General features: G+C 57.0%; 185 protein-coding genes and 3 tRNA genes (1 of these 188 running past the window's edge). 89 read left to right on the top strand and 99 right to left on the bottom strand.

Features of this window, described 5'->3' with window-relative positions; genetic code table 11:
• The first annotated feature begins 1 nt into the window (after nt 1).
• A tRNA-Asn gene (locus AC2FFF_RS04965) sits at nt 2–76 on the top strand.
• 127 nt (nt 77–203) lie between these two features.
• Nucleotides 204–278 (top strand) — tRNA-Asn (locus tag AC2FFF_RS04960).
• A gap of 106 nt (nt 279–384) precedes the next feature.
• On the opposite strand, the gene AC2FFF_RS04955 is transcribed toward AC2FFF_RS04960, so the two are convergent.
• The gene (locus AC2FFF_RS04955) at nt 385–873 is read right to left on the bottom strand and encodes a hypothetical protein (RefSeq protein WP_496882877.1); all 489 of its coding nucleotides are present in this window, start codon (nt 871–873) and stop codon (nt 385–387) included.
• A 300-nt stretch (nt 874–1,173) separates the two neighbouring features.
• On the opposite strand from AC2FFF_RS04955, the gene AC2FFF_RS04950 reads away from it, so the two are divergent.
• On the top strand, nt 1,174–2,559 hold the full coding sequence (locus tag AC2FFF_RS04950; protein ID WP_496882876.1) for a hypothetical protein: 1,386 nt from the start codon (nt 1,174–1,176) through the stop codon (nt 2,557–2,559).
• On the opposite strand, the gene AC2FFF_RS04945 is transcribed toward AC2FFF_RS04950, so the two are convergent.
• The 7 genes from AC2FFF_RS04945 to AC2FFF_RS04915 form a co-directional block, all read right to left on the bottom strand.
• Nucleotides 2,544–3,677, bottom strand: a complete 1,134-nt coding sequence (locus AC2FFF_RS04945; RefSeq protein WP_496882875.1) for a DNA methyltransferase — start codon at nt 3,675–3,677, stop codon at nt 2,544–2,546. The genes AC2FFF_RS04950 and AC2FFF_RS04945 overlap by 16 nt on opposite strands.
• A 1-nt stretch (nt 3,678) precedes the next feature.
• Complete coding sequence (locus tag AC2FFF_RS04940; RefSeq protein ID WP_496882874.1) at nt 3,679–4,947, bottom strand: hypothetical protein; 1,269 nt, start codon at nt 4,945–4,947, stop codon at nt 3,679–3,681.
• Nucleotides 4,948–5,565: 618 nt separating this feature from the next.
• The gene (locus AC2FFF_RS04935; RefSeq protein ID WP_496882873.1) at nt 5,566–6,282 is read right to left on the bottom strand and encodes a hypothetical protein; all 717 of its coding nucleotides are present in this window, start codon (nt 6,280–6,282) and stop codon (nt 5,566–5,568) included.
• Nucleotides 6,267–7,052, bottom strand: a complete 786-nt coding sequence (locus tag AC2FFF_RS04930; RefSeq protein ID WP_496882872.1) for a terminase large subunit domain-containing protein — start codon at nt 7,050–7,052, stop codon at nt 6,267–6,269. The genes AC2FFF_RS04935 and AC2FFF_RS04930 overlap by 16 nt, the downstream gene beginning before the upstream one ends.
• Entirely contained in the window at nt 7,042–7,287 is a 246-nt protein-coding gene (locus AC2FFF_RS04925) for a hypothetical protein (RefSeq protein ID WP_496882871.1), read from the bottom strand. The genes AC2FFF_RS04930 and AC2FFF_RS04925 overlap by 11 nt, the downstream gene beginning before the upstream one ends.
• Nucleotides 7,284–7,856: a hypothetical protein gene (locus AC2FFF_RS04920; RefSeq protein WP_496882870.1), complete on the bottom strand. Its 573-nt coding sequence runs from the start codon at nt 7,854–7,856 to the stop codon at nt 7,284–7,286. Before AC2FFF_RS04920 ends, AC2FFF_RS04925 begins: the two co-directional genes overlap by 4 nt.
• Before the next feature lie 2 nt (nt 7,857–7,858).
• On the bottom strand, nt 7,859–8,500 hold the full coding sequence (locus tag AC2FFF_RS04915; protein WP_496882869.1) for a hypothetical protein: 642 nt from the start codon (nt 8,498–8,500) through the stop codon (nt 7,859–7,861).
• A 161-nt stretch (nt 8,501–8,661) separates the two neighbouring features.
• Here AC2FFF_RS04915 and AC2FFF_RS04910 point away from each other — a divergent pair, with 161 nt between their 5' ends.
• Nucleotides 8,662–9,267 (top strand): hypothetical protein, encoded by a 606-nt coding sequence (locus AC2FFF_RS04910; protein WP_496882868.1) that lies wholly within the window; start codon nt 8,662–8,664, stop codon nt 9,265–9,267.
• Between the two features lie 109 nt (nt 9,268–9,376).
• On the opposite strand, the gene AC2FFF_RS04905 is transcribed toward AC2FFF_RS04910, so the two are convergent.
• From AC2FFF_RS04905 to AC2FFF_RS04890, 4 genes are all read right to left on the bottom strand, one after another.
• Complete coding sequence (locus AC2FFF_RS04905; RefSeq protein WP_496882867.1) at nt 9,377–10,066, bottom strand: hypothetical protein; 690 nt, start codon at nt 10,064–10,066, stop codon at nt 9,377–9,379.
• A 556-nt stretch (nt 10,067–10,622) separates the two neighbouring features.
• Entirely contained in the window at nt 10,623–12,959 is a 2,337-nt protein-coding gene (locus tag AC2FFF_RS04900) for a hypothetical protein (RefSeq protein ID WP_496882866.1), read from the bottom strand.
• A 135-nt stretch (nt 12,960–13,094) separates the two neighbouring features.
• A complete protein-coding gene (locus AC2FFF_RS04895; RefSeq protein ID WP_496882865.1) occupies nt 13,095–13,346 on the bottom strand; it encodes a helix-turn-helix transcriptional regulator in 252 nt (83 codons plus the stop codon).
• A 138-nt stretch (nt 13,347–13,484) separates the two neighbouring features.
• Nucleotides 13,485–14,690, bottom strand: a complete 1,206-nt coding sequence (locus AC2FFF_RS04890) for a tyrosine-type recombinase/integrase (protein ID WP_496882864.1) — start codon at nt 14,688–14,690, stop codon at nt 13,485–13,487.
• 490 nt (nt 14,691–15,180) lie between these two features.
• On the opposite strand from AC2FFF_RS04890, the gene AC2FFF_RS04885 reads away from it, so the two are divergent.
• Complete coding sequence (locus AC2FFF_RS04885; protein ID WP_281994561.1) at nt 15,181–16,644, top strand: flavin-containing monooxygenase; 1,464 nt, start codon at nt 15,181–15,183, stop codon at nt 16,642–16,644.
• Between the two features lie 83 nt (nt 16,645–16,727).
• Here the strand turns inward: AC2FFF_RS04885 and AC2FFF_RS04880 are convergent, their stop codons facing one another.
• From AC2FFF_RS04880 to zwf, 4 genes are all read right to left on the bottom strand, one after another.
• Nucleotides 16,728–18,347 carry a long-chain-fatty-acid--CoA ligase gene (locus AC2FFF_RS04880; protein ID WP_281994560.1) on the bottom strand — a complete coding sequence of 540 codons (1,620 nt, stop codon included), beginning with the start codon at nt 18,345–18,347 and terminating at the stop codon, nt 16,728–16,730.
• 151 nt (nt 18,348–18,498) lie between these two features.
• Nucleotides 18,499–20,112, bottom strand: a complete 1,614-nt coding sequence (pgi, locus tag AC2FFF_RS04875; RefSeq protein WP_281972030.1) for a glucose-6-phosphate isomerase — start codon at nt 20,110–20,112, stop codon at nt 18,499–18,501.
• Nucleotides 20,113–20,116: 4 nt separating this feature from the next.
• Nucleotides 20,117–20,788, bottom strand: coding sequence for a 6-phosphogluconolactonase (gene pgl / locus AC2FFF_RS04870; RefSeq protein WP_281972029.1), 672 nt, complete (start codon nt 20,786–20,788; stop codon nt 20,117–20,119).
• Nucleotides 20,785–22,233, bottom strand: coding sequence for a glucose-6-phosphate dehydrogenase (gene zwf, locus AC2FFF_RS04865; RefSeq protein WP_271947306.1), 1,449 nt, complete (start codon nt 22,231–22,233; stop codon nt 20,785–20,787). Before zwf ends, pgl begins: the two co-directional genes overlap by 4 nt.
• Nucleotides 22,234–22,396: 163 nt before the next feature.
• Here zwf and AC2FFF_RS04860 point away from each other — a divergent pair, with 163 nt between their 5' ends.
• Nucleotides 22,397–23,350, top strand: a complete 954-nt coding sequence (locus tag AC2FFF_RS04860; protein ID WP_271947308.1) for a radical SAM protein — start codon at nt 22,397–22,399, stop codon at nt 23,348–23,350.
• On the opposite strand, the gene AC2FFF_RS04855 is transcribed toward AC2FFF_RS04860, so the two are convergent.
• On the bottom strand, nt 23,351–24,046 hold the full coding sequence (locus AC2FFF_RS04855) for a lipid-binding SYLF domain-containing protein (RefSeq protein WP_281972028.1): 696 nt from the start codon (nt 24,044–24,046) through the stop codon (nt 23,351–23,353).
• Between the two features lie 103 nt (nt 24,047–24,149).
• Entirely contained in the window at nt 24,150–24,419 is a 270-nt protein-coding gene (locus AC2FFF_RS04850) for an usg protein (protein ID WP_142633572.1), read from the bottom strand.
• Between the two features lie 224 nt (nt 24,420–24,643).
• On the opposite strand from AC2FFF_RS04850, the gene gyrA reads away from it, so the two are divergent.
• The gene (gene gyrA, locus AC2FFF_RS04845; protein ID WP_271948064.1) at nt 24,644–27,340 is read left to right on the top strand and encodes a DNA gyrase subunit A; all 2,697 of its coding nucleotides are present in this window, start codon (nt 24,644–24,646) and stop codon (nt 27,338–27,340) included.
• A 140-nt stretch (nt 27,341–27,480) separates the two neighbouring features.
• Here the strand turns inward: gyrA and AC2FFF_RS04840 are convergent, their stop codons facing one another.
• The 4 genes from AC2FFF_RS04840 to AC2FFF_RS04825 form a co-directional block, all read right to left on the bottom strand.
• A complete protein-coding gene (locus AC2FFF_RS04840) occupies nt 27,481–27,975 on the bottom strand; it encodes a hypothetical protein (RefSeq protein WP_271947312.1) in 495 nt (164 codons plus the stop codon).
• 196 nt (nt 27,976–28,171) lie between these two features.
• Nucleotides 28,172–29,641, bottom strand: a complete 1,470-nt coding sequence (locus tag AC2FFF_RS04835; RefSeq protein WP_281972027.1) for a carboxypeptidase M32 — start codon at nt 29,639–29,641, stop codon at nt 28,172–28,174.
• Nucleotides 29,642–29,646: 5 nt separating this feature from the next.
• Entirely contained in the window at nt 29,647–30,792 is a 1,146-nt protein-coding gene (gene ctaA, locus AC2FFF_RS04830; protein WP_281972026.1) for a heme A synthase, read from the bottom strand.
• A gap of 62 nt (nt 30,793–30,854) precedes the next feature.
• Nucleotides 30,855–31,598: an RNA methyltransferase gene (locus AC2FFF_RS04825; protein WP_281972025.1), complete on the bottom strand. Its 744-nt coding sequence runs from the start codon at nt 31,596–31,598 to the stop codon at nt 30,855–30,857.
• 153 nt (nt 31,599–31,751) lie between these two features.
• Between AC2FFF_RS04825 and AC2FFF_RS04820 the strand changes: the two genes are divergently transcribed.
• From AC2FFF_RS04820 to AC2FFF_RS04805, 4 genes are all read left to right on the top strand, one after another.
• A complete protein-coding gene (locus tag AC2FFF_RS04820; RefSeq protein ID WP_281972024.1) occupies nt 31,752–32,372 on the top strand; it encodes a thiamine phosphate synthase in 621 nt (206 codons plus the stop codon).
• Nucleotides 32,373–32,428: 56 nt separating this feature from the next.
• Entirely contained in the window at nt 32,429–33,322 is an 894-nt protein-coding gene (locus tag AC2FFF_RS04815) for a PfkB family carbohydrate kinase (protein WP_281972023.1), read from the top strand.
• A complete protein-coding gene (locus tag AC2FFF_RS04810; protein WP_271947324.1) occupies nt 33,319–34,233 on the top strand; it encodes a pseudouridine-5'-phosphate glycosidase in 915 nt (304 codons plus the stop codon). The genes AC2FFF_RS04815 and AC2FFF_RS04810 overlap by 4 nt, the downstream gene beginning before the upstream one ends.
• Nucleotides 34,234–34,297: 64 nt before the next feature.
• On the top strand, nt 34,298–34,975 hold the full coding sequence (locus AC2FFF_RS04805; protein ID WP_142633557.1) for a DUF502 domain-containing protein: 678 nt from the start codon (nt 34,298–34,300) through the stop codon (nt 34,973–34,975).
• On the opposite strand, the gene AC2FFF_RS04800 is transcribed toward AC2FFF_RS04805, so the two are convergent.
• Together AC2FFF_RS04800 and AC2FFF_RS04795 are read right to left on the bottom strand one after the other, a co-directional pair.
• Nucleotides 34,976–36,001, bottom strand: a complete 1,026-nt coding sequence (locus tag AC2FFF_RS04800; protein ID WP_281972022.1) for a patatin-like phospholipase family protein — start codon at nt 35,999–36,001, stop codon at nt 34,976–34,978.
• Between the two features lie 18 nt (nt 36,002–36,019).
• Nucleotides 36,020–36,793, bottom strand: coding sequence for a 3-hydroxybutyrate dehydrogenase (locus AC2FFF_RS04795; protein WP_142633555.1), 774 nt, complete (start codon nt 36,791–36,793; stop codon nt 36,020–36,022).
• Between the two features lie 291 nt (nt 36,794–37,084).
• Between AC2FFF_RS04795 and AC2FFF_RS04790 the strand changes: the two genes are divergently transcribed.
• Nucleotides 37,085–38,911 (top strand): extracellular solute-binding protein, encoded by a 1,827-nt coding sequence (locus tag AC2FFF_RS04790; RefSeq protein WP_281972021.1) that lies wholly within the window; start codon nt 37,085–37,087, stop codon nt 38,909–38,911.
• A 564-nt stretch (nt 38,912–39,475) separates the two neighbouring features.
• Complete coding sequence (locus tag AC2FFF_RS04785; RefSeq protein WP_142633552.1) at nt 39,476–39,712, top strand: hypothetical protein; 237 nt, start codon at nt 39,476–39,478, stop codon at nt 39,710–39,712.
• On the opposite strand, the gene AC2FFF_RS04780 is transcribed toward AC2FFF_RS04785, so the two are convergent.
• A complete protein-coding gene (locus AC2FFF_RS04780) occupies nt 39,701–40,324 on the bottom strand; it encodes a helix-turn-helix domain-containing protein (RefSeq protein WP_142633550.1) in 624 nt (207 codons plus the stop codon). The two genes, AC2FFF_RS04785 and AC2FFF_RS04780, sit on opposite strands and share 12 nt — an antisense overlap.
• 65 nt (nt 40,325–40,389) lie before the next feature.
• Here AC2FFF_RS04780 and AC2FFF_RS04775 point away from each other — a divergent pair, with 65 nt between their 5' ends.
• The 5 genes from AC2FFF_RS04775 (at nt 40,390) to AC2FFF_RS04755 (ending at nt 46,234) form a co-directional block, all read left to right on the top strand.
• Nucleotides 40,390–41,907, top strand: a complete 1,518-nt coding sequence (locus tag AC2FFF_RS04775) for a class I adenylate-forming enzyme family protein (protein ID WP_496710297.1) — start codon at nt 40,390–40,392, stop codon at nt 41,905–41,907.
• Nucleotides 41,904–42,563 (top strand): DsbA family oxidoreductase, encoded by a 660-nt coding sequence (locus AC2FFF_RS04770; RefSeq protein ID WP_142633547.1) that lies wholly within the window; start codon nt 41,904–41,906, stop codon nt 42,561–42,563. Before AC2FFF_RS04775 ends, AC2FFF_RS04770 begins: the two co-directional genes overlap by 4 nt.
• A 75-nt stretch (nt 42,564–42,638) precedes the next feature.
• Complete coding sequence (locus AC2FFF_RS04765) at nt 42,639–43,847, top strand: MFS transporter (protein ID WP_281972019.1); 1,209 nt, start codon at nt 42,639–42,641, stop codon at nt 43,845–43,847.
• A 57-nt stretch (nt 43,848–43,904) separates the two neighbouring features.
• Nucleotides 43,905–45,569: a hypothetical protein gene (locus AC2FFF_RS04760; protein ID WP_496882863.1), complete on the top strand. Its 1,665-nt coding sequence runs from the start codon at nt 43,905–43,907 to the stop codon at nt 45,567–45,569.
• The gene (locus AC2FFF_RS04755; RefSeq protein ID WP_281972017.1) at nt 45,566–46,234 is read left to right on the top strand and encodes an SH3 domain-containing protein; all 669 of its coding nucleotides are present in this window, start codon (nt 45,566–45,568) and stop codon (nt 46,232–46,234) included. Before AC2FFF_RS04760 ends, AC2FFF_RS04755 begins: the two co-directional genes overlap by 4 nt.
• Here AC2FFF_RS04755 and mfd read toward each other — a convergent pair.
• Together mfd and AC2FFF_RS04745 are read right to left on the bottom strand one after the other, a co-directional pair.
• Nucleotides 46,231–49,686, bottom strand: coding sequence for a transcription-repair coupling factor (gene mfd, locus AC2FFF_RS04750; RefSeq protein WP_281972016.1), 3,456 nt, complete (start codon nt 49,684–49,686; stop codon nt 46,231–46,233). The two genes, AC2FFF_RS04755 and mfd, sit on opposite strands and share 4 nt — an antisense overlap.
• Before the next feature lie 18 nt (nt 49,687–49,704).
• Entirely contained in the window at nt 49,705–50,232 is a 528-nt protein-coding gene (locus AC2FFF_RS04745; protein WP_142633539.1) for a component of SufBCD complex, read from the bottom strand.
• Between the two features lie 119 nt (nt 50,233–50,351).
• Between AC2FFF_RS04745 and hemB the strand changes: the two genes are divergently transcribed.
• From hemB to AC2FFF_RS04725, 4 genes are all read left to right on the top strand, one after another.
• Complete coding sequence (hemB, locus tag AC2FFF_RS04740; RefSeq protein WP_281972015.1) at nt 50,352–51,350, top strand: porphobilinogen synthase; 999 nt, start codon at nt 50,352–50,354, stop codon at nt 51,348–51,350.
• A 141-nt stretch (nt 51,351–51,491) separates the two neighbouring features.
• Nucleotides 51,492–52,067, top strand: a complete 576-nt coding sequence (locus AC2FFF_RS04735; RefSeq protein ID WP_142633534.1) for a lipid-binding SYLF domain-containing protein — start codon at nt 51,492–51,494, stop codon at nt 52,065–52,067.
• 173 nt (nt 52,068–52,240) lie between these two features.
• Nucleotides 52,241–54,703 carry a penicillin acylase family protein gene (locus tag AC2FFF_RS04730; protein ID WP_281972014.1) on the top strand — a complete coding sequence of 821 codons (2,463 nt, stop codon included), beginning with the start codon at nt 52,241–52,243 and terminating at the stop codon, nt 54,701–54,703.
• Between the two features lie 106 nt (nt 54,704–54,809).
• Nucleotides 54,810–55,202, top strand: coding sequence for a nuclear transport factor 2 family protein (locus AC2FFF_RS04725; RefSeq protein ID WP_142633530.1), 393 nt, complete (start codon nt 54,810–54,812; stop codon nt 55,200–55,202).
• A gap of 52 nt (nt 55,203–55,254) precedes the next feature.
• Here the strand turns inward: AC2FFF_RS04725 and hflX are convergent, their stop codons facing one another.
• From hflX to trkA, 4 genes are all read right to left on the bottom strand, one after another.
• Nucleotides 55,255–56,526 carry a GTPase HflX gene (gene hflX / locus AC2FFF_RS04720; protein ID WP_142633528.1) on the bottom strand — a complete coding sequence of 424 codons (1,272 nt, stop codon included), beginning with the start codon at nt 56,524–56,526 and terminating at the stop codon, nt 55,255–55,257.
• The gene (gene hfq, locus AC2FFF_RS04715) at nt 56,526–56,765 is read right to left on the bottom strand and encodes an RNA chaperone Hfq (protein WP_010440340.1); all 240 of its coding nucleotides are present in this window, start codon (nt 56,763–56,765) and stop codon (nt 56,526–56,528) included. Before hfq ends, hflX begins: the two co-directional genes overlap by 1 nt.
• A gap of 126 nt (nt 56,766–56,891) precedes the next feature.
• Complete coding sequence (locus tag AC2FFF_RS04710; RefSeq protein WP_142633526.1) at nt 56,892–58,430, bottom strand: TrkH family potassium uptake protein; 1,539 nt, start codon at nt 58,428–58,430, stop codon at nt 56,892–56,894.
• A complete protein-coding gene (gene trkA, locus AC2FFF_RS04705) occupies nt 58,430–59,806 on the bottom strand; it encodes a Trk system potassium transporter TrkA (protein WP_142633524.1) in 1,377 nt (458 codons plus the stop codon). Before trkA ends, AC2FFF_RS04710 begins: the two co-directional genes overlap by 1 nt.
• 192 nt (nt 59,807–59,998) lie before the next feature.
• On the opposite strand from trkA, the gene AC2FFF_RS04700 reads away from it, so the two are divergent.
• Nucleotides 59,999–60,382: a hypothetical protein gene (locus tag AC2FFF_RS04700; protein WP_496707855.1), complete on the top strand. Its 384-nt coding sequence runs from the start codon at nt 59,999–60,001 to the stop codon at nt 60,380–60,382.
• 11 nt (nt 60,383–60,393) lie between these two features.
• Here the strand turns inward: AC2FFF_RS04700 and ntrX are convergent, their stop codons facing one another.
• The 5 genes from ntrX to dusB form a co-directional block, all read right to left on the bottom strand.
• The gene (ntrX, locus tag AC2FFF_RS04695) at nt 60,394–61,803 is read right to left on the bottom strand and encodes a nitrogen assimilation response regulator NtrX (RefSeq protein WP_142633520.1); all 1,410 of its coding nucleotides are present in this window, start codon (nt 61,801–61,803) and stop codon (nt 60,394–60,396) included.
• A complete protein-coding gene (locus AC2FFF_RS04690) occupies nt 61,800–64,088 on the bottom strand; it encodes a sensor histidine kinase NtrY-like (protein ID WP_281972011.1) in 2,289 nt (762 codons plus the stop codon). Before AC2FFF_RS04690 ends, ntrX begins: the two co-directional genes overlap by 4 nt.
• 99 nt (nt 64,089–64,187) lie before the next feature.
• Nucleotides 64,188–65,555 (bottom strand): response regulator, encoded by a 1,368-nt coding sequence (locus tag AC2FFF_RS04685; protein ID WP_282021919.1) that lies wholly within the window; start codon nt 65,553–65,555, stop codon nt 64,188–64,190.
• Nucleotides 65,556–65,597: 42 nt separating this feature from the next.
• A complete protein-coding gene (locus tag AC2FFF_RS04680) occupies nt 65,598–66,665 on the bottom strand; it encodes a two-component system sensor histidine kinase NtrB (RefSeq protein WP_282021918.1) in 1,068 nt (355 codons plus the stop codon).
• On the bottom strand, nt 66,662–67,645 hold the full coding sequence (dusB, locus tag AC2FFF_RS04675; protein ID WP_496728339.1) for a tRNA dihydrouridine synthase DusB: 984 nt from the start codon (nt 67,643–67,645) through the stop codon (nt 66,662–66,664). Before dusB ends, AC2FFF_RS04680 begins: the two co-directional genes overlap by 4 nt.
• Nucleotides 67,646–67,829: 184 nt before the next feature.
• Between dusB and AC2FFF_RS04670 the strand changes: the two genes are divergently transcribed.
• From AC2FFF_RS04670 to AC2FFF_RS04645, 6 genes are all read left to right on the top strand, one after another.
• The gene (locus AC2FFF_RS04670) at nt 67,830–68,960 is read left to right on the top strand and encodes a bifunctional 2-C-methyl-D-erythritol 4-phosphate cytidylyltransferase/2-C-methyl-D-erythritol 2,4-cyclodiphosphate synthase (RefSeq protein WP_281972007.1); all 1,131 of its coding nucleotides are present in this window, start codon (nt 67,830–67,832) and stop codon (nt 68,958–68,960) included.
• Nucleotides 68,957–69,454 (top strand): phosphatidylglycerophosphatase A family protein, encoded by a 498-nt coding sequence (locus AC2FFF_RS04665; protein ID WP_142633508.1) that lies wholly within the window; start codon nt 68,957–68,959, stop codon nt 69,452–69,454. The genes AC2FFF_RS04670 and AC2FFF_RS04665 overlap by 4 nt, the downstream gene beginning before the upstream one ends.
• Nucleotides 69,451–69,930: a CinA family protein gene (locus AC2FFF_RS04660; protein ID WP_281972006.1), complete on the top strand. Its 480-nt coding sequence runs from the start codon at nt 69,451–69,453 to the stop codon at nt 69,928–69,930. Before AC2FFF_RS04665 ends, AC2FFF_RS04660 begins: the two co-directional genes overlap by 4 nt.
• 148 nt (nt 69,931–70,078) lie before the next feature.
• On the top strand, nt 70,079–71,260 hold the full coding sequence (locus AC2FFF_RS04655) for an ammonium transporter (protein WP_281972005.1): 1,182 nt from the start codon (nt 70,079–70,081) through the stop codon (nt 71,258–71,260).
• Between the two features lie 128 nt (nt 71,261–71,388).
• The gene (locus AC2FFF_RS04650) at nt 71,389–72,069 is read left to right on the top strand and encodes an orotate phosphoribosyltransferase (protein ID WP_142633501.1); all 681 of its coding nucleotides are present in this window, start codon (nt 71,389–71,391) and stop codon (nt 72,067–72,069) included.
• A gap of 225 nt (nt 72,070–72,294) precedes the next feature.
• A complete protein-coding gene (locus AC2FFF_RS04645) occupies nt 72,295–73,785 on the top strand; it encodes a replicative DNA helicase (protein WP_142633499.1) in 1,491 nt (496 codons plus the stop codon).
• A 3-nt stretch (nt 73,786–73,788) separates the two neighbouring features.
• Here the strand turns inward: AC2FFF_RS04645 and AC2FFF_RS04640 are convergent, their stop codons facing one another.
• Nucleotides 73,789–74,331, bottom strand: a complete 543-nt coding sequence (locus AC2FFF_RS04640; protein WP_281972004.1) for a GNAT family N-acetyltransferase — start codon at nt 74,329–74,331, stop codon at nt 73,789–73,791.
• A 232-nt stretch (nt 74,332–74,563) separates the two neighbouring features.
• On the opposite strand from AC2FFF_RS04640, the gene alr reads away from it, so the two are divergent.
• The 11 genes from alr (at nt 74,564) to AC2FFF_RS04585 (ending at nt 84,361) form a co-directional block, all read left to right on the top strand.
• Nucleotides 74,564–75,598 (top strand): alanine racemase, encoded by a 1,035-nt coding sequence (alr, locus tag AC2FFF_RS04635; protein ID WP_281994538.1) that lies wholly within the window; start codon nt 74,564–74,566, stop codon nt 75,596–75,598.
• The gene (locus tag AC2FFF_RS04630; protein WP_142633494.1) at nt 75,595–76,377 is read left to right on the top strand and encodes an MlaE family ABC transporter permease; all 783 of its coding nucleotides are present in this window, start codon (nt 75,595–75,597) and stop codon (nt 76,375–76,377) included. Before alr ends, AC2FFF_RS04630 begins: the two co-directional genes overlap by 4 nt.
• On the top strand, nt 76,374–77,120 hold the full coding sequence (locus tag AC2FFF_RS04625; RefSeq protein ID WP_282021912.1) for an ABC transporter ATP-binding protein: 747 nt from the start codon (nt 76,374–76,376) through the stop codon (nt 77,118–77,120). The genes AC2FFF_RS04630 and AC2FFF_RS04625 overlap by 4 nt, the downstream gene beginning before the upstream one ends.
• Nucleotides 77,120–77,512: a hypothetical protein gene (locus tag AC2FFF_RS04620; RefSeq protein ID WP_496710295.1), complete on the top strand. Its 393-nt coding sequence runs from the start codon at nt 77,120–77,122 to the stop codon at nt 77,510–77,512. The genes AC2FFF_RS04625 and AC2FFF_RS04620 overlap by 1 nt, the downstream gene beginning before the upstream one ends.
• 10 nt (nt 77,513–77,522) lie before the next feature.
• Complete coding sequence (locus tag AC2FFF_RS04615; protein WP_496710294.1) at nt 77,523–77,975, top strand: paraquat-inducible protein A; 453 nt, start codon at nt 77,523–77,525, stop codon at nt 77,973–77,975.
• Nucleotides 77,976–78,123: 148 nt separating this feature from the next.
• Nucleotides 78,124–78,903 (top strand): DNA repair protein, encoded by a 780-nt coding sequence (locus tag AC2FFF_RS04610; protein ID WP_496675888.1) that lies wholly within the window; start codon nt 78,124–78,126, stop codon nt 78,901–78,903.
• A gap of 121 nt (nt 78,904–79,024) precedes the next feature.
• Nucleotides 79,025–80,386, top strand: coding sequence for a DNA repair protein RadA (gene radA / locus AC2FFF_RS04605; protein WP_281994535.1), 1,362 nt, complete (start codon nt 79,025–79,027; stop codon nt 80,384–80,386).
• A 41-nt stretch (nt 80,387–80,427) separates the two neighbouring features.
• On the top strand, nt 80,428–81,033 hold the full coding sequence (locus tag AC2FFF_RS04600; RefSeq protein WP_142633482.1) for a CvpA family protein: 606 nt from the start codon (nt 80,428–80,430) through the stop codon (nt 81,031–81,033).
• A gap of 616 nt (nt 81,034–81,649) precedes the next feature.
• Nucleotides 81,650–83,173 (top strand): amidophosphoribosyltransferase, encoded by a 1,524-nt coding sequence (purF, locus tag AC2FFF_RS04595; RefSeq protein ID WP_142633480.1) that lies wholly within the window; start codon nt 81,650–81,652, stop codon nt 83,171–83,173.
• A gap of 252 nt (nt 83,174–83,425) precedes the next feature.
• The gene (locus AC2FFF_RS04590) at nt 83,426–83,674 is read left to right on the top strand and encodes a hypothetical protein (RefSeq protein WP_142633478.1); all 249 of its coding nucleotides are present in this window, start codon (nt 83,426–83,428) and stop codon (nt 83,672–83,674) included.
• A gap of 42 nt (nt 83,675–83,716) precedes the next feature.
• Nucleotides 83,717–84,361, top strand: a complete 645-nt coding sequence (locus AC2FFF_RS04585; RefSeq protein ID WP_281972001.1) for an SDR family NAD(P)-dependent oxidoreductase — start codon at nt 83,717–83,719, stop codon at nt 84,359–84,361.
• Between the two features lie 60 nt (nt 84,362–84,421).
• On the opposite strand, the gene AC2FFF_RS04580 is transcribed toward AC2FFF_RS04585, so the two are convergent.
• From AC2FFF_RS04580 to AC2FFF_RS04565, 4 genes are all read right to left on the bottom strand, one after another.
• Nucleotides 84,422–85,264, bottom strand: a complete 843-nt coding sequence (locus AC2FFF_RS04580) for an ATP-binding protein (protein ID WP_281972000.1) — start codon at nt 85,262–85,264, stop codon at nt 84,422–84,424.
• A gap of 117 nt (nt 85,265–85,381) precedes the next feature.
• Nucleotides 85,382–86,299: a twin-arginine translocase subunit TatC gene (gene tatC / locus AC2FFF_RS04575; protein WP_281971999.1), complete on the bottom strand. Its 918-nt coding sequence runs from the start codon at nt 86,297–86,299 to the stop codon at nt 85,382–85,384.
• Nucleotides 86,296–86,754 carry a Sec-independent protein translocase protein TatB gene (tatB, locus tag AC2FFF_RS04570; RefSeq protein ID WP_282021910.1) on the bottom strand — a complete coding sequence of 153 codons (459 nt, stop codon included), beginning with the start codon at nt 86,752–86,754 and terminating at the stop codon, nt 86,296–86,298. The genes tatC and tatB overlap by 4 nt, the downstream gene beginning before the upstream one ends.
• Nucleotides 86,755–86,760: 6 nt before the next feature.
• Nucleotides 86,761–86,976 carry a twin-arginine translocase TatA/TatE family subunit gene (locus tag AC2FFF_RS04565; RefSeq protein ID WP_142633467.1) on the bottom strand — a complete coding sequence of 72 codons (216 nt, stop codon included), beginning with the start codon at nt 86,974–86,976 and terminating at the stop codon, nt 86,761–86,763.
• 219 nt (nt 86,977–87,195) lie between these two features.
• Here AC2FFF_RS04565 and AC2FFF_RS04560 point away from each other — a divergent pair, with 219 nt between their 5' ends.
• Both AC2FFF_RS04560 and AC2FFF_RS04555 read left to right on the top strand, forming a co-directional pair.
• A complete protein-coding gene (locus AC2FFF_RS04560; RefSeq protein WP_142633465.1) occupies nt 87,196–87,501 on the top strand; it encodes a hypothetical protein in 306 nt (101 codons plus the stop codon).
• A gap of 21 nt (nt 87,502–87,522) precedes the next feature.
• Nucleotides 87,523–88,194: a helix-turn-helix transcriptional regulator gene (locus AC2FFF_RS04555; protein ID WP_496695652.1), complete on the top strand. Its 672-nt coding sequence runs from the start codon at nt 87,523–87,525 to the stop codon at nt 88,192–88,194.
• Between the two features lie 63 nt (nt 88,195–88,257).
• On the opposite strand, the gene AC2FFF_RS04550 is transcribed toward AC2FFF_RS04555, so the two are convergent.
• The 8 genes from AC2FFF_RS04550 to AC2FFF_RS04515 all read right to left on the bottom strand — a co-directional run bounded on the left by AC2FFF_RS04550 (nt 88,258) and on the right by AC2FFF_RS04515 (nt 95,658).
• Entirely contained in the window at nt 88,258–89,409 is a 1,152-nt protein-coding gene (locus AC2FFF_RS04550; protein ID WP_496882862.1) for a peptidoglycan DD-metalloendopeptidase family protein, read from the bottom strand.
• Nucleotides 89,410–89,472: 63 nt separating this feature from the next.
• Nucleotides 89,473–90,123, bottom strand: coding sequence for a protein-L-isoaspartate(D-aspartate) O-methyltransferase (locus tag AC2FFF_RS04545; RefSeq protein ID WP_496821503.1), 651 nt, complete (start codon nt 90,121–90,123; stop codon nt 89,473–89,475).
• On the bottom strand, nt 90,120–90,902 hold the full coding sequence (gene surE, locus AC2FFF_RS04540) for a 5'/3'-nucleotidase SurE (RefSeq protein ID WP_271947395.1): 783 nt from the start codon (nt 90,900–90,902) through the stop codon (nt 90,120–90,122). Before surE ends, AC2FFF_RS04545 begins: the two co-directional genes overlap by 4 nt.
• A 121-nt stretch (nt 90,903–91,023) precedes the next feature.
• The gene (locus tag AC2FFF_RS04535) at nt 91,024–92,109 is read right to left on the bottom strand and encodes an ABC transporter ATP-binding protein (protein ID WP_281971995.1); all 1,086 of its coding nucleotides are present in this window, start codon (nt 92,107–92,109) and stop codon (nt 91,024–91,026) included.
• Between the two features lie 80 nt (nt 92,110–92,189).
• On the bottom strand, nt 92,190–93,236 hold the full coding sequence (locus AC2FFF_RS04530; RefSeq protein WP_281971994.1) for a methyltransferase domain-containing protein: 1,047 nt from the start codon (nt 93,234–93,236) through the stop codon (nt 92,190–92,192).
• Between the two features lie 90 nt (nt 93,237–93,326).
• A complete protein-coding gene (locus AC2FFF_RS04525; RefSeq protein WP_281972396.1) occupies nt 93,327–94,439 on the bottom strand; it encodes a YhaZ family DNA alkylation repair protein in 1,113 nt (370 codons plus the stop codon).
• Between the two features lie 2 nt (nt 94,440–94,441).
• Nucleotides 94,442–95,221 (bottom strand): SDR family oxidoreductase, encoded by a 780-nt coding sequence (locus AC2FFF_RS04520; RefSeq protein WP_281972395.1) that lies wholly within the window; start codon nt 95,219–95,221, stop codon nt 94,442–94,444.
• A 74-nt stretch (nt 95,222–95,295) separates the two neighbouring features.
• Nucleotides 95,296–95,658 carry a nuclear transport factor 2 family protein gene (locus AC2FFF_RS04515; protein WP_142633450.1) on the bottom strand — a complete coding sequence of 121 codons (363 nt, stop codon included), beginning with the start codon at nt 95,656–95,658 and terminating at the stop codon, nt 95,296–95,298.
• A gap of 109 nt (nt 95,659–95,767) precedes the next feature.
• Between AC2FFF_RS04515 and AC2FFF_RS04510 the strand changes: the two genes are divergently transcribed.
• The 3 genes from AC2FFF_RS04510 (at nt 95,768) to AC2FFF_RS04500 (ending at nt 99,893) form a co-directional block, all read left to right on the top strand.
• Nucleotides 95,768–97,375, top strand: coding sequence for a peptide chain release factor 3 (locus AC2FFF_RS04510; RefSeq protein WP_281971993.1), 1,608 nt, complete (start codon nt 95,768–95,770; stop codon nt 97,373–97,375).
• Nucleotides 97,376–97,393: 18 nt separating this feature from the next.
• Complete coding sequence (locus AC2FFF_RS04505) at nt 97,394–98,335, top strand: glycosyltransferase family 2 protein (RefSeq protein ID WP_281971992.1); 942 nt, start codon at nt 97,394–97,396, stop codon at nt 98,333–98,335.
• Nucleotides 98,336–98,519: 184 nt separating this feature from the next.
• Nucleotides 98,520–99,893, top strand: a complete 1,374-nt coding sequence (locus AC2FFF_RS04500) for a DEAD/DEAH box helicase (protein WP_496691135.1) — start codon at nt 98,520–98,522, stop codon at nt 99,891–99,893.
• Here AC2FFF_RS04500 and AC2FFF_RS04495 read toward each other — a convergent pair.
• The 3 genes from AC2FFF_RS04495 to AC2FFF_RS04485 are packed head-to-tail and all read right to left on the bottom strand — an operon-like array spanning nt 99,890 to nt 101,894.
• A complete protein-coding gene (locus tag AC2FFF_RS04495) occupies nt 99,890–100,792 on the bottom strand; it encodes an EamA family transporter (protein ID WP_496701182.1) in 903 nt (300 codons plus the stop codon). The two genes, AC2FFF_RS04500 and AC2FFF_RS04495, sit on opposite strands and share 4 nt — an antisense overlap.
• 21 nt (nt 100,793–100,813) lie before the next feature.
• Nucleotides 100,814–101,698 carry a fatty acid desaturase gene (locus tag AC2FFF_RS04490; protein ID WP_496882861.1) on the bottom strand — a complete coding sequence of 295 codons (885 nt, stop codon included), beginning with the start codon at nt 101,696–101,698 and terminating at the stop codon, nt 100,814–100,816.
• A complete protein-coding gene (locus AC2FFF_RS04485) occupies nt 101,691–101,894 on the bottom strand; it encodes a DUF2061 domain-containing protein (protein WP_142635106.1) in 204 nt (67 codons plus the stop codon). The genes AC2FFF_RS04490 and AC2FFF_RS04485 overlap by 8 nt, the downstream gene beginning before the upstream one ends.
• A 107-nt stretch (nt 101,895–102,001) precedes the next feature.
• On the opposite strand from AC2FFF_RS04485, the gene AC2FFF_RS04480 reads away from it, so the two are divergent.
• Nucleotides 102,002–102,871 (top strand): helix-turn-helix domain-containing protein, encoded by an 870-nt coding sequence (locus AC2FFF_RS04480; protein ID WP_142633438.1) that lies wholly within the window; start codon nt 102,002–102,004, stop codon nt 102,869–102,871.
• A gap of 79 nt (nt 102,872–102,950) precedes the next feature.
• Nucleotides 102,951–103,133: a hypothetical protein gene (locus AC2FFF_RS04475; RefSeq protein ID WP_142633436.1), complete on the top strand. Its 183-nt coding sequence runs from the start codon at nt 102,951–102,953 to the stop codon at nt 103,131–103,133.
• 1 nt (nt 103,134) lies between these two features.
• Here AC2FFF_RS04475 and AC2FFF_RS04470 read toward each other — a convergent pair whose 3' ends face one another.
• The 4 genes from AC2FFF_RS04470 to bcoG are packed head-to-tail and all read right to left on the bottom strand — an operon-like array spanning nt 103,135 to nt 106,832.
• On the bottom strand, nt 103,135–103,893 hold the full coding sequence (locus AC2FFF_RS04470) for an SDR family oxidoreductase (RefSeq protein WP_142633434.1): 759 nt from the start codon (nt 103,891–103,893) through the stop codon (nt 103,135–103,137).
• Nucleotides 103,890–105,356: a carnitine 3-dehydrogenase gene (locus AC2FFF_RS04465; RefSeq protein WP_281971988.1), complete on the bottom strand. Its 1,467-nt coding sequence runs from the start codon at nt 105,354–105,356 to the stop codon at nt 103,890–103,892. Before AC2FFF_RS04465 ends, AC2FFF_RS04470 begins: the two co-directional genes overlap by 4 nt.
• Nucleotides 105,356–105,910, bottom strand: coding sequence for a lipocalin/fatty acid-binding family protein (locus AC2FFF_RS04460; protein WP_142633430.1), 555 nt, complete (start codon nt 105,908–105,910; stop codon nt 105,356–105,358). The genes AC2FFF_RS04465 and AC2FFF_RS04460 overlap by 1 nt, the downstream gene beginning before the upstream one ends.
• 7 nt (nt 105,911–105,917) lie before the next feature.
• Nucleotides 105,918–106,832 (bottom strand): 3-dehydrocarnitine:acetyl-CoA trimethylamine transferase BcoG, encoded by a 915-nt coding sequence (bcoG, locus tag AC2FFF_RS04455; RefSeq protein ID WP_142633428.1) that lies wholly within the window; start codon nt 106,830–106,832, stop codon nt 105,918–105,920.
• A gap of 131 nt (nt 106,833–106,963) precedes the next feature.
• On the opposite strand from bcoG, the gene AC2FFF_RS04450 reads away from it, so the two are divergent.
• Entirely contained in the window at nt 106,964–107,950 is a 987-nt protein-coding gene (locus tag AC2FFF_RS04450; RefSeq protein ID WP_142633426.1) for a GlxA family transcriptional regulator, read from the top strand.
• 68 nt (nt 107,951–108,018) lie between these two features.
• Here the strand turns inward: AC2FFF_RS04450 and AC2FFF_RS04445 are convergent, their stop codons facing one another.
• From AC2FFF_RS04445 to AC2FFF_RS04435, 3 genes are read right to left on the bottom strand one after another with little or no spacing between them, the layout of a single operon-like run.
• Entirely contained in the window at nt 108,019–109,065 is a 1,047-nt protein-coding gene (locus AC2FFF_RS04445; RefSeq protein ID WP_142633424.1) for an aldo/keto reductase, read from the bottom strand.
• A 29-nt stretch (nt 109,066–109,094) separates the two neighbouring features.
• The gene (locus AC2FFF_RS04440) at nt 109,095–109,553 is read right to left on the bottom strand and encodes a DNA polymerase III subunit chi (RefSeq protein ID WP_271947429.1); all 459 of its coding nucleotides are present in this window, start codon (nt 109,551–109,553) and stop codon (nt 109,095–109,097) included.
• A gap of 4 nt (nt 109,554–109,557) precedes the next feature.
• Nucleotides 109,558–111,024 (bottom strand): leucyl aminopeptidase, encoded by a 1,467-nt coding sequence (locus AC2FFF_RS04435; RefSeq protein WP_281971987.1) that lies wholly within the window; start codon nt 111,022–111,024, stop codon nt 109,558–109,560.
• 246 nt (nt 111,025–111,270) lie between these two features.
• On the opposite strand from AC2FFF_RS04435, the gene lptG reads away from it, so the two are divergent.
• The 5 genes from lptG (at nt 111,271) to rsmA (ending at nt 117,663) form a co-directional block, all read left to right on the top strand.
• Nucleotides 111,271–112,371 carry an LPS export ABC transporter permease LptG gene (gene lptG, locus AC2FFF_RS04430; RefSeq protein ID WP_142633419.1) on the top strand — a complete coding sequence of 367 codons (1,101 nt, stop codon included), beginning with the start codon at nt 111,271–111,273 and terminating at the stop codon, nt 112,369–112,371.
• Complete coding sequence (locus AC2FFF_RS04425; protein WP_281971986.1) at nt 112,371–114,533, top strand: LPS-assembly protein LptD; 2,163 nt, start codon at nt 112,371–112,373, stop codon at nt 114,531–114,533. The genes lptG and AC2FFF_RS04425 overlap by 1 nt, the downstream gene beginning before the upstream one ends.
• Nucleotides 114,524–115,777, top strand: a complete 1,254-nt coding sequence (locus AC2FFF_RS04420; RefSeq protein WP_281971985.1) for a peptidylprolyl isomerase — start codon at nt 114,524–114,526, stop codon at nt 115,775–115,777. The genes AC2FFF_RS04425 and AC2FFF_RS04420 overlap by 10 nt, the downstream gene beginning before the upstream one ends.
• A complete protein-coding gene (pdxA, locus tag AC2FFF_RS04415; RefSeq protein ID WP_281971984.1) occupies nt 115,774–116,736 on the top strand; it encodes a 4-hydroxythreonine-4-phosphate dehydrogenase PdxA in 963 nt (320 codons plus the stop codon). Before AC2FFF_RS04420 ends, pdxA begins: the two co-directional genes overlap by 4 nt.
• Before the next feature lie 84 nt (nt 116,737–116,820).
• Complete coding sequence (rsmA, locus tag AC2FFF_RS04410; protein WP_281971983.1) at nt 116,821–117,663, top strand: 16S rRNA (adenine(1518)-N(6)/adenine(1519)-N(6))-dimethyltransferase RsmA; 843 nt, start codon at nt 116,821–116,823, stop codon at nt 117,661–117,663.
• Between the two features lie 59 nt (nt 117,664–117,722).
• Here the strand turns inward: rsmA and AC2FFF_RS04405 are convergent, their stop codons facing one another.
• From AC2FFF_RS04405 to prfA, 3 genes are all read right to left on the bottom strand, one after another.
• Nucleotides 117,723–118,298: a DUF4167 domain-containing protein gene (locus tag AC2FFF_RS04405; RefSeq protein WP_281971982.1), complete on the bottom strand. Its 576-nt coding sequence runs from the start codon at nt 118,296–118,298 to the stop codon at nt 117,723–117,725.
• A 237-nt stretch (nt 118,299–118,535) separates the two neighbouring features.
• Entirely contained in the window at nt 118,536–119,381 is an 846-nt protein-coding gene (gene prmC, locus AC2FFF_RS04400) for a peptide chain release factor N(5)-glutamine methyltransferase (RefSeq protein WP_281994513.1), read from the bottom strand.
• Nucleotides 119,378–120,433 carry a peptide chain release factor 1 gene (gene prfA / locus AC2FFF_RS04395; RefSeq protein ID WP_281971980.1) on the bottom strand — a complete coding sequence of 352 codons (1,056 nt, stop codon included), beginning with the start codon at nt 120,431–120,433 and terminating at the stop codon, nt 119,378–119,380. The genes prmC and prfA overlap by 4 nt, the downstream gene beginning before the upstream one ends.
• A gap of 63 nt (nt 120,434–120,496) precedes the next feature.
• Here prfA and AC2FFF_RS04390 point away from each other — a divergent pair, with 63 nt between their 5' ends.
• Complete coding sequence (locus AC2FFF_RS04390) at nt 120,497–120,784, top strand: hypothetical protein (protein WP_142633397.1); 288 nt, start codon at nt 120,497–120,499, stop codon at nt 120,782–120,784.
• On the opposite strand, the gene AC2FFF_RS04385 is transcribed toward AC2FFF_RS04390, so the two are convergent.
• The 4 genes from AC2FFF_RS04385 to AC2FFF_RS04370 form a co-directional block, all read right to left on the bottom strand.
• A complete protein-coding gene (locus AC2FFF_RS04385; RefSeq protein ID WP_496712993.1) occupies nt 120,725–121,129 on the bottom strand; it encodes a DUF1499 domain-containing protein in 405 nt (134 codons plus the stop codon). The genes AC2FFF_RS04390 and AC2FFF_RS04385 overlap by 60 nt on opposite strands.
• 69 nt (nt 121,130–121,198) lie before the next feature.
• Entirely contained in the window at nt 121,199–122,146 is a 948-nt protein-coding gene (gene speB, locus AC2FFF_RS04380) for an agmatinase (protein WP_281971979.1), read from the bottom strand.
• 63 nt (nt 122,147–122,209) lie between these two features.
• Nucleotides 122,210–123,175 (bottom strand): agmatinase, encoded by a 966-nt coding sequence (gene speB, locus AC2FFF_RS04375; RefSeq protein WP_271947448.1) that lies wholly within the window; start codon nt 123,173–123,175, stop codon nt 122,210–122,212.
• Between the two features lie 12 nt (nt 123,176–123,187).
• Nucleotides 123,188–124,351, bottom strand: coding sequence for a M20 aminoacylase family protein (locus tag AC2FFF_RS04370; protein WP_281971978.1), 1,164 nt, complete (start codon nt 124,349–124,351; stop codon nt 123,188–123,190).
• A gap of 66 nt (nt 124,352–124,417) precedes the next feature.
• Here AC2FFF_RS04370 and mazG point away from each other — a divergent pair, with 66 nt between their 5' ends.
• From mazG to AC2FFF_RS04355, 3 genes are all read left to right on the top strand, one after another.
• Nucleotides 124,418–125,275, top strand: a complete 858-nt coding sequence (gene mazG, locus AC2FFF_RS04365) for a nucleoside triphosphate pyrophosphohydrolase (protein WP_281972393.1) — start codon at nt 124,418–124,420, stop codon at nt 125,273–125,275.
• A gap of 63 nt (nt 125,276–125,338) precedes the next feature.
• The gene (locus tag AC2FFF_RS04360; RefSeq protein ID WP_281971977.1) at nt 125,339–126,280 is read left to right on the top strand and encodes a nucleoside hydrolase; all 942 of its coding nucleotides are present in this window, start codon (nt 125,339–125,341) and stop codon (nt 126,278–126,280) included.
• On the top strand, nt 126,277–126,726 hold the full coding sequence (locus tag AC2FFF_RS04355) for a GNAT family N-acetyltransferase (RefSeq protein ID WP_142633385.1): 450 nt from the start codon (nt 126,277–126,279) through the stop codon (nt 126,724–126,726). The genes AC2FFF_RS04360 and AC2FFF_RS04355 overlap by 4 nt, the downstream gene beginning before the upstream one ends.
• A 51-nt stretch (nt 126,727–126,777) precedes the next feature.
• Here AC2FFF_RS04355 and AC2FFF_RS04350 read toward each other — a convergent pair whose 3' ends face one another.
• From AC2FFF_RS04350 to AC2FFF_RS04325, 6 genes are all read right to left on the bottom strand, one after another.
• Nucleotides 126,778–126,945, bottom strand: a complete 168-nt coding sequence (locus AC2FFF_RS04350; RefSeq protein WP_185956604.1) for a hypothetical protein — start codon at nt 126,943–126,945, stop codon at nt 126,778–126,780.
• A gap of 273 nt (nt 126,946–127,218) precedes the next feature.
• Nucleotides 127,219–128,496, bottom strand: coding sequence for a phosphopyruvate hydratase (eno, locus tag AC2FFF_RS04345; protein ID WP_142633383.1), 1,278 nt, complete (start codon nt 128,494–128,496; stop codon nt 127,219–127,221).
• A gap of 124 nt (nt 128,497–128,620) precedes the next feature.
• A complete protein-coding gene (locus AC2FFF_RS04340) occupies nt 128,621–129,502 on the bottom strand; it encodes a DMT family transporter (RefSeq protein ID WP_142633381.1) in 882 nt (293 codons plus the stop codon).
• A gap of 136 nt (nt 129,503–129,638) precedes the next feature.
• Complete coding sequence (locus tag AC2FFF_RS04335) at nt 129,639–130,052, bottom strand: Fur family transcriptional regulator (RefSeq protein ID WP_142633379.1); 414 nt, start codon at nt 130,050–130,052, stop codon at nt 129,639–129,641.
• A gap of 73 nt (nt 130,053–130,125) precedes the next feature.
• Nucleotides 130,126–130,830, bottom strand: a complete 705-nt coding sequence (locus AC2FFF_RS04330) for an endonuclease/exonuclease/phosphatase family protein (protein ID WP_281971976.1) — start codon at nt 130,828–130,830, stop codon at nt 130,126–130,128.
• 127 nt (nt 130,831–130,957) lie between these two features.
• The gene (locus tag AC2FFF_RS04325; protein ID WP_281972392.1) at nt 130,958–132,376 is read right to left on the bottom strand and encodes a protein adenylyltransferase SelO; all 1,419 of its coding nucleotides are present in this window, start codon (nt 132,374–132,376) and stop codon (nt 130,958–130,960) included.
• An 85-nt stretch (nt 132,377–132,461) separates the two neighbouring features.
• On the opposite strand from AC2FFF_RS04325, the gene AC2FFF_RS04320 reads away from it, so the two are divergent.
• Nucleotides 132,462–132,881 carry a cupin domain-containing protein gene (locus tag AC2FFF_RS04320; RefSeq protein ID WP_281971975.1) on the top strand — a complete coding sequence of 140 codons (420 nt, stop codon included), beginning with the start codon at nt 132,462–132,464 and terminating at the stop codon, nt 132,879–132,881.
• 3 nt (nt 132,882–132,884) lie between these two features.
• Nucleotides 132,885–133,775, top strand: coding sequence for a fatty acid desaturase (locus AC2FFF_RS04315; protein ID WP_281971974.1), 891 nt, complete (start codon nt 132,885–132,887; stop codon nt 133,773–133,775).
• On the opposite strand, the gene AC2FFF_RS04310 is transcribed toward AC2FFF_RS04315, so the two are convergent.
• Entirely contained in the window at nt 133,741–134,865 is a 1,125-nt protein-coding gene (locus AC2FFF_RS04310) for an anhydro-N-acetylmuramic acid kinase (protein WP_281971973.1), read from the bottom strand. The two genes, AC2FFF_RS04315 and AC2FFF_RS04310, sit on opposite strands and share 35 nt — an antisense overlap.
• A gap of 183 nt (nt 134,866–135,048) precedes the next feature.
• Between AC2FFF_RS04310 and tyrS the strand changes: the two genes are divergently transcribed.
• A complete protein-coding gene (gene tyrS, locus AC2FFF_RS04305; RefSeq protein WP_281971972.1) occupies nt 135,049–136,296 on the top strand; it encodes a tyrosine--tRNA ligase in 1,248 nt (415 codons plus the stop codon).
• 81 nt (nt 136,297–136,377) lie between these two features.
• Here tyrS and AC2FFF_RS04300 read toward each other — a convergent pair whose 3' ends face one another.
• Nucleotides 136,378–137,133: a hypothetical protein gene (locus AC2FFF_RS04300; protein WP_496750435.1), complete on the bottom strand. Its 756-nt coding sequence runs from the start codon at nt 137,131–137,133 to the stop codon at nt 136,378–136,380.
• A 197-nt stretch (nt 137,134–137,330) separates the two neighbouring features.
• On the opposite strand from AC2FFF_RS04300, the gene AC2FFF_RS04295 reads away from it, so the two are divergent.
• Complete coding sequence (locus AC2FFF_RS04295; protein ID WP_271947465.1) at nt 137,331–138,086, top strand: 3-hydroxyacyl-CoA dehydrogenase; 756 nt, start codon at nt 137,331–137,333, stop codon at nt 138,084–138,086.
• A gap of 81 nt (nt 138,087–138,167) precedes the next feature.
• Here AC2FFF_RS04295 and AC2FFF_RS04290 read toward each other — a convergent pair whose 3' ends face one another.
• The 3 genes from AC2FFF_RS04290 to AC2FFF_RS04280 form a co-directional block, all read right to left on the bottom strand.
• On the bottom strand, nt 138,168–139,976 hold the full coding sequence (locus AC2FFF_RS04290) for an ABC-F family ATP-binding cassette domain-containing protein (RefSeq protein WP_496882860.1): 1,809 nt from the start codon (nt 139,974–139,976) through the stop codon (nt 138,168–138,170).
• 41 nt (nt 139,977–140,017) lie between these two features.
• The gene (locus AC2FFF_RS04285) at nt 140,018–140,752 is read right to left on the bottom strand and encodes a GNAT family N-acetyltransferase (protein WP_281971968.1); all 735 of its coding nucleotides are present in this window, start codon (nt 140,750–140,752) and stop codon (nt 140,018–140,020) included.
• Nucleotides 140,753–140,850: 98 nt separating this feature from the next.
• Nucleotides 140,851–141,327, bottom strand: coding sequence for an outer membrane protein assembly factor BamE (locus AC2FFF_RS04280; protein ID WP_271947471.1), 477 nt, complete (start codon nt 141,325–141,327; stop codon nt 140,851–140,853).
• An 85-nt stretch (nt 141,328–141,412) separates the two neighbouring features.
• Here AC2FFF_RS04280 and AC2FFF_RS04275 point away from each other — a divergent pair, with 85 nt between their 5' ends.
• From AC2FFF_RS04275 to AC2FFF_RS04240, 8 genes are all read left to right on the top strand, one after another.
• Nucleotides 141,413–141,949 carry a YceD family protein gene (locus tag AC2FFF_RS04275; RefSeq protein WP_271947473.1) on the top strand — a complete coding sequence of 179 codons (537 nt, stop codon included), beginning with the start codon at nt 141,413–141,415 and terminating at the stop codon, nt 141,947–141,949.
• Nucleotides 141,950–142,155: 206 nt separating this feature from the next.
• The gene (rpmF, locus tag AC2FFF_RS04270) at nt 142,156–142,362 is read left to right on the top strand and encodes a 50S ribosomal protein L32 (RefSeq protein ID WP_037316137.1); all 207 of its coding nucleotides are present in this window, start codon (nt 142,156–142,158) and stop codon (nt 142,360–142,362) included.
• Nucleotides 142,363–142,384: 22 nt separating this feature from the next.
• Entirely contained in the window at nt 142,385–143,473 is a 1,089-nt protein-coding gene (gene plsX / locus AC2FFF_RS04265; RefSeq protein ID WP_142633356.1) for a phosphate acyltransferase PlsX, read from the top strand.
• A gap of 21 nt (nt 143,474–143,494) precedes the next feature.
• A complete protein-coding gene (locus AC2FFF_RS04260; protein WP_496750431.1) occupies nt 143,495–144,466 on the top strand; it encodes a beta-ketoacyl-ACP synthase III in 972 nt (323 codons plus the stop codon).
• 96 nt (nt 144,467–144,562) lie between these two features.
• Entirely contained in the window at nt 144,563–144,865 is a 303-nt protein-coding gene (gene ihfA, locus AC2FFF_RS04255) for an integration host factor subunit alpha (RefSeq protein WP_037316145.1), read from the top strand.
• An 18-nt stretch (nt 144,866–144,883) separates the two neighbouring features.
• Nucleotides 144,884–145,483: a MerR family transcriptional regulator gene (locus tag AC2FFF_RS04250; RefSeq protein WP_496882859.1), complete on the top strand. Its 600-nt coding sequence runs from the start codon at nt 144,884–144,886 to the stop codon at nt 145,481–145,483.
• A gap of 61 nt (nt 145,484–145,544) precedes the next feature.
• Nucleotides 145,545–145,621 (top strand) — tRNA-Pro (locus tag AC2FFF_RS04245).
• Between the two features lie 61 nt (nt 145,622–145,682).
• On the top strand, nt 145,683–146,762 hold the full coding sequence (locus AC2FFF_RS04240; RefSeq protein WP_281971964.1) for a 2'-deoxycytidine 5'-triphosphate deaminase: 1,080 nt from the start codon (nt 145,683–145,685) through the stop codon (nt 146,760–146,762).
• Here the strand turns inward: AC2FFF_RS04240 and AC2FFF_RS04235 are convergent, their stop codons facing one another.
• The 6 genes from AC2FFF_RS04235 to argS form a co-directional block, all read right to left on the bottom strand.
• Complete coding sequence (locus AC2FFF_RS04235) at nt 146,763–147,005, bottom strand: hypothetical protein (RefSeq protein ID WP_281994497.1); 243 nt, start codon at nt 147,003–147,005, stop codon at nt 146,763–146,765.
• Nucleotides 147,006–147,069: 64 nt separating this feature from the next.
• Nucleotides 147,070–147,717: an SMC-Scp complex subunit ScpB gene (gene scpB / locus AC2FFF_RS04230; protein WP_271947486.1), complete on the bottom strand. Its 648-nt coding sequence runs from the start codon at nt 147,715–147,717 to the stop codon at nt 147,070–147,072.
• A complete protein-coding gene (locus AC2FFF_RS04225; protein WP_142633343.1) occupies nt 147,710–148,504 on the bottom strand; it encodes a segregation and condensation protein A in 795 nt (264 codons plus the stop codon). The genes scpB and AC2FFF_RS04225 overlap by 8 nt, the downstream gene beginning before the upstream one ends.
• The gene (gene nagZ / locus AC2FFF_RS04220; RefSeq protein WP_271947488.1) at nt 148,494–149,501 is read right to left on the bottom strand and encodes a beta-N-acetylhexosaminidase; all 1,008 of its coding nucleotides are present in this window, start codon (nt 149,499–149,501) and stop codon (nt 148,494–148,496) included. Before nagZ ends, AC2FFF_RS04225 begins: the two co-directional genes overlap by 11 nt.
• Nucleotides 149,498–150,562: an SPOR domain-containing protein gene (locus AC2FFF_RS04215; protein WP_281971960.1), complete on the bottom strand. Its 1,065-nt coding sequence runs from the start codon at nt 150,560–150,562 to the stop codon at nt 149,498–149,500. The genes nagZ and AC2FFF_RS04215 overlap by 4 nt, the downstream gene beginning before the upstream one ends.
• A gap of 87 nt (nt 150,563–150,649) precedes the next feature.
• Nucleotides 150,650–152,395 carry an arginine--tRNA ligase gene (gene argS / locus AC2FFF_RS04210; protein WP_142633337.1) on the bottom strand — a complete coding sequence of 582 codons (1,746 nt, stop codon included), beginning with the start codon at nt 152,393–152,395 and terminating at the stop codon, nt 150,650–150,652.
• Between the two features lie 131 nt (nt 152,396–152,526).
• On the opposite strand from argS, the gene AC2FFF_RS04205 reads away from it, so the two are divergent.
• Nucleotides 152,527–153,078, top strand: coding sequence for a putative pterin-binding protein (locus AC2FFF_RS04205; protein ID WP_271947491.1), 552 nt, complete (start codon nt 152,527–152,529; stop codon nt 153,076–153,078).
• Here the strand turns inward: AC2FFF_RS04205 and AC2FFF_RS04200 are convergent.
• Complete coding sequence (locus AC2FFF_RS04200) at nt 153,060–154,232, bottom strand: deoxyguanosinetriphosphate triphosphohydrolase (protein WP_496882858.1); 1,173 nt, start codon at nt 154,230–154,232, stop codon at nt 153,060–153,062. The genes AC2FFF_RS04205 and AC2FFF_RS04200 overlap by 19 nt on opposite strands.
• A 75-nt stretch (nt 154,233–154,307) precedes the next feature.
• On the opposite strand from AC2FFF_RS04200, the gene AC2FFF_RS04195 reads away from it, so the two are divergent.
• Together AC2FFF_RS04195 and xth are read left to right on the top strand one after the other, a co-directional pair.
• Nucleotides 154,308–154,631 (top strand): HesB/IscA family protein, encoded by a 324-nt coding sequence (locus AC2FFF_RS04195; RefSeq protein ID WP_142633331.1) that lies wholly within the window; start codon nt 154,308–154,310, stop codon nt 154,629–154,631.
• 282 nt (nt 154,632–154,913) lie between these two features.
• Nucleotides 154,914–155,693 carry an exodeoxyribonuclease III gene (xth, locus tag AC2FFF_RS04190; protein ID WP_271947496.1) on the top strand — a complete coding sequence of 260 codons (780 nt, stop codon included), beginning with the start codon at nt 154,914–154,916 and terminating at the stop codon, nt 155,691–155,693.
• Nucleotides 155,694–155,697: 4 nt separating this feature from the next.
• Here the strand turns inward: xth and AC2FFF_RS04185 are convergent, their stop codons facing one another.
• Both AC2FFF_RS04185 and dksA read right to left on the bottom strand, forming a co-directional pair.
• Nucleotides 155,698–156,849 (bottom strand): FAD-dependent monooxygenase, encoded by a 1,152-nt coding sequence (locus tag AC2FFF_RS04185; RefSeq protein ID WP_496882857.1) that lies wholly within the window; start codon nt 156,847–156,849, stop codon nt 155,698–155,700.
• Between the two features lie 70 nt (nt 156,850–156,919).
• The gene (gene dksA, locus AC2FFF_RS04180) at nt 156,920–157,342 is read right to left on the bottom strand and encodes an RNA polymerase-binding protein DksA (protein ID WP_271947500.1); all 423 of its coding nucleotides are present in this window, start codon (nt 157,340–157,342) and stop codon (nt 156,920–156,922) included.
• 373 nt (nt 157,343–157,715) lie between these two features.
• Here dksA and AC2FFF_RS04175 point away from each other — a divergent pair, with 373 nt between their 5' ends.
• The 5 genes from AC2FFF_RS04175 (at nt 157,716) to AC2FFF_RS04155 (ending at nt 161,850) form a co-directional block, all read left to right on the top strand.
• Entirely contained in the window at nt 157,716–158,561 is an 846-nt protein-coding gene (locus AC2FFF_RS04175; protein WP_271948074.1) for an AAA family ATPase, read from the top strand.
• Between the two features lie 115 nt (nt 158,562–158,676).
• Nucleotides 158,677–159,126 (top strand): GNAT family N-acetyltransferase, encoded by a 450-nt coding sequence (locus AC2FFF_RS04170; RefSeq protein WP_496882856.1) that lies wholly within the window; start codon nt 158,677–158,679, stop codon nt 159,124–159,126.
• A complete protein-coding gene (locus AC2FFF_RS04165; protein WP_281971956.1) occupies nt 159,123–160,475 on the top strand; it encodes a DUF2927 domain-containing protein in 1,353 nt (450 codons plus the stop codon). Before AC2FFF_RS04170 ends, AC2FFF_RS04165 begins: the two co-directional genes overlap by 4 nt.
• Nucleotides 160,476–160,491: 16 nt before the next feature.
• Nucleotides 160,492–160,662 (top strand): hypothetical protein, encoded by a 171-nt coding sequence (locus AC2FFF_RS04160; RefSeq protein ID WP_185956603.1) that lies wholly within the window; start codon nt 160,492–160,494, stop codon nt 160,660–160,662.
• A 3-nt stretch (nt 160,663–160,665) separates the two neighbouring features.
• Nucleotides 160,666–161,850 (top strand): vWA domain-containing protein, encoded by a 1,185-nt coding sequence (locus tag AC2FFF_RS04155; protein ID WP_281971955.1) that lies wholly within the window; start codon nt 160,666–160,668, stop codon nt 161,848–161,850.
• 36 nt (nt 161,851–161,886) lie between these two features.
• Here the strand turns inward: AC2FFF_RS04155 and AC2FFF_RS04150 are convergent, their stop codons facing one another.
• Nucleotides 161,887–163,371, bottom strand: coding sequence for an inorganic phosphate transporter (locus AC2FFF_RS04150; protein ID WP_142633316.1), 1,485 nt, complete (start codon nt 163,369–163,371; stop codon nt 161,887–161,889).
• Nucleotides 163,372–163,542: 171 nt separating this feature from the next.
• Between AC2FFF_RS04150 and AC2FFF_RS04145 the strand changes: the two genes are divergently transcribed.
• Nucleotides 163,543–164,229, top strand: coding sequence for a M48 family metallopeptidase (locus tag AC2FFF_RS04145; RefSeq protein ID WP_142633315.1), 687 nt, complete (start codon nt 163,543–163,545; stop codon nt 164,227–164,229).
• Nucleotides 164,230–164,300: 71 nt separating this feature from the next.
• Here AC2FFF_RS04145 and AC2FFF_RS04140 read toward each other — a convergent pair whose 3' ends face one another.
• Genes AC2FFF_RS04140 through AC2FFF_RS04125 form a run of 4 tightly spaced genes read right to left on the bottom strand, consistent with a single transcriptional unit; the run spans nt 164,301 to nt 169,129 of the window.
• Nucleotides 164,301–164,843 (bottom strand): RSP_2648 family PIN domain-containing protein, encoded by a 543-nt coding sequence (locus AC2FFF_RS04140; protein WP_142633313.1) that lies wholly within the window; start codon nt 164,841–164,843, stop codon nt 164,301–164,303.
• Nucleotides 164,840–166,042, bottom strand: a complete 1,203-nt coding sequence (locus tag AC2FFF_RS04135; protein WP_281994489.1) for an RSP_2647 family RNA methyltransferase — start codon at nt 166,040–166,042, stop codon at nt 164,840–164,842. Before AC2FFF_RS04135 ends, AC2FFF_RS04140 begins: the two co-directional genes overlap by 4 nt.
• Before the next feature lie 38 nt (nt 166,043–166,080).
• Nucleotides 166,081–166,353 carry a hypothetical protein gene (locus tag AC2FFF_RS04130; protein WP_271947514.1) on the bottom strand — a complete coding sequence of 91 codons (273 nt, stop codon included), beginning with the start codon at nt 166,351–166,353 and terminating at the stop codon, nt 166,081–166,083.
• Complete coding sequence (locus AC2FFF_RS04125) at nt 166,340–169,129, bottom strand: [protein-PII] uridylyltransferase family protein (RefSeq protein WP_496882855.1); 2,790 nt, start codon at nt 169,127–169,129, stop codon at nt 166,340–166,342. The genes AC2FFF_RS04130 and AC2FFF_RS04125 overlap by 14 nt, the downstream gene beginning before the upstream one ends.
• A 282-nt stretch (nt 169,130–169,411) precedes the next feature.
• Here AC2FFF_RS04125 and AC2FFF_RS04120 point away from each other — a divergent pair, with 282 nt between their 5' ends.
• From AC2FFF_RS04120 to AC2FFF_RS04105, 4 genes are all read left to right on the top strand, one after another.
• Nucleotides 169,412–169,834, top strand: a complete 423-nt coding sequence (locus AC2FFF_RS04120; RefSeq protein ID WP_142633305.1) for a DUF2852 domain-containing protein — start codon at nt 169,412–169,414, stop codon at nt 169,832–169,834.
• 63 nt (nt 169,835–169,897) lie between these two features.
• On the top strand, nt 169,898–170,329 hold the full coding sequence (locus tag AC2FFF_RS04115) for an RDD family protein (protein ID WP_142635100.1): 432 nt from the start codon (nt 169,898–169,900) through the stop codon (nt 170,327–170,329).
• Between the two features lie 75 nt (nt 170,330–170,404).
• Nucleotides 170,405–171,229, top strand: a complete 825-nt coding sequence (locus AC2FFF_RS04110) for an arginyltransferase (protein WP_281971951.1) — start codon at nt 170,405–170,407, stop codon at nt 171,227–171,229.
• 6 nt (nt 171,230–171,235) lie between these two features.
• The gene (locus tag AC2FFF_RS04105) at nt 171,236–171,625 is read left to right on the top strand and encodes a VOC family protein (protein WP_142633301.1); all 390 of its coding nucleotides are present in this window, start codon (nt 171,236–171,238) and stop codon (nt 171,623–171,625) included.
• 134 nt (nt 171,626–171,759) lie between these two features.
• On the opposite strand, the gene AC2FFF_RS04100 is transcribed toward AC2FFF_RS04105, so the two are convergent.
• From AC2FFF_RS04100 to AC2FFF_RS04090, 3 genes are all read right to left on the bottom strand, one after another.
• Nucleotides 171,760–174,114, bottom strand: coding sequence for a TRAP transporter large permease (locus AC2FFF_RS04100; protein WP_281971950.1), 2,355 nt, complete (start codon nt 174,112–174,114; stop codon nt 171,760–171,762).
• Between the two features lie 17 nt (nt 174,115–174,131).
• The gene (locus AC2FFF_RS04095; protein WP_271947526.1) at nt 174,132–175,058 is read right to left on the bottom strand and encodes a TRAP transporter small permease subunit; all 927 of its coding nucleotides are present in this window, start codon (nt 175,056–175,058) and stop codon (nt 174,132–174,134) included.
• Nucleotides 175,059–175,177: 119 nt separating this feature from the next.
• Nucleotides 175,178–176,260, bottom strand: coding sequence for a TRAP transporter substrate-binding protein (locus tag AC2FFF_RS04090; RefSeq protein WP_142633295.1), 1,083 nt, complete (start codon nt 176,258–176,260; stop codon nt 175,178–175,180).
• 245 nt (nt 176,261–176,505) lie between these two features.
• Here AC2FFF_RS04090 and AC2FFF_RS04085 point away from each other — a divergent pair, with 245 nt between their 5' ends.
• A complete protein-coding gene (locus AC2FFF_RS04085; RefSeq protein WP_142633292.1) occupies nt 176,506–177,939 on the top strand; it encodes a cache domain-containing protein in 1,434 nt (477 codons plus the stop codon).
• Nucleotides 177,936–178,583 (top strand): response regulator transcription factor, encoded by a 648-nt coding sequence (locus tag AC2FFF_RS04080; protein WP_142633290.1) that lies wholly within the window; start codon nt 177,936–177,938, stop codon nt 178,581–178,583. Before AC2FFF_RS04085 ends, AC2FFF_RS04080 begins: the two co-directional genes overlap by 4 nt.
• A gap of 78 nt (nt 178,584–178,661) precedes the next feature.
• Here the strand turns inward: AC2FFF_RS04080 and AC2FFF_RS04075 are convergent, their stop codons facing one another.
• Nucleotides 178,662–179,507, bottom strand: coding sequence for a HalD/BesD family halogenase (locus AC2FFF_RS04075; RefSeq protein ID WP_142633288.1), 846 nt, complete (start codon nt 179,505–179,507; stop codon nt 178,662–178,664).
• A 422-nt stretch (nt 179,508–179,929) separates the two neighbouring features.
• On the opposite strand from AC2FFF_RS04075, the gene AC2FFF_RS04070 reads away from it, so the two are divergent.
• The 4 genes from AC2FFF_RS04070 to AC2FFF_RS04055 all read left to right on the top strand — a co-directional run bounded on the left by AC2FFF_RS04070 (nt 179,930) and on the right by AC2FFF_RS04055 (nt 183,678).
• Nucleotides 179,930–181,681 carry an acetolactate synthase 3 large subunit gene (locus AC2FFF_RS04070; protein ID WP_271947532.1) on the top strand — a complete coding sequence of 584 codons (1,752 nt, stop codon included), beginning with the start codon at nt 179,930–179,932 and terminating at the stop codon, nt 181,679–181,681.
• Between the two features lie 8 nt (nt 181,682–181,689).
• Nucleotides 181,690–182,082, top strand: coding sequence for a hypothetical protein (locus AC2FFF_RS04065; protein ID WP_271947534.1), 393 nt, complete (start codon nt 181,690–181,692; stop codon nt 182,080–182,082).
• Between the two features lie 6 nt (nt 182,083–182,088).
• The gene (ilvN, locus tag AC2FFF_RS04060) at nt 182,089–182,649 is read left to right on the top strand and encodes an acetolactate synthase small subunit (protein WP_142633282.1); all 561 of its coding nucleotides are present in this window, start codon (nt 182,089–182,091) and stop codon (nt 182,647–182,649) included.
• Nucleotides 182,650–182,934: 285 nt separating this feature from the next.
• The gene (locus AC2FFF_RS04055) at nt 182,935–183,678 is read left to right on the top strand and encodes a helix-turn-helix domain-containing protein (protein WP_281971949.1); all 744 of its coding nucleotides are present in this window, start codon (nt 182,935–182,937) and stop codon (nt 183,676–183,678) included.
• A 16-nt stretch (nt 183,679–183,694) separates the two neighbouring features.
• On the opposite strand, the gene AC2FFF_RS04050 is transcribed toward AC2FFF_RS04055, so the two are convergent.
• The 4 genes from AC2FFF_RS04050 to prfB form a co-directional block, all read right to left on the bottom strand.
• A complete protein-coding gene (locus tag AC2FFF_RS04050; RefSeq protein WP_281971948.1) occupies nt 183,695–184,474 on the bottom strand; it encodes a DUF2189 domain-containing protein in 780 nt (259 codons plus the stop codon).
• Between the two features lie 29 nt (nt 184,475–184,503).
• Nucleotides 184,504–185,898: an amidase gene (locus AC2FFF_RS04045; RefSeq protein WP_281971947.1), complete on the bottom strand. Its 1,395-nt coding sequence runs from the start codon at nt 185,896–185,898 to the stop codon at nt 184,504–184,506.
• A 94-nt stretch (nt 185,899–185,992) separates the two neighbouring features.
• Nucleotides 185,993–186,685, bottom strand: a complete 693-nt coding sequence (locus tag AC2FFF_RS04040; protein WP_281971946.1) for a M50 family metallopeptidase — start codon at nt 186,683–186,685, stop codon at nt 185,993–185,995.
• Between the two features lie 14 nt (nt 186,686–186,699).
• A complete protein-coding gene (prfB, locus tag AC2FFF_RS04035; protein WP_142633271.1) occupies nt 186,700–187,827 on the bottom strand; it encodes a peptide chain release factor 2 in 1,128 nt (375 codons plus the stop codon).
• Nucleotides 187,828–187,904: 77 nt separating this feature from the next.
• Between prfB and AC2FFF_RS04030 the strand changes: the two genes are divergently transcribed.
• A protein-coding gene (locus AC2FFF_RS04030; protein WP_281971945.1) for an aminoglycoside phosphotransferase family protein crosses the window boundary here: on the top strand, nt 187,905–187,953 show its start. Its footprint extends 785 nt past the window's final position; only the first 49 of its 834 coding nucleotides appear in the window; its start codon is at nt 187,905–187,907; its stop codon lies beyond the right edge, outside the window.

The raw sequence follows: 187,953 nt of genomic DNA, 5'->3' as shown, positions 1-187,953 counted from the left end.
TTCCGGCGTAGCTCAGCGGTAGAGCAGTTGACTGTTAATCAATTGGTCGTAGGTTCGATCCCTACCGCCGGAGCCAATTTCCCCAAAACACACCGCAAATTATCATGGATGCCCGCCTTCGCTGTGCGCATGTTTTTTCGACGAAAAAACTCACGCCCCCCTCTGGACGCCGAAGAGTCGGGTTGCTATACGGCGCGAACCGTTCCGGCGTAGCTCAGCGGTAGAGCAGTTGACTGTTAATCAATTGGTCGTAGGTTCGATCCCTACCGCCGGAGCCAAAATCTCTCAAAGAGATCAATGGCATAAAGGCCCATCGCAAGATGGGCCTTTGTCGTTTTTGACAGGCTCTGCAACATCTCTGCAACGTTGCGATTTGCTCAGACATCAAAACGGGATGTCGTCGTCGCCATCATCAACCGGCCCACCTTCCGCGATCCACCTATTGCCGCGCAACCTGTTTAGCGACTTGGGAATAGCACGCAGATTGCTCGCAATGTGTGGTCCGGGTGCAAGTGGTCGGCCTGTAAACCAGCACACGGCATTTAGAGGAATGATGTGATCGACCTCATGCTCGATGCCCGTAAATTCAGTCAGATGCTCCGCATGCTCATAGATTGAAAGAATCTGAGTTTTGTCGTCATCCGTAAGCCGTGCAAGTGCTGCGTTGGCTTCAATCGCGCGGCGCATAGCCGTGTCATATTTGCGCTGCGCCTTGTGAGTCCGATAATAGCGAGCATCTTTCGAGAGCATAGCAAGGTCGGCTTTGTGTTCTGCCTTGCGCTTCGCTTCATACTCTGCCGTTTCGCGATCCGCCTCAGCGGCTTCGGCCGCGACCTCCGCGGAGGTCATTCCGCAACTAAGTATATCTGTCATCGTGGATACCTCATGATTTGGAGGAATCGGCACGATGAAAGAAACCGACACCTCACGGTGGATTGGTTTCCTAAAGGCAACCAGCAATGTGCGGATTGGGGCGCGGTCTCGGAACAGGTACCGGGCAACGGGTGAAAGATAAGTACTCAGGGGCACTTGGTCAACCTACTCACTCCCTTTTGGTGGTTTTTCACCTCCGCCAATTTTGATTTTTGCCAGATCTCAGCCTGTTTCAAAATGCACGGATGAACTCGGAATCTGGGCCTTGCTACCAAATTGCGTCGATGGCAGTCTCCCTGCATGGTAGCCAAAAACTTCAAATTGCAGAAACGCGCTGGAAAAGCAGAATACTCTGGCCGACGTAGATCTGCTACTCGCTTGTCCGGCTTCAAGAGTCACGAGGAGGCTACAGGTGGAAAGCTTCAACGTGCGGCCACGACATCATTCCAAGTTTCTCCGGAAGCCCCCCTGGCCCTTACCTTCTCGATGCCAAATATAGAATCAGGAAAATTCTCCGGATTTGGGTTTTACTTTCGATCAGACAAGCAGGTTGCCTTGAGTTGTGATAAGAAGTGGTTTGGATCGCGGCACTATTCCAACTACGGAACCCCTGAGTCATTCGATAAATGCGGTTACATTTGGCAAGTCGATGGGCCTAGTGAATTCACTGTACTTCTAGCTCCGGTCGAGCAGTGCGAGATCGAGATATATGAGCCAAAATGTGGGGAAATCTGGCATCAATTCTTTGCAGATGCGAGAGACAGCGTTTTAAGGAACATTCACCTTTTTGCGCCCGAGGCAAATTTTTATACGTTAGAGGGAACCGTCGGCATTTCAGGCACAGTGTTAGCTGACAGTAAGTCTATAGTAACCAAGGAATGCAACCGTTGTGCAAGGTTCCTTCCAATAAATCTACCGTTCGAACGGAACACACTGTCGTTTTCAAATCACTGTGTGGCCAAGCGACCTTGCCGCCATAAAGGCTTCGGTATTGTTTCGGACTTGGATAACCACAAGGAAGTAGAACTAGAATATGGGTTTCAATTAGAATGCCGGTTCTGCAAAAAATTTGTAGTCAATGCGGCGCTGAATCCTCAACGATCTGCCGATCAAATGAAGGAAGATGCCCAGAGGCGCCGACATTTTGAACTTTTGATATCGGAATTGACGAACAATTCCATACAGATGAGTTTTCGACACGAGACTGGTAAGGAGCTGGCAACGCATATATGGGAAAAATTCGGGAAGAAGTGCTTCAAGTGCAAGGAAGGTCTAAGCACTAGAAATGAAATGCACCTCGATCATACGCGCCCGTTGGCGCTTCTTTGGCCGCTAGATGAAACAGCCACAGCGCTTTGTGGGAGTTGTAACTCAAAAAAGAGAGACCGCCAGCCAAAGGACTTTTACACAGACCCTGAGATTGTAGAACTAAGTGACCTCACCGGAATCCCGTTAGACGAATTGGAAAACCCGATGCCGAATCTTGAGATCCTAAAAAGGCTACTAGATGATCCGAATTGGCTGATTGATGATTTTCTCAACAAAGATTTCCTCTTAGTGGAAAAGGATGGAAAGATTTCTGCTGAACTTATTTGCAAAGCACTAGACCGAGTTCTCTTGATTTCCAAACTTGAAGTTGATGGTTTTAGCTTTGCGAAGCAATGGAACGATCATTTCTTGGAGTAAATTAGATACTGGTGCTCTACCGTACTTCCTTTGTCCTTGATCCCATGTTTTTCAGATGCTTGAACACATTCAGTGAATACGTCACTTTTTTCAAAGTCTTCAAAATTTAGCATTTGCAGCTTTTCAGCCATATTTACGGTTTTGTTTTTTCCAACGTGAAGCACTACTAAACTGCCACTTTTGAGAACTCGGCCAAAGCTTCGGAAGATGTCCTCATAGACAACTAACGACTTATCCCTATCCCCTTCAATAAACTTGGCGCTTGCATTTTCGAAGTCTGCGATGGTCCACCCAGAGAACCAAAAACGCATCCAATTTGTCATGTAAAATCTTGTTGAAGAAGCAAATGGTGGCGACGTTATTATAACGTCGACACTGCTGTCACTCAGTTGGGAAAGGTCACGAACGTCAGACTTGATCGACGTACTTGCCGGGAAGGTTGGCAAGCTTTCTTTACTAGCAAGCGCCGAATGCACCTTTGTCCTCAGGTGTGACACGACATTTTTGTAGATATACTCACCTGTTGGGGCATATGGCGTCAGTGGATGGCTGTTTCGGGAAAGTGCATAGGGGCGATTGCCGTGCAATATGTGAAGCATTGACGAAAAAACTAGGCACCAATTCGCGTCGGAGAGGTCTTTAGTCTCGAGAAAATACTCCCTAGCTTTCAGTACTTCTAGAAAAGTGCCTTCTTCAAAGTACTCAACTATGGTTTTGTTAAAGCGAACTTTCTCAGTATCATCCAATGTCTGTTGGGCAATCGGTTTTGACGAAACCCATTCGGATAATCTGTCTATCACTTGGTCGCAGGCGCGCCTAGTCGTCGGGCCTGTCTTCGCATGAGACAAAGCTACGGCCATCTCACTCAGATCGTTTGAAATTGAGATCCTTCCACCGATGGCTGCTTCCAAAGGTATTGTTCCAGAGCCGGAGAAGGGATCAAAAACTGTTTGACCTTTTGTCGAAAAAACTTGGACCAAGTGGTGCGCCAGTGCAGGTTTTAGTTTTCCTTGGTAAGAACATAGCGAGTGAAGGGGAGTCCCCCAATTTCGTTTTGCGAAGGCTCCCTGCTTGTGAGGTAGGTCAGTTTTAAACGCGTTCCATTGGTCCCAGTTCATACTATTTCCTAAACACGAGCAATCGCTGGCTCAATTCCGCACCTCGATTGGAATGACGCTTCCTGAGAACAATCTCATCTTCAATTTTGAAGCCGGTGCCTTCAAAGACGGCTGCCAACACTGAATGTGTTGGAACGTGGACCCCTCCATAAACGCTGTCACCAATATCAATGCATACAGGTGATCCGTTTCGAATCCTGCACCAAAGACCATTTGCAACTAACTTCATGTGTTCAAAATATCCCGCGACCATTTTGGGGATACGCTTATCATAACAGTTGCTCTCAATGGCTTGTACGACTTCTCGTGCCTCATCAAGCACAACTATCCCTGAAGACTTTGACACATCGTTGATCGCGGAAGTTACGACTGCTTGGCGGAATTTCTGAAGATCAGACCTGTCGTTTAGGTAGTTCAAATACCAAAGTTCCAACTTCATATTGCGGATATAGTTCGTACCATTCAAATAAGGTGGACTCGTGATTACGCCGTCGTATGCAGGCACCGCATCCGAAGATAGATCTTTCGCATTAGGTCCTAGAAATACAATTTCTTGGTTTTTCGGCAGATCATCCGAAATCAAATCAGATTGGAACAAGCTAAGTTTTTTTACCACCAAATCTACTATGTCAGGGATGGGCTTGAGCAGCTCTTTTTCAGTTTTAAAGCGAACATCTCCAGCTCTACGCAAAAGGGATGACTCTAGCAGGCTGGTTGAAACCGCCATTCGAATGAAACGTTTCAACAAAGCGTCTTCCAATTTGTTTTCAATCGTTTTCAGCCGGAGAATTTTTTGAAAATTGTCTTCTCGAAAATATTCAACTTTCCCAAAGACATCCAAATAGCTCTTTTTCAGTTTTGAGTTGACGGTGGCAACACTTGCCGCTTGTCCCAGATTTTCTTTGAATGTTTCTATTTTATCCGTCGCTTCAAGACGATTTGCTTGCCCCATGTCGAGGCAAATTGCCTTTAATGAGACAAGCTCAACAAGGAAGGGGTTAACTTCAGTATAGCCACAAGAAATGCCGAGCTGCGCTAAGGCGATGGGCGTTGTGCCTACGCCACAAAACGGCTCAAGCAGGTTCTTAGGGGCTTCAAATCTTGCGTCGATTATCTGCTTAACAAACTGAGACGAATAACCTTCAAGATAGGGGAACCAATCGTGAAATGGTTCCCCACGCCCGCCGGAATGAGTAACATCTTTCGCCTTCACTTCCTTAAGTTTAAGGCGGTCGCTCAGGTCTAGTTCGCGCTTATATTGAATCGACACAATCTGCTTTCATTTCTTGCAGCCTCAAAGCCAACTTTTTTCTTGTTTGGTGAAGACGACGCTGTCTACCTACCGGTTTGTCGCTTCGCATCACTGGTTGTTGAAGTTCATATGTACAATCTTGAAGCATGTCCATGCAACACAATTGTTCCTTTTTTGTTCCGCCCCTGATCAGATCACATGCGCTCGGTATATAGGCTATTTTTTTATGACTAATACCAACCCCTTATCCTGCCCGCCCAGATGCCCGTGGCCTCAGATGTTGAGACGCAAACCCAGCGACAATTTAGGCCGATACCGAGAAACCCGTGGCTCGAGGCATTGCGCGACTGCATGATGATTTGGCCTTGAGACGAACCTGCTTGCCCGTCCTAGCCCCTAAAGCTGAACCTTCCCCACGCCTTCAGTGTAATGAAACGCCGAGTATAAATGCGGCGGATACATCGTCTCGAATTTTCGCAGTTGATCGTCGGCCGGCTTACTCGACCACTCGACGACCAGTGAAGTTTTCGGCATTCCATCGCCTGTGGTTCTAGACGGATCGTATTCAGGAGCCTCGGTAGATATGATTGCGAAGGATGACATAATTTTCCTTTCGGAATTTCTGTGAGAACGGTCTCAGTAGCAGCCACGTAGATGGCTAACCTTGATGTTTCGGTCGGAAAGGTAGTGAGACGCGAATCCAGCGACGATGAGGCTGATACCAAGATCGCCGTGGCCCGACGCGTTGCGAGATTGGGTGATGATCTGATTGCCCGCTGCTGTCGTCTGCGTCGCGAATGAGGCAAGGTCTTCTTCGATCTCCTTGCGTAACAGCAGATCGTGGGCAAAATTCAGTTCGCCAGCAGCGAACATCACCGCGAGATTTTCGATCATCAGGGTTTTGCTGGCATTCACATATCGGCCCTTGCGAGACCAGTCCTGTCCCCCTGTCATCTGGACCGCATTGTGATCCACGCCTTGCTCCCAGAGCATGTCTGACACGACCCGACCAATAGATGTGCCGTCAATCACGAGTTCTGACTTGCCACAGAATGGCGACGCGTTGCGCACCTTGATCAGGTGGTCGACCACATCCACGTAGGACACGCCTTTGAACTTGTCCGCGTACACAACCGTGCGCTCACGGGTGCCAATGACAATCCCGTTTCCATCTGACACTGGCAGCGCCTGATCCTTGATCACGCAGATTGCAGAATAATCGTTGGCCTGCCCCAAGTCCGCACCGACCCAATACCGCACATATCCGGTCACACGCGGGATCGCCGGGTCTTGGTTGGTCTCATTCACCACGTCGCCATTGGGCATGTAGATCAAGTTCAAATTCGCGGACATATCGCGCCTTCCGTACTGGTGGCATTTTCGATGATTGAAAGGTCAAAGTAGGACTGGCCGTCGGCCAGCATTTCGACTTCAACCTCTTGGCGGAATCGCGTGGCTGACAACTGGGCGCGCAGGCGATCTACGCGGGCAGAGAGCCGGGGTATCGACGTTCCGGGCACAACGATGCGGTGAATGCCTTCGCGCGGCTCTCTGAACAGCTCTGCGAACATGTTGTATTTGCCCGCCGGTGTCGACGCGTAGAAGGTCTGGCCGTTGTCTTTGAGCATCGGCAGCAGCGCAACAACGATGTCCTCGCCACCGTTCTGGCCCGGCAGGTAGGCCATTTCATCGACCATGATCAGATCAGCGGTGTACCCGCGAATGGTTGCACCAGACGCTGGCACGGCGATGAAACGCCCGCCGTTTGATGTCTCGATTTCGGACTGCGTCGCCCGCTCTACCACCAAATCGGTGGCGCGCAGATATAATGCCGCCTTCCGCGTGATCTCGCGCGTCTGTCGTTCTGCGGGTGCAAGACAGATCGTAGTGCCACCGCGCTTTAATTCTCGCACACCACGCGTCGCCAATACGCAAGACTTGCCCGCCTGTCGGCACACACGCATGGCAACCGTTGGCGCAGTTGATGTGATTGCCTCCAATTGCCAAGGATCAACGGCATCGGCGGTTGACACTTCTTGCCGCAGGAAATGCAGCATTTCCGCACCAGCATCGAGATCGCGTTCGACGAGGCCGCACCAGTCATGGAGGGCATCAAACGGCATGATACCTCGCCGTGTAGCAGCCCGCGCACCCCTTGTTGACGCCGCGCGGCGTGACATGCCCATGTTTGCACTCAAGGCCCGTGAAGTACACTTTCTTGCCTTGGTCTTCGGCTTGGCGACGTGTTGAAGGCAATTCGGCCCATTCAGAATGCCCAGCTTTTTCTGCCGCGTCTAGACGTGCGGCGGTCTGCTTTGCATAGTGATCCCAGCCCAGGAATATTGAGTGGCGCGTCATAGGACTGTATCCTCCTTCGTTACAGACAGCACATGGTGGCGCATCCGACGCAGTAGCGGTTCACGGGCGGCGGGAACCTCAGTACATACCTCGGCCAAGATTTGACGCAGCGTGACCCATTCCTTGCTTTCGGCCAGTGAGACATTGACCGTCAGGCTGGTCGCAAGTTTGCCCTGAACTTGGGCAATATCGCGCAAGACACGGCGCAATCCTTCCATCGCCGCCAGCGCAAAAGAGTCGTCCTCGTTTCCCTCCGCCTTGGTGATCAGCCGTTCCACGCGCTTTGCCAAGGACTCATATGTCATGGCGATGTCCAAGCGATCCTGATTGACGATCTCGGTATTGGTCTCGATTTCTTTGATGCGTTCTTGCGCCAGAATTTCCCGGCGCATTTCCTCGGTGATCTTGTCGTCGCGATACCTTTGCACTGTGGAGAAATCGACGCCCAATCGCTTTGCTATCCCGGTCAGACTGCGCCGTTCAAGCACGATGTCCTTGATGATCTCGTTCTTGTCGGGGCGCATGTCGATGATGGCGCGCCGACCAGAGTTTTTGTTCCCACCGCGCATCGTCAGGCCTTGTTCAGGTCTGCATTGGCCGCACGTTCCATCAGTTCGAATTTGGTTCGGGCGTGCTGAGGCAGATCATCAGACGTGCGGAAGGTGCGAATTTTGAGACCTTCACGTTCAGCGTTAAGCTGGCGCTGAACAATACCGCTGCCCGTATGCATGTCTGCTCTGACGTACCGGATGCCGTCGTGGGTATCATCAAAGGTGAACGTCTTTGACTCAATCACGGCGGATTGGCCGGAATTGCGGATAGTCGGATCTCCATCGCTTTCGTCGATGACTGAGAGTGTCGCCCCATTCTTTTCCGCCGCAGCCTTTGCTTCGCGGTATTTGACGGGGTCACGGGCATCGATACGCGAGATGGCATGCTTTGGGCGGTGGCCCTTCAGATACCAGTCGCCGTTTGCATCCTTCTCGAAGTTGGCCGCGCGCATTTTTCGCTCGTGTTCTTGCTCATCCACTACAGCCACGAAGGACTTCTTGGCGGGCGGTTGTGCGCGCTTTTCATCCTTGATCTGATCAAGCAGACGGGAATTGTGTTCGTGGAGACCATCCATCCGCTCTTGCTGATCTGTGACGGTGGTGGTGAGCGTTTCAACCTGCTTGATAAGGGCTTGCAGGGCAGCCGCTGTTTGGTCGGACATCTTCAATCCTTTCTGTCCAAAAACGAACGCGACGCCTTGGGACGCCGCGCTCATCTGGATTGGTCAGATAGGAGCGTTGCGTCGGCGTTGCTCAGATTGAATGTAATGCCCAGCCGGTGGATATCCGACCGGCAGAATAAGGTACTGAGGGACTATTTTAGGTGGAGAAAGAATCTGCCATCCTGATAGTCTCAGTTTTTGGATTTGGTTTTTTCTTGATGCCTGTCCGAGCAACTGGTCAACCCAAAAGGCAGGGCAAATACATGGTAAACGCTGGCAAAGTCTCTGGAATCCTGCCTGACGATCAAATCGAGAAACAGATTGATAGATCGGATCTGCTCGGCAACGGGACATCTCGCAAAGTATATGCATTCCTCGGCGACAACAGCTTGGTCATCAAAGAAATGAAACTCCCGTTTCCTAGTGCCAATATGGTTGAATGGCTGGTATGGAACGCGCTTCTAAAAATGGCTGACGACTATGTGGGCACAATCCCAAATCCAAAACTTCAGGAGCGTTTTGCAGAGTGCTTTTCGATTAGCGAAACGGGAAATCTATTGGTCATGGAACGACTGACACCGCTGGTAAAAAACGAAGGCTACAAACCGTCTGATTTTCCTCCATGGCTAAACGACATAAAGACCCCGGCTTTCGGCAGTGACACCGCCTTCGGAAAGGATCAACAAGGTGTGGTCAAGGTCATGGATTACGCCCAGATCAACTTTTACGAAGTCCTAAACCCTCTTAATTGCGCGCAGCAACTCTAGGGAGTTTCGGGCTCGCACCATTTGACTCAAAAGTTAACAACTGACGACTCGAGACGGTAGAAATGCTTTGTGTTTTAGCACACCTTCACTTTCTGCCTGCTAGCGTCTCTTACACGCCAAAAGAGCTTCTTGCGGCCTTGACCGCAGCCTCCAACTGGGACTCTTCCTGTAGCCAAAACCGAACATAGCCTGGTCTGTCATCGCGAATGTCCAACGTTCCATCGAGCGAATCCAAAACGCTAGTTTTTTTAACGTGAAGGCAGAACTGTTTGTTCCGATTCTGAATGGTTAAGGCCAGAAAGTTCTTAGGATAGGTAACCCACTTCCTGTGTTTTCCTTCCTGAAGCACGTCGTCAGAAAATTCTCGCACACTAGCTAGAAAATTCTTACCCAGTTCGATAATTCGTGGAGGCAGAACTTCGGCTTCACAGGCCTCTATGAATGCTTGATCTCCAGAACGGAACTTTTGCTTTTCAACGACGACAGATTCTGGCGCAACGGTGACCGACAATGGCTCTTTTTCGCCTCTGAATGACTCGTCAGGCGATACTACCTGATTAATGGAAACGGCAATGCAATCTTTGCTATCCCCAAGCAAGAGAACAATTGCTTTATTAACTGGAAACACAAGGTAATTTCTATCCTCAGACAACTCATAGGCTTGCAATCCCACGACTGACCTCCCGCTCACACCCGCAAGTGGTTTGCCCAAAAATTTAAGATCCTTAGAGGTGGCATCAACCTTCCATGCTCCAAATCCTGCATCTTCAAGAATCCGTACGCGTCCGCTGAGTTCCATCTTTCCCTCCAAAAAAATTGCCTTTTCAGATTAATCTAAAATCAATCGAAGTCAAGCTCAGATTTTTCTAAACGCGCACTAAGATTAATCTGGCGTGAACTTACTCGTGTTCTGATAAATGTCGCAGAACAACCCAGATCTGCAACACCATCCCTGATAAATCTCTTTCTAAACAATCCTTTAGACATCGACTACATTTGATTACCGATCAATTGGTCAGGCTTTTTCTGCCCGCTAAACCCGAGCCAATCGCAAGCGGGCGGAGAATTCTGGGAATGATCAGGACAACGAACGCATGAACGGTGGCGTCGTATACGGCCATGGTGGCGATGGTGCATCCATGGTGCACCGGTTTTGCGCAAGTGTTTCAAGCGCCTAACACCATGTGCACCATGTGCACCATCATTTTCATGCAATGGCCCGATTTAATGTGATGATGCAAATCGCAACACAATGGTAAAGTGCTTCAAACTGATGGTGGCGATGGTGCAAACGGTGTCACCGGATTGAAATCCAAGCGAAAACCACCCGCACCATGCCTGCACCGATTGCACCATTACTCGGCAATACTGCGCTCAACGAACCAATACGTCCCACGGCTGTCCGTGCGCATCGTCAGCGTCAGAGCAATGCTCCTGCCCGTCTCTGCCTCGAAGACGAAGACACGCCCACGATACCGCTTCAGGAACGTCGCCATTACCTTCCGCTCATCCTTGAACCCGAAGTCGACATCGATATTCAGAGCATTGACGAGATCAACCACATCGCCCGCCCGTACTGGCTTCGACCAATCCGTGCGACGCGTGGAATTGCCATACCCATCCTGCTCACCTGAGGGGTCGACCGAGCCCCGATGTGCCTTGTCCATGGCGATGAAGACTTCTCGCGCCACTTCTTCCTCAGGGTCTTCAGGCCGACGTTCCACGGGCGTTTCAAGAAACCCTCCCACGCCGATGCTGCCGAACAGCCCTGACATCTTGGCCGCCCATGCTTCGAACGAGGCCTTCGACCCCCTGCCCTCGGGCATGCCTTGATTGACCCAATACTGAATGATCGTCAGCGCCGCGCGAACCTGCTCCGGCTGATGTTCCTGCACCCACGACTTCAAATCTTTGATGCGGAATTTCGCAACATCCCGATCCTCCGGGTTCGCCATCTTTGCGTCCATGCGGATATCCACCGTTCGCCGATATAACTCACCAGACAACTCGGAATTGTTGCCCGAGCCAACCCACTGCACCTGCACTGGAACGCGGAGCATTTTCGACACGCCCAAGATCCGCGCCGCATAGACCTCAGCCGTCAGAACCGAGGCGAATGATGCCGAGTTCAATATGTTGGCGTTGTCGAAGTAAACGCAGCGAATGCCATCAATGAAGCAGGCGGTCAGCGTTTTCTTCATTTCGTCGTCAGAACGCGGCGGCGTTTGTGCATCCGGCCACCTCCCCAGCGTAGGATAAAGCGACGTCTCGATGAACAATGACGCGCCAGTGCCCGCCGCTGGCTTGTTGATGAAGTAAAGCGGCGTTGGTCCGAACATATCCCGCATGTACGGCTCCAACATCATGGCGATGGCGTGCACTTTGTCGGACTTGTCCTCAAACGGAAACTGCGAAATCGGCGTCCACAATTGCCGCAAAGCGGCCCAGACCTCTTGCCTCGTCGGCTCGGAGGGAACGTCGACCGACACTTGGAGATCGAGGAAAATGCCAGAGTCCTCATCGAAGCCGTTTTCATTGAGCAGATGACCATCACGCGTAAATGTCGGAACGATAGACACCTGCTTGAGCGTTGGGACCGTCACATCGCGGCGGCGCGCTGACAGCATGTCCTCCACGACATTCGCTGGCGCTGAAACCAGCTTCCACTTTTCATCATTCCTGGCCAGCCAAGTGGTGCAGCGGTTCAGTTCGTGTTTCAGACCCGAACCATCAAGCAATTGCATTCGCCCATCATCCACGCGAGCCAACGCCTCACCATAGGCGTAAACGCCGGGATCGCCATCAACACGATATTCAGTCAACGCATCCCATGCCTGCTTTGATACCTCGGCAACCTGTGCCGACAAAAACACTGCCGATCCCGTTCCTTTGGGATTACGTTTTTTCCATCCAAGCCAAACGGCTACTTCCTGCACCCACTCAATCGGAATGCCCATGATCTCCGCTGCCTTCGGAATGCCCGCAACCTTGCGGCCAGCCTCAAGCCGCTTGAGTGTGCTTTGCGCCTTCGACGCCCGCATTTGGATCTCGTTGTCGCCCGTCAAACGGCACAAGTAGGTCATGAAATTCGTCACAGCATCTTCCGACCATCCAGCCCGAACCATGCAACCCGTGAGCGCGAGCGCGAATTCGTCCCGCATCCCCTCACCCGGGTAAAAGCGCGATAGAACCGCAACACCGGCATATGTCCCGAAGCACGAAATAATCGTTTCGGCTTCCCATTCCCGAGGCATGTCCTTGTTGATCCATTCAAGCTGATCGCCGTCAGGATGCACGCTATCAGGGATCATCGCCTGATATGCCTCCCCCTGCGCCGACGTCCGGATTTCGCAAACCGTGTATGCATGATCGCCATCAAGTAGCGGCGCGCCCGTCACTTGCGGCAATCGAAACGTTACCTGCGCATCCAATTGCGAGCGATAGACGTAATGCGTTGCTTCGCCTTTCCGGCCCCAAACGAGTGTATCGTATTGTCCGTCTGTGCAAAGGCGGCGCATTTCCGGCCAATCGAGATCAACGTCGACCATGCCGGGTTCGATCACGAGGCCAACTTGCTGCCTGAGATCATCCACGCTGTACGAATTCCGGCCCCAGTTATTGTCCCTCGGACGTTTCTGCTGGTCCAGCAGCGGTATCAACCGATAGCCAGCATTTAATAGTTCATTTTTCATCGTTCTGTCTCCTGACAGAGCGTGCTCAAGACCTTTAACTATGGTGGGCATGTCTATGAAAACCGATTATGAATCAGTTACACCTTCAAATCTTCGACAATGCCAACCGGAGCGCGGTCTCGATCCCCGCTCCGGTTATTTCACTTCGTGAGATTGTGCCCATTCGATCACGGAATCTCTGTCGTAAAGGATCGACCGTGACGACAGGTGAAGGTATGGCGGCCCCTTTCGGTCACGTCGCCACTCGTAAAGAATGTCGGGTGACTTTCCGAGGAACGCCGCACATTGCGCGGTGTTCATCAACCTAGGCGCAGACACGTCTTCAATACGCTCTGATAGCGCCTTAACATCGTCGCGCAGTGCGCGAATTTCATCTGAGAGATTCATAACGATTCCTCCGTCTCTAACTCTCTTCATTCCAAGAGACGGGGTGAATCTTGCTGGCTTATCCCTCACACAGGTTCGCAACCAGCGAGCGGCCCTGTGATATGCTCTGTCTATCCAACAACCCGACAGGTCGTTTCATCAACCAATATAGTCAGGGGACTTAATCTGCTCAAGAAAAGTATAAGGTGTTAAACCACATTCCGCGATGATGCTCATGGCGATCTTGTTTGCGTCTTCATGATTGGCCGAACCTTGGTCGTAGATATCTTGAACGCTTTTGGGAGTATCGCCACGAAGTTCGTCGATTATGTATTCGGGCAGCCGAGCGCGACGGGCGGCAGTTGTGAACAGGCGGCGGCAGTCATGCTGGCGCAACACTTTGATTTCAGCGGTATCTGAGTCTTCGCTAATGGCGACTTTTAACGCCATGAGCTGATGAATGTGCCCGGTGCTGGACTCCGCCGGGAACACATGCCCCTCACGATGTGGAAGGCACATCAGCGCCTCAATCAGCACGTCTGCTATGGGGAATGTACGGGTCAGGCCGTTCTTCATTTCGTTCAGCGTAATGGTCTTGCGGTCCAGATCGACTTGATCCCATGTCAGCGTGCGGGCATTCAAAGACCGAAAGCCAGTGAACAGCATTGTTAGCCATGCAGTGCGATGGATCAGGCTTTGCTTTGCCAAAATCAAATCGAGTGCAGGCCAGGTTTCCTTGGGGTCGAACAGCACATGGCTGGCAGGTTTGTGCCTTTCCATGACCTTGAGATCAGCCGATACATCAAAACAGCGGCGCAAGGTCGATGCCCGCCGAAACGCCATTCGGATGATCTGAGCAAGATGCAACGCGGTTGAGGGGGTTTTACCCTTGATGGCGTCCTCAAGGATCGGGAGCGTGATTTTTTCAATTGGCATGGAAAACAGATCAGACAAATGGTTCTTGATCTGCATTCGATAATTGTCCGTGGTTTCCGTTTTTGCCGATGAACGCAAGACGTGGGACTCGAAGGCGTCCAAGAGGGTGACGACGTTTGTGGTTGCGGCGTCAGTTCCGGCTTCTAGTGCGGCGATTTTATCCCGGGCTAGCTCCATGGCAGCGTCGCCATTAGCAAGTTCCGGCCAGCGCCCCAGTGTTATCGATCGAACCTTCCCATTGATGCGTTTTGACATGATCCATGTCTTCGCCTGCGCGCCGACAGCAAGACGCAAACCTTGTAGCGCGTCGCCATCATGACGATAGAAGATCGTGTCACAAGTAGATGGTTTAATTGACTGAATCTTTGGACGTGAACGTAAATTGGCGTAATTGGGCATATCGGAGCTCTGCAACAGTTTCTGCAACATTCGTTCCATATGTAATACGACCTATCCCCAGAGCGCCCAACCGGAGATGATGGTGGCGACCCCATTTTACCTTATTTAATATGCACTTACCGGATCAAACCCGATCAACTACAGCTCACGGTTGTCCTCTGTTAATCAATTGGTCGTAGGTTCGATCCCTACCGCCGGAGCCAATCTTCCAAAATTTTCACGACTATAGAAACACCCTGCCTCAGGCCGTGCGCCATAACTCAAGGTAGATGATAAACGGTTTCAAAGGTTCATCCTCTAATTTTTTCATTCCCTTCAACTCAAAGTTGAGGGATAAGTTCCCAATTACATTTGCATTGAAGGACTTAGTCTGGGCCCAAGTTATTAGCAGGCTCAGGTGAACTTGAGATAAATTGAAAGAAGATTTTATGCCGGTCACGCTTGTCCCAAAGCCAAACCAGGCAGATCAGAAACGCCACTGGTAAGTCGCGAAACGGACATACGAGCATAAGGAAGTATCATGAAGCAGGTGAACTGTTTGATCATAGGTGCTGGCTTTGGCGGCATTGGTATGGGCTACCAGCTCAGACAAGCGGAAATCGACAGCTTCGCAATACTCGACAAGGCCACTGAATTTGGGGGCACTTGGCAGCATAACACCTATCCCGGTGCGGAATGCGATGTGCCCTCGCATTTGTATTCTTACTCTTTCAGCAAAACGCCGAACTGGAGCCGAAAATGGTCGGGACAGAAAGAGATTCTGGATTACATCCGGGATTGTGCGGAAACATTCGGAGTGATCGCGCATTTACGCCTTGGCTGCGCCGTCACTTCAGCAAGCTTCGATCCGACAAGTGAAATGTGGATTGTAACGACCAAGGGCAATGGAGATGAAACCTATCTCTGCCGCCACGTGGTTTGCTCGGTTGGTCAGTTGCACTTTCCCAACCGTATTGGGATACCGGGGATGAAACTCTTCGGGGGAACCATATTCCATTCTGCCGAATGGCGCCATGATATCGACCTGAAGGACAAATCAGTTGCCGTGATTGGAAATGCAGCCAGCGCGCTGCAGTTCATCCCAGAGATCGCCAAACAGGCACGCAGTCTGACAGTTTATCAACGCACGGCAAATTGGGTCATGCCCAAAGGCAACAAGACCTATGGCGAGAGCTTCAAGTCGCTGATGCGTTCGATGCCTTTCCTTCAAAAACTTTATCGTTTCCGCCTTTGGGCCGAGAATGAATTCAAGATCTTTCCAGTCATGAAAGGATCGAAACTGCACGAGATGCTGATGCAGAACATACTGAACCGGCATCTGGAAAAGACGATATCGGACCAAAAACTTCGCGAGGCGCTTCGGCCCAAATACCCGCCCGGCGCGCGTCGCCTTTTGGTCTCGGACAGCTACTATCAGACCCTGAACCAGGATAAGGTTGATCTGGTAACGGAGGGGATCGACTGTTTCACCAAAGACGGGATCAAGACCACAGACGGCACCGAACGCCCCCATGATGTGGTCATTCTTGGCACTGGGTTCCAATCCAACCCCTTCCTGCAAGCTATTGATATCAAGGGACGTGATGGTATCTTGTTGCGCGATGTTTGGGATGATGGTGGTGCGCGGGCCTATCTTGGCATCTCGGTTCCCAAATTCCCTAATCTGCACATTATTTACGGACCAAACACAAACCTGGGCCACACGACGGTACTGGCCATGATCGAAGCGCAAATCGGTTTTGTCATCCAACTTATCAAGGCTGCCGATCACGGCACGATCGAAGTAAAACCTGAGGCGGCATTGCGTTTCGATGACGAGATGCAACAGCGTCTTGCCAAAAGTCAGTGGGCGCGGATCGAGCGCAGCTATTACAAAGATGGCGAGCGGATAACCACCAACTGGCCCGGCAGTTCATTCGAGTATTTCTGGCGCACGAGGAAACCCAAACTGGCAGAATTCACGCGTGGATCTTCAGAAGGCTGAGGGGCTATAGATCTACGTTCGCCGCGAAGTCAGAAAACCCGGCAAACCATCTCGCTTGTGTCTGCCAGGCCAGTGATCTTGCGCTAGGTACTCAGCACATCTTTGAAGTCTTCCCGCAGGTTGCGTTTCAGGATCTTGCCAGTCGCGTTCAGTGGCAGCGCGTCCACAAAGACTACCCTGTCCGGGATCTGCCACTTGGCGATCTTACCACCAAAAAACGCCAGCAATTCTTCTTCGCTTGGGTTTGCCCCCTCGGCTTTCACCGCCACAAGAACGGGCCGTTCGTCCCATTTCGGATGCGGCACACCCACAACGGCTGCGCCTGCCAGCTTTGGATGTGCCACCGCGATATTTTCGAGCTCGACCGAACTGATCCATTCACCGCCGGATTTGATGATGTCCTTTGAGCGATCTCGGATCGTCATATACCCGTCCGGGTCCAGTGTCGCCACGTCGCCAGTGGCAAACCAACCGTCTTGCAGCAGACCCTGATCCTGCATCATGAAATAGCTGTCCAATACCCAGTATCCGCGCACCATCAGGTCTCCCTGTGTTTCACCGTCGCGCGGAAGCTCATTGCCGAGATCATCAACGATTTTCAATTCGACCCCATAACAAGGACGGCCCTGACTTTCCCGAAGTCCATACTGCTCTTCTTTGGGTAGTTTTCCATGTTTCGCCAAGGGCTGGTTCGCGGTTCCCAGCGGGCTCATCTCGCTCATCCCCCAGGCGTGGACTGTATCGACACCGTAGGTTTCGCGGAACGTCTCGATCATCGACGGCGGACATGCGGCCCCACCAATAACTGTGCGCTCAAGACTGGACAGTTGACTGCCCGACTTCTTTGCAGAGGCCAGCAGACCCTGCCAGATCGTCGGCACGCCCATGGCCAGTGTCACCCCATAGCTGTCAATCAAATTGACCAATGCCTCGCCATGCAAATCTGGTCCCGGTAATACCATCCGAGACCCCGACATCGCGCAAGCGTACGGCGATCCCCAAGCGTTCACATGGAACATCGGCACAACTGGGAGTACCACATCCATCGCCGAAAACCCGATCACGTCACGCGTGTTGGATCCAAAACTGTGCAAAACTGTCGAGCGATGGGAATAGAGCACCCCTTTGGGGTTGCCAGTTGTGCCCGAGGTGTAACAAAGGCTTGAGGCTGTGTTTTCGTCCAGTCTGGGCCATTGAAAGCCGGAATCACCGGTTTCGATCAGCTCATCATAGAACTGCACCCCTGGAACCTGCGCGATTGCGTCATCATTCCGCGGTCCCATTAACACGAAATGCTGCACCTCTGTCAGTTGGTCCCTCAAAGCGGCGACAAGCGGGATGAATGTGGCGTCGAAAAACAGAACCCGGTCCTGCGCATGATTGATGATATAGGTCAGCTGCTCTGGAAACAGCCTGGGGTTTACGGTGTGGCACACGAATCCAGCACCCGAAGTGCCATAGTAAATTTCCAGATGGCGGCGGTTGTTCCATGCCAATGTCGCTATCCGAGCGTGCGGTTCCAGCCCAAGACCTAACAGTGCAGAACCTAATTTTCGTGCGTTCTCGGCGACTTGCGACCAGTTTGTTTCAGTCAAACTGCCGTCAGTTTCGACAGAGTAAATCTCGGTTTGGCCATGATAGCGATCGGCATGCTCGATCAGTGACGAGATCAGCAACGGTTGCGTCATCATTTGTCCCAGCATGGACATCCTCCCTGTGTCGGGGCCGCTTTTTGCAGCACCTTCTTGTTTGCCACGCATCTTTGGCTGTTGGCGCGGTCAAAAGAAATCCTGCCAAGCATTTAATTGTCTGACAATAGAAGAATGCGTCATGCAAGGGCTGCAAAGCTGGCTCTTATTCGGTTTCCCGGTGCAACATGGCATAGGCAACAAGGGCGGCGGTTGACCCGTCTTTGGTCTCGGTACCTTCTGCACCGTCCACGATTGGCCCCAGTGAAGTCGCCAGTTCCTTGCCCAGTTCAACGCCCCACTGGTCAAAAGAGTTGATCCCCAACAGGACCCCTTCGACGAATACGCGATGCTCGTACAGGGCAATGACCTGACCCAGAACAAAAGGCGTTAGCTTGGGGTACATCAGCGTGGTCGAGGGACGATTGCCAGCAAACACCCGATGTCGGGCCTGACGTTCGCATTCTTCACCCGTCAACCCTTTGTCGGCCATGCGCTGCCGCGCCTCGTCCAGCGATCGGCCGCGCATCAGCGCCTCGGACTGGGCCAGACAGTTGGCCAGCAGCAGCCGGTGATGGTGGGTCAGCTCGGGTTCATGTCCCTCGGCAGCGACCATGAATTCGCAAGGGATAACGTCTGTGCCCTGATGGATCAGCTGATAAAACGCATGCTGACCATTGGTACCAGGCTCACCCCAGACCACCGGACCCGAAGGAATGGTCAGCGCACTGCCGTCCATGGCAACGGATTTGCCATTCGACTCCATCTCGAGCTGCTGAAAATATGCGGGCAAGCGCAGGAGACGCTGATCGTATGGCAGCACGGCCCGGCTGGCATATCCCAGAACCTGCCGATGCCAGATACCGGTCAAAGCCAACATCACCGGCATATTCTCGGACCAATCGGCGGCGCGAAAATGCACGTCCATTGCCTGTCCACCACGCAAAAACGCGTCAAAGGCCGTCGAGCCTACGGCAATCATCACCGGCAGGCCCACAGGCCCCCAAACCGAATAACGTCCGCCGACCCAATCGGCGAAACCAAACACGCGCTGTTCGGGAATGCCAAAGGCCTGAGTCTTGTCCAAAGCACTGGAAACCGCAGCAAACTGTCGGGCCGGCTCCCCGCCGCCATCGACCATCCAGGCGCGCGCGGTGCGGGCATTGGTCATGGTTTCAATGGTCGTGAACGTCTTGGACGCGACAATCACAAGTGTCCGCGTCGGATCCAGCTGCCGTAGAACATCGGCAATATGTGCCCCGTCTACATTCGAGACATAGTGCAGCCGCGGCCCGTCGTGATACGGAGCCAGTGCATGCGTGGCCATAACCGGTCCCAGATCAGACCCACCAATTCCGATATTCACCACATCGGTAAAGCTGCCCCCTGCCCCGGCCACCGCGCCACCGCGCACCTCTTCGGCAAAGACACGCATCCGCTGCAGCGTATCCAGAACGCCAGGCATGACATCCAGACCATCCACGTCGACCGGACCGCCATCCAGATTCCGCAATGCCGTATGCAGAACCGAGCGTTCTTCGGTTTCATTGATCTTGGCACCCGCAAACATCGCGTCGCGCCTGTCGGCAAGCCCCGCCTCGTCGCATAGGCGGATCAGGGCCGCGCGAATATCCGTGTCAATCTGCGTCTTTGAATAGTCAAACAGCATATCGCCCGTCGAGGCCGAGAAAACATGTGCCCGATCCACGTCTTGTTCGAACAAGTCCAAAATGGAACGACCGCCATCTGACGCAAATGCCTTGAGAGTATCCAGGTTCATAACTCTACTCCGCCCAATGGACCGTCATGCCGCCCAACACAGCAGCAATCGGTGCCTCTTTGGGATGCAGGGACATGGCTCGGTCCAGCGCCTTGCGTTTGGCTTCCCCGAAAATCACCAGATGCTTAGACAATGCGCCATCCAAGACCGGAGCCGTTAATGTAATCCGCGCCTCGGGCTGAACTTCTGGTCGGGCCACGGCCAAAGGTGGCGCATGTCCGTCCAATGCGGCGGCCAACCCGTCCATCCCCGGAAACAGCGAGGCGGTGTGCATATCTTCGCCCATACCCAGCATGAGAACCGAAAGAGGCAGCACGGGCGCAATCAAGCTCTCAATTTCGGGCAGCACCGATTCCGGATCTTTGCCATCCAGATACAGAGGCACATATTGCGCGACTGAGGCGCGATTGGTCAGCAAACGCTCTTGGATCAGCCGCGCATTTGCGCGATCGCTGTCGCTGGGCACGCACCGTTCATCCGTTGGCAGAATTCGGACCCGGTCCCAATCCAAATCAGCGGCACACAATCCGTCAAAGACCGGCCCGGGTGTGGTACCGCCCGGCACAGCAAAAGAGACCAGATCGTGATGCAGCAGCGCCGCCTCAAGATCTCCGGCGATAGCATTGGCCACGTCGATGGCTAGCATATCCCGGTCGGCGTATTCCTGAACTTTCATGGGTTTATCCCTTGCCAACGGCGACCGTCCCGTTTCATCAGCAGCTCGGCGTCGCCCGGCCCAGTGCTGCCGCTCTCATAAGGTTTCGGCACGTCGCCACGCGCCTGCCATCCTGCGATGATCGGGTCTGTCCAGGCCCAGGCGGCCTCGACCTCATCACCGCGCATGAACAGCGTCTGATTGCCTCGGATCACATCCATCACCAGACGTTCATAGGCGTCTGGCGGGTCCTGATTCTCGGCGCCCAATGCCTCGGCAAAGCTCATATCCAAGGGCACGTCGACCAAACGCATGCCGCCTTGCCCGGGCTCTTTGATCGTCACTTTCAGCGTGATGCCCTCATTTGGCTGCAGGCGGATCGACAGCGCATTCGCATGACGCCCGGCATCCGCTCCAAAGATCGAGTGCGGCGCGTCTTTGAACATCACATTGATCACCGAAGACCGGGCCACAAGGCGCTTGCCCGTGCGCAAGTAGAACGGTGTTCCCGCCCATCGCCAGTTGCTGATATGCGCCCGCAGCGCCACATAGCTTTCCGTGGTCGAGCGCGGATTTCCAACGGCTTTGCGGTAACTTGAACTTTCGCCCTCAAACTGCCCCCGCACGATATGATGCGGCTTTACCGGGTCCAGAGCGCGAATGACCTTGAGCTTTTCATCACGCACCGCATCCGGGTCGAACTTGGCCGGAGGTTCCATGGCGATCAGGCACAAAAGCTGCATCAGGTGGTTCTGCATCATGTCGCGCATTGCGCCTGCGCGCTCGTAATACTCTTCACGGCCGTTAATTCCGACGGATTCGGCTACGGTGATCTGGATATGGTCGACATACTGGCTGTTCCAAAGTGGTTCGAACAACATGTTGCCGAACCGAACAGCCATCAGGTTTTGGACGGTTTCCTTGCCCAGATAGTGGTCGATTCGATAGATTTGACTTTCCCTGAAATGCGCGGCCAGCGTGGCATTCAAAGCCCGCGCACTTTCCAGATCATGGCCAAAGGGTTTTTCAACCACGATCCTCGTCTGCGGCGTTGTCAGATCATACGCCTCGATCCGTTCCGCCAGAGGGCCAAACAACCGCGGCCCCACCGAAAAATAGAACGCCCGAACCCGATTCGGCTGAAGTTTCCGCGCAAGCTCGGCCCAGCCATGATCCGCAACAGCATCCAATGTCACATAATCAACCCGCTGCAAAAACGCGTTCAACGCAGCAGTGTCCAGACTGTGTCGTCCGGCATGTGCCTCAAGCGAGTTGCGGACCAAATTGCGGAACTTGTCACGGTCGTAATCCGTTCTGGCCGCCCCGATTACTTGCGCGCCTTCAGCCCACTGGCCAGCACAAAACCGGCGAAACAGAGCGGGCAGGATTTTACCCTGCGCCAGATCGCCGGTTCCGCCAAAAATGACCAGATCAAAGGGGTCTACAGGTATGACGCGAGAAACCATGTGTTTTCCTTACCTTACCCTATGCTCAATGTCCAATGTTAGCGCAACCATTTTTGCGGATTTCCGCGACATCAATTCTCTGTCAGTTCACCCATGTCTCACTTTGCGAAACGGTCTGAAACCTCTAATTCAAGGTGACAACAGAAAAGAACCGGAAACCGGAATGAAAGACAACGCCCCTCAGATCGTCAATATCGGCAAGTTTCAAAACAAATTGGTGACAGCGGATGGCCAGACTCGTGCCTCGGTGGCGTTGACCAACCCCGAGACGCTCTGGTTCAATACCGGGACTTTGTGCAACATCGAATGTGTGAACTGCTATATCGAAAGCAGCCCGACCAATGATGCGTTGGTCTATATCTCGGCGGATGAAGTGCGCGACTATCTGGACCAGATCGAAGACAGAAACTGGCCCGTGCGTGAGATTGGCTTTACCGGTGGTGAGCCGTTCATGAACCCCGACATGATCGAGATGGCACGCGCGGCGCTGGAACGCGGCTATGAGGTGTTGATCCTGACCAACGCGATGCGGCCAATGATGCGCCAGAAGATGCGCGAGGGATTGACTGAACTTCAGCGCGACTACGCTGGGAAACTGACGCTGCGGGTATCGCTCGACCATTATCGTGCCGACCTGCACGATAAGGAACGTGGCAAAGGCAGTTTTGACAAAACCTTGGAAGGTATGAAGTGGCTACGCGATGGCGGATTCCGGATGGCTGTTGCCGGCAGAACCGTATGGGGCGAGGACGATGAAAAAAGCCGTCAGGGATATGCTACGTTATTCAACCGCCACGGGTTTGGCATCGACGCGCATGACCCTGCGCGAACGGTCCTTTTCCCGGAAATGGACGAGACCGTGGAAGTGCCGGAAATCACCACCGCCTGCTGGGGTATCTTGGACAAATCACCCGCGACTGTGATGTGCGCCAGTGCCCGGATGGTGGTCAAACGCAAGGGCGCTGAAAAACCGGCCGTTCTGGCCTGCACGTTGCTGCCTTATGAGCCGGAGTTCGAGATGGGGCATACGCTGGCCGAAGCGGAAACGGACGTGCACCTTAACCATCCGCATTGTGCCAAATTCTGCGTCCTGGGCGGGGCCAGCTGTTCGGGGTGATCAGTTCAGTTCCGGCGATTTCCAGAACTTTGAGCCCGACGCGCCCGCTGCCACGCGCCACCCTTTCTTGGACAGTTCAAAAAAAGACCGGCCATCGGTGAAGCGCACGGTTTCCGTCGTGTTTTCATCGCCGTACATGGCGCGGGTTTCGGCCGTCGCGTCATAGCCCTGGGTGATGAACTTATCCAGATCAGCAGGGGTTTCGAACATGATCACAAACTTGGATTCAAAGCCGCCGATGCCGATCGCGCCACCCACGCCGCCTGTTCCCATGTTCATATATGTGTGCTGGCCGGTGTCCTTTGACACCGCCACACCCCGCCCATACCCAGCCGAGACTGGAAACACCGTAACCTTGCGCGAGTCGAACACGGCATAGCCGGCACAGACCTCGTACAGCGCATGCGCTTCGGGATTTTCGGCCAGCAACTGATCCAGAATCTGCGTGGCCAATGTGTCCAGCTTGGCGCGCGTCTCTTCCGGAGTGGCCTCATTGCTTAGCAATTCGGTGGTCGAGTCGACCGTACCCTCAACAGCTTTCGCGCCTTTATCGATTGTCTCGCCAACGGTTTCGGCCCCTTGCCCGACAACGTCAGCCGCGTTTGCCGCGCCTTTTTTGATCTTGTCCAAAACTCCCTCAGCGGCGACTGGCTCACCAAGCAAAACGGCGGCGACAAACAGCAACATTCTGGGCATGCGGCATTTCCTTAGCTGATCAATGGTTTGGACACGACCCTAGCCTAAGAAAATCAAATCGAACACGCCCTTTCGTTGCACAGCCAATAATCTGTCAGGGCGGCTAATTCACCCGAAACTCGCCAACTTGATTGCGCCACTCTCCGGGCGCGATCATCTTACGGTGGGTGAATTTTACGGAATGTAAGGGACCTTCGATCTCTCGCTGCCAGAAATCAATGAACTCGAACAGTTTCGGATGATCCGGCGCCAGATCGTATTCCTGCCAGATGAAGGTGTTCAGAACATGGATATAGTCGGGCATGTGGTAGAATAATTCCGCCGTTGTCAGCCCATATCCTTTAAGCATCAATTCCGTTTCGCTGCGCTCCATTTCGACCTCAATATTAATTGCAAGGTCCGCCTATTGTATCACGAAAACACCCTAATCCTTAGTTAACAATATGTTACCGTGATGTTACCGGAGTTTCTCACTTGCAAAATGGTTGCTTGCTTGCACCTTATGTGCCGGGTCTGATAAGGTGTATCCACAAGATATAGAGTCTGCATACAGAACGGGCAGTTTACGTGAGCGATACGCCAGAAGTTCCTGAAAATATGGATGAAAACCCACCAGAACGCCCCGTTTACGGTGGCCCGACGGTCTCCATCGAATCCGAAATGCGCACGTCCTATCTGGACTATGCGATGTCGGTCATTGTTAGCCGTGCGATTCCTGATCTGCGCGATGGGTTGAAACCGGTACATCGGCGCATCCTTTACGCGATGCACGAGACCGGAAACACCCATGACAAATCCTATCGCAAATCGGCCCGTCCGGTCGGCGACGTAATGGGTAAATACCACCCACACGGCGACAGCGCGATCTATGACGCGTTGGTGCGGATGGCTCAGGATTTCTCGATGTCGCTGCCGCTGCTGGATGGTCAGGGCAACTTTGGCTCGATGGACGGCGATAACCCGGCGGCCATGCGCTATACCGAAGTTCGGATGGACAAGCCCGCCGCCTCTCTGCTGGCGGATATCGAGAAAGACACCGTCGATTTTCAGGACAACTATGACGGCAAAGACAGAGAGCCGACAGTCTTGCCCGCACGGTTCCCGAACATGCTGGTCAACGGCGCTGGCGGCATTGCCGTGGGCATGGCGACCAATATCCCGCCGCACAATCTTGGTGAGGTGGTCGACGCCACCCTAGCCCTGATCGACGATCCCGATCTGACGTCCGAGCAGCTGATCGAGTATGTTCCAGGCCCCGACTTCCCGACCGGCGGCGTAATGCTGGGCCGGTCCGGCGCGCGCAAAGCCTATTTGGAAGGGCGCGGCAGCGTCATAATCCGCTCCAAGACCCGCGTCGAGGAAATCCGCAAAGACCGCTATGCCATCGTGGTTGATGAGATTCCATATCAGGTGAACAAGGCTTCGATGATCGAAAAGATCGCCGAGGCCGTGCGTGAGAAGAGGATTGAAGGCGTCAGCCACGTTCAGGACGAATCCGACCGTAACGGCGTACGCGTTGTGGTCGAACTGAAACGTGATGCCACGCCCGAAGTGGTTCTGAACCAACTGTTCCGTTTTTCGCCGATGCAAACCTCGTTTGGCTGCAACATGCTGGCGCTGAATGGTGGCCGGCCCGAGCAGTTGACCCTGCGCCGCTTCCTGACCAGCTTTATCGATTTCCGCGAAGACGTTGTTGCCCGTCGCACTGCGTACGACCTGCGCAAAGCCCGCGAACGCAGTCACATCTTGTGCGGTTTGGCCGTGGCAGTTTCGAATGTGGATGAGGTGGTTGCAACCATCCGGTCATCCGCTGACGCCGCGCAAGCGCGTGAAAAGCTGATGACCCGCCGCTGGCCCGCGGCTGAGATCGAAAGCTATCTGCGCCTGATCGACGACCCTCTGTCGATGATGAACGACGACGGCACCTATAACCTGACCGAAGTTCAGGCCCGCGCCATCCTCGACCTGCGCCTGCAGCGATTGACCCAGATCGGTGTCAAAGAGGTTACGGACGAACTGGAAGAACTGGCGGGTAAGATCCAGGAATACCTGGATATTCTGTCCTCGCGAGAGCGCATCATGTCGATCATCGGGGACGAGCTGCGCAGCGTGCGTGAACAGTTTGCCGTGCCCCGTCGCACCGAGATCGTCGATTGGTCCGGCGACATGGAAGACGAGGACTTGATCGAGCGTGAGGACATGGTCGTGACCGTCACGTCGGGTGGCTACATCAAGCGTACTCCGCTGGCCGATTTCCGGGCGCAAAAACGTGGTGGCAAGGGCCTGTCGGGAATGCAGACCAAGGAAGAGGACGTCGTTACCAACCTCTTCGTGGCGAACACGCATACACAGTTGTTGTTCTTCACCACTGACGGGATGGTCTACAAGCTCAAAACCTGGCGTCTGCCGCAATCCGGGCGCACTGGCAAGGGCAAGGCCATTGTCAACATCCTGCCGATTCCGACCGGGGTTTCCATCGCGGCGATCATGCCCGTGGATGTGCCGGACGAAGAATGGGAAAACCTGCAGATCATCTTTGCCACCAGCGCAGGTGATGTGCGCCGGAACCGACTGTCGGATTTCACCAATGTCCGCCGCAACGGCAAGATTGCGATGAAATTGCCCGAAGGCATCGAACTGGTGAATGCACGCATCTGCTCTGAAGACGAAGATGTGATGCTGGTCACCAATTCGGGCCGCGCAATCCGGTTCCGCACCACTGATGTTCGCGTATTCAACTCACGCGAATCCACCGGTGTTCGGGGCATAAGGCTGAGCAGTGGCGACCGTGTCGTCTCGATGTCGGTGATCCGCCACTTTGAAGCTGATCCGGATGAACGCGCCGCCTATCTCAAGATGCGCCGCGCAGTGGCAGGCATCGCCGATGACGGTGAGACGGATGAGGATGAAGCAACCCCCGGCACCATCACGCAGGAACGCTATGCCGAGATGTCTGCGGCCGAGAACATGATCCTGACGATCACCACGGGCGGTGCGGGCAAGCTGAGCTCCAGCCACGACTACCCCGTTCGCGGGCGCGGTGGCATGGGTGTTGCGGCGATGGATAAGGCGATGCGCGGCGGGGCACTTGTGGCGTCGTTCCCGGTCGATATCGAAGATCAGATCATGCTGGCCACGTCCAAGGGTCAGTCGATCCGGGTCCCGATCGAAGGCATCTCATTCCGCTCGCGGTCAGCAGGTGGCGTGAAGGTGTTCAACACCGGCAAAGGCGAAGAGGTCGTATCCGTTGCCTGGATCGCAGATCAGGGTGATGAGGACGAGACGGAAGAATAAGCAATGAAAGCCGAGGCTCTCTGGCCTCGGCGATGTTTCTGGGTGTCTGGTGTGCGGACAAAACTGCCTATCAATGCATAGACCTAATGCCCGAATTAAGGCTAAGAACCGACCTGCATCGCGTGGTATTTTGATGCTCTTTATTTTACCTGAAGTTGGCGCATAAGGACCTCAACCATCTTTTGTGCCTCAGAAGCATCAAGCCGTCCGTGCTGCAACAAAAACTCTGCGACATCTCTGTCTGTGTACCGGCCCGTAACTATGTCATCGCGCAAGATCAACTTTTGGCGCGCAAATTCGGCGGCGTTGTCGTGGCAAATAATGCATTTTTCTTGGAATAGACGGCCAGATTCTTGGATGAACTCAAACTGTTCTATCAGCACATTGATTTCTTCGTCTGACAACTCGCCGTGTCCTGCCTTCAGATAATCAATGACGGGACGACCAGAAGCTTTTCCGACAATGCCGCTTTCTGACACAATCAATTTTTCGGAGACAAAATCTCCTGCATGCGGCAGGTGACAAGATGCGCAATTCTCTTCGTAGATCAAATGGGGATTCGCCCTCTGGGCAGTTGAGGGAACTGCCCAAACTATAATACTGATTGCTATACCAATTTGGATAAATCCGTTCATGTCGGAAGCGCCTAAGTAGTGGACAATCCATTGTCAGAGTAGGTGAACTAAAAGTCTCGATCCTTGACAAGTGTCAACTTATAAGCAGGTTGGCGCTTTCTCGGCAGGTTTGGGCTCAGAGCAAGCTTTCGTCTCCTATCACGAATTGGGTGTACGATTGAGTGCGTTGTCTGGTCAGGCCCAGTTAGGCCCACTATCACAACCCGTACAACGATCCAAACTTTTGCTCCAGATACTCCAACAGTGGTTCTGGACCCGGTTCCATTCCACTTGCGCGTTGGATGATCTCGCGTGGGGCGAAAAGGCCGCCGTGGCGTTGGAGGTTTTCGCGCAGCCAACCGGTGGCGCCCGACGTGTCACCCTCGGCCAGTTGAGTATCCAGATCGGGCAGCGCGGATCGCAGAGCCTGATTCAGGCATCCGGCATAGACATTGCCCAGCGAGTAGGTCGGGAAATACCCGAACAGACCGACGGACCAATGGACATCCTGCAGACACCCGTTCGAGGGCTTATCAACCGCATAGCCGAAATCGGCCTTGAACCGGTCATTCCATGCACCCTCAAGGTCTCTGACCTGCAGATCGCCGCTCATCAACGCACGCTCAAGATCAAAGCGCAGCATGATGTGCAGGTTGTACTGCACCTCATCCGCCTCGGTGCGGATATAGCCGTTATGGATCCGGTTGACCGTGGCATAGAACGCATCGGCATCGGCGACGCCGAAACTGCCAAAAGCCTCGACCATCTGGCCAAACAGCCAGCCAGTATAGGCGCGTGATCGACCCAGTTGGTTTTCGTAAATCCGGCTCTGGCTTTCGTGCACGCCCATCGACACGCCCTGCCCCAGCGGGGTCAAAAGGTAGGCTGGGTCGATGCCCTGTTCATAGGCGGCGTGGCCGACCTCGTGAATGGTTGAATAGAAACAGTTGAACGGATCGGTCTCGCTGGTGCGCGTGGTGATCCGCACGTCCAATCCGCTGCCCGAGCTGAACGGGTGAACGGCCTTGTCGACCCGGCCAGTGTTCAGGTCGTAACCGAATCCGGTGGCCAGCTTCTGTGACAGGCGCATCTGGGTCGCTGAGTCAAACGTCCCAGTCAGGGCGGCCGGTCCGGGCTGATCCAGTACGGCTGCTCGCAATGCTACCAGACGCGGACGCATCTGGTCAAAGATCGCAGCGATCTGAGTGCCGGTCGTATAGGGCTCGTAATCTTCGACCATGGCGTCATAGACATCACCGCCCTGTGCCAGGGCCTGACCTTCCTGACGTTTGAGCGCCACAACCTCTTCCAACACGGGCAAAAAGGCCGCCACATCCTCATCGGCGCGCGCCTGTGCCCATGTGCCCTGCGCGGCTGAGGTAACGCGTGCGATGGTCTTGGCCAAATCGGCGGGCACTTTCACGGTCCGCTCATAGGACCGGCGGATCTCGCGCAGTTGCGCGCGGGCGACATCGTCCTGCGGGTCGGCCTGCTCCAGCCACTCTGCCACACGCGGATCAGACCGTCGGGCATGCAAAACAGATTCGATCGCGGCCATTTCTTCTGCGCGCTGCGGTGCTGCGCCGCGCGGCATAACTGTTTCCTGATCCCATCCCAGACGCCCGGCAATCTGACCAAGGGCTGAAGTTTCACGTTGGAAGGCCATCAGTTTATCATAGGCAGTCATCTGGGTCAGGCTCCGCGGATCGAAGTTGCGATGGGATAGGCTGTCAGGAAGCGCGCACGCAGGATCAGAGTCCACACGATCACGGCCATGAACTGATGGAAAATGGCGATCTGCCAGGGGGCCGCGTAGATCACGGTCATGATCCCGACAACCACCTGCAGCGACAAGGCAGCGAACATCATGTTGAAGGCAAAGCGCGTTTGCGGATGCGCACTGGAATTGCCACGCCGCCAGACAACGATGGCAAAGATCAACAGCAGATAACCCGCGCAACGATGGATGAACTGCACAAGCCCGGGGCTTTCGAAAAAGTTCCGCCACATCGGTTCCAGTATCGCCGCGTCCGGCGGGAAAATCTGCCCGCCGATCAATGGCCAGTCGGTATAAGACCGCCCAGCGTCGATACCTGCGACAAGTGCGCCGATGAGGATCTGCAGGAATGCGAAATGCATCAGGCCGGTAGACAGGGAAAACAGTTTGGCCTCTTTCGCGCGGCGGGCCTGCATCAGGTCACGCTCTTCCCGGCCAAGTTCGAACATATACCAGGCGAGGAAACCCAAGATCACAAAGGCCAGACCCAGATGGATCGCCAGGCGATAGCTGGCAACGGCGATCATCCCCTCGCCCTGCGTCACGCCGGACGCGACCATCCACCAGCCAACGGCGCCCTGTACCCCACCCAAGGCACCGGGGATCACCAGCTTGCCGGTCCAGCCGGTGGGTATCTTGCGCGCAATAAGGAACCCAAAGAAGCCAAGCGCCCAGACCAGCCCGATCACGCGGCCCAGCTGGCGGTGGCCCCATTCCCACCAATAGATGGATTTGAAATCCGCAAGCTCCATCCACTGGTTCTGGATGCGCCACTGGTCGATTTGCTTGTACTTGTCGAACTCGGCCTGCCAGTCGGTTTCGGTCATCGGCGGGACAGCCCCTGTGAGCGGGCGCCATTCGGTAATCGACAGCCCGCTATCGGTCAGGCGGGTCAGCCCACCCACCGCAATCATCACAACCACAAGCGCAAACAGGATCATCAGCCAGGCCCGGATAGCCTTACGCGCACCACCGCGGCCCCGGTCAATCATACCAGGTTGAACCGCTTGTTGTTTTTCAGAGTCTGAGACCTCTTCGAAGATGCTGCGCTTGCCGCTCATGCGTTCCTCATGTGTCTTGAATTTCGTTGCAAGCTAGGACCACCATGGGACGAGGTCCAGCCTTACCCTTTGTCTTTCCAACGGACCATCTGACGCATGACCCCGTGCAACATCTGCACATCCGCCCGCGTCATTCGCATCCGTGACCACAGATTGCGCAGATTGGTCTTCATGCTTTCGGCCTTTTCGGGGGGGTAAAAGAACCCCGCCTCTTCCAGCCGGTCTTCATAATGTTCGACCAGTTTTTCGACCTCGATGCCTGTGGCCCAGTCGCCTTTGCCCAGATCGGTTGCCTCATGCACGACGTCGCCTGTCTGACGCATCCACTCATAGGCGGTCAGCAACACGCATTGTCCAAGGTTCAATGAGGCATATTCCGGATTCACCGGGACCGAGATGATGGCATTGGCCTTGGCGATATCCTCATTCTCAAGCCCTGCCCGTTCCGGGCCGAACAGCACGGCGACTTTTTCGCCCGCAGCGACCTTTTCGGCCGCGATCTGCATAGCCCGTTCGGGGCTGAAGACCGGCTTGGTCAACCCGCGCTGGCGGGCCGTGGTGGCAAAGACATAGGTGCTGTCGGAGAGTGCGCCAGCCAGATCGTCAAACAGCTGCGCCTCATCCAGCAGACGGCCCGCCCCACTGGACATGGCCACCGCCTTGGGGTTTGGCCAGCCATCACGTGGGGCCACGATCCGCATCCGGTCCAGCCCGAAATTCCACATCGCTCGCGCGGCGGCACCGATGTTTTCACCCATCTGCGGGCGCACGAGTACAAATGAGGGCTGGGATTTGTCGCTGGGCATGGTTGTCTCCGAAAACTGCGCCTGCTGTAATCGTCGCGCCAACGCAGGGCAAGCCATTGGCGGCGCCAATTCTGCCTGAAACAGGCATAAAAGTTTGCTTCCGGCCCGCAATCCGCTAAACCGCGCAAAAGACTTAAAGCTAAGGACGCGCCGATGGACACCCCCGAGCAGCCGCAGATTTACCTGATCACCCCGCCGACCATCACGTTGAGCACGTTCCCCGACCAACTGGCCCGCGTTCTGGACAGCACCGAAATCGCCTGTATCCGACTGGCCCTTGCGGGAAATGACGAGGATACGATTGCCCGTGCCGCTGATGCCTGCCGCGAGGTGGCACATACACGGGACGTGGCGCTGGTGATTTCCAACCACGTCCTGTTGGCGCAGCGTCTGGGTCTGGATGGGGTGCATCTGGATGATGGCGCGCGCTCGGTCCGGTATGTGCGTAAGGAATTGGGTGCCGATGCCATTGTCGGCTGCTTCTGCGGCACCTCCAGCCATGACGGCATGTCGGCTGGTGAGGCCGGGACGGATTATGTGGCCTTTGGCCCGGTTGGTACGTCCTCTTTGGGTGACGGAACCGTGGCCGAGCACGATCTGTTCCAGTGGTGGTCCGAGATGATCGAAGTGCCGGTTGTGGCAGAAGGTGGCCTGACCCCCGAATTGATCCGCGACCTCAGCCCCTTCACCGATTTCTTTGGCATCGGGGATGAGATCTGGTCACAGGATAACCCGGCCGCTGGACTGAACGACCTGATCACCGCCATGGGCTGAGCAGGATGTGAGCGTTAACCCTTGCACCCACGCCGGGGCTGCGGCATGACGTCGACATGACTCAGAACAGCGAAATTCTTTGTATCGGTTCTGTCCTGTGGGACGTGATCGGACGTTCTGCCAGCGCCATGCGGCAGGGGTCGGACGTGCCCGGGCGGATCACCCGCCTGCCCGGTGGCGTGGCGATGAACATTGCCATGACGCTGGTGCGGTTTGGCATGACGCCCACCCTGTTGACCGCCATTGGCCGCGATCCCGAAGGGGATGAGCTGGTCAATGCCTGCGCCCGGCTAGGGATGGTAACGGATCACATCTATCGCTCGCAGGACCTGCCGACCGACCGATATATGGCTGTCGAGGGCGCCAATGGGTTGATTGCCGCGATTGCGGACGCCCATTCACTTGAGGCTGCAGGGGCAAAAATTCTGAAACCCCTGATGCAAGGCCCATTAGGCACAGAGACCATGCCATTCGATGGTCCTGTTGCTTTGGATGGCAACCTGACGCTGTCGCTTTTGGAAGAAATCGCGCAAAGCCCAGCCTTCGCCGGGGCCGACCTGCGCGTGGCACCGGCCTCACCCGGCAAGGCCGATCGCCTGCTGCCTTTCCTCAAACATGCCCGCGCGACGCTTTATGTGAACCTCGAAGAAGCTGGCATCCTGTGCCAGCGCGAATTCGCGGATTCGGCAAGCGCCGCCAAGGGGCTGCTAGATCGCGGCGCGCTGCGCGTGCTGGTGACTGATGGCGGCAGTTCGGCAACCGTTGCCAGCGCTGAGGAAATCTTGACCCAAAAACCCCCATCCGTTCTAGTCACCCGTGTGACCGGCGCGGGTGATACATTCATGGCGGCGCATATCGCATCCGAGGCCACCGGTGCCCCAAGCGATGAGGCCCTGTCACGTGCCCTGCATGCCGCCGCAACTTACGTTTCCGGAGAAACCCCACTGTGATCAACATTCAATATTCTGCCGAGGTCCGCGCCGCCAAAGACGCAGGCCAACCTATCGTTGCGCTGGAAAGCACGATCATCACCCACGGTATGCCCTACCCGCAGAACATCGAGGTTGCGGCACAGGTTGAACAAGACATTCGAGAGGCGGGCGCGGTGCCAGCCACCATGGCGGTGATCAATGGTACGCTTCACGTCGGTCTGGAAACCGAAGAGTTGAAAGCACTGGGCCAAGCGCATGGGGTCGCCAAACTGTCCCGTGCCGATATGGCCGCCTGCATGGCAACCGGTGGGACCGGTGCAACAACGGTCGCCGCAACCATGATCGCCGCCCATCACGCCGGGATCGACGTTTTTGCCACCGGCGGTATTGGAGGCGTCCACCAAGGGGCTGAAACCTCGTTCGATATCTCTGCTGACCTGCACGAATTGGCCCATACCCCGGTCACGGTTGTTGCCGCAGGCGCCAAAGCCATCCTCGATCTGGCCAAGACGCTTGAGGTTCTGGAAACACTGGGCGTTCCGGTCATTGCCTATGGCCAGGACGAATTTCCGGCCTTCTGGTCGGCAAAATCCCCGCTGGCAGCCCCTCTGCGCATGGACAGTGCGGAAGACATCGCGCACGCACATGCGACCAGACGCGCGCTTGGCCTGCCCGGCGGCCAACTTGTCGCCAATCCGATCCCGGAGGCCGATCAGATCCCATCCGAGGAACTGGCCCCGATCATCGCCTCGGCACAGGCGGATGCAGATGTGCATCGGATCAGCGGTAAAGGGGTCACACCCTACCTGTTGCAACGGATTTATGAGCAGACCGAAGGTCGTTCTCTGACCGCCAATATCGCATTGGTCCGCAACAATGCCCGCCTGGCAGCCGGGATCGCCCGCGCCCTGTCCGCCAAGGCGGATTAACATATAGCTATTGTACCAAGGCCAAGGACTGCTTAACTAAATTCGCAAGCCACTCAGGACCGTAATGAACACTCCTTTTGACGAAGAACCCAACCGACAGCCCGGCCTGTTCTCACGGCTGCGCGCGTCCTTTCTGACGGGCATCGTCGTTATTGCGCCGGTGTGGTTGACGATCTGGCTGATCTGGTCTGTTGTCGGCTGGATCGACAGTGCGGTCCTGCCGTTGGTTCCCCACCAATTCCAGCCTGAACAATATGTTGGCATCAACCTGCGCGGTGTAGGTGTCATCTTTTTTCTGGTGTTCACCGTCGTGGTTGGCTGGGTTGCCAAGGGCATCCTGGGCCGGTCCTTTATCTCGTTCACCGAAAGCCTGGTGAACAGGATGCCGGTCATCCGGTCCATCTATTCAGGCATCAAGCAGATTTCCGAGACCGTCTTTGCCCAGACTGAACGGTCATTTGAAAAAGCCTGTCTGGTTCAATATCCGCGCCGTGGCATCTGGGCCATCGGGTTCGTCTCGACCACCGCCAAGGGAGAAGTCAACGAACGCGCAGAAGCGGGTGGCGATCTGTACAGCGTGTTCATTCCGACGACACCCAACCCGACATCGGGGTTCCTGCTGTTCTTTCCGATCGAGGACGTCATCCTATTGGACATGTCGATCGAAGATGCCGCCAAGCTGGTGATTTCGGCCGGTCTTGTTTACCCGAACGACAAAGACCCGACCCAGCCACCAGAGTGACTATCCAAACATTTCCGGCAGATTGACCGTGCTGCGTGCACCCAGATCGGCCTTGTGATCTGTCAAAAACTGATCAGCTGCATTGCGGCCAGCTTCTTTGAGCTTATGCAGGACCACAGGGTTGGGCACTGTCTTGGTCGCGACCGAGAGGTCATTCATCAACGCGTCATCGGCAATCATGTGAACCAGAACACGGCTCATTTCGCCCGCTTTCAGCTTGCCATCTTCCAGCAAGCGCTGAACGAAGCTTATGGCCCTCAGTTCCCGAAACAGCGATGAGTTAAAGCCAATCTCATTGATCCGGTTCTGGATCTGCTGCGGCGTCTTGGGGATTTCTTCCCGTTCCAGAGGGTTGATGTTCACGATCACCACGTCCTCGGGCAGATCGGAATTGAACAAGGGATACAGAGCTGGATTACCGGTATATCCGCCATCCCAGTAAGCCTCGGTCCGGCCCGATTTTGGATCGAATATCTCGACCGCCTGAAACAGGGTTGGCAAACAGGCGGAAGCAAGGATGGCCTCAGTCGACAGCTCATTCCCTGTGAACACCCGTATCTTTCCGCTGCGCACGCATGTCGCGCAGACATACAGACGCGGACCTTCGGCAGCGCATATTTCATCGAAATCAAAGCGCTCAACCACGGGCTGCAAGGGGTTACGGTAGAACGGCCCATAGGCATAAGGCGAAACCAATCGCGACCAGGCGTCGCCTACAGCAAACGGCAGCGAATTTTCGATGGACTGTGCGATATGTGAGGGCTCAAACGCACGCATCCAGTTGGTCAGGTTCGTATCGTCGACGGCCCCCATACGAGCCCAGAGCGCATCAAGATTGGCGCGCGCGCCCTCCCGGCCGCCCCGTACCATGCCAGACTTATAGGCCGCACCGTTCAGTGCACCTGCCGATGTTCCGGTGATCGCCGCGACTTCGATATCATCTTCGTCCAGCAGACGATCCAGCACACCCCAAGTGAACGCGCCGTGCGCGCCGCCGCCCTGCAAAGCCAGATTGATACGTATCACTGCCCTACTCCCCAAGGCTCAGAGCGCGGTCCACCCGCCATCAACTGAAATCGTCGTGCCGGTGATCTGCGCCGCCGCATCCGAGCACAGAAAGATCGTCGTACCGCCCAGTTGTTCGACCGTAGCGAATTCTTTCGAAGGTTGCCGCTTTAGCAGGACATTCTTCACGACATCCTCACGGCTCATATCGTATTCTTTCATCGTATTGGGTATCTGCTCTTCGACCAGCGGCGTCAGCACATATCCCGGGCAAATCGCATTACAGGTAATCGGCTCTTGTGCGGTCTCGAGGGCTACGGTTTTGGTCATCCCGACAACACCGTGCTTGGCCGCGATATAGGCGGCTTTGAAAGGCGATGCCGTCAACCCATGGGCCGATGCAATATTCACCACCCGTCCCCAGCCCGCCTTGCGCATCATCGGCAACGCGGCGGCAGTGGTGTGAAAGGCCGAGTTCATGTTGATCGCAATGATCGCGTCCCATTTGTCGGTTGGAAACTGATCAATCGGCGCCACATGCTGAATGCCGGCATTGTTGACCAGGATATCGCAGGCTCCAGCCTTTTCGATCAGCGCCCTACACTCGTCACCCTTGGACATGTCCGCTTTGATATAGCGCGCGTTGGTTCCGGTTTCCTGCCCGATCTCTGCGGCCAGAGCATGATCTTCGTCGCGGTCAGTAAACGAATTCAGCACCACATCCGCCCCGGCTTTGGCCAACTCGCGGGCGATGCCCAGCCCGATGCCCGAATTCGATCCTGTGATGATTGCTGTTTTGCCCGAAAGACTCATGGGTGCTCTCCGTCAGATTCCGTGTTGACGGCACAGTGCCATGCTGCACCTGCAAAGAAAACGGGGAAAGATTGAGGGCGCTGTATCAGCGAAAATCGCACAAAAAAAACGCCCGCACGAAGCGGGCGTTAAGTTATTGAGGCAGGTTTCATACAGGCAAGAAACCTATCGAGCAGTACGCCCTTTATAAGCAATTCTACGCCTTCGTCCAAGCTAAAAGTTTGATAATATGAAAAATCATGGCTACGGTGAATCCCAACAAAATAAGGCCAGAGCAGGATTGTTTCCAAAATGAGCCCCGATTTCCTTCGCCCCGTTCGCCCTATGATCGCGGGAATCGTTAGTGTTTTTGCCGTTGCAGCAGCCCATGCAGAATCGACCCATGGCATAGCTATGTATGGCGACCCTGCCCTACCACCGGATTTTGTGTCGCTACCCTATGTCAACGCTGATGCACCCAAAGGCGGCAAAGTCGTATTTGGAAATACCGGCGGCTATAACAGCCTTAACCCGTTTGTGCAAAAAGGCACGTCACCCTGGCAGTTGCGATTTTGGACCCATGAAAGCCTGATGGGGCGTTCCTGGGACGAACCTTTCACTCTTTACGGGTTGTTAGCCGAATCAGTTGAGACGGCTCCAGACCGATCCTGGGTCGAATTTACCCTGCGAGAGAATGCCCGATTCTCGGATGGGTCACCAGTCACTGTCGAGGATGTCATATGGTCATATGAGACTTTGGGAACCGAAGGGCATCTGAGATATCGCGGCCTTTGGGGAAAGATCGACAGTATCGAACAAACCGGACCGCGTTCCGTCCGCATCACGTTTAACGACCCCGACCGCGAGCTTGCGTTGATCGCCGGGATGCGCCCGATCCTTCAGAAGGCACAGTGGGAGGGTAAAGACTTTGCCGACGCGCCGCTGCAAGACATCCCCTTGGGGTCTGGACCATATGTCATCGACGGGTACGAAGCCGGACGGTATGTGAACCTGCGTCGCAATCCGGATTACTGGGGCGCTGACATTCCGTTTCGGCGCGGCACCATGAATCTGGATGAGATGCGGATCGAGTTCTACGGGGATGGCACAGTCGCATTCGAGGCCTTCAAAGCAGGCGAGCTCTCAGCCGTGCGCGAGTTTAACGCCGATAAGTGGAACAACCAGTATGACTTCCCCGCGGTACAGCGCGGCGATGTGCTGAAAACCGAAATCCCGCATCGCAAGCCTTCGGGCATGACCGGATTTGTCATGAATACGCGCAAGCCACCCTTCGATGATTGGCGCGTGCGCGAGGCTCTGACTCTGGCTTTCAATTTCGAATTCATCAACGACACCGTCACCGGAAGCGCGCAACCGCGGATAACCTCGTATTTCTCGGGCTCGGATCTGGCGATGCAACCCGGTACTGCCACCGGTCAGGTGGCTGAACTGCTGCAGCCGTACGCCGATACACTGTTGCCCGGTACGCTGGAAGGTTACGAGCTGCCGGTAGGTGACGGTTCGGAACGCAACAGGGCCAATCTGCGCAAGGCAACCAAGCTTCTGCAAGAGGCTGGCTGGACAGTTCAGGATGGCGTGTTGCGAAACGCAGATGGCGAAGCGTTCATCGTTGACATGGTCATCAGCCAGGGCAGCCTCAACGTTGTCCAGAATGTCGGAACGATCGCCGAAATCTATGCGCGTACGCTTGAACGGCTTGGCATCGAGCTTACAGTCGAAAAAATCGACGACGCACAATACACCTCTCGGATGGATGCGCATGATTTTGACATGACCCCATTTCGCCGGGCTCTTTCCCTGTCGCCGGGTAACGAACAACGCCTGTATTGGGGCAGTGAAAATGCTGACACGGCAGGAACACGTAACCTGATGGGGGTTCAGTCGCCAGCAGTGGACGGTTTGATCGATACGATGCTGGCCTCTGAAAGCCACGAAGATTTCGTGTCTGCGACCCGCGCGCTGGATCGCGTTCTAACCGCTGGCCGGTATGTCATCCCGATCTGGAGCTTTGACGTCGGCCGGATTGCACATGCGCGTGAGCTGAAACAGCCGGAAACCCTGCCCATATACGGTGACGGGCCGGAATACATGCCGCAGGTCTGGTGGTACGAGGAATAGCAGCGCCTCAAAAGAGGCGGCCCCGTCCTTTCCTAATTGCTAACTGTCCGTGCCAATCTCGTTCCAGAGGATCGCAACCGCTGCAGATGTGATGCAATAAGACCCGTTCGGCGTTTGCTGTGTGGGTCTCATACCCTTCGGCGGATTCTGGCACAGACCCGCAGTACCACGACATGCAGGTAAAGGCTGTGGGCATTCCGCTATAAATTGATGCGATCCCTAGTTTCAGACAAATTTGAAAAATTTCAACAAGGGGCTTTACGTAACGGGTTCGAAAGATATAGCCTGCGACTAGTACAAATGTATCCAATTTGAATTACGCCAAACATTACCGACACATAGCTGTGTTACAACATCAGGAACAGTATTTTCGGACCAGCCTCCACTCACTCAAAACTATTTGGTCCGTAGGCCCGTCTCAGATTTCCTGTGGCGGGCCTAACTGATTTAAACTTCGCACGCTCAAGGTGCGACATTTTGCCATAGCCCTACCTGCAAACACCATTCGTACCCTGAATTCAGGGCCGAGCAGATCTGTAGCCAGACAAACAGAAAGCCCAATTGATGTTTAAGTGGAACGATCTGACGCAAGATTGGAATGAAATGTACGCCCGTGCAAAACGGCGGTTTCCCAATTTGCGCGACCGAGACATGGATGCGGTCGGGCGCGACCGTGCGCAATTCGAGGCTTATCTGGCCGAACGCCATCATCTGACGGTGAACGAGGCACATGAAGAGCTTGAGGATTTCCTGTTCACCGAAGCGCTAACCCGTGAAGTCACCAAACATCTAGGTAAGTGACGTCACCCACAGGATCATCGCGTCTTCTTCACTGACCGAAACGACATTATGCCCCATGCTGCCGTCGTAATAGGCGCTGTCACCGCGGCGCATTTCGACGGGTTCGTAGAACTCGGTATACAGGCGAACGACACCCGTCAGCACGTACAGGAATTCTTCGCCATCGTGGCGGACCCACCCGTCAAACTCATCCATCGACCGGGCACGTACACGGGCGCGATAGGGCAGCATCTGCTTTTTCGTAAGCGTCTCAGCCAGCAGTTCGTGCTCGTATGTTGTGGTTGCGTGGCTGGTGCCTTGCCCCATCCGGGTCACAGCCATACGCCCGATCACCTGCTCGCGCTGTGGCGGCGTGAACAGCTGCGGAACAGAGATTTCCAGCCCGATCGCCAGTTTCTTCAGCGCATCGTATGTAGGCGACATCTGCCCGTTTTCGATTTTGCTGAGTGTTGAACGCGCCAATCCCGCCTGATTGGCCGCTTGTTCCAAAGTCCAGTTGCGCGCCTTGCGCAATTCACGCACACGGACGCCAAGGTCCAGCGGTTCGACCTCTGTGTGCTCGCCCGAGTTTCGGGCAATTCGGATCAGAGATGTCTGCTCTTTGGTTCTCATGCGCCACTCTATAGGGCCAGCCTGTCCCGCTTGCAACGCAGCAGTTGCCGCGTTAGCCAGACGCCATGCTTTCCCTTTTCGATCAAGGCCCGCCCAAGGCCTGCCCCACCCCTTTCAATCTGGCCGCGCATGTGTTGCGTCAAGCAGATCGCAATGGCGACAAGATTGCCTTGTCGGTACTTGGCGCAACGTCGGCACAGAACTGGAGCTTTTCTGCGTTGAAACGCGCGATCCTTGCAACCGGTACAGGTCTGCTGGGGGCCGGTCTGAAACCGGGCGATCTGGTCTTGATGCGTTTGGGGAACACGGTTGATTTTCCAATAACCTATCTGGGTGCAATCGCGGTCGGCATTGTACCCGTGCCGACATCGTCACAGCTGACACAGCCGGAAACGGCAAAGATCATCCAAGATCTGAAGCCCGCCGCCATATTGCGCGATCCCGATATCGCCAGCGCGGATCACCCGAACCAAATATCTTTGAGCCAACTGCGCGAGATGCGCGATCTACCTCTGGCCGAGTTTCGGATGGGCGACCCCGAAGACATGGCTTATGTGGTCTATACCTCTGGCACCTCGGGCAAGCCACGGGCCGTTGCACATGCCCATCGTGCAATTTGGGCGCGGCAGATGATGGTGGATGGGTGGTACGGCCTGCAGGAAACGGATCGATTGTGCCATGCAGGTGCGTTCAACTGGACCTATACGTTGGGGACAGGACTGATGGATCCCTGGACTATTGGCGCGACAGCGTTGATACCGGAACCCGGCACCGATCTGTCGAACCTACCCGATATGCTGCGCAATCACCGTGCCACGATATTTGCTGCAGCTCCGGGCGTGTTTCGGAAAATTTTGAACGAAGCAAACGATCTGCACCTTCCCGATCTGAGGCACGGTCTTTGCGCTGGCGAAAAACTCTCACGGCATCTGCACCAGAAATGGACACGGATCACCGGGCGCGAGTTGTATGAAGCTTTTGGAATGTCCGAATGCTCGACCTTCATCTCTTCAAGCCCAGCCTATCCGGCACGTGGCGATGCACTGGGGCAACCACAACCCGGGCGACGTGTGGCAATTCTGGGTCCAGACGGGCCGGTTCCACAGGGGAAAGAAGGGACCATCGCCATCCACCGATCAGACCCCGGCCTAATGCTGACCTATCTCAACGCGCCGGACGAAGCGCTGGCCAGGATGCAGGGCGAGTGGTTTCTGACCGGCGATCAGGGTGCAATGGCAGTTGATGGTCAGATCACCTATCTTGGCCGAGACGATGATATGATGAATGCAGGCGGCTACCGGGTCTCACCGATCGAGGTCGAGGCCACATTGTCCCGATATCCCGGCATCTCGCAGGTCGGCGCGGCCACCGTTGAGGTCAAGCAGGACAGTTTTGTCATAGTGGCATTCTATACCGGGCCGGAAAAGCTGGACGAGGACGCCCTGCGCGCCTATGTCGAGACAAATCTGGCGCGCTATAAGCAACCGCGCGCCTTTATCCATCTGCCTCAGCTGCCAACAGGCGGCAATGGCAAACTTTTGCGCCGGGCGCTGCCGGCCTATTTCAAGGCGACCAATACATGACCCAGACCGTCAAGCTCGACATCATGTCTGACCCGATCTGCCCCTGGTGCTATATTGGCAAGACTCATCTGGACAAGGCGTTGGCTGCAACTCCGGATCATCCATTCATCATTGAATGGCACCCCTTTCAGCTGAACCCCGATATGCCGGTCGAAGGCATGGATCGGCGCGAATACTTGGAGCGCAAATTCGGCGGCAAAGACGGTGCCATCCGTGCGTATGCCCCGGTGGTCGAGCATGCCGAAAATGCAGGTTTGGGCATCGACTTTGAGGGGATGAAGCGCACCCCGAACACGCTGGATGCTCATCGGCTGATCCACTGGGCCGGGATCGAAAACAAGCAGAACGCTATAGTTGATGCCCTGTTTCAGGCCTATTTTGTACAGGGTCGCGATATCGGCGACCACGAGGTTCTGGCGGATATTGCCGACAGTCAGGGGATGGACGCCGCCGTCGTCATGAAGCTGCTGAAATCCGACGCCGACCGCACCGACATCAGCAACCGTGACGCGCATTCCCGGCAGATGGGTGTGACGTCGGTACCGACTTTTATCGTTGCCAACCAACATGCTGTCCCCGGCGCGCAACCACCGGAAATGTGGGAACGCGTGATCGGTGAAATCATGTCTCAAATCGAGGCTTCCCCTGCAAAATAGCACAGCCTCCTGTGCATTCTGATCACTGGCCGTGCCCAATCCGCTGTGATAGCGCGAACGGGTCAGGAGAGCCCCATGAGTAATCGCATGCCGCGCGGAGAATTTGTCGCTTTGATCGCAATGATGTTTGCGACAATCGCGTTTTCTATCGACTCGATGCTGCCCGCCCTGCCGCAGATCAGCGCGCAACTCAGCCCAGGTGATGCAAACAAGGCGCAGTTGATCCTGACCTCATTTGTGCTGGGCATGGGGATCGGCACCTTTTTCACCGGCCCTCTGTCGGATGCATTCGGGCGCAAGCCGGTAATTTACGTCGGCTCTGCGCTGTATATCCTGTCTGCCGCAGTTGCCTGGGCCACCTCCTCGCTTGAGATGCTGTTGATTGCGCGCATCTTTCAAGGCATTGGCAGCGCGGCCCCACGCGTGGTGGCCATGGCCATTATCCGTGACCTTTATTCCGGCCGTGAGATGGCCCGCATCGTCTCGATTGCCATGATGATCTTTACGCTGGTTCCCGCCATCGCGCCCATGATGGGTGCCGGGGTGATCGCTCTGGCCGGGTGGCGTGGCATCTTCGCTTCGTTCATGTTGTTCTCTTTGACCACCATCACGTGGATGGGCCTGCGTCTGAGCGAACCTCTGGCACCCGAAAATCGCCGTCCCCTGCGCCTGCCGCTCATGATTGATGCCGCGCGGCAGATGTTTGCACACCCGACTGTGCGGGTTTCGATCATGGTGCAAACGCTTTGCCTTGGGATGCTGTTCACCATGCTGACGATGGTACAACCTGTTTATGACATCATCTACGACAGAGCAGATAGTTTCCCATTCTGGTTTGGTTTCGTTGCTCTGATGGCTGGCTCGGCCAGTTTGTTGAACGCGACTTTGGTCATCCGATTGGGGATGCGCCGGATTGTAACCTGGACTTTGGGCGCACAGATCATCTTTACGTGTTTTGTCATGGTAATGAATGGTCTGGACCTTTCTGATGGCGCCTCATTTGCGCTTTTTGTCAGTTGGCAGACTGCCGTGTTCTTCATGGCCGGTATGACGATGGGCAACCTGAATGCCATAGCGATGGAGCCGATGGGCCATATTGCGGGCATGGCAGCGTCAGTCATAGGCGCGGTATCAACCGTTCTGGCCGCTGCAGTAGCAGCCCCCTTGGGACAGTTGTTTGACGGATCGATCCTGCCCTTGGCAATAGGTGTCCTGACCATGTGCACGATGGGGTTCGGCCTGATGCTGTATATGGGCCGGATAGAAGACAGATTGCCCGCCTGATCTGTGCAGAGCGCGTGAAACACGTTATCCTCCCCTTGTTTCGAGGGGAGATTTTCAATGAGCGACTACTACGATCTGGGCACGCATTCCTGTCCGGTAAGCACCTCTTCGCCCGATGCGCAACTGTGGTTCGACCGGGGGCTGGTCTGGAGCTATGGCTATAACCACGAAGAGGCCGTCGTCTGTTTTCAGCGCGCGCTAGAGCATGACCCGAACTGCGCCATGGCCCATTGGGGCGTCGCCTATGCGGCGGGGCCGAATTACAACATGCCCTGGGACCTGCACGATGACGCAGGCAGGCAAAAGGCGCTGACGCTGGCCTATGATGCGACGCAGCTGGCCATGTCTCTTGTGGGCGAATGTACGCCGGTTGAACGAGCGTTGATCCGCGCGCTTCCCGCCCGCTATCCCCAGCGCGAAGCCATTGACGACATGCACAACTGGGATAACGATTTTGCCGATGCTATGCGCGCAGCGTTTGCATCGCAGCCCGCTCATCTGGACCTGCGCACGATCTATGTCGAAGCGCTTTTGAACCTCACTCCCTGGCAAATGTGGGATTTGACGACCGGCCAGCCCGCCGAAGGGGCCGCCACGGTCGAGGCGCAAAAAGCGCTGGAGGAGGCGATGGCTGATGATCCAGCAGCGATGTCTCATCCCGGGTTACTGCATCTTTATGTCCACCTGATGGAGATGTCTCCGACCCCGGAAAAAGCGCTGAAAGCGGGGGATGTTCTGCGGACGCTGGTTCCCGATGCGGGCCATTTGGTGCATATGCCCACCCATATCGATGTGCTGTGCGGCCATTACCAGAACGTCGTCCACTGGAACCAAAAAGCCGTTGAGGCCGACCTGAAATATTACGAACGCGAAGGCGCGTTCAACATCTACACCGGCTACCGCCAGCACAATTATCATTTTGTCATATATGGCGCCCTATTTCTGGGACAGATGGAACCGGCTCTGCGGGCCAATCAGGGATTGTGGGACACCACACCCGAAGACATGCTGCGCATAGAAAGCCCGCCTATGGCGGATTTCTTCGAAAGTTACATGTCAATGGGCCCGCATATCCTGATCCGGTTTGGCCGTTGGGAAGAGGCAATGGCGCTTGAGCTGCCCTCGGACCCCGAACTGTACTGCACTCTCACGGCAACCACGCATTATGCCCGGGCCATTGCTTTTGCCGCCACTGGGCAGGTCAGCGAAGCCGAAGCCGAAGAGCAGTTGTTCCTCGCTGCCAAGGCCCGCGTGCCAGAAACGCGATTGCTGCACAATAACCGCGTGATCGACCTGCTGGACATTGCCCGCGAAATGCTGCGTGGCGAAATCGAGTATCGCATGGAAAACTACGATGCGGCCTACGCCCATCTGCGCCGCTCGGTCGAACTGGACGACACCTTGCCCTATGACGAGCCATGGGGATGGATGCAGCCCACTCGACACGCGTTGGGTGCATTGCTGTTCGAACAAGGGCATACCGCCGAAGCCGAGACCATATACCGCGAGGATTTGGGGTTGGGCGGTACGCTCAGCCGTGCCTCTGTCCATCCTGACAATGTCTGGAGCCTCAAGGGCCTGCATGACTGCCTGAAGGCGCGCGGTGAGACGGTTGAGATCGTGCAGATCAGGCAACGGCTGGATTTGGCTCTGGCTCGTGCGGACCGGGCTGTTGGCGCGTCCTGTTTCTGTGCTCAAGCCGCCATGAGGGCCGCCGAATGAGATACGCCTTTCTGCTCGCTTTGCTCTGCAACCCGGCGCTGGCGGATCGACAATCCTTTCCGCCGGTCAACGAGGCCGAGCGGGATGTCACCCTCGTCTCGTTCCGGGCAAACCTGCTGAACATGGTAGCCGAGCGCGACATCGAAGGCGTGCTGTCTGTTGCCTGCCCGGATATTTACCTTAGCCACGGCGGCAATGGCGGCCCGGACGAGCTGCGCGAGTATCTTACTCCCGGACCGGCAACGTCAGAGCAAGATGATGATGACAGGGAAAAGGTCGTTGAAACCTTTTGGTCCGATCTGGAAAACACCCTGACACAGCCTGGCTATTTCAACGAAGATGGCGAGTTCTGGATGCCCCACCAATGGCAGCTCACCCTACCCGCTTCGCTGGATCCGGCGTTGGCCTATTTTGTGACCGCTCAGGATGTAACTCTGCGCAACGCACCAAATCGAGGCGCGGCGATACTGGACCTCATCAGCTATGAGGTCGTCATCATCCGCGACTTCTCCCCCATCGCGCAGTACCAGAGGGTTCTGCTGACAGACGGCGGCCAGGGCTATATGCACAGCGATTTCCTGTGGCCTATGACTGGTTACCGGGCAGCATTGGCAAAATCCGAAACTGGCGAATGGCAGTTGTGCACCTTTGTCAGCGGTGACTAGGCTTTGGCTCTTTTCTTTTCGGCCACCAGCTTTTCCGCCAGATCACGGGCGATGGCAAAGGCCCCCTTGATCTTGTCGCTGTCCTTCTTCCAATCGCGGCGCACGACGATCTTGTTATCCTTGACCTTGGCCAACCCGCGCTGGTTCTGGATGAACTCGACCAGCCCCTGAGGCGAGGCAAATTTGTCGTTGTGAAACTGGATCGTCGCGCCTTTGGGCCCGCCATCTAGCTTTGCAATCCCCGCCCGTTTGCACATCGCCTTGATGCGCACGACCAGCATCAGGGTGTTGACCTCTTTCGGCAGCGTGCCAAAGCGGTCGATCAATTCAGCGGCGAAGCCTTCCAATTCCACCTTGGTCGACAGCGACGACAAACGGCGATACAGGCCCAGGCGGACATCCAGATCGGGCACATAATCCTCTGGGATCAGGACAGGGACGCCAAGATTGATCTGCGGCGCCCATTGGTCATCTGCATCCGACAGGCCTTCCATCTCACCGGCTTTGATCTTGGCAATCGCCTCTTCCAGCATCGACTGGTAGAGTTCATAACCCACATCGCGCATTTGGCCCGACTGTTCCTCGCCCAACAGGTTACCCGCCCCTCGAATATCAAGGTCCTGAGACGCCAACGTGAACCCCGCCCCCAGCGTGTCGAGCGAGCCCAGAACGCGCAGGCGTTTTTCGGCCGTGGCAGTCAGACGGGCGCGCGGTTTTGTTGTCAGATAGGCATAGGCGCGGGTTTTCGACCGCCCGACCCTGCCGCGGATCTGATAGAGCTGCGCCAGCCCGAACATATCCGCCCGGTGCACAACCATCGTATTTGCAGTCGGGATATCCAGCCCGCTTTCCACAATCGTGGTGGCCAGCAAGACATCGTATTTCCCGTCGTAGAACGCATTCATCCGATCGTCGAGTTCCCCAGCCGCCATCTGCCCATGCGCCACCATATAAGTCAGCTCGGGCAGTTGCTCTTTCAGGAATTCCTCTATCTCGGGTAGGTCTGAGATGCGCGGGACGACATAGAAACTCTGCCCGCCACGGTAATGTTCACGCAGCAGGGCTTCGCGGATCGTGACCGCGTCGAACTCACTGACATAGGTGCGGATCGCCAGCCGGTCGATGGGAGGTGTGCCGATGATCGACAGGTCACGCACGCCGGTCAGGGACAGTTGCAGCGTTCGTGGAATCGGCGTCGCGGTCAGGGTCAGGACATGGATATCGCTACGCAGCTGTTTCAGACGCTCCTTGTGGCCAACACCGAAATGCTGTTCTTCGTCGATGATCAGCAGACCCAGATTGTTGAACCGTATCGCTTTTGCCAGCAAGGCATGGGTGCCGATTACAATATCCACTGTGCCGCGCGCCAACCCATCACGGGTCTGTTGCGCCTCTTTGGCCGAGATGAAGCGGGACAGCTGCCGCACCTCAAGCGGGAAGCCCCGGAAGCGATCCTTGAAGCTGGCCGCGTGCTGACGCGCCAACAGCGTTGTCGGTGCGATCACCGCCACTTGCACGCCCGACATTGCGGCAACGAAAGCGGCACGCATTGCGACCTCGGTCTTGCCAAAGCCCACGTCGCCACAAATCAGACGATCCATCGGCGCGCCGGAATGCATGTCTTCCATGACCTCACCGATTGCGCGCAGCTGATCGTCAGTTTCCTGATAGGGAAAGCGCGCACTGAACTCCTCCCACGCGTGCGGAGGCGGGTCCATGATCGGGGCCTTGCGCAAGGCCCGTTCGGCAGCGATGCGGATCAGCTTATCCGCCATCTCGCGGATACGTTCTTTCAGCTTGGCCTTCTTGGCCTGCCACGCGCCGCCACCCAATCGGTCCAGCAGACCCTCATCATGACCGTATCGCGACAGCAGTTCGATATTTTCGACTGGCAGGTACAGTTTGGATTGTTCTGCGTATTCCAGCAGCAGACATTCATGGGCGGCACCGGCCGCCGTCACGACTTCCATCCCCAGATAACGCCCGATGCCATGATCCACATGGACAACCAAATCACCCGGGCTAAGGGATTGAGTTTCGGTCAGGAAATTCTCGGCCTTGCGGCGCTTTTTGGGTTGCCGGATCAGCCGATCGCCCAGCACATCCTGTTCGGCGATCACGGTCAGGTCGGGCGTTTCGAACCCGTGCTCCAGCGCCCAGACGGCCAGATGCAGCCCGCGTTTGCCGATGCGCGTACCGTCGGGCACGGGGATCGCCTCGGCAAGGCCTTCATCCTCGATCAGCCCAGTCAGACGTTCGCGGGCCCCTTCAGAATAAGAGGCAATCAGAACCGGCCCCTTGGCCATTTTGTCGGTGATATGGCTGGCCAGTGCTCCGAACAAGCTGATGTTTTCCTGCTGGCGTTCCGGGGCAAAGTTGCGCCCGATCCGACCACCAGCATCGATCACCCCGGGCCCAAGGGCCTGAGGCAATGCATTGAATTGCAGAACGCGCCTATCGCCGACAGCTTGTTCCCAAGCAGTGTCATCCAGATACAGTAGGCCCGGTGGTGTCGGTTTATACACCGTGTCCATGCGCGACCGGTTCTCCAGTGCGAGCCGCCGCGTTTCGTACTGATCCGCAATGGTTTCCCAACGTGCCAAACGCGCAGGCGTGACCTGATCATCCAGCGAGATTGTGGCACCAGGCAGATAATCAAACAGCGTTTCAAGCTTTTCGTGAAAGAACGGCAACCAATGCTCGATGCCTTGATGCTTGCGGCCTGCGCTGACGGCCTCGTACAGGGGATCATCGGTGCCCGCCGCACCAAACTCGATGCGATAATTCTGCCGAAACCGGGTGATGGCGGCGTCATCTAGAATGACCTCGGACACTGGCGCCAGCTCCACAACAGCCAGCTTTTCGGTCGTACGTTGCGACACCGGATCAAACCGACGTGCTCCATCCAGAACATCCCCGAACAGGTCCAGCCGCACCGGCCCGGATTCGCCGGGCGGGAAAATGTCGATGATGCCCCCTCGAACGGCATAGTCGCCGGGCTCCATCACAGTGGGGCTTTGCGTGAAGCCCATGCGCACAAGGAAATTCCGCAACGCGGTTTCATCAATGCGGTGATCGACACGGGCGGTAAACGCCGCCTCTCGCAGCACTGCACGGGCGGGCACGCGTTGGGTTGCGGCGTTCAGAGTTGTCAACAGCACGTATTGCTGCGGCATCTGGTGCACAAGTGCAGCAAGGGTGGCCACACGCGCTGCCGAGATATCCGCATTGGGCGATACCCGATCATATGGCAGACAATCCCAACCTGGGAACACAAATACCGGCATGTCAGGCGCAAAAAAGGCAAGCGCCGCGCGCATCGCCTCTAGCCGTTTGTCATCACGCGCAACATGGCACACCGGCCCGCCCGAGCGCGCCAGCTCATTCAGGACAAGCTGTGCGTCAAACCCTTCGGGGGCGCCGCCAACGATTACTTGGTTCGGACCCGTCATCGCCAAGCCTTTCTGATTTTACCAACCCGGGACGCCGATGGAAAAATTCTGGTACATACCCCAAAGCGAAGTGATCAAGATCGAAATCATACCAACTATCTGGGTATAGATCCGGCAGCGCGTAAGAATCTTGGAAATATACTCCAGACTGGGTGTTTCCCGGCGCAGTTTCCGTGCGGCTGATACATTGATCAGCACGACAAGACAAATCGGAAACAGCAACAAAAACACGGCCTGCGCGAATTCGACACCGTAATAGAACCCCAAAGTGGCGAGACCCGTGAACAGAAAACAACTAAACGCTAATATCGCGAGGCCGGATACATCCAATATATAGAGCAATCGGTTTCCGTTAATGCGGACGATATCCATCAAATCCTGTTCCGATTGCCCGCCTACCCGTCTTGCGCGCACAACAAGGTCATACGGCACGCCCATGGCCCAGTGGCTGGCCGATGACCACAACACCGCAAGCCCGATCCAATACCAGAGATTCGAAAAGCTGCGCATGTCGATGAGTTCAAAAATCGAAGAGTATAAGTCCACGCGTCAGCCCTTAATTTCCGTCTTCAGGGACCTTCTTCGCAAAGACGCGTCCATCGTTACCCTTGAGACTACACGGAATTCATGCCACCCAATGCTGGAATTTACAAGGAGAGCGCGTCATGAAACCGACCATTGCCCCCTATCCTCTGGCCCGTTTTCGTCGAACACGCCAATCACAGGCGGTGCGGGCGCTGGTTCGCGAGAATACACTGACCACCGATGATCTGATCTGGCCGGTTTTCGTCCGAGACGGCGAAGGTATTGAAGAGCCTGTCCCCTCGATGCCTGGCGTCATGCGCCGCTCGGTCGATCTGATCGCACAGGCTGCGGTCGAGGCGCAGGCCCTGGGTATCCCGGCAATCTGCATCTTTCCCTACACCGACGCATCCCTAAAGACCGAAGATTGCGCCGAAGCGTGGAACCCCGATAACCTGTCCAACCGAGCCATTCGCGCCATCAAGAAAGCCGCACCCAATATCGCAGTGATGACGGACGTGGCGCTGGACCCATACAATATCAACGGCCATGACGGTTATGTGGTCGATGGTGAGATCATAAACGATCAAACGATCGAGGCGCTGGTAAAGATGACGCTGGCGCAAGCAGATGCGGGCGCCGACATCATCGGACCGTCAGATATGATGGATGGCCGGATCGGTGAAATGCGGCGCGCCCTGGAGGGCGCAGACCATCACAACGTGATGATCCTCAGCTATGCGGCCAAATATGCGAGTGCGTTCTACGGACCGTTCCGAGATGCAGTGGGCGCCTCGGGCGCGCTGACCGGAGACAAGAAGACCTATCAGATGGACCCCGGAAACTCGGACGAGGCGCTGCGCATGATCGAGCGTGACCTGACCGAAGGCGCGGACATGGTCATGATCAAACCCGGCATGCCCTATTTGGACATCTGCCGCCGGGTCAAGGACACGTTTGGCGCGCCGACCTATGCCTATCAAGTCTCGGGCGAATACGCGATGATACAAGCCGCGGCGCAGAACGGCTGGATCGACGGAGAGAAGGTCATGCTCGAAAGTCTGCTTGCGTTCAAACGCGCGGGCTGCGACGGGATCCTGACCTATTTCGCGCCTCAGGCCGCCCGGATCCTGCAGGGCTAATCCCCCGCGTTTCCGCGATTTTTCGCCGACTATCTTTGGCCACCGGGCAGCTTTCCCGTGACACGAGGCGACAATCGGCGTATTCTTGCGGACAAGATCGGGAGCACCCGACAATCAGGCATTTATACAGAGATAAAAAACATGAGCAGTTCCAAACCTACTCGATTAAGCCGTCGTGGCTTTGCTTTTGGCATGGCCGGTCTGTCAGTGACCGCCGCTTGCGGCAATGGCGTCGGCAGTTCCAACGCAGCGACGATTGACGCCCGTGTGGATGCGACATTGAACCAGATGTACGCCACCTACCCCAACACGCTCGAAATCGCGAACAAGGCCAACGGCATGCTGGTCATGCCGCTGATAACCGATGCCGGACTAATCGTCTTTGGCGGTGCCTACGGCACAGGCGCGCTACGCATTCAGGGCGCGACAGTTGATTATTATTCCGCAATTTCGGGAACCGCCGGCCTGCAAATCGGTGCCCAGCAATATGCGCATGTCCTGTTCTTCATGACACAGGATGCGTTGAACGATTTCCGCCGTTCCAGCGGATGGACCGCCGGGGCCGAAGTCGGCTACGTGGTCGATGCGACGGGCGACTCTCTGTCGACCGACACCACCACCCTGCGTTCGCCGGTTCTGGCGGCGGTCTTCGGACAGGCAGGGCTAAAGTTCGGCGCGACGGTCGAAGGCACGAAATACACCCGCATCATTCCCTGATACCGGACTACCCTCCCCCTTCAAGAAACCCCGCTTTCGGCCTTTGGCCCGAGGCGGGGTTTTTCATTCAAACTGCGGTAAACACGCATGTTCTCATGCGGTTCCTCTTTCGATCCGTCCAGCCATCCTCTAGTGTCTGCGCAATCATAGAGTGAACGGAAATGTGACCGCTGATGGGAATTGTCTTTCGCTGGCTAGTGCGTATCGCCTCGGGTCTTGTTCTGCTGACATTGGCGGCTGTGTTGCTGGTGTATTTTCTGGCCAGCCAGTCCCTGCCGGACTACGATCAGACCGTTAAAGTTGATGGCCTGACTGCGCCAGTTGAAGTTGTCAGGGATACTGCGAATGTTCCCCATATTCTGGGCGCATCAGACCCGGATGTCTTCTTTGGGCTTGGCTATGCCCATGCACAGGATCGCCTCTGGCAGATGACCGTTCTGCGCCGGACAGCGCAGGGACGATTGTCCGAAGTCTTTGGCGCTCGCACTGTTCATATCGACAAGCTGTTGCGGCGGTTTGATCTGTACGGGCTTGCACACCGGTCGGTACAAGCCCAGGACGACTATACCAAAGAGGCCCTGCGCGCTTATGCTGCCGGGGTGAATGCACGACTTGCCGAGATTAACGAAAACGCATTGGGCCGCGGTGCGCCAGAGATGTTTTTGTTCAATGCGCCTGTATCGCCCTGGCAACCGGGCGACAGCCTGGCCGTCATCAAACTCATGAGCCTGCAACTTTCTGGCCATCTTGAGGATGAAGTGCTGCGCGCGCGCACATCGCTTATGCTGGATGACCAGACCCGACTGACGGATATTCTGCCTGATGTTCCCGGGCCGGGAATCGCCGCTCTGCCCGAATACGCCACCTTGTTTCCTAACCTGCCCAGATATGCGGCCGGATCGTCGATGCCGGACACGCCCATCTCGCCCTTTCCAAAGCGCGGATTGGCCGGAGCATCGAACGCATGGTCTGCCGCGCCCACAAGATCTGCCAGCGGAGGGACGCTTCTGGCCAATGACCCGCATTTGGGTTTCACAGCGCCGGGTATCTGGTATCTGGCCCGTCTGGAACTGGCCAAAGGCGGCGTGATCGGTGCCACGATCCCCGGCATCCCGGCGGTGATGACCGGACGCAGTGATCGGCTGGGCTGGGGTTTGACCTCATCCTATCTGGATGATCAGGACATCCATATCGAGCAGTTGAACCCAGAAAACCCCGAGGAATACCTGACCCCCGAAGGATACAAGACCTTTCGCAGCCGCCCTTCGATTATCGAGATCAAAGACGAAGCCCCAATCACTCTGACCCTGCGCTGGACCGAGAACGGACCCGTTCTGCCGGGCACCCATTACGATCTTGGGACGATCACGCCGCCGGGTCATGTCGCCTCGCTGTCCTGGACAGCCCTGAGCGCACAGGACACATCCATGTCAGCCTCGATGGCGCTGATGAATGCGGACACTGTCCGACAAGCCATCACCGCAGCCGAGCTGTTCATGGCGCCATCTCAGAACCTGTCATTGGTCGACAAGGACACCATCGGCATGAAGCTGATCGGTGCAATGCCGCACCGTGCTGCAAAGAACCAAAGCCGGGGGCGTATTCCGACGCCTGGCTGGCTGGCCGAAAACCGGTGGCAAGGCCGCCTGCCCTATGCTGACAACCCCGAATTCGTCGCACCTGCGGGCGGCATTCTGGGCAACACAAACAACAAGATCATCGACCGGCCATTTCCCGAACATGTCTCATATGAATGGGGGGATACGCAGCGCATCCATCGCTGGGAACGGCTGATGCAATCGCGCGAGGTACACACGCGCGACAGCTTTATCGAGGCACAGCTGGACACTGTCAGCTTTACCGCCCGCTCTCTGCTGCCGCTGATCGGGGCTGATCTGTGGTACACCGGCGCCTCTGCCCCCGAAGGCACCCAGGAACGCCAACGCCAGATCGCGCTGAACCTTCTGGCCGAATGGAATGGCGAGATGAATGAACACCTGCCCGAGCCGCTGATCTATGCGGCATGGCTGCGGGCACTGCAAATCCGGCTGATCGCGGATGAGCTTGGCCCCCTGGCGGCTGAATACAAACATGTCGAACCACTGTTCATCGAACGTGTCTATCGCGACATCGACGGAGCTTCGGCCTGGTGTAATGTGCGTCAGAGCGCGCCGATAGAGACCTGCACCGATATGGCACGCATGGCACTGGACGATGCGCTGATCTGGATTTCCGAAAAATACGGAGGATCACTGGAATCTCTACGCTGGGGTGACGCGCATCAGGCGACGCATGACCACCCGGTTCTGGGATCGGTTCCGGTGTTGCGATTCTTTGTGAATATCCGACAGTCCACCAGTGGTGGTGACAATACCCTGCTGCGCGGCAGAACATCGGGTGAAGGCCCTGATCCGTTTCAGAACGTGCACGGTGCAGGCTATCGTGGCGTCTATGATTTTGCCGACCCCGACAGCTCGGTCTTTATCACCGCTACGGGCCAGTCGGGTCACTTCCTGTCACGCTACTATGACGATCAGGCCCAGCTTTGGCGTCGGGGTGAATACATCCCGATGTCCCTGGACCTTGACCTGGCACATGCAGCCGCCGTCGGAGTGACCACCCTTATCCCCCGCTAAGGTCCGTGCTTCGGCAAGACCTCGCCCGTTTATTTTCCATCGCGTGGACGCTGAATGGCGTTTGGCATACGATCCAAAGGCCTAGGATTTGTGTGCGGGGGACCAAATGGCCAGTATCCGGGATAAGCTGAACAATCTCGCGCGGGATTATGCGATCGCCTGGAGCTCGGGCGACCCCGAGGCTGTCGCCGGTTTCTTTGCGCCCGACGGGCAGATCACGATCAACCGTGGAGAACCGATCATAGGCCGCGCTGCGGTGGCGGAAATGGCGCGCGGGTTTTACACTGATTTCCCCGATCTTGAGGTCCGCTGCGACATGTTTCGCTGGGCGGGAAGCCACGCAATATTTGTCTGGACACTTGAAGGGCAGCATTCCAAGACCGGCAACGACGTCGTGACGCGGGGTTGGGAAGAATGGGAAATGACCGACACCAATCAGGTCCAGACCTCTCTGGTTTGGTTCGATGCCGAGGATTTTCAGCGCCAGATTGACGGCTGATCACGGACCACTTTGTTCGATGGGTATAGGGGAATTCGCCCCCAGTCAGAGTTCAAAGCGCGGAGTATTGCGAGGCCTGTTTTTCTGTCCACAGCACGTCGATCACAAAGCCATCTTCGGTCTGCTTTTCGGACTGCACGACCTCCTGGCGGAACAACCACGCGCGCTTGTTGCCTTCGGCAAATCCCAGTTCCAGCGTTGCCTCAGAACGTACGCCCTGCAGCGTGACGGCAATTTCCGCCAAAAGCGGGGCGATCCCTTCGCCGGTGACGGCTGAAATCGCGAAAATCCCCTGATCCCGCTCTGCCCGCGCCATCGCGGCTTCGCGCTCATCCGGGGACAGCAGATCGATCTTGTTCCAGACCTCAATCCTGGGTCGCGTATCGTCAATACCCAGTGAAGTCAGGATAGTTTCGACATCCTTCGCCTGCGCCTCAGATTCATCGTGGCTGATATCGCGCACATGAACCACGATATCCGCACCCAGAACTTCTTCCAGCGTCGCACGGAAGGAGGCGACCAACTCGGTGGGCAAGTTCGAAATGAACCCCACCGTGTCCGACAGGATCACTTCGGGACCATCGGGCAGTTCGACCCGACGCATGGTAGGGTCAAGCGTGGCGAACAACATATCCTTGGCCATGACATCAGCCCCGGTCAGGCGGTTGAACAGGGTTGATTTGCCCGCGTTGGTATAGCCTACCAACGCGACAATCGGATATGGCACCTTGGCCCGCGCCGCGCGATGCAGCGTGCGGGTCTTGACCACCTTCTGCAACTGACGCCGCAGCCGCACCAGTTGTTCATCAATGGCCCGACGGTCAGCTTCGATCTGGGTCTCACCCGGGCCACCCACAAAGCCCAATCCGCCCCGCTGCCGTTCCAGGTGGGTCCAGGCACGCACCAGCCGGGTCCGCTGGTAACTCAGCGCGGCCATTTCCACCTGCAAAACGCCCTCACGGGTGCGCGCACGGTCGCTGAAGATTTCAAGGATCAGCCCGGTCCGGTCGAGGATCTTGACCTTCCACGCCTTTTCAAGATTGCGTTGCTGAACGGGCGTAACCGATCCGTCGATCAAAACCAGCTCGACTTCGTTCTCGTGCAACCGTTCGGCCAGTTCCTCGATCTTGCCGCTACCGAACAGAAAACCGGCCTGCGCTCGAGGTAAGCGCACAACTTCGGATCCGATCACATCAAGGTCGGGCAATGCAGCGGCCAGCGCCACCGCTTCTGCCAGCGCCGGTCCTGGAACGCGGCGCTGTTCATCTGATTTGATTTCCGGATGCAGCACCCACGCTCGGGTGCGCACCCTTTCATGTTCCATCAAGAGGCGTCTTCGCCCTCATACAGGCTGATCGGCTGCGATGGCATGATGGTCGAAATCGCGTGTTTGTAGACCAGCTGCGACTGTCCGTCGCGGCGCAACAATACGCAGAAGTTGTCGAACCAGGTGATCACACCCTGCAATTTCACACCGTTGATCAGGAAAATTGTGACCGGGACTTTTGCTTTCCGTACATTATTCAGGAACGCGTCCTGCAGATTCTGTCTGTCCGAAGCCATATTCTTATAATCTCGCCATTGTTCTTGCTACGCGCTGCGGACCAACGCGCTCCCTCCGGCGGAGTATGGAGTGTCGTTAACCGATATTCCAGATGAAAAATCAGTCACTAGCATGGTTATTGTTTCTTAACCCCTCAATAGAGCGGGTGTGATCAAGGCAATAATCGCCAGCGTTTCCAATCTGCCGATCACCATAGCGGCACACATGGTCAGCTTGGCACCGCCCGAAAGGTCGATCAATCGGATAGGAACATCGGTTGCCAATTCGATCAACGGCCCTGTCGTGCTCAGCGCGGCAACGCTCAGCACCATAGCGTGTTCGAACCCCGTACCCATGGCAGCAAGCAACACATTGAACACAGCGGCTGTCAGGGCAAACATCATGAAAAATATCCAAGCGATAAAGGCCCCATCGCTTTGGATGCGACGGTTTCCGCCACCTACTCCGCTGACTGAAGACGGATAAATCAACCGGTCAATTTCGCGCGCGCCGTTAAGGTACAGAGCGAAAACCCGCAACAGCTTTACCCCGCCCGCCGTTGTTGCAACTCCACCGCCGATCAGCGCAAGCCCCATCAGGATCAATCCCGGGGTGCCCAGACCGGAAATTTGCTGGGCATCATCCCAGTTTGCACTTTCGAACCCCGCGGTTGTCAGAAATGATAAGACCGTAAAAATCATGCCCCAAATTACGCTCAACGCCTGAAGAGGTTCCATCTGGCCGCCAATTTCGCTGACGCCGGCAAGAACCCTGAAGAAAAGCAGCGCCGCTACGCCTGCAACGATCATGAGCCCGATCCGGAACTCGGGGTCCTTATCCAGCCGCGAATATCCTGAGGTAGCTGTGTCCGAGGAAAAGGTAAGCCGCGACAAAGCGAAGAACAGGAACAGAAACAGGATGGCCTCACCGGTTACGCCAGCCTGCGCTCCCTCAAGCCCACCAACCGGTGAGATACCCGATGTGGCCATGGTCGACATCGCATGACAGATGGCGGTCAGGCCCTGCTCTCCTGCGATCACGAGCAACAGCCAAATGACAGCGGTCAGCCCGACATAAACCGGCGTCAAAGTCAGCGTGACGCGGATAAGACGCCCGCGTGGGTCTACCATCTCGCTTTGCGCCACGCCTGAAACCGGGCGACCGGGTTGACCACGGGCTGTCACCTCGAACCCGCCCAGCGACAACGGCGCGAGGATCGCGGCCGCTGAAATCCACATCAAAAGCCCGCCCATCCATCCGACCTGAGCCCGCCAAAGGTGTAACGGCGCCGACAACCGGTCTGGATCAGGAAACAAATCAGCCCCGGTAGTGGTCAATGCGCTGACCATGTCGAAATAGGCGTTCAGAAAGCTCGTATTACCCAACGCATCATGCAGAGGGATCGCAAGAAACAAGGGCAATACGGTGAAACAGCCTAACAAGACCGCCAACTGGCCCAATGTCCCTCGGCGCGGCATTCTGTTGGATGTTGCCAGCGAGATGATCCCGACCACGAACAACCCCAGCAACCCGGAATAGAAGAACGACCGGGACGTTTCGTGATCATCCAGCACCAGCGCAAATATGGCAGGCATCCACATAGCGGCAGCAAAAATACCCCAGAGCAGAAGAAACAGCGGCAATCGCCGAATGAGGCTAACCTGTTTTTTCCGTGCATGCGCCATCAGAAGAAATCGATCGAGACCTGCATCAGCCGTTCCACCTCGGGCACGTCTTTGGCTAAGGCAAAAATCGCCACCACATCCTTTTCTTCAATCCTGAGACTACCGGTGGGGCGCAACATCTCATCGCCCTTACGCACTGCGCCAACCAGCACACCTTCGGGGAAATCAATGTCGCGCAGCCTCTGCCCGGCCATGGGCGAGGTTGAAAGTACTTCGGCCTCGATCACTTCGGCCTCGGCATCGCCGATGGAATAGACCTGCCGCACGCGTCCGTGCCGAATATGGCGCAGAATCGAACTGACGGTGGTGGCGCGGGGGTTGATATAGGCGTCGATACCCAGCGGCCCCATCAGGGCAACCATGCTGGGATCATTGATCAGTGCAATCGCCAGAGCACAACCTTCGGCCTTGGCACGCACGGCAACCAACATATTTACACGGTCATCATCCGTGACGGCCAACATTGCATCTGCGCGTTCGATGCCAGCTTCGCGCAGCAGCGCCGCGTCCAGACCATCACCGTGAAGGACAATCGTTCGCTCAAGCGCTTCGGCTGCCACTTCCGCACAGTGGCGGTCTCGTTCAATTATCTTGGCACGCACGCGGCTTTCACGTTCTTCCAAAGTCCGAGCAACTTCAAGACCGACATTACCGCCGCCGACAATCACCACCCGGTCCTGCCGTTTTTGCGCCTTGCCGAAAACCTCCATCGTCCGGTCCACGTCTTTGACATTGCTAAAGACATAGCATTCGTCACCGACAAACAGCTGGTCCTCGGATTCCGGGGCAAACAGCGTACCCTCGCGCCGGACACCCACCACGATAGAGCTGAGCGTCGAAAACAGATCGGTCAGTTGCCGCAATGGCGTGTTCACGATCGGGCAATCCTCGGCGATGCGTATGCCAAGCAACTGCGCTTTGCCGTCCATGAACATCTCGGTGTCAAATGCGGATGGGGCAGACAACCGGCGCATCGCCGCTGCGGCAACCTCGCGCTCGGGGCTGATCACCACATCAATCGGCAGGTGATCGCGGCGATACAGATCCGAATGAATCGCCTCGAGATAGGATTTCGACCGAAGCCGGGCGATTTTGCGCTGAATGGAGAAAACCGAATGTGCCATCTGACAGGTGACCATGTTCACCTCGTCCGAATGGGTGGCAGCAATAATCATATCCGCATCGCGCGCGCCCGCTCGGTTCAGAACATCCGGATAGCTTGCAAATCCCGCAATCCCCTGAACATCCAAGGTTTCGGTCGCCCGTCGCACCAGATCAGGATTGTTGTCAACCACAGTAACGTCGTTCAACTCGCCCGAAAGATGCCGTGCAATCTGCCAGCCAACCTGACCCGCACCGCAAATGATGACCTTCATGCTATTGGCCCTTCTGCCTGAAATCTTTGAATGACAGATGCCCCCCAGACGGTCAATTAGTTTGTAACACAAGCAAAGCTGAGGCAAGGTAAGCGTATGAAAACAATAGCTCTCACGATTTCTTTGACTCTGTTGCTAACTGCGTGTGGGCCGCTTTCCCTGTATTATCAAGAGGGCGAGACAGTTTCGCAAATGCAGTCTGAAACGACTGGATGTCAGGTTCAGTCCCTCAAAGACGCCCCCGTTGCCAATCAGGTGCGACAAGGGGCACCAACCTATTGGCCAGGTCGCACCTACTGCGATGGTCGGGGAAGGTGTCATCGCACCGGAGGCTGGTGGCAGCCCGGTCAGATCTATACGGTCGATGTGAACAAAGGGCTGCGCAACAAGCTGGAAGCACAATGCATGGCGCAGAAAGGCTATCGCCCGGTCAGCCTTCCGCCTTGCAAGCAGGGCGTAAAGTCGCGTGTTGCTGCGCTCCCAACAACACAGCTGCCACCGCTCAGCACCGATTCATGTTTCGTCAAATTCGACAACGGAACGTTTCAGATCATTACCCCAGGTCAGGCAGGGTAAAGGCCGGCGGATCACTCCGCCGGTTCAGCCTCGTCCAGTTGCGCGACCCGCGCGCCCGATTTGTTCGAGGTCACTACGCCCAGAGATTTCAACTTACGATGAAGCGCGCTGCGTTCCATGCCGACAAAGCTGGCGGTGCGGCTGATATTGCCCCCGAACCGGTTGATCTGGGTCAGCAGATATTCACGCTCGAACGCCTCGCGAGCTTCGCGCAACGGCAAGGTCGCCAATGCCCCGGACAGAACGACGCGACCTGATTCATCGGCTTTTTCTTCTTCGTTTGGCAGCTCACGCGCTTCGATCGGGCCCGTACCGTCACCCAGAATGAGCACCCGTTCGATCAGGTTCTTAAGCTGACGCACATTGCCCGGCCAGGTCATGGTCTGCAGCAACGCGACAGCTTCGTCTGAAATCTCGCGCACCGGCAGGCCCTGGGATTCATTGCACATTTCAATAAAAAACTCGGCAAGAACCGGAATATCCTCGCGCCGATCTTCTAGCGAAGGCACCGAAATAGGCACAACATTCAGACGATGGTAAAGTTCTTCCCGAAAACGATCAGCGGCGATTTCTGCATCGAGGTCACGATTGGTCGAAGAGATCACCCGCAGGTCGACCCGAACCTTGTCGGTACCTCCAACCCGTTGAAACTGTTGATCAACCAGAACCCGCAGGATTTTTGACTGGGTTCCCATGGGCATATCTGCCACTTCATCAAAGTAGACGACGCCACCATGGGCCTCTTCCAACAGGCCTGCCTCAACCCCGCGTTCGGTGGTTTCACGGCCGAACAGTACCTCTTCAACGCGCTCCGGCTCGATCCCGGCGCAGTTCACGGTCACAAAGGGCGCATTTGCCCGATTCGATTCTGCATGGATATAGCGCGCGGCGATTTCCTTGCCTGAACCGGCAGGGCCTGTCAGCATCACACGCCCGTTGGACTTGGTCACCTTGTCCAGTTGGCTCTGCATTGCCCGGAACGAGGCCGATTTGCCGATCATATCCGAGCTTGTGACCTCTTTACGCTTTAGCGAGGCGTTTTCGCGGCGCAGGCGCGAGGTTTCCATCGCGCGGCGGATCACAACCATCAGCTGGTCGATGTTAAAGGGCTTTTCAATAAAGTCATACGCCCCCTGCTTGATCGCAGCGACAGCGATTTCGATATTCCCGTGGCCCGAAATGATCACCACCGGAATGTCTGGGTTGTCGCGCTTTACAGTCTTCAGAATATCAATCCCGTCCATCCGGCTGTCTTTCAGCCAGATATCCAGGATCAAAAGCCCCGGGGGTTCGGAATTGATGGCTGCCATACACTCGTCCGAGTTGCCAGCCAGCCGGGTAGAATAGCCTTCGTCCTCGAGAATATCGGACACAAGCTCGCGAATATCACGCTCGTCATCTACAATCAGAATGTCGCTCATCTTTGGCCTGCTTTCAGTTTGTTTGTATCAATTGCCTGCTTTTTCGGCGCTGAATTTGAGGAAATATTGCTCCCGGGCAAACGGATCACGGCCATTGCGCCAAAATGGTCCTGTCCGTCAAATACGGGGGCGTCCTCAAGTGTCAGCACCCCGCCATGTTCTTCGATAATCTTTTTGACGATCGGCAGCCCCAACCCGGTGCCCTCGTCGCGTGTGGTCACGTAAGGCTCAAACAGCCGCGCACGATCTTCCGGCAAGCCGATACCGTTGTCGGCAATGGTAATTACCGTGCCCGCATCGTCGCCGATCACAGTAACCTTGATCTGAGGCTTGAGGTTCTCGGGTGCCCCTTTTTGTTTCAGCGTTTCAATCGCTTCGCCTGCATTCTTGATCAGGTTGGTCAGCGCCTGATTCAGCATTGTTGCGTCTACATCACCTGAAATCGGCTGATCTGGAAGCATCGCTTCGATTTCGACATCCGGCTGACCGGCTTGCTGCAACAGAACAGCCTCGCGCACCAACCCCACCAGATTTTCTTCGTGCCGATCCGGTTCCGGCATGCGCGCAAACTTTGAGAATTCATCCACGATCCGCCGCAGGTCATTCGTCTGGCGAACGATCACATCAGTCATGGATACAAGGATATCGCAATCATCCTCATCCAGTTTGGACGAAAACTTTCGTTTGATCCGCTCGGCGCTCAGTTGGATCGGGGTCAAGGGGTTCTTGATCTCATGTGCGATGCGGCGCGCCACATCACCCCAGGCTGCCATTCGCTGTGCACTGACCAGATCGGTCACGTCGTCAAAGGCAACCACATATCCTTCAAGCCCGCCATCTTCGCCGCGGCGGATCGCCATGCGGACCAACAGGTTTTCCAAATGGCCTTTTCGCGTGACCTTGATTTCACCCTGCACAGCCTCTTGCCCGCTGTCCTTGAGGCTTTCGAACAAAGGCATGAATTCGGGCACCGCAATGCCAATGGCAAGATGTTCCTCTCCACGGGACCAATCCAACAGGCGTTCGGCGGATCGATTCACAAACGTCACGCAACCATCGGGGTCGACACCAACAACACCGGATGTGACCGAGGTCAGAACCGAGTCGAACAGCCGACGCCGGCGTTCGATCTGCCGTGTGTTCTCCAAAAGAGTATCGCGCTGCCCTTTCAACTGTCGGGTCATCTGATTGAAATAACGGCCCAGCATCGCAATTTCGTCATCGGTGGCTTCTTCGATAACCTGAACGCCCAGATCGCCTGCCCCGACACGCTGCGCAGCGGTGGTCAGGCGTCCAACCGGGCGCGAGAGACGCTCGGCGAACCACATTCCCAGCGACACTGCGGCCAGGATCAGGATCACGGCAAAACCCAGATAAAGCAGGCCGAATTCAAACAATACCCGTCCGCGTTCACTTTCAAGCTGTTGATAGAACTGAACTGTTTCCTTGGTATCGTCCAGCAGCGTCAGCAACTGCCCGTCCACTTCCCGGCTGACATAGAGATACCGATCAAGATAAGCCTTCAAAGGCACAAGCGCCCTGAATTCACTGTTTTGCCAATCGGCAATGATCAGCAATTCATTCTCAGTCGCTTGGGCCATCTGTTCAGAGGTCGGCTTTTCGAAGTTGAACAGATAAGAGCGATCCCCCCGGGATCGGATTTCACCATTTCCATCAATGACATAGGCCTCACGCAGACCGCGCTGGATTTGCGCCTGCCCTTGCGCCAGAACCTCTCGCAGTTCAGCATCGGAAATATAGAAATCACGCGTCCGGGCATTGTCCAGAAAAAGCGCTAATACGACGGCGTCCTGCGTCAGGCCCTCTCGGTGTTCCTGTTCATAAGCTTCCGCAGCAGTAAGCGAGGATCCGACAACCTGCCTTACGCGGTCGGAAAACCAGCCCTCAAGACCAATATTCACCGTCAGACCGGCAAAGATTGCAACCGTGACAGTCGGCACCAGAGCCAACAGTGTGAAGGCTCCGATCAGTCGCAGGTGCAAACGGGACCCCGCGGATTTGGCCCGGCGTGCTGCGATCAGGTTGCCTACCTGACCCAGAACCAGCGCCGCAACCACGAGAACATAGACCAGATCCGCAAGCAGGATCAGGCGCAATGAGGGCGCGGTTGCCCCCAGATCGAATGGACCAATGACCAGATAAGTGGTCAAAGCCAGCACCGGGCCCAGCAAAACCAGACCCAAAGTTCCAAAATTGCGCAGCCTTCGGGATTTTCGCCACCGATTGACTGATAAAATCAGCCCGCTCTGTGCTCGGGTTGCCACCGTCTGCCCTCATCCTGATGTGCCGCTTGCGCGACTTACCGCCATATGTCGTGGTCGTTGCCCGGTCGAAACCCGGATGCCACGCTTTGTGTGGCGATATTACATCAGTTTGCGCCGCCGTGTCACCTGAATATCGAGCTCTGTTATCTTTTTGCGCAGCGTATTCCGGTTAATCCCTAGAAGATCAGCACATTTTGCCTGATTTCCCCCGGTCGCATCCAGGGCCAGTTCAATCAAAGGCGCCTCAACCTCACGCAAAATACGCTGATACAGACCCGGAGGTGGCAACATATTTCCATGTAGATCGAAATAGCGGCGCAGGTGGCGTTCGACCGAAGCCGAGAGCTTTTCGCGTTCTCCATTGCCTAGCACCGGCTCGGCTTCGGGTTGGCTGCCCAGCACCGACTCGACCTCGGTTTTGGAGATTTCATCGGCGCGGCTGGTCAGGCTCAAACGACGGACCGCATTTTCAAGCTGCCGTACATTTCCGGGCCAGGAATAGCGCCGTACCAGCTCGACCGCATCCGGACTGAACCAGCGTTTCGCGCCATGTTCGCGTTCTTCACGCGCCAGAAAATGATCGGCAAGCAAGGTGATATCATCGACCCTTTCGCGAAGGGCCGGAACATGCACTGTCGCACCGCAAAGGCGATAATACAGGTCTTGCCGGACGCGCCCGTTCTCCATGGCTTCGGTCAGGTCCGATTGGCTCGTAGCCATGAACCGAGGAACATGATCGCCTGGAGTGTCCATCATCCGAACGAGACGCGCCTGTAGTTCGTCATCAATATCCGCGATCTCGTCGATAAGCAGCGTACCGCCCCGCACCCGTGCCATGACGCGCGCCGGGCCTTCAAGATCCAGCAGGTCGGCGGCAGTGGCCGTTACAAATGGCAGCGTCCTGCGATCGGAAAAATCATGTATCGCTTTGGCGATCAACGACTTGCCCGTTCCACTCTCGCCCGAAATCATGACCGACAGATCGGTATTCATCACCCGCGCCACCAAGCGATACAGCGCCTGCATCACTGGTGTCCGCCCCACCAGAGGCAGCTCTTCCGGACGCTCTTGGGACGTGTTACCGGCATCTGACGGCGTGCGCTGTTTCTGTTCCAGCGCGCGCGCGGTACGCTTCATCAAATCCGGCAGGTCGAAGGGTTTCGGCAGATAGTCATAAGCTTCCGCCTCGGCTGCCTGGATGGCCGTCATGATCGTGTTTTGCGCCGAAATCACGATGACCGGTAATCCCGGTCGGTCCTGTGCGATTTTTGGCAACATCTCGAGCCCATTGCCATCCGGCATAACTACATCGGATATGACCACGTCGCCTTTGCCCTCGGCCACCCAACGCATCAAAGTGGTCAACGACGAGGTTGCATGCACCTTACACCCAGCGCGTGTCAGGGCCTGTGTCAGAACGGTCCGAATTGTGCGGTCGTCATCTGCAACCAGTACTGTTCCATCCATCAGGTGCTTTCCTTATTCTTGCTCTTTCCGGCGGTTTATTGACTATTTCGCGTCACGCGGCGCGCGTCTCAGAGAGATGCGAAATTCCGTTCGTCCCGGAACCGACTCGGCCGAAATCCAGCCGTCGTGGTCCGAAATGATCTTGCTGACCAGCGCCAGCCCCAGGCCGGTGCCGTTTTCCTTGCCCGACACAAACGGGTCGAATATCTCGCCCCGAATCTTCTCCGGCAGACCGGGGCCGTCATCGGTCACTTCGATTTGCAGTGGCAGAGAATGACCTGACCCGTCGCTGCGTCGCAGGCGGAAAGAATGTTCAAAATACGTCCTTAAACGTATGGTTCCCCCTTTAGGGTCAGCGGCTTCCGAGGCATTCTTTAACAAATTCAAGATGACCTGCAGAAACTGATCCGGGTCGCCATAAGCAAGTGGCAACGACGGGTCGTAATCCTCGATGATCGTCATATGGGCACCGAAACCCAACAGGGCCGACCGCCGTGCCCGATCCAGCACGTCATGTATGTTGACCGGTTTGAAATCGGGCTCAGAGAGATTTCCGAATTGTTCAACCTGCTCCAACAGTTTTACGATACGGCGACTCTCTTCGACAATAAGATCTGTTAATTCAAGGTCTTGCTGCGAGATATTCATGCTGAGAAGCTGCGCCGCGCCGGTAATTCCTGCCAGAGGGTTCTTAATTTCATGCGCAAGCATCTCGGCCATGCCGATCGCCGATTGCGCAGCAGATTTCACCGTGTTTCCACGGGTCATACGCCCAGCAAGTTCACGCGGCGTGATGATCATGATCATTGACCCCGGATGCCCAACAAGCGGTGCGATCTGAAGCGCACATTGCAACGGCGCGCGGTTGCCTGACCCTACATCCACATCGTTCACAAATAGTGGCGTACCTTGATGACGCGCTCTCAGAAACGCTTCTTCTAATGGAGCGTCCACGGCAATCTGATCCCAGACGGGATGCCCGATCACGGATTTGCGCGAGGCATTCAGGAACCCTTCACCGGCGGAGTTTATGTCTGCGATCCGGTCATCTGCATCTATGACAAAGGCAGGAACGGGCAGCGAGGTCCAGATGCTGTGATCCGAGGTCATGCCGCCTCCTCTGCATCACTGCCAAGTGCAACACTCAGCAGGTGCATCACCTCATCCGTGTTGCGCGATGTCAGCACCGCCCGGCGCAACGGGGCCGGTGTTCCAGCCTCATCCATATACCAGCCGAGATGCTTGCGAGCGACGCGCAGGCCCAGATCCAAACCATAAAACCCCAGCATGGCCTGATAATGGGCACGAACCATGTCGATCAAATCACAACCAGCGGGAATGACTGGCGCCTCTGCCCCGTATAACTCATGCCCCATCTGCGCCAGTAGCCACGGTTTACCCTGTGCCCCACGCCCAACCATGACCCCATCGGCGGCGGACTGATCCAGCGCTATGCGTGCAGCGCCAGAATCAACTATGTCACCATTCGCAATCACCGGAATCGAGACCGCTTCTTTGACCGCCCGGATTGCGCTCCAATCGGCATGCCCTTTGTAGAACTGGCAACGTGTGCGGCCATGGATCGTGACCATTTGTATCCCAGCATCCTGCGCCCGCCTTGCCACATTGGGCGCGTTCAGCAATTTGTCATCCCATCCCAACCGGGTTTTCAGCGTCACGGGCACGTCCACGGCGCTGACAACGGCGTCGATCAATGTCAGCGCGTGGTCAGGTGTCTTCAGTAGGGCCGAGCCCGAATATCCATTTGTCACCTTCTTGGCCGGGCAGCCCATATTGATATCAATCACGCGCGCACCCCGATCAGCGACCTGGCGGGCCGCCTCGGCCATCCAATACGCCTCGCGTCCGGCAAGCTGGACAGCTGTGTTTTCCACATCCGCAGACAGCTCGGCCCGTTCGCGCACACCGGGTTTGGCCTGCACCATTTCCTGGCTAGCCACCATTTCGCTGACCACCATACCGGCACCAAAGCGCATCACCAGATCGCGAAACGGACGATCAGTGATTCCAGCCATGGGCGCCAGTAGTACGGGCGGGTTCAAATCTTTGTCGGCAAGTCGCAGAGTCAACGTGCTTAATCCTTGAGCAGTTGCAGCTTTGATATCGAATTGAGTGCATATGAACAACAAAACCGCCATGAACAAGCATGCAAAATCATCGTTTGCCTATTTTTTAAGCAGATGAAACCGAGTGATTGCCTCTGCTTTCACCGCACCCTAAACATTGCCCTTAACTCGTCGGAGAGCACGACACATGACGACCGCAGCTATCATTGTCGCCGCAGGACGCGGTCAACGCGCCGGAGGCGGCACGCCAAAACAGTGGCGCCATCTGGCAGGTCGTCGGGTGGCCGACTGGACCATCGACCGATTCCGCGGGCAAGTCGATCACATCGTCCTTGTGCTGTCGAAGGAGGATGCCCCCGCCTGCGAAGAATTTGAAAGCGCCGATCTGATCCTCGCGGAAGGCGGGTCAGACAGAGCAGGATCGGTGCGCAGCGGGTTGTCGGCGTTGAACGGGATGAATGTGACCCGCGTCTTGATCCACGATGTCGCACGTCCTTGTGTCAGCACCGAGATCATTGATGCCGTTCTGGCCGCTCTGGACAATTTCCCCGGTGCCGCACCTGGCCTTGCGGTGACGGACGCCTTGTGGACAGCAAGCGACACTATGGTCACTGGCACGCAGGATCGATCCGGGTTGCATGCAGCGCAAACCCCGCAGGGCTTTCACTATGACGCAATCGTCGCTGCCCACACCGCGCATCCCGGAGGTTCAGCGGATGACGTGGAAGTCGCGCGCGCCGCCGGGCTGGACGTCTGCATCGTGCCGGGCGATACGGACAACCTGAAAATCACCCGACCCGAGGATTTTGCCAGGGCGGAACGCATATTGGGAACGGATATGGATGTAAGGCTGGGGAACGGCTACGACGTGCATCGTTTTGGTGACGGGGATCACGTAATCCTGTGCGGTATCAAAGTTCCGCATAACCGATCGCTTCAGGGGCATTCTGATGCGGATGTCGGTATGCACGCAGTCACCGATGCGATTTACGGAGCATTGGCACAAGGGGATATCGGACAGCACTTTCCGCCCTCAGATCCCCAATGGAAAGGCGCGGCAAGCGAAATATTCCTGCGCCACGCGGTCGAGTTGGCCGGGCAGATGGGATATCGTATATCGAATGTCGACTGCACGCTGGTCTGCGAATACCCCAAGGTCGGGCCTCACGCCGCGGCCATGCAGACAGAGATGGCGAAGATCATGGAATTGCGCCAGGATCAGATTTCGGTCAAGGCCACAACCTCCGAGCGTTTGGGCTTTACCGGGCGTGGTGAAGGAATTGCTTCTATTGCAACAGCTTGTTTGGTGAAATCATGACCGTTGCACAACTGATTGGCACTGTTTGTGGCGTCGGATATCTGCGACCCGCCCCCGGCACCTGGGGGTCTTTGGTTGCCCTGCCCTTGGTATGGGTTCTGCATACTCTGGGCGGCTTCCCCTTACTGGCGGTCGCGACAGTCGCGGTGTTTTTCGGCGGTCTGTGGGCCACGCGTGTGATGACCGCCGGGCAAGAAGACCACGACCCTTCCGAGATTGTGATTGACGAGGTCGCAGGTCAGTTCCTCGCGCTTTGGGCGATATCCTATCCCAGTTGGGCGCACGGGATCGACATTACGGCGCTGTGGCCAGGTTGGGTAACTGGGTTTGTACTGTTCCGCCTGTTCGACATCCTGAAACCCGGCCCCGTGGGTTGGGCCGACCGGCGCGGCGACCCGATGGGCGTCATGCTGGACGATGTGATCGCCGGGGTATTCGCGGCCATAGGCATCATGTTGGCCGCCGGGTTCAGCCACGGAGTTCTGGGGTTGTGACCGTTTCCGACCTGCTAGAAAGCGCCAAAGCGAAAGGGGTGATGATCACCACCGCCGAAAGCTGCACTGGCGGGATGGTCGCGGCGGCTCTGACCGACATCCCCGGCAGCTCTGCGGTCGTTGAGCGCGGTTTTGTGACCTACACAAATACTGCCAAACAGCAAATGTTGGGTGTCCGCAAGGAATCATTGGATGCCCATGGCGCGGTTTCTGAACAGGTCGCGCGCGAAATGGCCGAGGGTGCCTTGCGGAATTCACTGGCGCAACTGGCAGTGTCGGTTACCGGCATTGCAGGCCCGGGCGGATCCGAGTTTAAACCCGAAGGCCGGGTATGTTTTGGTGTGGCCGGTGACGGCATCCCACCCATGACAGAAACCGTCGAATTCGGCGCATTGGGCCGCGATCGGGTGCGCCGCGCTGCGCGGGATCACGCGCTGGCACTGCTGTCAAAGGCACTTTTCAGCACTGCCCAATAATCGGGCATGCTCGACAATTTGACGCCCAATTAATCAACACTTCAAAAAAGGCCCCTGAAATAGGCTGCTTTTTTGGGCTCTGCCTCTTTTTTCCCCAGTCGCAATCCGCTTCAAGCCCCGCCACGCATTCTGAAAAGGAGAGTGGCTGATGAATGGAGCCGATACCGCCTGGATCATAGTAGCAACCGCACTGGTCCTGTTCATGACACTTCCGGGCCTGGCCCTCTTCTATGGCGGCCTTGTACGCGCCCGCAACGTGCTGAGCGTGTTCATGCACTGCTTTAGCATCGCCTGCTTGATGAGCATTCTCTGGCTGGTCGCAGGATATTCCATCGCCTTCGGCCCCGGTGAAAGCGGGATTTGGGGCGGGTTGGACAAGGCCTTTCTGAATGGTGTTGATGCCGACAGCCTGGCCGGCACCCTGCCCGAGATTCTGTTCTTTGCCTTCCAGATGACCTTTGCCATTATCACCCCCGCCCTGATCGTCGGTGCTTATGTCGAACGGGTCGGCTTTGGCTTTGTTCTGACCTTCTCGGCCCTGTGGATGCTGCTGTGTTATGCGCCGGTGGTGCATTGGATCTGGGGCGGCGGAATGCTGAGCGATGGCGGCATTTTTGGCGAGATTGGTGTGCGAGATTTCGCCGGTGGCATTGTGGTGCATGAAACGGCAGGTCTGGCCGCTTTGATCATTGCCGTTGCACTCGGCCCGCGCCGCAATCGCACAACGCCTCCGCATAATCCGGGCTATGTCATGATCGGCGCCGCAATGCTGTGGGTCGGCTGGTTTGGGTTCAACGGCGGCTCGCAACTGGCGGCAGATGGTGGTGCGGCGATGGCGATGACCGTGACGCATCTTTCGGCGGCCACTGCATCCCTGACCTGGGCCTTGTGGGAAAAAATTCGCTTTGGCAAAGCCTCGATGGTGGGTCTTGTGACCGGAACCATCGCCGGTCTCGCCTCGATTACCCCAGCATCGGGTTTCGTCGGCCCGGTTCAGGCGCTGATCATCGGCGGAGTCGCAGGTATCCTGTGTCAGGAAGCGGTCTATGTCATGCGCAACATTTTGAAAATCGACGACACGCTGGACGTGTTTGCAGTGCATGGCGTTGGCGGCATCTTTGGCACGATCATGATCGCCTTGTTCGGTCTGGGTACTTGGACCGCGCAGCTTGGCGGGCTGGCAATCGTGGGCGTCTTTACCGCTGTGGTGACCTTTGTGCTGATCAAGCTGGTCTCAGCCGTCACGCCGCTGCGTGTGGATGCCGAGACTGAGACCAATGGCCTTGACTTGTCGGTGCATGGCGAACGTGCCTACGACATGTCAAGCTAATCACCAAGCCATTATGAAAGCTTACAGCGGGCCCCATTTGGGCCCGCTTTTCTTTTGCCTGCCCTCTCGACTCTGACGGCAGCAGCAGGCTATCAGCCCCGAAGGTTTTTCAGCTCAGAGGTCCCGCCATGATCCCCAGTTCCTTTCCCGACAGCACCGAAATCGCCCGTCTGACCGCGCGGATGCTACTGGAAATCAAGGCCGTTCACTTCAATTCGCGCGAGCCATTCACATTGGCCAGCGGACTGCCCAGCCCGACCTATATCGACTGCCGAAAGCTGATCTCGTACCCGCGCATCCGGTCTACTCTGATGGATTTCCTGACCGTTACAGTGATGCGGGATGCGGGCTTTGAAGCGTTCGATAATATCGCTGGCGGCGAAACTGCGGGCATTCCCTTTGCCGCGATGGTCGCTGAACGCATGGCCCTGCCGATGACATATGTGCGTAAAAAGCCCAAAGGCTATGGCCGCAACGCCCGGATCGAAGGCGCGATGAACGAGGGCGAGCGTGTGTTGCTGGTTGAGGATCTGACCACCGATGGCGGATCCAAACTGTCCTTCGTTGATGCGATCCGCGAAACCGGCGCGACCTGCGGGCATACGGCGGTGATCTTCTATTATGGCATCTTTCCGGAAACCGAGAAAACTCTGGGCGATCATGGGGTGAAGCTGCATTCGCTGTGCACCTGGTGGGATGTTCTGGCCGAGGCCAAAGCGCAGAAAGCCTTTGATACGGAAACACTTGACGGTGTCGAAGCCTTCCTGAACGACCCGCGCGGCTGGCAAGAGGCCAATAAACCCTCCTAAACCTGTTGTGGATGGATTGGGGATAAGCGCCAAAGAATCGGCTGAGCATATACGATATCTGGTGACTTTTCCCCGCTTTCCTACATAATAGGCCAAGCACACCACAGCGTCCAAACTGTCTGGAAAGTTATCCCTAGGCCTTACCCCCAGTTAGCCACAGGTATTTCCAGATAGCTTGCAATGGCGTTTCGCGTATAGAACCTCGGGACGGGCAGCGGGGACAAAATGAACGAGATAAGCAGCATCGAGCAGGCAGCGGCACAGATCCAAAACGCCGATACCATGCCGCATTCTATTGAGGCTGAACAACAGCTTCTGGGTGCGATCCTGACCAATAATGATCTGTATGACCGGGTCGCCTCGATCATCGGGGCCGAGCATTTCTATGATCCGGTCCATGCGCGTATTTACGAGGTCGCCGCGACCCGTATCGCCAAGAACGCGCTGGCCTCGCCCGTCACGCTGAAATCTTTCATGGCCGAGGATGAAGGCCTGAAGGAACTGGGCGGTCCGGCCTATCTGGTCAAGCTGGCCGGGGCCTCGATCAGCGCCTTTGCGGTGCATGACTATGCCCAGATGATCTATGATCTTGCCATCCGGCGCGAGTTGATCCGGCTTGGCCGCGATATCTCGGACAAGGCGGCGCGGGTCGATGTGGCGAGCGAGCCCAAGGAGCAGATCGTCGAGGCTGAACAGCAGTTGTATCAGCTGTCTGAACAAGGCCAGACAGAACAGGGGTTTCAATCCTTCCTCAAGGCGGTCACCGAGGCTGTCAACGTCACCAACGAGGCCTATCAGCGCGGTGGTGGAATGGCCGGGATTTCCACCGGTCTGACCGATTTGGACAAGCAGTTGGGTGGCTTGCACCCGTCCGACCTGATCATTCTGGCCGGGCGTCCGTCGATGGGGAAAACCTCATTGGCGACAAACGTGGCGTTCAACGTGGCCAAAGCGTACAAGCGCGGGCTGAAACCCGACGGCACCGAAGGCGCGATTGACGGCGGCGTTGTCGGGTTCTTCTCATTGGAAATGAGCGCCGAGCAGTTGGCGGGTCGGGTTCTGGCCGAAGCCTCGGAAATCTCGAGCCACAAGATCCGCCAGGGTGACATGACCGAGGGTGAGTTTCGCCGCTTTGTTGATGCGGCCAAGGAGTTGGAAGCCTGCCCGCTGTTCATTGACGACACCCCGGCACTACCGATTTCACAGCTCGCCGCGCGTGCACGGCGGTTGAAGCGGACTCACGGTCTGGACCTGCTGGTGATCGACTATCTGCAGTTGTGCCGCGGCATGGCCGAAAACCGCGTCAACGAAATCGCTGAGATTTCGATGGGTATGAAAGCCATTGCCAAGGAACTGAACATCCCGGTCATCGCATTGTCTCAGCTATCCCGGCAGGTTGAAAACCGAGACGACAAGCGCCCTCAACTGTCCGACCTGCGGGAATCAGGCTCGATCGAACAGGATGCTGACGTGGTGATGTTCGTGTTCCGCGAGGAATACTACAAAGAACGTGAAAAGCCCGGCGATCATGAGTTGGAGAAGATGGAAGAGTGGAAGCAGGCCATGGAACGCCTGCACGCCAAGGCCGAAGTTATCGTTGGCAAACAGCGCCACGGCCCCATCGGTACGGTCGAGCTGTCCTTCGAAGCACAGTTCACCCGCTTTGGGAACCTCGTCAAACCCTGGCAGCAGGACGGTCAGATCGAAGGCTACTGACCGTCACCAAAGGTCAGGTCGGTCAAACGCGCTGACACAGCGTGACGGCCCCACTATCGGATCAGCCTGTGAACCAGACAGAGATTGCCCTAGCCATCCGATCGGCTGGCTAAGCGGCATTGGCGGCTGCGCGAATGCCTCAGAAATGGGCAGGAAACCGGTTTTGCCGTAATATGACGGATCTCCGTAGGTTATTGCAAAATCGACGCCTTTGGCCCGCAGTTGGTCCAGACCAAAGGTGATCAGCTTCTGCCCGATCCCACCCTGTTGACGATCCGTCCGCACGGCCACGGGCGACATCAGAAACACCCGCCGCGGATCCTGATCAAAGGTCAGGCGCGAGAATATGATACATCCCAGAAGATCGCCCCCATCAGTCGCAACACATCCCTGCAGATCCTGATCGGGCTCGGTTTTCAGCAATTCCCTGATCAAAGATTGAATGGCCCGTCCTTCCTCGGCCCCCTCTGAAGCAGAGAACACATCATAAAAGAAATCAGGCAACCTACTGCTCTGGTTTTTGTACCCAAACGAGAGTTCAATCATGTTTTCATCCCAACAGGCCCCCTTGGGTATTAGTGAACGATCACCTTGACCCGATCATGGTTGACCACGATGTGCGCACAATAGTGATTTGGCGCCCTCAGATGTTCAATACGCAGATTTACGCTGTTTCAACCCGCTTCCCGGCCTCAAGGTGCCGTTATGCGCAACGTACAGGTCAATTATCGCTGCGACCCCCCTTGACCTGACGCGATCCAATGTCATGAACAGACGCATGAGTACTGCACGCTTAACGATCAATCTTTATACACTGGCCAGCAACTGGCAGGCGCTTGATGCAAAGACGTCCTGTGAAACGGGTGCCGTGGTCAAGGCCGACGCCTATGGCCTGGGCGCTGGTCCTGTCTCTGCCGCACTTGCTGAAGAAGGTGTCAGAAATTTCTTTGTCGCGGCTGCCGAAGAAGGTGCCGCCGTGCGCGAGGCTGTCGGACCCGACGCAACGATAAGTGTTTTTTCCGGGCATATGGAAGGCGACAGCGACCTACTGCTCCAACACAATTTGACGCCATTGCTGAATTCGCCCGAACAGTTCCGCCGCCATCGTCAGGCCTTGCCTGAACACGCCTTTGGAATCCAGTTGGATACCGGCATGAATCGCTTGGGGATTGAGCCTGCGGACTGGGCCGCGTTGCGCACAGAGATCGAGCCGCTTAATCCGTCGCTGGTGATGTCGCATCTCGCCTGTGCGGATGAACCTGACAACCCGATGAATCGCCACCAACTGCGGGTGTTCCGCGAATTGACCGATGGAAGTGCGGCCCCCAGATCGCTTGCGGCCACCGGCGGTATCCTTCTGGGCAGCGATTATCACTTCGACCTGTGCCGTCCCGGTATCGGGATGTATGGCGGACAACCCTTTGCCGATGCGAAACCCGTCGTCACCGTCGACCTTCCGGTCATTCAGGTGCGCGAGGTCGAGCCCGGCGAAAGTGTGGGATACGGCAACAGCTGGGTCGCGCGGCGCAAATCCCGTATTGCCACGGTTGCGGCCGGGTATGCGGACGGGCTTCACCGCGCTATCGGAGGCGGCATTGATGCCTTTGTGGCGGACAGGCCCTGCCCTGTCGTTGGCCGAATCTCAATGGATCTGATCACCATCGACGTAACGGATCTGCCCGAGGATCCGGAACGCCTGCGTATTCTCAACGGCCACCAGACAGTGGATGATCTGGCCGAGGCCGCCGGCACCATCGGGTATGAAATTCTGACATCTCTAGGCGCGCGCTACTCTCGGGGCTATATCGAATGAACCCTCTTTCAATGCTGGGCGGGTTGGGACGTACAGCCCTGTCTTTGCTTGCAAATTTCGGCAAGGTCGCACTGTTCTTCGTTGACGCAATCTCGCATATTTTCCGCCCCCCCTATTATCCGCGCGAATTTGCGGTCGCTCTTATGAATATCGGTTGGATGTCCCTGCCGGTGGTTGGCCTGACGGCGATATTTACCGGCGGTGCATTGGCGCTTCAGATCTATGCAGGTGGTGCGCGTTTCAATGCCGAAGCTGTGGTGCCACAAATCGTAGCGATTGGCATGGTGCGCGAGCTTGGGCCTGTTCTGGGCGGTCTTATGATTGCGGCGCGGGTCACATCCTCCATCGCCGCCGAAATCGCGACCATGAAAGTGACCGAGCAGATCGACGCGCTGGTAACTTTGTCCACCCATCCGATGAAATACCTCACCGCGCCGCGGGTGCTGGCCGCCGTCATCACAGTGCCGATTCTAGTTGCGGTTGGCGATGTGATCGGCATTGCGGGCGGATATATCGTGGCGACCCAAAGCCTGGGCTTCAACGCCGCGGCCTACCTGCAAAACACCATGAATTTCCTCGAATTTCATGACATCGTCTCCTCGCTTACCAAGGGCGCGGCCTTTGGCCTGATCACTGCGACCATGGGCTGTTACTACGGTATGAACTCGGGCCGGGGCGCGCAGGGCGTTGGCGCTGCGACCAAATCTTCGGTCGAGGCTGCCGCAATCATGATTCTGGCTGCAAACTTCGTTCTGACAGGGGTGTTCTTCTCGATATGATCCGGATGGAGAATGTACATAAAGCCTTTGGGTCCAATCAGGTCCTCAAAGGCGTCAATATTGAGATCCCCAAGGGCACCTCGATGGTCATCATCGGCGGGTCGGGCACCGGCAAATCGGTGGCGCTGAAATGCGTTCTTGGCCTGATCAAACCCGATAGCGGCACGGTCTATGTAGACGGTAAAGACGCCACCAAAGGCGACCGCGATGCCTTTCTGGCCCGCTTCGGAATGCTGTTTCAGGGCGGAGCGCTGTTCGACTCGCTGCCCGTCTGGCAAAACGTCGCCTTCCGCCTGCTGCGCGGCTCGCTCAAACGCCCCGTGGACGAGGCGCGCGAGATCGCCATCGAGAAACTGCGCCGCGTGGGTCTGAAAGCGGATGTGGCCGATCGTTTCCCGGCCGAACTGTCGGGCGGTATGCAAAAACGCGTAGGCCTGGCCCGCGCCATCGCCGCCGAGCCCGAGATCATTTTCTTCGATGAGCCCACCACCGGCCTTGATCCCATCATGTCCGGCGTCATCAACGACCTGATCCGCGAGATCGTTACCGAAATGGGCGCCACCGCGATGACCATCACCCACGACATGAGCTCGGTCCGCGCGATTGCCGATAACGTCGCCATGCTGCACGGAGGCGTGATCCAATGGACCGGCCCCGTCGGGCAGATGGACGCCTCGGGCGACCCCTATGTGGAACAGTTCATCAGCGGTAGTGCTGAGGGGCCGATTGAGGCGGTTCGGTAGTGGAGGCACTCTCCTTCATCCTCTACCCACTGCCATTTACATACCTAATATCTGTAGTGGCAGCTTGGTTCCTCGTTCATACTATAGGTGAAAAATCCGGTATACCACGCGCGATAAAAGCTGAAGTGATCTTCTATCCAATCTTTCTCTCAGTGCTGAAAGGCTTCGTGCCCGGGATTCTTCTGTCCATTGTTTTGTCTGAGGTATTTGGTGTTGTTGGCCCATTAGTGCTGTTACCAACAGAGGTTGGCTATGTGGTGTCAGGGTTGCTTTTGCATAGAAAACTTCACCAGTCTGTATCCGATAAATTGGCTGCCCACTGCATTGTTGGCGCCATCGCCCTCATTTACATAGTAGGTTGGGTAGCGATTGCTGGCAGTTTGAAGGCTTAGAGATTTGAATATGACCCTCCGCCTCGCCACCCTCTCGCTCCTGATCCTCTACCCCATCGCGTGGTTCGCCCCGCTGATGCGTGCAGGGTTCCTGCCCATCTTCGGCCTTTCCGAAATCAGCGTCATCACCGGGCTCCAGTCCCTTTGGAAGTCCGATATCTTCCTCGCGCTGATCGTCACCGTCTTTGCCCTTTTCGCGCCCTATCTGAAAACCATCGGCACCGCCCTGATCCAATGGGACCTGCTGGATGCACGTGTTCAACCTGCGCTGAACATCCTCGGCAAGCTGGCGATGGCCGACATTTTCCTCATCGCGCTCTATATCACGCTGGCCAAGGGCATCTCTTACGCGACCATCGAAACCGCCTGGGGGCTTTACCTGTTTACGGCCTGTATTTTGGCCTCAATCGGCTTGGGTATTATTACCGAGATGACATCCAGATCACGAAATGATCAGACCTAATTGATTGAAAACACTAATCTGAGTATCATCTTAATATTTCGAGCAGCCAGTTTCTTGTAGTGATCGGTCCGTAGCGGATCAAAACCTATGTTCCATCTTTCTCCGCTTCGGCCCGATATGTATCGGTTTGAGAAGGAGATCGTCGAACATGACCGCCCTCCACACGTTAACGTTGCAGTTTCAAAACGCATTTCTACGACTGACATTTTTTCTGATTTGTTCCGCGGCTTTTCTGGCCGTCGCAACCACTATGCTATCCGCCATGGGCGTACTGCCCTGGCTCTCCATGCAAGCCGGACTGGCAGGCGGTACCATCATCGACGCCGGGATCTATGTTCAGATTGGCCTGACCGCTCTGATCCTGATGCTGGCCTTCTACCTTCCTGCGAATGCCCGGATGATGGCGCTGGAAAACGCGCACCGTAAATTTGCGCTGAACATGCACGACATCGCCCATGCCTATCAGCTGGCCCATGCGCAGGACCGCAGCGGGGCATTTATCCTGTCGTCCGAATTTGATGCGGTCAAAGAGCGGATGGCCTTCCTGCGCCAACATCCCAACCTGCAATCGCTCGAACCTGAGATTCTGGAGTTGGCCGCGCAAATGAGCCAGATAAGCCAAGAACTGGCCGAAACTTACGGGGATACCCGCATCGCCCGTGCCCGCACATTCCTGCAGCAACGCCAGGAAGAGATCGAACTGTTTCAGCAACGGCTGGAAGAGGCGCAAACCATTCAGCACGAGCTGCGCCAGTGGACCCATGATGTTGAAATCGAGGAATCCATCGCTCGTTCTCAGCTAACCCGCCTGCGCGACGAACTTTTCGAACTGTTGCCGGAATTGTCAGCGCAACTGCAGCAGCCCAAGGACGGTGCATCGAAGCCGTCGAGCGTCATAGCTATGTCGCCACCTCGCGCCGCCGAATAGGCGCGACGGCGCCCGCTTTGGACAATGGCCCAAACGGGCCTAAGGATATGGCGCGCTACCGGCCGAGATGAAGGCTCACGAGGGCTTGAAGAACCGCCATTCCTCGGGCACCAAGGGCGTCATGGCAAAGATAACTTTTTCATGCTCGGCCTGCGGAGCCACTCATTCACGGTGGTCCGGGCGCTGTGACGGCTGCGGTGAATGGAATTCCATCACGCAAGACGTACCCCTTTCGGCTGGCCCGGCCAAAAAATCCCTCGGTGGTAAGCGCGGCCAGTCTATCACACTCACGGACCTGTCGACCGAGGAAACTCCCCCTCCCCGCACGCTCTGCGGGGTCGAGGAGCTGGATCGCGTGCTGGGAGGCGGACTCGTCCCCGCCTCGGCCTTGCTGGTAGGTGGGGATCCGGGCATCGGCAAATCCACCCTTTTGCTGCAGGCCGCGGCCCGGTTCTCGCGTGCGGGTGTGAAAACCATTTACGTCTCGGGCGAGGAAGCCAGCGCGCAGGTTAGGATGCGCGCGCGCCGGTTAGGGCTTGAAGATGCGCCTGTGCAACTGGCCGCCGAAACCAACCTGCGTAACATCCTCACCACGTTGGAAGCCGAGAAACCCGGTCTCGCAATCATCGACTCAATTCAAACCATGTGGGCCGACAACGTCGACAGCGCACCGGGTTCAGTGTCACAAGTCCGCGCCGCAGCACATGAATTGACCACGTTTGCGAAACGACACGGAGTTTCAATCATCATGGTTGGCCATGTCACCAAAGATGGTCAGATCGCTGGCCCCCGCGTGGTTGAACACATGGTCGATACCGTTCTTTATTTCGAAGGCGAACGCGGGCATCAGTTCCGCATTCTGCGCGCGGTCAAGAACCGGTTTGGTCCAGCCGATGAGATTGGAGTGTTCGAGATGACAGGCAAGGGTCTGGCACAAGTCACAAACCCGTCGGCCCTGTTTCTATCTGAACGCGGCAAGCCCAGCCCCGGATCGGCCGTATTTGCTGGTATCGAAGGGACACGGCCGGTTCTGGTCGAGCTTCAGGCGCTGGTTGCCCCATCCCCCCACTCTCAGCCTCGCCGAACCGTCGTCGGCTGGGACAGCGGACGGCTGGCAATGATCCTTGCCGTGCTCGAAGCCCGTTGCGGCATCCCCTTTGCCGGGCTTGATGTCTATCTCAACGTCGCAGGCGGGCTTAAAATCACCGAGCCAGCCGCGGACCTTGCCGTTGCTGCCGCGCTACTCAGCGCGCGCGAGGACACAGCCCTGCCAACGGACACCGTCGTTTTCGGAGAAATCTCGTTGTCCGGGGCACTTAGACCGGCCCCTCAGACAGAAAACAGGTTGAAAGAAGCCCAAAAACTTGGTTTCTCATCCGCCATAGCTCCGGCAGGCGGGAAAACCGGTACTGTGGCAGGTCTGACACTCACCCGGCCCTCTGATTTGGTAGGGTTTGTTGGCGAAACCTTCGGAGCAGGTTAAGGTAACGCCTTGAGGGGCAGAAAAAATTACGGGCGAGGGCCATGGAAGGTTTTACAATAATTGACGGGGTAGTTGCCCTGATCATCGTTATATCGGGTCTGCTGGCCTATTCCCGTGGCCTGTTGCGGGAAATTCTCGCGATCGCGGGATGGGTTGCGGCGGCAGTTTTGGCATTCATTTTCGCACCACAGGCCGTTCCACTGGTCAAAGAAATCCCCGTTGTCGGAGATTTCCTGCGCGACAGTTGTGAATTGTCGGTTATCACCGGGTTCGCTGGCGTGTTTGCCATTGCCCTGATCGTGGTTAGTATATTTACCCCACTGTTCTCATCTCTTGTGCAACGGTCTGCACTGGGCGGCTTGGATCAGGCACTTGGGTTTTTCTTTGGAATCGCGCGCGGCATCCTTTTGGTGGCGATTGCCTTCTTCGTCTATGACACAGTCATGACGGGCCAATCCTACACCATCGTCGACGAAAGCCGGTCAGCCAAAGTGTTCGAACAATTCAGCGACAAAATCGAAGAGCAAAACCCCGAAGCCGCGCTGGGGTGGGTAACATCCCAATATGAAGAACTGGTAGCCAGCTGTGGTGAAAGCGCCGATCCATCCGACGCACCTGCCGCCCCTGAAGCACCTGCAGCGGAATAAAGCAAAAGCCCGGTCAAAGCCGGGCTTTTTCAATTCGACTTAGACAAACCCTTCTCCGGCGCAAACGGTGCATCTGATGTTTTTCAGCCCAAAGCACCCTTCGCAACGGGACATGACGGGCTTGCCAAAAATGTCCCGACTTTTGATCACTTCACCTGCGCCTCCGCAAATCTGACAGGGTGCGCGCCCCATTCCACGGCATCGGTGGCACCGGCGTTTTACCGGTTCTTGCTTTTTCTGACCTTGATTGTTTTGCCACATGTCTGAAATCCGCTTGGCTTGAAGAAACTATTGTTTCGGATTGTTTCCTCTATGACAGCACAAGCTGCGAAACCTGTCACCTTTTGTTCGGCCATTGTGGCAAATTCCACCTGCGTCAAATCGCAAATGTGATCCTTTGATGACACAGCCTCCGTAAGGCTTTATGTGAAGTCCGAACTGACATGGAATCGGAGCTGCCGATCTTGCTGTATCTGTTTTCTTTCGCGCCTGCCGCTTGCGACCAGGGCGCGTCTGCATCCCAAGATCTATGGGAAGTATCAGGCAAAGACACCGCCATGCTGATGTTCCGAACACCGCCACAACTTAAATCGTCATAGTAATTTGGAGCCCGTACATGTGTGGGATTTTGGGGATCGCAAGCAGAACACATGATGTGTTTGCGGAAATCTATGACGGGCTTCTGATGCTACAGCACCGGGGTCAGGATGCATCGGGTATCGTCACTTATACCGGAGAGTTCTTCCGCGAAAAGAAAGCCAACGGGCTGGTCAAGGATGTGTTTAACGCTCAGGACGCCGATACCCTGCTTGGAAAGGTCGGCATTGGCCATGTGCGCTATCCGACTGCCGGGTCGCTCAGCGCGGCCGAGGCGCAGCCGTTCTTCGTGAATGCCCCGTATGGCATCTACCTGGTTCATAACGGCAATATCACTAACACCGCCGCACAGCGTGAGAAGGTCACTGGAAAATACAGCCGCCACCTGCGCACAACGTCAGATTCGGAAATTCTGCTGAACGTTCTGGCGGACAAGGTCGCTGACGCAATCAAGGTCAATGGCAACGCCGAGCCCATTCGGAATATCTTTGCCGGTGTGAAGATGACGATGGAACGGGTGCAGGGCGCCTATTCGGTAATCTGCCTGATTGCAGGTGTCGGAATGCTGGCCTTCCGCGACCCGCACGGAATTCGCCCGCTCTCGGTGGCCATCCGCGAAACCGAAAACGGTGGCGACGACTTTGCGTTTGCCTCGGAAGATGTGGCCTTTGGCATCAACGGCTTCAACAAGATGCGCGACCTACGCCCTGGCGAAGCGATTCTGATCGACCTGGACGGCAACATGCACGAATTCCAGGCGGTCGAAGGCAAGCTGACACCCTGTATCTTTGAATATGTCTATCTGGCGCGTCCGGATTCTCTGTTGGACGGCGTCTCTGTCTATAAAACGCAGATGCGTATGGGGCAGACGCTGGCCAAACAGATCCAGGAATCAGGGCTTGAGATTGATCGGATCATCCCGGTCCCAGACAGCGCCCGCCCGGTCGCGCTTGAGGCGGCCAAGATCACCGGCATTCCCTATCGCGAAGGTCTGGTAAAGAACCGCTATGTCGGACGAACGTTCATCATGCCCGGTCAGGCCGAACGTCAGAAATCCGTGCGCCGCAAACTGAATGCGGTTCCGCTGGAGTTTGACGGACACAATGTTCTGTTGATCGACGATTCCATCGTCCGCGGGAACACGATCAAGAAGATTGTGCAAATGTGCCGCGAGGCTGGAGCCAAGAAGGTCTACATTGCCAGCGCCTCACCGCCGGTGAAATACCCCAATGTCTATGGCATCGACATGCCCACCAAACATGAGCTGATTGCCCATGGCAAAGAGGTCGAGGAAATCCGGCAAGAGCTCGGTGCAGACGCCCTGATCTATCAGCATCTGGACGATCTGATCTGGGCCGCCAAGGAAGGAAATCCAGAAATCGAAGCGTTCGACTGTTCGTGTTTTGACGGAAAATACATCACCGGAAGCGTCAGCAAAGACTATCTGGATACGCTCGAAAGCAGCTCACGCGTTAGTAAGAAACGTGAAGACATGCAAGTGCCCGGCGGATCCTGGAATGCGGCGAAGCTGGCTTCGGGATAAGTTTCCGGCGAATCGGTAGCTCTCTGCCCGGTCCAAGCCGGGCGGTTTCCGACCTGCATCGGTGTAAATTCGCTTAGTTTCCGCGCACAACTTTTTGGCGAAGGAAATGCAATCGCAATGGGTTCACAGATTGCCTTTTGAAAGTGACGGAACGGACAATTCACCAGACCTTTTGTTCCCTTGTTGCGTTTGATAGTCCGCCTCCAACCACTCATCAAAAGGGGTTGGGGCCGCGTGCCGCAACCGCACTCTATGTCAAACAAAACCGTCACAAGCGCGGCCACGCAACAGGGCGCGCTTAGCAAAAACTCTATCACCCTGCTTGGGGTGTTTGGGCCAAAAGCCGATATGCGCGCGCTGATGCGGATGTCTTCTGGCCGGGTCAAAGAGGTCAAGCTGGGCAGCCGTGTGTCTTCAGGTACTATTGTGGCCATTGATGCCGAGGGCATCATGCTGCGACAAAGCGGTCAGACGACGCGCATAGCGATCCCAGGCAGCTAATCCTGTCTTGACGCGCTGCGCGCTTGGGTTCAAACCGCAGTCATGACCGATCAGACTAAAATCGCCCTCATCACCGGGGCCTCTCGCGGGCTGGGCGCTGCCCTGGCCGAGGCGCTGGCACCAGAGTACCACATCGTCGCTGTCGCCCGCACCACCGGCGGGTTGGAAGAACTGGACGACCGCATCAAAGCAAAGGGCGGTTCAGCCACCCTGGCCCCTATGGACATTGCCGACCCGAATGCGATGGCCACTCTGTGTCGTGGCATCCATGATCGCTGGGGCAAGGTGGACCTGTGGCTGCATACTGCGGTTCACACTTCGGCCCTGACGCCGACCCATTTCATTGACCCCAAGGAATGGACCAAAGCCATAAACACCAACGCAACCGCCACGTCGGTCCTGATCCCCTATGTTGCGCCTTTGCTGGGTGAGGCCGGCCATGCGGTGTTTTTCGATGATCCGAAGGCGGGTGAGAAATTCTATGGCATCTACGGTGCCACCAAGGCGGCGCAGATGGCTCTGGCCCGTAGCTGGGCGCTGGAAACTGAGCGCACTGGGCCGCGTGTGAGCATCGTGGAACCGGCTGCCATGCCAACTGCCGTGCGTGCCCGGTTTCATCCCGGTGAGGATCGGGAGGTATTGACCAGCACCGCAGATGAAGCGGCGCGTATTCTGGCTCTGCTATAGGAATGGCCCATTGGGCCATGCCTCCGGCGGAGGTATTTTTTGCCAGATGAAGCCGGCGGATTACGCGATATGAACACCGTTTCTCCCGGCCAGATCGACGAAGAATTGCCATGCCACACGGCCCGAGCGCGCACCACGTGTGGCCTGCCATTCGATCGCTTCGGCGCGCAGGGTGTTTGCGTCGACCGATACGCCGTAAGAAGCACAATAGCGGTCGATCATGGCAAGGTATTCGTCCTGATCGCAAGGATGGAAACCCAGCCATAGCCCGAACCGGTCCGACAGTGAGACCTTCTCTTCTACGGCCTCAGACGGGTTGATGGCGCTGGAACGTTCATTTTCGATCATATCCCGCGGCATCAGGTGGCGGCGGTTTGAGGTGGCGTAGAACACCACATTTTCCGGGCGACCTTCGATGCCACCGTCCAGCACTGCCTTGAGCGATTTGTAGTGCTGATCATCGTGGCTGAAGGACAGGTCATCACAGTACAGGATGAACCGATGCGGCGCTGCACGTAGATGGTTCAGCAGCCGCGCGACCGAGCCCATATCCTCGCGCTGCAGCTCAACCAGTTTCAGATCAGGATGTTCGTTCTGCAGGGTGCCGTGGACCGCTTTGACAAGGCTGGATTTGCCCATACCACGCGCGCCCCAGAGCAGCGCATTGTTGGCCTTAAATCCAGCGGCAAAGCGGCGTGTATTGTCCAATAGTGTATCGCGAGACCGGTTGATACCCACCAAGAGATCCAAATCGACCCGATTGACCTGCTTAACCGGTTCCAGGCGGTCGGGTTCGACATGCCAGACAAAAGCCGGAGCTGCGGCAAAATCGGGCGCGGCCAGAGGCGCCGGGGCCATGCGATCCAGCGCGTCGGCAATACGGTTCAGAGCTTGGTCATCCATTGGGGCCTCCGGTCGTGTCTGCAGGGTCTCAAACCATGTTCCGCCCGGCGCGACAAGAGCGGCGCATGAAAAAGGCGCGCCGGGCTGGGCGCGCCTGTTCATTGCTTGATCGCAGCTTTATTTGCCGTCTTCTTCGTGGATGATATCGGCATCCGCCTCTTCTTCGCCGTCATAGTATCCTTCTGCGCGCAACTCGGCCTCGCGCTTTCTCTCAACTCGGGCGACAAGGAAGATCGACACCTCATAGAGGCCATAGACCACGACAAACAGGATGATCTGAGTGATCACGTCTGGCGGTGTCACAAGGGCAGCAAGCACCAGAATACCTACCATGGCGTATTTTCGGACACTGCCCAAACCCTCGGCGCTGACAAGTCCGGCCTTACCCATCAAAGTCAGCAGCACAGGCAGTTGGAAACACAGACCAAAGGCAAGGATGAATTTCAGCGTGATATCCAGCGATTCATTCACCTTGCCGAAGAACGTGATCTTCACGCCCTCGGTGGTTTCGGGCACAACCACGATCTCTTCCGGAACATCTCCGGTAGTCGCCGACAACAGATTGGCAAAAATCGAACTGACATCCGCAAAGCCCAAAAAGAACTGCATGGCCAGCGGCGTTACCACGAATTGTGCAAAAGATGCCCCAAGCAGGAACATGAACGGCGAGGCGACCAGGAATGGCAGGAAAGCGCCCTTCTCGGACCTGTACAGACCGGGCGCCACAAAGCGCCAGAGTTGATAGGAGATCACCGGGAAGGCCAGCGCAAACCCAAACACCATCGAAATTCGGAACAGCGTAAACAGATATTCCTGTGGCGAGGTATATTGCAAAGTCGGAGACGGATCGCCCAGATCGCGCAGCGTTGCCTCGATTGGTTGGACCAGGAATTGCAGGATCGGTTCCGCGACCGTAAAGGCCAGGACAATGCCTATTACAAAGGCAATGACCGCGCGGATCAGCCGGGTGCGCAGTTCCGCCAGATGCTCGATCAATGGGGCCGAGCTGTCTTCGATCTCGTCTGTGTCGGTCATGATTTGCCTTCGGTTTTCAGCGCGGCTTCGGCCTCTTCAGCCTTGGCCATCGCTTCGGCGGCTTCTTTCGCCTTACGCTCAGCCGCAGCACGTGCGGTCGAGGCCTGAATCTTCTTGGCCTGCTCGGCCCGTTCGGCGGCCAACTTACCGGTCTCGCTATCGGGGTCGAACTTGGTGGGGTCGATACTTTTGGCCAGGTCCTGCGCGGCTTCTTTCACACCATCCATGGCGCTGCCTACAGGGTTGGTGGCCGCGTTGAGACCTTTTTTGATGTCATTCACACCGGCCTGATCCGCCGCATCGTTCATGGCACTGCTGAATTCGCGCGCCATGCCACGGGCCTTGCCGACAAAACGACCGACATTACGGAACAAAACCGGCAGATCCTTTGGCCCCACAACGATCAGGGCAACGACGCCGATGACCAGAAGCTCGGTCCAGCCCAGATCAAACATACCGGATCAGACCTTGTCTTTGTCGGTCTCGGGCGTGACGTCTTTGGCCAGCTCGGATGCGTCCTGATCCAGTTCCTCTGCGCCTTCTTTGACGCCCTTCTTGAATGACGTAATGCCTTTGCCCACTTCGCCCATCAACGAGCTGATTTTGCCACGGCCGAATAGCACCAGAACCACAACTGCGATCAGCAGAATGCCGGGAAGGCCAATATTGTTGAGCATCTCTCTTCTCCTTTAACGTCGGCGCCGTACGCCGGAAATGTGATCTGGGTCCGTGTCTACGCCCGCTGGCCCGCCTGCAAAAGTGAGTTGGTTCAAATCTGCCTTCAAATTTGATCCGATCCGATGTTTTTTACGGCCTCGGATTGATCAACTGACAGGTTTGTGTCAGTTGATAGGGACTAGGTAGGCGGTATCGAAACCTGGTCAACGGAGATTCACATGACCCATGTTGCAGAAATCGTCACCTTCACCCTCGCCAACGGGACAACCCCGGAAGAGTTCGTAAAACTCAGCCAAGCGTCCGAAGCCTTTGTACGCGCAGCTCCGGGGTTTGCCCATCGTCAACTCAGTCAAGGCGAAGACGGGCGCTGGACTGACTACGTGATCTGGACCGATATGAAGGCCGCACAGGACGCAGCTGCGCAGTTCCCGCAGCAGGGTTTTGCGCCCGCACTGATCGCAGCGATCAACCCCGAAGGCATGCAGATGCGCCACGAGAACGTGCTATGGAACATGACCGCATAACCCCGGTCAGAGCGGCGTGTCATGCGCCGTACTGATCGTCTGTTCGACATTATTCAGATCCTGCGCGACGGTGGCTTGCACCGTGCGCAGGACATTGCGTATCGGCTCGAGGTGTCGGTCCGCACGATCTATCGCGACATGGATACGCTGGCCGCCTCGGGCGTTCCGGTCGAAGGTGAGCGCGGCGTGGGCTATATGGTGCGTGAGCAGATCACCCTGCCCCCGCTGAATCTGACCCCGGCCGAACTGGAAGCGCTGAACCTTGGCATGGCAATCGTGGCCGAGGCCGCCGACCCCGACTTGAAAACCGCCGCCGAGTCTTTGGCTGAAAAGATCGACGCCGTGCTGCCGACACAGGTGATTGCCGAGGCTGACAGCTGGAAATTTGCGGTATACCCCTTTGCCGATGCCGCACGCGGGCTGGCGCATATGGCCCCGATCCGCGCCGCCATCAAATCACGACAAAAATTACGTCTGAGTTACCGCAGGATCGACGGCGTGTTGACCGAGCGCACCATTCGGCCATTGCATATGGAGTATTGGGGACGAGTCTGGACGCTGACTTCCTGGTGTGAACTCCGCGATGGTTTCCGGGTCTTCCGAATTGACCTGATCGAAACCGTCCTTCCCCTGCCCGAGATTTTTGCAGACGAGCCGGGAAAGCGTCTGAGCGATTACGACCCATACGCTTAACCCTGCCGTCATCGGGTTGGGATTATCCCTGCCAGCGGCATGGCCCTGACGGGGCCATTCTTATCATTTCAGATAGGGCTCTGGATCTACAGATTCGAAGCCTTTGCGCACTTCGAAATGGACATAGGCGTTGTCCCCGCTCCGCAGCGAGGCAATCTTCTGCCCTCGTCGCACGCGCTCCCCTTTCTTGACCGTGATATCTGCCACATTGGCATAGACGGTCAGCAGATCACTGTTGTGTTTAACAACGATGATCGGAACCTGATCTGCATCAGCAGTGATCGCCGCAACAGTTCCCGCCTCTGCTGCCATTACAGGCGATCCTGCGGCCGCTGCGATGTCGATCCCCTCGTTCTTTCCCTTTTGATAGGTGCGGATAATCGTACCGTTCACAGGAAGCCCAAGCGCCGAATTGCTTTGGTTTGTTGGTGCCTCGGCGGTCACATCAGGCGCCGGAGTGGCCGGGGAAATGGTTTCGTCAGGCAAGGGCTGCGTAGCACTGGGCGGCGTCGGTGTCGGAGACCCCTGGCCGGGCTGTGTCACATTCGTTGCAGGCACAGCAGCTTTGCGCGGTGCGGATTGGCTTTTCACCGGGATCAGAAGGAACTGGCCTTCGCGGACGGTAAAATCGGAATCCAATCCATTCCAGTCTGACAGCGCCTCAACGGGAACGTCATAGAGGCGTGAAATTGTAAATGCCGTTTCACCACGTTTCACCTTGTGGCGGATCGGTTCGGGACCGGTTGGTGCCGGTGCCGCCGCAGGTTTTGCGGGCTCAAGCGTTGATGTACGGACCGAGCCATTTGCGGGGACCTCGTCGATTGCCGTACCAGCTATCGTCGCTATATCGACAGAGCTTGCGGAACCGACCGTCTGGGGCAGTGCCACAACTTCGCCCTCGCGCAGGGTATCTGTAGGCATTAGACCATTGAAACGCGCCAGCTCTCCTTCAGGCAAACCAACCCTTGCGGCCAAGTCTCTGACAGTGTCACCGCGGCGAGCAATCGCCACTTGATAGGTCGGATATGTGATGACACCCCTGGCATCCGGAGCGGGCCGGTTGGTCGTCGCCGACTGTGCTGCTTCGGCGGTGGAAAAACCGCCTACCTGTCCGCGAAGATCATAGTCCAGCGGCCCTTCGCACCCAGCCAGGATTGCAAGGCTAGCCACTCCTAACGCACAGCGGCGCATTGCTGATTTGGAAACTGCTCTCATTTTATTGTCCTCGACACCTGCCCCTGTTCATCGGGGTTCCGGCGCATTTTGCAGAATATTCCTTTAAGCTCCATCCTTCCCAAGCCCTTCTAACAAGGGCACAAAACGGACAGGCAACAATTCGTCATAGTCCAAACCGGATTCGGTGCGCCGGACCCTGATCAACGTCTGGACCGTATCCGACTGCCCCACCGGCAAAACCATGATACCGCCGATTTTGAGCTGCGCCAAGAGCGGCCCGGGAGGGTCCTCGGCAGCTGCAGTCACGATGATACGATCAAACGGGGCTTGCTCGGGCAAACCAAACGAACCATCCGACAACATTGCCGTCACATTTGTCAGCCCCAAATCACGGAACAACTGGCCGGTTTCGCGCACAAGTCGCTTATGACGCTCGACCGTGTATACCCGGCGTGCCAGTTTCGACAGGATCGCGGCCTGATAGCCCGATCCGGTCCCGATCTCGAGCACGGTATCACGCGGACGTACTTCCAGCGCCTGCGTCATCAGCCCAACGACAGACGGTTGGCTGATCGTCTGGCCGCACGCAATCGGCAGCGGCGTATCCTCATAGGCGCGTTCTGCAAACAGGCCTTTGACAAAACTGCCGCGATCTATCTGCTCCATGGCTGCCAGCACGCGTGCATCCGTCACCCCGCGCGAGCGCAGGGCGAACAGGAACTGCATGGTTGTTTCAGGGTCCAGTCCGCTCATTCGATCGACTTTAACGCTTCCAGCGCGTCATGCGCCGTCAGATCCGCACGCATTGGTGTGACCGAGATATAGCCTGCCAGATTGACGGCAGCATCCGTCCCAGGTGCAGTCGGGTTGTGTTGATACCCGCCCTTGATCCACAGAAACCGCCGCCCCGAAGGTGAGCTGTGCGGCTCGACCGAGAAATGTGTGTCACGCCGATAACCCTGAGGGGCGATCCGGGTGCCCAGTACTTCATCCGCAGGCACTGGGGGGAAATTGACGTTGTAAAACAAACGGTAATCGCCTTGTTCTGCCGGCGTCGCCCCCAGTATCTTACGAACCAGCTCGGCACCAAATCGGGTCGCGGATTCGAACGGGTCATCCAGCCCCAAATTGCGCGGACCGAAATATTGAGACAGGGCAATAGCCGGAACCCCCTGCAGGGCCGCCTCCATCGCGCCCCCGACTGTGCCAGAATACAGCGTATTCTCGGCCGAGTTGTTCCCACGATTCACACCAGATAATACCAGGTCGGGTGGTGCGTCCTTCATCACATCGTGCAAACCGGCCAAGACACAATCAGCTGGTGATCCTTCCGCAGCAAAACGGCGTTCTCCCAGCTTGGCAACCATCATCGGGTGCGTGTAGCTGATGCAATGCCCCACGCCGGATTGCTCGAATGCGGGCGCAACGACCCAGACTTCACCATCCGGTCCGGCCAGATCGGCAGCAATCGCCTCGAGTGCGATAAGTCCCGGCGCATTGATACCGTCATCATTGGTTAGAAGAATACGCATATGCCCCATCCACCGCAGCGTTTTTTCCTTGATAGACCCAGCCCCGCACTGCGGCAAGCAACCCGCAGGCGCAATCTGAGGCTTTCACGCACCACTTGCGCCTAAACTGCAGTTTTAGACCCTATTTGGGGAATACAAAGCACCGATCGCGGCGAATGGTCAGCCACATGACCCGCCCCGCTTGCGGGACAAACACGTTGGGAACGGTCGCTTTCAAGATTGAATCATCATAGTCCGTACGGAATTCAATCAAGCTTTCGTTGCCCAGAAAACGCGCCCGTTCGACCACACCACGCGCGGCTACCCCGTCCGTCGGTGTCGGCAGTGGACCTTTGCCATTGCGATCAAAATCCAAACGGACGTGCTGAGGCCGAAATACAATCTCAACATTCGTTCCATCCGGCACACCCGGAGCAAGAAACTGACCAAATGGCGTATCGGCCAAAGCTCCGTTAACTTGCGCGCCTAACACATTTATATCGCTAAAGAATGCAACTGCAGCTTTGTCCGCAGGACGGGTGTAGACGTTGTAAGGCGCACCCTGTTGAACGATTCTGCCACGGCGCATCAGGGCGATCTCATCGGCCATACGCATTGCCTCTTCGGGTTCATGGGTAACCAACAGGACTGCGGCGTCCTCTTCCTTGAGGATCGCCAGAGTTTCATCCCGAATTCCATCGCGTAACCGGTTATCGAGCCCCGAAAACGGCTCATCCATCAACATGATCCGGGGGCGTGGGGCCAATGCGCGCGCCAGAGCCACCCGCTGTTGCTCACCGCCCGACAAGTGATGTGGAAAGCTGTCTGCGAAACGCATCAGGTCGACTTTGGCCAGCAACTCATCCACGCGTGCGCGTTTTTCATCTTTGCTACCCTTCAGGCCAAAGGCAACATTGTCAGCTACGCTAAGATGTGGGAACAGGGCAAAGTCCTGAAACATCAGGCCAATCTCGCGCCGCTCAGGCGGGACACGGAACACCGTATCGCAGATCAGCGCGCCATCGACATAGATCTGGCCTGTCTCTTGCATCTCGACACCGGCAATCATCCGCAGCGTCGTTGACTTGCCGCACCCTGACGGCCCCAACAGGCATGTCACCTGCCCCGCCTGCACGGTCAGCGAGACGTCATCAACCACCACCCGACCTTCGTACCGGGCGACCAGATTGCGAATTTCCAGACGCGGAGGAGTTGCGTTTACTGTCACCGATGGACCCCGTAGCCTTACCCGATCAAATCAATCGGGCTTGGGCGGGGATAGCAACACCTCCCTTTGGGTGCAAGGGATCAGCAGCAGCCGCCCGTTTCGGCCTGCCCGGTCGCCTCAAATGGGCTTTCACCACCGCAGCCTTCGAAGATGCCGTAATGGGTTGAGAAATCACCGATGAACTCAAAGTGCCGCGCAAACCGCGTGTCTTTGAGCATCATCCATGTGTTGCCGCACACCGGAAACACCTTCCCCGCCGCCATTGTGTGATGGTCATCCAGTTCGAACACATGCGGCGCATTGGGGATAGTGCCCTTATAGATCACGGCCTGACCGTAATCTTCGCAGGCGGGCTCCAACGCGGGCAGTTTGAACAGACGATAGGTGGCCGACAGGAATTTCAGCGGCGCCACGCGGTCCTCAAGAACCGGGTTTTCGATGGTCAACGGACGGTGCGTGACCCGACGCGGGTCGCCAAACCCGGCCTTGCGCGACATCGACAGAAAGTCATTCCAGTACAGCGCACCGGACAGACACTCGCCATACAGAACCTCATCCTCGGCCATTGCCTGCGGTACGCGACGATCCGCATAAACGTCCGAGAAATACATCTCTCCACCGTCCTTAAGCAGGCGGTGCGCGCCGCGCAAAACGGCCTCCTTATCGGTGGCCAGGTTGATCACGCAGTTCGAAACGATGATATCGAAAGACCCCGCCTTTAAGTCCAGTTCATCCAGCTTTTCGATGTAGCCGTGATGGAATTCCACGTTGCTTTGGGCATACCCAAAGGTTTCGGCGTGATAATCCTGATGCGCGCGGGCGATATCCAACTGCTCGGGCGTCATATCCACGCCGACCACGCGCCCTTTCTCGCCCACCATGGCAGACAGGGCGTATACATCCCGACCCGCGCCACAGCCAAGATCAAGGATCCTCATCCCTTCCAGATCCAGCGGCGCGATCAGCCCGCAGCCGTAATAGCGGGTCAGCACGTCATCATGGACCTTGGCGAGGATCTTTTTCAGATGATCCGGCATATCGTCGGGCGTACAACACGCGTTGGTCTGCAGGTCCGCGCTGCTTTGCAGGACCTCGCCATAATAGTTCTGCACCGATTCATGCTTCATCGCTGTCATCCCCTGATCTGACTGATGTTGAGCTAACCCAGCACCGCGCACCGTGCAATCAAAAGCCGAGCAATCTGACGAAAGGTTGAGCTAGCTCAGCAGCTCAAAATCCAGATCCGCGCGCACCCGGCCATTCACCTGAATCTCCAGAAGATGTGCGCCGGGAACAAGCCTGAACGTGGTCGCATCGCCTTTGAGCTTGTGCTTTTTGCTCAAGGTCAGGTTTCCATTCCTTAGCGCGGCTTGTTTCAGCTTGTGAACTTTGGCCGATTTTTTGCCGCCAGGTCGTTGGAAATGGATGATATAATCAATCAAAACGGGTTGGTTCGCCTCACCAGCCAATGAAACATCAAACTCAAGCGCGCCGCCAATCTTTGCCTGCCCATTTACCATAACCGAGACCTGTATATCGGCATCAGGGTCATATCCCAGCATCTTCATCGCGCGTGGGTGCCCGGCCTTAACCAGACCGCGCAGGGTATGAGAGGTCATCCACCGCAGCTCGTCCGCGTCTTGACGCTTTGAACGAGACCAGCCCTGCAGGCGGTCCAGTACCAGATCCGGGTCTTTTTTGGAGATGTCGTTCAGATGGTTGGCCACCGACCGCGTCACATAGCGCGTTTGGTCCTGATGCAGCCGATCCAGCAGAGGCAGCGGATCTGTTAATTCCAGCCCCACCGCCTGCCCCCATGGCAAACGCGGGCGGGTTCCTTCGGACACCAGACGCCGCACGTGATAGCTGTCATGTCCGCACCAATCCTCCAGCCGCTCCATGACGTGTTCGGGGTGGCGATTGAGAAATGGGCGAATGGCCCATTCCATCGAAAACCTCTGCGTCAGTTCAGCCAGCACGTCCAGCGCGAGGTCGGGGTGATCAAGGCCGACATTCACGACCCAATCCCCCAGCGGCGCAAAGATGAAATCGCCAAAATCGTCGTCGGTCTTGTTCGGATCCAGCGGCGGCGGCAAGGCCCGTAAAAGGGTCGGAGCGACAGTTGGCAGCTCACCCGGAACCTGTTGCTGCAGGCATTCGGCGATCCACGCCATCCGCTCTTTCAACTCAAGCTCGAGAAGGCGTGACATCACCTGCGTTTGAAACGCCTGTGCATCGAACCCTGGATCAGCCTCGGCAAAAAGCCCCGCCAGATAGCCGGTCTTTTCTGCATTAAACAACTGATCCTTCAGTGAAAACCCTTGCGCCATGGTCACATCGTCAGATTGGTCGCGCCACCATCCAACAGGATGTTCTGGCCGACGATAAAGCCCGCATGCTGCGAACACAGAAACGCGCAGGTTGCCCCAAACTCCTGCCGCGAGCCATAGCGGCGCGTGGGGATGGTTGCCTCACGCTGCGCGCGTGCCTCGTCAACGGAAATGCCTTGCTGCGCAGCCACACCACCGTCCAGAGAATCCGCTCGATCCGTCGCATGTATCCCTGGCAACAGGTTATTGATTGTCACACCATGCGGTGCGACCTGCCTGGACGTTCCGGCCACATATCCGGTTAGCCCGGTCCGTGCCGCATTAGACAGGCCAAGAACGGCAATCGGCGCCCGTACGGATTGCGAGGTGATGTTCACCACCCGGCCCCAGCCGTTATCCATCATGCCGGGCAACAGGGCCTTCATGAAGGCAATCGGGGTCAGCATGTTGGCATCCAACGCCTTGATGAAGTCCTCGCGCTGCCAGTCCGACCATAGGCCCGGAGGCGGGCCGCCAGCATTTGTCACAAGAATATCAACGCCCTGCGCGGCAGCAATCACTTGCGCCTGCCCCTCTTCCGAGGTCACATCACACGCAACACTCTGCACATCGACACCAAATTCCGAACGCAAACGCGCAGCTTCAGCCTCTAACGCGTCGGCCCCTCGCGCGTTCATCACCAGATTCACACCAGCCGCCGCCAGAGCCTCGGCGCAGCCCAGACCCAAACCTTTACTGCTGGCACAGACCAGCGCGCGCTTTCCACCTATTCCCAGATCCATCTGTTCCTCCCCATCTGTTATTATCCGCATGTCTTGCACCCAGCAGACAGGGAAGACAGATTGATGACAAGGGGTTAGTAGAAGAACTCTTCCCGGACGATCTTGCCATCCGCGACGTGATACAGCGCAACTTCGCGCATATCGAAGCTCTCACCGCTTTCCTTGAACTTGCCCTGCACCTCAAAGATCACGGCAAAACGGTCTTCGCCATGCACCATCGGGTCACTGACGTTTCCGCCCGTCACTTCGGTCGAACTCTCCCACCAATCGTGCTTGCCACGGATCGCGTCGCGCCCATGCGCCTCGCGTCCCATACCGGATGCATCGACCGCCTCAACCGAAACGGCATCTGCCGCATACAGCTTATCCAGATTGGCCTTGGCCCGGTTTTCCCGGCATCCCGCCACCAGCTCATCGGCGATTTCTTTCAAATTCATTGATCCTCTCCATTATTTGTTCACTATATGTTCTTATTGCCACAGGCAGACGATTCGAACCAGCCTCTTTGTCTTGCTTCGGCAGAATTCCCCGCCTATACGCGCGACTATGCTTGATACCGCCACGAACCAACCCACCTTGCCGCCCGAGATCGCCCGGCGCCGGACATTTGCCATCATCTCGCACCCGGATGCGGGCAAGACGACCCTGACGGAAAAGTTCCTGCTGTATGGCGGTGCCATCCAGATGGCCGGTCAGGTACGCGCCAAGGGTGAGGCACGGCGGACACGTTCGGATTTCATGCAGATGGAGAAGGATCGCGGGATCTCGGTCTCGGCCTCGGCCATGTCGTTCGACTATGGAAACTTCCGGTTCAATCTGGTGGACACGCCCGGCCACAGCGATTTCTCGGAAGATACTTATCGCACTCTGACCGCGGTGGACGCGGCCGTGATGGTGATCGACGGCGCGAAAGGTGTGGAAAGCCAGACCCAGAAACTGTTTGAGGTCTGCCGCCTGCGCGACCTGCCGATCCTGACCTTCTGTAACAAGATGGACCGCGAAAGCCGCGATACGTTCGAGATCATAGACGAAATTCAGGAAATGCTGGCCATCGACGTCACGCCCGCTGCCTGGCCGATTGGAGTAGGCCGCGACTTTATCGGCTGTTACGACATGCTGCGCGACCGGCTGGAGCTGATGGACCGCGCTGACCGTAATAAAGTGGCCGAAAGCATCCAGATCAACGGGTTGGACGACCCCAAGCTGGCCGAACATGTGCCCGAGCACCTGCTTGAGAAGCTGCTAGAAGAGGTTGAGATGGCACGCGAATTGCTGCCCGCGCTTGACCCCCAAGCGGTATTGGAAGGCCACATGACCCCGATCTGGTTCGGCTCGGCGATCAATTCGTTCGGCGTCAAGGAACTGATGGAAGGCATCGGCGCCTATGGTCCACAGCCGCAGGTACAGTCCGCGGAACCCCGTCAGATCGCGCCAGAAGAAAAGAAAGTCTCTGGGTTCGTCTTCAAGGTTCAGGCCAATATGGACCCCAAGCACCGCGACCGGGTGGCATTTGTGCGCATGGCCTCGGGCCATTTCAAACGCGGCATGAAGCTGACCCATGTTCGATCGAAAAAGCCGATGGCAATCTCGAACCCTGTGCTGTTTCTTGCATCCGACCGGGAACTGGCCGAAGAGGCCTGGGCCGGAGACATCATCGGCATCCCAAACCACGGCCAGCTGCGCATCGGCGACACGCTGACCGAGGGCGAAGCGATCCGGGTAACCGGCATCCCCTCCTTTGCGCCGGAACTGCTGCAGACCGTGCGCCCGGGCGATCCGATGAAAGCCAAGCATCTGGAAAAAGCCCTGATGCAATTCGCCGAGGAAGGCGCGGCCAAGGTGTTCAAACCGTCGATCGGATCGGGCTTTATCGTCGGCGTCGTTGGCGCACTGCAATTCGAGGTTCTGGCCAGCCGGATTGAGATGGAATACGGCCTGCCGGTACGGTTCGAGGCGTCTCAGTTCACCTCCGCCCGCTGGGTCAGTGGTGAAAAGGCTGAGGTCGAGAAATTCGTCAATGCCAACAAGCAGCACATCGCTCATGATCATGACGGCGACATCGTCTATTTGACTCGCCTGCAGTGGGACATCGACCGGGTCGTGCGGGACTATCCCGACCTGAACCTGACCGCCACCAAAGAGATGATGGCGTGACAGGGTCACGAGCTTCATATGCCGGATAATGTCCCAAGCTGGGGCATTGTATCAACGATCCGGGGCTCGGCCCCGGACATACTTCGGTTTGCGGCCTATCACCTCGATCTCGGGGCCGACCGGATGTATCTGTATCTGGACGAGCCCTGCCCGGCTGCGTTCAACGCCCTGAACCGCCACCCACGGATCGAAATACGCAACTGCGACGAAGGGTACTGGGCGAACCGAAAGCGCGAGAGGCCCGACAAACATCAGGTCCGGCAAACCGCAAATGCCAGCTTTACTTACAGAAAGGCTGAGGTCGACTGGCTTGCCCATATTGATCTGGACGAGTTCCTCTGGCCGCAATCCGACCTTGGCGCGATATTAGCGGAGATTCCGCAACATATCCCAGCGGTGCGCGTTCGTCCGATCGAGCCCGTGGGCGGAACCGAAGACCTGTACAAAGCCTATATCCCCGCTGGTCAGGGCCGTGATGGGATCGTTCAGGCACTATATCCGAATTTTGGCGGATTTGTTCTTGCTGGATTCCTCAGCCATGTTCAGGGTAAACTGTTTGTTCGCAAAGGCTTACCTAAGATCAATTTCCGGATTCACAATCTGTTTCAGGATGGCGAAATCCTCCCGACCAAGGTCGAGCTGCCCCAGGTTGATCTATGCCACCGTCATGCACCTGACTGGGATCATTGGCTAGCCCATTATCGGTTCCGGTTCGAAAAGGGCTCGTATCAGCCAGGCATGTCACCCAATGTTCCGCGCGAACAAGGCGGGATGAACATGAATGAATTACTGAGCTGGATCGAAAAAGAAGATGGGGCTCACGGCCTGCGGGTTTTCTATGATGAAATCAGTGGCGCCGACCAAGAAGTTCGCACCCGCCTCGAAAAGTTTGGGCTGATTAAGTACCATCCGCTGGATTTGGATGGAAAAGTCGCGAAACATTTCCCCGGAAGTACCTGAATTGTTGCGATAAATCCGCATGGTCAGCCGGTGTCGCAGCATAAAAGTGACTTCATTTGACCCTGCCCCGTGATTTTGTTATGTCCCGCCAAGCCGAAATGCACAAAATATCGCATGGCCATCCGGGCCCGGCACATTCTTTACGCGCGGGCCAGGTTTTAGTGTCCGCAACAACCGGACATACATGACAAAGTTTAACGAACTGAACCTGAACCCGAAGGTCCTCAAAGCCATTGAGGAAGCCGGATACGAAACGCCAACACCGATCCAGGAAGGCGCAATCCCACCCGCGCTTGAGGGCAAGGACGTTCTGGGTATCGCCCAGACCGGTACAGGCAAAACCGCCAGCTTCACGCTACCGATGATCACGTTGCTGGCCCGTGGCCGCGCACGTGCGCGCATGCCGCGGTCGCTGGTGCTGTGCCCGACACGGGAACTGGCCGCGCAGGTGGCCGAGAATTTCGACACCTATGCCAAAAATGTAAAGCTGACCAAAGCGCTGTTGATCGGCGGCGTCAGCTTTAAGGAACAAGATGCGCTGATCGACCGTGGCGTCGACGTTCTGATCGCCACACCAGGTCGCCTGCTGGATCATTTCGAACGCGGCAAACTGCTGTTGACCGGCGTCCAGATCATGGTGGTGGATGAGGCCGACCGAATGCTGGATATGGGCTTTATCCCCGATATCGAACGCATTTTTTCGCTGACGCCGTTCACACGCCAAACGCTGTTCTTCTCAGCCACCATGGCGCCCGAGATTGAGCGGATCACCGATACATTCCTGTCGGCCCCAACCCGGATCGAAGTTGCCCGTCAGGCGACGGCCTCGGAAACCATCGAGCAAAGTGTGGTCATGTTCAAAGGTGGTCGCCGTGACCGCGAGGCCAGCGCCAAGCGCCAGGTCCTGCGTTCGCTGATCGACTCCGAGGGCGAAAAATGCACCAACGCGATCATCTTCTGCAATCGTAAGACCGATGTGGACATCTGTGCGAAATCGCTGAAGAAATACGGCTATGATGCTGCCGCGATCCATGGCGATCTCGATCAGTCACAACGGACGAAAACACTGGACGGTTTCCGTGACGGAACACTACGTCTGCTTGTCGCCTCGGACGTTGCCGCGCGCGGATTGGATGTGCCCTCGGTCAGTCATGTGATCAATTTCGACGTCCCCGGCCACCCCGAGGATTATGTGCACCGGATCGGTCGTACAGGTCGCGCCGGACGCGAAGGCAAAGCGATCACTATCTGTTCGGGTCGCGATGAAAAAGCACTGGCCGCGATCGAGAAGCTGATTCAAAAAGAAATTCCTCGCTTGGACAATCCGGTAAAGGAAGAGCCGAAACCCGAGAGGCCAAAGCCCGAGAAAAAGGCCCGGCCAACTGAGGTCCGACCAACAGAGGCCCCCAAACGCGACGATAAAAGAGAAGACCGCAAGAAAGATAAAGAAGTCAGAGGCCGGGGACGGCGCGCTGACAACGGTCCTTCGGTCGTGGGAATGGGCGATCACCTGCCCAGCTTTATCGCGCTCAGCTTCGACGAACGCCGCACGGGTTAAATAGACAAAACCAGCGCCAGAATTGATGCGCCCAATAACGTCATCCCGGCGATCTCGCGCCGGGTGATGGTTTCGCGGAAAAACAAGATCGACGCGAACAAGCTGAGGATCAGCTCGACCTGCCCCAGAGCCTTGACGTAGGCGGCGTTTTGCAAGGTGAATGCCAAGAACCAGCAGAACGATCCGCACAGGCTGGTCAGTCCGACAAATACGCCTGTTCGGCGTGTCTGCCACACGGCGCGCAGCTCGGCCCTGTCTCGCCACAACAGCCACAGGCCCATGCTGACGAACTGGAGCGAGACAACGACTGCCAGCGTCACAAGTGCCCGAAACCACGCATCAATCTCGCCCAGTTCAAGCGAGGCACCCCGATAACTGACCGAGGAAAACGCAAACAGCACACCTGATCCCAGGCCAAGCCGCGAGGCCCGGTTCGTCAGATGTCGCCACCACGCCCCGTCTCCTCCGGGACTTTTTGACAGCAGCAACACAGCCGTCAGCCCCAGAAAGATCGCCCCAAGCGCCCAGGACGAGACCTGATCGCCCAGGACCAGAAAACCAACGATGGCGGTCTGGATCACTTCGGTTTTCTTAAAAGTTATGCCGACAGCAAAATTGCGCTGTTTGAACAAGGCGACGACACAGATCGTGGCAAGGATCTGAGCCGTTCCTCCAATGGTGGCAAACACCCAGAACCGGGCGGTCAGCGGCGGCAAGGAATACCCCGTCAACTGCAGCGCCGCGATCAGAGCGATTAGAACCAGCGGGATTGAATAGGCAAACCGGGCGAATGTCGCCCCGGCGGCCGTCAGCTTTACACTGCTCAGCGATTTTTGCAGCATGAACCGCACCGTCTGAAACGTTGCGGCGGCGATAGTGACAGGTATCCAGAGGCTCATGCCGCCTTTTGTGGCCGCAAATCAACCCTTTGGCCAGAGCGGATGCGCCACCGGGTCTTTTACCTTCCAGAAATACGCCCGGAAAACATCGGCATATGAAGGGTATACATAGGCCTTATTCGTGGCCAGATAGCCCTCTTTACCCTGCTGGTAGATCTTCGGAAGTTGATACCAGGGGGTACGCGGGTTCAGATGATGAACTACATGTAAATTGTTGTTCAAAAACAGAAAAGACAGTATCCCGCGATCTTCGATGATAACGGTTCTTGCCCCCACATCTTCATGCGCACGGTGTTCCAGAAAAGTGCGTATTTTGACCAGGCCAAGCCCCAAATACGCGGACAGGACATAGGCCCAGACCGGCATGGGCGACAAGGTCACGATCCAGATAACCACAACCACGCCCGCCATATGCAAAGCCCATGCGCGCAATATGTCCCATTCGCCACGCGCGGCCCCTCGCAACTCGTCCCTGACAAAGGCAACCTGTCCGATTGCTGGGCCCAAAACGATCCGCCCCAGCAGAGTATTGTTCACCGATAACAACCGCCTGTGCCAATGACCTAGCCCCGACCAAACTTTTGGGTCCAGATAGTTTGATTCAGGATCATCATAGGGATCGGTCAGCGTTGCATCCCGATGATGCGCCAAATGCAGGTCCCGAAACCGCTGATATGGGATGAATAAGGTCAAGGGCAGCGCCATCAGCGCCTCGTTCAGCCATCTGGCGCGAAAAGGATGCCCGTGCAGTGCTTCATGCGTCAATGATGAATGTAACGCGGCCACCGCGCCCATCACTGGAACCGCCAACCAGATGGGCAGGAAGAAGATCACGGCCAACCAGGCAGCATAACAGGCCAGCATCAGCGTAAAAGTGCCCCATTCCGGACCCGGGCGCTCAGACATTGCGCCCCCACGAAATGCCCGCCCAGACCCTCTCATAAACCACATAGAGCGTCAGCCCAATCGCCGTATTTACTACGGCCAGAGTTCCGCCGATCGCGGCGGACCCCGTCGCAACCAGCCCAACCACCGACATGATGATCAGGCCCATCACGTTCCACAAAACCGCCTTCACGACCGATCTGCGTCGTGTTTCCATTCCGTCACCCATAATATTGTTATGGCTTTAGAATTACGGCTTGCCGCTTAGGTTGAAAATTCCGAATATGATTAACAAAACTCATCAAACGTGATATTTATCACCACATGCAGGATAAAATCGACAAACGCGACCGTGCGGCTCAATTCCGTTTGCGCCTGGCCCGCGCAATGGAAGAACGCCAAATCAGCCGAAGCGCCCTCGCGCGCCAGATCGGTGTTGACCGCTCAACCGTATCGCAACTGTTGACCGATCACGGGGCACGGTTGCCGAATGCCCATGTTGTAGGAAGCTGCGCGACAGCATTGGGTGTTTCGGCGGACTGGTTGCTGAGCCTGTCTGACCGGCCGGAAAGCGCAGCCGAGTTGCTGGCTTTGTCGCTGAGCATGACTGAGGCCCCCCGCGCCCTGGTAGATGAGCGCATATTCGAGTGGCACCAAGAGGCAGCGGGTTACAAAATCAGATATGTTCCTGCGACCTTGCCCGACATGCTCAAGACCCGCACCGTTCTGGAATGGGAATACGCACCGCATCTGGGGCGCACGGCAGATCAGGCCATAGGTGCGTCCGAAGATCGACTGACCTGGATGCGCAGCGCCCAGTCCGATTATGAGATCGCAATGCCGATGTACGAAATCGACAGCTTTGCGCATGCAACCGGCTATTATCAAGGTCTTAGCCTTCGCAAGCGGCTGGATCAGATTGACCACCTTTTGGAGTTGTGTGAACAGCTCTACCCACGGCTGCGCATCTATCTGTTTGATGCCAAACGGCTGTATTCGGCTCCCGTAACGATTTTCGGTCCCCTTCTTTGCGTGTTTTACGCAGGAAGCCATTACATGGCCTTTCGCGATCGCGACCGGATTGAAATTTTCAGCCGCCATTTCGACACTCTGGTTCGCGAGGCGGTCGTGACCGCGCGGGACTTTCCAGAGCACCTGCAACAGCTCAGAGCAGCGATTTCCCGCGACATGTGATGCATCCCCGTACAACCTGTGGTATCGTCACCGGGCGCGAACTTTCGGGCATTCCGACCACAGACGGAGGACCACAGGAATGGACGCACTGAAAACAGCCCAATATGCACGGGCTTTATACACGGCGCACGGTGACCAGGCCGAGGCAGAAGCCGCAATGAAAATGCGCGAATGCGAGGCTGCCGGGAACGCTCAGCAAGCCCGCGATTGGCAAGCCGTTCGTCAGACCATCCGCCAGATCCGAGGCCCCAACCAGGGCTAGGTTACAGTTTCGGGTCGGGATTGACCGTGTGACCATCCACCGCGATCACCTGACCCGACACCAACCGCGCCGCGCCAGAGGCCAGAAAGACAGCCATATTGGCGATGTCCTGCGCTTCGACGAAACGACCCATGGACGTGCCCGAGGCATAGCCCTGATAGACCTCGTCCCGGCTCATGCCTTTGGTCGCCGCCTCGCGTGCCAGAACGCCTTCCATCCTTGGGCCCTCCACCGCGCCGGGACAAATCGCATTGGCGCGGACGCCGTGGGGACCAAGCTCCATCGCCAGTGTTTTCATCAATCCGATCACCGCCCATTTGGCCGCGGCATAGGGCGCCCGAAAAGGATAGCCGTATTGCCCCGCAGTGGATGAGGTCAGGATGATGCTGCCGGCACCGGCAGATTTCATCATAGGCGCGGCATATTTGGCGGCCAGAAACGCCCCGTCCAGATTGACCGCAACGCACCCCCGCCAGTCCTTGAGGTCAATATCCTCGATAGCGCTGGTTGGCCCGGCAATTCCCGCATTGGCGCAGAGCGAATCCAGACCACCCGCATCAGAAATCGCGGCGAACACGGCATGCATATCACCCTCATCCGACACGTCAGCATGGTGGGCTGTCCAATGATCCGGCACGCCATCTAGCGCCGCCCGATCAATATCTGTGATCCAGACATCATACCCGGCCGCATCAAACGCCTCTGCCATAGCCCGACCAACACCCGAAGCGCCAGCCGTCACCAACACCCGGCAGGTCATGAGGGTTTCCGGATCGCAACCCCGGCCCCTTCGGGATAAGGCAATCCGGCCTGCGCTTCGGCGATGCGGGCCATGGCGGCCTCAATGCTGGGCGATGGCGGGCTGGGGCGGCGTGTTTCCAGGCTGACATGCAGCAAAAAGCTCTCCCCGGTCGCCAGCAGCGTCTCACCGCTATACATGCTGTGGAACACGTGCAGTTTCTTGCCCTGCCCCAACAGCATCTGGGTGCGCACCTCGATCTTTGCACCCGCATGGACCTCATTCATGTAACGAATGTGGTTTTCCGCAGTGAAATAGCTGCCCCCGGACGAGATATATTCCATATCGCAGCCGATGATCTCCATGAACCGGTCAGTGGCGTCGGCAAAAGCCTCAAGATACTTGGCTTCGTTCATATGGCCGTTGTAATCGGTCCAATCCAAAGGCACCGCACGGGACAGAGTCAGGATCGGTTGGCTCAGATCCGCTTGCTCCAATGATGGCAGCGCACCCGATTTCAGCAGAGCATCATGCTGGTTCAGCACCGCCCCCGCGCCCCAGTTCTGCGCCTTGAGTGCGCGCATCATGCCCACAAGGTTGTTGTCGCGGATACGCTCCAGCTCGCGGATCGAATGCATGCCGGATTGCGCATCTGACTGATCCGCAATCAGATCGACAAGCTCGTCAGTGAATTCGGGCACATCCATCAGCTTGGTCCAGGGCCATTTCAGTGCCGGGCCGAACTGCGCCATGAAATGCCGCATCCCGGCCTCGCCGCCGGCGACACGATAGGTTTCGAACAGACCCATCTGCCCCCAACGGATGCCAAACCCCATACGGATCGCTTCGTCGATTTCCTCGGTCGTGGCGACGCCGTCCTTGACCAGCCACAGCGCCTCGCGCCAGACGGCCTCAAGGAACCGATCAGCGATATGCGCGTCGATCTCTTTCTTGACGTGCAGCGGGAAGAACCCGACCGATTTCAGGACCTCTTGCGCCCGTTCGATCATCTCCGGCGGGTTCGCTCCAGTTGGCACCAGTTCGATCAGCGGCAGCAGGTAGACCGGGTTGAACGGATGCGTCACCACGATCTGTTCGGGGCGCAGCGCGCCCTCCTGTAACTCTGACGGCTTGAACCCGCTGGTTGAGGACCCGATGATCGCACCAGGATCACAAGCCTCTTGCAAGCCCTTGTAAACTTTCAGCTTCAGGTCCAGACGTTCCGGCACGCTTTCCTGAATCCACTCGGCACCCTGCACTGCATCGGCCATGTCATCATTAAACGATAGCGCCCCCTCGGGAGGCAAAGGCACATCGCTTAACCCCGGCAACGAGCGGCGCGCATTGTCCAAAACTTCTCCGATCTTACGCTCGGCTTCCGGGTCCGGGTCGAATACCCGAACGTTCCAACCGTTCAGCAGGAACCGCGCGGCCCATCCGCCGCCGATAACTCCGCCGCCAATGATTGCTGCTGTTTTTGTCATCACTTCACTACTTTCAACTCTTGAGGGTCAAACCCATTTTCGCTCAGTACGTCACGCGCAATCGTCAGTTGATTTTGTGTGATCGTTAAATCTCTGCTCAGTACAACTGCAAACGACCTATCTGGGCGGGCCAATACAACCATCTGCTCCCCGTCACCCACGTAGATGATGTGAAACTTTGTGGGGCTTGCGGCAGTGATGTCATATTCAAGTGCAGACTCGGATCGCCGGGTAGGCACGCTCAGGTGGTTTTCAAAGCAATCACTTGCTCCTGCGATGTACCCAAAACATTCGGTCCGGTCCGGGTCACGCAATTGATAGCTAGGGTATGGCTGTCCCTCAAGCCTCACAAAAAGCCGCTGCTTGCCCTTGCTTTTGCGTCTGGACGCAGCAACCTCAAAATACGGTTCGTCAAAGATCGACCAGTTCACCGCTTCGACGGGTTGAATATTAAATTGACGTGCTCGAAAGCCCTCATTGTCTACCAAGCCACACGTTGGAATCAATCCAACGAGCAAACATCCAACTACCCATGAAAGAACTCGGCGGAACATGGCGCGCCTAGCTTTTCGGCGCCCGCTTTACCAAGCCCAGCTTCTCACGCACTTCTGCGGGGCCAATCACGCGCGCACCCATGTTCTCGATGATGCTGCCCGCGCGTTCAACCAGTTGCCAGTTCTCGGCCAGCACGCCTTTGTCCAGCCACAGGTTGTCCTCCAACCCGACCCGTACATTGCCGCCCGCCAGAACCGAGGCGGCCACATAGGCCATCTCGTTCCGACCCAGTGAAAAGGCGCTGAAGGTCCAGTCGTCCGGCACGTTGTTCACCATCGCCATGAAGGTGTTCAGATCATCCGGCGCGCCCCACGGCACGCCCATGCACAGCTGAACCAGAGCGTTCGGCTCCAGAACGCCCTCTTTCACCAGCTGCTTGGCGAACCACAGATGACCGGTATCAAAGGCCTCAATCTCGGGCTTTACCCCCAGATCGGTCATCATCTGGCCCATCGCGCGCAACGCACCCGGGGTGTTGGTCATCACATAATCGGCCTCGGCAAAATTCATGGTGCCGCAGTCGAGGGTGCAGATTTCCGGCAGGCATTCGGCCACATGGGCCACACGCTCGGTCGCGCCAACCAGATCGGTTCCCGCCTCGGCCAGCGGCAGCGGGTTTTCGATACCGCCAAACACCATGTCGCCACCCATGCCAGCAGTCAGGTTCAGCACGGCGTCGACCTCGGCATCGCGAATGCGATCTGTGACCTCACGATACAGTGCCAGATCACGCGAAGGCGCTCCGGTCTCAGGGTCGCGCACATGGCAATGCACCACCGCTGCCCCTGCCTTGGCTGCAGCTATCGCGCTGTCGGCGATCTGCTTTGGCGAACGCGGCACATGCGGGCTGCGATCCTGCGTCCCACCCGAGCCTGTGACGGCGCATGTAATGAAGACTTCGCGGTTCATTTCCAAAGGCATGGCGTTCTCCCCAGCTTATACCCGGTTAACCCTGAGTTTTCCCCAGGCTTCTCCACGGATTCCGATTTGCTTTCGCCCCCGAGTTTGGCGCAGCTTTGGTCAAACACTTGTCAAAATGCGAATCGAACTTGATGAAATCCGCAAAAAACATATTGCAGCCCGAACATCGTGCCCTGAAAACGGCTGTGCTGGTGCTGGACGAATGCAACACGCTCAGCTTTGCGTCGGCCGTTGATCCAATGCGTGCCGCCAATCGGTTGGCGGATCGTCCGGCATTTGATTGGGATTATGTGACAGCCACTGCTGAACCGGCCATGCTGACCAGTGCGCTTTCGGTTCCGGGTGTACCTTTGGCCCGGCTGCAATCCTGCGATCTGATGATTGTCGTTGCCGGGTTCCAACTGGCCCGCCATGCCACACCCAGCCTGCTGGCCGGCCTACGCCGCATCGCCAAGACCGGCGCCACAATGGCAGGTATTGATGGCGGTCCTTGGCTGCTGGCCGAGGCAGGCCTGCTGGACGGCCACGCCGCCACCACCCATTGGGAAGATTTGGAGAACTTCTCTGCCCGCTTCCCCGAAGTGGACGTGCGCCCTGACCGGTTTACCGTTTCTGAAGGCCGCCTGACCTCGGGCGGGGCGATCCCAGCGGTCGAGATGATGCTGCATATCATCGCCGCCCGCCATGGCGCCGGATTTGCCGCCCGCGTCTCGGGTCTGTTCCTCTATGACGGTGCGCCTGATCCCACAAAACCACAAAGCCGCACCGGTGCGCCGCACCGCCACACAGCTTTGACCGCCAAAGCCAATACGCTGATGCAATCCGCACTGGACGACCCTATGCCATTGGCAGATATCGCCGAAACCCTGGGCACCAGTTCACGCACCCTGCAACAGCAATTCCGCCTGCGCCTGAACACCACGCCGCAGGACCATTACCTGCAGCTCCGACTGGCCGAGGCGCGCAGATTGGTGACGGACACCGATATGTCACTGATGGATGTGGCTCTGGCGACGGGTTTCGCCTCGCAATCCAGCTTTTCCCGTGCCTTTCGCACAGCGCACGGCCTTTCGGCCCGGGACCTGAGGCAAGACAGGACACAACCCAGCCATCACTAAGCGGATCTGCTTCATCTGGCTGAAATACCTCGGGGGAGGCTCCGCCTGCGGAGACGAGGCCAGCGTCCCTAAAACGGCATAGGATGCGCGCGATGCGCTTCGGTGATTTCAGTCAGAATTTCCCCAGAAAGGCGAAGTTCCTTACCGTCGAGAATATGCCCAAGCTGCGCCACCGTTGTCGCACCGAAAATGGCCGACATCATGAAGGGCCGCGTCCGGCACCAGGCCAGCGCCATATGGACCGGGTCCAGATCGTGGCGGTCAGCGATCTCTAGATAGGCCGCAACCGCCTCAAATGCCCGTCTGCGATGACGTCCACCCACCTCAGGCACCAATGACATCCGCGAACCCTCGGGCACCATGCCGTTTTGGTATTTCCCGGTCAAAAATCCGGCGGCAAGCGGTGAAAAGGCCATCAGCCCCACATCCTCATGCGCGCTCAGCTCGGCCATATCGGTGTCGAAATGCCGGCACATCAAAGAATACTCATTCTGAACCGATGCCACGCGGGGCGTGCCGGTGGCTTCGGCGATCCGCAACCACTGAGCGGTGCCCCAAGCGCTTTCGTTCGAAAGGCCAAACGCTCGGATATTTCCTTTGTTGACCTGTTCCTTCAGGGCAACAAGGCACTCGTGCATATTGTCCAGAACCTCATCGGTATTGTGCCCCGAAGGCGCATAGGTCCAGTTTTGCCGGAACATATAGCTGCCGCGGTTCGGCCAGTGAAACTGATAAAGGTCGATGCAATCCGTTTGCAGTCGGCGCAAGGAACCTTCGACCGCCTCGGGGATTGTCTGCGGTGAAATCGGTGCGCCATCGCGCGCATGTGCGAACCCTGCCCCAGAATGCTTGGTTGCCAGAACATATTCCCCACGCCGTGACGGGTTGGCGGCGTTCCAGTTGCCCAGAATTTCTTCGGTCCGGCCCACCGTCTCTTTCGAGATGGGATTCACCGGATACATCTCGGCGGCATCGACAAAATTAATGCCCCCATCAAGTGCCATGTCCATCTGAGTATGCGCGTCGGCCTCGGATGTCTGCGTACCAAATGTCATCGTACCCAGACACAGGTCTGTCACCATGATTCCAGTACGGCCCAGGGGCTTCATTTCCATCGCTCATTCTCCTGAAATCTGCGGAGGCCCTATGCCTCGGCTTTTTTTTCCCACCGGCCCGATTCCTCGGACCAATATTGCGCCGAACAGCCCGCCCCGGTCAGTGTTTTCCATTGCCCGCGGGCATGTTGGAGAGCCTGATCATCATTCCCATCGAACAGGATGCACACGCGTTCCAGCGCGTTCACTTCCTCGGGTTCAACCGCGGCACCATCAACAGCCATCACGCAAGCCGGATCATTTGCGGCCTCGGCCCCTGTCGTCAGCAATATGGGCTGGTCCCTGTCATGCGGCCCCCCGGTGCGGCCATGTGGCAGGAACCCTTCCTCGGGGCCCTGCCACAGCTTTTCGTCCAACCAATCCATCCGTGCGGGATCAGTTCCCCGCACGGCTATCTTCCACCCGGCCTGCCGCGCCTTGTCCAGCAACACGGGCAAGGTGTTTTCCAGCGGTTGGCGGGTCAGGTGATAGAAATAAACGGCGCCCATTGGATTATTCGAAATTGTCCTGCACGAACCGGCTCAGTGCGCGGACACCCCAACCGGTGGCCCCTTTGGGCGCATAGGATGTCTCGGTTGCAATCGAAGCCACCCCAGCAATGTCCAGATGGATCCAGGGGGTTTCGTCCTTCACGAACCGCTGCAGGAACTGCGCAGCAGTGATGGATCCGGCAGGTCGTCCACCGACATTCTTCATATCGGCGATGCGCGATTTCAGCTGCTCGTCATAGGCTTTGCCCAGCGGCATCCGCCATGCGCCCTCATCCTCGGCCCCGGCAGCCTTTAGGAAGGCGTTGCAGAACGTGTCATTGTTCGAAAAGACACCGGCATTCTCATGCCCAAGCCCAATGATGATCGCGCCGGTCAATGTTGCCAGGTCGATCATGCCCACGGGGGCAAACCGCTCTTGCGCGTACCACATCACATCACACAGGACCAAACGGCCCTCGGCGTCGGTATTGATGACCTCGACCGTGTCGCCCTTCATCGACTTGACGACATCGCCGGGACGCGTGGCATTGCCCGAAGGCATATTCTCTACCAGCCCGACAAGGCCCACGACATTGGCTTTGGCCCTGCGCTTGGCCAGCGCCCGCATGGTGCCTGCGACCACACCTGCACCGCCCATGTCCATGGTCATGTCTTCCATACCTGCGGCGGGTTTCAAGGAAATGCCGCCAGTGTCAAACACGACGCCCTTACCCACCAGTGCCAGCGGCGCATCATCCTTGTCGCCCCCATTCCACTGCATCACCACAACCTTCGACGGGCTGACCGAGCCCTGCCCGACGCTTAACAAGGTGCGCATACCCAATTCGGCCAGTTTGTCTTCGTCGAGCACTTCGACGTCCAGGCCAAGCGCCTTCATTTCGGACAAACGATCTGCGAATTCGGTCGTCGTCAGCACATTGGCGGGTTCATTGGTCAGATCCCGAGTCATCCGGACACCATCGGCAATCGCATACAGCGGTGCGAATGCGGCTTCGACTTCATCATGTTTTTGATGACTGATTGTTACTGGTCCGGCTTCATCCGAATCTCGGGTTTTATGGGCATCGAAATCATAGCTGCGCAAAACGATCCCCAATGCCAGTTCTTCGGTCCGAGCCTGATTTCCGGCCATGACCAACAAGGGCTGGTGATCAGACAATTTGGCCAGCTTCGCCCCGGCCTTGCGCGCCTCTGCAGCATCGGCACGGCGCGACAGCACGAGAATATCAAGCGCTTCAGCGGCCATTCCGCCTGGCCAGGCAAGAGAGACTACATCGCCGGATTTCACCTTTTCGAACCGGTCGCTTTCGACAAGTCGCGCGACTGCGCCCCGGGTCAGACGGTTGGCGCGGCGTGCGGCTGGGTTCATCTTGCCTTCATCCGAGACAATAATCACGACGCGCCCTTTGGTCTGCGCCATCACGTCCACGTCAAAAGCCTTAAACTGAATTGGAACAAGACTGCTCATTGGGAACTCCTGAAAATCTGTTTCCCAAGACCTAGCCCGCGGCGACCGCATTGACCAGATAGCAGTTTTCCCCGCCGGGCATTTGCATTACAGTCGCGGAAAAAGTTCCGGCAGGGTCGGAGAGCGGGAGGGCGAATTGGCAAATCGGGGCAGGCATAGGCCGTTGCGCGCTGGCGCATGTACCGCTGATTCTCTTAACTTCAAGGCCCCCGCTGCAGGCAACGCAGTGATGCCGGGGGCGCGTTTGTGATCCTGGATCGATATTTTGCCCGCCGGTTCACCCAGAGCTTTCTGGTCATTGGCTGTATCTTTTTGACGCTGATGATTCTGATCGATCTGATAGAACAGGTACGGCGCTTTGATGAGGTCGATCTGTCATTTGGCCGGCTTTTGTATCTGACCCTATTGAATACGCCCGCCGCCATCGGTGAGATGCTGCCCCTGCTGATCATCCTGTCCACGATTGCGTTGTTCATCGGTTTGGCGCGCAGCTCGGAATTGGTGGTGACGCGCTCGATCGGGCGATCTGGAATTCGCGTCCTGCTTGCACCTGTAACTTTGGCCCTGTTGATCGGAGCCTTGGCGGTTGCGGTGCTTAACCCGTTTGCTGCCGCAACTTCCGAAGAATTCCAACGGCTTTCCGATTCCTACCGTAACCGCACCAGCTCAGCTCTTTCGATCAGCAGTGAGGGTTTGTGGTTACGGCAAGCTACAGAAGAGGGCCAATCGGTTGTCCACGCGCGCCGAACGTCCAACGGTAACACCCTGCTGTTGAAGGACGTCACCATAATAACATTCGACGCGATTGGTCAGCCGACACGCCAAATCTCTGCCAAACAGGCCAAGTTGGAAGACGGTTTTTGGGTTTTACAGGATGCCAAGATCTGGCCGCTTATGAACGGCATCAATCCCGAAGCTGGCTCGAAAGAGCATGATCGTCTGGAGATTCCGACCACCCTGACACGTCAGCGCATTCTGGACAGGCTGGCCAACCAGGATTCGATGTCAGTCTACGATTTGCCCCAGTTGATCCGAGACCTGCGCGAGGCGGGCTTTTCGACCAAGCAATACGAGGTCTGGTTTCAGGTCCAACTGGCAAGACCTCTGTTTCTGGTCGCAATGGTCTTGATTGGCGCGGCCTTTACCATGCGGCATGTCCGGTTCGGCGGCACCGGAATAGCGGTGCTGACGGCCGTGTTACTGGGCTTCGCCATCTATTTCGTCCGTAATTTCGCGCAAATATTGGGAGAAAACGGTCAGTTGCCTATCTTCGTTGCAGCCTGGGCCCCGCCATTTGCAGCCATCCTTCTTTCTCTTGGCCTGCTGTTGCACGCGGAGGATGGCTGATGCGCAAATTCGCTCTGCTATTGCTCTCGGGTGCGGTTGCATTGTCTTTGCCTTCGGGTGTCCTGGCCCAGACTTTGCCGGAACAGGATCAAACGACGGACGCGTCCCAGCAAGAGCCACCAGCCTTACTTGTCGCCGACAAGATTTTCATAACCCCAGAGCGTGTGCTGATCGCAGAGGGCAATGTCGAAGCGTTTCAGGGTGACGTCAAAATGACGGCCAGTCGGATTTTGTACGACCGCGAAAGCGGTGAGCTTACACTGGAAGGACCGATCCGGATTGATCAGGGCAATCGAACGACAGTTCTGGCGGATTCCGCAGAACTCGACCGGGGTTTGCTCAACGGCCTTTTGATCGGCGCCCGAATGGTGTTCGACCAACAGGTGCAAATTGCCTCGGTGCAGGCGACACGTGCTGGCGGCAGATACACCCAGTTCAGCAAAGTCTCGGCGACGTCTTGCCATGTCTGCACGGATGGGCGGCCACCGCTCTGGCAAATCCGTGCCCGCAAGGTGACCCATGATCAGTTGGAACGACAGCTTTATTTCGAAGGTGCGCAATTCCGGGTGCTGGATGTGCCGGTCTTCTATTTCCCTTACCTGCGTCTTCCCGATCCAACGCTGGACCGGGCGACTGGTTTTTTGGTCCCATCGGTCCGCACCACCTCGCAGTTGGGCACAGGCATAAAGGTTCCCTATTTCTTCAAGCTTGGAGATCATAAGGACCTCACGCTGACACCTTACCTTTCCGGCAAGACCAGAACTCTGGGCTATCGCTATCGTCAGGCCTTTAAGAACGGACGGATCAAAATCGAAGGCGCGCATACTCGCGATGACCTTCAACGGGACGAGGCGCGCGGATATTTCTTTACCAACGGTTGGTTTGATCTGCCGGACGACTATCGCCTGACCTTCAACATTCGAACCACGTCCGACGATTCCTATCTGGCTGATTACGGCCTACCCGACTTTGACCGTCTGCGCAGCGAAATTGCCCTGGAAAGGATCAAGCGCGATACCGCTTTCCGGACCAGCCTAAACCACTATAAAACCTTGCGAGATAGCGAGGATCAGGATCAGATTCCTTCTCGCATCTTCGACCTGAACTATCGCAAACGCTTCTTCCCGGCAGCTGTCGGAGGAGAGGTGCGGATGGCTTTCATCGGCCATGCCCATGAAAGAACGAGCAATGAGGACGTTATCGGGCGCGATGTTGCCCGAGCGACCTTCGATACCGAATGGCTGCGCAGCTGGATACTGGGCTGGGGGCTACGTGCAGATGCCCAAGTAGGCGCGTCAATCGACACGTTCAATATCCGCCACGACAGCGCCTATCCCGATCAGGTGACCCGCACGACCCCGCGCGCCGCACTGACGCTGCGCCTTCCAATGACTCGCCGCGAGGCGTCGGGCGCAACCCAGTTGCTGGAACCCATCGCGCAGATCGGGTGGACGCATGTCTCCGACAATGATGTTCCTATCGACGAAAGTACGTTTCAGGAGTTTGACCAGGGTAACCTGTTATCCCTGTCCCGATTCCCTGCCGAGGACAGGCGCGAAGATGGGGTCAGCGGCGTTGTTGGGATGAATTGGGCGCGTTATGGCTCCAGGGGCTGGCAAGCGCGTGCCACGATCGGTCAGGTCTTTCGTGCGGATGCTGATCCCGACTTTAACCTTACATCGGGCCTTCAGGGCACATCGTCCGATGTGTTGATCGCCGGACAACTTGAAACGCCCAACGGGTGGTCTCTGGCCGGGCGAGGTTTGGTGAACGGAGATTTCAGCTTTGCCAAGGCCGAGCTGCGTGCAGCATGGCAAAAGGAAACAACGGCCCTCAGCGGAAGCTATGTCTGGCAAGAACCCGATCCCGCAGAAAATGTCGACGATGAGATTTCTGAGATCTGGTTGCGCGGGCGGTACGACATCGATCAGAACTGGCAAACCCGTGCTCAGGCGCGGTATGACCTGAGCGAATCTGAACCGATCAGATATGGGTTGGGTATCACGTACCGGAACGAGTGTGTTCAGGTTAACATGTCGGTCAGCAGGCGCTATACCTCGTCATCAAGTATTGAGCCTTCGACCGAATTCGGCTTTACCGTAGCTCTGACAGGATATTCTGTCGAAGGTGGCGGCAAACAGTACAAGAGAAGATGCAGTTGATAACAGGTTTTTCACGTTTCTTTCGTTCCAGCCATATCGGGCTGGTTGCTCCGGCACTGGTTGCAGTTTCGATTGCCATAGCACCTGTAAAGGCAGTGGCGCAGAACCTGTTCTCACCTGCCATAAAGGTCAATCAAGACATCGTGACCTGGTATGAGCTGGAACAGCGCCTGCAATTCCTCTCGATTCTGGGTGTTCCCGGCGCAACCGAGGAAGACGTGCGCAAAGCTCTGATAGACGACCGCCTGCGCAAACAGGCGATGCGCGACGCTGGAATCGTGGTCGCCCCCGAAGACGTTCAGGTTGGAATAGACCAATTTGCAGCCCGCGGTCAGCTTTCGAGCGACGAATTCCTGCAGCTTCTGGCGGATGCCGGTGTTGACCGTGAGACGGTTCGGGATTTCATCAAGGATCAGATTTCCTGGCGTGAATTCGTCAGCGCGCGTTTTCTGTCGCAGGCGAGACCATCGGAAGACGAGATCAATCGCGCACTTGGACAATCTGGAAGTGGCGGCCTGCAAGTCCTTCTTTCGGAAATCATTATTCCTGTGAACCAACAAAACCTGCCACAGGTTCAACTGCTGGCCGAAGAGATCGCCTTGATCGAGGGCTATGATTCCTTTTCAACCGCCGCAACACAGTACTCGGCGGCCGGAACTCGCACCAATGGGGGGCGCCTCGACTGGTTGAACTTGACCGATCTGCCCCCGGCGCTGCAGCCGGTCATCATCGGGCTCAAAAATGGTGACGTCACCCAGCCCATTCCTCTGCCCAATGCCGTTGCACTGTTTCAGATGCGCGGTTTGCGTGAGACCGCTGCGAGTACGCCCACCTATTCCGAGATCGACTATGCTGTCTATTACATGCCCGGTGGTCGTAGTGCGGAAACACTGGCCGCAGCCGAAAAGCTGAAAGAAGAAATAGACACTTGCGATGATCTGTACGGTATCGTGCAAAACAAGCCAGCAGAAGTCTTAGAGCGGAATGTCAGCAAACCGTCGGAAATCCCGCGCGATATCGCATTGGAACTGGCCAAACTGGACCTGAACGAAGTTTCAACCACGTTGACCCGCAACAACGGCCAAACACTGGCTTTTGTGATGTTGTGCACACGTACCCGCAACCTTGGCGAAGAGACAACGCGTGCAGATGTCGCCAATGCTCTGACCCAGCAAAGGCTGCAAACACTTGCAGAAAGCCTGTTGGGGCAAATGCGTGCCGACGCAACTATTGTTGAACAATGAAGCCAATCGCGCTCAGCTGCGGCGATCCGGCCGGAATTGGGCCCGAGATCGCCGCAAAAGCTTGGGCCGGCCTTAGAACCACCTGCCCTTTCTTCTATATTGGCGATGCCGCGCATTTGCCGCCCGAGACACCGTCGGTACAGATCAGCGACGCCTCTCAGGCGGTCGAGATCTGTGGCTCTGCCCTGCCCGTACTGCAACTGGACTTTCCAGCCCCCAACCGGCCTGGGCACCCTAATCCAGCCAACGCCATATCAGTTGTCACTGCCATTGAAACCGGCGTAGCGCTGGTTCAGTCCGGTTCTGCATCGGCGCTATGTACCGCACCGATCCACAAGAAAGCACTTATCGACGGGGCAGGTTTCTCATTCCCCGGCCATACGGAATTTCTGGGCGCCTTGGCTGGGTCCCAACGTGTTGTGATGATGCTGGCCAGCGACCAGCTGCGCGTTGTACCAGCAACCATCCACATCCCGCTCTCACGCGTTCCTTGCGAGCTTACGCCCGAGCTTTTGCGGGAAACCATCGAAATCACCGCCCAGGGACTACAATCACAGTTCGGTATTGCCACCCCGCGGATAGCCGTCGCGGGCCTCAACCCGCATGCCGGTGAAGGCGGCAAGATGGGGCAAGAAGAACTGGACTGGATTGCGCCGCTGATCACAGAGCTGCCCCGCAAAGAGTATACCGTAACCGGCCCGCACCCCGCGGATACATTGTTCCACGCCGCAGCGCGCGCGCGCTATGACGCCGCCATCGCCATGTATCACGATCAGGCTCTGATTCCGATCAAGACGCTGGATTTCGATCGCGGTGTGAACGTCACACTAGGCCTTCCATTTATCCGAACCTCACCCGATCACGGGACTGCACTGGACATTGCGGGGCAAGGCCTTGCAAACCCGACCAGCCTGATCGAAGCGCTGAAACTTGCCCAGCAGATGGCACAAAGCTCTTGATCCTTCAGCGGGCTGTAAATATCCCGGCCAGAGGTAAAAATTCTCTGGCGCTCTCCTATCAAACCGCGCCACGGTGATCGGATCATGAGCACTATCGACAACCTTCCCCCTCTGCGCGAGGTTATCGCCTCGCATCAACTCTCGGCTCGCAAGTCGCTAGGCCAGAACTTTTTGTTGGATCTGAACCTGACCGCCAAGATCGCGCGGCAGGCCGGAGATCTTGCGGAATGCGATGTTCTGGAAATCGGCCCCGGCCCCGGCGGGCTGACCCGTGGGCTACTTTCAGAAGGTGCGCGCAAGGTTGTTGCAGTTGAAAAAGACACACGCTGTATCGCTGCCCTAAACGACATCGCCGCCGCCTATCCCGGTAGGCTTGAGGTCATCAACGGTGACGCGCTTGAGATTGATCCGCTTGTGCATCTCACACCACCGATCCGTGTGGCAGCGAACCTGCCCTATAACGTCGGCACCGAATTGCTGGTCCGCTGGTTGACTCCGCCGCAATGGCCTCCGTTCTGGCAAAGCCTGACCCTGATGTTTCAGCGCGAAGTGGCGGAACGGATCGTCGCCCAACCCGGCGGCAAAGCCTATGGCCGCCTAGCCATCCTTGCCCAATGGCGGGCCGACGCGCGCATCGCCATGTCACTGCCACCCGGCGCGTTCACCCCGCCCCCCAAGGTTTCAAGCGCTGTGGTTCACCTGACCGCCCTGCCTCAACCACGATATCCGGCTGACCCTGCCACCCTGTCCCGCGTGGTTGCCGCCGCATTTAATCAGCGCCGCAAGATGCTGCGGGCTTCACTGAAAGGCGTCGCACCCGATATCGAAGACCGCCTGATAGCCGCCGGGATCAAACCCACCGAACGTGCGGAACAAGTGCCTTTAGAAGCGTTCTGCGCATTGGCCCGCGAAGTCAAAAGATCCTGAAACAAAAAAACCCTGCAGTCTAACAGATCGCAGGGTTTTTCTTTTCTATACTGGCTGATTTACTCTGCCGCTTCAGGCGTATCACCGTTGCCGGAGGGCGTGTCCTCAGTCGCAGCAGGTGCGGCTTTGGGCTTGCGCGCCCGAGGCCGACGGGCCGGTTTTTCTTTTTTCTCGGCCTCTTCAGGGCTTTTGCTTTCAGGCGTTTCTACAAGCCCGGATTCCGGAGCAGCTGCGTCAGCGGCAAACCCCATCACATCAGGTTGAGGTGCCTCAGCGGGATCCGACTGGCGGACGGTTTCGCGTTCCTGACGCTCGGCACGCTCACGATCTCGTTCAGCCTGGCGTTCGCGATTCTGACGCTCTTGCTCCTCACGGCGTGCATCCATTTCACGCTGAGCTTCGCTAAGCAAACGCAGGTAATGTTCGGCGTGCTGCTGAAAGTTTTCGGCAGCTACACGGTCGTTAGACAACTGAGCATCGCGTGCAAGCTGATTATATTTATCAATAATCTGTTGCGGCGTGCCACGCACTTTGCCCTCTGGGCCAGAACTGTCGAAAACTCGGTTTACGACGTTGCCGCCAGAAGGACGATTGCGGTTATTCTTTGCCCGAGAGCGGGATTTGGAAGATCTCATCTACTTTAGTCAGCCTTGTCGTTCGCTGCCGATCAGTTCGCGTCTTGCACTGCTCAAGGGCTTAGCTATGACACGATGTCGGCTTTTTTGGGCTTGGCGTCAGGGGCCCGCTGTAACAGCGTCAACCTCTCTGACTACACCTGAGTAAACACGTCCAGAGCGTGCAGACAAGAGGTTTGTCCCAATTTTTGTACCTTTTTTATATCAATCGGCGCATTTCGGCCTCAGAATGTTCCGTCATGAAGGCATTCTGGCGAAAACGACGCGGTCGCGACCGTCCAGATCGGGAATGATCCGTACGTCTGTCAATCCTGTTGCGTCAAACAAAGATGCGACGCTCTGCCCTTGCTCGGGTCCGATTTCGACAAGTAACCGACCATGGGGCAATAGAAAATCCGGGGCGGCGGCAGCAATCCTGCGGTAGGCCCCCAAGCCGTCACCTTCGTCTGTCAATGCCATCCGCGGCTCATGGTCCCGCACTTCAGGTGCCAGGGTGTCCATTTCCGGAAGGGAAATATAGGGCGGGTTTGAAACAATCAGGTCAAATTTAGCTTCAATGTCTCCAAACCAATCGGATTGCTTAATTTCGATCCGGTTCTGAACATCGTGTTGCACGGCATTTGCACTGGCCTGTAGGCAGGCCGCCTCACTCAGATCCACACCAATACCCGATGCACTGGTGCGTTCGGAAAGCAATGTGATCAGGATGCACCCCGATCCAACCCCCAGATCGAGGACATAGTCAAAGGGTTCGCTCAGCGCGGCCTCGATCAGAACCTCTGTTTCCGGGCGTGGATCCAGCACGTCCCGGCTAACTTTGAACCGACGGCCGTAAAACTCACGTTCCCCCAACAGATGAGAAACGGGCACACGAATGACCCGAAGCGAGATCAGTTGCTCGTATCGCTCAGCAATATCCGGTAAAAGCTCTTCGGGTGTAATCAGTGTCACGCGACTTGCTTCGATCCGGGCGGCGTGGGCGAGTAGAACCCGCGCATCCCGCGCCGGATCAGCCACACCAGCCGCACGCAATCTTGCCGTAGCGGCCACCATGGCCTGAGCCGCTGTCTGGCCGCCGGTCATTGCGCCATCTCGGCCAGGAGACGCGCCTGATCATCCGCGGTCAATGCGTCGATTACCTCATCCAGATCGCCCTGCATCACCTGATCCAACTTGTACAGCGTCAGATTGATCCTGTGGTCCGTCATGCGGCCTTGCGGGAAATTATAGGTCCTGATCCGTTCCGACCGGTCGCCAGACCCGACCTGGTTCGCCCGATCTGCCGAGCGTTCGCTGTCAATCCGCTGACGCTCCTGATCATAGAGTCGAGTCTTCAGAACCTGCATCGCGATCTCGCGATTGCGGTGTTGAGATTTCTCGGAGCTGGTCACCACAAGCCCGGTGGGCAAGTGTGTAATCCGCACGGCCGAATCGGTGGTGTTCACGTGCTGCCCACCCGCACCCGAGCTGCGCATCGTGTCGATACGGATATCATTGGCGTCGATCTGAATATCGACATCCTCGGCCTCGGGCAGAACCGCCACCGTCGCCGCCGAGGTATGAATGCGCCCGCCACTTTCGGTCTCCGGCACCCGCTGCACCCGGTGAACGCCAGATTCGTATTTCAAACGGGCAAAGACGTTGTCGCCTTTGATATGGGCAACCACCTCTTTGATGCCGCCTAGATCCGACGCCTGCTCCTCGATAATCTCGAATTTCCAACCGCGCGCTTCGGAATACCGCTGATACATGCGCAGCAGGTCGCCCGCAAAAAGCGCGGCCTCATCACCGCCGGTTCCAGGACGGATTTCCAGCATGGCCGGGCGCGCATCGGCTGCATCCCTAGGCAACAAGGCCAGTTGCAGGGCGTGTTCGGCACCGGGAATTTGGGCCTGCAGGTCGGGGATTTCCTCTTCGGCCAGCTCCCTCATATCGGGATCGGCCAGCATCGCCTCGGCCTCGGCAAGGTCAGTGACCAGCTGGCGCCATGCCATGATCTGATCGACCACGGGCTTGAGGTCCGAATATTCCTTGGCCAGCACAGCAATATCGCCGCCCAAAGCACCATCTGCCATGGCTGCTTCGAGGTATTGGAATCGCTGAGTTATCTGTTCAAGGCGTTCTTCGGGGATCATCCGGGCGGTGTCTCTTAATCCGGGGCTATGGTCAAGGGCTGTCCGTATGCTAAGCTGCCCCGCATGAGACGGTTGGTTCTGGTTCTATCGCTTTTTGCGACGCCCGTGATGGCCGATGTCGTCGGTCCCGGCGGCAAGGTACAGGACTGCTATTGCACTGACAAATCCGGGTCACGCGTTGAATTGGGTGAGATGATCTGCCTGCAGGTCGACGGTCGCATTTTCACTGCACAATGTCAGATGTCACTGAACGTTCCGATGTGGCGCGAGGTACAGGAAGGATGCCTGTCCTCAGGGCTGCATCCGCGCGAGCCAGCCATCAACGCGGTTTCGGTTTACCCCAAAATCTGAGCGACCAAAGCGCAACCTGCCATAGATGCGCAGTGTATCGCCGTTCTGCTGGGCGGTTGTATAATCTGGAAAACCTATCACTTTGGTACGGGTGATATAGGTGACCATCCCGTCATCAATTGACCCGGCCAGAACCTTTGTACGCGGAGCGGACGCAGCGATTTCGTTCAACTGCGCCAACCCGTCCGGCCCCGTTTCAAGTACTCGCACGACGCCACCACGGAGGTCCCTGTTCGCGTCGCCGACGGGGGTATTGTGCCAGATGGCGGGATCAGACGGCGCAAGCCGTATATACGCCCCCACAAGGACAATCAGACCCGCAATCAGCCACAGCGCCATTTTCATCTTTTCCACTCTGTTAGATTGCGGAACCATATGCAGTTCCGCATAGCAAACAAGAGACTGCCGTGATCCCTACCGTGACGTCACTCCGGGCAATATGCACAGCAGTTCAAACAGCAGATTGGCAGCGGTCAGCGCCGTATTGCCAGAGGGATCATACGGCGGAGAAACCTCGACCAGATCACACCCAACCACATTTGTCCCGCCCAAGGCATGGATCAGTTGCAACGCTTGCGGTGTGGTTAACCCGGCGATCTCGGGCGTGCCGGTTCCGGGGGCGAAAGACGGGTCCAGACTGTCAATGTCATAGGTGATATAGACCGGATGATCCCCGATCTCATTGCGTATCTGCGCGCCCATGACCGTCAGGTTCTGCTGCCAAAGCTCCCATGCGGGGTATTGGCGAAAGCCCCACCCTTTGGCCTCGGTAAAGTCCGATGCCGCATAGCCAGAGCCTCGGATGCCGATCTGAAAGGTTTTGTCCGGCACGATCAGCCCTTCTTCATAGGCGCGCCGGAAAACGGTGCCGTGGGTTTCCTTTTCCCCAAACATCTCATCATTCACATCCGCATGAGCATCCACATGCACCAGCGCCACAGGCCCGTGTTTCGCGGCTATGGCCCGCAGGATCGGCAAGGTGATCGAGTGATCGCCCCCCATCGCCACAGGTGTCACACCCTGCGCCAGAATCGCGTCATAGCTTTCCTTGATGATCCTCAGGCTGTCGGACAGCGAAAAGGTGTTGATCGCCAGATCGCCGATGTCGGCGATTTGCAGGCTGTCGAAGGGGGCCGCAAAGGTGGCCATATTGTAAGGCCGCAGCATCGCACTTTCGCTGCGGATCTGTTTCGGTCCGAACCGTGTCCCCGACCGCCAAGAGGTGCCAATGTCCATCGGGATGCCTATTACGGCCACATCCAATCCGGCCAACGTATCCGCCTGCGGCAGGCGCATAAACGTGTTTGGGCCGGAAAAACGCGCCAGATCGTTACCGCTGATTGGTTGGTTGAATTGTGTCATGCCGTTATGTCTTCCGTCCTGCCCGGCTGCTAACCTGATACCGGAAAGATGGCTAACCAAAGGTTAAGGATTCAGCTTGTTCCATCCCAGCAGGCAAATGATTTGCGTCGCCACATGTGCGCCTGCAATCGCTGTCGCACCTGAGGTGTCATAGGGCGGCGAAACCTCGACCACGTCCCCGCCTTTGATGTTAATCCCAGCAATGTCGCGCAGGATGATCTGGGCCTGAATCGAACTCAGTCCACCCCAGACCGGCGTTCCCGTGCCAGGCGCAAAGGCCGGGTCCAGACCGTCGATATCGAAGCTCAGGTAAACCGGGTTGTCACCAAGAATGCCTTTGATCTTTTGCGCCACGGCGGCGGGACCGGACTCGTACACCTCCCGAGCGTCAATGATGTTGACCCCCAAAGTATCTTCGTTCGTCGTACGAATACCCACCTGAACGGAACGCTTGGGGTCCACTATCCCTGATTTGACCGCCTTGTAGAACATGGTCCCATGATCCACGCGGGACATGTCGTCGTCAGCCCATGTATCCGTATGCGCATCAAATTGCAGCAAGGACATCGGCCCGTATTTCTCGGCATAGGCCTTCAGGATCGGAAAGCTGATATAGTGGTCCCCACCAAGCGTCACCGAGGCCACGTCAGCGTTGAGAATTGTGCGAATGTGGTCCGTCAATGTGTCCGGAAAGGCAGGTATATTGGCGTAGTCATAAGCCATGTCCCCATAATCCACGATTGCCAATTCGCTTAGCGCATCAAACGGCCAGCCATAAGGCTCATCCGGGGATTGCAACGTGCTGGCCTCGCGGATGGCGCGTGGCCCAAGACGCGTACCGGGGCGGTTCGTCACCGCCTGATCAAATGGCACGCCGGTTACGGCGATATCGATCCCGGTCAGATCCTTGGTATACAAGCGGCGCAAAAATGACATCGCCCCCCCAAAAGTATTCTCGTACGAGACGCCTTTCAGTTCAGGATTGGTAAACGCCTCATCGACGAAATTCTTTGAATCTTCCAGTGCCATGTCTTTCTCCTGTCAGCCCAAAGGCTGGGCCTTTTCGACGATCCGCGCAAAGAAAGACGCCCCAACCGGCGCGATGTCGTCGTTGAAGTTGTATTTCGGATGATGCAATCCGGCCCCCTCGCCTTGCCCCAGAAACAGGTAAGCGCCGGGGCGCGACTGCAGCATGTATGAAAAATCCTCGGCCCCCATCATCGCGTCGACATTGGTCATCACGCGATCTGCACCGGCAACATCACGCGCGATTTCTGCGGCAAAACCAGTCTTGTCGGCGTCATTGATTGTTGCAGGATAGTTGACCTCATAGTCCAGCCGCGCTTCGACACCATAGGATTGGGCTTGTCCTTGTACGATCTGTTCCATCCGCTCCATCACCATTTTCTGCACAGTCGGATCAAAAGTGCGCACAGTGCCGTTGATAAAGGCGGTATCGGGGATCACGTTGTTCACGGTGCCGGTATGGATTTGCGTGACCGAGATCACCAGACTGTCCAAAGCGTAGTTGTTACGACTGACGATGGTCTGAATCGCCTGGGCGATACCGCAGGCCGCCATCACCGGATCCCGGGTTTCATGCGGCATGGCACCATGGCCACCAAGGCCCTGAATGTGAACTTCGAACGTATCAACAGCAGCCATGATCGGCCCGGGGGTTGTCTGAAAGGATCCTTCGGGAATTCCAGGCGCATTGTGCAATGCATAGATTTGGGAAATGTCGAACCGGTCCATAATCCCCTCTTCGACCATGACGCCCGCGCCACCACCCTCTTCTTCGGCCGGTTGAAAGATCAGCGCCACGCGTCCACGGAAATTTCGGGTTTCCGCCAGATAGCGCGCTGCGCCCAACAGCATCGTGGTGTGCCCGTCATGACCGCAGGCATGCATGTTTCCGGGCTTGGTTGATTGGTACGCGACCCCTGTTTCCTCGGGGATAGGCAAAGCGTCCATATCAGCGCGCAGACCAATCGTCGGTCCTTCGCCCTGCCCGTTGATGATCGCAACGATCCCTGTGGTGGCGATGCCCTCGTGCAGCTCGTCGACACCGAACTCTCGCAGCCGGTCGGCAACAAAGGCCGCGGTTTCGTGGCATTCGAATGCAAGCTCGGGGATCGTATGCAGATGCTGGCGCCATGCGGCCATATCGGCAGAGAAATCGGCAATTCGGTTGACGACGGGCATCTGGGGTGGACTCCTGATCGTGACTGCGGAATGGATGCATCTGACACCGGAACGAAAGGGTTCGCAATGGCCGAAAATCCTCTGATCCATGACAGCGATGCTGGCATCGAACGCTTGTTAGAGATCATGCGCCGACTGCGCGACCCTCAAACCGGCTGCCCATGGGATATCGAGCAGGATTTCGGCACGGTCGCTCCTTATACGATCGAAGAGGCTTATGAGGTCGCTGATGCCATCGAACGTGAGGCTTATGATGAGCTGAAGGGCGAACTTGGGGATCTGCTGTTCCAGTCTGTCTTTCATGCACAAATGGCCGAAGAAGCCGGGCATTTCACCTTTCAGGACGTGGTGCGCACCATGTCGGACAAGATGGTCGCCCGGCACCCGCATGTCTTTGGCGACGAATCCCGCGACAAATCGGCAGAGCAGCAAACACTGGACTGGGAAGCCATCAAAGCAGCCGAACGTGCTGGTAAAGAACAACAAGGCGCGTTGGACGGTGTCGCCGCCAACCTGCCCGCCCTGCTGCGTGCTCTCAAATTGCAGAAACGTGCCGCCCGTGTTGGATTCGACTGGCCCGATGCCAGCCATGTGCTGGCCAAGATTACCGAAGAGGCTGCCGAGCTGGAAGAGGCACGCGACCGCATGGATGTGGATGCGTTAGAGGATGAGTTCGGCGATCTGCTATTCGTTATGGTCAATCTGGGCCGCCATCTTGGGGTCGAGCCCGAGACCGCCCTGCGCCGGACCAACGCCAAGTTCACCCGCCGGTTCGAACAGGTCGAGTCGCGCCTGGCTGCACGGGGAAAAACCCCAACGGAAAGCACGCTGGAAGAGATGGACGCGCTTTGGGATGAGGTGAAGATCGAGGAACATCGGGCCAATGGCAAACTCCCGCCGGCAAAGGCCGAGGCCGGAACGTAAAACCGCTAGACAAGCTCTCGGACACTTGCGAGTGTCCCACCTTCACGACCTCCGGAGACGATCATGCCCGCTCGCAAAATCATTATAGACACCGATCCGGGACAGGACGATGCCGTCGCCATTCTGCTGGCGCTTGCCAGCCCCGACGAAATTGAGGTTTTGGGCATTACCGCAGTCGCTGGCAACGTACCCTTAGAGCTGACAGCCAAAAACGCGCGTATTGTCTGCGAACTGGCTGGCCATACCCAGACCCCCGTCTATGCCGGATGCGACCGCCCGTTAGAGCGCCCCCTGATCACCGCGGAGCATGTGCATGGCAAAACTGGCTTGGATGGGCCGGTTCTGCCGGATCCGCAGATGCCGCTGTCCGAAGGACATGCCGTCGATTTCATCATCGACACGTTGCGCGCGCATGAACCAGGCTCCGTTACGCTCTGTCCCCTTGGGCCATTGACCAACATCGCCACAGCGTTCCGCAAAGCGCCTGACATCGTTGACCGGGTTCAAGAGATCGTTTTGATGGGAGGGGCATATTTCGAAGTTGGAAACATCACCCCAACCGCCGAATTTAACATTTACGTCGATCCAGAAGCCGCTGATATTGTGTTCAAATCTGGACGTCCCATTGTGGTGATGTCGCTTGATGTCACGCATAAAGCTCTGGTGACCAAGACGCGCAACGATGCCTTCCGTAGAATTGGAAACAAGGCCGGTGTCGCGGTGGCCGAGATGACCGATTTCTTTGAAAGGTTCGACAAAAACAAATACGGCTCGGAAGGTGCTCCGCTACACGACCCTTGCGTGACTGCCTATCTAATCAAGCCCGAACTGTTTACCGGGCGGCTGGTGAATGTCGAGGTCGAGACCCAATCAAAGCTGACCTTGGGCATGACAGTTGCCGATTGGTGGGGTGTTACCGACAGAAAACCCAACGCCCTGTTCATCGGAGAAATTGACGCTGGCGGGTTTTTTGATCTGCTCACGGATCGGCTGGCCCGACTATGAGCGCCGCACTTCGCCTTGCTCGCCCCGAGGATCTGGAACGTCTGGTTGGTCTGGTCGCCGCCTTTCACGCCGAAGAAGGCATTACCCAGGATGCTGATCAGACGCGCAATGCGCTTGCGCCTCTTCTCGAGGGAATACCTTTTGGGTGCATCTACCTGATTGGCCCCGGTCGCGCACCCTTGGGCTATGTCATCCTGACCTTTGGGTGGTCGGTTGAATTCGGCGGCATGGATGGATTCGTGGATGAGATCTATATTCGTCCTGCCGTGCGAGGACGCGGAATTGCGTCTGAAGTCTTGCTGGATTTGCCCAAGGCGTTGGCGAGCGCGGGGCTCACAGCCTTGCATCTTGAAGTCGATCGTACAAACGAGACGGCACAGAAACTGTATCTACGCACAGGTTTCAAGCCTCGTGACCGCTATATGCTGATGAGCAAAACCCTTTGATCCATTTCTGTGTGGCTGAACAACAAGGCCACCCGCGAAAGATTGAAGGCCCTACCGGGCCTCACCGCGACGGATGTAAACCGGTGCTTCAAGGTTTGCCACCGGATCGTCAGGGGACACTGCCGTACCGGTGATCGGATATGTTCCAGGCTCTGAGCAAGCAACCAGAAATACAGTGCTGAGTGCAGACGCTACCAGAAGAAGTTTCGAACCATTCATAGTGTTCCCCTTATCTGTTATTTCAATATGATACGAATGCGCACTACAGAACAAAAAGGAAAAAGTTCACACATAAGGATCGCTAGCGCAGGACCCCTATATAAGTCATTAATATATCTAGATAATACTATTCATAACCTCCCAAGTTTCTTCTGACCCAATCATGCTAAAGTGCCGGTTTGAGATTTAGACATGGGCAAAACCTACAATCCAACACAAAAAAACCCGGCCCATTTCCACAGGCCAGGCAATCAAAATTCAGGCTTACAGGTTTCAGCGCTTGAGGATTGAGGCCCCTGCGTATTCGGCAATCTCACCCAGAGATTCTTCGATACGGATCAGTTGATTATACTTGGCTAACCGATCTGACCGCGCCAGTGATCCGGTTTTGATCTGACCGCAATTCGTGGCCACTGCCAGATCGGCAATCGTGGCATCTTCGGTCTCGCCCGAGCGGTGCGACATCACATTGGTATAGCGTGCGCGATGGGCCATATCGACGGCGCGCAGCGTCTCGGTCAGCGATCCGATCTGGTTCACCTTGACCAGCATCGAGTTGGCACAGCCGCGTTCAATCCCTTCCGCCAGTCGCGTGGGGTTGGTGACGAACAGATCGTCGCCCACCAGTTGCACCTTGTCGCCGATGGCGTCGGTCAGGGCTTTCCAGCCGTCCCAATCATCCTCAGACATGCCGTCTTCGATTGAGATGATCGGATAGTCTTTGACCAGAGCGGCCAGATAGTCGGCATTTTCTTCCGAGGTCAGGCTCTTGCCCTCACCGGACAGGACGTATTTGCCGTCTTTGTAATACTCGGTCGCGGCGCAGTCCAAAGCCAGATGGATTTCCTCACCCGGCTTGTAGCCCGCCTTTTCGATGGATTTCAGAATGAAATCCAGTGCCTCGCGCGTGCTGGCGATGTTGGGGGCAAAGCCGCCCTCGTCGCCGACACCTGTGGCAAGACCTGCCGACGACAGCTCTTTCTTCAAAGTGTGGAACACCTCGGACCCCATGCGCACCGCGTCGCGGATATTCGCCGCCGAGGTCGGCATGATCATAAATTCCTGAATGTCGATCGGGTTGTCGGCATGTTCGCCACCGTTGATGATGTTCATCATCGGCACGGGCAGGATACGGGCCGAGGTGCCGCCGACATAGCGAAACAGCGGCTGTGTGGTGAAATCCGCTGCCGCCTTGGCCGTTGCCAGCGAAACGCCCAGAATGGCGTTTGCGCCCAGACGTCCTTTGTTCTCGGTGGCGTCCAGTTCGATCATAGTCTGGTCGATCGCCACCTGCTCGGTCGCGTCGAACCCAACCAGTTCTTCGGCGATCTCACCATTTACGGCGGCAACCGCTTCGAGCACGCCCTTGCCCATATAGCGCGATTTGTCACCATCACGCTTTTCGACCGCCTCATAGGCGCCGGTCGAGGCACCTGACGGGACGGCGGCACGGCCCATGGTGCCGTCTTCCAGGATCACGTCCACTTCGACGGTCGGGTTGCCCCGGCTGTCCAGAATTTCGCGTGCATGGATGTCGATGATGGTGCTCATGAGGCCCGTCCCTGTGGCTGCAATCAGTTGCCAGCCTCATATCAGTATAGGGCAAAAAGTAAACCACTCATGTTATCGCTAACACAGATCTGAGAGCCTGTTTGCGCAAACCTGCGACGATCCGTCAGGCCGCGACAGCCAGTGACCGCGCCAGGCTTCGTTCGCGCAGGAAGGTATAGAGCCCCGACCCCAGGATCAGCGATGCACCGGCAACCGTCATCATATCCGGGCGTTCCCCGAACATCAGCATTCCGGCCGCAATAGAAAACACCAGCCGGGTGTATCGGAACGGGGTCAGGGCCGAAGCATCGCCAATCCGCATTGCGCTGACAATCCCGTAATACCCCAGAACACCAAATCCAATCGCGCCCAGGAACGGCCCGAATTGCGCCTGGTTCAGTGCAACGACCGGCTGGCCGGCCATTGAGATCAGCACAAAACCGGCAATGGTAACCGCCCCATAGGCCTGCATCGCAACTACTGCCGAGGCCACACGCACATCCAGCCTGCGTGTGATCAGATCGCGGGCGGCAATAGCCACAACGCTGGCCACGACGAAAAGGGTTTCTGGCTGGAACCCGTCCAACCCCGGTCGGATGATCAAGAGAACACCGATGAAACCAACGCCGATTGCGCTCCATCGCCGCCATCCAACCTGCTCGCCCAGGAACAACGCCGCCCCCATTGTAACGACCAAAGGCATTGCCTGAAACACCGCGGCAACCGTTGACAAATCGACCAGAGACAGCGCGGTCACAAAAGCCACGGCCCCGAACCCCTCGCAGAGCGCACGTATCAGGGGCAAAGTCTGCCACGCGGCAGCATCAAAGATGCGTTTGCGGGTGAACACCGCCATACCAACAAAGACCAGACCACAGGAAAGGCCCAAAAGAACCATGATCTGTCCTGTTGGCACTGTGACCGACAGGTGTTTGATGAACATATCTTCAAGTGCAAAGGCCGCCATTGCGCCGACGACCAGCAAAATGCCGTTCACATTGTTCATAGTTTTGTCCGTAGAATATTGCGGCGCGTTCAGCCGGTCATATCCAAGCAAAAGCCGATGCCGGGCGGTCAGGCAAGCAATATCCGCCCGGGAATCATGAATTCCCGTGCGCAGGCCGTTCGTTTTTTGTGATGGATCAGTCGTGGTCTAGCGGAACGCCATACAGTTCCAGCCGGTGCCCTTTCAGCTTGTAGCCCAGCTTAGCTGCAATCTTTTCCTGTAGCGCTTCGATCTCAGGGTCTACAAATTCGATGACTTCACCTGACTGCATGTCGATCAAGTGATCATGATGGTCCCGTTCGGCATCCTCGTACCGCGCGCGACCATCACCGAATTCCAGACGCTCTAGAATCCCGGCCTCTTCGAACAGTTTGACGGTCCGATAGACGGTGGCGATAGAAATACCAGAATCAACCTGCGAGGCGCGCGAATAGAGCTCTTCGACATCGGGATGATCATCGCTTTGTTGCAGCACCTGTGCAATCGTGCGGCGCTGTCCTGTCATACGCAGGCCTTTGGCTTCGCAACGGGCGATGATCGTGTCGGACATAGGGACCCTCGGCATATATTCGGTTCTCTGTATTAAACCGTATGCGTGATCGGCGCTACAGGGGATTTACCGGCTAAGCTACAAGGCGTAGATCGGCCCAGATTGGCAAGTGATCCGAGGCGATATGCGCGGGTCGTACCGAATGCACGCCATGCAAAACAGCCTCAAGCCCCGCGCCGAGCGCGATCCGATCCAGCGCGCCCAGCGGCTGTGCCGCTGGAAAGCTGGGGAATGGTGGAAGAAAGTGCATATCCGGGGCCAGGTGATCCAGAACCGGCTGTCGGGACCATTCATTGAAATCCCCCGCCCAGACAGTTGGCAAATCCTCTAGATTCGCATCGCACCGTCTGAGGTGGGTGATTTGCTGACGGCGTGAGGCGGGCAAGAGCCCCAGATGCATGCCCATCACCCGAAGCGGACCGATTGGTGTGTCAAACTCGACCCTGACAGCCCCACGCGGTTCCAGCCCCGGTAATTCGTGATGCCCGGTCTGCCGGACACGGATCGCATCACCCCGCCAGATCACTGCATTCCCATGCCACCCCAAGCTGCCAGCCCCACCCAAATCAACGATCTGCCATCCCGCTTCGTCCAGCATGAAATGCGGCAGGGCCGCAGGGCGCGGAGGCAATCGTTTGTCGGCCTCTTGCAAGACGACAATATCGGCCTTCAGGCTTTCGATGACCTGAAGAATCCTCTGGGGCTGTCGACGTAGATCCAGTCCGACACATTTCTGAATATTATAGCTGGCGATGCGCAGGATTGCGGTCTGAGACATGGGTTCCTGAAAGTCCGTTTGAGTTCGCAGGATTGCGCTGCTCATCGTTGATTGCAAGCCGGCTTCACCAATGCAAGCGCATGGCGAAACACCGACGTCGCTGACTGCGAAAACAGGTGTGAGGAACTCATGTACCGCAGAAGGTCGCCTGAACAACCTCATCCTGTGCCGGTGGCCGTGTCAGATCCAAAGCGCCGGGTTGATCCTCATAGGGCCGGGACAGCACATTGTTGAGCCGGTGGAATGGGTCAAATTCCCCCTGCACCGCCGCCTGGATCATCTGTTCGACCCGGTGGTTGCGCGGGATAAAGGCCGGATTGGCCTTGTTAATCACCTCAGCAGGTTTTTTTTCACGAGACAGCCGCGACCGCCAACCGTCTGCCCATTGATCAAAGGCCTGCGGATCGGTGAATTGATCCCGCGCCTGATCGCCGCCCAGCGCCCGGAAGGTATTGGTGAAATCCGCCTGGTTCTGCGCCATGCAATTCAGCAAGTCCGAGATCATCTCAAGATCGCCGTCTTCCTGCGTCACAAGACCGATCTTGGCACGGAACTTTGTAAGCCAGTGCTGCTGTATCAGGTCGGGCATCGCATGGACGATCTCGGTAGCCTCAGCAACGGCGGCCTCTTTATCCTCGAACTGCTGGATCAGCGCGGTCGCCAGCTGCGCTGCATTCCAAACGGCGATTTCGGGCTGGTTGGAATAGGCATAGCGACCCATGCGGTCGATCGAGCTGTAGACGGTATTCGGATGATAGTTATCCATGAAGGCGCAAGGGCCGTAATCAATGGTTTCGCCTGAGATCGAGCAGTTGTCAGTATTCATCACCCCATGGATGAATCCCACACTCATCCATGCGGCAATCAACTGCGATTGTGCGTCGACAACAGCGCGCAAAAGACCCATCGGGCCGTCGGCCTGCGGGTAATGGCGCTGGATGGCATAATCTGTCAGTCGACGCAGACTGTCCAACTGTCCACGCGCGGCGAAGATCTGAAAGCTACCTACGCGCAGGTGGCTTTGTGCTACACGGGTCAGGATCGCACCAGGCATTGGACCTTCTCGAAAAATGGCCTCGCCAGTCTCAACGGCGGCCAGCGCCCTTGTAGTCGGGATGCCCAGCGCGTGCATCGCCTCGGACACCACATACTCGCGCAGCACCGGACCCAGCCATGCACGTCCGTCACCCTGTCGGGAAAACGGCGTCGGGCCTGATCCCTTCAACTGGATATCTCGTCGAACGCCATCCGTCCCAACTGTCTCGCCCAGCAAAACCGCGCGCCCGTCCCCAAGCTGGGGGTTATAATTTCCGAACTGATGCCCTGAATAGAGCTGTGCAATCGGTTCTGCTCCCTCTGGCAGGGCGTTGCCGGAAAAGGCCTCGGCCATTTCATGCACCTCGCCGGGCGTGATTCTCAGAATCTGCGCAAGATCGGAGTTGAAAGCAATCAAGCGAGGCGCACGAACCGGCACCGGCGCTTGCCGCGCATAAAAGCTGTTTGGCAAACGGGCGTAACTGTTGTCGAAGGGGATCATCAGAGTCATGTTCCAAACATATTCCTGATCGGGACGAATACCATAGCGGATCGTCCAATCCCGTGCATAATCGCCCTGAAACGACCGAGGCCCCATGACCGCACAAGAGATCATTCAACATCTGAATCTGCAACGCCACCCCGAAGGCGGCTGGTTCCGTGAAACCTGGCGCGCTGATAACCACGGCCGCGCCACCGGGACCTGTATCTATTTTCTGCTGGCCCAGGGCGAGGCCAGCCATTGGCACCGCGTCGATGCGACCGAGATCTGGCTGTATCACGCGGGGGCGCCCTTGGTGCTGTCGCTCAGCGCAACCGAAACTGGCCCGGCGACCGACCACATGCTGACCCCGGACCTGTCGCAAGGCGCACCACAACTGATCGTGCCCAAGGATCACTGGCAGGCCGCGCGCAGCACGGGGGCCTACACGCTGGTCTCTTGCATCGTGTCCCCGGGGTTTGAGTTTGACGGGTTCGAGCTCGCCGCTCCAGGGTTCGACATCCCCCGAGGCTGACCGATGGATCACCGCGCCCTTATTGCGTCAATATCGGCCGAGGCCAAAGACCGGCTGCAGATGCGGTCTGACGCGGCGGGTCTGAGGCACTTGGTGCTGTATCTATTGGTGTTATTCACAACCAGCACAGGCATCGCCGTGCAAATCCCGCTCTGGCCGCTGCTGATCCTGGCGCAAGGCGTGTTGCTGGTGTTTCTGTTCACCCTCAGCCATGAATGCACCCACAAAACGCCGTTTAGGACCGGCTGGATGAATGACGCGGTTGGGCATCTTGTCTCAATCCCAATCGCCCTGCCCTTTACCTGGTTTCGATACTATCACCTTGCACATCACAAATGGACCAACCACCCGGACAAAGATCCAGAGCTGGGTGGCAAACCGCGACCCGACAGCTGGCCCAGCCTGATGATCTATCTGAGTGGTTGGCCTTACTGGTCTGGGATGACGAGCGTTCTGATCAGTAACGCAATGGGCCGGATCGAGGCGCCCTATTTGCCGCATCGCCAACATAAGGCCATGCGGATTGAGGCCCGTGTCCTGCTGGCCATTTACGCGCTTGCAGGGGCAAGCCTGCTGGTGTCTCCTTTGGTGGTCAGCTTATGGCTGTTGCCGGTCTTGGTGGCACAGCCCGTTCTTCGGCTGTACCTGCTTGCGGAACACGGCCTCTGCCCGCCGGTGGCGAATATGCTTGAAAACTCGCGCACTACGTTCACCAACCGATTGGTCCGATTTCTGGCCTGGAACATGCCCTATCACGCAGAACACCACGCCTTTCCAAACGTGCCGTTTCACCAGCTGCCAACGCTGCATGACTGGACCAAAGCACATCTGAAATCGACTTCTGAGGGGTATTCAGAATTTACGTCAGACTACGTTCGCTCGATGGAACGCTGACCATCCCGCCCCCGACCAGCGCCTTGACCCCTGTGGTGCCGGGGCAAGAGGTCGGCAGCCCGCGCGCGACACGGACAGCAAGATAGGCAAAGGCTTGTGCTTCCAGCATATCCCCATCCAGACCAACCGCTTCGACCGGCTCCACCGGACAATCCAGCGAAACGCGCAGCATCTCCATCAGGACCGGGTTATGCCGTCCCCCTCCTGTCACCAACACACGCGACGGCGGTTCCGGGCAATGCTCGATCCCTTGCGCAACTCCGGCGGCGCACATGCCGGTAAGCGTGGCAACCGCATCAGCGTCAGAGAGTTCCTGCACCAGGCGGATCATCTCGGCAAAGTCGTTCCGGTCCAGTGATTTTGGCGGCATCCTGTTAAAGAAGGGCTCTGCCAGAAACAACTCAAGCGCCCCGGTCTCGACCCTGCCACCACGTGCGACCGCGCCGTCGCGATCCATGGGCAGACCCAGACGTTCCTGCATCAGATCATCAACCGGTGCGTTGGCCGGACCGGTGTCAAAAGCCAAGAGCCCACCTGGTATTTCAGGGCCATCAAACCTGGGATCTACATAGGTCAGGTTCCCGACCCCGCCCAGGTTCAGAAAACAAAGCGGTTGGTTGGCCTCAATCCACTTGGCACAGGCAAAGTGGTAAAAGGGCGCAAGCGGAGCGCCCTCGCCCCCCATCGCCACATCATCGCTGCGGAAATCCCAAACGACGGGGACACCCAAGGCCTGCGTCAGGCCATCGCCGTCACCCACCTGCAACGTACCGCGCCCGCTTGGTTCATGCGCTAGGGTCTGACCGTGAAATCCGATCAGGTCAATCTCATCGAAGTCGGCCAGTATTTCGGCATGGGCAAGCGTGACCAATTCCGCCGCGGTATCCACATCATGGCCATGCCACTGCCCCAATGCAGCACGAAGCGTTTTCCGCTCTGCATCTGAATAGGCGCGGTATCCTGTGGGCCCAAAGCCAAGAATTCTGTAACCGTCCGTTTTGATCACCGCCGCGTCCACGCCATCCAGCGAGGTCCCCGACATTGCACCCAATGCAGTCAATACGCCTGATTTGCTAATTGCCCGACCCACGCCAGCCCTCTTTCGCCTGTTCGCGCCCGTTCTGTCGTCGCGTTGCCCACAACCTGCACGTTAACGCAAACCCAAGGCAAGCCAGATCACATAAGCCGCGTGTTTTTCTTGGATAAGGTGCCTTTTCCTTGTCATCCCCACCGCCTATACACTGCCCCGCAACATTAACCCAAAGGGCACGATATGACCTACCACCCCAAATCGGATTTCATCGCCACGATGATCGAGCGCGGCTTTCTGGCTGACTGCACCGATTATCAGGGCCTTGACGAGGCGCTGATCAGCGGGTGTCAGTCGGCGTATATCGGGTTTGATGCAACAGCAAAGTCCCTACATGTGGGCAGCCTGATCCAGATCATGATGCTTCGCTGGTTCCAGAAAACAGGTCATAAGCCGATCACCCTGATGGGCGGCGGCACCACGAAGGTGGGCGATCCGTCCTTCCGGTCAGATGAGCGTCCCCTGCTGGGCCCGGACCAGATCAACGCCAATATCGCAGGCATCAGAAAGGTGTTTGCCGCCTATATCGACTATGATAGCGGCGCAGAAAACGCAGCACTGATGCTGAACAACGAAGAGTGGCTGGACGACCTAAATTACCTCGACTTCCTGCGCGATATCGGGCGGCATTTCTCGGTCAACCGGATGTTGGCCTTTGAATCGGTGAAATCCCGGCTGGACCGCGAGCAATCGCTGTCCTTCCTCGAATTCAACTACATGATCCTGCAGGCCTATGACTTCCTTGAACTGAACCGTCGCTATGGCTGTGTCCTACAGCTTGGCGGTAGCGATCAGTGGGGCAATATCGTCAACGGTATCGACCTGACCCGTCGCGTGTTGGATAACGAGATTTATGGCCTGACCTCACCCTTGCTGACCACCAGCGATGGCAAGAAGATGGGCAAATCGCAAGACGGTGCAGTCTGGCTGAATGCCGAGATGCGCTCACCCTATGAGTTCTGGCAGTTCTGGCGCAACACCACCGACGCGGATGTTGGGCGGTTCCTTAAGCTGTACACCGAACTGCCTGTGGATGAGTGTGACCGCCTTGGCGCATTGCAGGGGTCCGAGATCAACGAGGCCAAGATCCGCCTGGCAAACGAGGTCACCTCCTTGCTGCACGGGACCGAGGCTGCGGCAAATGCCGAGGCCACCGCTCGCGAAGTGTTCGAAAAAGGTGGCGTCGGGGACGATCTGCCGACCCTAACGGTCGGCGAAGCAGACTTGCCGATATCCATCGTGCAACTGATCGTACAGTCTGGCCTGGCGAAATCTGGCAAAGAGGCCAAGCGCCTGATTGCAGAAAACGGCGCCAAACTGGACGACGCTTCATTAACAGACGCGGGTCTGATGATCGACGCAGGCGCCTTGTCCTCGCCCATCAAACTGAGTGCGGGCAAGAAGAGGCACGCGCTGGTTCAGTTGGGATAACTAAGACCTCTCAAAGAAAAACGGCCACCTAATTGGGTGGCCGTTTCTGTTTCGGCATGAGCAAATCCGTCACTTGCAGGCTTATCGCTTGCCCCCTTTGCCTCCGCCGTTTCCATGGCCGCCGCCGCCATTGCCGTGGCCTCCGCCGTGGCCGTTGTTATCTCCACCGTTTCCGGTGCCGGGGCCAGAGCCGCCATTATTGCCCCCGCCATTGCCGGGGTTCCCAGCGTTTCCATTGCCATTTCCGGGGCCGTTACCGCCTTTACCCGGACCATTACCCCCTTTGCCGGGACCATTGCCATTTCCGGGTTTGCCGGGGCCATCGCCACCACCATTGCCGGGATCATCACCTGGGTTGTCGTCACCGGGATCATCCCCACCACCGTTACCCGGATCATCGCCCGGGTTATCGCCACCCGGATCATCGCCGCCGCCGTTGCCGGGACCGTTACCGCCCGACCCGCCGGACCCTGTTCCACCGCCGCCAACCGGCGTGACCGGACTGCTTGGGTCCGAACTGCGGTCTTCGCCCGCATTTGCCGCGCTTACGATTGATGCTGTCGGAAAGTCGGTCAACAAGGCGGCCAACCCCGGGCATTGCGCGGATGTGTTTCGCAATGTGGTTTCGAAATCCGCTCGTTTCTGCAAGCGCTCCAGAAAGCTGGGGGTTACCTGCGTGCACTCACACATGGTCGCATAATCGCCGCTGTTTGCAGCATCCCGCGCCGTTTTCCAGTTGCAGACCTCTGGTGCAGCGGCCGCACTTCCAGCCGCCATAATCCCCAGAAACGGAGCGGCAACCAAAGCGGAAAGCCCTGATTTGGTTCCAATTCGCATAGTTTGTCCTCCTCAAATGCGCCACCCAGACGCTCAATTGCGTTCAGTGTCGATTTGAGATTTCAACATTAAGAACGCCTGAAGCTGACCTGAGAACGCCTTGAGGAAAGGCCGCCTGCCCGACGCCCCCCTATGGACACTGTCCCTTGGCTGATATTAAATGAACGTATGTTCATATCTTTTGGAAGGAGATCCAGATGCACCTGTCGACCACCGCAGCCATTGTCACCGGAGGCGCCTCGGGGCTGGGTGAGGCAACGGCCCGCTTTTTTGCAGAAAACAATGCACAGGTAACCATTCTGGACCGGGATGCGGACCGAGGCAGCCAGGTCGCAACAGAAATTGGCGGGCATTTCGCCCAGACGGATGTAACCGATGAAACATCCGTGGCCGCGGCCATCGCCCATGCCCGCAAGAAGATGGGAGCGATCAACGCGGCAGTGAATTGCGCCGGGATCGCGGTTGGCATGAAAACCGTAGGCAGGGATGGCCCGCACCCGCTTGATGCATTTCAGCGCACGATCGACATCAACCTTGTGGGTACATTCAACGTTTCACGCCTTGCAGCCGCGGAAATGGCAAAGAACGACCCAGAACCGGATGGCGCGCGCGGTGTCATCATCAATACAGCCTCAATCGCGGCCTTTGATGGGCAAAAGGGTCAGGCTGCCTATGCGGCTTCGAAAGGTGGTGTGGTAGGTATGACCCTGCCCATGGCACGGGATCTGGCCTCGTCCGGAATCCGCGTGATGACCATCGCACCCGGAATCTTTATGACTCCGATGCTGGCCGGTCTGCCCGAAGAGGTGCAGCAACAACTGGCCTCTGACGTTCCCAACCCTGTGCGCCTTGGCGACCCCCGCGAATACGGACGACTGGCCGGGTTCATCGTCGAAATGGGTTATCTGAACGGCGAGGTCATCCGTATCGACGGCGCGCTGCGAATGCGCTGAGCGTGACTGATCACATACCGATGAAAACGGCTCGCTCAAATGAACTGTGGTCGGATAGCCGGCCACAGCGCGAAAGCTGATCTAGGCGCCCTCGGCCTTTTCCTCGAGGATCAGCCACTCTTCCTCGGCTGCGGCCAGCTTATCCTGCCGCTCGACCAAAGCCTCGGTCGCTTTCTGAAATTTAACAGGTTCACGGCTGAAAAGCTCAGGATCGGACATCAGCTCTTCAAGCTTTCCGATTTCCGCCTCAAGCCGCTCAATCTCGGCAGGCAATTTCTCAAGACGGTGTTTCTCTGAAAATGATAGCCCCAGTTTCGGCAGCGCCTCTTGCTTTACCTTTGACTTGGAAGCTTTTGTTTTTACTTCTTTCTTATCAGACACCTCGCCGCGCTGAGCGAGGTAGTCCGACCACCCCCCGGCATAGACGGTTGCACGGCCGTTACCCTCCATCGCGATGGTCGTTGCGGCCACACGGTCCAAGAAATCGCGGTCGTGGCTGACCAGCAAAACGGTACCGTCATAATCGTCCAGCAGTTCCTGCAACAGATCCAGTGTTTCCACATCCAGATCGTTGGTCGGTTCGTCCAATACCAGCAGGTTCGACTGTTTGGCCATCAGCTTTGCCAGCAGCAAACGGGCCTTTTCCCCACCGGACAGTGATTTAACGGCTGCTCTGGCCTGCCCCTCGTCAAAAAGAAACTCCTTGAGGTAGCCGACCACATGCTTGGGTTGGCCACCCACCATCACCTGATCCGCCTTGCCGGAAACACGCATCTCGGGGTCGCCGGTCAGGCTGTCCCAAAGGCTCATTTCGGGGTCCAGCTGTGCGCGGGCCTGGTCGAATACTGCAATCTCAAGATTGGTGCCCAGCGTGACCGAACCCTCATCCGGGTTCTCTTGTCCCAACAGCATTTTCAGCAATGTTGTCTTGCCGACGCCGTTTGGGCCAACAAAGGCCACGCGGTCGCCCCGCTGTACCAACAGGTCAAAGTTGCGAACGATCTGATGATCACCAAAAGACTTGGATAGGCCTTTGGCTTCAAACACTTTTCGCCCTGATTTTGGTCCAGCCTCAAGGGTCATCGCGGCCGAACCCTGACGTTTTATCTGTGCGGCTTTTTCAGATCGAAGGTCCTGCAAGGCGCGGACCCGACCCTGGTTGCGCTTGCGACGGGCGCTGATGCCTTCGACGGCCCATCTCGCCTCGGACTTGATGAGGCGGTTCAGCTTATGGCGTTGCTGGTCCTCTTCCTCCCAGATCTTGTCGCGCCAAGCCTCGAATGCCGTAAACCCCTGCTCCTGCCGTCGGACCGCCCCACGATCGATCCACAGCGTCGCGCGGGTCAAGGCGCGCAGAAAGGCACGGTCGTGTGAGATCAGCACATAGGCCGTCCGTGTCGATCCCAGCTCACGCTCAAGCCAGGCGATGGCTTCGATATCAAGATGGTTGGTCGGCTCGTCCAGCAGCATCAAATCCGGGGCTTCGCCCATCAGCTTGGCCAGCGCGGCACGGCGGCGTTCACCGCCCGAGGCCGTCTCAACAGCGCGCGCCGGGTCGAATTTCAGCCCCTCGCCTGCGCGTTCGACTTTGTAAAGCTCACCCGGCTCTAACCCGCTGGAGGCATAGTCGCCGAGCGTAGCAAACCCTTCCATTCCGGGGTCTTGCTCCATGTAACCGACTGACTTACCCGGGGGAATTACAATCTCGCCCTTGTCCGCTTCCACCAAACCGGCCATCACCTTCATCAAAGTTGACTTGCCGGATCCGTTCCGCCCAACCAGAGCGACGCGGTCGCCTGGTTGAACCACCAGATCAAGGTCTGAAAAAACCGGATCGCCCCCGAAAGTCAGGGAAATGCCGGACATCTGCAATAAAGGGATTCTTGCCATGCCCGCCAGCTAACCCCGCAGCGTCGAGCCGTCAACGGCGATTACCCGGCAACGGCCCGCAGCAAACGTTTACGTGCGGGCGGAATGGCGCAGATTTCGAGGCCGGTAAAGACATGCAAAGTGTTCATGTGACGGTCAACGACTGCGTGGTCACTGACCCAGCCGCCCATCATCAGGTAAGTACGCAGCAAAGGGGGCATGCGCATCATGGCTTTTTTCGCATCCGGGCGCCGACGCAATCTCGCGGCGAACCGGAAAACATCTGGGGCCTTGACCCGTGGCAACCAGCGTTTCGGGGCCAGATGGCGATGTTTCAACATCGCAAAAGCATCAAGATATTCCGCCGTTTCTGTACCCGCAAACGATGAGCAGCCAAACAGCATCTCAACATTATTCTGATCGACAAATGCAGTCATCGCCCCCCAGGCAACACGCAGAATGTCTGGGTCGTTTTGACCAGGATGCACGCAAAAGCGCCCCATCTCGACCATACGCCCCTTAAACCCTTCAAGTGCCGAGAGGTCATAGAACTGGGCGGAATAGCTTTGGCCAATCTCGGCCCCGCGCTCCATCATCAACATGCGGAAGCAGCACACGAGTTTACCGTTGGCACGCATATCCTCGACCAGAATATGCGTACAACGGCTGTCGAACTCATCCTGATCAGGCTGATCAGTCCCGAAAGCCAGTGTTCGAAGACACTGCGCCGCCGCAACATCCTGCGGTGTTTGCGCCTGACGCGCACGGTACCGGCCCTTGCCGAGCAATAGTGCCATGGTCGCATCCTCCTGGGTTGCTGACCTGTTTCGTCTTGCAGGGTCAATAACACAGGATTTGTGACCGCCCTGTGAAGTTGACAAGACGTGACTATGAATTAGTTGGTCGCGCCAGGAATGTTTGCCGGGTTGAAGTTGCCGATATTGCCAAGCAGCTGCCGCAGGAACCCACGGTTCTGAACTGAGGATTCGGTAATACGACGATCCAGCGTCACGACGGTTCCATCCTCAAGGCCAAAGCGTTCAATATTGCGCACAACACCCCGGTCATCGAAGCTGATCGCCACAAGCTCGCGCGAGACGATTTTCGGTCGTTTCGGACCATAATGACGAACGCGTGATGTCACATAATAAAAGCCGGAATCGCGAACGACGCCTGAAGTACTGGGCGCGCCAACGGATTCGAGTACGCTTTCACGTGTATCTACACCCACCTGAATTTCGGCCAGGTCCTCGGCTGTGGGGACATATCCGTGTTTCTTGAAGACCGGAGCACACGCACCAGCAGCGGTCAGACAGGCCGCAAATACGAGCGTTCTGGACGCTGGTTTCAACCTGCTCATAACTTTCAACATTCACACCCTCTTGCCTTGGGACCGTGCGGCCCCTATCCGATTACATCAAACCGCCACCCCGGTTCAACACACGAAAGGGCCACGTATGAGCAACCAGACATCTTTAAGGGTCGCCGACCTGCCTCAGAACGCACCGACGCCCTTTGAAATTCGCCCTGACGCACAGGAGTTGGATGTCTTAAAGAACGAGTTGAGCCTGCTTGGGCTACGTAAGCTGAGTTTTGTCGGCGAGGTGCGTGCGCATGGAAAGCGTGATTGGGCGCTTTCAGGAAAACTGGGGGCAACCGTGATTCAACCCTGTGTCGTGACGCTGACACCGGTTACCACGCGGATCGACATTCCGGTGACCCGGATGTTTCTGTCAGATTGGACAAACCCTGACGAGGAAGAGTTCGAAATCCCGGAGGGTGACGAATCTGAACCGCTAGGGACCGAAATCGCTCTGACCGAGGTCATGTCCGAAGCGCTGGCGCTTGCCCTGCCCCAGTATCCCCGGAAAGAAGGTGCCGAATTGGAACAGGCGGGCTTTACCGAACCCGGCAAACAGGCAATAACGGATGAAGATGTCAAACCCTTTGCGGGCTTGGCCGGGCTGCGCGATGCACTGAAAAAAGACGAGTGACACGGGCCTGAAATCCTGTCATAGCAGGCGCTCAGAAAAATCGCTTGAACATGCTGAGAATCGCAGTATTTTCGCGCGCTCATCGGAATTTGGGTTGGACATCGCGGGGCCCGTCCCCTAAACGCGCGTCAAACCACGAGAAAAACGAAGAATGAAACCTGGCCCGCAGCGAATCTGCCGGCCCTTAGTAGACAAAGGTTGAGACCATGGCTGTCCAACAGAACAAAGTTTCCAAGTCGCGTCGCAACAACCGCCGCGCGCACGACGCTCTGGTTGCTGCAAACCCGAACGAATGCGCCAACTGTGGTGAGCTGAAGCGCCCGCACCACGTCTGCGCGTCCTGCGGCCACTATGATGACCGCGAAGTCGTCGCTCAGGCCGACGAAATCGACCTGGACGAAGACGCGGCCTAAGCCCTAAAAGCGCAGGCCAAGCATGACAGAACAGCCCACGCACGCCGGACGGATTACCATCTCGGTTGACGCAATGGGCGGAGATTCGGGGCCCGCTGCTGTTGTGGCGGGGATCGCCAAATCGGCGGATAAGAACCCCGATATCGCGTTCATCTTGCACGGGCCTGAGGCCATGTTGCGCAAACTTGTCGCAAAACGGCGTGTCCTGAACGGGCGCGTCGTTTTTCGTGATTGTCCCGATGTGGTCACGATGGAGGACAAGCCCAGCCAGGTCGTCCGACACGGCAAGCAAACTTCGATGTGGTCCACACTGGAGTCGGTACGTCAGGGTGAAGCCCACGGCGCGGTCTCCTGTGGCAATACCGGCGCATTGATGGCCCTGTCGATGATGCGTCTACGTAAGCTGCCGGGGGTAAACCGCCCGGCAATCGCTATTTTGTGGCCCTCGCGCAATCCGCAGGGTTTCAATGTAATGCTGGACGTAGGCGCCGATGTGCGCGCGGACGCCAAGGACCTGCTGCAATATGCTTTGATGGGTGCCTCTTATGCCCGAAACGGCATGGCGTTGGAACGTCCCCGGATCGGCCTTTTGAATGTGGGCACCGAGGAACATAAAGGGCGCGCCGAGCTAAAAGAAGCGCATGGCATGATCTCGGATTTTGCGGATCAGGCCAGCTTTGACTTTGTGGGTTTTGTCGAAGGCAGCGACATCCCGGGAGACAAAGCCGATGTCATTATAACAGACGGGTTTACAGGCAACGTCGCCATCAAGACCGGAGAAGGCACAGCCAGCCTGATCGGAGATCTTCTGCGCGAGGCGTTCAAATATTCTCCGCTCTCACGACTAGCCTCGATCCTTGCAATCACGTCTTTGCAGCGTTTGAAGAAACGAATTGATCCTCGGCGCGTGAATGGTGGGGTTTTCCTTGGCCTGAACGGAACCGTCGTCAAATCACATGGTGGTGCAGACTCGACCGGCGTGTCAGCCGCTGTAAAGCTGGCCTTTACCCTGGCCGAGTCCGGATTCGCCGAAAAATTGGCAGCACGGGTTGCATCGACAGCCGAGCTTGCACAAGATGCCGCAGACACGCCGTCGAAGGCCGGTGAATAACAAAAAAGGCAGTACCCCAGCATGGCAGGCCGTTCAATTATAGTTGGTGTCGGGCACTATTTGCCAGAGCGCATCGTCCCGAATTCCGAGTTCGAAGAAACGCTCGATACGTCTGATGAGTGGATACGGACCCGTTCCGGGATCGAACGCCGGCATTTTGCAGCGGAAGACGAAACCACTTCGATTATGGCCACAAAGGCTGCCAGTGCCGCACTGGCCGATGCGGGTCTGGCGGCAGATGATATTGATGCGATTATTCTTGCAACATCGACCGCTGACCTGACGTTTCCCTCTGCCGCAACAATGGTTCAATCGCAGCTTGGCATGACCAAAGGCTTCGCCTTTGACGTACAGGCGGTTTGCGCCGGATTTGTCTATGCCATGACCAATGCCAATGCGCTGATCGTATCAGGCCAGGCCAAACGCGTACTGGTCATCGGCGCCGAGACGTTCTCTCGTATCATGGACTGGACCGACCGGTCGACCTGCGTTTTGTTCGGCGACGGCGCCGGAGCGATAATCCTTGAACAGCATGAGGGCGCGGGAACCTCGGACGATCGGGGCATACTGGCAACCGACCTGAACTCGGACGGGCGCTATAAGGACCTGCTCTATGTGGATGGAGGCGTCTCGACCCAGTCCACAGGCTATCTGCGGATGAAAGGAAACCAGCTGTTTCGGCAGGCAGTTGAACGTCTGACCTCTACCGCAGAAACCTGCCTAGAGAAGGCTGGGCTAAGTCACAAAGATGTGGATTGGATCGTACCGCATCAGGCAAACATTAGAATCATCCAGGGCACAGCCAAGAAATTGGGCGTTCCTATGGAACACGTTGTCGTTACCCTGCAAGACCACGGAAATACCTCGGCTGCATCGATTCCCCTGGCAATGTCTGTTGCGAAACAGCGTGGGCAGTTCAAACAGGGTGATCTGCTGGTCACAGAGGCAATCGGAGGTGGATTGGCCTGGGGCTCAGTCCTCTTGCGGTGGTAACAAGCGCAATTCAGCTTACACACTCGCCCGCAATTCATTGATATTGACAGCGAATTTGCCCTGACCCTATGCTCTGATAGCAACAGGGGAATTGGCATGAGCGACAAAACACTGACCCGAATGGATCTGAGCGAGGCCGTATTTCGTGAAGTTGGCCTTTCACGCAATGAAAGCGCGCAACTGGTCGAGAGCGTTCTGAACCATATGTCCGACGCATTGGTGCGCGGTGAACAGGTGAAGATCTCGTCTTTTGGAACTTTCAGTGTTCGGGACAAGACAGCTCGTATCGGCCGCAATCCCAAGACAGGCGAAGAGGTTCCAATTCAGCCTCGCCGTGTTCTCACCTTCCGCCCGTCGCATCTGATGAAAGATCGCGTCGCCGCAGGGAACCGCAAATAAGATCAGGACGGCACGAATATGAGCAAGTCCCCAGACGCCTTTCGCACCATCAGTGAAGTTGCGGACTGGTTGGGTGTGCAGCCGCATGTTCTGCGATTCTGGGAAAGCCGCTTCAATCAGGTGAAACCGGTAAAACGGGCGGGCGGGCGCAGATATTATCGCCCCAACGACATGCGCCTGCTGGGCGGCATCAAGAAGCTTTTGCATGAGGATGGGATCACCATCAAAGGCGTACAGCGCATCTTGCGTGAACAGGGCGTGGCGCATGTTTCTTCAGTGTCCCAGGGCTTGGATGAAATGGCGAATCTAGAACCCGCACCCGATGCAAATGTCGTTGTGCCATTCACGGCCAAGCCAGCCCCTCCGCAAGAGCAGATACATCTGGATCTTGGCGACGCTCAAAAACCCGAACTGCAACCTGCTCCCAATTCGCCAAATGCGGAACCTCAGACGCAAACCCAGCCGTCTTATCCCGACGCCTCGCCATTGCTGGGCGGAATCGCGACATTGGCCTGGACTCGAAACTCATTCGATGACCAGTTGCTCAGCCAACTAGCGCCCATCGCGCAAGAGCTGCGCAGCGTGTTGAACCGAATAGAAAACCGATCGGCGGGATAAGAAAAAAGGCGATGATTTCCTCTTGCCCCCGCCGGGAAAGTCTTTATGAACACCTCAACGTCGGGCTATGGCGCAGCCTGGTAGCGCGTCCGTCTGGGGGACGGAAGGTCGCAGGTTCGAGTCCTGCTAGCCCGACCAAATCACACCGACGTTTATGGCACACAGGCCAGATCCCGCTCTGGCATCAGGGGGGATCGGAATGACCGGCGTATGCCCGAACCAGCAGATAGAGGCGATGATCGCGCGCGGTGAGATTACCGCAAGCCCAGAGGTCATCCCCGCCCAGATTCAACCCGCCAGCCTTGATTTGCGTTTAGGTACAGTAGCTTACCGGGTACGTGCCTCGTTTCTGGCAGGCGAAGGTCGCACCGTAGCCGAACGTTTGTCGGAATTTGAGATGCACCGCATCGATATCTCTGAAGGTGCCGTGCTGGAAAAGGGCTGTGTCTATCTAGTGCCGTTGATGGAATCGCTGGCCCTGCCCCAGGGGCTGAGCGCGGCCGCCAATGCAAAAAGCTCGACCGGGCGGCTGGATCTTCTGACGCGCACGATCACCGATGGCGGGACCGAGTTTGACCGGGTGCCTGCAGGCTATACCGGCCCCTTGTATGCCGAGATCTGCCCCCGCTCATTCTCGGTTCTGGTGCGTCCGGGAATGCGGCTGAACCAGATCAGGTTCCGGGAGGGACAGGCCGTGCTGAGCGATACCGATCTAAGCGCCCTGCACGCCGAATCCCCGCTGGTCGATGGCCCCGCTGTCATTCAGGACGGGCTCGGGTTCTCGGTGGACCTGCGGCTTCCCGACACCGATTTGGTGGGCTACCGCGCCAAGCCTCATACCGGTGTCATTGATCTGGACCGGATTGGCGAATACGACCCTCAGGAATATTGGGAAGAGGTGCGTACCACCGATGGGCGCATCATCCTCGACCCCGGTGCGTTTTACATTCTGGTCAGCCGCGAGGCGGTGCATATCCCGCCGATGTATGCGGCTGAAATGGCCCCCTATCTGGCGATGGTCGGGGAATTCCGGGTGCATTATGCCGGTTTCTTCGATCCCGGTTTTGGCCATGCCGCCGCAGGTGGCGAAGGATCACGCGGAGTGTTGGAAGTCCGCTGTCACGAGGCCCCATTTGTGTTGGAGCACGGCCAAGTCGTCGGGCGGCTGGTGTACGAGCGGATGTCAGAAATGCCCACGCAGCTTTATGGTGCAGGCATCGCCTCGAACTATCAGGGACAAGGATTGAAACTGTCCAAGCACTTCAAAGCGGTAACCTGATCAGAACCGGATAAACCGGCGCATCTGATTGGCCACTCGCTGGGCTTGACGCATATTTTGACGCTGGCGGTTTCCACCCGCCTGCAACTGGCCAGACGCATCAGAGCTCTTATCCGGTTGCTGCTCTTGCCCCGACTTCTGGCCCACGCGGTTGGCCATGTCGAACCCCTTGTCCACCCCTTTGGTGACAAGCCGCCGCATGACCTGTCGCACGATCATGTCAATGATACGATTGGCATTCATTGCTCAACTCCGATTTCCAGGCCTCTAAATAGTCGATTTGTGCGGCAACAAAAGGGCCCCGTGATCACTCTTCCTCGAACAGTTCGGTTTGATCTTCGTCTTCCTGCCCCTCTCCTAGTGGGATCGTTCCCGGAGGCGGTCTGTTCTCCAGCAAACCGGCAGCGCGCAATTCTTTCAACCCCGGCAAATCCCTGGCGTTCTCCAGCCCAAAGTGATCCAGAAACTGCGGAGTCACCACGAAAGTCACCGGACGGCCCGGCGTCATGCGACGACGACCCAGTCTGATCCACTCCATCTCCAAAAGTTGGTCGATGGTCCCGCGCGAGACCGATACGCCGCGAATTTCTTCGATCTCGGCACGTGTACAGGGTTGATGATATGCCACGATCGCCAGCGTTTCGATCGCGGCCCGGCTGAGTTTGCGGGTTTCAACCGTTTCTTTTTGCATCAGAAAACCTAAGTCTGGGGCAGTGCGAATGGCCCAGGATTCACCAACCTGAACCACACGAACACCACGCCCTTCATAGCGTTTCTTAAGCATATCTACCGCCTGTGACGCGTCGCTGCCATGGGGCATCCGCACTTCTAGATCGGCGATCGTCACCGGCTCGGCGCTGGCGAATAACACGGCCTCAACCATGCGTTCCTGCTCGGCCATAGGCGGAGCTTCGAACAGGGTGCCGGTACCTTCTTCCTGAGGCGCGTCAGTCACGGGATTGGGTCCTCTTGCGTAGCTGTATCGGAGCAAAAGTTTCGCTCTGCTGTATTTCCATATGTCCTTCTTTCACCAACTCAAGTGAGGCCGCAAAAGTAGCCGCCGTCGCGGACCGCCTGCGCACCGGGTCGGCATCCCAGCCCTCGGGCAGATAGGTCTCCATATCCGTCCAGGCCCCGGCAAAGCCGATCAGCGGGCGCATACGTTCCAGCGCCTGTTCCATCGTGAATACGGCGTCACGGTCCATGACAAAGGGGCGGAATTCATCACGGGTGCGAATGCGGGCATAGCCCTGCATCAGGTCCAGCAGAGTGGCGGAATAGGTCACGGTGCGGATGCGCGTGACATCCTCGCCCTGCCCGCGTTTGAAGAAATCGCGCCCCAGCTGATCGCGCCCCATCAAACGGGCGGCGGCATCACGCATGGCCTGAAGCCGCTCGAGCTGAAATGCCAGATGCGCGGCCAGTTCTTCGCCAGAGGGGCCTTCGTCATTCGGATCCGGAGGCAGCAGCAAGCGCGATTTCAGAAAGGCCAGCCATGCCGCCATCACCAGATAGTCGGCGGCCAGTTCGATCCGCAGCGCCCGTGCCTTTTCAACAAAGGACAAGTATTGCTGCGCCAGCGCCAGAACCGATATTTTGCGCAGATCTACCTTTTGCGTGCGGGACAACATCAGCAGAACATCGAGCGGGCCTTCGAACCCGTCGACATCTACGATCAATGCCTCTGCCGCAAGGCGATCCGCGACCGAGACGGGGTCTTCGCTAAAAAGATTATCCGACATACACCTGCCCGCCCATTAGGCGAGAAAGTTCGGCTTCGGCGGCTTGGATGTCAAGTTCCTGCGGGGCTTTGCGCATCGCCAACGCGCGTTCAGCGCGTTTCTGTGCCTGTTCGGACATCTTTCCGGCGGTGCTCAGCACCTTAGCACGGGCATCAAAAGAGCCGTTGCAGTACAAAACCACATCGCACCCTGCAGCTAGCGCCTGATTGGCAATCTCTTCTGGATTTCCGCTGAGGGCCTTCATCGAGATATCATCCGTCATGATCAGCCCGCCAAACCCGATCGTTTTGCGGATCAGGCTGATCATGGTCCGAGAAATCGTAGCAGGTTGAGGGTCAATCCGGTCATAGACCAGATGCGCCGTCATCCCCATCGGCAGATCGTTCAAATCCCGAAACGGGCCGAAATCGGCCTCGGTCAGGTCCTCTTGCGTCAGATCGACATGGGGCAGGTCATGATGGCTGTCCAGCGTGGACAAACCATGACCCGGCATGTGTTTGAGCACCGGCAATACACCGCCATCCAAATGCCCCTCGGCAACCGCACGACCGATCCGGGAAACCCTTTTGGGATCAGACCCATAGCAGCGGTTTTTAAGGAACGGATGCGTCTCGTTCCGGGCCAGATCCACCATGGGGGCGCAGTTGCTGTCGATCCCAAGCTCGAACAGTTCATTCGCAATCAGACGATAGCGCAGATACATGGCACGTTCGGCCTGCTCTCCGCTCTGGGCCACGTGATCCAGCGGCGGCATCCATTCCCGTGCCAGCGGTGTGCGCAGTCGTTGCACGCGTCCACCCTCTTGATCAACAGTGATCGGGCAGTTTCGCCCCACAGCCTCGCGGAAATCGTCGCATAGGGCGCGCACCTGATCCGCAGACTCGATATTACGGGCAAACAGAATGAACCCGAATGGGTTCATCTCTCGGAACAGTTTTTTCTCATCAGGCGTCAGGCGCAGACCTTCAGCGTCCGTAATGACTGCGCCGAAATTCACCGCGCGGCAACCGGAATGCAATCAGCGCCTTCGGCCTGCAAAGCGGCACAGAATTGACGCGAGTCGCTCAGATCGTCAAACCCCAGAACCCGAAGACGATAGAAGGTTCGCCCACCGCTTGAGGTTTTCTGTATAACACGCTGTTTTCCATCCATATAATCCCCGAATCGTCCATTCATGCGATCCCATTCCGAGCGCGCGACGTCCGAATTTTCATAGGCGCCAAGCTGGGCCATACGGGTGCCCTTGGTCAGAGTTTCAGGATCCACATCCAAGCCGACCGCAGCTTTGACCGCCGCGTTGATCGCGTCTTCGGTAGTGCTGTTTGACGTAATTGCGCTGCGCACACCGCCAGCGGGGCGCAGGACCGGGCGCAGCGACCGGCGCACACCAGGCAAAGCCGCCAGTTCTGGGTCCGGTTGCGATGCAGCCAGATCAGCCGGATCAATAGCAGGCTCTTCCTCGGGGATGGTCAAAGAGGCCAACTGAAAACTTTGCTCGCCAACCTGATCGGAATTTTCCGCCTCTCCCGCCAGTTCAGCAACCAGTGCATCAACCGCGCCCTGGCGCATCTGTGTGGCCGTCCGGTCAGAGACGTTTTCCTGGACCACATGTACGGCAGGTGTCGGTTGCAACGGTGCCACCGGAGTATCTTCATCTGTCAGGGAAACCGGGCGCGGTGCAAGGATCAGCCGATCAGCAGGCGGCGCTGCTGTGCCCACTGCCGCAACCGTGTTCACGGCCAAACCCTGATGATCCGCAGGGGTGCCACCCGGGCTATCCGGCTGAATACGCATTGGTCCATCTAAGGCCCGAACAACCGGCACGCCACTCACATCGCGCATTACCAAATTGTAACCCCAAACACCGATGCCAGCGACCAGCGCCAATGATGCAACGGCACCCAGAGCACTAACAATACGACCCAAACCCGCGGGATGGGGCGTTTCGTCATATCCGTGCAAGTCATTAGGGAGGTCATACCCATCCTGAGGATGAGCTTGATTCGTATAATGCATCTGCTCGGGGCGCATTTGCCCCGGGTAATCGTAACTTGCCATGTCCGCCTCACCGCCCGTTTAGCGCCGAAAATAAGGCGCGCGGGTCATTTCTTGCCTACCTCGTACCGGCGGTTCGGACGGTGTTGTTCACCGCATCTCCTGCGCCGGGGTAACGCCAAGAATACCCAAGCCTGCTGAAATCACAACAGAAACGGACCGGGCCAGTGCGATTTTTGACTGGCTTGTGGCAACATCGCCATCCTGAATAAACCGCAGCTGGGTCTCATCGTTGCCCTTGTTCCAAAGCGCGTGGAAATCCCCTGCAAGTTCATATAGATAGAAGGCAACCCGGTGCGGCTCATTGGTGCGCGCGGCGATCTCAACCAGACGCGGCCATTCGGCCAGCTTCTTGGCAACAGTCAGCTCAGAGGCATGGTCGATCTTGCCTAGATCGGCGCTTTTCAGCGTTGGGTCCTGCGCGTCGATCCCGGCCTCAGCTGCACGGCGCAAAACACTCATCACGCGGGCATGGGCATATTGGACGTAGAAAACGGGGTTCTCGCGGCTTTGTTCCAACACCTTGTCGAAGTCAAAATCCAGGGCAGCGTCATTCTTGCGGGTCAGCATCACGAAACGGGTCACATCCGGGCCAACCTGATCGACCACATCACGCAATGTGACGAAGTTCCCTGCCCGCTTGGACATCTTGAACGGCTCGCCGTTCTTCCACAGTTTCACCAACTGGGTTAGCTTGATATCCAGCGGTACCTTGCCATCGGACAGAGCCGATACTGCGGCCTTCATCCGTTTGACATAGCCACCGTGGTCAGCGCCGAACACATCGATCAACGCGTCAAACCCACGGGTCACTTTGTCATAGTGATAGGCGATATCCGGGGCAAAATAGGTCCAGCTCCCGTCCGATTTCTTGACCGGGCGATCCACGTCGTCGCCATGCTCGGTCGATTTGAACAGGGTCTGCTCACGTGGTTCCCAATCTTCGGGCTTTTTGCCCTTGGGCGGCTCCAGCACGCCCTCATAGATCAGGCCCTTGTCGGTCAGGGATTGCAACGCAGCTTCAATCCGACCCGTGCCATAGAGCGACTTTTCCGAGAAGAACACATCCATCTCAACGCCCAGCGCCTTCAGGTCGGCGCGGATCAGGTCCATCATCGCGTCTGTCGAAAACTCGCGCAGTTCTTCCAGCCAGTCGCTTTCCGGTTTGTCGATCAGGCTGTCACCGTATTTCTCTTTCAGCGCCTCACCAATCGGGATCAGATAGTCGCCAGGATACAGGCCTTCGGCAATCTCGGGGCTCAGCCCGTTTGCCTCGCGATACCGTTCGTAAGCCGAGCGTGCCAGAACATCCACCTGCGCGCCGCCATCATTGATGTAGTATTCACGAGTCACGTTATGGCCGGAATAGGCCAGCAGGCTTGCCAGCGCATCTCCGAACACCGCGCCCCGCGTATGACCCACATGCAAGGGGCCGGTCGGGTTGGCCGAGACGTATTCCACGTTGACCTTCTGCCCATGCCCCATGGTCGAGCGGCCATAGTCCGTGCCCTGTTGCAGCACCGCAGCCAGTACACTCTGCCAGACCGATGGCGCCAACCGCAGGTTCAAGAACCCCGGCCCGGCAACCTCGGCACTGGTGATCCGGTTATCCTCGGCCAGCTTTCCGGCCAGCGCATCGGCAATGTCGCGCGGTTTCATCTTGGTGGGCTTTGCCAGCACCATAGCCGCATTCGTCGCCATGTCGCCATGCGCTGCATCGCGCGGCGGTTCAACGGCCACGTTGTCAAAGCTCAGCCCTTCGGGCAGCGCGCCTTCGGACTGCATCTGTGCTAGCGCGTCCAGCACGAGGCTGCGGATCTCGGAAAACAGGTTCATTTCGAATGTCCTTTTGCTTGCCCGGCGGTTTACCACGCGGTGCAGCAAGGTCAATGGACGGCGCCAGAATGCGCTTGGAATAAGAGCCGCCGCCGCTAAGGTCGGTCATATCTATCTAAACGGAGATTCCTATGCGCCTTGCCCTGCCCCTGTGCCTGCTCTTGTCGACCGCCCTGCCCGCTTTTGCAGAAATGCCCGCCCCGCAAGGCCATGTGCTGATAACGCTCGGCGGCTCGGTTGAGAAAACCAACCTGCCCGCACGCGGTGCAGAGGACGGCGGCTTGCTGGGATATCTGGAGGTCACCCATGACGGGGCAGCTGGCTTTGACGCGACATTGCTGGATAGTTTGGATCAGGTCGAGATCACAATTCCCTACGGCACCGAGGACAACCAGCGCGACATCACCTTTAGCGGCCCGCTTTTGTCGGATGTGATGGTCATAGCCGGTGCCGAAGGTAAGACGGCCAAACCGATGGCAATGGACGGGTATCAAGCCGAAATTCCCTGGCATAGTATCTCGACCTATCAGCCTATCCTCGCCACCCACGCCGACGGCGCCCCCATGGGGATCGGAGGGTATGGCCCAACGATGATCGTCTTCCCACCCACCGACGACGCTGAGGCGGCGCAGGATCAGACGGGCCAACAAGTCTGGGCTTTGGCCTATATCGGGGTCGAGTGATCCGCCGGTATCGGGTGGCCAGTCAGTCTGGCATGATCCTGTAGCGCAAACCTGTCGGTCATCCCGGCAATATAGTCCGATACGATCCGGGCTAAGGCAGTCTCATCCTCAGCCTCTTCAATGTCCGCGTGCCAGCGCGCGGGCATTTGCTTCGGATCGCCAAGGTAGATTGGAAACAAATCCTCGACCACTTTGCTGACCTCGGCGCGCACCGTCATCACCGACGGCGCCCTGTACATCCGCGAAAACAGGAAAGCGCGAATTTCCTTCAGTTGCGCCCAAAGGTCTGTTGAGAACTGAATGACCGGATAGCCAAGATGCCGGATCTCTTCGACGCTCTGGGCACCGGACCGTGCGATCAGAGCCCGAGACGTGTCGATCACGTCCGACACCATAACCCCAAACACCCGCCGCAATGCCTCATGCCGACGGCGATAGGGGTCGAGGCCCGGGTACTTGCGATCCACCTCCGCATAACAGTCGCCCACGATCGGCAGTCGCTGAATGTCCTCGTCGCTGAACAACTCCGCCCTCAGCCCGTCCAACAGGTCATGATTGTTATAGGCGATGTCGTCAGACAAGGCCGCCACCTGCGCCTCTGCGCTTGCGTGCGTGTACAGTTCCAGATCAAAAGCCGCATTGCATTCCGCCAGCGCCCAAGGCAAAGCCCCTTCTACCGGTCCATTGTGTTTTGCAATGCCTTCCAGGGTTTCCCACGTAAGGTTGCACCCATCGAACTCGGCATAATGACGCTCGAGCCGGGTGACGATCCGAATGGCCTGCGCGTTATGATCGAACCCGCCATACGGCTGCATGATCTCATGCAAGGCATCCTCGCCAGTATGTCCGAACGGCGTGTGGCCAAGATCATGGGCCAGAGCCACCGCTTCGGTCAGTTCTGGATTCAAACCCAAAGCCCCGGCAATCGTCCGCGCCACCTGCGCGACCTCGATGGAATGGGTCAACCGCGTTCGATAACTATCCCCTTCGTGCTCAACAAAAACTTGGGTCTTGTGCTTGAGCCGCCGAAAGGCGCTGGCATGAATGATCCGGTCCCGGTCGCGCTGAAAGCATGACCGGAAACTGCTTTCTTCCTCTGGCACCAACCGCCCTCTTGCGCGGTCGGGATTCGAGGCAAAACCTGCTCTGTCCAACGGTCTGTCCTTGTCGCCTGTCCTTGGGCTTTCTATATGGTAGAGTGGTTAAGAAATAAACCTTTGGAGTTTGGCATGAATCTGCCCCCGACAGTTACAGAACGCGCCTTTGACCGCCTTGCCGAGATCGGCGCAGCCGATCAGGGTCAAGCCCTGCGTGTCGCTGTCGAAGGCGGCGGGTGTTCGGGCTTTCAGTACGAAATTGCATTGGACAAACCCAAAGACGACGATTTGGTTCTTGAGGGTAAGGGGCAGAAGGTCATTGTCGACGCAATCTCACTGCCGTTTCTTGAAAATGCGGTGATTGATTTCACACAAGAACTGATCGGCGCACGCTTTGTGATCGAAAACCCAAACGCCACCTCCTCCTGCGGCTGCGGCACTTCGTTTTCAATGTGATCACCCGTGGGGGTTTCACCCCCACACCCCCAAGGTATTTCTAGCCAGATGAAGCAAGGATCCGCTCTCCGATTTCTAGACCGGAGAGCTTCACCTGGCGCGGTCATCGGCGCCTCCGCCTGTACCGCCAGCTGATTTTCGGAGATTCTGGTTAACGGTCCGTTTCTTCATCTGGCCAAAAATACCTCGGAGCGCGAGGCAGCGCCTCGCAAACCTGTTCTCCGCCTTGCCGTTGGGCCCGTTCTGGGCGATAGGTTGCCAAGGACTGTCGGAGGGCCGCGCATGAAAATCGCCACATTCAACATCAACGGCATCAAGGCGCGGGCCGAAGCATTGCCGCGTTGGCTGGATGATGCCCAGCCCGATGTTGTGCTGCTGCAAGAGATCAAGTCAGTCGACGATAACTTCCCCAGAGAGATCTTTGAGGCGCGCGGGTACAACGTGGAAACGCACGGGCAGAAAAGCTTTAACGGCGTTGCCATTCTGTCGAAGCTACCGCTCGAGGACGTCTCGCGGGGTTTGCCCGGTGATGATGAGGATGAACAGGCCCGCTGGATCGAGGCCACGGTCGTCGGCAAACAGGCACTGCGTATCTGCGGGCTCTATCTGCCAAACGGCAACCCCACCCCGGGGCCAAAATACGACTACAAACTTGCCTGGATGGAGCGACTCTATCATCGGGCCCGCGACCTGATGAACAGTGAAGAACCCGCTCTGATGGCAGGTGATTACAACATCATTCCCCAGGCCGAAGACGCAGCGCGTCCCGATGCCTGGCGCGAGGATGCATTGTTTCGCCCTGAAAGCCGGGCCGCATTTCGGAAAATTCTGAATCTCGGCTTCACCGAGGCCTTTCGCGCTGGCACGCAAGGTCCGGAACATTATTCATTCTGGGATTATCAAGCGGGTGCGTGGAACCGAAATGACGGGATTCGTATTGATCATTTCCTTCTGACCCCTCAGGCCGCTGACCTTTTGCGCGATTGCAAAATCGATTCCGAAATTCGGGGGCACGAAAAACCTTCAGATCATGTTCCGGTTTGGATAGATCTAGATCTGTAATCGGCTAAGCCGTGGCATCGAACTCATAGATCCAATCATATTTTCGGCCCAACCGCGATCCAACTGCCATCAACGCCAGTTGCGCCCCGACACGCATAGGGCCACGTAGATGGAAGTTGCGCGCGTTGGCTCCAGCGGCAGCGACCACCCGAGTTGCCCGCTGGCGACGGGTCGCTTCATAGGCGGCCAGTGCTTGCGAAACGCCGGATTGTTCTTCGAAAGACAGCCCCAGAGTCCAGGCATCTTCTAGTGCAAGGCAAGCACCTTGGGCCATGAAAGGCAGCGTTGGATGAGCTGCGTCGCCCAAAAGCGCCACACGCCCATTCTGCCAGCATTCAGCAACAGGGCGCAGGAACAATGCCCAGATATTCGGGTCCTGAACCTCTTGCAAAATCTCTTTGACCAAGCCGCCAAAACCTGCAAATCGCGCCCTCAGCTCTTCTGGATCACCGCGCAGACGCCAGCCTTCTTCCTGCCAGTCAGACCTCTCTTCGATTGCCACGATGTTCATCAGGGTCTGATCGCGCAAAGGATACGTCACTACATGCCGTCCCGGCCCCATGGTTAGCACCGCGCAAGGGTTCTTGTAGCGCCGGTCCCATGGAATCGTCGCGCGCCAGGCAACCTGATGTGTGAATTTCGGTGTTTCCCTGCCAGTCAGGTCAGCACGAATTGCACTTTGGCCGCCGTCCGCGGCGACTGCACAATCAACCCGAAATCTCGCCCCCGTATCGAGGGTAATTTCGGCCTCGGACGGGTGCTTTCGCACCCGTTCCACACGCGCACCAAGGTGAAACTCTACCCCTTTTTGAACCGCCGCTTTGTAGAGAAGATCAAGCAGGTCAGCGCGATGGTAATAATAGGTAGGCCCGGCAGAGGGTGGCACGATTTTGCAGACCAGCCGCCCTGCCCGGTAATCACGAAGGACCGTTCCATGGGACAAAAGCCCAGCCTCGGGCGTGTCCGCAACAACCTTCAGCGCACGCAGCACAGCCATCCCGTTGGCGCTGATCTGAAGGCCCGCGCCAACCTCGGTCAATTCTGGTGCCTGCTCAAACACGGTCACCACGGCGCCGCGCTGTCGCAAGGTCAAAGCAGCCGCGAGGCCGCCAATGCCACCTCCGACTATGCCGAATTTCGATCCGCTGATGTTCATGTCACCGGCTTAACGCAAAAACGCCGGAGCAAAAGGCCCCGGCGTCTATGTTATCAGATTTTCCCAGCGATCAATCGTCGCGGTGAACCTTTTCGCGACGCTCATGCCGTTCCTGCGCCTCAAGCGTCATGGTCGCGATTGGGCGCGCATCCAAACGTTTCAACGAGATCGGATCACCGGTCATCTCGCAATAGCCGTACTCGCCTTCGTCGATGCGGCGCAGGGCCGAGTCGATCTTGGCCACCAGTTTGCGCTGACGATCGCGGGTGCGCAGTTCCAGCGCGCGATCGGTTTCTTCGCTTGCGCGGTCAGCGACATCCGGAATGTTACGGGTGTTGTCCTGCAGCCCTTCGATCGTATCGCGGCTGCCAGCCATTAGTTCGTTTTTCCAATCCAGCAGCTTGCGACGAAAATACTCTAGCTGCCTGTCATTCATAAATGGTTCGTCTTCAGCTGGACGGTAATCTTCAGGCAGAAAAACTTCCTGCTTCATTTTTGCTCCCTCGGTGTGGCCTGCGACGCCGGTCACTCTCTCATTACCTGACATGCGGCAATCCCCTTCTGCGGAGCGTTTATCTGACAGCGCAGTAATTGTCACTATGCAAACGTCGCCCCGGCGCCGCGCCATTGCGCGTGATCTAAATACGTCCAATCAAACAACAAAACCTTGTTTTTCTGTGAAAATTAACTGACCATTTCAGGGCAACGCCAAAAAGACGGCACCGGAGGTTAGCGCACGAATCAACCAAAAGCATTGTAGTTACTTGGCAATTTCCCTTCATGCGACGCAGCGACCTGGCTTGTCAAAATTTCTGCTGCGCGGTAACCCCAAGGGCGCATTTCGCGCGACACTTGATGAGGGGCCAATGACCGCACGTTTCCAAGGAACAGCCGAATACGTCGCCACAGACGATCTGACTATTGCGGTAAATGCCGCCGTGACGCTGGAACGTCCCTTGCTGGTCAAAGGTGAGCCGGGAACTGGCAAGACCGAGTTGGCCAAGCAGGTGGCCGGAGCGTTGGGGCTGCGGATGATCGAGTGGAACGTGAAATCCACCACCCGTGCGCAGCAGGGGCTGTATGAATACGATGCCGTCAGTCGTCTGCGCGACAGCCAGTTGGGTGAAGAGCGCGTGCACGACGTGTCGAACTATATCCGCAAGGGTAAATTGTGGCAGGCCTTTGAAACCGATGAAAAGGTCGTGTTGTTGATCGACGAGATCGACAAGGCCGATATCGAGTTTCCGAACGATCTGCTGCAAGAGCTCGATAAGATGGAGTTTCACGTCTACGAGACCAGCGAAACGATCCGCGCCAAGAACCGTCCGATCGTCATCATCACATCGAACAATGAAAAGGAACTACCCGACGCCTTCCTGCGCCGGTGTTTCTTTCACTATATCCGGTTCCCTGATGAGGCCACGATGCGCCGCATCGTCGAGGTCCATCATCCCGGCATCAAAGATGCGCTTTTGACAACGGCTCTGACCCAGTTCTATGAGATTCGCGAAACTCAGGGCCTGAAGAAAAAGCCATCAACCTCAGAGGTGCTGGACTGGCTCAAGCTGCTGCTGGCCGAGGACCTGACCGCCGAAGATCTCAAGCGCGATGGCGCCAATGCCCTGCCCAAACTGCACGGTGCGCTGCTTAAGAATGAACAAGACGTGCACCTGTTCGAACGCCTAGCATTCATGGCCCGCAACAAACGCTGAGCCGGTAAACCCTCGGTGATCGCCGCTTGCCTTAGCAAGTCTCGGATGCAAGCATTGGTCTCGGGTTGCCCGGCTTGTCCGGGCAATTTACCATCAGACCCAACGGGACTCAGCAATGCCAGAAACAGTAACAATTCGAGCCTTGCATCCGACTGATCGCGAGGACTGGGCGGATATATGGCGGGATTATCTGGCGTTTTATGAAACGACGGTTCCGGATTCCGTCTATGACAGCACATTCTCGCGACTGCTGGGGGATGATCCGAACGATTTTTCTTGTTTCGTCGCGCAGGCCGACGGGGGGCTTGTGGGTTTGACCCACTTTCTGTTCCACCGCCATGCCTGGAAGGAAGAAAGCGTGTGCTACTTGCAGGACCTATTCGCCCGCCCCGAGGCGCGCGGCATGGGGGTCGGTCGCGCTTTGATTCAGGCCGTTTACGAAGAAGCGGATCGGCAAGGTGCACCGTCTGTCTATTGGCTGACGCAGGATTTAAACCATACCGCGCGAAAGCTCTATGACAGGATTGGCAAACAGACACCTTTCATCAAGTATCAGCGCCCATGACGCGATGGGTCGCAATCTTGATCAGCTTTGTCCTGACCGCATGTGCCACGATTGAGCCTGCCGAAAGCCCACCCGAGATTGTGGACGTCGAACCACCCCTGCCCCCCGCCAAGTCCTTTACGCGTGCATATCCCTCGCCTCCGGCGCGGTCGAATGAAAACATGGCAGCGGATTTCATCTCTCTGCATTTCGCACTGGAAGGGGGTACGGAACTGCCTGTTTTTACCCGGTTCGAAACCCCGATCACGGTGCGGTTGACAGGGGCTGCGACGGCCTCGCTTCAAAAGGATCTGGGCCGCCTGCTGACCCGTCTGCGCACCGAGGCCGGGATAGACATCAAACAGATCAAGGACGGTCAGGCCAACATCACGATCGCGGCGGTCAGTCAAAAAGAGATTCAGGCCATCCTGCCTCAGGCTGCATGTTTCGTGGTGCCCAATGCCTCAAGCCTTGAGGAGTACCGCCGGGACCGGTTCAAACAGAAAAGCAGCTGGACCAAACTGAGCAGCCGTCAGCGACTGGGCATCTTCATTCCCGCTGATGCAAGTCCGCAGGAAAAACGTGACTGCCTGCACGAAGAGATTGCACAGGCGCTTGGCCCGCTGAATGACCTGTATCGCCTTCCGGACTCGGTATTCAACGATGACAATATCCACACGGTTCTGACCGGGTTCGACATGTTGATCCTGAAGGCCGCATATTCATCCCAACTGCACAGCGGTATGACACGTGAACAGGTCGAAACGGCCATACCCGAAATTCTCTCGCGTCTGAATCCGCGCGGTGATGCGGTGCCGGTACAGCCCATGTCGGAAACTTCACGAGCCTGGATTTCAGCAATTCAGAAATCCTTGCAATCCAGTCGCAGCCAGCAATCGCGCATGAGGCAGGCCCGCAAGGCAGCCCGAATTGGCAAGGAACAAGGTTGGACCGATCACCGGCGCGCTTACCCTCATTACCTGATGGGCCGAATGGAACAGTTCGATGATCCGCATGAAGCGTTGCGCCAATATGATATTGCCCTGCAGTTTCTGCGCGCTACACCGGGCACGGAATTGCATCGATCCTACATCACGACCCAACTGGGCGCTTTTGCGCTTTCGCAAGGCAATGGGCCAGAGTTCCTGCCCGAAATCGACGACGCTATTAACGTGATGACACGGGCCGAGAACGCCTCGCAGCTTGCAACGTTGTTGTTGCTGAAAGCCGAAGTCCTGAATGAAGTCGGCCGTTCCGCAGAGGCACGTTCCGTCAGGCTGGACAGTCTGAGATGGGCACGATACGGCTTTGGCTCGGATGTAGTGGCCCGGTCGCTTATGCAGGACGTCGCAGAAGGACCAGTCAATTAACGGGGGCGATTAACGCATGATAGTGGTTCTGGGACTGGCGGTGCTGGGTGCGCTCCTTGGGGCGCTGACCGCGCGCAAACGCAACGGCAGCGGCGCCGATATCGCGCAATATGCAGCCGGATATGGAATCGCCTTTGCGCTGGTCGGGCTTATCCTGTCCTTGGTTCTGGTTCGCTTTGTGGTGTAGCCCATGTTTGTTCCCTTTTTCGAAAACCTTCGCAAAGCCGGTATCCCCGTATCCCTGCGGGAATATCTGACCTTTCTGGAGGGTATGAAAAAGGGGCTGGCAACCTATGATGTCGAGGCGTTTTATTACCTCGCCCGCGTGTCGATGGTGAAGGACGAACGCAATATCGACAAGTTCGACCGCGCTTTTGCCGCCAGCTTTGAAGGGCTGGAACAGATCGGGTTCGAACAGGTCCTCGAAGCCGTCGACATCCCTGCCGAATGGCTGGCGAAGATGGCGGAAAAGCACCTCAGCGAAGAGGAAAAAGCCGAGATCGAGGCCCTTGGCGGATTCGACAAGCTGATGGAGACGCTAAAAGAGCGGCTCAAGGATCAGCAAGGCCGCCATCAGGGTGGCAACAAATGGATTGGCACCGCCGGAACCTCGCCCTTCGGGGCCTATGGGTACAATCCCGAAGGCGTGCGGATCGGTCAGAAGGAAAGCCGCCATCAGCGCGCGGTCAAGGTCTGGGACAAGCGTGAGTTCAAGAACCTCGACGACACGGTCGAACTGGGCACGCGCAACATCAAGGTCGCGCTGAAACGCCTGCGCCGCTGGGCCCGCGAGGGTGCTGCAGAAGAGCTTGATCTGGACGGCACCATCCGCGCCACAGCCGAGCATGGATATCTAGACGTCAAAACCCGGCCCGAACGGCACAATGCCGTCAAGGTTCTGTTGTTTCTGGACGTCGGAGGCTCAATGGACCCACATATCAAAGTGGTGGAAGAGCTGTTCTCGGCCGCAAGAACCGAATTCAAGCATCTGGAATATTACTACTTCCACAACTGCCTGTACGAAGGTGTCTGGCGTGACAACATCCGCCGCTGGGACCAGCAGACGCCGACCCATGAGGTGCTGCGCACCTATGGTCCCGATTACAAATGCATCTTCGTCGGCGACGCCTCGATGAGCCCTTACGAGGTCGCCTATCCCGGCGGTGCCAATGAACATTGGAACCAGGAGGCTGGCCAGATCTGGCTGCAGCGGGCGCGCGACCAATGGGCATCGAACCTGTGGATCAACCCAGTGCCTGAGAAGTATTGGGAATATACCCACTCAATCGGAATGATCCGCGAGATTTTTCAGGATCGGATGGTGCCGATGACTCTGGCCGGGCTGGAAAAAGGAATGCGTGAGCTGACGCGATAACGCCAGCCCGCGGATCAGGTTCTGCCGAGGCCGGGATTACCCGGCGATGGCCTGAATGCCCAGAAACAGAACACCCGACAACACAGCCGCCGCGGGCACGGTAATAATCCAGGCTGCTATGATCGTCATAAAGTGCGAGCGGCGCACCAGCTTGCGCCGGCGGCGTTCTTCCGGTGCCAGAACCGTCCGCTCAGGCACTGTAATGCGGGCTTTACGCAGCCGTCTTTCAGCATCCCATTCCCGGAAGAAGCCGACGCCAAAGACGGCACCCACTGCAATATGGGTCGAGCTTACGGGAAGACCCAGCCAACTGGCCACGATAACGGTGATGGCTGCGGACAGCGCAACGCAATAGGCACGCATCGGGTTAAGTTTGGTTATTTGGCTGCCAACCATTCGGATCAGTTTTGGCCCAAACAGGAACAGGCCAAACGAAATGCCAAAGGCGCCGATGATCATGACCCAATAGGGAATACTGATCGCCTGGGTGAAATCACCCGAGGCAGAGGCTTGCACGATGGCCGCCAAAGGCCCAACGGCATTGGCCACATCATTGGCCCCATGTGCAAAGCTGAGAAGTGCAGCGGACACGATCAGCGGAATGCCAAACAATATTTTGAGGGACTTGTTGCGGTTCTCCAGCCCTTCGGATTGACGCCGAATAACCGGAATCATCACGGCCCAGACCAACGCCCCGCAGACTGCCCCGATCAGCAGAGCAGTGCTCAGGTCGATCTTGACGATCTTCTTGATACCCTTCAGCGCCAGGTAGCTTGCAAACGCCCCCGCCATGATACCAACCAGCATCGGAACCCATTTCCGGGCCGCCGCGATCTTGTCGTCCTGATAGATGATCCTGGCCTTAATGAACCAAAGAAAACCAGCCGCCACCAGACCGCCAAGCATCGGCGAGATAACCCAGCTGGCCGCGATCTTGCTCATCGTCCCCCAGCTTACTGCGCCAAAACCGGCTGCGGCGATCCCCGCCCCCATGACGCCTCCGACAACCGAGTGGGTCGTGGACACGGGCGCTCCGACCCAGGTCGCCAGGTTGACCCAAAGCGCCGAAGACAACAAAGCCGCCATCATCGCCCAGATGAATACAGTCTGCGTTCCCATGCTTTCAGGAGCGATAATGCCCTTCGCGATCGTGGAAACAACGTCACCTCCAGCGATCAGCGCGCCTGCACTTTCGAATATGGCAGCAATCGCGATGGCGCCCCCCATGGTCAGCGCATTGGCCCCGACCGCCGGTCCCATATTGTTGGCAACATCATTGGCCCCGATATTCAGCGCCATATATGCCCCAAACATTGCCGCAAGTACTACGATCAGCGTGTTGTTGCCTTGTCCGAACAGGAAGGCTGCCACAAGACCTGCGACAACGATAAAAGAAAGCGCGATGCCAGACCCGACAAATGGGCGACCCACCTGGGAGGTTGCCACTTCTAGCCGAGAAAAGCGTCTAAGGTCGCGGTCAAGCGTTTCCAGGTGACGGGCTTCGTGGTCATTGTTGGACATTGTGTGTTCTCCGACGAGTTCCCGTGCGGATAAGGCGGCAGGCGGCGTTTTTCAACAGTTAGAATCCTAAAGAACCCAGTTTCCACTGCGTCATGGCAGCTAGGAAGCCTTTCAGGCCCACGGAAACGCTGATGCCTTGCCCTTGTGTCTGCTTATCCCCATATCAGAACCATGCTCCGAATTACTCCGATTCTTCTGGCGGTTCTGTATGCCGTGGTGATGTACCGGATCTCGGTCTGGCGCACCCATCGCGAGCTTGACCTGAAATCGACCGAACTGGCCGATCCCGCCCTCAAGCGTATGACTGACCGGCTGGCGGCGGCGCTGGGGATCGAGAGGGTTCCGGTCTATATATATGAAATCGACCCGGTGAACGGGCTTGCGGCGCCGGATGGACGAATATTCATCACACGCGGGTTTTATCGCAAGTTCCTCAATGGCGAGGTTTCCGCCGAAGAGATGGCGAGCGTCATCGCACATGAACTGGGGCATGTGGCCTTGGGTCATGCTCGGCGGCGGATGATTGATTTTTCTGGGCAGAATGCGTTGCGGACAGCCTTGATGCTGCTTCTGAGCCGGTTCATCCCATTCATCGGTGCGATGATTGCAAATGCGCTGACTGCGCTTTTGGCGTCGCGCCTGTCACGTGGGGATGAATATGAAGCAGATGAATATGCCGCCGCCCTGCTGACCAAAGCCGGAATCGGCATCGGCCCGCAAAAGTCTCTGTTTCACAAGCTTGAGGATTTGACGCAGCAACGCGCGGGCGTTGTACCCGCCTGGTTGATGAGCCATCCCAAAACGGATGAGCGGATTGCGGCACTGGAAGTGCTTGAGCAGCGTTGGGCGCGTGGCTGAGGCTCGGCGGCGAGAGGCCAGCCTCTCGCGCTCTCCGAGGTATTTTTGGCCAGATGAAACAGGGATCGCGCCTAGGTAGTCAGCGCTTTACCCAGACGCGGCAGGCGGGCTTTTTTCATCAATCCACGCAAAGTCCATGTATCGCCTGACAGGCGGTTTGCTTCGGCCAGTACCTGCTGTGCAAGCTGGTCCAGCCCTTGCGGGTCGTTATACCAGAAACCATACAGCAGACTGTCAGGGTCACGCCGCTCAAGCCCTTCTTCTGCAAGAATATTTCTGGGGAAATCCTTGGCGTTGACCGTGACGATGGTATCCGCTGACGCGGCTACTGCAGTGGCCAAAACGTGGATATCAGCGGCGTCCGGCAGCCAGAGCCGAGCCTGCAGGCCATCATTGGCTGGGCGTTCTGCCTTGGGCCATTTGACCTGCGTCAGGGCAATCTCGGCACGGGCCTGCGCCTCGCCCTCGGGGCCCAGCTTGCGTGCGGCGCGGGCCCATTCCTCGAGGATGCGCGCCGACCATATAGGGGTGAAATGACCTAGTCGGGCGGTGCCCAACAGCATCTCACGCATCACCGTTGGATAGATGACGCAGGTATCGAGTACAGCCTTCATAACCGGTAGAACACGGCCTTGAGGTAACCGCTTTCAGCCAGCTGCGGCAGTTGCGGGTGATCGGGCCCGGCAAAGCCCGTATGGATCAGTTGGGCTGAGCGCCCGGCGCGCCCGATACCACGGGATGAGGCGTCGCGGAAGCGGCCCAGATCAGCAGCGTGCGAGCATGAGCATAAGCCCAGATATCCGCCCGGCTTGACCAGTGTGGCGGCCAATCGCGCAATGCGTTCATAGGCCCGCAGCCCTGCATCCAGCGCCTGCCTTGATGGTGCAAAGGCGGGAGGATCACAGATAACGACGTCGAATTTAGCGCCTTCGTCGTTCAACTGAGCCAACACATCAAAGGCATCGCCTTGGCGCGTGTCGAATTGATCGGCAAAGCCAGAAGCCTCGGCCCCTTTTGCGGCCAACTCCAATGCCGTGGCCGACCCGTCGACCGACAGCGCCTGTCCGGCGCCACCCGCCAGCATCGCCAACCCGAACCCTCCGACATGGCTGAAGACATCCAGTACCTGTGCCTTGGGTTGAACCAGCTGCGCAGCAAAGGCGTGATTGGGGCGTTGGTCATAGAACAGGCCGGTTTTCTGACCGCCCGCCAAATCCGCCATATAGGTTGCACCGTTCATCAACACGGGCAAAGGCGCATCTGGGACAGTGCCGCGCAAGGTCAGGTTGACATCATCCAACCCTTCCAGACCGCGTGTCCGGCCCGAGGCGTTTTTCAGCACGGTCGTCACGCCGGTCACGGCGGTCAGTGCATCGGTCAACATATCCAGATGCGCTTCGGCCCAGGCAGCGTTGGGCTGGATCACACACGCCTCACCGAACCGGTCGATGATGACACCCGGAAAGCCATCGGCCTCGGCATGGATCAGGCGGTAAAAGGGCGAGTCAAACAGGCGTTCGCGCATATCAAGCGCGCGGCGCAGACGGGTTTCGAACCAATCAGCCGTCAGCTCGGCGTCAGGATCGCGGTCCAGCACACGGCACATGATTTTCGATTCAGGATTGACCGCCACCAGCGCGATCGGCGCGCGATTTTCATCCTCGAGCACGGCCAGCGCGCCAGCAGGGATTTTGCGCGTGCGACGGTCGGTGACAATGTCATTGGCATAGACCCACGGGAAGCCATGGCGCAGGCCGCGCGCATTGGCTTTGGGTTTCAGGCGGATACGGGGACGGTCTGCAGTTTGGGTCATGGCGACCTCATAGTCGCGAACGCGCCGAGGGGAAAGCCCTAGCGGTTGCGAGACCGCCAACCACCGCGCCGTTTCGGCGCCTGAGCTGATTGCAACCCTTCGGTCAGCACCTGTGTCATTGGGTGATCGACCTCATCTTTGGCATAGATGGCGTGCAGGTCAGACAGGGCTTGCCTCTGATCACGCCCCTCCGGAAGGCTTAACGCCCAGTCCAGAAAGATACTGCGACATTCGGGCAATGTGATGCCATCGATGCGATAGGCCTCGCGGATCAGGCCTTTGTGATCGTTCGGATCGTCATTGCGCGGCATCTTTATCCTCCTGAATCACGCGGCCGATAATTTCGGCGGCGATATCGTAGCTTTCCTGCAACGCGGCCTGCAACTGTTCTACCTGCTCATACCCGGTGGCCCGACACAGGAAGGCAGAACCGCCCTCTCCGATTTTATCGGCCTCGATAACCTTACCTGACAACAGCCGAGCTGCGCATTGCACAGACCAGCATAGATCGTAGCAATCCTTCAACGTTTGCGCCTGAGCGACATCCAAAAGCGCGGCTGCGACTGCACCGTCCAACCCGGCATGTACATCGCGCTTTGCAACACCGGACAGTAAAGCGCCTGTTTCGGCCATCAGCTCTATGTCCATCATGCGTCCGGCCCCATTCTTGGCATCCCAAATACCGGCGGGGGTTTTCGCGGCTGCCAGACGCGCGCGCATTTCGGCAACTTCGCGCAAAACCTGCGCCTGATCGCGGGAGCGCGAAACAAGCTCTGTTCGAAAGCCCTCGATATCGTCGGCCAGAGAGGGCTCACCGGCGACGGGGTTTGCGCGCGTCAGGGCTAGGTGTTCCCACACCCATGCCTCATTCTGCTGATAGTTCGTGAAGCTGGCCCAACTGGTCGCCACCGGCCCCTGATTGCCCGAGGGGCGCAGCCGCATGTCGACCTCATAAAGTCGCCCCTGCGACATTGGAGCCGACAGCGCCGTGATCAGTGCCTGCGTGAACCGGGCATAGTAGGTCCGCGTGGCAAGAGGCCGTGGGCCCTCGGACATGTCCTGATCCAGCGGGTCGTAGATCACGATCATATCAAGGTCAGATTGCGAGTTGATCCGCCCTGCCCCCAGGGATCCCATGCCCAACACAGCGGCACCGCGACCAGGTGCGGGCCCGTGTTTGCTGGTGAACTGGTCCACAACACATGGCAGGATCGCAGCGATCACCGCGCTTGCAAGTTCGGCATATTGCTGCCCGGCCTGCACGCCGTCGATCAACCCGCGCAGATGGTGAACGCCGATCCGGAAATGCCATTCCTTGCACCAGCGCCGCGCCAGATCAAGCTGGCTTTCGTAGTCCTGCTCCTGCGAGAGTTCTCGCTCCAATTCGCCCTGCAGCACCGTCCGGCCCGGCCAGTCGTCAAAGAAGCTGCCGCCAATCACCGCATCAAAGACCGAGGCGTTGTGCGACAAATGCGCGGCCAATGCATGCGACGTGCCTACTATATCGACAAGCAGGTCGATAAGCTGCGGGTTGGCCTCGAACAGAGAAAACAGCTGCACGCCCGCAGGCAACCCGCGAAGGAAGCCGTCCAGTGCCAGCAGCGCCTCATCCGGTTGGGCGGTTTTGGCAAGACGCGTCAGCAGCTCTGGTTTCAGCCGTTCGAAAATCCGCGCCCCGCGCTGAGAACGCAGTGATGGGTAGGTCGTCCAGCGCGCCAATATGCTTTCGTCAAATTCAACTTCTGGCAAAGGTGCACGGGCTGTCGGGCCGGGGGCGAAAAAACCTTCGGTCAACTCATGAACCTCGGTCAGTCGCCGTTTCAGATCCGCAGTCAGATCGGCGCTATCAATCCCCATCAGGCATGCAATCCGCTCAATCCCGTCCGAGGATTGCGGAATCTTATGGGTCTGCGCATCATGGATCATCTGAATGCGGTGTTCGACTTCGCGATGCGCGCGGTAGTGATCGGTAAGCTTTTCAGCCACGTCCTCGGGCACCCACCCTTTGCCGGCCAAAGCCGCCAAACCCGGTACAGTGCCACGCACGCGCAGGTCCGTATCGCGACCTCCGGCAATCAACTGTCGGGTCTGAGTGAAGAATTCAATCTCGCGTATCCCGCCTTGCCCTAGTTTCATATCATGACCCGGAATGGTGAGCGCACCGCCTGTCCCTTTGTTTTCGCGGATACGCAAGCGCATGTCATGGGCATCCTGAATAGCGGCGAAGTCCAGATGCCTTCGCCAGATGAAGGGGCGGAGCGTATCCAGGAAACGCTGCCCCGCAGCGATATCGCCAGCGCAGGGACGCGCTTTGATATATGCGGCGCGCTCCCAAGTGCGGCCCAGACTTTCATAGTACCGTTCGGCAGCTTCCGCAGCCAGACAAACTGGCGTCACCGCAGGGTCAGGCCGCAGCCTTAGATCAGTGCGAAATACATATCCATCCGCTGTCTTGTCACTGAGTGTGGCGCAGAAATTCCGTGTCGCCCGGACCATCCCTTGCCGCGCTTCATAGAAATCGTCCGGATCATAGCGCGTTTCGTCAAACAAAACGATCAGGTCGATATCAGAGCTGTAGTTCAACTCATGCGCACCCATCTTGCCCATGGCCAATATGATCATTCCCGCGGCAGAGGCGACATCATCTTCGGTCATCCCCGGCAATTTACCTCGCCGGATCAAGGTTGCAATCTCGGCCTTGGCGGCAACATCAGCTACCATGGCCCCGAAATCGGTTAGTGCCCCTGTAACTTTTTCCAACGGCCACGCCCCTGCCAGATCCGCCAGGGCGGTCAACAGCGCCAAACGCCTCTTGGCCTGCCTCAGCCCCGGCCTGAGTTGATCCGCAGGCAAGGCCCTTGCGGTTTCCATAATGGATGCAAGTATCGCGTCCGGTTGTGCCAAAGCTTGCGGTAGCCAGTCGGCTTCCAGATCAATCAGGCCTTTGAGATAGGGGCTGGAGCCCGCAGCCCCTGCGATCAGTTCCCCCTGCTCAGGTGTAATGCCACCCACTGCTTCGCGCGCTTCGGAACCAAGTGAAGGATCAAAGGCGCGCGGTACACGGTTGACGGCAAGAAGTCCTGTCATTTCATCTCCGAAGACGTGGTTTTAGTATTTCTGTGGCCAAATTTCTAACCCGACATTGCAACAATCTGGCGCATAACTCAAAACAGCGCCGCAGCAGACAACCCAGTCAATGTTTGAAAGAAACCGTGGTGCGTTAGACTGAAATTGCGCTTGTTCAGATTTCAGGTCAACCATCCGAAATTCAGAAATGTAAATCATTTTCACATTGACCTCTTGTAACTGGGTTTGGTGCCCCCATCTATTCAATGTGAAAGCAATTTACATCTAACCCGGAGAGCACCAATGACCGCATTGACCGAACACGCCGTCCCTGAAAACCCGGGATGGCTCAGCCGCGCAGAAGCCTGGCTTGACGATAAAGGCAAAGGGGCCTGGATCGCTGCCATGGTCCTTGGCTTTATCTTTTTCTGGCCCGTCGGCCTGGCCCTTCTGGCCTACATGATCTGGAGCAAACGTATGTTCAACAAATCCTGCAGCCGTCGCAAATCCTGGCACAGCCACATGAGCGCAATGAAACCCTCGGGCAACAGCGCATTCGACGCCTACAAGTCCGACACTCTGGCTCGGCTGGAGCGTGAGCAACAGGAATTCGAAGCGTTCCTGCATCGCCTGCGCGAAGCGAAAGACAAGGCCGAATTCGACCAGTTCATGGATGAACGCGTCCGCGAGAACCGCGAAAGCGATGAAACCGGCGATAACGCCTGATCGACCTTGCCCTGTTCCGACAATCGGGACAGGGTATTTGAAACATCTACCGGAATGACCCGTATGCACTCCTTGCCAGACCCGAACCGACAGCCCGAGTTTTACCAGTCCGTCACGACCAAACGGTTCCTGGCCTGGCTGTTCGATATCGCCTTTATTTCGCTGCTTTGTACCGTCGCCATCGTCCTGACCCTCGGGCTAGGCGTACTGATACTCGCCCTGATTTATGCGGTGGTCAGTTTTGTCTATCGCGTCGTCACAATCGCCAACGGCTCGGCCACTCTGGGTATGCGTTTCATGGGGGTCGAACTGCGCGACGCTTTTGGTGAACGAATGGATACAGGTAAAGCGGTCGCACACACAGCCGGTTATTTTGTCAGCATGGCATTTCCGGTGCTGCAAATCATTTCAGTCATCATGATGCTGACCGGCGCGCGCGGCCAGGGCCTGACTGACACCCTTCTCGGAACTGTTATGATTAACCGTCGCGCTTAAAAGACTGTCGCGTGAATCACTTGGCGGCTCCGGGAACGGTTGTTATCATCGCGTTTCAGGAACCATAGGACATTCATGCGACACACGCTGCCAATCGCGCCGCAATTCTACGTTACGGCCCCTCAGCCTTGCCCTTATCTTGAGGGCAAGATGGAGCGTAAGCTGTTCACAGCCCTGCAAGGCGAAGGCGCGAATCAACTGAATGACTCCCTTTCCCAGCAAGGGTTTCGACGGTCTCAGAACGTCCTATACCGCCCTTCCTGCACTGATTGCGCCGCGTGTTTGTCCGCGCGGATTGACGTTTCGGCCTTTCAACCCAGCAAAAGCCAGAAGCGCGCGGTCAGGCGGAACTCATATTTGCGACGCCGGGCGAATTCCCCATGGGCTACCGACGAACAGTATGACCTGTTCCGCACCTATCTTGACACCCGACATGCGGATGGCGGCATGGCGGATATGGACGTCTTCGAATTTGCAGCCATGATCGAAGAGACCCCCATACGCAGCCGAGTGGTCGAATATTCAGACCCGGAATCCGGTAATCTGATCGCTGTCAGTTTGACCGATGTCTTGGATGACGGGCTGAGCATGGTCTATTCATTCTATAGCCCGGATCAGCCCCAGAATTCACTGGGCACGTACATGATTTTGGATCACATCGACATCGCACGCGAGGCGGGTCTGCCCTATATTTATCTTGGCTACTGGGTGCCTGGCAGCCCGAAAATGGGATACAAATCCCGCTTTGCAGGGCTGGAAGTGTACAGTCAGGGCGAATGGAAACGGGTCAAGGATCCCTGTGACATTGCACATGACGGCCACCACCCGCTGTCCACCGCCCCCATCGCCGAACAGGTTGCCAGCATCCAACTGCCTGATCGTCACCCGACCAAAGGCTGAAACCTGATGCGACAAAGCCTCCACGCCGTTACGCTTGTCGTGCCGGATTACGATGATGCCATCGCCTTTTTCACGCATACACTCAGCTTTTCCCTGACGCAGGACATCGACTTGGGCGCTGGAAAAAGATGGGTCCGCGTAAGCCCACCCGGATCCACCGGGGGCTCACTTCTACTCGCCAGGGCCGCCGATGCAGATCAGAGAACCGCAATCGGCAACCAGACAGGTGGTCGGGTCGGCTTCTTTCTGGAAACAGACAATTTCGACCGCGACTATAAGGCCATGCTGGCCAAAGGCGTCCATTTCGAAGAAGCCCCGCGCCATGAACCTTATGGGACCGTAGCGGTCTGGCAGGACCCATTCGGCAACCGCTGGGATCTGATCCAATTCACCTGATCCTCATCTTCATCTGGCCCAAAATACCTCGGGGCTGAATTGGCCACAGGCCAAGAAGGGGCTGGCCCCTTTTACCTACCAACAAAGCAAAGGGGGCCCGCAGGCCCCCTTTTCCTTTAAACACCTGACTTCGATCAGTTCGGGATCAGATCCGGCACGATGGTCACAATCGCAGGGAAGAACCAAAGGATTCCGATACCTACCACCTGGATCAGCACAAACGGTACAATCCCACGATAGATGTGGCCGGTGGTCACTTCTTTCGGCGCGACCCCGCGCAGATAGAACAGCGCAAATCCAAAAGGTGGTGTCAGGAACGAGGTCTGCAGGTTCACCGCCACCATGATCGTCACCCATTTCGGATCAAAAGACCCGCCGTAGATTACCGGGCCTACAATCGGGATCACGATGTAGATGATTTCCAGGAAATCCAGTACGAACCCAAGGAAGAACAGCACCAGCATCACGATCAGGAAGACCGTGAATTCATTGTCAAAGCTCTTGAGGAACTGCTGGATATAGTGCTCACCGCCAAACGAGATCACCACAAGGTTCAGCAACTGAGACCCGATCAAGATGGTAAACACCATTGAGGTCACCTTGGCGGTCTCCCGCACCACCGGGGTCAGCACGCCGCTGGAATACAGAACCCAGCAGCCGAACAGCAAACCGAACAGGGCATACAGATAGGCCGCATAGGCTATGATGAAGGCAATCCAGGTTTCGGCCGAGGCGCTGCTCTGATTGATGCGCAGATCAAAATTGACCCCCATCAACAGGGCAATGACCACGGCGAAGGTGGCCCAGATGATAACCTTGCCAGACCGCTCCTGATCTTGCAGCTTGCGATAGGCCGCCAGCATGATCGCACCACCCGCGCCCAATGCCGCCGCCGGTGTTGGGTTGGTCACCCCACCCAGGATCGACCCCAGCACCGCGATGATCAGAACCAGCGGAGGAAAGACCACCCGGATCAGATCATTGGTGGCACAGCGCGCCGCAGCCTCTTTGCAGCCATAGATGGCCAAGGCAAAGGGCAACGCCAGCATCACAAAGGTCAACCCTGACGACGTTGTTGGCGACACGAACAGAATATCGACAAGCAACATCAGGATCAGACCAATGGACCCAAGGATCAGCGGCTGTGGCGACCGTGACGGCGCAATGCCCCGACCCAGCACAATGGTCAGACCCAGCAACAGAACCATCACCGCAACACCCGTTCCAATCGGAGCGGCGTTGGCAATCTTCTCTTGCTGCGCGGTGGCAAGCTCTTCCTCGGTCAGACGAGTTGATTCTGCGGCACCACCTGCGTCATCAATGGCCGTTTGCTCGGCCACGGCCTGATCCCAGGCGGATTGACCATGCAGCTCGATCATCGAGGCTTTGCAGGTTTCGGAAACGTTGGTCCGCAGCGATGCGCCCTGCCCGATATCTGAGAATGCCGAGACCGAGACGTTCTGGCTGCCGATGACGCCCAGATTGCCCAGCAGAACTGTACCCACGATCAGCGCGACAGGCGCACCCAGCAACCAGGTGAAGCCTTCTGAACGGGTAATGGGCTCTCCGCTGCCGCCGGTCATGGGCACCGCAGGCGCCTTATGCGGGTTGAGCAGCGCATAGCCAAAGGCATAAAGCGCATATAGCAGCGCCAGCATGATCCCTGGCAGCAAGGCGGCCTGGAACAAAGTACCGACCGAGACAACCGCAGGCTCACCCAGATAGGTCAGTGCGTCCGTGCATCCTGCGTCAACCGCGCGGGTCTCTTGAGCCGTCGAATACAAGTCACCGGCCAGCGTTCCCAGCAGAACAATCACGATCGAGGGCGGAATGATCTGCCCCAGCGTTCCCGAAGCCGCGATGACACCCGTCGCCAATTCAGGCGAATAGTTGTTGCGCAGCATGGTTGGCAGCGCCAACAGCCCCATGGTTACAACGGTCGCGCCCACAATCCCGGTTGAGGCCGCAAGAAACGCCCCCACGACCACAATCGAGACGGCCAGACCACCCGGCAACGGTCCAAAGACGCGCGCCATTGTGGTCAGCAGATCATTGGCGATCTTCGACCGTTCAAGCGTGATGCCCATCAGCACGAACATCAAAACCGCCAGAAGGGTTTCAATGGACTGACCGGCCAGAACACGCTCGTTCATGCGGTTCACGATGAACGACACGTTGCGGTCCAGAGCGGTTTCCCAGCCCGAGACAAAAACAGGCTCGGCAATCCTTGGCAAGTCCGGGAAGCGGAACACTGATATGGTATCGGGTTTAACCCCCGTGCTGACCAGATCCTGATACGCCGCAGAGCCGGTGTCGATCGCCTGGTGAATCAGCAAACCTGCGCTGTCCAATGCGGCGATGATGCCGAATGAGATCACTCCTGCCCCGCCGATGGCGAAGGCCACCGGAAAACCGGATAGAATACCTCCGAAGAGGCAGAAAAATACGATAATGAGGCCTATCTCGACGCCATCAAGTCCGAATAGCATTGTCTGGTTCTCCGTCCCTAATGCGCGCCTTCGTAGGCTTCTTCACCCTCGCCAAGGCTGTCCTTGTCGAGGTATTTTCCAACACTTTCCGGGCCTTCCACATATTCCAGATACGAGCGGTACAGGAATGCAATCGCGTGCAGGAACACCATCGCTGCGAAGGCGATCAGTAGGATCTTGAACAGGAAATAGCCGTTGAATCCGTTGGGGCTGAACCCGATGGTTTCCACGTTCCAGCGCAGCGCGCGGGACTTGGCCACCAGCCGGTCCAAAGTATCACTGGCCGAGGGCTTCGGCACGATCAGATGCCGCCACATGAAGTACCAGCCATACATCCAGGTCAGCACCGCCATCGGCATCATGAACAGTATGGCACCACACATGTCGACCACACGTTTGGCGCGGTGGCTGATGCCGGCATAGATCAGGTCAACGCGGACATGGCCGCCCTGTACAAAGGTGTAGGTGCAGCACAGGCACACGACCATGGCGTTATACAGTTTCAGCTCTTCAGCGAACCAGCTGATATCCATCTGAAACGGGATACCCAGCCCAAAGGACATATCCGGGCGGGTAAAGACCCGCTGCATGAACACGATGATGATCTGCTGAACCACCATCAAAAGGCCTGCCCAGGCGAAGAAACGCCCCGTCGTGTTGGCAAAGCCTTCAAGCCCGCGCACCATCGCCCACATGAAGTTGCGGTAGTAAAGACCAATGGCCGTCAACACCAGAAACAGCGTGAAAACCACAAAGAAGAACTCGACCGACCCGCCGTAATAGACAAAGCGCATGACTGCTTCTTTGTCCGACCAGTCTAGCCAGAGTTGCGGATGCGTGATGGCGTATCCGAAATTAATGAAGGCTTCGGCAATGTTCTGAATGAACCATATCAGTCCATTCCACAGGGCGCCGAAGAACGAGATACCGTTTTCGTCCTGCATGTTGTCCCCAGGTCGCGTCAGTTGCACATTTGAGAGTTACAGTTTGTCCGACCGTCAGATGCGCAACGGGAAAGGCTCCCCCGACATGCGGGGGAACCGATTTCAAAGATCGAAGTGACTTAGCCGCGAACGCGGTCGCGCTGCGAGGTGTAGACACCCGACGACAGATTGTTCCAGGCCGAAGACGCGGCCATGGATTCCATCGCGCTGTCGTGGATGCGCTTGAACAGCTCGTCGCCCATGTTCTCGTCCAGGACTTCCTGGCTTGCGGCACCAAACGCGTCCCAAACGCTGTCCGGGAACTCCATGACCTTGACGCCACCTGCCTGCAGACGCTGCAGCGCCGCGCCGTTGTTGGCCAGGAACTGCGCCAGGTTCCACTGATGGCATTCACCTGCGGCGATCTCGATGATCTTCTGCTGCGAGGCAGACAGGCTGTCATAGACCTCGCGGTTGGTTGCCAGCGAAAGACCCGCACCCGGCTCATGGAAGCCCGCGGTGTAGTATGTCTTGGTGATTTCCTGGAAACCGGCTTTTTCGTCAGCCCACGGACCGATCCACTCGGTTCCGTCGATCGCGCCGGATGACAGCGCCTGATACACTTCGGAGCCCGGAATGTTCTGCACGGATGCGCCCAGTTTACCCAGAGCTTTACCGCCCAGCCCCGGCATGCGGAACTTCAGGCCGTTGAAATCTTCGGGGCTGTTGATCTCTTTCGAATACCAGCCACCCGCCTGCGCACCGGTGTTACCAGCCAGGAAGGATTTCAGGCCAAAGATTTCGCCCAGCTCGTCATGCAGTTCCATACCACCGGCATGGTAGTACCAGTTCACCAGTTCCTGGGCGGTCATACCAAACGGAACAGCGGTAAAGAATGCATAGCCCGGATGCTGACCCACAAAATAATAGTCTGCCGCGTGGTACATGTCGGCCTGACCGGATGATACCGCGTCAAACACTTCGAACGCGCCAACCAGCTCACCGGCTGCTTTGATCTCAACGTTCAGGTTGCCGTCCGACATGGTGGTGATGCTGTCGGCGCAACGCTGCGCGCTGTCGAACACACCTGCAAGGCCACGGCCCCAGGATGTGACCATGGTCAGCGTGCGCTTGCCCTGTGCATAGGCCGGTGCCGCCAGCGTGGTCGCTGCAGCAGCCGAGCCGCCCAGTGCGGATGTTTTCAGAAATGAACGACGGTCCATATGAGTGATCCTCCCCTTCATAATCATGACCCGGATTGTCCGGGCCTGTCGTATTCAACAGCGGCAAGACTAGTCACAAGGAAGTGAAAGGGAATACCTACTACTGCGTAGAAACGCGGCTTTCTGCGCGAATTGCACAGGCAATAACGGTCCAATCATAGCAAAACAGGGATTTTTGGTGCCGTTTTCCCGCCAGACGCCCAATCTTTTTGCAATTTTGCTGTGGCTTGCGTATCGATTCGTCCATGCAAAGACTTCGACAACTGGTCTCGTTGACCTATGCTCAAAAGCTGTCGCTGGTGGCGGCGATCCCGCTGGTCGTGGCGGTGGCCGCGATTGCGGTGATGGTTGCCTATGAGGCGCGCGCCACTGCCGAGCGCGAAATTGAAGCACTGGAACGCTCTTTGATTCAGGCCAAGAAGGAAGAGCTGCGCAACTATGTCACTCAGGCGCGCAATGGGTTTGCCTATATCTACGGGCGCGCGGCTCCGGATGACACAGCCGCCAAAACTCAGGTCGCGCAAATCCTGTCGGCCATGATCTATGGGCAGGACGGGTTCTTTTTCGTCTATGACTATGACGGCACCAATCTGGTAAGCCCCCGTCAGACTGAGTTCATCAACCGAAATTGGGAGGGTCTGACCGACAGCGACGGCACACCGGTGGTGAATGAGTTCATTCGCCTTGCTCGTCAGGGTGCGGGTTGGCACAGCTTTATGTGGCAAAAGCCCTCGACCGGGGAAGAAGCGCAGATGATCGCCTATGTCGTCGGCCTTCAGGATTGGCGCTGGGTCGTGGGCACCGGGGTATTCATCGATGACATTGTTGCCGCAGTTGCCAGCGCACGGGCCGAGGTTGAAGCGCGCGTGCAGCGTACCTTCATGTATATCGGTGCCATTGTTCTGGCCGCTGTTCTGATTGTCTTTGCCTCAGGCATGTTGCTCAACATCCGCGAAAGACGTCTGGCCGATGCCAAACTGAAACAGCTGACCCAGCGGGTATTCGACGCGCAAGAGGAAGAGCGCGGCCGTGTGGCACGCGAGCTTCATGACGGGATCAGTCAGATCCTTGTGGGCGTGCGCTTTGCGTTGGACAACGCCCGCCGTCGCCTGTCGCGCGGCGATGATGTGGGCGCGCATGATCCACTGGACAAGGGGATCGAGCATCTGGGAACCGCCATCAGCGAGGTCCGCCGCATCAGTCGCGACTTGCGCCCCGGCGTGCTGGACGATTTGGGCCTCGGCCCCGCGCTTGAGGCTCTGACAGATGATTTCCGCGAGAGAACCGGGATCGAGACCGATTTCTCGACCGTTGTTTTCCGCAACCGGCTGGATCAGGATAGCAAGATCGCCCTCTATCGCATTGCCCAAGAGGCCCTGACCAATATCGAACGCCATTCCGGTGCCACCCATGTCACCATCGATCTGCGCGGGCACAAGAAAGGCGCAACCATGCGAATAACCGACAATGGCCGCGGTTTGCGCAACTCTCCGGGTCGGGGCAGTACCGGGATTGGGTTGCGCAATATGCAGGAACGGATCGAGCAACTTGACGGATCGCTGCGTATTCTGTCATCACGCGGCCACCGCAGCGGCACAGTGATCGAGGTCAGCCTGCCACTCAGCCACCTGTTGCCGCCACAGGAAGACGCAACTCCGAACCGAAAGGCCGGTACATGAGCGACCAGACGATCCGGGTCCTGATTGTCGACGATCATCCAATGGTGGCCGAGGGGATCCAGTCGATCCTCGAAAGCTATGATGACATTACCGTGGTCGGGACACTCAGCAGCGGAAAGAAAGCGGTTGATCAGGTTGCCGATCTGAAGCCTGACGTCATCCTGATGGACCTGAACATGCCCGGGCTAAGCGGTCTGAGCGCAACCGAGATCATCCTTGAACGCATACCGGACACCTGCATTCTGATCCTGTCCATGCATGACAGCCCCGAATATATTTCGACTGCTCTCAGCCATGGTGCAAAAGGGTACGTGCTCAAGGACGTCCCAACGGATGAAATCAAAAAGGCCATCGACGCCGTCATGCGGGGTGAACAATACTTGTGCACGGGCGCAAGCGGTTCCCTCAAACCCAAAGGCGACACAACGCGCGAGGCTTTGACCGGGCGCGAGCAGACGATCTTGCTGGAGCTGGCACAAGGGAAATCGAACAAGGAAGTCGCCCAAACACTTGATATCTCAGTGCGAACGGTCGAAACCCATCGCAAGAACATCAAACGAAAATTGGGCATATCCTCAACTGCCGGCCTGACCCGCTATGCGCTGGAGCACGGCGTTCTACAGGGCACCAGCCCAGGGTTCTGATCCCGTAGCGCGGCACGCGCTGCTCGGCCTAGCCGCCGCAGGCAGGCGGGCAACGGGCGAGAGCACTCTTAGTTACCGTCAATCCAGAAGGGCGTCGCGCCGGACTCCTTCCTTGTCATGGTGATGCTGAAGAACACGCCCATATAACTGACGGGTCCGTTCCACCCCACCGCACATGCCTTCGGTTTCGACAAAAGAAAAGATCCCGACATATCGTCTGCGCTCTCCTTTCACGGGAGCGACCCGGTGCAAGGAATAGCGCCCTTTGAAAATCTGCAGATCCCCTGGGTTCAACACCAACTGGTGCACCCGTGTCCGATCACCGCCCAGAACCGCAGAAACAGCCGCGAAATTCTCATCCTCGGCGCTTCGCAGGTTGGGGGCATATTCGAATTCACCACCGAATTCTCCATTCTGAATGGCCAGCGTCACGGTGTAGTTGTTGGTGTCAAAATGCCAGGGAAACCCCTGCCCTTCTTCGACCACGTTGATGATGACATCAGCCAAAGGATCATCGTAGCGAAAGAACCGGTCTTCGGACTCGTTCAATGCCGTTCGAATGAAAGGTAAAAAACCAGCGAACTCATAAATACGTCGCAGCGGTCCGGATTTGGAAAAACTGTCCGCTGGCACAAAGGCATTCGACCGATCATAAAATCGACGCACCGGATGGCTTGGCGCCAATGCCGGGTCGTCTTTGGTGAAATACGGATTCGTTCGGCTAAATGACCTATGTGCACCAACGGCAGTCTTATCGGCTTCTTTCAGCAAACGCGCCACGCCATCCTCGTGTACGAAACCTGGAAGAACAGCACAGCCGTCCCGATCCAGCTCGCGCCTCAGATCACCTATCAGCTGCTCATATGCCCATGAACCGGGGCGGTCTATCGGGTATCGCCCGAGATCAACCAGATCCTGTAACATGTTCGGCCTCCCTCGCCACTGCAATTAAGTCCAGCGTGACTCAGCCTAAAATCACGATCATGCCCGTTTCGGACATCGGCATGACGCATTTCGACACTTCCGTGCCACTCGCCAAGCATTGCAAAGGGGTGAAAATCCCGAAAGTTCCGAACATGCGTCAAAATTCGCAATAAAATGTCGCAAAATACCACCCAGAAGTTAGAAAATTGGTGCAATTGCCTGTTGACGCCCCTTTCCACCGCCCATAATGTCCAACCCACGCAAAAAGGAGCCTCTGGCGATGAGAACGCTAGTCGTAATCGTAGGAACCACGCGCATGGGCCGGTAACGGTAAACCATAATCGAACCCATGCGCCTCCGAAAATCTCGGGGGCTTTTTTTATGCGAAACGCAAGACACATGTCGCCAATGGAGCAAAGCAGATGACACGTGAGATGACCGGCGCAAAGATGGTAGTTCAGGCCCTCAAGGATCAGGGCGTGGACACGGTATTCGGATACCCCGGCGGCGCCGTGCTACCGATCTATGACGAGATCTTTCTGCAAAACGACATTCGCCACATTCTGGTGCGTCACGAACAGGGTGCGGTTCACGCCGCCGAAGGCTATGCCCGCTCGACCGGCAAGCCCGGCGTTGCGCTTGTGACCTCGGGCCCCGGCGCTACCAATGCGGTGACCGGGCTGACCGATGCGCTTCTGGACTCGATCCCGATTGTTGTTCTGACCGGACAGGTTCCAACCTTCATGATCGGCTCGGACGCCTTTCAGGAGGCTGATACTATTGGCATCACCCGCCCCTGCACCAAACATAACTGGCTGGTAAAGGACACGAATTCGCTGTCCGATACCTTGCACGAGGCGTTCCATGTCGCCACCTCGGGCCGCCCTGGTCCGGTTCTGGTCGATATCCCCAAAGACGTTCAGTTCGCTACCGGTGACTATAGCGCCCCAAAGCCCTCGACCTCGCACTACCAACCGATAGTGAAGGGCGATCTGGAAGAGATCACCGAGTTGGTTGCTGCGATTGAGACCGCCAAGAAACCCGTCTTTTACACCGGCGGCGGCGTCATCAATTCGGGCCCGGCAGCCAGCCAGTTGCTGCGGGAACTGGTAGACGCAACAGATTTCCCGATCACTTCGACCCTGATGGGTCTGGGCGCCTATCCGGCGTCGGGCAAAAACTGGCTTGGTATGCTGGGCATGCACGGGTTGTATGAGGCCAATCTGGCGATGCATGATTGCGATCTGATGATCAATATCGGCGCTCGTTTTGATGACCGCATCACTGGACGGATCGACGCGTTCTCGCCCGATTCCAAAAAAGCGCATATCGACATCGACCCGTCTTCGATCAACAAGGTGATCCGCGTTGATATCCCGATTGTTGGCGATGTGGCCCACGTGCTTGAGGATATCCTCAAGGTCTGGAAATCGCGCGGTCGCAAGACCAACACCGCAGCTATTGCGAAATGGCAGGAACAGATCGGCGAATGGCGCAAGGTGAACTGCCTTGCCTATACCAACAGCGAAAAGACCATCAAACCGCAATACGCGCTGCAACGCCTTGAAGAACTGACTAAAAAGCATGACCGTTACATCACGACCGAGGTTGGCCAACACCAGATGTGGGCCGCTCAATACCTTGGCTTCGAAGATCCCAACCGCTGGATGACCTCAGGTGGTCTGGGCACGATGGGTTACGGATTCCCGGCCTCGATCGGTGTTCAGATGGCACATCCCGACGCGCTGGTGATCAACGTGGCTGGTGAGGCCTCGTGGCTGATGAACATGCAGGAAATGGGCACCGCAACGCAGTATCGCCTGCCGGTGAAACAGTTCATCCTGAACAACGAACGCTTGGGCATGGTGCGCCAGTGGCAGGAACTGCTGCATGGCGAACGGTATTCGCATTCCTGGTCCGAAGCGCTGCCTGATTTCGTCAAGCTCGCCGAGGCGTTTGGCGCCAAGGGTATCTTGTGTTCTGACCCCGCCGATCTGGACGATGCGATCATGGAGATGATCAACTATGACGGCCCCGTGATCTTCGACTGTCTGGTCGAAAAGCACGAGAACTGCTTCCCCATGATCCCGTCTGGCAAGGCCCACAACGAGATGCTGCTGGGCGAGGCCGAGACGCAGGGCGTGATCGATAGCAAAGGTTCGGTTCTGGTATGACAGCGCAGATGATCAGTTTTGACGCAACGCGCTTCCAGCCTACCCCGGACGAGTTGAACGAAGAATCTGATGATTTCATCAATCCGGATGTGTTTGGCAAGGAACTCAGCATCTTTCTGAGTGAAGAGCTTGCCGCATCCGGGTTTGAGGTTTCCTTCGCCTGTGCCGAGGACTGGGGATGGTATCACGAAATTGATCACGACGAGCCGTTTGCCCTGGTTTTCGGCTGCTCAAACTATGGTGATGGCCATCTGGTTCAGTTCTCACCAAAGACCGAGCATGTGAGAAAGATGTTCAAGAAATACCACGCAGCCCCCAAGGTGGATGCATTGCGTGGCGCAATTTGGAAAATTCTGGAGAATGCCGAAGGTGTATCGAACCTTCGCTACGAAGAGGACTAGCTCAGCATGTCTGCCCTACATATCAAAAAAGGCTCCACCCGCCATTCGGCCTATAACCTACGACCCACGTTTTCCGACGTACAGGAACGCCATACCATCGCAGTTCTGGTCGAGAATGAACCGGGGGTTCTAGCCCGCGTCATCGGCCTGTTCTCGGGCCGTGGTTATAACATCGAAAGCCTGACCGTCGCCGAGGTGGACCATACCGGCCATCTCAGCCGCATCACCATCGTCACCACCGGCACCCCGCAGGTGATCGAACAGATCAAGGCGCAGCTGGGCCGGATCGTATCGGTACGCGACGTGCATGACCTGACGGTCGAAGGCGCGTCGGTCGAGCGGGAATTGGCCATCATCAAGGTGGTCGGCGACGGCGACAAGCGGGTCGAGGCGCTGCGTCTGGCCGATATTTTCCGTGCCAATGTCGTGGACAGCACGTTGAATTCGTTCATTTTTGAGATCACCGGCGCACCTGACAAGATCGACGCCTTTGCCGATCTGATGCGCCCGCTGGGTCTGATCGAAATCGCCCGGACCGGCGTTGCAGCCCTGTTGCGCGGCGATTGACCAAAACTGCCCCGCCGGCGCATCCAGTTGGCGGCGGGGTATCGGCAATACCCAATTTGCAAGATCACAATACGCCAAACGTGAACATCAACGTCACATTTGCCTAAAAAGTTTAAGCTAAATCAGAATTAACCTATTGCGTCTATGCATCATCGCGTTAGCCTTTAAGGGTAGCGCGGCGTTGGGATGCGTCCGCTGGGTCATCTGTACGATTTCAGACAGCGCCTGGTTTGTTAGCCAGTTGTGTCGCGGTTATTCGGAATACACACAAGTACCGGGACGAAAATGACGAACGACAGCCGCAGCCCCGACGACCTACGCAGGATGTTCGGCGCCAATCTGCGAACTCTTGCTGGACAATATAATTCAGTTTCCGAGCTGTGCCGCCAGCTTGGAGTGAACCGAACTCAGTTCAATCGCTATCTTGGCGGCGAAAGCTTTCCCCGACCCGATGTCCTTGACCGAATATGCCGCTTTTTTGATGTTGATGCTCGGATTTTGCTCCATCCCTTGGATCAGATTGACCAACCGTCCAAGCACCCGGCTGCCGTCGCCCTGACCGAGTTTCTGGGATCCACCCCAGCCACCCTGACTGAAATTCTGTTTCCCGGCGGGTTCTATTATGCGACCGAGACAGAACTTGATGGCACAAAACCCCTGAGACACAGGCTTTTTCACGCCAAAAGGTTACCGCAATGTACTTTGGTTAGAGGGTTTGAACCAATTTCCGAGACACCCGGAGCATCAGTCGCAGAGCGCGAAGTACAGGGTATCGTGGCCTGTGCCGGGCGGCAGATTTATATGCTCATGTCCTGTCGTGCGTCTCAGAAAAGCAGGATCTATCTGGTGACACGTGGAATTGAAAATCAAACAAACTGTTGGCGCGGTGTCGCAATTTGCCTTTCAAAAACTACAGCTACCGCAACGACGACACGGCGGATATTGCTCAGACATTTAGGGGACGACACCTCGACAGTCCTGGCCGCCGCGCGCATTGCACGCCGACCAGAAGCCATGGCCCGCGCTTGACAACGATCCTGACGTGTTAACCCGCGATTTCCCCGCCCTGAGAGATCAGCCAGTATAGGTGCCAACTGGCGTGCCCCAATAACGGCAGTACGATCAACAAGCCGAAAAACCAGGGGATCATTGCGGCAAACGTTAGAACCGCAATCAGCGCGCCCCACCCCAGCATCAATCTGCGGTTTGCGGCCACATAGCTATAGCTGGCAATCATTGCGGTCACAAAATCCAGCTCTCGGTCCAAAAGCATCGGAATTGAAAGCACCGTGATCATGTAGAGGATGGTCACAAAAATCGCGCCAACAGCTGTTCCAACCGCCAACATCGTCAACCCGTTTGATGTAAGGAACACCTCAAGGGACGAAGACACATTGGTCATGGTCGATAGCCCCATAAAAAGGGCAAAGATCATGTGGCCAAGAAAGAACCAGAACAGAAACATCACAACGATGATGGCGCAGATCGAAGGTAACTGACGGCGGCTTTGACCCAGGATTACGCCAAATATGGCCCGAGAATCCAAACCTTCACCCTCTTGAATGCGCCGCGATACCTCATACAGCCCCACCATGGCAAAGGGGCCCAGCATCGGGAAACCGATTGCGGCCAAAATCAGCCAATAGGTCGTTCCGGTCGTGAGAGTGACCCAAACCATCAGCCAGCCCATCAATACATAGAACCCGGAAAAGAGCAGCCCAAAGAGCGGAGCGCGGCGAAAATCGCTCCAGCCTCGCCTTAGGGCCTCGTGCAGCATTTCGACATCTACCCGCCCCATGTTCGGAACACCAAACTGTTTGTCCATGGCTTTTATCCTTCGTATCCGGTCGATTTTCAGGCGGGTCGTTTTTGCGGCCAACTGGTGGCAGAATGATATGCAGATCCGATGGACAAAATGCGAGAATCCGCTCCGCGCGGACCAAAGATCTGCATTCCCATCGGCAAGCCTTCGGATCCAAATCCAACAGGAACCGAGAGGCAAGGCAGTCCGATCAGGCTGACCGGCACCACGACCTGCATCCAACGGTGATAGGTATCCATCCGGGTGCCGTTGATTTCGGTGGGAAATGCAAGCTGCAAGTCGAAGGGCCAGACCTGGGCCGACGGCAGGATAAGCGCATCATAGTCCTGGAAAACTTCGGTCGCACGTCGGAACCACTCGGTTCGCACAACACTGGCACGATGGACCTGCATCGCTGTCAGCGCCAGACCACGGTCCAGTTCCCATTGCGCAGTATCCTTCAGTGACGCGCGGTGTTCTGTCAGAGACGCAAGACCGGCGGCCACGCTCCACGAACGCAATGTAATCCAGCTATTCCACATCTGGTCTGCGTCAAAGGGCGGTGTGAGGGGTTCGACCTTGGCCCCGAGTTGAGTGAACACCTCGAGCGCGTCACGGCAAATCTCGCGGATACCAGGTTCGAATGGAAAGGCTCCGCCCCAGTCATCCAACCACCCGATACGCATTCCGGTCAGATCAGCGGGTTGGACCGGAGACACGCTTTCCCCCGGATGACCCAAAGGTTGAGACGGATGAGTGCCGCTGATCACATCAAGCAATAGACCAATATCTTCGGGGCTCCGCGCCATCGGGCCCAATGTAGAAAGCTGGTGCAAGTACCCGTCACCGTCGGGTTCATTTGGCACCCGTCCCCAACTGGGCCTGAAGCCATAGACGTTGTTCCATGCCGCAGGGTTGCGCAGGCTGCCCATCATGTCAGACCCATCGGCCAGCGCCACCATGCCAGACGCCAGCGCGACCGCTGCTCCACCGGATGAACCGCCGCAAGTACGCTCGGGGTCATATGGATTGCATGTCACGCCATATACTGGATTGAACGTATGTGAGCCCAACCCGAATTCCGGGGTATTGGTTTTACCGATCAGGATTGCCCCGGCCTCTTTCATCCGCTGGGCTAACAGATCGTCTGTTTCCGGAATGAACCCATTCAGGATTGGTGATCCTTGGGACGAAACGACGCCCGCAACATTCACCAAGTCTTTGACGGCAATCGGCAGACCATGCAGCGGACCACGGTTTGGTCCGGCATCAACAGCACGGGCCTCGGCCATCAAATCATCAGGATCACGCATCGCCACGATTGCATTCAGGCGCTCGTTCACTGCGCCGATCCGCTCTAGCGTCAGTTGCATCAGCTCAGCCGCCGATAAACGCCCAGAGGACAATGCACTCAACAATTCGGCTGCTGTTATTTGGCCTAGATCCATCCCTGGGCTCCACCTTTTTGGTCAGCCTAGCCGGAGCGTATCCTCATTTAAACCCTCAGTTTGAATGCATCTTTTCACCAAAGACTACCCGAGGTCACTTGGGTCGAGACCCAAAATGCAAATTGCTGTCGTGCCCAAGAAAGTGTTTTACGCACAAAAGGATGGAAAGGACGCTTAACACAAGCCAGATCCCGCCCCACATCATGGTCGTGCCGCCAAATTCTTCGGCCAGCATGTAGGCATCCGAGCGGACACCCGAGCGCCGGATCGTGTCATCAAAGATATCATAAGGCACATAGATCACGCTGGTCAGCCCGATCACGCGTAAAGCCAGATCACAGATCGGCCGACTTAGATAGAACGCCATGCCGATCATAACCGCCCCAACGCCTGCACAAAACGCCATGGCAAAGGGATCGCGAACATAAAGCGCTGTTACCAACAGCATCACGCCGCCAAAACCACCCAGCACCGCCCGGTCCCAATGCGTGCGCAATGCTATCAGCAACAACCCCATCCCTAGCGCCAGCGACCCGAGATAACCGGCGGACAGGCTGAAGAATCTTTGCCCACCACGCGCTGTGACAAGACCACCCTGCTGCGGTGAGATCGAGAAGCTCTCGACCGAACCACCGGTTAGGACGACGGTTATCGCGTGCGACAGCTCGTGCAGGAAAACGATGAGTATCTTCAGAGGCACCACAATCGGCGTAGACCAGAACACAAACACCAAAGCGACAAGCGCAATCAGTTGCCAATGTCCTTTGATCAGCTTCATCATGGGCATCGAACGCGCTGCTATCAGCCTTCGCCCTGCGCTTCGGAACGGCTTTTTCCGGCCACGTTCAAGGCCAGCGTGGCGGCCATGAACCCGTCAAGATCCCCATCCAAAACCCCCTTGGTATCCGAGGTTTCATGGTTGGTCCTCAGGTCCTTCACCATTTGGTAAGGCTGCAGAACATACGACCGAATCTGGTTGCCCCAGCCCGCATCGCCCTTTGCCTCGTGGGCTGCATTGATGTCAGCATTGCGGCGGTCCAGCTCTTGCTGGTACAGGCGGGATTTCAGCGCTTTCATCGCAATATCACGGTTCTGGTGCTGGGATTTCACGGATGATGTAACAACGATCCCGGTCGGGATATGCGTGATCCGCACGGCCGAGTCTGTCGTGTTCACGTGCTGACCCCCGGCCCCCGAGGACCGGTAGGTGTCGATGCGAATCTCGGACGGGTTGACCTCGATCTCGATATTGTCGTCCACCACCGGGTAAACCCAGACCGAACTGAACGATGTATGCCGTTTGGCCGCCGAGTCATAAGGTGAAATTCGCACCAGCCGATGCACGCCGCTTTCCGATTTCAGCCAGCCATAGGCGTTGTGGCCAGAAATTTTGTACGCCGCAGATTTAATACCCGCCTCTTCGCCCGAGGTCTCGGATTGCAGCTCGACCGTATAGCCCTTTTTCTCGGCCCAGCGGACATACATCCGCGCCAGCATCGAAGCCCAGTCGCAGCTTTCGGTGCCGCCTGCGCCCGAATTGATCTCGAGGAAGGTGTCGTTGCCGTCGGCCTCTCCGTCCAGCAGCGCCTCAAGCTCTTTCTTGGCGGCTTTGGCTTTTAGCTTTCTGATCGCCTCTTCAGCGTCGGTGACGACCTCTTCGTCCTCTTCCATCTCGCCCAGTTCGATCAATTCCATATTGTCGCTGAGGTCGGTTTTGATGGATTCATAGATTTCAATAGCATCGACCAGCATCTGCCGCTCGCGCATCAGTTTCTGCGCATTCTCGGGGTTGTCCCACAGGTTGGGATCCTCAACCCGGGCATTGAATTCCTCAAGGCGATGGGGTGCGGTTTCATAGTCCATGCGCTGCGCCAGCAGCTCTAGCGACTTTTCAATTTCCGCCACGGTATTCTGGGTTTCGGCGCGCATGGTTACGTCCCAACTTGCTCAATCAGGCCTGCGTGATAGCAAGAGCGTGGGGCCACCACAAGACAGCGGAGACCTGAATGCATATTGTTCCGGGTGATATCATGGATTGCTGGGGATTATGCCGTG

The organism is Ruegeria sp. YTSA226 (assembly GCF_059609905.1).
The sequence above is the reverse complement of the archived record's forward strand: the minus strand, read 5'-3'. Positions and strand labels throughout refer to the sequence as shown.

What these genes read in the sequence shown, in the direction of transcription:
- AC2FFF_RS04955 (WP_496882877.1), bottom strand. Translation starts at nt 873, where the DNA reads ATGACAGATATACTTAGTTGCGGAATGACCTCCGCGGAGGTCGCGGCC.
- AC2FFF_RS04950 (WP_496882876.1), top strand. Translation starts at nt 1,174, where the DNA reads ATGGTAGCCAAAAACTTCAAATTGCAGAAACGCGCTGGAAAAGCAGAA.
- AC2FFF_RS04945 (WP_496882875.1), bottom strand. Translation starts at nt 3,677, where the DNA reads ATGAACTGGGACCAATGGAACGCGTTTAAAACTGACCTACCTCACAAG.
- AC2FFF_RS04935 (WP_496882873.1), bottom strand. Translation starts at nt 6,282, where the DNA reads ATGTCCGCGAATTTGAACTTGATCTACATGCCCAATGGCGACGTGGTG.
- AC2FFF_RS04930 (WP_496882872.1), bottom strand. Translation starts at nt 7,052, where the DNA reads ATGCCGTTTGATGCCCTCCATGACTGGTGCGGCCTCGTCGAACGCGAT.
- AC2FFF_RS04925 (WP_496882871.1), bottom strand. Translation starts at nt 7,287, where the DNA reads ATGACGCGCCACTCAATATTCCTGGGCTGGGATCACTATGCAAAGCAG.
- AC2FFF_RS04920 (WP_496882870.1), bottom strand. Translation starts at nt 7,856, where the DNA reads ATGCGCGGTGGGAACAAAAACTCTGGTCGGCGCGCCATCATCGACATG.
- AC2FFF_RS04915 (WP_496882869.1), bottom strand. Translation starts at nt 8,500, where the DNA reads ATGTCCGACCAAACAGCGGCTGCCCTGCAAGCCCTTATCAAGCAGGTT.
- AC2FFF_RS04905 (WP_496882867.1), bottom strand. Translation starts at nt 10,066, where the DNA reads ATGGAACTCAGCGGACGCGTACGGATTCTTGAAGATGCAGGATTTGGA.
- AC2FFF_RS04900 (WP_496882866.1), bottom strand. Translation starts at nt 12,959, where the DNA reads ATGAAAAATGAACTATTAAATGCTGGCTATCGGTTGATACCGCTGCTG.
- AC2FFF_RS04895 (WP_496882865.1), bottom strand. Translation starts at nt 13,346, where the DNA reads ATGAATCTCTCAGATGAAATTCGCGCACTGCGCGACGATGTTAAGGCG.
- AC2FFF_RS04890 (WP_496882864.1), bottom strand. Translation starts at nt 14,690, where the DNA reads ATGTTGCAGAAACTGTTGCAGAGCTCCGATATGCCCAATTACGCCAAT.
- AC2FFF_RS04885 (WP_281994561.1), top strand. Translation starts at nt 15,181, where the DNA reads ATGAAGCAGGTGAACTGTTTGATCATAGGTGCTGGCTTTGGCGGCATT.
- AC2FFF_RS04880 (WP_281994560.1), bottom strand. Translation starts at nt 18,347, where the DNA reads ATGCTGGGACAAATGATGACGCAACCGTTGCTGATCTCGTCACTGATC.
- pgi (WP_281972030.1), bottom strand. Translation starts at nt 20,112, where the DNA reads ATGAACCTGGATACTCTCAAGGCATTTGCGTCAGATGGCGGTCGTTCC.
- pgl (WP_281972029.1), bottom strand. Translation starts at nt 20,788, where the DNA reads ATGAAAGTTCAGGAATACGCCGACCGGGATATGCTAGCCATCGACGTG.
- zwf (WP_271947306.1), bottom strand. Translation starts at nt 22,233, where the DNA reads ATGGTTTCTCGCGTCATACCTGTAGACCCCTTTGATCTGGTCATTTTT.
- AC2FFF_RS04860 (WP_271947308.1), top strand. Translation starts at nt 22,397, where the DNA reads ATGAAAGACAACGCCCCTCAGATCGTCAATATCGGCAAGTTTCAAAAC.
- AC2FFF_RS04855 (WP_281972028.1), bottom strand. Translation starts at nt 24,046, where the DNA reads ATGCCCAGAATGTTGCTGTTTGTCGCCGCCGTTTTGCTTGGTGAGCCA.
- AC2FFF_RS04850 (WP_142633572.1), bottom strand. Translation starts at nt 24,419, where the DNA reads ATGGAGCGCAGCGAAACGGAATTGATGCTTAAAGGATATGGGCTGACA.
- gyrA (WP_271948064.1), top strand. Translation starts at nt 24,644, where the DNA reads ATGGATGAAAACCCACCAGAACGCCCCGTTTACGGTGGCCCGACGGTC.
- AC2FFF_RS04840 (WP_271947312.1), bottom strand. Translation starts at nt 27,975, where the DNA reads ATGAACGGATTTATCCAAATTGGTATAGCAATCAGTATTATAGTTTGG.
- AC2FFF_RS04835 (WP_281972027.1), bottom strand. Translation starts at nt 29,641, where the DNA reads ATGACTGCCTATGATAAACTGATGGCCTTCCAACGTGAAACTTCAGCC.
- ctaA (WP_281972026.1), bottom strand. Translation starts at nt 30,792, where the DNA reads ATGAGCGGCAAGCGCAGCATCTTCGAAGAGGTCTCAGACTCTGAAAAA.
- AC2FFF_RS04825 (WP_281972025.1), bottom strand. Translation starts at nt 31,598, where the DNA reads ATGCCCAGCGACAAATCCCAGCCCTCATTTGTACTCGTGCGCCCGCAG.
- AC2FFF_RS04820 (WP_281972024.1), top strand. Translation starts at nt 31,752, where the DNA reads ATGGACACCCCCGAGCAGCCGCAGATTTACCTGATCACCCCGCCGACC.
- AC2FFF_RS04815 (WP_281972023.1), top strand. Translation starts at nt 32,429, where the DNA reads ATGACTCAGAACAGCGAAATTCTTTGTATCGGTTCTGTCCTGTGGGAC.
- AC2FFF_RS04805 (WP_142633557.1), top strand. Translation starts at nt 34,298, where the DNA reads ATGAACACTCCTTTTGACGAAGAACCCAACCGACAGCCCGGCCTGTTC.
- AC2FFF_RS04795 (WP_142633555.1), bottom strand. Translation starts at nt 36,793, where the DNA reads ATGAGTCTTTCGGGCAAAACAGCAATCATCACAGGATCGAATTCGGGC.
- AC2FFF_RS04790 (WP_281972021.1), top strand. Translation starts at nt 37,085, where the DNA reads ATGAGCCCCGATTTCCTTCGCCCCGTTCGCCCTATGATCGCGGGAATC.
- AC2FFF_RS04785 (WP_142633552.1), top strand. Translation starts at nt 39,476, where the DNA reads ATGTTTAAGTGGAACGATCTGACGCAAGATTGGAATGAAATGTACGCC.
- AC2FFF_RS04780 (WP_142633550.1), bottom strand. Translation starts at nt 40,324, where the DNA reads ATGAGAACCAAAGAGCAGACATCTCTGATCCGAATTGCCCGAAACTCG.
- AC2FFF_RS04775 (WP_496710297.1), top strand. Translation starts at nt 40,390, where the DNA reads ATGCTTTCCCTTTTCGATCAAGGCCCGCCCAAGGCCTGCCCCACCCCT.
- AC2FFF_RS04770 (WP_142633547.1), top strand. Translation starts at nt 41,904, where the DNA reads ATGACCCAGACCGTCAAGCTCGACATCATGTCTGACCCGATCTGCCCC.
- AC2FFF_RS04765 (WP_281972019.1), top strand. Translation starts at nt 42,639, where the DNA reads ATGAGTAATCGCATGCCGCGCGGAGAATTTGTCGCTTTGATCGCAATG.
- AC2FFF_RS04760 (WP_496882863.1), top strand. Translation starts at nt 43,905, where the DNA reads ATGAGCGACTACTACGATCTGGGCACGCATTCCTGTCCGGTAAGCACC.
- AC2FFF_RS04755 (WP_281972017.1), top strand. Translation starts at nt 45,566, where the DNA reads ATGAGATACGCCTTTCTGCTCGCTTTGCTCTGCAACCCGGCGCTGGCG.
- mfd (WP_281972016.1), bottom strand. Translation starts at nt 49,686, where the DNA reads ATGACGGGTCCGAACCAAGTAATCGTTGGCGGCGCCCCCGAAGGGTTT.
- hemB (WP_281972015.1), top strand. Translation starts at nt 50,352, where the DNA reads ATGAAACCGACCATTGCCCCCTATCCTCTGGCCCGTTTTCGTCGAACA.
- AC2FFF_RS04735 (WP_142633534.1), top strand. Translation starts at nt 51,492, where the DNA reads ATGAGCAGTTCCAAACCTACTCGATTAAGCCGTCGTGGCTTTGCTTTT.
- AC2FFF_RS04730 (WP_281972014.1), top strand. Translation starts at nt 52,241, where the DNA reads ATGGGAATTGTCTTTCGCTGGCTAGTGCGTATCGCCTCGGGTCTTGTT.
- AC2FFF_RS04725 (WP_142633530.1), top strand. Translation starts at nt 54,810, where the DNA reads ATGGCCAGTATCCGGGATAAGCTGAACAATCTCGCGCGGGATTATGCG.
- hflX (WP_142633528.1), bottom strand. Translation starts at nt 56,526, where the DNA reads ATGGAACATGAAAGGGTGCGCACCCGAGCGTGGGTGCTGCATCCGGAA.
- hfq (WP_010440340.1), bottom strand. Translation starts at nt 56,765, where the DNA reads ATGGCTTCGGACAGACAGAATCTGCAGGACGCGTTCCTGAATAATGTA.
- AC2FFF_RS04710 (WP_142633526.1), bottom strand. Translation starts at nt 58,430, where the DNA reads ATGGCGCATGCACGGAAAAAACAGGTTAGCCTCATTCGGCGATTGCCG.
- trkA (WP_142633524.1), bottom strand. Translation starts at nt 59,806, where the DNA reads ATGAAGGTCATCATTTGCGGTGCGGGTCAGGTTGGCTGGCAGATTGCA.
- AC2FFF_RS04700 (WP_496707855.1), top strand. Translation starts at nt 59,999, where the DNA reads ATGCAGTCTGAAACGACTGGATGTCAGGTTCAGTCCCTCAAAGACGCC.
- ntrX (WP_142633520.1), bottom strand. Translation starts at nt 61,803, where the DNA reads ATGAGCGACATTCTGATTGTAGATGACGAGCGTGATATTCGCGAGCTT.
- AC2FFF_RS04685 (WP_282021919.1), bottom strand. Translation starts at nt 65,555, where the DNA reads ATGGATGGAACAGTACTGGTTGCAGATGACGACCGCACAATTCGGACC.
- AC2FFF_RS04680 (WP_282021918.1), bottom strand. Translation starts at nt 66,665, where the DNA reads ATGACCTCGGATCACAGCATCTGGACCTCGCTGCCCGTTCCTGCCTTT.
- AC2FFF_RS04670 (WP_281972007.1), top strand. Translation starts at nt 67,830, where the DNA reads ATGACGACCGCAGCTATCATTGTCGCCGCAGGACGCGGTCAACGCGCC.
- AC2FFF_RS04665 (WP_142633508.1), top strand. Translation starts at nt 68,957, where the DNA reads ATGACCGTTGCACAACTGATTGGCACTGTTTGTGGCGTCGGATATCTG.
- AC2FFF_RS04655 (WP_281972005.1), top strand. Translation starts at nt 70,079, where the DNA reads ATGAATGGAGCCGATACCGCCTGGATCATAGTAGCAACCGCACTGGTC.
- AC2FFF_RS04650 (WP_142633501.1), top strand. Translation starts at nt 71,389, where the DNA reads ATGATCCCCAGTTCCTTTCCCGACAGCACCGAAATCGCCCGTCTGACC.
- AC2FFF_RS04645 (WP_142633499.1), top strand. Translation starts at nt 72,295, where the DNA reads ATGAACGAGATAAGCAGCATCGAGCAGGCAGCGGCACAGATCCAAAAC.
- AC2FFF_RS04640 (WP_281972004.1), bottom strand. Translation starts at nt 74,331, where the DNA reads ATGATTGAACTCTCGTTTGGGTACAAAAACCAGAGCAGTAGGTTGCCT.
- alr (WP_281994538.1), top strand. Translation starts at nt 74,564, where the DNA reads ATGAGTACTGCACGCTTAACGATCAATCTTTATACACTGGCCAGCAAC.
- AC2FFF_RS04630 (WP_142633494.1), top strand. Translation starts at nt 75,595, where the DNA reads ATGAACCCTCTTTCAATGCTGGGCGGGTTGGGACGTACAGCCCTGTCT.
- AC2FFF_RS04625 (WP_282021912.1), top strand. Translation starts at nt 76,374, where the DNA reads ATGATCCGGATGGAGAATGTACATAAAGCCTTTGGGTCCAATCAGGTC.
- AC2FFF_RS04615 (WP_496710294.1), top strand. Translation starts at nt 77,523, where the DNA reads ATGACCCTCCGCCTCGCCACCCTCTCGCTCCTGATCCTCTACCCCATC.
- AC2FFF_RS04610 (WP_496675888.1), top strand. Translation starts at nt 78,124, where the DNA reads ATGACCGCCCTCCACACGTTAACGTTGCAGTTTCAAAACGCATTTCTA.
- radA (WP_281994535.1), top strand. Translation starts at nt 79,025, where the DNA reads ATGGCAAAGATAACTTTTTCATGCTCGGCCTGCGGAGCCACTCATTCA.
- AC2FFF_RS04600 (WP_142633482.1), top strand. Translation starts at nt 80,428, where the DNA reads ATGGAAGGTTTTACAATAATTGACGGGGTAGTTGCCCTGATCATCGTT.
- purF (WP_142633480.1), top strand. Translation starts at nt 81,650, where the DNA reads ATGTGTGGGATTTTGGGGATCGCAAGCAGAACACATGATGTGTTTGCG.
- AC2FFF_RS04590 (WP_142633478.1), top strand. Translation starts at nt 83,426, where the DNA reads ATGTCAAACAAAACCGTCACAAGCGCGGCCACGCAACAGGGCGCGCTT.
- AC2FFF_RS04585 (WP_281972001.1), top strand. Translation starts at nt 83,717, where the DNA reads ATGACCGATCAGACTAAAATCGCCCTCATCACCGGGGCCTCTCGCGGG.
- AC2FFF_RS04580 (WP_281972000.1), bottom strand. Translation starts at nt 85,264, where the DNA reads ATGGATGACCAAGCTCTGAACCGTATTGCCGACGCGCTGGATCGCATG.
- tatC (WP_281971999.1), bottom strand. Translation starts at nt 86,299, where the DNA reads ATGACCGACACAGACGAGATCGAAGACAGCTCGGCCCCATTGATCGAG.
- tatB (WP_282021910.1), bottom strand. Translation starts at nt 86,754, where the DNA reads ATGTTTGATCTGGGCTGGACCGAGCTTCTGGTCATCGGCGTCGTTGCC.
- AC2FFF_RS04565 (WP_142633467.1), bottom strand. Translation starts at nt 86,976, where the DNA reads ATGCTCAACAATATTGGCCTTCCCGGCATTCTGCTGATCGCAGTTGTG.
- AC2FFF_RS04560 (WP_142633465.1), top strand. Translation starts at nt 87,196, where the DNA reads ATGACCCATGTTGCAGAAATCGTCACCTTCACCCTCGCCAACGGGACA.
- AC2FFF_RS04555 (WP_496695652.1), top strand. Translation starts at nt 87,523, where the DNA reads ATGCGCCGTACTGATCGTCTGTTCGACATTATTCAGATCCTGCGCGAC.
- AC2FFF_RS04550 (WP_496882862.1), bottom strand. Translation starts at nt 89,409, where the DNA reads ATGAGAGCAGTTTCCAAATCAGCAATGCGCCGCTGTGCGTTAGGAGTG.
- AC2FFF_RS04545 (WP_496821503.1), bottom strand. Translation starts at nt 90,123, where the DNA reads ATGAGCGGACTGGACCCTGAAACAACCATGCAGTTCCTGTTCGCCCTG.
- surE (WP_271947395.1), bottom strand. Translation starts at nt 90,902, where the DNA reads ATGCGTATTCTTCTAACCAATGATGACGGTATCAATGCGCCGGGACTT.
- AC2FFF_RS04530 (WP_281971994.1), bottom strand. Translation starts at nt 93,236, where the DNA reads ATGAAGCATGAATCGGTGCAGAACTATTATGGCGAGGTCCTGCAAAGC.
- AC2FFF_RS04525 (WP_281972396.1), bottom strand. Translation starts at nt 94,439, where the DNA reads ATGGCGCAAGGGTTTTCACTGAAGGATCAGTTGTTTAATGCAGAAAAG.
- AC2FFF_RS04520 (WP_281972395.1), bottom strand. Translation starts at nt 95,221, where the DNA reads ATGGATCTGGGAATAGGTGGAAAGCGCGCGCTGGTCTGTGCCAGCAGT.
- AC2FFF_RS04515 (WP_142633450.1), bottom strand. Translation starts at nt 95,658, where the DNA reads ATGAATTTGAAAGAAATCGCCGATGAGCTGGTGGCGGGATGCCGGGAA.
- AC2FFF_RS04510 (WP_281971993.1), top strand. Translation starts at nt 95,768, where the DNA reads ATGCTTGATACCGCCACGAACCAACCCACCTTGCCGCCCGAGATCGCC.
- AC2FFF_RS04505 (WP_281971992.1), top strand. Translation starts at nt 97,394, where the DNA reads ATGCCGGATAATGTCCCAAGCTGGGGCATTGTATCAACGATCCGGGGC.
- AC2FFF_RS04500 (WP_496691135.1), top strand. Translation starts at nt 98,520, where the DNA reads ATGACAAAGTTTAACGAACTGAACCTGAACCCGAAGGTCCTCAAAGCC.
- AC2FFF_RS04495 (WP_496701182.1), bottom strand. Translation starts at nt 100,792, where the DNA reads ATGAGCCTCTGGATACCTGTCACTATCGCCGCCGCAACGTTTCAGACG.
- AC2FFF_RS04490 (WP_496882861.1), bottom strand. Translation starts at nt 101,698, where the DNA reads ATGTCTGAGCGCCCGGGTCCGGAATGGGGCACTTTTACGCTGATGCTG.
- AC2FFF_RS04485 (WP_142635106.1), bottom strand. Translation starts at nt 101,894, where the DNA reads ATGGAAACACGACGCAGATCGGTCGTGAAGGCGGTTTTGTGGAACGTG.
- AC2FFF_RS04480 (WP_142633438.1), top strand. Translation starts at nt 102,002, where the DNA reads ATGCAGGATAAAATCGACAAACGCGACCGTGCGGCTCAATTCCGTTTG.
- AC2FFF_RS04475 (WP_142633436.1), top strand. Translation starts at nt 102,951, where the DNA reads ATGGACGCACTGAAAACAGCCCAATATGCACGGGCTTTATACACGGCG.
- AC2FFF_RS04470 (WP_142633434.1), bottom strand. Translation starts at nt 103,893, where the DNA reads ATGACCTGCCGGGTGTTGGTGACGGCTGGCGCTTCGGGTGTTGGTCGG.
- AC2FFF_RS04465 (WP_281971988.1), bottom strand. Translation starts at nt 105,356, where the DNA reads ATGACAAAAACAGCAGCAATCATTGGCGGCGGAGTTATCGGCGGCGGA.
- AC2FFF_RS04460 (WP_142633430.1), bottom strand. Translation starts at nt 105,910, where the DNA reads ATGTTCCGCCGAGTTCTTTCATGGGTAGTTGGATGTTTGCTCGTTGGA.
- bcoG (WP_142633428.1), bottom strand. Translation starts at nt 106,832, where the DNA reads ATGCCTTTGGAAATGAACCGCGAAGTCTTCATTACATGCGCCGTCACA.
- AC2FFF_RS04450 (WP_142633426.1), top strand. Translation starts at nt 106,964, where the DNA reads ATGAAATCCGCAAAAAACATATTGCAGCCCGAACATCGTGCCCTGAAA.
- AC2FFF_RS04445 (WP_142633424.1), bottom strand. Translation starts at nt 109,065, where the DNA reads ATGGAAATGAAGCCCCTGGGCCGTACTGGAATCATGGTGACAGACCTG.
- AC2FFF_RS04440 (WP_271947429.1), bottom strand. Translation starts at nt 109,553, where the DNA reads ATGGGCGCCGTTTATTTCTATCACCTGACCCGCCAACCGCTGGAAAAC.
- AC2FFF_RS04435 (WP_281971987.1), bottom strand. Translation starts at nt 111,024, where the DNA reads ATGAGCAGTCTTGTTCCAATTCAGTTTAAGGCTTTTGACGTGGACGTG.
- AC2FFF_RS04425 (WP_281971986.1), top strand. Translation starts at nt 112,371, where the DNA reads ATGCGCAAATTCGCTCTGCTATTGCTCTCGGGTGCGGTTGCATTGTCT.
- AC2FFF_RS04420 (WP_281971985.1), top strand. Translation starts at nt 114,524, where the DNA reads ATGCAGTTGATAACAGGTTTTTCACGTTTCTTTCGTTCCAGCCATATC.
- pdxA (WP_281971984.1), top strand. Translation starts at nt 115,774, where the DNA reads ATGAAGCCAATCGCGCTCAGCTGCGGCGATCCGGCCGGAATTGGGCCC.
- rsmA (WP_281971983.1), top strand. Translation starts at nt 116,821, where the DNA reads ATGAGCACTATCGACAACCTTCCCCCTCTGCGCGAGGTTATCGCCTCG.
- AC2FFF_RS04405 (WP_281971982.1), bottom strand. Translation starts at nt 118,298, where the DNA reads ATGAGATCTTCCAAATCCCGCTCTCGGGCAAAGAATAACCGCAATCGT.
- prmC (WP_281994513.1), bottom strand. Translation starts at nt 119,381, where the DNA reads ATGACCGGCGGCCAGACAGCGGCTCAGGCCATGGTGGCCGCTACGGCA.
- prfA (WP_281971980.1), bottom strand. Translation starts at nt 120,433, where the DNA reads ATGATCCCCGAAGAACGCCTTGAACAGATAACTCAGCGATTCCAATAC.
- AC2FFF_RS04390 (WP_142633397.1), top strand. Translation starts at nt 120,497, where the DNA reads ATGAGACGGTTGGTTCTGGTTCTATCGCTTTTTGCGACGCCCGTGATG.
- AC2FFF_RS04385 (WP_496712993.1), bottom strand. Translation starts at nt 121,129, where the DNA reads ATGAAAATGGCGCTGTGGCTGATTGCGGGTCTGATTGTCCTTGTGGGG.
- speB (WP_281971979.1), bottom strand. Translation starts at nt 122,146, where the DNA reads ATGACACAATTCAACCAACCAATCAGCGGTAACGATCTGGCGCGTTTT.
- speB (WP_271947448.1), bottom strand. Translation starts at nt 123,175, where the DNA reads ATGGCACTGGAAGATTCAAAGAATTTCGTCGATGAGGCGTTTACCAAT.
- AC2FFF_RS04370 (WP_281971978.1), bottom strand. Translation starts at nt 124,351, where the DNA reads ATGCCCGTCGTCAACCGAATTGCCGATTTCTCTGCCGATATGGCCGCA.
- mazG (WP_281972393.1), top strand. Translation starts at nt 124,418, where the DNA reads ATGGCCGAAAATCCTCTGATCCATGACAGCGATGCTGGCATCGAACGC.
- AC2FFF_RS04360 (WP_281971977.1), top strand. Translation starts at nt 125,339, where the DNA reads ATGCCCGCTCGCAAAATCATTATAGACACCGATCCGGGACAGGACGAT.
- AC2FFF_RS04355 (WP_142633385.1), top strand. Translation starts at nt 126,277, where the DNA reads ATGAGCGCCGCACTTCGCCTTGCTCGCCCCGAGGATCTGGAACGTCTG.
- AC2FFF_RS04350 (WP_185956604.1), bottom strand. Translation starts at nt 126,945, where the DNA reads ATGAATGGTTCGAAACTTCTTCTGGTAGCGTCTGCACTCAGCACTGTA.
- eno (WP_142633383.1), bottom strand. Translation starts at nt 128,496, where the DNA reads ATGAGCACCATCATCGACATCCATGCACGCGAAATTCTGGACAGCCGG.
- AC2FFF_RS04340 (WP_142633381.1), bottom strand. Translation starts at nt 129,502, where the DNA reads ATGAACAATGTGAACGGCATTTTGCTGGTCGTCGGCGCAATGGCGGCC.
- AC2FFF_RS04335 (WP_142633379.1), bottom strand. Translation starts at nt 130,052, where the DNA reads ATGTCCGACACGATCATCGCCCGTTGCGAAGCCAAAGGCCTGCGTATG.
- AC2FFF_RS04330 (WP_281971976.1), bottom strand. Translation starts at nt 130,830, where the DNA reads ATGTCTCAGACCGCAATCCTGCGCATCGCCAGCTATAATATTCAGAAA.
- AC2FFF_RS04325 (WP_281972392.1), bottom strand. Translation starts at nt 132,376, where the DNA reads ATGACTCTGATGATCCCCTTCGACAACAGTTACGCCCGTTTGCCAAAC.
- AC2FFF_RS04320 (WP_281971975.1), top strand. Translation starts at nt 132,462, where the DNA reads ATGACCGCACAAGAGATCATTCAACATCTGAATCTGCAACGCCACCCC.
- AC2FFF_RS04315 (WP_281971974.1), top strand. Translation starts at nt 132,885, where the DNA reads ATGGATCACCGCGCCCTTATTGCGTCAATATCGGCCGAGGCCAAAGAC.
- tyrS (WP_281971972.1), top strand. Translation starts at nt 135,049, where the DNA reads ATGACCTACCACCCCAAATCGGATTTCATCGCCACGATGATCGAGCGC.
- AC2FFF_RS04300 (WP_496750435.1), bottom strand. Translation starts at nt 137,133, where the DNA reads ATGCGAATTGGAACCAAATCAGGGCTTTCCGCTTTGGTTGCCGCTCCG.
- AC2FFF_RS04295 (WP_271947465.1), top strand. Translation starts at nt 137,331, where the DNA reads ATGCACCTGTCGACCACCGCAGCCATTGTCACCGGAGGCGCCTCGGGG.
- AC2FFF_RS04290 (WP_496882860.1), bottom strand. Translation starts at nt 139,976, where the DNA reads ATGGCAAGAATCCCTTTATTGCAGATGTCCGGCATTTCCCTGACTTTC.
- AC2FFF_RS04285 (WP_281971968.1), bottom strand. Translation starts at nt 140,752, where the DNA reads ATGGCACTATTGCTCGGCAAGGGCCGGTACCGTGCGCGTCAGGCGCAA.
- AC2FFF_RS04280 (WP_271947471.1), bottom strand. Translation starts at nt 141,327, where the DNA reads ATGTTGAAAGTTATGAGCAGGTTGAAACCAGCGTCCAGAACGCTCGTA.
- AC2FFF_RS04275 (WP_271947473.1), top strand. Translation starts at nt 141,413, where the DNA reads ATGAGCAACCAGACATCTTTAAGGGTCGCCGACCTGCCTCAGAACGCA.
- rpmF (WP_037316137.1), top strand. Translation starts at nt 142,156, where the DNA reads ATGGCTGTCCAACAGAACAAAGTTTCCAAGTCGCGTCGCAACAACCGC.
- plsX (WP_142633356.1), top strand. Translation starts at nt 142,385, where the DNA reads ATGACAGAACAGCCCACGCACGCCGGACGGATTACCATCTCGGTTGAC.
- AC2FFF_RS04260 (WP_496750431.1), top strand. Translation starts at nt 143,495, where the DNA reads ATGGCAGGCCGTTCAATTATAGTTGGTGTCGGGCACTATTTGCCAGAG.
- ihfA (WP_037316145.1), top strand. Translation starts at nt 144,563, where the DNA reads ATGAGCGACAAAACACTGACCCGAATGGATCTGAGCGAGGCCGTATTT.
- AC2FFF_RS04250 (WP_496882859.1), top strand. Translation starts at nt 144,884, where the DNA reads ATGAGCAAGTCCCCAGACGCCTTTCGCACCATCAGTGAAGTTGCGGAC.
- AC2FFF_RS04240 (WP_281971964.1), top strand. Translation starts at nt 145,683, where the DNA reads ATGACCGGCGTATGCCCGAACCAGCAGATAGAGGCGATGATCGCGCGC.
- AC2FFF_RS04235 (WP_281994497.1), bottom strand. Translation starts at nt 147,005, where the DNA reads ATGAATGCCAATCGTATCATTGACATGATCGTGCGACAGGTCATGCGG.
- AC2FFF_RS04225 (WP_142633343.1), bottom strand. Translation starts at nt 148,504, where the DNA reads ATGTCGGATAATCTTTTTAGCGAAGACCCCGTCTCGGTCGCGGATCGC.
- AC2FFF_RS04215 (WP_281971960.1), bottom strand. Translation starts at nt 150,562, where the DNA reads ATGGCAAGTTACGATTACCCGGGGCAAATGCGCCCCGAGCAGATGCAT.
- argS (WP_142633337.1), bottom strand. Translation starts at nt 152,395, where the DNA reads ATGAACCTGTTTTCCGAGATCCGCAGCCTCGTGCTGGACGCGCTAGCA.
- AC2FFF_RS04205 (WP_271947491.1), top strand. Translation starts at nt 152,527, where the DNA reads ATGCGCCTTGCCCTGCCCCTGTGCCTGCTCTTGTCGACCGCCCTGCCC.
- AC2FFF_RS04195 (WP_142633331.1), top strand. Translation starts at nt 154,308, where the DNA reads ATGAATCTGCCCCCGACAGTTACAGAACGCGCCTTTGACCGCCTTGCC.
- xth (WP_271947496.1), top strand. Translation starts at nt 154,914, where the DNA reads ATGAAAATCGCCACATTCAACATCAACGGCATCAAGGCGCGGGCCGAA.
- AC2FFF_RS04185 (WP_496882857.1), bottom strand. Translation starts at nt 156,849, where the DNA reads ATGAACATCAGCGGATCGAAATTCGGCATAGTCGGAGGTGGCATTGGC.
- dksA (WP_271947500.1), bottom strand. Translation starts at nt 157,342, where the DNA reads ATGAAGCAGGAAGTTTTTCTGCCTGAAGATTACCGTCCAGCTGAAGAC.
- AC2FFF_RS04175 (WP_271948074.1), top strand. Translation starts at nt 157,716, where the DNA reads ATGACCGCACGTTTCCAAGGAACAGCCGAATACGTCGCCACAGACGAT.
- AC2FFF_RS04170 (WP_496882856.1), top strand. Translation starts at nt 158,677, where the DNA reads ATGCCAGAAACAGTAACAATTCGAGCCTTGCATCCGACTGATCGCGAG.
- AC2FFF_RS04165 (WP_281971956.1), top strand. Translation starts at nt 159,123, where the DNA reads ATGACGCGATGGGTCGCAATCTTGATCAGCTTTGTCCTGACCGCATGT.
- AC2FFF_RS04160 (WP_185956603.1), top strand. Translation starts at nt 160,492, where the DNA reads ATGATAGTGGTTCTGGGACTGGCGGTGCTGGGTGCGCTCCTTGGGGCG.
- AC2FFF_RS04155 (WP_281971955.1), top strand. Translation starts at nt 160,666, where the DNA reads ATGTTTGTTCCCTTTTTCGAAAACCTTCGCAAAGCCGGTATCCCCGTA.
- AC2FFF_RS04150 (WP_142633316.1), bottom strand. Translation starts at nt 163,371, where the DNA reads ATGTCCAACAATGACCACGAAGCCCGTCACCTGGAAACGCTTGACCGC.
- AC2FFF_RS04145 (WP_142633315.1), top strand. Translation starts at nt 163,543, where the DNA reads ATGCTCCGAATTACTCCGATTCTTCTGGCGGTTCTGTATGCCGTGGTG.
- AC2FFF_RS04140 (WP_142633313.1), bottom strand. Translation starts at nt 164,843, where the DNA reads ATGAAGGCTGTACTCGATACCTGCGTCATCTATCCAACGGTGATGCGT.
- AC2FFF_RS04135 (WP_281994489.1), bottom strand. Translation starts at nt 166,042, where the DNA reads ATGACCCAAACTGCAGACCGTCCCCGTATCCGCCTGAAACCCAAAGCC.
- AC2FFF_RS04130 (WP_271947514.1), bottom strand. Translation starts at nt 166,353, where the DNA reads ATGCCGCGCAATGACGATCCGAACGATCACAAAGGCCTGATCCGCGAG.
- AC2FFF_RS04125 (WP_496882855.1), bottom strand. Translation starts at nt 169,129, where the DNA reads ATGACAGGACTTCTTGCCGTCAACCGTGTACCGCGCGCCTTTGATCCT.
- AC2FFF_RS04120 (WP_142633305.1), top strand. Translation starts at nt 169,412, where the DNA reads ATGACCGCATTGACCGAACACGCCGTCCCTGAAAACCCGGGATGGCTC.
- AC2FFF_RS04115 (WP_142635100.1), top strand. Translation starts at nt 169,898, where the DNA reads ATGCACTCCTTGCCAGACCCGAACCGACAGCCCGAGTTTTACCAGTCC.
- AC2FFF_RS04110 (WP_281971951.1), top strand. Translation starts at nt 170,405, where the DNA reads ATGCGACACACGCTGCCAATCGCGCCGCAATTCTACGTTACGGCCCCT.
- AC2FFF_RS04105 (WP_142633301.1), top strand. Translation starts at nt 171,236, where the DNA reads ATGCGACAAAGCCTCCACGCCGTTACGCTTGTCGTGCCGGATTACGAT.
- AC2FFF_RS04100 (WP_281971950.1), bottom strand. Translation starts at nt 174,114, where the DNA reads ATGCTATTCGGACTTGATGGCGTCGAGATAGGCCTCATTATCGTATTT.
- AC2FFF_RS04095 (WP_271947526.1), bottom strand. Translation starts at nt 175,058, where the DNA reads ATGCAGGACGAAAACGGTATCTCGTTCTTCGGCGCCCTGTGGAATGGA.
- AC2FFF_RS04090 (WP_142633295.1), bottom strand. Translation starts at nt 176,260, where the DNA reads ATGGACCGTCGTTCATTTCTGAAAACATCCGCACTGGGCGGCTCGGCT.
- AC2FFF_RS04085 (WP_142633292.1), top strand. Translation starts at nt 176,506, where the DNA reads ATGCAAAGACTTCGACAACTGGTCTCGTTGACCTATGCTCAAAAGCTG.
- AC2FFF_RS04080 (WP_142633290.1), top strand. Translation starts at nt 177,936, where the DNA reads ATGAGCGACCAGACGATCCGGGTCCTGATTGTCGACGATCATCCAATG.
- AC2FFF_RS04075 (WP_142633288.1), bottom strand. Translation starts at nt 179,507, where the DNA reads ATGTTACAGGATCTGGTTGATCTCGGGCGATACCCGATAGACCGCCCC.
- AC2FFF_RS04070 (WP_271947532.1), top strand. Translation starts at nt 179,930, where the DNA reads ATGACACGTGAGATGACCGGCGCAAAGATGGTAGTTCAGGCCCTCAAG.
- AC2FFF_RS04065 (WP_271947534.1), top strand. Translation starts at nt 181,690, where the DNA reads ATGATCAGTTTTGACGCAACGCGCTTCCAGCCTACCCCGGACGAGTTG.
- ilvN (WP_142633282.1), top strand. Translation starts at nt 182,089, where the DNA reads ATGTCTGCCCTACATATCAAAAAAGGCTCCACCCGCCATTCGGCCTAT.
- AC2FFF_RS04055 (WP_281971949.1), top strand. Translation starts at nt 182,935, where the DNA reads ATGACGAACGACAGCCGCAGCCCCGACGACCTACGCAGGATGTTCGGC.
- AC2FFF_RS04050 (WP_281971948.1), bottom strand. Translation starts at nt 184,474, where the DNA reads ATGGACAAACAGTTTGGTGTTCCGAACATGGGGCGGGTAGATGTCGAA.
- AC2FFF_RS04045 (WP_281971947.1), bottom strand. Translation starts at nt 185,898, where the DNA reads ATGGATCTAGGCCAAATAACAGCAGCCGAATTGTTGAGTGCATTGTCC.
- AC2FFF_RS04040 (WP_281971946.1), bottom strand. Translation starts at nt 186,685, where the DNA reads ATGCCCATGATGAAGCTGATCAAAGGACATTGGCAACTGATTGCGCTT.
- prfB (WP_142633271.1), bottom strand. Translation starts at nt 187,827, where the DNA reads ATGCGCGCCGAAACCCAGAATACCGTGGCGGAAATTGAAAAGTCGCTA.